This is a genomic window from Gardnerella sp. DNF00571G, from assembly GCF_049262695.1.
GTDB lineage: Bacteria > Actinomycetota > Actinomycetes > Actinomycetales > Bifidobacteriaceae > Bifidobacterium > Bifidobacterium piotii.
This window is the reverse complement of sequence record NZ_CP058396.1, coordinates 403,701-634,386: the sequence shown is the minus strand read 5'-3', so window position 1 is coordinate 634,386 and position 230,686 is coordinate 403,701. Positions and strand designations below refer to the sequence as shown.

General features: G+C 40.3%; 173 protein-coding genes, 3 tRNA genes, 1 other RNA gene, 2 pseudogenes and 2 riboswitches (2 of these 181 only partly in view). Of the genes and pseudogenes, 45 read left to right on the top strand and 134 right to left on the bottom strand.

Annotation, left to right across the window (positions count from 1 at the left end):
• Nucleotides 1–197: the 5' portion of an aspartate--tRNA ligase gene (aspS, locus tag HXT30_RS02665; RefSeq protein ID WP_116438424.1), read on the bottom strand. The gene continues 1,600 nt to the left of window position 1, outside the view; 197 of the gene's 1,797 nt are visible here — the first part of the coding sequence; the start codon lies at nt 195–197; the stop codon falls past the left edge of the window.
• A gap of 142 nt (nt 198–339) precedes the next feature.
• The gene (gene hisS / locus HXT30_RS02660) at nt 340–1,740 is read right to left on the bottom strand and encodes a histidine--tRNA ligase (RefSeq protein ID WP_422111826.1); all 1,401 of its coding nucleotides are present in this window, start codon (nt 1,738–1,740) and stop codon (nt 340–342) included.
• A 96-nt stretch (nt 1,741–1,836) separates the two neighbouring features.
• Here hisS and HXT30_RS02655 point away from each other — a divergent pair, with 96 nt between their 5' ends.
• Entirely contained in the window at nt 1,837–3,204 is a 1,368-nt protein-coding gene (locus HXT30_RS02655; RefSeq protein ID WP_422111779.1) for a DUF349 domain-containing protein, read from the top strand.
• A 96-nt stretch (nt 3,205–3,300) separates the two neighbouring features.
• On the opposite strand, the gene HXT30_RS02650 is transcribed toward HXT30_RS02655, so the two are convergent.
• From HXT30_RS02650 to uvrA, 9 genes are all read right to left on the bottom strand, one after another.
• The gene (locus HXT30_RS02650; RefSeq protein ID WP_415701404.1) at nt 3,301–4,440 is read right to left on the bottom strand and encodes a P-loop NTPase; all 1,140 of its coding nucleotides are present in this window, start codon (nt 4,438–4,440) and stop codon (nt 3,301–3,303) included.
• A 4-nt stretch (nt 4,441–4,444) separates the two neighbouring features.
• Nucleotides 4,445–7,381 carry an NAD-dependent DNA ligase LigA gene (gene ligA, locus HXT30_RS02645; RefSeq protein ID WP_422111778.1) on the bottom strand — a complete coding sequence of 979 codons (2,937 nt, stop codon included), beginning with the start codon at nt 7,379–7,381 and terminating at the stop codon, nt 4,445–4,447.
• Nucleotides 7,382–7,436: 55 nt separating this feature from the next.
• The gene (locus HXT30_RS02640; RefSeq protein ID WP_422111825.1) at nt 7,437–10,760 is read right to left on the bottom strand and encodes a tetratricopeptide repeat protein; all 3,324 of its coding nucleotides are present in this window, start codon (nt 10,758–10,760) and stop codon (nt 7,437–7,439) included.
• Between the two features lie 245 nt (nt 10,761–11,005).
• Nucleotides 11,006–11,908 carry a LysR substrate-binding domain-containing protein gene (locus tag HXT30_RS02635; protein WP_415701408.1) on the bottom strand — a complete coding sequence of 301 codons (903 nt, stop codon included), beginning with the start codon at nt 11,906–11,908 and terminating at the stop codon, nt 11,006–11,008.
• A gap of 79 nt (nt 11,909–11,987) precedes the next feature.
• On the bottom strand, nt 11,988–13,598 hold the full coding sequence (ahpF, locus tag HXT30_RS02630; protein WP_422111777.1) for an alkyl hydroperoxide reductase subunit F: 1,611 nt from the start codon (nt 13,596–13,598) through the stop codon (nt 11,988–11,990).
• An 88-nt stretch (nt 13,599–13,686) separates the two neighbouring features.
• Nucleotides 13,687–14,250 (bottom strand): alkyl hydroperoxide reductase subunit C, encoded by a 564-nt coding sequence (ahpC, locus tag HXT30_RS02625; RefSeq protein WP_020973576.1) that lies wholly within the window; start codon nt 14,248–14,250, stop codon nt 13,687–13,689.
• A gap of 307 nt (nt 14,251–14,557) precedes the next feature.
• Nucleotides 14,558–15,688 (bottom strand): GuaB3 family IMP dehydrogenase-related protein, encoded by a 1,131-nt coding sequence (locus HXT30_RS02620; RefSeq protein WP_004130903.1) that lies wholly within the window; start codon nt 15,686–15,688, stop codon nt 14,558–14,560.
• Nucleotides 15,689–15,745: 57 nt separating this feature from the next.
• Nucleotides 15,746–17,968, bottom strand: coding sequence for an excinuclease ABC subunit UvrC (gene uvrC, locus HXT30_RS02615; protein WP_422111824.1), 2,223 nt, complete (start codon nt 17,966–17,968; stop codon nt 15,746–15,748).
• A gap of 122 nt (nt 17,969–18,090) precedes the next feature.
• On the bottom strand, nt 18,091–21,069 hold the full coding sequence (uvrA, locus tag HXT30_RS02610; protein ID WP_422111823.1) for an excinuclease ABC subunit UvrA: 2,979 nt from the start codon (nt 21,067–21,069) through the stop codon (nt 18,091–18,093).
• 295 nt (nt 21,070–21,364) lie between these two features.
• Here uvrA and HXT30_RS02605 point away from each other — a divergent pair, with 295 nt between their 5' ends.
• Entirely contained in the window at nt 21,365–22,966 is a 1,602-nt protein-coding gene (locus tag HXT30_RS02605) for an ABC-F family ATP-binding cassette domain-containing protein (RefSeq protein WP_016840128.1), read from the top strand.
• A gap of 14 nt (nt 22,967–22,980) precedes the next feature.
• A complete protein-coding gene (locus HXT30_RS02600; RefSeq protein ID WP_422111776.1) occupies nt 22,981–25,197 on the top strand; it encodes a beta-carotene 15,15'-monooxygenase in 2,217 nt (738 codons plus the stop codon).
• A 71-nt stretch (nt 25,198–25,268) separates the two neighbouring features.
• On the opposite strand, the gene HXT30_RS02595 is transcribed toward HXT30_RS02600, so the two are convergent.
• From HXT30_RS02595 to HXT30_RS02585, 3 genes are all read right to left on the bottom strand, one after another.
• Complete coding sequence (locus HXT30_RS02595) at nt 25,269–26,495, bottom strand: pyridoxal phosphate-dependent aminotransferase (RefSeq protein ID WP_422111775.1); 1,227 nt, start codon at nt 26,493–26,495, stop codon at nt 25,269–25,271.
• 83 nt (nt 26,496–26,578) lie between these two features.
• A complete protein-coding gene (gene ppgK, locus HXT30_RS02590; RefSeq protein ID WP_004130916.1) occupies nt 26,579–27,349 on the bottom strand; it encodes a polyphosphate--glucose phosphotransferase in 771 nt (256 codons plus the stop codon).
• Nucleotides 27,350–27,528: 179 nt separating this feature from the next.
• The gene (locus HXT30_RS02585) at nt 27,529–28,371 is read right to left on the bottom strand and encodes an inositol monophosphatase family protein (protein ID WP_016635339.1); all 843 of its coding nucleotides are present in this window, start codon (nt 28,369–28,371) and stop codon (nt 27,529–27,531) included.
• A 283-nt stretch (nt 28,372–28,654) separates the two neighbouring features.
• Here HXT30_RS02585 and serB point away from each other — a divergent pair, with 283 nt between their 5' ends.
• Nucleotides 28,655–29,362 carry a phosphoserine phosphatase SerB gene (gene serB / locus HXT30_RS02580; RefSeq protein WP_422111774.1) on the top strand — a complete coding sequence of 236 codons (708 nt, stop codon included), beginning with the start codon at nt 28,655–28,657 and terminating at the stop codon, nt 29,360–29,362.
• A gap of 17 nt (nt 29,363–29,379) precedes the next feature.
• Here the strand turns inward: serB and fmt are convergent, their stop codons facing one another.
• The 3 genes from fmt to hrcA form a co-directional block, all read right to left on the bottom strand.
• Nucleotides 29,380–30,360, bottom strand: a complete 981-nt coding sequence (gene fmt / locus HXT30_RS02575) for a methionyl-tRNA formyltransferase (RefSeq protein WP_422111773.1) — start codon at nt 30,358–30,360, stop codon at nt 29,380–29,382.
• A 44-nt stretch (nt 30,361–30,404) separates the two neighbouring features.
• Nucleotides 30,405–31,562 (bottom strand): DnaJ C-terminal domain-containing protein, encoded by a 1,158-nt coding sequence (locus tag HXT30_RS02570; protein ID WP_422111772.1) that lies wholly within the window; start codon nt 31,560–31,562, stop codon nt 30,405–30,407.
• 71 nt (nt 31,563–31,633) lie between these two features.
• Nucleotides 31,634–32,650, bottom strand: a complete 1,017-nt coding sequence (gene hrcA, locus HXT30_RS02565) for a heat-inducible transcriptional repressor HrcA (protein ID WP_016635343.1) — start codon at nt 32,648–32,650, stop codon at nt 31,634–31,636.
• Between the two features lie 343 nt (nt 32,651–32,993).
• Here hrcA and tkt point away from each other — a divergent pair, with 343 nt between their 5' ends.
• The 3 genes from tkt to HXT30_RS02550 all read left to right on the top strand — a co-directional run bounded on the left by tkt (nt 32,994) and on the right by HXT30_RS02550 (nt 36,920).
• Nucleotides 32,994–35,093, top strand: a complete 2,100-nt coding sequence (gene tkt, locus HXT30_RS02560) for a transketolase (RefSeq protein ID WP_060785962.1) — start codon at nt 32,994–32,996, stop codon at nt 35,091–35,093.
• A 210-nt stretch (nt 35,094–35,303) separates the two neighbouring features.
• Complete coding sequence (tal, locus tag HXT30_RS02555) at nt 35,304–36,407, top strand: transaldolase (RefSeq protein WP_016798447.1); 1,104 nt, start codon at nt 35,304–35,306, stop codon at nt 36,405–36,407.
• Nucleotides 36,408–36,698: 291 nt separating this feature from the next.
• Entirely contained in the window at nt 36,699–36,920 is a 222-nt protein-coding gene (locus HXT30_RS02550; protein ID WP_004111696.1) for a hypothetical protein, read from the top strand.
• A gap of 362 nt (nt 36,921–37,282) precedes the next feature.
• Here HXT30_RS02550 and HXT30_RS02545 read toward each other — a convergent pair whose 3' ends face one another.
• From HXT30_RS02545 to HXT30_RS02495, 11 genes are all read right to left on the bottom strand, one after another.
• Nucleotides 37,283–37,933, bottom strand: a complete 651-nt coding sequence (locus HXT30_RS02545; protein ID WP_004125684.1) for a hypothetical protein — start codon at nt 37,931–37,933, stop codon at nt 37,283–37,285.
• Entirely contained in the window at nt 37,902–38,774 is an 873-nt protein-coding gene (locus HXT30_RS02540; protein WP_016828760.1) for an ABC transporter ATP-binding protein, read from the bottom strand. The genes HXT30_RS02545 and HXT30_RS02540 overlap by 32 nt, the downstream gene beginning before the upstream one ends.
• A 4-nt stretch (nt 38,775–38,778) precedes the next feature.
• Nucleotides 38,779–39,171: a hypothetical protein gene (locus HXT30_RS02535; RefSeq protein WP_016828761.1), complete on the bottom strand. Its 393-nt coding sequence runs from the start codon at nt 39,169–39,171 to the stop codon at nt 38,779–38,781.
• 118 nt (nt 39,172–39,289) lie between these two features.
• Complete coding sequence (locus tag HXT30_RS02530) at nt 39,290–39,469, bottom strand: hypothetical protein (RefSeq protein ID WP_004123693.1); 180 nt, start codon at nt 39,467–39,469, stop codon at nt 39,290–39,292.
• 1,131 nt (nt 39,470–40,600) lie between these two features.
• Complete coding sequence (locus HXT30_RS02525; RefSeq protein ID WP_422111771.1) at nt 40,601–42,079, bottom strand: Lsa family ABC-F type ribosomal protection protein; 1,479 nt, start codon at nt 42,077–42,079, stop codon at nt 40,601–40,603.
• Nucleotides 42,080–42,186: 107 nt separating this feature from the next.
• Nucleotides 42,187–42,471 carry a hypothetical protein gene (locus tag HXT30_RS02520; RefSeq protein WP_004114737.1) on the bottom strand — a complete coding sequence of 95 codons (285 nt, stop codon included), beginning with the start codon at nt 42,469–42,471 and terminating at the stop codon, nt 42,187–42,189.
• A 91-nt stretch (nt 42,472–42,562) separates the two neighbouring features.
• Nucleotides 42,563–43,156 (bottom strand): DUF4097 family beta strand repeat-containing protein, encoded by a 594-nt coding sequence (locus tag HXT30_RS02515; RefSeq protein ID WP_075038783.1) that lies wholly within the window; start codon nt 43,154–43,156, stop codon nt 42,563–42,565.
• 433 nt (nt 43,157–43,589) lie between these two features.
• The gene (locus tag HXT30_RS02510) at nt 43,590–43,913 is read right to left on the bottom strand and encodes a type II toxin-antitoxin system RelE/ParE family toxin (protein ID WP_422111770.1); all 324 of its coding nucleotides are present in this window, start codon (nt 43,911–43,913) and stop codon (nt 43,590–43,592) included.
• A complete protein-coding gene (locus HXT30_RS02505) occupies nt 43,913–44,215 on the bottom strand; it encodes a type II toxin-antitoxin system RelB/DinJ family antitoxin (RefSeq protein ID WP_004133089.1) in 303 nt (100 codons plus the stop codon). The genes HXT30_RS02510 and HXT30_RS02505 overlap by 1 nt, the downstream gene beginning before the upstream one ends.
• Before the next feature lie 456 nt (nt 44,216–44,671).
• The gene (locus HXT30_RS02500) at nt 44,672–45,244 is read right to left on the bottom strand and encodes a DUF7010 family protein (protein WP_422111769.1); all 573 of its coding nucleotides are present in this window, start codon (nt 45,242–45,244) and stop codon (nt 44,672–44,674) included.
• A gap of 628 nt (nt 45,245–45,872) precedes the next feature.
• Nucleotides 45,873–46,520 (bottom strand): zinc ribbon domain-containing protein, encoded by a 648-nt coding sequence (locus HXT30_RS02495; RefSeq protein ID WP_422111768.1) that lies wholly within the window; start codon nt 46,518–46,520, stop codon nt 45,873–45,875.
• Nucleotides 46,521–46,761: 241 nt separating this feature from the next.
• On the opposite strand from HXT30_RS02495, the gene HXT30_RS02490 reads away from it, so the two are divergent.
• Both HXT30_RS02490 and HXT30_RS02485 read left to right on the top strand, forming a co-directional pair.
• Nucleotides 46,762–46,962, top strand: a complete 201-nt coding sequence (locus HXT30_RS02490) for a helix-turn-helix transcriptional regulator (protein ID WP_018615718.1) — start codon at nt 46,762–46,764, stop codon at nt 46,960–46,962.
• Between the two features lies 1 nt (nt 46,963).
• A complete protein-coding gene (locus HXT30_RS02485) occupies nt 46,964–47,413 on the top strand; it encodes a hypothetical protein (RefSeq protein WP_422111767.1) in 450 nt (149 codons plus the stop codon).
• A gap of 590 nt (nt 47,414–48,003) precedes the next feature.
• Here HXT30_RS02485 and HXT30_RS02480 read toward each other — a convergent pair.
• The 36 genes and pseudogenes from HXT30_RS02480 to leuS form a co-directional block, all read right to left on the bottom strand.
• On the bottom strand, nt 48,004–48,840 hold the full coding sequence (locus HXT30_RS02480; RefSeq protein ID WP_422111766.1) for an HAD hydrolase family protein: 837 nt from the start codon (nt 48,838–48,840) through the stop codon (nt 48,004–48,006).
• A gap of 129 nt (nt 48,841–48,969) precedes the next feature.
• On the bottom strand, nt 48,970–49,218 hold the full coding sequence (secG, locus tag HXT30_RS02475) for a preprotein translocase subunit SecG (protein WP_004115170.1): 249 nt from the start codon (nt 49,216–49,218) through the stop codon (nt 48,970–48,972).
• A gap of 120 nt (nt 49,219–49,338) precedes the next feature.
• Nucleotides 49,339–50,136: a triose-phosphate isomerase gene (tpiA, locus tag HXT30_RS02470; protein WP_422111765.1), complete on the bottom strand. Its 798-nt coding sequence runs from the start codon at nt 50,134–50,136 to the stop codon at nt 49,339–49,341.
• A gap of 104 nt (nt 50,137–50,240) precedes the next feature.
• Entirely contained in the window at nt 50,241–51,446 is a 1,206-nt protein-coding gene (locus HXT30_RS02465) for a phosphoglycerate kinase (RefSeq protein WP_004133082.1), read from the bottom strand.
• 255 nt (nt 51,447–51,701) lie between these two features.
• The gene (gene whiA / locus HXT30_RS02460) at nt 51,702–52,640 is read right to left on the bottom strand and encodes a DNA-binding protein WhiA (protein WP_415701274.1); all 939 of its coding nucleotides are present in this window, start codon (nt 52,638–52,640) and stop codon (nt 51,702–51,704) included.
• Nucleotides 52,641–52,824: 184 nt separating this feature from the next.
• Nucleotides 52,825–53,673 carry an RNase adapter RapZ gene (gene rapZ / locus HXT30_RS02455; protein WP_080649803.1) on the bottom strand — a complete coding sequence of 283 codons (849 nt, stop codon included), beginning with the start codon at nt 53,671–53,673 and terminating at the stop codon, nt 52,825–52,827.
• Nucleotides 53,674–53,783: 110 nt separating this feature from the next.
• Nucleotides 53,784–54,935, bottom strand: a complete 1,152-nt coding sequence (locus tag HXT30_RS02450; RefSeq protein ID WP_415701275.1) for a shikimate dehydrogenase family protein — start codon at nt 54,933–54,935, stop codon at nt 53,784–53,786.
• A 60-nt stretch (nt 54,936–54,995) separates the two neighbouring features.
• Complete coding sequence (locus tag HXT30_RS02445; protein WP_422111764.1) at nt 54,996–57,500, bottom strand: primosomal protein N'; 2,505 nt, start codon at nt 57,498–57,500, stop codon at nt 54,996–54,998.
• Nucleotides 57,501–57,539: 39 nt separating this feature from the next.
• Nucleotides 57,540–58,766: a methionine adenosyltransferase gene (metK, locus tag HXT30_RS02440; RefSeq protein WP_415694086.1), complete on the bottom strand. Its 1,227-nt coding sequence runs from the start codon at nt 58,764–58,766 to the stop codon at nt 57,540–57,542.
• A 155-nt stretch (nt 58,767–58,921) separates the two neighbouring features.
• Entirely contained in the window at nt 58,922–59,206 is a 285-nt protein-coding gene (rpoZ, locus tag HXT30_RS02435; protein WP_115793962.1) for a DNA-directed RNA polymerase subunit omega, read from the bottom strand.
• A gap of 117 nt (nt 59,207–59,323) precedes the next feature.
• The gene (gene gmk, locus HXT30_RS02430) at nt 59,324–59,938 is read right to left on the bottom strand and encodes a guanylate kinase (RefSeq protein WP_016635440.1); all 615 of its coding nucleotides are present in this window, start codon (nt 59,936–59,938) and stop codon (nt 59,324–59,326) included.
• 22 nt (nt 59,939–59,960) lie between these two features.
• The gene (gene pyrF, locus HXT30_RS02425) at nt 59,961–60,860 is read right to left on the bottom strand and encodes an orotidine-5'-phosphate decarboxylase (RefSeq protein ID WP_016635439.1); all 900 of its coding nucleotides are present in this window, start codon (nt 60,858–60,860) and stop codon (nt 59,961–59,963) included.
• Nucleotides 60,861–60,863: 3 nt separating this feature from the next.
• Entirely contained in the window at nt 60,864–64,259 is a 3,396-nt protein-coding gene (gene carB, locus HXT30_RS02420; RefSeq protein WP_422111763.1) for a carbamoyl-phosphate synthase large subunit, read from the bottom strand.
• Between the two features lie 29 nt (nt 64,260–64,288).
• A complete protein-coding gene (carA, locus tag HXT30_RS02415) occupies nt 64,289–65,503 on the bottom strand; it encodes a glutamine-hydrolyzing carbamoyl-phosphate synthase small subunit (protein ID WP_016784993.1) in 1,215 nt (404 codons plus the stop codon).
• Nucleotides 65,504–65,695: 192 nt separating this feature from the next.
• The gene (gene nusB / locus HXT30_RS02410) at nt 65,696–66,211 is read right to left on the bottom strand and encodes a transcription antitermination factor NusB (RefSeq protein WP_422111762.1); all 516 of its coding nucleotides are present in this window, start codon (nt 66,209–66,211) and stop codon (nt 65,696–65,698) included.
• A 26-nt stretch (nt 66,212–66,237) separates the two neighbouring features.
• Nucleotides 66,238–66,801: an elongation factor P gene (efp, locus tag HXT30_RS02405; RefSeq protein WP_004130995.1), complete on the bottom strand. Its 564-nt coding sequence runs from the start codon at nt 66,799–66,801 to the stop codon at nt 66,238–66,240.
• A 127-nt stretch (nt 66,802–66,928) separates the two neighbouring features.
• The gene (locus tag HXT30_RS02400; protein ID WP_422111761.1) at nt 66,929–67,879 is read right to left on the bottom strand and encodes a hypothetical protein; all 951 of its coding nucleotides are present in this window, start codon (nt 67,877–67,879) and stop codon (nt 66,929–66,931) included.
• A 139-nt stretch (nt 67,880–68,018) separates the two neighbouring features.
• A complete protein-coding gene (pyrE, locus tag HXT30_RS02395) occupies nt 68,019–68,711 on the bottom strand; it encodes an orotate phosphoribosyltransferase (RefSeq protein WP_422111760.1) in 693 nt (230 codons plus the stop codon).
• Nucleotides 68,712–68,780: 69 nt separating this feature from the next.
• On the bottom strand, nt 68,781–69,776 hold the full coding sequence (locus HXT30_RS02390) for a dihydroorotate dehydrogenase (protein WP_415702479.1): 996 nt from the start codon (nt 69,774–69,776) through the stop codon (nt 68,781–68,783).
• 56 nt (nt 69,777–69,832) lie between these two features.
• Nucleotides 69,833–70,717, bottom strand: coding sequence for a dihydroorotate dehydrogenase electron transfer subunit (locus HXT30_RS02385; protein WP_422111759.1), 885 nt, complete (start codon nt 70,715–70,717; stop codon nt 69,833–69,835).
• A gap of 168 nt (nt 70,718–70,885) precedes the next feature.
• Complete coding sequence (gene pyrF, locus HXT30_RS02380) at nt 70,886–71,920, bottom strand: orotidine-5'-phosphate decarboxylase (protein WP_422111758.1); 1,035 nt, start codon at nt 71,918–71,920, stop codon at nt 70,886–70,888.
• 97 nt (nt 71,921–72,017) lie between these two features.
• Nucleotides 72,018–73,430: a dihydroorotase gene (locus HXT30_RS02375; protein WP_415701284.1), complete on the bottom strand. Its 1,413-nt coding sequence runs from the start codon at nt 73,428–73,430 to the stop codon at nt 72,018–72,020.
• Nucleotides 73,431–73,552: 122 nt separating this feature from the next.
• Nucleotides 73,553–74,779 carry an aspartate carbamoyltransferase gene (gene pyrB / locus HXT30_RS02370; protein WP_415701286.1) on the bottom strand — a complete coding sequence of 409 codons (1,227 nt, stop codon included), beginning with the start codon at nt 74,777–74,779 and terminating at the stop codon, nt 73,553–73,555.
• Nucleotides 74,780–74,953: 174 nt separating this feature from the next.
• Nucleotides 74,954–78,265 (bottom strand): bifunctional [glutamine synthetase] adenylyltransferase/[glutamine synthetase]-adenylyl-L-tyrosine phosphorylase, encoded by a 3,312-nt coding sequence (locus HXT30_RS02365; RefSeq protein WP_415701288.1) that lies wholly within the window; start codon nt 78,263–78,265, stop codon nt 74,954–74,956.
• 54 nt (nt 78,266–78,319) lie between these two features.
• Nucleotides 78,320–79,174 carry a methylenetetrahydrofolate reductase [NAD(P)H] gene (gene metF, locus HXT30_RS02360; RefSeq protein WP_415701289.1) on the bottom strand — a complete coding sequence of 285 codons (855 nt, stop codon included), beginning with the start codon at nt 79,172–79,174 and terminating at the stop codon, nt 78,320–78,322.
• A pseudogene (gene metE, locus HXT30_RS02355) lies at nt 79,171–81,506 on the bottom strand (5-methyltetrahydropteroyltriglutamate--homocysteine S-methyltransferase). Before metE ends, metF begins: the two are co-directional and overlap by 4 nt.
• A 175-nt stretch (nt 81,507–81,681) precedes the next feature.
• The gene (locus HXT30_RS02350) at nt 81,682–82,239 is read right to left on the bottom strand and encodes a SixA phosphatase family protein (protein ID WP_415701291.1); all 558 of its coding nucleotides are present in this window, start codon (nt 82,237–82,239) and stop codon (nt 81,682–81,684) included.
• 21 nt (nt 82,240–82,260) lie between these two features.
• On the bottom strand, nt 82,261–83,361 hold the full coding sequence (locus HXT30_RS02345; RefSeq protein ID WP_116438392.1) for a tRNA (adenine-N1)-methyltransferase: 1,101 nt from the start codon (nt 83,359–83,361) through the stop codon (nt 82,261–82,263).
• A gap of 36 nt (nt 83,362–83,397) precedes the next feature.
• Nucleotides 83,398–84,462 carry a tRNA (adenosine(37)-N6)-threonylcarbamoyltransferase complex transferase subunit TsaD gene (gene tsaD / locus HXT30_RS02340; protein ID WP_119529314.1) on the bottom strand — a complete coding sequence of 355 codons (1,065 nt, stop codon included), beginning with the start codon at nt 84,460–84,462 and terminating at the stop codon, nt 83,398–83,400.
• On the bottom strand, nt 84,455–85,072 hold the full coding sequence (gene rimI, locus HXT30_RS02335; RefSeq protein WP_422111757.1) for a ribosomal protein S18-alanine N-acetyltransferase: 618 nt from the start codon (nt 85,070–85,072) through the stop codon (nt 84,455–84,457). The genes tsaD and rimI overlap by 8 nt, the downstream gene beginning before the upstream one ends.
• Nucleotides 85,073–85,092: 20 nt before the next feature.
• Entirely contained in the window at nt 85,093–85,896 is an 804-nt protein-coding gene (gene tsaB / locus HXT30_RS02330; protein WP_422111756.1) for a tRNA (adenosine(37)-N6)-threonylcarbamoyltransferase complex dimerization subunit type 1 TsaB, read from the bottom strand.
• A gap of 38 nt (nt 85,897–85,934) precedes the next feature.
• Nucleotides 85,935–86,450: a tRNA (adenosine(37)-N6)-threonylcarbamoyltransferase complex ATPase subunit type 1 TsaE gene (gene tsaE, locus HXT30_RS02325; RefSeq protein WP_422111822.1), complete on the bottom strand. Its 516-nt coding sequence runs from the start codon at nt 86,448–86,450 to the stop codon at nt 85,935–85,937.
• 75 nt (nt 86,451–86,525) lie between these two features.
• A complete protein-coding gene (holA, locus tag HXT30_RS02320; protein WP_422111755.1) occupies nt 86,526–87,503 on the bottom strand; it encodes a DNA polymerase III subunit delta in 978 nt (325 codons plus the stop codon).
• A 170-nt stretch (nt 87,504–87,673) separates the two neighbouring features.
• Entirely contained in the window at nt 87,674–89,476 is a 1,803-nt protein-coding gene (locus HXT30_RS02315; RefSeq protein WP_422111754.1) for a ComEC/Rec2 family competence protein, read from the bottom strand.
• Nucleotides 89,477–89,527: 51 nt separating this feature from the next.
• Nucleotides 89,528–90,418 carry a ComEA family DNA-binding protein gene (locus tag HXT30_RS02310; RefSeq protein ID WP_422111753.1) on the bottom strand — a complete coding sequence of 297 codons (891 nt, stop codon included), beginning with the start codon at nt 90,416–90,418 and terminating at the stop codon, nt 89,528–89,530.
• Between the two features lie 138 nt (nt 90,419–90,556).
• Nucleotides 90,557–93,541 carry a leucine--tRNA ligase gene (gene leuS / locus HXT30_RS02305; protein ID WP_422111752.1) on the bottom strand — a complete coding sequence of 995 codons (2,985 nt, stop codon included), beginning with the start codon at nt 93,539–93,541 and terminating at the stop codon, nt 90,557–90,559.
• Between the two features lie 223 nt (nt 93,542–93,764).
• Here leuS and HXT30_RS02300 point away from each other — a divergent pair, with 223 nt between their 5' ends.
• The 4 genes from HXT30_RS02300 (at nt 93,765) to HXT30_RS02285 (ending at nt 97,431) form a co-directional block, all read left to right on the top strand.
• The gene (locus tag HXT30_RS02300) at nt 93,765–94,205 is read left to right on the top strand and encodes a hypothetical protein (RefSeq protein ID WP_016784939.1); all 441 of its coding nucleotides are present in this window, start codon (nt 93,765–93,767) and stop codon (nt 94,203–94,205) included.
• A gap of 74 nt (nt 94,206–94,279) precedes the next feature.
• The gene (locus tag HXT30_RS02295) at nt 94,280–94,723 is read left to right on the top strand and encodes a DUF2871 domain-containing protein (RefSeq protein WP_415701299.1); all 444 of its coding nucleotides are present in this window, start codon (nt 94,280–94,282) and stop codon (nt 94,721–94,723) included.
• 89 nt (nt 94,724–94,812) lie between these two features.
• Complete coding sequence (locus HXT30_RS02290; RefSeq protein ID WP_415701300.1) at nt 94,813–95,619, top strand: fructosamine kinase family protein; 807 nt, start codon at nt 94,813–94,815, stop codon at nt 95,617–95,619.
• Between the two features lie 90 nt (nt 95,620–95,709).
• Nucleotides 95,710–97,431 carry a hypothetical protein gene (locus tag HXT30_RS02285; RefSeq protein ID WP_422111751.1) on the top strand — a complete coding sequence of 574 codons (1,722 nt, stop codon included), beginning with the start codon at nt 95,710–95,712 and terminating at the stop codon, nt 97,429–97,431.
• A 104-nt stretch (nt 97,432–97,535) separates the two neighbouring features.
• Here HXT30_RS02285 and HXT30_RS02280 read toward each other — a convergent pair whose 3' ends face one another.
• The gene (locus HXT30_RS02280) at nt 97,536–99,359 is read right to left on the bottom strand and encodes an AMP-dependent synthetase/ligase (RefSeq protein WP_016829569.1); all 1,824 of its coding nucleotides are present in this window, start codon (nt 99,357–99,359) and stop codon (nt 97,536–97,538) included.
• An 89-nt stretch (nt 99,360–99,448) separates the two neighbouring features.
• The gene (locus tag HXT30_RS02275; RefSeq protein WP_422111750.1) at nt 99,449–100,189 is read right to left on the bottom strand and encodes a M23 family metallopeptidase; all 741 of its coding nucleotides are present in this window, start codon (nt 100,187–100,189) and stop codon (nt 99,449–99,451) included.
• 260 nt (nt 100,190–100,449) lie between these two features.
• Here HXT30_RS02275 and HXT30_RS02270 point away from each other — a divergent pair.
• Nucleotides 100,450–100,522, top strand: a tRNA-Asn gene (locus HXT30_RS02270).
• A gap of 196 nt (nt 100,523–100,718) precedes the next feature.
• Nucleotides 100,719–101,741, top strand: a complete 1,023-nt coding sequence (locus HXT30_RS02265; protein ID WP_422111749.1) for a hypothetical protein — start codon at nt 100,719–100,721, stop codon at nt 101,739–101,741.
• A 65-nt stretch (nt 101,742–101,806) separates the two neighbouring features.
• Here HXT30_RS02265 and HXT30_RS02260 read toward each other — a convergent pair whose 3' ends face one another.
• The 8 genes from HXT30_RS02260 to eno form a co-directional block, all read right to left on the bottom strand.
• The gene (locus HXT30_RS02260) at nt 101,807–103,255 is read right to left on the bottom strand and encodes an amino acid permease (RefSeq protein ID WP_422111748.1); all 1,449 of its coding nucleotides are present in this window, start codon (nt 103,253–103,255) and stop codon (nt 101,807–101,809) included.
• Between the two features lie 51 nt (nt 103,256–103,306).
• Nucleotides 103,307–103,499: riboswitch (Lysine riboswitch) on the bottom strand.
• 71 nt (nt 103,500–103,570) lie between these two features.
• Nucleotides 103,571–104,326, bottom strand: coding sequence for a trimeric intracellular cation channel family protein (locus HXT30_RS02255; RefSeq protein ID WP_422111747.1), 756 nt, complete (start codon nt 104,324–104,326; stop codon nt 103,571–103,573).
• Between the two features lie 187 nt (nt 104,327–104,513).
• Entirely contained in the window at nt 104,514–105,683 is a 1,170-nt protein-coding gene (locus HXT30_RS02250; protein WP_422111746.1) for a branched-chain amino acid aminotransferase, read from the bottom strand.
• Nucleotides 105,684–105,913: 230 nt separating this feature from the next.
• Nucleotides 105,914–105,997, bottom strand: a tRNA-Leu gene (locus HXT30_RS02245).
• Between the two features lie 41 nt (nt 105,998–106,038).
• Nucleotides 106,039–107,670, bottom strand: coding sequence for a DUF501 domain-containing protein (locus HXT30_RS02240; protein ID WP_422111745.1), 1,632 nt, complete (start codon nt 107,668–107,670; stop codon nt 106,039–106,041).
• Nucleotides 107,671–107,744: 74 nt separating this feature from the next.
• A complete protein-coding gene (locus HXT30_RS02235) occupies nt 107,745–108,386 on the bottom strand; it encodes an FtsB family cell division protein (protein ID WP_421781376.1) in 642 nt (213 codons plus the stop codon).
• Between the two features lie 147 nt (nt 108,387–108,533).
• A complete protein-coding gene (locus HXT30_RS02230) occupies nt 108,534–109,448 on the bottom strand; it encodes an L-lactate dehydrogenase (protein ID WP_422111821.1) in 915 nt (304 codons plus the stop codon).
• 210 nt (nt 109,449–109,658) lie between these two features.
• Nucleotides 109,659–110,954 (bottom strand): phosphopyruvate hydratase, encoded by a 1,296-nt coding sequence (gene eno / locus HXT30_RS02225; RefSeq protein WP_004111823.1) that lies wholly within the window; start codon nt 110,952–110,954, stop codon nt 109,659–109,661.
• A gap of 147 nt (nt 110,955–111,101) precedes the next feature.
• Nucleotides 111,102–111,208, top strand: a riboswitch (TPP riboswitch).
• A gap of 10 nt (nt 111,209–111,218) precedes the next feature.
• Here eno and HXT30_RS02220 point away from each other — a divergent pair.
• From HXT30_RS02220 to HXT30_RS02210, 3 genes are read left to right on the top strand one after another with little or no spacing between them, the layout of a single operon-like run.
• Complete coding sequence (locus tag HXT30_RS02220; RefSeq protein WP_016800667.1) at nt 111,219–112,007, top strand: ABC transporter permease; 789 nt, start codon at nt 111,219–111,221, stop codon at nt 112,005–112,007.
• Nucleotides 112,008–112,037: 30 nt separating this feature from the next.
• On the top strand, nt 112,038–113,069 hold the full coding sequence (locus HXT30_RS02215; RefSeq protein WP_032839224.1) for an ABC transporter substrate-binding protein: 1,032 nt from the start codon (nt 112,038–112,040) through the stop codon (nt 113,067–113,069).
• A 43-nt stretch (nt 113,070–113,112) separates the two neighbouring features.
• Nucleotides 113,113–113,928: an ABC transporter ATP-binding protein gene (locus HXT30_RS02210; protein ID WP_119529301.1), complete on the top strand. Its 816-nt coding sequence runs from the start codon at nt 113,113–113,115 to the stop codon at nt 113,926–113,928.
• Between the two features lie 77 nt (nt 113,929–114,005).
• On the opposite strand, the gene mfd is transcribed toward HXT30_RS02210, so the two are convergent.
• The 3 genes from mfd to HXT30_RS02195 all read right to left on the bottom strand — a co-directional run bounded on the left by mfd (nt 114,006) and on the right by HXT30_RS02195 (nt 119,389).
• The gene (gene mfd / locus HXT30_RS02205; protein ID WP_422111744.1) at nt 114,006–117,632 is read right to left on the bottom strand and encodes a transcription-repair coupling factor; all 3,627 of its coding nucleotides are present in this window, start codon (nt 117,630–117,632) and stop codon (nt 114,006–114,008) included.
• A complete protein-coding gene (gene pth / locus HXT30_RS02200; protein WP_016784905.1) occupies nt 117,622–118,221 on the bottom strand; it encodes an aminoacyl-tRNA hydrolase in 600 nt (199 codons plus the stop codon). Before pth ends, mfd begins: the two co-directional genes overlap by 11 nt.
• Before the next feature lie 127 nt (nt 118,222–118,348).
• A complete protein-coding gene (locus HXT30_RS02195; protein ID WP_415684880.1) occupies nt 118,349–119,389 on the bottom strand; it encodes an ABC transporter substrate-binding protein in 1,041 nt (346 codons plus the stop codon).
• Nucleotides 119,390–119,773: 384 nt separating this feature from the next.
• On the opposite strand from HXT30_RS02195, the gene HXT30_RS02190 reads away from it, so the two are divergent.
• Nucleotides 119,774–120,565, top strand: coding sequence for an ABC transporter permease (locus HXT30_RS02190; RefSeq protein WP_115794237.1), 792 nt, complete (start codon nt 119,774–119,776; stop codon nt 120,563–120,565).
• 110 nt (nt 120,566–120,675) lie between these two features.
• On the opposite strand, the gene HXT30_RS02185 is transcribed toward HXT30_RS02190, so the two are convergent.
• The 3 genes from HXT30_RS02185 to HXT30_RS02175 all read right to left on the bottom strand — a co-directional run bounded on the left by HXT30_RS02185 (nt 120,676) and on the right by HXT30_RS02175 (nt 126,374).
• On the bottom strand, nt 120,676–124,230 hold the full coding sequence (locus HXT30_RS02185; RefSeq protein WP_422111743.1) for a UPF0182 family protein: 3,555 nt from the start codon (nt 124,228–124,230) through the stop codon (nt 120,676–120,678).
• A 142-nt stretch (nt 124,231–124,372) separates the two neighbouring features.
• A complete protein-coding gene (locus tag HXT30_RS02180) occupies nt 124,373–125,662 on the bottom strand; it encodes a uracil-xanthine permease family protein (RefSeq protein ID WP_115761656.1) in 1,290 nt (429 codons plus the stop codon).
• Between the two features lie 343 nt (nt 125,663–126,005).
• Nucleotides 126,006–126,374 (bottom strand): DUF488 domain-containing protein, encoded by a 369-nt coding sequence (locus HXT30_RS02175; protein WP_422111742.1) that lies wholly within the window; start codon nt 126,372–126,374, stop codon nt 126,006–126,008.
• A 239-nt stretch (nt 126,375–126,613) separates the two neighbouring features.
• Between HXT30_RS02175 and HXT30_RS02170 the strand changes: the two genes are divergently transcribed.
• Nucleotides 126,614–127,675, top strand: coding sequence for a YeiH family protein (locus tag HXT30_RS02170; RefSeq protein WP_115761654.1), 1,062 nt, complete (start codon nt 126,614–126,616; stop codon nt 127,673–127,675).
• A gap of 143 nt (nt 127,676–127,818) precedes the next feature.
• Here HXT30_RS02170 and HXT30_RS02165 read toward each other — a convergent pair whose 3' ends face one another.
• The 4 genes from HXT30_RS02165 to HXT30_RS02150 all read right to left on the bottom strand — a co-directional run bounded on the left by HXT30_RS02165 (nt 127,819) and on the right by HXT30_RS02150 (nt 132,236).
• Nucleotides 127,819–128,625: a L,D-transpeptidase gene (locus HXT30_RS02165; RefSeq protein ID WP_162861512.1), complete on the bottom strand. Its 807-nt coding sequence runs from the start codon at nt 128,623–128,625 to the stop codon at nt 127,819–127,821.
• A 114-nt stretch (nt 128,626–128,739) separates the two neighbouring features.
• Nucleotides 128,740–129,828: a redox-regulated ATPase YchF gene (gene ychF / locus HXT30_RS02160; RefSeq protein WP_004132823.1), complete on the bottom strand. Its 1,089-nt coding sequence runs from the start codon at nt 129,826–129,828 to the stop codon at nt 128,740–128,742.
• Nucleotides 129,829–129,884: 56 nt separating this feature from the next.
• Nucleotides 129,885–130,688, bottom strand: a complete 804-nt coding sequence (gene proC, locus HXT30_RS02155) for a pyrroline-5-carboxylate reductase (protein WP_115794234.1) — start codon at nt 130,686–130,688, stop codon at nt 129,885–129,887.
• A 168-nt stretch (nt 130,689–130,856) separates the two neighbouring features.
• Nucleotides 130,857–132,236, bottom strand: a complete 1,380-nt coding sequence (locus HXT30_RS02150) for an alpha/beta fold hydrolase (RefSeq protein WP_422111741.1) — start codon at nt 132,234–132,236, stop codon at nt 130,857–130,859.
• 129 nt (nt 132,237–132,365) lie between these two features.
• Here HXT30_RS02150 and HXT30_RS02145 point away from each other — a divergent pair, with 129 nt between their 5' ends.
• Entirely contained in the window at nt 132,366–134,906 is a 2,541-nt protein-coding gene (locus tag HXT30_RS02145; RefSeq protein WP_422111740.1) for a histidine kinase, read from the top strand.
• A gap of 18 nt (nt 134,907–134,924) precedes the next feature.
• Nucleotides 134,925–135,644 (top strand): response regulator, encoded by a 720-nt coding sequence (locus HXT30_RS02140; protein WP_422111820.1) that lies wholly within the window; start codon nt 134,925–134,927, stop codon nt 135,642–135,644.
• Between the two features lie 217 nt (nt 135,645–135,861).
• Here HXT30_RS02140 and HXT30_RS02135 read toward each other — a convergent pair whose 3' ends face one another.
• From HXT30_RS02135 to HXT30_RS02125, 3 genes are all read right to left on the bottom strand, one after another.
• Nucleotides 135,862–137,286: a conjugal transfer protein gene (locus HXT30_RS02135; RefSeq protein WP_422111739.1), complete on the bottom strand. Its 1,425-nt coding sequence runs from the start codon at nt 137,284–137,286 to the stop codon at nt 135,862–135,864.
• Nucleotides 137,287–137,658: 372 nt separating this feature from the next.
• Nucleotides 137,659–140,352: an ABC transporter permease gene (locus HXT30_RS02130; protein ID WP_422111738.1), complete on the bottom strand. Its 2,694-nt coding sequence runs from the start codon at nt 140,350–140,352 to the stop codon at nt 137,659–137,661.
• A gap of 17 nt (nt 140,353–140,369) precedes the next feature.
• A complete protein-coding gene (locus HXT30_RS02125) occupies nt 140,370–141,197 on the bottom strand; it encodes an ABC transporter ATP-binding protein (protein WP_020757133.1) in 828 nt (275 codons plus the stop codon).
• A 556-nt stretch (nt 141,198–141,753) separates the two neighbouring features.
• Here HXT30_RS02125 and fucO point away from each other — a divergent pair.
• A complete protein-coding gene (fucO, locus tag HXT30_RS02120) occupies nt 141,754–142,905 on the top strand; it encodes a lactaldehyde reductase (RefSeq protein WP_020757132.1) in 1,152 nt (383 codons plus the stop codon).
• 159 nt (nt 142,906–143,064) lie between these two features.
• On the opposite strand, the gene HXT30_RS02115 is transcribed toward fucO, so the two are convergent.
• Complete coding sequence (locus HXT30_RS02115) at nt 143,065–144,108, bottom strand: LacI family DNA-binding transcriptional regulator (RefSeq protein WP_422111737.1); 1,044 nt, start codon at nt 144,106–144,108, stop codon at nt 143,065–143,067.
• Between the two features lie 500 nt (nt 144,109–144,608).
• Here HXT30_RS02115 and HXT30_RS02110 point away from each other — a divergent pair, with 500 nt between their 5' ends.
• From HXT30_RS02110 to HXT30_RS02090, 5 genes are all read left to right on the top strand, one after another.
• Nucleotides 144,609–145,892, top strand: a complete 1,284-nt coding sequence (locus tag HXT30_RS02110; protein WP_004130435.1) for an enolase C-terminal domain-like protein — start codon at nt 144,609–144,611, stop codon at nt 145,890–145,892.
• Between the two features lie 122 nt (nt 145,893–146,014).
• Nucleotides 146,015–146,806, top strand: a complete 792-nt coding sequence (locus HXT30_RS02105) for an SDR family oxidoreductase (RefSeq protein ID WP_004130434.1) — start codon at nt 146,015–146,017, stop codon at nt 146,804–146,806.
• 144 nt (nt 146,807–146,950) lie between these two features.
• Nucleotides 146,951–148,237, top strand: a complete 1,287-nt coding sequence (locus HXT30_RS02100; RefSeq protein ID WP_422111736.1) for an MFS transporter — start codon at nt 146,951–146,953, stop codon at nt 148,235–148,237.
• Nucleotides 148,238–148,303: 66 nt separating this feature from the next.
• Complete coding sequence (locus HXT30_RS02095) at nt 148,304–149,077, top strand: amidohydrolase family protein (protein ID WP_016800650.1); 774 nt, start codon at nt 148,304–148,306, stop codon at nt 149,075–149,077.
• A gap of 137 nt (nt 149,078–149,214) precedes the next feature.
• Nucleotides 149,215–150,129, top strand: coding sequence for a dihydrodipicolinate synthase family protein (locus HXT30_RS02090; protein ID WP_422111735.1), 915 nt, complete (start codon nt 149,215–149,217; stop codon nt 150,127–150,129).
• Between the two features lie 126 nt (nt 150,130–150,255).
• Here HXT30_RS02090 and thrS read toward each other — a convergent pair whose 3' ends face one another.
• The 5 genes from thrS to HXT30_RS02065 form a co-directional block, all read right to left on the bottom strand.
• Entirely contained in the window at nt 150,256–152,286 is a 2,031-nt protein-coding gene (gene thrS / locus HXT30_RS02085) for a threonine--tRNA ligase (protein WP_422111734.1), read from the bottom strand.
• Between the two features lie 144 nt (nt 152,287–152,430).
• The gene (locus HXT30_RS02080) at nt 152,431–153,330 is read right to left on the bottom strand and encodes a metal ABC transporter permease (protein ID WP_422111733.1); all 900 of its coding nucleotides are present in this window, start codon (nt 153,328–153,330) and stop codon (nt 152,431–152,433) included.
• A gap of 2 nt (nt 153,331–153,332) precedes the next feature.
• Complete coding sequence (locus tag HXT30_RS02075) at nt 153,333–154,277, bottom strand: metal ABC transporter permease (protein ID WP_422111732.1); 945 nt, start codon at nt 154,275–154,277, stop codon at nt 153,333–153,335.
• Nucleotides 154,267–155,097 (bottom strand): metal ABC transporter ATP-binding protein, encoded by an 831-nt coding sequence (locus tag HXT30_RS02070; protein WP_422111819.1) that lies wholly within the window; start codon nt 155,095–155,097, stop codon nt 154,267–154,269. Before HXT30_RS02070 ends, HXT30_RS02075 begins: the two co-directional genes overlap by 11 nt.
• A 106-nt stretch (nt 155,098–155,203) precedes the next feature.
• Nucleotides 155,204–156,388 carry a metal ABC transporter solute-binding protein, Zn/Mn family gene (locus HXT30_RS02065; protein WP_422111731.1) on the bottom strand — a complete coding sequence of 395 codons (1,185 nt, stop codon included), beginning with the start codon at nt 156,386–156,388 and terminating at the stop codon, nt 155,204–155,206.
• Nucleotides 156,389–156,772: 384 nt separating this feature from the next.
• Here HXT30_RS02065 and HXT30_RS02060 point away from each other — a divergent pair, with 384 nt between their 5' ends.
• The 4 genes from HXT30_RS02060 (at nt 156,773) to HXT30_RS02045 (ending at nt 160,903) form a co-directional block, all read left to right on the top strand.
• Complete coding sequence (locus HXT30_RS02060) at nt 156,773–157,774, top strand: ADP-dependent NAD(P)H-hydrate dehydratase (protein WP_422111730.1); 1,002 nt, start codon at nt 156,773–156,775, stop codon at nt 157,772–157,774.
• 13 nt (nt 157,775–157,787) lie between these two features.
• Entirely contained in the window at nt 157,788–158,462 is a 675-nt protein-coding gene (locus tag HXT30_RS02055; RefSeq protein WP_422111729.1) for an HAD family hydrolase, read from the top strand.
• A 189-nt stretch (nt 158,463–158,651) separates the two neighbouring features.
• A complete protein-coding gene (locus tag HXT30_RS02050) occupies nt 158,652–159,584 on the top strand; it encodes a LysR family transcriptional regulator (RefSeq protein WP_415694029.1) in 933 nt (310 codons plus the stop codon).
• A gap of 272 nt (nt 159,585–159,856) precedes the next feature.
• Nucleotides 159,857–160,903 carry a hypothetical protein gene (locus HXT30_RS02045; protein ID WP_422111728.1) on the top strand — a complete coding sequence of 349 codons (1,047 nt, stop codon included), beginning with the start codon at nt 159,857–159,859 and terminating at the stop codon, nt 160,901–160,903.
• A gap of 68 nt (nt 160,904–160,971) precedes the next feature.
• Here the strand turns inward: HXT30_RS02045 and HXT30_RS02040 are convergent, their stop codons facing one another.
• The 16 genes from HXT30_RS02040 to HXT30_RS01965 form a co-directional block, all read right to left on the bottom strand.
• A complete protein-coding gene (locus HXT30_RS02040; protein WP_422111727.1) occupies nt 160,972–163,275 on the bottom strand; it encodes a KAP family P-loop NTPase fold protein in 2,304 nt (767 codons plus the stop codon).
• A 345-nt stretch (nt 163,276–163,620) separates the two neighbouring features.
• Complete coding sequence (locus tag HXT30_RS02035; RefSeq protein ID WP_016635363.1) at nt 163,621–165,924, bottom strand: DEAD/DEAH box helicase; 2,304 nt, start codon at nt 165,922–165,924, stop codon at nt 163,621–163,623.
• Nucleotides 165,921–166,658: a hypothetical protein gene (locus HXT30_RS02030; RefSeq protein ID WP_205412420.1), complete on the bottom strand. Its 738-nt coding sequence runs from the start codon at nt 166,656–166,658 to the stop codon at nt 165,921–165,923. Before HXT30_RS02030 ends, HXT30_RS02035 begins: the two co-directional genes overlap by 4 nt.
• The gene (locus HXT30_RS02025) at nt 166,628–168,817 is read right to left on the bottom strand and encodes a DEAD/DEAH box helicase (RefSeq protein ID WP_422111726.1); all 2,190 of its coding nucleotides are present in this window, start codon (nt 168,815–168,817) and stop codon (nt 166,628–166,630) included. Before HXT30_RS02025 ends, HXT30_RS02030 begins: the two co-directional genes overlap by 31 nt.
• Nucleotides 168,818–170,635 (bottom strand): site-specific DNA-methyltransferase, encoded by a 1,818-nt coding sequence (locus tag HXT30_RS02020; RefSeq protein ID WP_016635360.1) that lies wholly within the window; start codon nt 170,633–170,635, stop codon nt 168,818–168,820.
• A gap of 182 nt (nt 170,636–170,817) precedes the next feature.
• On the bottom strand, nt 170,818–171,033 hold the full coding sequence (locus tag HXT30_RS02015; RefSeq protein ID WP_060786410.1) for a helix-turn-helix domain-containing protein: 216 nt from the start codon (nt 171,031–171,033) through the stop codon (nt 170,818–170,820).
• 725 nt (nt 171,034–171,758) lie between these two features.
• A tRNA-Arg gene (locus tag HXT30_RS02010) sits at nt 171,759–171,832 on the bottom strand.
• Nucleotides 171,833–171,993: 161 nt separating this feature from the next.
• A complete protein-coding gene (locus HXT30_RS02005; protein WP_422111725.1) occupies nt 171,994–172,662 on the bottom strand; it encodes an ATP-dependent Clp protease proteolytic subunit in 669 nt (222 codons plus the stop codon).
• A gap of 5 nt (nt 172,663–172,667) precedes the next feature.
• The gene (locus HXT30_RS02000; RefSeq protein ID WP_032813113.1) at nt 172,668–173,279 is read right to left on the bottom strand and encodes an ATP-dependent Clp protease proteolytic subunit; all 612 of its coding nucleotides are present in this window, start codon (nt 173,277–173,279) and stop codon (nt 172,668–172,670) included.
• Between the two features lie 35 nt (nt 173,280–173,314).
• Entirely contained in the window at nt 173,315–174,817 is a 1,503-nt protein-coding gene (locus tag HXT30_RS01995) for a chloride channel protein (RefSeq protein ID WP_422111724.1), read from the bottom strand.
• 150 nt (nt 174,818–174,967) lie between these two features.
• A complete protein-coding gene (tig, locus tag HXT30_RS01990) occupies nt 174,968–176,326 on the bottom strand; it encodes a trigger factor (RefSeq protein WP_016831440.1) in 1,359 nt (452 codons plus the stop codon).
• 51 nt (nt 176,327–176,377) lie between these two features.
• Complete coding sequence (locus tag HXT30_RS01985; RefSeq protein ID WP_422111723.1) at nt 176,378–177,760, bottom strand: HRDC domain-containing protein; 1,383 nt, start codon at nt 177,758–177,760, stop codon at nt 176,378–176,380.
• Nucleotides 177,761–177,941: 181 nt separating this feature from the next.
• Nucleotides 177,942–178,313, bottom strand: coding sequence for a hypothetical protein (locus HXT30_RS01980; protein ID WP_422111722.1), 372 nt, complete (start codon nt 178,311–178,313; stop codon nt 177,942–177,944).
• 123 nt (nt 178,314–178,436) lie between these two features.
• Complete coding sequence (gene pflA, locus HXT30_RS01975; RefSeq protein WP_020973667.1) at nt 178,437–179,318, bottom strand: pyruvate formate-lyase-activating protein; 882 nt, start codon at nt 179,316–179,318, stop codon at nt 178,437–178,439.
• 110 nt (nt 179,319–179,428) lie between these two features.
• The gene (locus HXT30_RS01970; protein ID WP_422111721.1) at nt 179,429–181,804 is read right to left on the bottom strand and encodes a formate acetyltransferase; all 2,376 of its coding nucleotides are present in this window, start codon (nt 181,802–181,804) and stop codon (nt 179,429–179,431) included.
• Between the two features lie 261 nt (nt 181,805–182,065).
• Nucleotides 182,066–183,778: an NAD+ synthase gene (locus tag HXT30_RS01965; RefSeq protein WP_422111818.1), complete on the bottom strand. Its 1,713-nt coding sequence runs from the start codon at nt 183,776–183,778 to the stop codon at nt 182,066–182,068.
• 291 nt (nt 183,779–184,069) lie between these two features.
• Here HXT30_RS01965 and HXT30_RS01960 point away from each other — a divergent pair, with 291 nt between their 5' ends.
• From HXT30_RS01960 to HXT30_RS01945, 4 genes are all read left to right on the top strand, one after another.
• Nucleotides 184,070–184,918, top strand: a complete 849-nt coding sequence (locus HXT30_RS01960) for a MetQ/NlpA family ABC transporter substrate-binding protein (protein ID WP_016784798.1) — start codon at nt 184,070–184,072, stop codon at nt 184,916–184,918.
• Nucleotides 184,919–185,042: 124 nt separating this feature from the next.
• Entirely contained in the window at nt 185,043–185,843 is an 801-nt protein-coding gene (locus HXT30_RS01955) for a methionine ABC transporter ATP-binding protein (protein WP_422111720.1), read from the top strand.
• 1 nt (nt 185,844) lies between these two features.
• On the top strand, nt 185,845–186,525 hold the full coding sequence (locus HXT30_RS01950) for a methionine ABC transporter permease (protein WP_422111719.1): 681 nt from the start codon (nt 185,845–185,847) through the stop codon (nt 186,523–186,525).
• Between the two features lie 52 nt (nt 186,526–186,577).
• Entirely contained in the window at nt 186,578–187,117 is a 540-nt protein-coding gene (locus HXT30_RS01945; protein ID WP_016635598.1) for a peptidylprolyl isomerase, read from the top strand.
• Nucleotides 187,118–187,240: 123 nt separating this feature from the next.
• Here HXT30_RS01945 and HXT30_RS01940 read toward each other — a convergent pair whose 3' ends face one another.
• From HXT30_RS01940 to HXT30_RS01930, 3 genes are read right to left on the bottom strand one after another with little or no spacing between them, the layout of a single operon-like run.
• Nucleotides 187,241–189,580 (bottom strand): RelA/SpoT family protein, encoded by a 2,340-nt coding sequence (locus HXT30_RS01940; RefSeq protein WP_016635597.1) that lies wholly within the window; start codon nt 189,578–189,580, stop codon nt 187,241–187,243.
• Between the two features lie 11 nt (nt 189,581–189,591).
• On the bottom strand, nt 189,592–190,080 hold the full coding sequence (gene dut, locus HXT30_RS01935; protein ID WP_016635596.1) for a dUTP diphosphatase: 489 nt from the start codon (nt 190,078–190,080) through the stop codon (nt 189,592–189,594).
• Nucleotides 190,080–190,373 carry a DUF4193 domain-containing protein gene (locus HXT30_RS01930; protein WP_004574584.1) on the bottom strand — a complete coding sequence of 98 codons (294 nt, stop codon included), beginning with the start codon at nt 190,371–190,373 and terminating at the stop codon, nt 190,080–190,082. The genes dut and HXT30_RS01930 overlap by 1 nt, the downstream gene beginning before the upstream one ends.
• Before the next feature lie 233 nt (nt 190,374–190,606).
• Here HXT30_RS01930 and sepH point away from each other — a divergent pair, with 233 nt between their 5' ends.
• Entirely contained in the window at nt 190,607–191,944 is a 1,338-nt protein-coding gene (sepH, locus tag HXT30_RS01925) for a septation protein SepH (protein ID WP_422111718.1), read from the top strand.
• 11 nt (nt 191,945–191,955) lie between these two features.
• On the opposite strand, the gene HXT30_RS01920 is transcribed toward sepH, so the two are convergent.
• Nucleotides 191,956–193,173: an alkaline phosphatase family protein gene (locus tag HXT30_RS01920; protein WP_422111717.1), complete on the bottom strand. Its 1,218-nt coding sequence runs from the start codon at nt 193,171–193,173 to the stop codon at nt 191,956–191,958.
• A gap of 241 nt (nt 193,174–193,414) precedes the next feature.
• Between HXT30_RS01920 and HXT30_RS01915 the strand changes: the two genes are divergently transcribed.
• Nucleotides 193,415–196,099 carry a DNA gyrase/topoisomerase IV subunit A gene (locus HXT30_RS01915; RefSeq protein ID WP_422111716.1) on the top strand — a complete coding sequence of 895 codons (2,685 nt, stop codon included), beginning with the start codon at nt 193,415–193,417 and terminating at the stop codon, nt 196,097–196,099.
• A gap of 85 nt (nt 196,100–196,184) precedes the next feature.
• Here HXT30_RS01915 and HXT30_RS01910 read toward each other — a convergent pair whose 3' ends face one another.
• The 6 genes and pseudogenes from HXT30_RS01910 to HXT30_RS01885 form a co-directional block, all read right to left on the bottom strand.
• Nucleotides 196,185–196,427 (bottom strand): DUF3791 domain-containing protein, encoded by a 243-nt coding sequence (locus HXT30_RS01910; RefSeq protein ID WP_415701552.1) that lies wholly within the window; start codon nt 196,425–196,427, stop codon nt 196,185–196,187.
• 6 nt (nt 196,428–196,433) lie between these two features.
• Entirely contained in the window at nt 196,434–196,685 is a 252-nt protein-coding gene (locus tag HXT30_RS01905; protein WP_048730336.1) for a DUF3791 domain-containing protein, read from the bottom strand.
• 208 nt (nt 196,686–196,893) lie between these two features.
• Nucleotides 196,894–199,118, bottom strand: a pseudogene (locus HXT30_RS01900) (InlB B-repeat-containing protein).
• Nucleotides 199,119–199,336: 218 nt separating this feature from the next.
• Nucleotides 199,337–201,775 (bottom strand): DNA gyrase/topoisomerase IV subunit B, encoded by a 2,439-nt coding sequence (locus tag HXT30_RS01895; protein WP_422111715.1) that lies wholly within the window; start codon nt 201,773–201,775, stop codon nt 199,337–199,339.
• A 54-nt stretch (nt 201,776–201,829) separates the two neighbouring features.
• A complete protein-coding gene (locus HXT30_RS01890) occupies nt 201,830–203,131 on the bottom strand; it encodes an RNA polymerase sigma factor (RefSeq protein ID WP_422111714.1) in 1,302 nt (433 codons plus the stop codon).
• A gap of 135 nt (nt 203,132–203,266) precedes the next feature.
• Complete coding sequence (locus HXT30_RS01885; protein WP_016635587.1) at nt 203,267–204,217, bottom strand: hypothetical protein; 951 nt, start codon at nt 204,215–204,217, stop codon at nt 203,267–203,269.
• Between the two features lie 272 nt (nt 204,218–204,489).
• On the opposite strand from HXT30_RS01885, the gene HXT30_RS01880 reads away from it, so the two are divergent.
• A complete protein-coding gene (locus HXT30_RS01880; RefSeq protein WP_422111713.1) occupies nt 204,490–205,593 on the top strand; it encodes a polyprenyl synthetase family protein in 1,104 nt (367 codons plus the stop codon).
• Nucleotides 205,594–205,675: 82 nt separating this feature from the next.
• Entirely contained in the window at nt 205,676–208,030 is a 2,355-nt protein-coding gene (locus tag HXT30_RS01875; RefSeq protein WP_422111712.1) for a protein kinase domain-containing protein, read from the top strand.
• A gap of 6 nt (nt 208,031–208,036) precedes the next feature.
• Here the strand turns inward: HXT30_RS01875 and HXT30_RS01870 are convergent, their stop codons facing one another.
• Nucleotides 208,037–208,741 carry a lysophospholipid acyltransferase family protein gene (locus HXT30_RS01870; RefSeq protein WP_032813105.1) on the bottom strand — a complete coding sequence of 235 codons (705 nt, stop codon included), beginning with the start codon at nt 208,739–208,741 and terminating at the stop codon, nt 208,037–208,039.
• A gap of 72 nt (nt 208,742–208,813) precedes the next feature.
• Here HXT30_RS01870 and HXT30_RS01865 point away from each other — a divergent pair, with 72 nt between their 5' ends.
• Complete coding sequence (locus HXT30_RS01865; RefSeq protein ID WP_422111711.1) at nt 208,814–209,353, top strand: hypothetical protein; 540 nt, start codon at nt 208,814–208,816, stop codon at nt 209,351–209,353.
• Between the two features lie 103 nt (nt 209,354–209,456).
• On the opposite strand, the gene secA is transcribed toward HXT30_RS01865, so the two are convergent.
• Entirely contained in the window at nt 209,457–212,228 is a 2,772-nt protein-coding gene (secA, locus tag HXT30_RS01860) for a preprotein translocase subunit SecA (protein ID WP_016784762.1), read from the bottom strand.
• A gap of 216 nt (nt 212,229–212,444) precedes the next feature.
• Nucleotides 212,445–213,119, bottom strand: a complete 675-nt coding sequence (gene hpf / locus HXT30_RS01855; RefSeq protein WP_016635580.1) for a ribosome hibernation-promoting factor, HPF/YfiA family — start codon at nt 213,117–213,119, stop codon at nt 212,445–212,447.
• A 156-nt stretch (nt 213,120–213,275) separates the two neighbouring features.
• Between hpf and rnpB the strand changes: the two genes are divergently transcribed.
• Nucleotides 213,276–213,646, top strand: an RNA gene (gene rnpB, locus HXT30_RS01850) — RNase P RNA component class A.
• Nucleotides 213,647–213,673: 27 nt separating this feature from the next.
• On the opposite strand, the gene HXT30_RS01845 is transcribed toward rnpB, so the two are convergent.
• The 11 genes from HXT30_RS01845 to HXT30_RS01795 all read right to left on the bottom strand — a co-directional run bounded on the left by HXT30_RS01845 (nt 213,674) and on the right by HXT30_RS01795 (nt 227,520).
• The gene (locus HXT30_RS01845) at nt 213,674–214,306 is read right to left on the bottom strand and encodes an HAD family hydrolase (protein ID WP_422111710.1); all 633 of its coding nucleotides are present in this window, start codon (nt 214,304–214,306) and stop codon (nt 213,674–213,676) included.
• Between the two features lie 106 nt (nt 214,307–214,412).
• Complete coding sequence (gene recN / locus HXT30_RS01840) at nt 214,413–216,197, bottom strand: DNA repair protein RecN (RefSeq protein ID WP_422111709.1); 1,785 nt, start codon at nt 216,195–216,197, stop codon at nt 214,413–214,415.
• 9 nt (nt 216,198–216,206) lie between these two features.
• Nucleotides 216,207–217,259, bottom strand: a complete 1,053-nt coding sequence (locus tag HXT30_RS01835) for an NAD kinase (RefSeq protein ID WP_415701539.1) — start codon at nt 217,257–217,259, stop codon at nt 216,207–216,209.
• Nucleotides 217,260–217,364: 105 nt separating this feature from the next.
• Nucleotides 217,365–218,147, bottom strand: a complete 783-nt coding sequence (locus HXT30_RS01830) for a TlyA family RNA methyltransferase (protein WP_422111708.1) — start codon at nt 218,145–218,147, stop codon at nt 217,365–217,367.
• A gap of 77 nt (nt 218,148–218,224) precedes the next feature.
• Nucleotides 218,225–219,322, bottom strand: coding sequence for an HAD-IIA family hydrolase (locus HXT30_RS01825; RefSeq protein ID WP_422111707.1), 1,098 nt, complete (start codon nt 219,320–219,322; stop codon nt 218,225–218,227).
• Between the two features lie 99 nt (nt 219,323–219,421).
• Entirely contained in the window at nt 219,422–220,960 is a 1,539-nt protein-coding gene (locus tag HXT30_RS01820) for a hypothetical protein (protein ID WP_422111706.1), read from the bottom strand.
• An 81-nt stretch (nt 220,961–221,041) separates the two neighbouring features.
• A complete protein-coding gene (gene tyrS, locus HXT30_RS01815; RefSeq protein WP_020973689.1) occupies nt 221,042–222,361 on the bottom strand; it encodes a tyrosine--tRNA ligase in 1,320 nt (439 codons plus the stop codon).
• Nucleotides 222,362–222,426: 65 nt separating this feature from the next.
• Nucleotides 222,427–223,932, bottom strand: a complete 1,506-nt coding sequence (gene argH / locus HXT30_RS01810) for an argininosuccinate lyase (RefSeq protein WP_422111817.1) — start codon at nt 223,930–223,932, stop codon at nt 222,427–222,429.
• Between the two features lie 21 nt (nt 223,933–223,953).
• Complete coding sequence (locus tag HXT30_RS01805; protein ID WP_422111705.1) at nt 223,954–225,168, bottom strand: argininosuccinate synthase; 1,215 nt, start codon at nt 225,166–225,168, stop codon at nt 223,954–223,956.
• A 237-nt stretch (nt 225,169–225,405) separates the two neighbouring features.
• Entirely contained in the window at nt 225,406–226,812 is a 1,407-nt protein-coding gene (locus HXT30_RS01800) for a sensor histidine kinase (RefSeq protein WP_422111704.1), read from the bottom strand.
• Nucleotides 226,813–226,818: 6 nt separating this feature from the next.
• On the bottom strand, nt 226,819–227,520 hold the full coding sequence (locus HXT30_RS01795; RefSeq protein WP_020973693.1) for a response regulator transcription factor: 702 nt from the start codon (nt 227,518–227,520) through the stop codon (nt 226,819–226,821).
• Between the two features lie 139 nt (nt 227,521–227,659).
• On the opposite strand from HXT30_RS01795, the gene HXT30_RS01790 reads away from it, so the two are divergent.
• The 3 genes from HXT30_RS01790 to HXT30_RS01780 are packed head-to-tail and all read left to right on the top strand — an operon-like array spanning nt 227,660 to nt 229,924.
• On the top strand, nt 227,660–228,424 hold the full coding sequence (locus tag HXT30_RS01790) for an ABC transporter ATP-binding protein (protein ID WP_016784738.1): 765 nt from the start codon (nt 227,660–227,662) through the stop codon (nt 228,422–228,424).
• Nucleotides 228,421–229,146: an ABC transporter permease gene (locus tag HXT30_RS01785; protein WP_422111703.1), complete on the top strand. Its 726-nt coding sequence runs from the start codon at nt 228,421–228,423 to the stop codon at nt 229,144–229,146. Before HXT30_RS01790 ends, HXT30_RS01785 begins: the two co-directional genes overlap by 4 nt.
• Before the next feature lie 13 nt (nt 229,147–229,159).
• Nucleotides 229,160–229,924 (top strand): ABC transporter permease, encoded by a 765-nt coding sequence (locus tag HXT30_RS01780; RefSeq protein ID WP_032816711.1) that lies wholly within the window; start codon nt 229,160–229,162, stop codon nt 229,922–229,924.
• Nucleotides 229,925–230,187: 263 nt separating this feature from the next.
• On the opposite strand, the gene HXT30_RS01775 is transcribed toward HXT30_RS01780, so the two are convergent.
• Nucleotides 230,188–230,686, bottom strand: the 3' portion of a protein-coding gene (locus tag HXT30_RS01775) for an ATP-dependent nuclease (RefSeq protein WP_422111702.1). It continues 1,196 nt past the right edge of the window; only the last 499 of its 1,695 coding nucleotides appear in the window; the start codon falls outside the window, past its right edge; the stop codon is at nt 230,188–230,190.

Below are 230,686 nucleotides of genomic sequence, written 5' to 3'. Positions count from 1 at the left end.
TCGCTTCGCAATGGTCGCGCAGTTTCTTCATCGTAAATAACAACTTGCACTAAGCCAGTGTTGTCTCGAACGTCTACAAAGGCAACGCCACCGTGGTCGCGGCGACGATCAACCCAACCAGCAATGGTTACGTTTTGTCCAACTAATGTCTCAGTCACTTCAACGGCATGGTGTGTGCGATACGCCGTCTGGCTCATAAGTCCACTTCCTTGTTTAAATAATTTTGTTAATTTTTGTTTTGACTTTAATAGTTTACCGCATGAATCGCGCTTTCAAATATTAAAATCTTAAAAAGCAAATTGCAAATTGCAAATCTTAAATCTTAAAAGCAAATTACAATTATTGAGCGCAAGAAACAGTTTGATGTGCATATACATCATCTGGCTGCCAAGATGTAACATCTGCGCAAACTTGCTCTCCTGTAATAATGTTTTTTACTTCATCATGATTAGATTCTGAATTTGCACTATCGGCTGGGAACCAAACGTATGGAATGCCCAACTTATCTGCATATTTGATTTGTTTACCAAGCTTTGCTGCACTTGGAGAAACTTCTGTTGCAATTCCTCTAGAACGAAGCTTTTGAGCAATCTCGTTACAAGCTGGCCTATCTTCCTCATTCCAAACTGCAACCATTACTGCAGCAGGAGAAACGCGTGAAACTGTAGCTCCAGCTGTATGAAGCATATAAGAAAGCAAGCGCGAAAGTCCTATAGAAAGACCTACGCCTGGATACTTTTTGTTTCCTTGAGAAACAAGATTGTCGTATCTTCCGCCAGAGCAGATTGAACCCAGTGATTCAGCGCCTTCTAGGAACGTCTCGTAAACTGAGCCAGTGTAATAATCCAAGCCACGCGCAATCTTCAAATCTGCAACAACAGAACCTGGACGGATTTTTGCTGCATCGTCTACAATCATCGCAAGCGTTTCTACGCCTTCAATTGCTAGTGCGTAAGAGTCATTGCTAGAATCCTTAGAAATATTGTGCTTATCGCATAAAGCGTTGAATTTAGTCTTTAACTCTTCACCACTATTTGCGCTAAGCTCTGCCAGCTCTAAGCATGCTGCAGCTTGAGAATCCGTAGCCGCGCATTCTTTTACAAGAAGATTTGCAACTTCTTTTGCGCCAATCTTATCTAGCTTATCGATTTCTCGAAGAACACCTTCAATATCACTTAAGCCAATTCCTCTATAAAAACCTTCGGAAAGCTTGCGATTATTCGCGTGAACAGTTGCTTTTGGCAATCCAAACTTGCGCAAACGCTCCAAAGCTTCGACCATAACAAGAGGAAGCTCCACTTCGTAGTGAGACGGCAAATCGCCATTTCCTACAACGTCAATATCTGCTTGAACAAACTCGCGGAAACGTCCTTCTTGTGGGCGCTCTCCACGCCAAACTTTTTGCATTTGCCAACGCTTAAATGGGAATGCTAAATCGCCAGTGTGTTCAACAACATACCTGCTAAGAGGAACTGTTAAATCAAAGTGTAATCCAATGCGATTTTCAACGGGAGTGTCGCTTTCGTGACCCACTTCTTGCAATCTAGATAAAAGATATATTTCTTTACTAGTTTCGCCTTTTTTCAACAAGCTCGAACCCTGCTCAACAGCGCGAGTTTCAATGCCTATAAAACCATTTAATTCAAAGACTTCCCGTAATGTGTCCATAACACGCTGCTCAACAGCGCGCTCACTTGGAAGCCACTCTGGAAAACCAGATATTGATGAGCCTTGTACCATGTCCACTATAATAGGTTATGTTGCGGAAAAATCATGGCATACCGTCATACTTATTCGTAACACTATTACCGTGCATATGCTCTAAGGAGTCGTCCCGTGACCGAACAGACTAAAGCTGAAGAAACTACTAAACAAACTACCCCAAAGCCGCATGCTCCTTCGCCTGCAAGTTTTGCAAATAAAGCTCGCGTTGTTGCTGCTGTTCCAGCTATCTCGTATAGCGAAGAAGACGTTAAAGGCGCAAAAACCTTTGGGCGTGTTGATGAAAATGGAAATGTGTATGTTCGAGAAGCTGGTGGAGAACGCGAAGTAGGTCAATACTCTACTGGCACTCCAGAAGACGCTTTGACTTTCTACGTACACCGTTATCTTGACTTAAAAATCAAGCTTGATCTTTTTGAAAAAAGACTTGAATCTTCTAACGTAAGGCCAAAGGAAATTGACGAAACCTTAGCTACTTTAGATGCGGAGCTTAAGGAGCCATCTGTTGTTGGAGATCTTGCCGCTTTAAGCGCGCGACACGCCGAGCTAAAAACTAAAGCTGCATCTAAAAAAGAAGAACTTGCTAAAGCGCGCAAAGCAGAATTAGAAAAAGCTCTTAAAGATCGCACAGCAATTGTTGAACAGGCAGAAGCTCTTGTTGCACAAATGGGCGAGTCTACAAACTGGCGCTCGCTTTCCGATAAGCTTCGTTCGCTGTTCGATAAGTGGCAGCAGCATCAGCGCACTACAATTCACTTAAACAAGGCGGATGCTGATGCTCTTTGGCAGCGTTTCTCTAAAGCCCGTTCTGCGTTCTCTCAAGCTCGCTCTGCTTGGGTTAAAGAGCGAGACAATGAGCGCAATAGTGCTAAGGAGATTAAGGAAGCAATCATAAAAGAAGCAGAAAGCCTAAAGGACTCCACTCAATGGCGTGAAACTTCAATGAAGTTTAATGCTTTGATGGATCGCTGGAAGAAGGCTGGAAATGCTGGACGTCAACACGACGACGAATTGTGGACTAAGTTCCGCGAAGCTGCAGATGCTTTCTACCATGCTCGTCAAGAAGATAGAGAAAAGATGAGTGCTGGCGAAAAAGAAAATCTTAGCAAGAAGGAAGCATTACTAGTTAAAGCAGAAGCTCTTGTTCCTGTTAAAGACGAAGAGGCTGCTAAAGCTGCTCGCAAAGCATTGTCTGAGATTCAAGAAGAATGGGACAAGATTGGCTTTGTTCCACGCGAAGATATGCGCAGAATTGAATCTCGCTTGAACGATGTAGACAAGAAGATTAAGGCTGTTGAAGACGCTGCTTGGAAAGATGCAGACCCAGAAGCAGATGCTCGCAAGTCTAGTTTTGCTGCTCAATTAAAGGCTCAACTCGAAGAGCTTGAGTCTAAGATTGCAAGCGAAAAAGATGCAAAGCGTAAAGCTAAGCTACAAGCAGAAAAAGCAACTAAAGAACAGTGGCTTAACGCTATTAAGTAGTTTGGCTTATAAAGCAAAGCATTAATCAAAGCATATTGCAAAAATAAGGCTGCTTGACGAAAAGTCAAGTGGCCTCATTTTTTATCGATTAATCGATTAATCGATTAATGATTTTGCAAGACTAACAAATGTATTCGCTAATTGAGTGTTTGCTAGTTTGCCATCTTTTGTAAGAACAGCAGGTCTGCCCGATTCTCCAATTTCTCTAATACTTGTGTCTAACGGAATTTGAGCAAGAAGAGGAACACTCTTACCAAGAGCTTGGCAAAGCTGATCACTCACGCGCATTCCGCCTCCCGAACCAAAGATTTCTAGTCGTGCTCCATTGTTATCAAACCAACTCATATTTTCTACAACACCGCGCACATTAACTGGAATTTGCAAAGCCATAAGCCCCGCTCTAACAGCAACATCCGAAGCACTGGGTTGAGGTGTTGTAACAACAACAAGCTCCACATTCGGCAATGATTGCGCAACAGCTAAAGCCATATCTCCTGTTCCAGGAGCCAAATCTAAAAGAAGCACGTCTGGATCTGCCCACCAAACATCGCATAGAAATTGCTCAAGAGAACGTTGCAAACGAGGTCCTCTCCACAAAATCGCGCGATCTGTTCCAGCAAACATTCCAATAGAAATCAGCTTAACTCCCCAAGCTTCAACTGGCATAAGCATGCCGTTCAGATTAGTGGGTTGAGTTGTAACTCCAAACATGCGTGGCAATGAAAAACCATAAACATCTGCATCTATTGCTGCTGTTTTGTAGCCAAGAGATGCAAAAGTGGCAGCTAAATTAGCCGTTATAGAAGACTTTCCAACTCCGCCTTTTCCAGATGCAATAGCAAAAATCCTTGTTCTAACGCCATTTTTGTTGAATGGATTTTCTTTACGCTCCTCTTTTAAATCCGAAACAAGCTTTGCAAGCTTATCTTTGCTCATAGCGCTTACGTTTACTGTTGGAATAAGCGTTGCATTTGGGTACTTTGCTACAACTGATTGAACTCTTTGCGTAATAACTTGAGCTAATGGGCAATCTGGAACAGTAAGCTCAATATCTATAGAAACGCTATAAGTTGGCTTATGATTATTTGATTCGCATGAATTTTCGCATGATTTCTCGCTTACGCGAACGCCCGTAACCATGTTTAATTCGGTAACAGAACGACCTAATTCTGGATCAATCACACTACCTAATAAGTCGTAGATACGCGTTTCTAATTCAACAAGATTATTACTCATGTTTTTACAATTCACTTTGCGAATCAAGTGTAATATCGTTTTTTAGTGCAGATTCAACACTACCTGTTTTAAGTAAAATCTTAAATTGATTCTCGTTCAACATTGGTATGCCAAGTTCTTCTGCTTTAGCTTCTTTAGATCCAGCATTTGCTCCAACAATCACACAATACGTTTTTTTACTAACAGAAGATGCAGCTTTTCCGCCTCTAGATACAATAGCCTCCTTAGCAGAATCTCGTGTGAAATCTTCTAAAGACCCTGTAACAACAACAGTTTTACCACTAAGCGTTTGATCAAGATTATTGGATTGTGCAGAATCGTTTCCAACAACTCCAGCTTCTTTCCATTTTCTTAAAACTTCGCTCCGCCAATCGTTAGAATCTTTTGATTTTTCAAACCAATTGTAAACAGCTAGAGCAATTTCTGGGCCAACGCCATCAATTTGAGTTAAATCCTCAATAGTCGCATTTGCAATATTTTCGATTGAGCCAAATCTTGCAGCTATAAGGCGAGCTGTTGGCGGACCAAGCCTGCGAATAGAAAGTGCCACTAACACACGCCAAAGAGGCGCAGACTTACCTTTTTGAGCTATTTCTTCTAGCATTGCTCTTGTTGTTTCGCTAGGACGAGTGTATTCTGGCGCTTCAACTGTTTTAAGAATATTATTTATGCGAATTTTCTTTTCAACTAGCTTTGTTACGTAAGCATCTACAGGAACTTCAAACATTGGGTAGTTTGGGTTAAAAGATTCGTTAGACTCATCACTACTAAAGTCGCTAGAATTACTAAAGTCGCTAGAATTACTAGAGTCGTTAGAATCTTTAGAATCATCATTCGACTTTCTTCTAGTAGCTTCTAGAGGCCTAGTCCAAAAAGCTGAGACTTGCCTCCATAATCCACTTCCGCCAATCTTTTTAGATCGTTTTTTGAGTTTTCCGTCTTTTCCTACTTCTTCCCATTCTTCAACAAGCGGAATTTCCTTCCAAACTTTAACATTTCTTAAATCGTTAGCACTAAGGTTAAAAATATCGGCTTCGCTAGTAAGAACAGGAGTTTGAGGAGCAGGAAGACAGCAATTCGACTCTGGTAGAATCGGCGGATTAGAAGATCCACGCTCAACAACTATTTTGCTTATGCTTTTATCTTCAATATAAACTTTTGACGTTATTGGCCTAGAATCTTCTGGGTTAGTTAGCGCAAGAGCGGATGCTTCGCCAAGATTTTCAATGTCGAAAGCTTGTCTTGAAGCCAAATTAATTATGCGCTCAGTTAATTGAGCTGGGCAATTCTCCACATTCGGGCATCGAATATCTTTATCTCCTTCTTTTGCTGGAGCGAGCTTTGTTCCGCAAGATGGGCAAAATTCAGGCATAACGAATTTTTTCAATTCATTTTCTCTGCCATCTCTATATTTGAGCACAGGACCTACTAATTCTGGAATAACATCTCCAGCTTTGCGCACAACAACAGTATCTCCAATAAGCACGCCTTTATGCTCAACTTCGTATGGATTGTGCAAAGTTGTACGAGATATAGTGGAACCTGCAACTGTTACTGGCTCTAAAACAGCTACTGGAGTTACTCTTCCCGTTCTTCCAACTTGAACAACAATATCTTTTAAAAGCGTGTTAACTTCTTCTGGAGGATACTTGTACGCAATTGCCCAACGCGGCGCTCTAGAAGTTGCTCCGAGCTTTCTTTGCAATGCGCGATCATCTACTTTTACTACAATTCCATCTAATGCATGAATGATAGTGTTTCTATGCTCACCATAGTAGTCAATCATGTCTTCTATTTGTTCAAAAGACGTAACTTTGCGCGTATATGGAGAAACAGGAATCCCCCATTTTTTGTACAATTCGTAAGCGTCCGATTGGTTGAATGATGTTTGGGTATGCGCATTAGATTCGCCACCGCTTTGCGCTAAGTCCTTCCACTTTAGATTTCCTAATCCGTGTGCTATAAAACTCAAGCGTCTTGTGGCTGTAATTCTAGGATCTTTTTGTCTTAAAGAGCCTGCAGCTGCGTTTCTTGGATTTGCAAAAGGAGCTTTGCCTAAATCTTCTTGCTCAATGTTTAGCTTTCTAAAATCCGCCCACTTCATAAATACTTCGCCGCGGATTTCCACAAAATCTGGAATATCGTCTGGATTTTCACCATGCAATTGCGTAGGAATTTCTTCGATTGTTCTTACGTTTAGCGATATGTCTTCTCCAGTAACACCGTCTCCTCGGGTTAGCCCTTGTTCCAAAGTTCCATTTCGGTAGATAAGATTTAGCGCAAGTCCATCGATTTTTACTTCGCATGTCATTGGTAAAGGCTTATTTTCTGGCCATTGCAAGTCTCGAATAATGCCGTTATACCAAGATTTTAATTCATCAATCGAAAAAACATCATCCAAGCTCATCATTCTTGAAGGATGACGAACTGACGTAAAATCGTTAGAAAAAGTTCCGCCAACTCTATGCGTTGGCGATTGAGGCGTGTCTAAAATCGGGAAAGTAGCCTCAAGCGCGCTCAAAACACGCATTCTTGCGTCGTAAGCTGCGTCGGAGCTTGTTGGAGAATCGTCAACATAGTATGCGATTTGATCTGCTTGCGCCCATGCAGCCAATTTTGCCCATAATCTTGCGCCTTGTTCTGTTGTTAAAAGCGAAGGCTCAATCTTAGCTAATTGCATTGCATCTGAATCCGACGGCTCTAGCTTAGCAATCCAACTGTCAAAATCTGCGATTGAACTAAAAGTGTTAGACTCACTTAAATCACTTGTTACATCATGTGATTGCTTTGCGCTTTGAATCGTTGATGCAAATTTGCCATCATCGCTTGGCTCATTATTATTTTGTATATTTTCAACATTATTAACACTATCTAAGTCATCAAAAAGTGACAATTGAGCACCACTCGAATGTTGCGTCGAATCACCATTAGATGCAGCCATGAGCCTTCCCTTCAAAGCGTTTATTCTATTTTATAGCTTATTTAACAAGAATTTATTAAGCGTTAAGAGATCGCAAGAATTGCATTTGAACAATACTTTCAGAAGAATCGTTTCTAAATAGCATTCTAGATCTAGCAACAGAAAGAGTTCGCGCAATAACAAACATACCTTCATTAACAGTGACTTTTGCAGCTTCGTCAATAATCTCATACGCATTAACATCTGGCCAATTCACAACATTATTGATTTCTAGCATTTCTTTTGCCTGATTCAAGCTTCTAGGAACGGCAATGCATTGAGATTCAACTCTACTTAAGAGTTCTGCAAGCTCTACTTCTAGAGATTCATTTTTTTCGCTAAACAAGTCATCTGCAACCATATATGCAGCAACAGCGAGCGGGAAGTTATCTTGCATCCACTCTGCGTATGCTAGCCTGTAGTAAATAAACGCAGCATCTTCTCTATCGAAACATACTTGTAAAGCGTTTAAGCATACTGCTTCTACAGAAGGCCAATCTTCTTGACGAGATAATTGCGAAGCTAGCTTTAAGTGAGATATAACATACGTTGGAGCATAAGAAACCATTGTATTTAGATGTTTTAGCGCCTCTTTACTCCTTCCAAGCTGGCCGAGTAAATCCGCAATCTCCATATGCGCGTAGAAAAGTCCGTCTGGTATAAGCCTCATTTGCTCGTTTTGCGTTGCAAACATGCGATTATAAACAACGCGCTCAGCATACGAGTTGAAGTATCTTGGAACAACATCCCCAGAAGCAAACATATCGTCAAAATGCTTTATATTGTTTTCATACTCTTCGATTGCGCTTTCTAAATCTCCACTCATAAATTGTTCGTGAGCATGCACTCGCATATTGTAAATATCTTTTGAAGCGTTAAACGATATTTCTGGTATTTCTTTTTCGTCTATTAATGCGCTTATTACATGGTTTGCTTGATCGTTTAGCTCTGGATCGTTAATGCTTTCAACAATATCCATTGCCATACGAGCTTTTTCTGCGTTCGTCATAATTGCTTTAGACGCTATGTGATTAAAATCAGCAACCGCTTGTTGTAAAACGTCTTCGCGCTGAATTGAAAGGCCTTTTGCGTCTTGAGTTACTAACAATTCTTGCGACTTTGCGTCAAAAATTATGTCGGAAAACTCTGGTTCTTCTTGAGCACCATGCGGCGCAAAGCAACTGTCTCGTAAGTCAAACGTTGGCTCAATTTGGTTTAATGAGCCGTTTTCATCGACTTGCAAAGTTGCATTAAACTTTTTATACGTTTCAAGAGGATTATTTAATCCGTTTGCGCGTATGTGCTTTAAGAACGACTTTCTAGTAAAAGTAACAGTTAGCAACGGTATAATCGAAGGAGATTTGCTAAACGCTGCCATTGGGTCTTCGTTTTTTGCGCTATTATTGTTAGCGCTATTACTACTATTGCTATTATCGCTACGATTACCGTTAGTGCTATTATCACTGTTGCTTTCGCTTGTATCTTCAAGATTTTCTACAATGCTTTCAACAAGACTATCTGAAGCACTGTCCGCACTACTATCCGCGCTAGACCCTAAATTAGCAAAACCACTACTAACGTCTCCATGAATATCCCCATCTTTTGGATCGCCTTTTGCTCTTGCAGCATTTTTATTCATGTGATTAAGAGCATTAATCGTTTGGCTTAAAATTTTATTCATAGCAACGTCTTGAGCTGCAACCATCTCTTCTAAGCCGATTGAATCTAATCGTATTGAAACGTTTTGCACTTCTTCGCTAGCACCAAAAGCAAGAGTAGCCAGCATTAATCCAAGACGAAGATTGTAGTTAGTTGTCATTTTAGATCTGTTTTGTTCGCTTATTGGAACAAAATCTTTTTTAGCACAATCGTATGTTAGATTAGGCATCATTGAATTGCCTGTTGCCATAAACGCTAATGCAACATTCCCACTATCTAAATTAGATCTAAAATCAGCATCGAATCTAAAAGGCAAATAAAGGCTTCTGATTAGTTCCGAGAGTCTTTGCCTGTACGACCATTCACAATTAGAAGATCCGTCAGCTTTATAAATATACAAATCATTAGATTTTCTTGCACGGTTAAGTAAATGCAATAATGGCCTAATATTGTTGTCTTGCAACGGATTGCCAAAAGAATTCATGTCAATCTCGCCACTTGCGCAAAAAGCAGGATCGTTTATAAAAGCCATATCCATTGCACAAACTTGATTATAAGTTGCGTTATTTTCTGTTAAATCACCGCCATTAGAGCAGTTTTCTTCTAAGCAATTGCTAATAGACTGAAATCTGTTTATTGCACCTTCTATACGCAAAGCTCTTAACGCGGATTTTGCCTCCAAAGAATCATCCCAAACTAAAAAGTTTGCATCTGAACATTTAGATTTTTGCAAATGCAATCTTTCAGCGGCATGTTCAGCCTCTAATGCTCCAGCGTCCTCTAACGCTCCAGCATCTGCCATTAAGTACGTAAAATATTTCTCCATTGCAGATACGCGTAGACCAGCTCTCTCTGCCGTGTTTGCATCGCAAACGCTTCGCCTAATAGCCCTCAAAGGTGCTTCTTTTGTAAGATGCCTAAATATGTTTCCAGACCCAAATCCGCTAAAAGCTAACAACATATCTGGTACAAAGAATGATGCAAAGTAAGATATAGCGATTGCGTCAAAATAACTAAGATTGCAACGCAAATTATTAGGCAAATCTACACGCGTTTCTTCTAGCGTATAAGTTTCTTTTTTAGTATTTGCTTTGCGAATCCAAGACGACACCCATTGAATTCCGCCATCTTTAGAAGTTTGAACAACAACATCTCCCTTAATAACAACTAAATCATTATTTGACTTATTCTTAAAACAACTTTTTTTGATATGGCTTGCGCTATGGCTCGCTTTATGACTTGTTTTATGACTTGCTCGAGTAGTTTTTTTATCAATGCAACCGTAGAATCTATGTGAGCTAGAAAGAGTCATAGAGTTTTGCTCAACAAAAGACAATTCGGGTATATTTTCCGTTGTATCTTCAATTGTTACAGTGTGCCCTTCGTAAACTCTGCCTTCTAAATCAGCAACAGCAACTTGGTAAAAACGTTTGCAATCTTTGCTAAACAATCCAAGTGAAATACCTTGTTTTTTGCCATAAATCTTAATCCAGCCCAGTTTCGTTGAGCTAGGCATAAAAGGAAAATCGTTAAAAATATGTTTTTTTGAAAATAGCTTAACAGGAATTGAGTTTTTGTTTTCCCAAAGCGTATCGATTGTACGTAGCGCAATCTGCATGCTTCTATCTGCGTCATAATTGCAATTTTTTGCATCATGGCAGATTGAATCAGCGTTATTGCTAGATTGCACTTGGTTTTGCATAATCCCCATTCTTTCTTATTGCACAACTTTAACGTAAGACAATAAAATTCTACACAATTGATTTATACGTATCTTATTGATTCTTACTAAACATTCTAAGTATAGCGAATATTCTAAATATAAATGATTGTTGAATCGCAAACATGCAATCAAATTTTATCGAAAATCTTACTAAGATTCTGCTAAAAGTCTGCTAAATCATGTTAAATATGCAAATAATCAAATATTAAAATATGTGATTGAAATTATTTTTTATGCAAATTCGCGCAAGTTCCATAAATAATCGTGCATAATCCTTCCATAATCTTGTCTACTGGAGAAGCAGCTCGCCAATTTAAGTACAGCGATCTGTACGGCTTTGGACTATTAAACTCACGAATTGTTAAACCAGCTGGCTGAACAATAGGAGGGAGAGTTGCAAGACGTGGCAGCAATGTTACATCTTTACTTTCAACAACCATGTATCGTAAGGTTTCCAAAGATGTTGCACAAAATTCGGACTGCTTTGCTCCAACCTTTTGACAAACATCAATCATACTTCGTCTCATACAATGTCCATCTTCCAAAAGAAGTATTTTTTGACTAGATAATTGAGACAAATCGATTGGAGATTTTTGGTTTCCCAATTGCGAATTTGTTGACGCTGCTAAAACAAAATCTTCATCAAAAATGTGATTAACCTTTATTGACGATTCGTTTAACTTTTCGCTCAATATTGCTGCATCGATTTGACCATTATTTAGCAATTCGATTAAAGTTGCAGACTTTTCTTCAACAAAATGAATAGTAAAATTCGGCTTAATCTTACGCAAAACAGGTATTATTCTAGGCAAAAGATATGGGCATAATGTTGGGAAAATGCCCAAAACTATAGTAGAAGACCAAGGATCTTCTAGGCGCCTTGCTGCTTGATAAATGTTAGAAACATCCGAATGAATACGCTTTGCATAATACACAACTTCTCTTCCTGCAGGAGTTAAAATCTGCTTTCCAGGAGTCCTCTCAATAAGACAAACTCCAAGCGTGTCTTCTAGCTTTTTAATCTGCGTAGATAAAGTTGGCTGAGAAACGTGCATGCGCTCGGCAGCTTTTGTAAAGCTTTCTTCTTTTGCAAATGCAATTAAGTATTCAAGCGATTTAATGTTCAAGTATTTATCTTTCTATGCGTGTTATAGTCGTGCTATATGCGTATTCTACGCGCGTTCTATGATTGTTCCAGGCATGATTTTAATTATGTGGGTCTCTAATTAAATAGTCGAAAGCGCTAAGAGCTGCATTTGCGCCAGACCCGTATGCTGTAACAATCTGCTTATAAGGCTCATCCGAGCAATCGCCAGCAGCAAAAATTCCAGGAATACTCGTGCATCCTTTTCTATCTGTTACGATTTCTGCTCGATTGTTTAAGCTTAGTTTATTTTCAATCCACTTTGTATTTGGCATTAAACCAATTTGAACAAACACTCCGTCTGTGTGTAAAATTTTCTCACGATTTTCCGCATTATTCTCATTGCGATCCATATAATGCACTGCGCTAACTTTTTTGCTATCTCCTTCTATTTTGCTAAGAGATGCACTTGTTATTACATTCGCATTAGAAAGAGAATGCAAAGTGTTTAGCAATATTTGATCCGCTTTAAGAGAATCCATAAACTCTATAACAGTAACGTGATTTGCAATTCCTGCTAAGTCTATTGCAGCTTCGACTCCAGAATTTCCTCCGCCAACAACTACAACATTCTTGTTCTTAAACAAAGGGCCATCGCAATGCGGGCAGAACGACACTCCCCTGTTTCTGTATTCATCTTCTCCAGGAACACCAAGCGTTCTCCACGTAGCGCCTGTTGCAATAATCACCGCTTTAGCTTTTAGACTTCCGCCAGATTTAGTTTTAATTGTATGTAATCCGTAAGGCTTTTCTGCAACGTCTAAAGACGTAGCCCAATCAGGAGTAAATACGTCAATACTGTATTGAGCAATGTGGTTTGTTAAATCGTTAGCCAGCTTTGCGCCTGTTGTATGTGTTTGAGAAATGTGGTTTTCAATGCTTTCTGTTTCAACAACCTGACCGCCTCTGTGGTCCATAATCATTGCTGTTTTAAGACCTTTTCTAGCTGTGTAAATCGCAGCAGCGCTGGCAGCAGGGCCTCCGCCTATAATAAGAACGTCGTATGGGTTTTTAGCGTTCATTTTTTGCGCTAGTGAAGAATCGCTTGAATCGCTAGAATCCCCATTTTCTTCTTGACTTAAAAGCATAGCAACTAATTCGTCTATAGATGACCTTCCAGAAGAAATCATCTTTCCGTTTTCAAAAACAGCAGGAACGCTCATTACACCAAGAGCATCGACTTCGTCTTTGAAAACGCTTCCTTCTACAGCAATATGCTTTACTTTTGGATTAATAATCGAAATTGTATTAAGCGACTGAACAACTTCTGGGCAATTAATGCAAGAAACAGACATGTACGTAGTAATATCATGACTTCCAAGTCGCAAAATTGCTTTGCGCTGGTCTTCGCTTATTTTGGGAGCATAACCACTTACTTGTAAAATAGCCAAAACTAAAGAGCTAAACTCATGACCAAGTGGCAAACCTGCAAAACTTACAGAAATGTTATTTTGCGGATTAGTAATTGAAAAACTTGGGATTCGCTTAGTGCTACTTTTATCATCTTTTATAACAGTGATTTTGTTGCTTTGATTTGCTACTTCTTGCAAAAGCTCAATAACTTTTTGAGAATTTTCACTACTATCAACGTACGCAACAAGATTAATCGGATTAACCATTTTTTCTAGCAATCCAGCAAGTTGAGTAGTTAAATTTGAATCTAATAAAGTCATTATTTTCACTTTCTGTAGCAATCAAAGCAACGTGTAAATTGTGTTAAAATTTGTCGATAAAATCAGCAAATAAAATCAACTGTTAAAATCAGATTTTCCCAACTAAGTCGATAGATGTAGCAAGTGTTTCTTCTCCCTGCTCCCACTTTGCTGGGCACACTTCTCCTGGGTGAGATGCAATAAATTGTGCAGCTTTAACTTTGCGAAGCATCTCGTCGGCGTTTCTGCCGATTCCATCTGCTGTCATCTCGTAGAATTGAATATTGCCTTGAGGATCCACCAAAAAAGTTGCGCGATGAGCTAAACCAGATTCCTCATTTAGCGCATTAAAGTTTCTAGAAAGCGCGCCGTTTGGGTCTCCAAGCATTGTGTATTGAACTTTTGCAATAGCTTTAGAATCATCGTGCCAAGCTTTGTGAACAAAGTGTGTGTCTGTTGAAACAGAATAAACTTCTACACCCAACTTTTGAAGCTCTTCATAGTGGTTTGCAAGATCTTCAAGCTCTGTTGGGCACACGAATGAAAAGTCTGCTGGATAGAAGAAGAAAATAGCCCATTTTCCAAGAACGTCACTGTCGCTTACTTCTACAAAATTGCCATTCTTATATCCATTTACCTTAAATGGAAGAATATGCGTACCAATAAGGCTCATAACAACTCCAATCTTTACTTGTTTGCTAAAATCTTTTATTGCTTTTTGCAATGTTTTAGTTAAACGTGTTAAATAGCTTGCTTAAGAATCTAGATTTAACCGTATTTTTATAATAGATTATTTATATTAATAATCCTATATGTATAGATAATCTCTATAGACTTACATGTGTTATATCAATAATGATTTTGAAAACTAACTTGACTTTGCAAAATGCTGGGATAACAAACAAGAATTGCGCACTCAAAATTTAATTGAGCACGCAATCTTGTTAATCCCTATAAAATGATTATAAGATTTTTATTATTTATCTTATGTCTTGATGGAATGGGTTGAAAACAACACTACAGCGTTGGAAGCTCTTAACATCAACATACCCAGTAGATGCCATAGTGCGTCTTAAAGCACCAATAAGGTTAGTCTTTCCATCTGCCATATGACTTGGTCCAAACAAGATATTCTCAAGAGGAGCAACAGTTCCAACATTCGTGCGCATACCGCGCGGCAAAGAAGGATGACGAGCTTCTGCTCCCCAATGCATTCCGCGTCCTGGAGCCTCAGTTGCACGCGCTAAAGGAGTTCCGAGCATTACTGCATCTGCTCCCATAGCAAGCGCCTTAATAAAGTTTCCAGACGTCCCCATTCCGCCATCTGCAATAATTTGAACGTATCGTCCGCCAGACTCGTCCATATAATCTCTGCGAGCTTCTGCAACGTCTGCAATAGCAGTTGCCATAGGCGCCTGAACTCCGAGCGTATTCATTGTTGCAGAAACTGCTCCACCGCCAAAACCAACAAGGATTCCAGCAGCACCAGTTCGCATAAGATGCAATGCGGAAGTGTAATCTGCGCAACCTCCAACAATAACTGGAACATCTAAATCGTAAATAAACTTCTTTAAGTCAAGAGGCTCATGGTCTTTAGAAACGTGCTCCGCACTAACAGCAGTTCCGCGAATAACAAATAAATCAACGCCTGCTTCTAGAACAGTAGAATAAAATTCTTGAGTGCGTTGCGGAGAAAGAGCACCAGCAACCGTAACACCAGCATCGCGAATTGTGTGCAAGCGCTTAACAATAAGTTCTGGCTTGATTGGCTCCGAATAAATCTCCTGTATGCGCTTAGTTGCAACTTCGTCCTTAAGCTCTGAGATTTCTTTAAGAAGTGGTTCTGGATTCTCGTAACGAGTCCACAATCCTTCCAAATCTAGCACGCCCAACGCTCCCATTTGGCCCATTGCAATAGCCGTATCTGGGCTTGTAACAGAATCCATTGGCGCAGCAATCACTGGTACGTCAAAACTATAAGCGTCGACTTGCCATGATGTAGATACAGCCTTTGGGTCGCGAGAACGACGAGAAGGAAGTATAGCAATATCGTCTAGTGAGTAAGCAACTCGGGCTTTTTTGCCCAAACCTATTTCAATTTCTTGAGACATACTTATAAGGCTAGTTGCTTATCATGACTAATCAACATGCCATAGAATTGTTTAGATTTATTGAGAGTGCAAAAACTCATAAATAGTTTTAGCCTTTAACAAACCGATTCCAGGAACTTTTTGTAACTCTTCTACGCTTGCTTCTTTTAGATTTTTAACACTACCAAATGCAGAAAGCAAACGTTTTTTATAAGATTCGCCAATTCCAGGAATTGAATCAATAGATGAATACAACATTGCCTTTGCGCGCTTTTTTCTATGATAAGCAATAGCAAAGCGATGAGATTCGTCTCTAGCTCTTTGAAGCAAATACAATCCTTCGGAGCTTCTTTTTAGAATAATTGGATATTGGCTATTAGGCAGCCAAACTTCTTCTAATTTTTTAGACAATCCACATACCGTTACGCCTTTAACATTGCAATCAATCATTGCTTTTTGAGCTGCTTTTGCTTGCTCAATACCACCATCGACGATTACAAGATTAGGCTTATACGCAAATTTTTTAGAACTTGATTGTGCACGATTTTCTACGCAATCATCATCCTCATCGCTATTACTTTCATCTTTATGCTTAAAACGTCTAGAAATAGTTTCATATAATGCACTTAAATCGTCTAATTGACCAATACCATTGAGGCCTTTTATAGAAAATCTTCTATATTCACTAGGTTTAGCAATTCCATCTTCAAAAACAACCATTGATGCAACTTGATATCTTCCATCAGCTGAGTTTGAAATATCGTAGCATTCAATTCGCAAAGGAGCTTCACTCATTGAAAGAGCTGCAGCAACTTGATTCATAGCATTAGTTCTAGATTCTAAAGTAGAAATCCTACTTGTTTTCATCTGTTTAAGAGACTGCTCAGCATTCAAGTTTGCTTTATCCATAAGCGAGCGCTTATCTCCACGTTCTGCAACTTTAATAGTTACTTTCGCGCCTCTTAACCCACTAAGCCATCTTTCAAGATTTTCTTTATGGGATTCTTCTAATTCAATAGGAATAATAATCTCTCTAGGAACTGGGCAAATTGGGTCAAGCAAATCCCCTCTTCCAGTTGTTTCTTGACGCTTTTTGCGTTCCTTTGTTTCTTTAGCTCTGTACGACGAATCCATATTTGCATTGCTAGAGTAATCGATTTGTAACGCATTCCTGGATTGCTCTATTTTTAACGAGTTTGCATATTGCAAATCATTATTTGATTCATATTCAGAATAAACTCGTATAAGCAAATTTGCGATTATATCTTCATCACTAATGTCTTCGCTTCTTTCGACTTGCCAATTTTTTTCTCCGCGAAGTAGCCCTTCTCTAACAAAGAATGCGTGAACGCATGCTTCAAGCGAATCTGCACTAAAACCAAAAACATCAGCTTCTACATTATCGTTAAAAACAACGGAATTTTGTTGAATAACAGTTCTAAAAATGTTGATTTTGTCTCTTATTTTTGCAGCATTTTCAAAATCTAAGTTATTGCTTAACTCCTTCATTTTTCTAGTTAAATCGCTAATGTAGGAATCTCCAATAGCACCACTTAGAATGCCAACTAATTGTTCAACATTGTTCCTATGCGTTTTTTTGTCTACTTTTTGAACGCAAGGTGCAGAGCATTTTCCAATAGATGCAAGAAGACAAGGTCTTCCTGTTTTTTGTGCTTTATTGAAAACAGACTGTCGGCATGTTCTAACTGGAAAAGTTTTTAGCAAAGAATCCAAACTGTGCTTTAATTGCCAAACTTTTGCATACGGTCCAAAATATTGCGTTGACTTTGAGTTTCGATTTCTAGTAATCCAAACTCTTGGAAAATCATCATTTACAGATACTGCAATATATGGGTATGTTTTATCGTCTTTAAAAACAATGTTGAACCTTGGATTAAACTCTTTAATCCAAGTATATTCAAGCGTTAGAGCCTCAAGTTCTGTGTTTACAACAGTCCATTCTAAGCTTCTAGCTGTTAATACCATTGATTGCGTTCTAGGATGAAGCTGGTTTAAGGGCTGAAAATAATTCGATAGCCTGTTTCTTAAACTTTTTGCTTTTCCAACGTATATTACTTTTCCACGCTCATCTCTCCACTTGTATACTCCAGGCTGATTTGGAATATCGGAAGTTTTTGGCCTAAATAAATCACGACTATCTCCTAAAAGAGGAGCACCAAAATCGTTTTTTGACGAATTCTCAAAGTAGTTAGCATGACTTTCATCATATTTAGATTGGTGAGTTTTCTTCCATTCTCCCCTACTGATTTCTATATTTTTTCTAGCTTCTCTAGTCTCCATATTTTCTTCATCGTTTCTAATATTTGATTCTTTAGAATTTAGAATATTCATTATCTCACCTCCTTTCATAAAATTATTCATAAAATTATTCATAAATTTTTACTTAAATACTGCTGATTTTGTTACTCTTTGAGCATTGACTTTAAGAATTTACCCGTCCAGCTATATTGCACTTTTGCAACATCTTCTGGAGTACCAGTTGCTACGATTTCGCCACCTTTATCTCCTCCTTCTGGGCCTAAATCTATAATCCAATCCGCGCATTTTACAACATCAAGATTGTGCTCAATAACTATTACACTATTGCCTTTATCTACTAAAGATTGAAGAACACTTAAAAGCTTACGAACATCTTCAAAATGCAAGCCCGTAGTAGGTTCATCTAGAATATAAACGGTTTTTCCAGTAGAACGCTTTTGTAGCTCCGTAGCAAGCTTTACTCTTTGCGACTCTCCACCAGAAAGCGTTGGCGCGCTTTGACCAAGCCTAATATAGCCTAATCCAACTTTAACTAAAGTTTCTAAGTATCTAGAAATAGACGGATATGCTTTAAAGAACACAGCAGCTTGCGATATTGGCATATCTAGCACGTCTGAAATAGTTTTACCATTGTACTTTACTTCTAGAGTGTCTCGATTATACCTTTTTCCGTGGCATTCTTCGCATTGCACGTATACGTCTGGCAAAAAATTCATCTCAATTTTAAGCGTTCCGTCTCCGCTGCAAGCCTCGCACCTTCCGCCTTTTACGTTAAACGAGAATCTTCCAGGGCCATACCCTCTAACTTTTGCTTCTGGAGTTTGAGCAAAAAGCGAGCGAATTTTATCCCAAACTCCAGTGTAGGTTGCAGGATTAGATCTTGGTGTTCTGCCAATAGGATTTTGATCTACGTGAACAACCTTGTCGCAATTGTCTACTCCATCAACGCGCTTATGCAATCCTGGAACAATGCGAGCGCCGTTTAGCTTATCTGCCAAAACTGGGTAAAGTATTGAGTTTATTAAGCTTGACTTTCCAGATCCAGATACTCCTGTTATGCAAGTAAATACGCCTAAAGGTATTTCTACATCTATGTTTTTAAGATTGTGCTCTTTTGCGCCAACAATAGTTAGCTTACGACTTTTGTTGATTTTGCGACGCTTTTTAGGAACATCTATTGTGCGTCTTTTTGCAATATAGTCTCCTGTAACTGATCGCTTTGCCTCTGTTATGTGTTTTGCAGGGCCGCAATATACAACTTCTCCGCCGTTTTCTCCAGCTTCTGGACCAATGTCTACAAGCCAGTCTGACTTTCGTATTGTATCTTCGTCGTGTTCTACAACTATAAGCGTATTTCCAAGATCTCTAAGATTATGCAACGTAGATATAAGCTTTTCGTTGTCTCTTTGATGAAGACCAATAGAGGGTTCGTCAAGAACGTACATAACACCAACTAAACCAGACCCTATTTGCGTTGCAAGTCTTATTCTCTGCGCTTCTCCACCAGAAAGAGTTTTTGCTGCTCTAGAAAGAGTTAAGTAGTTTAAGCCAACGTCGTTTAAGAAGCCTAGTCTTGCTTTGATTTCTTTTACAATCTCTTTAGCAATTATCTTTTTTGAGCCTTCTAGATTTAACGAATTAATCCATTCAAGACTTTTTTCAATAGGCATATCGCATACGTCTGCGATTGAGCACGAGCCAACTTTAATAGACAAGACTTCTGGATTGAGTCTTTTTCCTTTGCATGTTAAGCATGGCACTTCTCGCATGTATGACTCGTAGTATTGACGCATTTGGTCTGAGTCTGTTTCGTCATGCTTGCGCATAAGAGTACGCACTACGCCTTCAAATCCTGTTGAATACTCTCTCTGCCTACCCCATCGATTTTTATACGATACTTTTACTTCAAAATCATGACCATAGAGTATTGAATCTTGCACATCTTTTGGAAGATTTTCCCACGGCGTATCCATACTAAAACCAAGCTCTACGCTTAAGCCTTTTAACACATGCCTGTAGTATTCTCCAGCTGCTTTATTCAATGCCCAAGGTTCTATAGCACCTTCGTTAAGTGACTTTTCTGTATTTGGAACAACAAGAGCAGGGTCAATCTCTAGATTGTAACCTATTCCAGAGCAATCATGGCATGCTCCATACGGAGCGTTGAACGAGAACGTTCTTGGCTCTATCTCCAATAAATTAAATTGATGACTATTCGGGCACGCCATATTTTCGGAAAAACTTTGACGCCTGTTTTTAGAAGAAGCATCTTCGTCTACAAAATCCGCAACAACAATACCTTTAGAAAGCTTTAATGCTGTTTCTATAGAATCTGTAAGACGTGTACGTATACCATCTTTTATAACTAATCTATCTACAATAACTTCGATTGTGTGTTTCTTTTGCTTTTCTAAAACAATATCTTCGGAAAGCTCTCGCATTTGCCCATCTACAAGCGCTCTAGAATAGCCGTCTGACCTAAGAAGAGTAATAGTATCTTTAAACTCACCTTTTCTGCCGTTAACAATAGGAGCTAGCAATTGCAACCTTGTTTTTTGCGGCAAAGAAAGCAATGCATTAGCTATTTGTTGAGGGGTTTGCGCGCTAACGATTTCACCACATTTAGGGCAATGTGGAACACCTACGCGAGCAAAAAGAAGCCTTAAATAGTCATAAATCTCTGTAATTGTGCCAACAGTAGAACGCGGATTGCGATTAGTGGTTTTTTGGTCAATAGACACTGCTGGGCTTAATCCCTCAATAAAATCTACGTCTGGCTTATCCATTCTTCCAAGAAATTGCCTTGCATACGCGCTTAAGGATTCCACATAACGCCTTTGACCTTCTGCAAAAAGAGTGTCGAAAGCAATAGAAGATTTACCCGAACCAGATAGGCCAGTAAAAACAATCATCCTATTTCTAGGCAATTGCAAATTAACGTTCTTTAGATTATGCTCTCTTGCACCTTGAACAGTTATTTTTAAGTCGGAAGGAACATCACCTAAGTCGTATATTAAATTACCATTATTTTTTATAATTGGCGCAGAATCAATAAACGATTGAAGTACATTGTTTTTTTGACGACTATTTCCATCTTTAACATTCATGTTTGTAGCATTCATGTTTGCATCTTTTATTGAAAGTGACTGCTTACTTTGTAAAGAATCCAAGTGTTTTTGCATTCTACCTCCTTAAGATGCTTTAGCGTATATGAATCAAAATTGCAAAACTAAATCTTGATTACGTGCCTGTTTTGTAATATCATTCATTATAGAACACATGTTCGAAATATGTTGCTTACTGCGTGTTGCTAATCCTATGCAAGCCTAACGGTATAATCGGGAGTTTGGTTAACATATTTCAATTAATATCTTAATTACGATTTTACAAGAATAAAACTTAAGGGGTGGGTAAAAAATGGCCATTGACGCACAAGGACTTACTATACAAATTGGTGCGCGCACGCTATTAAACCCAACAGATTTTCATGTTACAAAAGGCGACAAAATAGGCTTAGTTGGAAGGAATGGCGCTGGAAAAACAACACTTACGCGCGTAATTACTGCAGAAACACTTCCAGCTGGCGGAAGCGTAAAAGTAAGCGGCTCGTTAGGATATCTTCCACAAGACACGCATGCAGCAGATCCAGAGCAAAGCGCGTTAGATAGAATTATGAGCGCTCGCGATATTTCGTCAATCGTATCTCGTATACGAAAAGCAGAAAAAGACATGACGAATCCAGATCCAGATATTATGACAAAAGCCATGAATCGCTACGATAAAGCGATTAATGATTTTGAAAAAGCTGGTGGATACGCTGTTCAATCGGAAGCAATATCAATGGCAAATAGCCTTGGACTCCCCCAAGAAGTTATGAAACAAGCTCTTGGAACACTTTCTGGTGGACAACGCAGACGAATCGAACTCGCGCGAATACTTTTTTCCAATGCCGATACGCTGATTTTAGACGAACCTACAAACCACTTAGACGCAGATTCCATAGTATGGTTGCGCAATTACTTAAAACGCTTTGAAGGTGGATTCCTTGTTATATCTCACTCAACAGAGTTGCTAGACGAAGTTGTTAATAAAGTCTGGCATTTAGATGCACAATTGGCGCAAATAGACATGTATTCAATGGGTTGGAAAGCATACTTGCATCAGCGCGTTGTAGACGAAGAGCGAAGAAGAAGAGAACGCGAAGTTGCAGAAAAGAAGGCGGAGCGACTTATGAAGCAAGGAATTCGACTTCACGCAAAAGCAACTAAAGCGGTAGCAGCTCAAAATATGATGCGCAGAGCTGAACGCTTATTGAATGAAACAAGCGAAGCTCAAAGCCGCGAAAAAGTTGCAGACATTCGATTCCCAGAGCCTGCTCCTTGCGGACGCACTCCTATTATGGCTAAAGATATTTCAAAAGCTTACGGATCGAACATTGTATTTGCTGGCATAAATTTGGCTATAGATAAAGGCTCGAGAGTTGTTATTTTGGGATACAATGGCGCTGGAAAAACTACCACTTTGCGCATTCTTGCTGGCGAAGAAAGCGCAGATACTGGCGTTGTTGAATATGGACACGGATGCAAAATAGGCTATTTTGCGCAAGAGCACGATACTTTAGACTTAGATGCAACGGTGTTAGAAAATCTTCAACACGTTGCGCCAGAATTAAACGACACTCAAGCAAGATCAATGCTTGGAAGCTTCCTGTTTTCGGGAGACGACGCCATGAAACCCGCTAAAGTGCTTTCTGGCGGCGAAAAAACTCGCCTAGCATTGGCAACTCTTGTAACTTCTAAAGCAAACGTTCTTTTGCTTGATGAGCCTACTAATAACTTAGACCCAGCTTCTCGCGAAGAAATTCTTAAAGCAATTTCTAAATACGAAGGCGCAATTGTGTTGGTTACTCACGACGAAGGAGCGGTTCTTGCGCTAAACCCAGAAAGAGTTCTTCTTATGCCAGACGGTGACGAAGACTTGTGGAGCGACGACTATCTTGATTTGGTTGCGGAAGAATAGGATTTTAGATTGCTATGAAAAAAACAGCTAATTTTGCAAATTGCGCGCTACACAACATTTTTCGCGTTCTTCGCGCGCCTTTAGCAATCTTGCTGTTAATAGCATTGTTTGAATGCACTGTTGGGAATATTCCATTTTGGAATAGTGCTACTGGCAGCACGGATAGCATGTTTGCTCACAATATTACTGGCCCTGGAATTAAAAGACTTTCTTCTGGAGGACTTTTAATTACAGACTCTTCGGAATCTTATTTAGAAGTTAATTCCGACGGATCTTCGCCGTACATTCAGCTTAAGCCTTCACTAATTACGCCTAAAAAAATTGGCAAAAGTCCCATTAAAACAGACGTGCATGTACGCATTGATGTTAATAAAATCGCTGGAAAGCCTTTAAGCACAAACCCTAGAGCTATTAGTTTTGCTATGCTTCCTGTTCCAGATCAAGCCGTTGGAGTTAAAAACACGCTTCGATTATGGATACAGCACCCTAAAGGAGACGTTGTAGACGTTGAGGACGCAAAAGCAAATGTTAGAGCACCTTTTAGTTGGAATTGGGGTCGCGTTCTTTTTCTTATAGCCGTTTCAATTTTGATTGCATTGTGGAATCCTTGGTCTAAATTGTGGAAAATAAAACTTAATACAAAAAGTTTTAATCAAAGACTTTTACTAGTTTTATCTTGGACTCCATTTATTGCTATAGCTGTTGTTGCAATTGTTTGGAATGTTTTTAACGCTATTCCAATGCATTTTGACGTTGCTGGAAACTACACGTACGATTTTGATCAATATGCACACACAGCAGACGCTCTTATTAAAGGAAAAACATATCTTGACTTGCCTGTTCCTAAGCAAATGCAAAATCTTACTAATCCGTACGATCCAATTGCAAGAAACAAGCTTCTTTCTAATTTAGTGCACAATATTTATTGGGATCACGCATATTACAACGGCCATTGGTACTCGTATTTTGGCGTAATTCCAGCTGTTTTATTCTTTATGCCTTATAGACTTATATCGAGTTTGTGGATTAATGGCGGAAGTATGCTTCCAACAACAATCGCAACTCTTATATGCCTAGTGGGGTTCTTAATTTCTGGCTCTCTTCTAGTGATTAGACTTATTGAGCGAATAAATAAACGAGCGTCTCTTGCTTGCGTGTCTATTTGCTTAGCATTGTTCTTTATTACATCTAACACCGTTTACTTATGGTTTAGAACATCATTCTATAGTGTTCCAATGGCAGCTTCGCTATTCTTTACATCTTTAGGATTATGGTTTTATCTTGGCGCTAATAAAAATATTGCAAAAGATTGCAAACAAAGCCAAGAATCAAACAAGTCTATTTATCAAATATCTGCTAAGCACATTGCATTAGGATCTTTGTTTATATCTCTAAATCTAGGATGCAGACCAACATTTATAATCGCGTTTTTGCTTGCAATACCGCTTTTTTGCAACAATATTTACTTCTATTTTAAGCATTTAATTTCTAGCAAGAAAATTATAAAAGAAGACTTAAATCAAATAATAAAGCTAGTTTTAAGCGTGATTGTGCCGTTTGTAATAGTTGCAATACCAATAGGATTGTATAACGACTTAAGATTTGGGTCGCCATTTAACTTTGGTAACGAATATCAAATTACTATTACAGACATGACTACAATGCGCCTTCCCGCGCAAAACATTATTCCTTCAATTTTAAGTTATTTAGCTTTGCCATTGCGCTTTACACCAGCTTTCCCTTGGATTTCGATTAATCCTATTGCTTTCAATAGATGGCAATACGCAGAGCCAATGATTGGCGGAATGTTTACCCTTGCTCCATTGGCATTTATTGGCGTTATTTGTTCTTTGTTAATGACTAAAAAAATGAGCAAATTTGCGTCAAGACTTACTATATGTGCTTTGATTCTTGCAATGATTGTTGTTGTTTTCAACAGCTTAAAAGCAGGAATTGGATGGCGTTATATTGCTGACTTTGGATGGGCGTTCTCACTAAGCGCAATAATCGGAATTACTGTTTTTCTAGAAAAATACGCAAACGTAGAAGATTGCACAACTTTGCGCTCGAAAGTTATGTGTTACACAATACGCATTGTAATTTTAGCAATGCTATTTTTCTCTATTGCAATCGCTTTCTTAGGTTGGTTTGTTCCAGGAAGAGAAGATTCAGTTTTGCGATTCAATCCAGGACTTTGGCACTACGTTAGATGTTGGTTTACGCTAATCTAGTCTAAAGCTTAAGAACACGAGTCTTTTAGATTTCTTTCTAGATTACTTCTTAAAGTTCTTACTAGATTTTTCTACATCTCTTCTAGTATTTTATGAACAGTATTCAGCAATAAAGTAACGCCATTTTCAAATTGATCTTCTTTAGGAAGTAAAGATAGCGCTAAGTAGCCATTAGTTGGCATGTCAAAATAATATCCAGGTTGAGAAACCAGCTTGTAGTCTTTAATCAAGCGTAAAGCTAATAAATCATCATCTATACAAGAAGGAACTCGCAACAAAATATTCCATCCGCCTTCTGCGCGCAATGCACTAACGCAACAATTTGGGTAGTTTGCAAGCATTTTTCTAAGCGTTTTAAGATTAGAGCGTACTCGACTTTGAACAATCGCAGTTTGCTCTTTAGCACATTGCAATAATTCTGGAATTCTCTCCGATACAGTTGCGCCAATCGGAAGAAAATCATCCGCAATAACGTCAAGTCGTTTCATTGCTTCTTGCACGTCTTGACTTGGCCCAGAAACTTCAATCCACCCAACTTTTGCGTGCGGAGCTGCAAGCATTTTTGAAAATCCATCTAAAGCAAAAACAAGTGTTGATTGTTCTCCTGCAAGTCTTGAATTTTCGGCAAATGGTTCTAAAGAGTAATCGTAGAAAACTTCATCTGCAATAATCGCAACATTATTTTTATTGCACAAACTCAACAATTGCGCTCTTTCTTCTGGCTTAACATAAGAGCCTGTTGGATTATTTGGGTTTATTAAAACAAGAGCACGAATGCGATTATTTGCGTTTTGCAAAAGTTCTTTAACTCTTGGAATATCAATAGTCCAAGAACCATCGTAAACAAGCGGATATGGTATAGATTTTACGCCTTGCAGTCTTGCAATAGATTCAATAAGAGGATACCCAGGAGTTGGAGCTAAAACAGAGTCGCCGCAATCGCACAGAAGCATCATAAGCCATGCGTATGCTTGAGAAGTAGACGATAATACGTATAGATTATTTGGATTAAGAGCTTTTGGTGAATTACTTTTTTGATCTACGATATTTTGACTTGCAATATTTTGATCTACGCGATTATCTCTAGCATTTATAAAATCAGCAAGAATGCGCCTAACTTCTATTGGTCCTCTAGGATCTGCTGTATATTTTGCGCTTAAACATTTTGGAGCAAGACCATGCACTGTTGGGTTTGAATCATTAAGTTTTGTGAGTTTAATACCTTTAGACATAGCAACGCGTTGAGCCAGAATAATTGGATTTGGCTCACTTACATCAACTCTAGAAGAAAATCGCACTCGACTACACTAGCGCATTGCATAACCAAATATAAAAAAATGCGCTGAACGCAAAAGCATCCAGCGCAAATCAGAAGAAAATCTTACTTGTTTCTTTGTTGCATTGCATAATAAGCTGCACCAATAATGCCAGCTTCGTTATGCAAAGACGCAACAACAATAGGAGTCTTAATATCGATATGAGGCAAGAACTTCTCGCTCACACGGCTAACGCCACCGCCAACAACAAACAAGTCTGGATTAAAGTACTTTTCCATTAATCCGTAATACTTAGTTAAGCGCTTAGCCCACTTTTTATAACCCATATCCAACTTTTCGCGAACAGAAGAAGCAGCATACTTTTCTGCATCTCCCTTTCCTTTTTCTAGCTGAATATGACCAAGCTCTGTGTTTGGAATAAGAACGCCATTGTAAATCAAAGCGGTTCCAATTCCAGTGCCTAATGTTGTTGCAATAACTAAGCCATCTTTATCTTTTGCAGCACCAAAGTGTTGCTCAGCAAGACCAGCAGCATCGGCATCGTTAACAACCGTAACAGGACGACCGCAAGCTTCGCTAAACACTTCTGTAACATCCACACCAATCCAAGATTGATCGAGATTCGCCATAAACTCAAGTTTCTTGCCTGGCTTAATAGGCGCTGGGAAAGCAATACCAACAGGAACATCTTCAGGCACATCAAAATGCTCGAGCTGCTGACGAACAATATCTGCAACAGCTTGAGGTGTGGAAACCGCTGGAGTGAGAATCTTATATCGCGGTTCTGCAAACTCGCCTTTTTCCAAATTAACTGGTGCAGCTTTAATACCAGAGCCACCAATATCTACGCCAAATGCTTGTGCAGTGTCAATCATCGTTAACACTCCCCTCTGAATGTCGGACAATGGGATATCATGTTCATTCTACAATATTGCTAAAGCGACACGCTTATATATTGTCTATTTAATGATAACGATTGCATAAATGTTTTTCTCAAAATTAAAGCTTTAATATTAAAAATCATGCAAACAATTGCTAAGATTTTAACTCTAATTTATCGCAAATAGTTTTGAAGCTCCTTGTTTATTAAACCATTTGAAGCAATAACGTCGTTTTCGCGCCTCCAATGGATCGAGTCACCATTCCATTGTCGAACATGGCCTTGAGCCTCTTTAACAACAACAGCACCAGCGGAAACGCCTGGAATATCCCACTCGTGAAGATGCGGCTCAAAATAAGCGTCGTAAGTGCCATCAGCAACCTTGCATAAGTCAAGAGAAGCAGGGCCAATGCGCTTAATATCTGCTGGACATTCTTCCTCAAGCGAAGAAACAACATCCAATGCTCTTTTAGATTCGCCTGGAATATAAGACATTCCGTAGCAAACAACAGAACCGTGCAATGTTGATGTTGTAGAAGGAGTGATTTTCTCTCGCTTTTCTCCATTAGGAGTTTTACGAATACGAATAGCACCCTGGCCTTTAGCTGCTAAATAAGTAAGACCAAGAGCTGGAGCATGAACAACTCCAAGAACAGGCCTTGCGGAGCCTTGATCATTGAACTCAAAAAGCGAAACAGTTAGAGTCCACTCTGCCATATCTCGATTAAAGTTAATAGCACCGTCAATATTACCAACGCACCAAAAACGATCACCAATATTGCAATTTTCTGGACGATTACGCCAAAATCCCTGGAATGTGTTTATGTACGTAAGACGATTTTCAATAAAGCGTACGAGCTTATCTCCAAAACCAGAATCTGCTTGATTCGGATCCCCCAAAACCATCATGCTTGCCATATCTCGAGGATTTAATTGGTCTTGATACGCGTGCTTGCCAACATCTTCCAATATTCTAGCAACTTCAAGAGCAACATCGCGTAAATTCATACTTGCCATACTCTACTCACCTCTTTAATTCCCCACATTTTGATTATTTATCTATTCCAAAAATCTGCAACTATCCATAAATCTGCAACTATTTTACTCAACTAATCAAATTAAACCAAACTTCCACACGCAATATTCAAATAAAATCAATAAACTTTCACATTTAATATTTAATATAAGTTTTATAAGAAGTCTTACAATGCAAAACGCATAGCAAAACAAAATCCTAAATTTCTTAAACCAGCCTTAGAATTAATTAATAAACCTAACATCTCTCTTAAAAGATTATAACATGACTAAAGTACCAGACTTAAAAACACAAAACTTAATTAACACTCCTTCACATACTCCTTCAAACACTCCTTCACTAAAAAAACCAGGACTTCTTGTTTTAGATGTAGACGCCACTCTTATTGAAGAAGAAGTTATAGATTTATTAGGAGACATTGCTGGAGTTGGCTGCGATTTAGCATACATAACATCTAGAGCAATGCAAGGAAAGATGGACTTTAACACATCGCTAAAGCTAAGAGTTTCTATGCTTAAGGGACTTGACTATTCTTGCGTTAAACAAGTTGCTCAAAATATTCATGTAACAAATGGAGCTAAAAAGCTTATTAGCACATTGCACTCTTTTGGATGGAAAGTTGGAGCTGTTAGCGGCGGATTCAAGCAAGTTTTAGACGATTTTTTACCAAAACTAAACATAGACTTTTGGGTTGCAAACAATCTAGAAGTCGTAGATTCTAAACTAATTGGAAAGGTTATTGATCCAATAGTAAATCGTCAATATAAAGCAAAAGCATTGACTAATTGGGCAAGCAAGAACAATATTGATATTGCTCAAAGCGTTGCAATAGGAGACGGCGCTAACGATATAGATATGATTAAAACAGCAGGATTAGGCGTAGCATTTTGCGCAAAACAGTTATTAAAAAGTCAAGCTAAAGCAAGCATAGATACACGAGACCTAAGCCTAGTTTTAGATTTACTAAATTAACGTTTACTCACTAACTTTTAATCCAAGTAGGATTCACTACTTAAGTGCGCTCCTCTTGCCCAATCTGCAGCATTCATAGCTTTTTTACCTTGCGATTTAACTTCTAAAAGCTCAATAGCTCCACTTGCACATCCAACCCAAACATTGTGCTTTTTTGCAAGAATCTGCCCAGGTTTAAGCTCGTTTAGACTATGTAATTCAATATCTTCATCTTTTGCTAATGCACAAGCAAGAACGTGCAAAGTGATTGTTTGCAAATCACTAGAATCAACATGAAGATTGCACCAAGCTCCAGGATTTGGCGTGCAAGCGCGAATCTGCCTATCGATTGCAAATGATGGAATATCAAAACGAATATGAGCATCTTCAACAGTGATTTTTTGAGCGATTTGGCAAGGCGTAGAGTCTTGCTCAACAGGAACAATTTGACCAGATTCCAAGCCAACAAGAGCAGAGCAAAGAAGATTTGCGCCATCATTGCTTAATCGCGTAAGCAAATCGCCAGCTGTTTCATGAGCGCCAATCTCGGTAGTCATTTGTGCAAGAATCGGACCTTCATCCATTCCGCGCGTAATCTTAAAAACTGTTGCACCTGTAATATCGTCCCCAGCCCATATTGCGCGCTGAACAGGAGCAGCACCTCGCCACTGCGGAAGAAGCGAAAAATGCAAGTTGTACCATCCTAAAGGAAGAGCATCTAAAACCGATTGGCGAAGAATCTTTCCGTACGCAACTACAGCTGCAAGCCTTGCGCCAGTAGCTTTTAGAGCACTCACGCACTCTTGCTCATTGCTAGGATTAACCTCTAGAACAGGAATCCCAAGCTCAATCGCAGCTTTTTTAACAGCACTAGGAACAAGCTTTCTACCTCTGCCAGTCGGAGCGTCTGGACGAGTAAGAACAGCTCGAACATCAAAATGCTCTTTGTCTTGAGCGAGCGCGCGCAAAGGAGCAACAGCAACATCTGGAGTTCCAGCAAATAAAATAGGCAATACCATAAGTCAACTCCTTAAAATACTAAGAATCATTAAAATCCTAAATCCTAGCAAAATGCATCTTTTAGCTTGCTAAAGAATCCCTTTTTATTGCCCACTGGCTCCGCAATAGCATGTTGCTTTACTTCGCTAACTTTTTCATCGTGCAAGTTTGCAAACTTTTCAATCAAACTACGCTCTTCTTCGCTAAGCTTTGTTGGAATATTAACAAGAATGTGAACAATAATATTTCCTCTATCTTTACTTCCAAAAACAGTAACGCCCAAATCGTAAAGAGGAATCGTGTCTTCGTTTTGCGTTCCAGCAGGAATTTCAACACTCTTTTTGCCATCAAAAGTATCAATATCTACTTTGTGACCAAGCACAGCCCAGCTCATTGGAACGTCAATCCAGCAATGTAAATCGTTTAAGTCTCTAGTAAATTGCTCGTCTTTGCGAATGCGAACGTCAACATACAAATCGCCAGCTGGACCGCCACATTCGCCTATTGCTCCTTGAGACGCAAGTCGCAAGCGAGAGTTGTCTTTAATTCCAGCAGGAATCGTGATTCCAACTTCTCGAGAAGTACGAACGCGACCATGGCCGTGGCAATTTGGGCAAACATTTTTAATAATCGTTCCGTGGCCTTCACATGCACGGCACGGCTCCGAAGACATCATTTGACCAAACATTGTGCGAGTAACTCGTTGCACAAAACCAGCACCATTGCACTCTGAGCAAGTTACAGGATCTGTTTTATCTGCCGAACCTTTTCCAGCGCAATCTTGGCAAAGACCGAAAGTAACAACATGAACCTTAGCGTTTCCGCCAAAAACAACAGTTTTAAGGTCAACCTTAACTTCTGTTAGCGAATCTTCACCGCGATTAACGCGCGGAATAGGAGATCCAGCATTAGCACCAAAAGACCCAGAGAAGAACTGGTTTAGAATATCTCCCATGTCCATATTCATATTGGCGTACGCGCCAGCGCCAGCACCAGCACCCGACGCCGATAGATTATTTGGATCTACGCCCATATCTACCATTTTGCGTTTTTCTGGATTAGACAAAACGTCGTATGCAGCGTTAACTTCCTTGAACTTGTCTTCAAACTCAGGACCTGCAATATCTGGATGATACTTTCGACTTAACTTTCTATAAGCTTTGCGAATCTCATCGTCGCTAGCGTTAGAATCAACACCTAAAATCTTGTAATAGTCAGTCACTTAACTCCCCTTTTATGTTCTAAAATTATTTTTGCATAAGGCACAGCCAGCTAGTTTTTATGAATTTGCTTTTATGAATTTTCAGATATAAACGTATTAAGATATTTTGCTACAGCTTTAACAGCCGTCATTGTTGCAGCATAATCCATGTGCGTAGGGCCGATTGAGCCAATAAACGCCGAATCGGAATCTGAATTGTATCCGTAAGCGCTTGTTACAACAGAAGCATTTAAAAGACCAGGCGTGTGAGTTTCCGAGCCTATTGCAACGCTAACGCCACTTGCGCAATCGTTTGCTTCCTCACTTAGCGAAGTCATAAGTCGCATAATAACAGCTTGCTCTTCTAGAGCATCAAAAAGAGACGCAAAATCGCCAATATTTTGCCTATGCGCAAGTTGAGAAGCTCCAGCCATGTACAAATCGTGAGAATGCTCGCCATTATGCATATCTTCTAACGCGTTAGCAAGTTGACTAATAACTTGCAAAGCAGACGCTAAATCCTTGCGATTTGCAAGCAAATAAACGCGCTTAGAAGCATCTAAAAGAGAGGCTCCAACGCAGCTCTCATTAACCATATTAACTAAATGCAATAAGTCGTCTGGATTTATGTTAGAGGCTTGAATAATGTGTTGCGCAACTCCTCCAGCGTCTGTAATAACAACAACTAGAAGAGTTGAAGACGATACTTGAACAATCTCAATTCTTTTTACTTTTGACTTCGACAATGCAGGAGACGCAACGAGTGCGACTTGACCAGTTATGCTTGCAAGAAGTCGCGCTGAGCGTTGTAGAGTGTCTTGTAAACTAACAGATCCACTTAAAAACGTGCGAATCCCTCGTCTTTGCGCATTAGAAAGCGGGATTAACGCAGCTAAGCCATCAACAAAATACCTGTAGCCTTTTTCTGTAGGAATTCTTCCAGCAGAAGTATGTGGCTGAATCAAGTAGCCTTCTTCTTCTAGAAGAGACATATCGTTGCGAATCGTTGCAGAACTAACGCCTAATTTGTGATTTTTAGCTAAAGATGCAGACCCAACAGGCTCATGCGAACGAATATAATCTTCAACAACCGCACGCAATATCATCATGCGTCGTGATTGCATTGATTCTCCTTTATTAAAACGTCAAACTCGATTAAATAGCGCTAATAATTTTTATAAATAGCACTAATCGTTTATTAATTCACTGCTAACTATTATATATGCCAAAATAATATGTGATAACAATATGTGATTAAGTATTATTAAGTATTTTTAATAAATCACTTTTACAGAATAACAACTAACTATAAATATAAACTTTTGTTAACTTTTGACACACTTTGTTAAAAATTCGTCTGATATAAAAGATAGGATTAAAGGGCAATGTGAGGGTAATGGCCAGCGTAAGCTGTGCGCAAAAACCCGAATTATTGGAAGGAAAGTAGATCACATGACCGATTTCAACTGGTCTGCATTAGACGAGCGCGCCGTAAAGATGGCGAAGGTTCTCTCGGCTGATGCTGTTGAGCGAGCAGGACACGGACATCCTGGCTCCCCTGTTTCATTGGCACCAATTGCGTACACCTTGTACCAGCACTTCATTAAGCACGATCCTGCTGACCCAAAGTGGGCTGGCCGCGATCGTTTTATTCTTTCTGGCGGTCACGCTTCGCTTACGCAATACGTGCAATTGTTCTTCTCTGGTTACGGCTTAACTCTTGACGATCTTAAGTATTTCCGTGGCGGTGCAGACACGCGTACTCCTGGTCATCCAGAATATGGCTTAACTCCAGGCATCGAAATGACTACTGGCCCACTCGGTCAGGGTCTTGCTTCTGCTGTTGGTTTCGCTTATGGCCAGCGCTTTGAGCGCGGTCTTCTTGACCCAGAAGCTCCAGCTGGAACTTCACCATTCGATCACAAAGTGTGGGTTATTTGCGGTGAAGGCGACGTTGAGGAAGGCGTTTCTTCTGAAGCTGCTTCCTTGGCTGGAAACCAAAAGCTTGGCAATTTGACTGTAATCTTCGATGCAAACCACATTCAGATTGAAGGCGATACTAAGCTCACCTTCTCTGAAGATATTCTTGCTCGTTACCGTGCATACGGTTGGTACACCGACGAAGTTAGCTTCATTCAGCCAGACGGTTCCTACAAGGAAGACGTTCAGGCTTTGGCTGCAGCTATCGAAAAGGCTCAGGAAGTTACCGATAAGCCTCACTTCATTAAGGTTAATACTTTGATTGCTTGGCCAACCCCAGGTAAGACCGACAACGAAGCTTCTCACGGTTCTAAGCTTGGTGAAGAAGCCGTTAAGGGCTTGAAGGAACTTTGCGGTTTCGATCCAGAAGTTTCGTTCCCAATCGACGAAGAAGCTTTGGCTCATGCCCGTAAGGTTGCTGAGCGCGGTTTGGCTGCTCACAAGGCTTGGGATGAAGCTCTTGCAAAGTGGGCTTCTGCCAACCCAGATAAGGCTGCTCTTTACGATCGTCTTAAGGCTGGCAAGCTTCCAGAAGGCTTCGACAAGGCTATTGACGACTTGGTTGCTGGCTTCGAAGTCGGTTCTAAGGTTGCTACACGTAAGGCTTCTGGCGCAGTTCTTAACGCAATTGCTGCTGTTATGCCAGAACTTTGGGGCGGTTCTGCTGATTTGGGCGGCTCCAACAACACCAACATTAAGGGTGCTGACTCCTTCGGCCCATCCGAGGACGCAACTCGCACTTGGCCAAACGTTTCCGAGTATGGCCGTCAGCTTCACTTTGGTGTGCGTGAGTTTGCAATGGGTGCTATTACCAACGGTATTTTGCTTGGTTCTAACACTCGCCCATTCAACGGCACATTCTTCCAGTTCTCTGACTACGAGCGCCCAGCAGTTCGCTTGGCTGCTTTGATGGAGATTCCAAACCTCTACGTTTGGACTCACGATTCCGTAGCTTTGGGCGAAGATGGTCCAACTCACCAGCCAATCGAACACTTGGCTGCTTTCCGCGCTATTCCTCAGCTTGAGGTTGTGCGCCCTGCAGATGAGTACGAGACTGCTGAAGCTTACCGCTACTTCTTCGAGAAGAAGAACAACTACCCAACCGCTATGATTTTGACTCGCCAAGGCGTTCCAACTCTCGCAGAAACTGCTCAGAAGGCTCGCGAAGGCGTAAAGCACGGCGCTTACGTTTTGGTTGATTGCGAAGGCACTCCAGACGTAATCATCATGGCTACTGGCTCCGAAGTTCAGTGGGCTGTTGCTGGTGCCAAGACTTTGGCAGCTGAAGGCATTAAGGCTCGCGTTCTTTCCATGCCATCTCTAGAATGGTTCGAAGAGCAAGACGAAGAGTACAAGGAAGCAATCCTTCCAAAGTCTGTTAAGGCTCGCGTTTCCATCGAAGCTGGCTTGGCATTGCCTTGGTACAAGTATCTTGGCGATTGCGGCAAGGCTGTTTCTATCGAACAGTACGGCTTGCAGGGTGACGGCGGTCAGAACATGATCGACTTGGGCATTACTGCTGAGCACGTAGTAGAAGCTGCTAAGGCTTCTATCGAAGAAGCACGCGCTTAAGATAGCAAGTAATCAAAATAAAACTTGATGTGTCAAAATAAAATTGATTCATCACAAAAACTCGAAGTGCTAATTTAGCAACTTCACTGGAAACAGCAAAGGCGTGTTGATGTTAAGCTACAAATTGTTTAACATCAACCGCTGTTTCCTGTAAAACGCCAACACTACCAACGTGTTCCAATTGGTGGAGCACAGTGTTAAGGAGATAACATGACTGAAGCAACGCAGCGCACTAGCGATTCCGGCGTTTCTATTTGGTTGGACGATTTGTCCCGTACCCGCATTGAGTCTGGCTCTTTGCAAGATTTGATTGCTAACAAGAATGTTGTTGGTGTTACTACCAACCCATCTATCTTCCAGAAGGCTTTGAGCCAGGTTGGCCCATACGACGCACAGCTTAAGGAACTCGGCAAGGTTGACGTTGAGACCGCTATTCGCGAGTTGACAACCACCGACGTTCGTAACGCAACTGATATCTTCCGTGAGATTGCAGAAAAGACCGACTTTGTTGACGGCCGCGTCTCCATCGAAGTTGACCCACGCTTGGCTCACGATACTGCTAACACCGAAAAGCAGGCTGAAGAGCTTTGGGCAAAGGTTGATCGTCCAAACGTTATGATCAAGATTCCTGCAACTTTGGAAGGTCTTCCAGCTATCACCGCTACCCTCGCTAAGGGTATCTCCGTGAACGTAACCTTGATCTTCTCCCTCGAGCGCTACGAGCAGGTTATCGACGCCTTCATCGAAGGTATTGCTCAAGCTGCTGCTAACGGCCACGACTTGAAGCACATTGGTTCCGTAGCTTCCTTCTTCGTCTCCCGCGTTGATAGCGCTGTTGACAAGCTCCTCGAAGCTAACGGTTCTGCTGAAGCTAAGGCTCTTGAAGGCAAGGCTGCTGTTGCTAACGCTCGCTTGGCTTACGAACTCTTCGAGAAGAAGTTCGCTGCCGACCCACGTTGGGCTGAGCTTGAGGCCAAGGGCGCTAAGAAGCAGCGTCCACTTTGGGCTTCCACTGGCACCAAGAACGCAGCTTACTCCGATTGCAAGTACGTTGACGAGTTGGTTGCTGAGCATGTTGTTAACACCATGCCAGAGAAGACTTTGAACGCTCTTGCTGATCACGGCAACGGTGCTGCTTCCATTAAGGGCACTTACGAAGAGAGCCACGCTGTTATGAACAAGCTTGCTGAGCTTGGCATTAACATTAAGGACGTTACCGACAAGCTTGAGGCCGACGGTGTTGCCGCCTTCATCAAGTCTTGGGATTCCGTGATTGCAGACGTACAGTCTGGCATCGATCGCGTAAACGCCTGATTTGATTAATCAGTAATAAATAAACATTAAGCCGCACATGAACGTGGATTAATTTCCGCACATGTGCGGTTTTTGTTGTTTTGCGTTTTATCAATCGCAATAAAAAGCTACCCAGTGTTATTTTCTAAGCTAAGTAATTGAGAAAGACAGACAGTGTAGTTATGTCTCTTTTCACGTAGAATTTTTTAATCGGCAGAAATATATATGATGGATAGGTATGTGTTCCTGCCTATTTTTATGCAATTTTTCAAAACAATAAAAAGAACATTATTAGATTAATAAGGAGGATCTATGAAAAATACGAAAAAATGCCCAAAGTGTGGGGGAAGTGAAATTATATTTGTGCCTGGATCTGCTGGGGCTTATGGGACTGGAAATAATGTTATGACTGGCCATACAATTATGTCGGCAGTACCTGTTGATAGGTATATTTGCACTGCCTGTGGTTTTAGCGAGGAGTGGATTGACCTTGATAATATGGATAAATTAAAAAAGAAATATGATGAGATTTAAATGAGAGTTACTTTTATATGTGACTGGGATAGATGATTAATAAACCAAATGTGCCAATTTGCTTTGTAAAGCTTTATTTCAGCTGCCTTTCTCACAATTTTCATGTCTGCGGCATCTCAATAATAAATTTTAGCATGCGTTTTATCTTGATATTCTTTTAGAACTTTATTGAATTCCTGACATGCTCCACAGCCTGAACTACCAAAATAGAGCACTTCTCCAGTTTTAAGATTTGAGATATTATTCTCCTGTAATACTGAAAATGAGGGTCTTAAGCCACTCAAATGAATATATGCAATAAAACCAACGAATAACATTATGACAATAGCTGGAAGTATACGAGATACTACACTTTTTATAACTCAGTACTCCTTTTTCATAAATTGTAATAACGACAATAGGAAAAACATAACAATATACATTAGAGCAATAATACAAGTTGCAGACGTAAGAGCGGTGAACGAGTCTGGTGATAAATAATAAAATATCTGAAAAGAATACACGGATGTTTGAGACAATATTATGTTTATCAAATTCGGCAATATCCATAATAATATAAAGGAAAGAATCATCGTAACACCAACTTTTTCAAAATATATCAACAGATTCATATTTATAGCAATATACAAAAGGAAAATTATCGGATATACGAGCAGTTGATGCATAACTATCCCTAGAGACGAGTAATTTAGTGACAAAAATACCAAATTTACGACTAGATAAATGCTTACGTATTCACCATATATAAAACACAATAATTTAATCCTATTAGGAATATACTCTAGGTAATGATGAATAATTTTCTTCTCTTGCCATTCACCAATTGATAATATCTGATATAGGCTTAAAAATAGTATAGTTATCGTTGAAAAGAACTTATATTGTGATAAAAATGCACCTCTTTTAGCTTGAAATACTATAAACACGCAACATGCCAAATACAAAACAAAAGACAATAAGAAAAGCTTCTGATGACTAAACTTAATAATTTCTGATTTTATATAGTACTTCATCATCATCTTCCTCCAACATAAAATCTTTAATATCATGCGTAATATCACTGTATTCCACGATTTGTACCCCATGCTCAATCAGCAATTTAAGAACCTTGGCAATATCCTCTCTAGGCAATTTAATTCTAAAAGTTGATTCTTTGTTATCTTTGCTACGACAAAAAACCTCATATCTGTTAGAAAGCAATTCACTAATATCCACACCATTTACAACAATCACATTATAAATTCTTAGATTATCATTAAAATTAACAATTTTTTGAATTTTCCCTTTTTTTAAATACCATACAATATCAGCAATTTCACCTAACTCATCTAATATATGACTTGAAATTACAAGGCTTTTACCTTGTGAGCGCAATGACAAGATAGTGTCTTTTAACTGCTTTATAGTAAGAACATCTAATCCATTGAAAGGTTCATCAAGAAGAATAATTTCACTATTTGAGAGCAATATTCTAGCAATATTTAATTTTTGCTTCATACCTAGCGACAATTGTTTAAACTTTTTATTTTTTGCTTCGTCGAGACTCACCTGATGCAATAATTTATCACAATTAAAGTCTTTTCTCCCCATCAAAGCAGCAAACACTCTAAGATTATCCTGTACAGAAAATTCGTCATAAAAAGATGGATTCTCAATAGCAAATGAAAGTGAACCGTCCAATTCAATATTGCCTTGATAATCAACTATCAAATTTGCAATGCACTTCATTAACGTGGTTTTTCCTGAACCATTATTGCCTACTAACGCAATAATTTGCCCAGCACTGCTTTCCAAAGAAATGTCATCTAAAACGACTTTTCCCCCATATGATTTTTTCAAATGAGATATCTTCATAAGATTACCTCTTAACAAATGAAACTAAAAATTTCCGATCTCCTTTTACAGAAATCTTACTATCTTCACCAATAAAAATTTTAGGACTCTCTTCGTAGATAACAGCATTTTTAACATTTCCTGGCTGTTTCTGAGCACGCACAAAAAGAGCATCATCAAGCTTGTACAGCTTTCCAGCAAAGCGTATCTCTCCTTTGCCTCTCTTTGCATAAATAGCATACACTCCTGGCTTTAACGATAAGTTATCGTTATTCTTATAATCTCCTGAAACTAGTGTTGGCAAATCATCACGAACCATACCAAAACGAACATTATTTGTCTTATACCCTACATACAGCAGACTGACAAGACCTAGGATTACTATGGTAGCTGCAAATATCCATTTTTTGCTTTTCATTTCTTAATCACATCCAAATCTATTATGTCATCAGCAATTTTATCGAACATTGCATCATGAGTAACAATAAAAAACATCGCAGTCTTTTTTAACTCCAAGACTTTGTCTATAAAAATCTTCATTGTTTCAAAACCTCTTCAATATTAAACAAAGATAAACCTTGCTCAATATCTAAACTAGAAACAACCGATTTAAAACTTCTTTCATTAAATCTATGATAATTTTCTAGCAATGATTTGATAACTGCAATACCGCAATCTGAAGTCAAATTTTGCATATTGTAAGGATAAGCCACCATCTATTGAGCTCCTCAAAGTTTCAAGGCGTGGAGGCTATCATAGCCTCCACGCTACAGATTTAATCACAAATGTTAAAAAGCATCATACAATCAAATCAATTTTCTCAAATACTAAATTACGCAAATAGATTACAATTAGAACACTATAATGAGACTAACCTAATATACTGTTGTAATGAAATCTGGTAATATAATCACATGCAGAACTAGAGAATCATCCCCAGCAGATGAAACCCCAGACAACACACATCCATCCAGCTCTAATCGAACGAGATTCTTCTAGCGTTAGCTCCTTCATAATAATCATCTCTTCTCTTTCAGGTAAAAAACCTCTTATAGAGCTAAATCCGCAACATCATAAACGAATGTTGCATTCTCAACTCTCACCATAATTGTAAAGCATTTATGATGTCTTGTTAATACACTGTAACGAAAATGTTATAACACATATATACCAGATATTTCCACCAACTTTCATCCTGGAATTCATGTAATTATCGCGAATTATGTATGATTTTGAAGATAAAATTCACATGAAAATATGCAGACTATCCTCTATTACGATTGCTCATTTTTCTCAATTATCGGGTTATATGCCAAAAAATAAGGTACGCCACACCTTATATGTGAAATCTTACCTTATTTTTGTTTATGACTTCAATTTCCCACTTCACCAGCTGGGTGCAAAGTGGCGAATCGACTTGCATGAGCGATTAAATATAATTCGCGAATGCACTTCGATTCGCTGAGCTTGCTCAAAGTTGAAAGCACAGTGTGCTTTCAACGCAAGCGAAGTACGTTAACATCCTGTGCACTCGACCCCAGAGCGTTGATATCTTCCCTCATACAACAAAATCGCACTCAAAAACCGCGAGAAGTAAGCTTAAAGCCGCTTCGCATTAAACCTTTTAACGATAGCACTCGCTAACCCCTGCTACACAAGGACTAAAATGCACCCACCTAATCAGCCTTTGACATCAATACGACACTCTAGACGTATCAAAACTACCCTGATGATAACCATGCATCAAGAAAAGAGCCTTAACGTTCGTTGCAGGAAAGAAGCTGACAAGGGGAATGTCGTATGATGATAAAAGTCTAAGGCACTACAAACTGGGATTTGGATTTTAATTAAAATTGTATGATTTTATTAGCTATATCTTCTACAAATCGCTTATCGTGTTCCACAAATATGAGTGTAGGCTTTGCTTCTTTTATAATTTCCTCAATCTGTATTCTTGATATTACATCTATATAATTCAGTGGTTCGTCCCAAACAAATATATGAGCTGGCTTTGAGAAACTTACAGCAATTAAAACTTTCTTTTTTTGTCCATCACTATAATTCTTCATATCCATTTCAAATAATTCTCTTGAAAAATCTAATTTTCTTAGAATTGTTTTACACAATGTTTCATCAACATCTTGCTTGTGAATATATTCATTTAGGCTACCTGCTAAATTAGATGTGTCTTGAGGAATATACGAGATTTTTAAATTACCTGCTAATTTTATCTCACCTGTATACTCGTGATTTATACCTAATAAAATTTTAATCAAGGTTGATTTTCCGCTACCATTACCCCCATATATAGCCACTATGTCGCCTTGCTTTATCTCAAAACTTACATTACTTAGGATCTGTCTTTCTCCATAGTATGCTGATAAATTGCTAACCGATATTAGGGGATTTTTGTGATGATGTAGCGGATGCAGTAATAGGCTTTCCTTTATTTCGATATCTTTTAGTAAACTCTGTTTTTCTTCTATTGCCTTGTTTTGTCTATTCTCCAAATTCTTAGATTTTTTCATCATCTTGGCTGATTGATGACCTATATGTCCTTTGTCTGGTTTTACACCTGATACTTTCACACCATTTTTAGTATTTTCAATTTTATCAGACCAAATTTGACTTTGTCTTGCAGCCTCTTTTAATCGTTTAATATCTTTTCTTAATCTCTCATTTTGACTAATTTCAAATTGGTCTTTCATCACTTTGTTTTCATACCATGATGTAAAATTTCCCGATTGGACATCAATAGAATTCCTGTTAATAGAAATAACATGATTGATACAACCATCTAAAAAATCTCTATCATGAGATATAAGCAAAAATCCTTTTTTACTTTTCAGATATTCACTTACAATTTTTCTTCCGTCCATATCTAAATGGTTTGTTGGTTCATCAATAAGTAAAAAGCCATCTTCTCTTGTAAACAAAATAGCTAAAAGGATTTTTGTTTGTTCCCCTTTAGAAAGCGTTTCAAACTCTCTGTAAACAAGGTTCTCATCTACATTTAGCAAACTGAGTTCTCTAAATAACTTCCATTCTTCATCATCTGATATTAGTTCTTTATATAACTCAATTCCTAATTTTGAAGTATCGCTTATATTTGGTGGAAATTTAATAAATTCAACATCCTTGCTTATTTTACCTTGATAAGTTTCTTGATTTAAAAGTAACTTAAATAGAGTTGATTTACCGATTCCATTTCTTCCTATCAATCCCGTTTTCCAGTTTGTATCAAAGGAAAACGATACATTTTTAAATATGGGTTTTACATATCCATAATATGAGAAAGTGAGGTTTTCAATTTTAATTACTGACATAAAACGCCTCCCTAAATTATCATTTACCGCCCGGGTGCAAAGTGTGTGCACCTTTTAACGTTTAGTTTTTCATGTATTACTACGGTTATCACTGCTTTGCTTTTCAGTCATTTCAATTCTCGATTAGGTAATTTTCCAGTTCTCAAAGCGACAGTAACAAACTCAACCTCTTGCAAGCACTTCTCGCAAAGTTCATAACCTTCATTGAAGTTCACTCTTGACCTAAATGTGCTAGCAATGAATTCGCATGGTGAGGTGATCCTTTCAACTACACCGCACCGTTCGCACTCAGCATACACATTCCCATCCTTAATCGGAATAAACATTCCATGATCTTTCTCATTTCCCATGACGCTAACATCTTCGAAATCATCAAATTTTACATAGAGCATATACGGCTTCCTCCTTTATCGGTATGTCTATATACGCTCTAATTCCAACTTATATCAAGTTTTATTGCTTCTTTTTTGATCTATATGTCTGCTACTTCGCAATAGCTTTCCCATTAAGACAGTGCACCATGTAATGCGCAAATCCATCGTTTTTACAATTTACCTTCTTCTTATCTGAAACCTCGGTGACACCATTCTCACAATCTACTTCAAGGCTTGCATCCTTGGTGATTGTTCCTTCTAAAATACTCATGCCATTTAACGTATCAAGCGTACAAACATGAGTTACTTCTACGTTTGTTGCTGAAGCCGACCCATTATAACATTTAAGAAAGACATCATCCGCCTTCAAATTAACAACTTCTACCTTGCCATTGTTCACTTCTACATAAAGCTTACCAATCTCAATATCCGTGATGAGCACTTGATTAGAATCAGATTCAACCTCACAAACTTCCACATCATGTGGCAAACTCACAACAATTTCAGGCATACCCTGAGTAAGCCACCTCACCCAATTCGAAGCTGAGACTTTTTTAGTTTGAATAAGCCTTATAACATTTTGCGCTTCCTCAACCCTCAATATATCTTGTTCACAGTTAACAAAGCTCACACCAAAGGTATCAGCACGTTTCACCGTTAAACGAACATCTTTCGTCTCTGCGATAAACTTCTTATTATCCATTCCTTAAGCACCTCCTCGTGCACATACTAATAATCAGGTTTCATTTTACCTTTTGAGCTATATTTTCCCACTTCACAGGGTGGGTGCAAAGTGGGTGCACTTTTTAACGTTAACATCCTGTGCACTCGACCCTAGAGCGTAGACATCTTCCCTCATACAGCCAAACTGTGCTCAAAAACCACGCCAAGCCAGCCTAAAGCAGCCACTCATTAAACCTTTTAACGATAGCCCTCGCAAACACCTGCTATACAAGGGCAAACTTGCACCCACCTAATTAGCCCTAGACATCAATACGACACTCTCAACGTAGATTGAGATAACTCCGAGTATAGCTACACTTTTTTGAGTGCACACTATGGATATTGGGTGCACTTTTTAACGATAGGAAAAGCTATCGTTAAAAAGTTTAAGATTGGCTTGATAGCGCGTTACATTACAATTCTTCCAGTTGTTTAGTCTGGTCTCTTCTCACGTAGATAACCGCGAGTATTTGAACTTCTTTTCTACTATCATCAACACAAAAATAAACGTAATAATTTTTTACGCGTATTCTTCTAAAACCAAGTTCACACCACGGCTGCTCACTAATTAACTTCACACGATAAGGCATCGTCTGCAAAGACATCATTTCCGACTTCAACAGCTCGAGCATTCTTTTAGCCACTATCGGTGCTTGTAACTCCGTGGCGATATATTCTCGAATAAGTGCAAGATGCTCTTTCGCCTGACGAGTGACTTTTACCTTATACTCATCCATTAAAGACCTCGTTCAAGATCTTCAAAAACATCATCTATCGGATAACTATCACCACGAACCGCCTGATCATAACCTTTAGCCATCAACGCGTTAAACGTTTTCTCATCCATATCATCTTGTGCTGGAAGAGACTTTGGAATAGTAAGCGAAAACGGAATACCCTTATTAAGAATGATTTGACGATAAAACATGTCAATAGCCGTAGCCCTAGGAACTCCAATCGTTTCCAGAATCTGCTCCGCCTGCTGCTTAATATTTTCTTGTATTCTCACATTCACATTCGCTGTCTTAGTAACTGCCATATCAATCAACCTCCATACACACATCATAAAATACTGTATCGCATATTGCAACACAATTTATATGAATAAGATCCCTCAGCTGCCATACATGTTTTTCGTGTTCGTGTTACCTTCGCATTGCCTTTGTATTACCGCTTTTTATAGCACGGTCAAGTACCATGATGCCGGAGATAACTCCATCTATTCTATAGGTTGATTTTTGAACATAAGAATAGACTAAAGAAAATTCAATAGTCTGGATTTTATAATATCTCCACATGAAATTGAGTGGTCTAGTTTCATCACGTGTTGGATACAACGAAAACTTACCCTTAAACTATGAAGCTATTTCTTTGAACTCTGAAAATTTAACCTTGAATTCTGAAACCTTTTTGGGCATCAAAAAAGACGGTATTACTACCGCCTTAATCATTTACACATAACGCTTTTAGATTTAGATTTCTATTTCATAGAAACTTAATCCTTGCTAAGCTCTACAAACTGGGATTTGTTGTAGTTATCTCCCATTTTCTTTAATTCCATATGTAATACACAAGCAAATACTATCTCAATAATACATGCCGCAACAGCAACCGTTGTGCCGTTTAATGCACATCCTAAAATCAAGGAAATCATCGGAATGGAAATTGCAGCAACTGTATATCCCTTTGATTTGTACAGCCATGAATACGGCAGTAAATGTGCGCCAAAGACCATTGCATACACCATAATCATCTTTTCCGGAACCGCACTAAACACCCACATAACGATTAATAAATAAATCATTTGATTTAGGGTGAAAATGAAGCCTAATTGTCCAAGTGGATTTTGTTTTGAAAAGATATCCACCTTTATAAGGTTACCAATGAGCCAAGCCAGCGGTAATAATGGGCATGAACAGCAAAATACCAATAAATTTTTCATATCCACATTGATATCTAAAATTGACACAAGTACTATCAGAAGCCATATAATCACCGATGCCATGATAAATGGCAATCCTTTTTTCTGCTTTATGATGATATCATTCCTCAATTCATCTAAGCTCATTGATTTCTCCTTCAAATGCTAATTTATACAATCTGATATTCAACGTCGTGGCAGTGTAAAGGCACTACGGTGATCAATCCAAAACATAAGTGTTTCAAGTATCAAGGTTTGAGACTCCGCTTTAGCCTTCTGATTTTCTTCTTCCTCTCCACCGAATTCAATGATCATTGCTCCGGCATCAACGCGTATTCTGCGCCTTTCGAGACTCAGATAAGCGTAATTGTATCATGATCTATGTTTTCATAATTTATGTAAGAGAGTACATCTTCGAACTGCTCTAATGGTATCCCGGCTAATGTTTTCGGCTGATTGTTCTGTCCGAACATAAACAGAAATAATGTTTATGTAACGATCTCTTGCCATAATAGCGGGATTCATTAATATCTTTCATCTGAAATTATATGCTCTATTCCACTATGGATTGAGAGAACTCCAAGTATAACTACACGTTTTTGAGTGCACACTATGGATATTGTGTGCACTTTTTAACGATAGGAAAAGCTATCGTTAAAAGGTTTAAGATTGGCTTAATAGCTTGATTTCTGAGCATAAAAACAAAAAACAGCCTAGAGATGATTCCCCTAGGCTGACTTTTGTAACATTTCAAACACTCACATTCTTTTGGCTTTTACGATGCCCTTTCAATATCCACACTAATCTCTGATTTAAAAGTTATACTGAACCTGTCTTCGTAAACTTTTATTTTCTTGATGTACTTTCTTACCAGCTTCTCGTCATACTCACTAATATCGTGACGCTCACTTTTCAGAAAATCTTCCATTTCTCTGGTTCGTCTTTTAGCATCTTCTTGACCTGCTTTTTCTATAAGAAGCTGCTGTTTCTTACCTTTAAGCTCATCAATCTCATCAGCAGTTTTCGTGTAGTCTTTTTTAGCTTTAAGCAAGGTTAGTAGTATCGCTTGTTTATCTGCAATTCTTTTATCAACCGTTTCAATCTCGTTTAAGTTATTGCCCGCGATAATTTCTCTAATATTATTCTTCAACGTATCCAATACTTCATCCGATATACTAAACACCTTGTTTATGGCTTTCACTATGGCAGATTGCAGTTCGTTCTCTTGTACTGTCGGAGCATCGCAAGCACTAGGACCATTTTCCACTCTGGTGCAACAACGCCAAACAACAGAACGCACTCCTCGATTGTTCCAAGCAATTCTTCTGTAAATATCCCCGCATTTAGAACAAACACATAAACTGGATAAAGCGTACTTACTGGAATAAACTCTACTTTTTTTATTCTCCTCACCACTAAACATGTTAGCTCGTCTTACCATTTCTTCTTGAACTTTAAAGAAAATATCTCTTGGAATAATCGAAGCGTGGCTATCTTTTACATAATACTGTGGTTCTGTTCCATCATTTTTTATACGAACATGGTTGATAAAATCTGTCGTCTTTTTAGTTTAAGAAATTATAAAAAAGCAAAGTACGCTTGACAAAAAAAGCAAAGCGAGCTATACATTATATGTAAAGTTAACTTGCTGTTGAAGGAGGAAAATGAAAAATACAATTTTTCGATTAAGAAAACAGCATAAAATAACTCAAGAAGAATTAGCAAATGAAGTTGGAGTTACAAGGCAGACCATAACTTCCATTGAAACTGGAAAATATATAGCATCACTGCCGTTGGCTTTTAGAATTGCTAAGTTTTTTGATACAAGTATTGAAGAAATATTTAGCATAGAGGAGGACGATTAATATGAACAAATTAGAAAAATATAAAAAAGAAATAGGATTTAGAATTACTATTTTAGTCTTATTATGTATGGTTGCCTTACTCGCAGTTATTATTGGAAATGTTTACTTAAAATATAAATTTCCATTAAAAGAAGATGTGACAGATTATGTAGTAGTATTTTTTATTGGACTTGAACTTGTATCTGTATTCTACATGTCAATGCTTGGTAGAGCATATAGAAATATAGATATATTGGAGAAGATGTATACTAAAGAAACAGATGAGAGAATGATATTAATAAGGATGAAGTCAGGATCAAATATAATACCTATATTCTCAATGGTTATTGTAATAGTTTCTTTAGCTGTAGCATATGTAAGTTATGAAGCCTTTTTAGCGTTAATAATAGTTGCATTTGTACAAATAATATTTTCTAAATTATTAAAAGTATATTGGTCAAAAAAGATTTAAAAATATCATATTAAAGGTATTAGACGATAGACAGTTAAAACTCTATCGTCTTTTTTTATACTCAAAATTAGGAGGTAAAAATGGTAAGGATAAGAAGCCACACTTAAAACAATTTAATATATAAGACATTTAGCGATTGAAATATAAGTTCAGTCGCTTTTTTAATTGAAATTTATAGATTAAGGAGAAGAAATTAATGGATAGAGAAATGATAATTTAGCTGCCTAATCTTCGATTGTCGCTTGCCCGTTCATGAGCATAGGTAAAAGCCAATCACGGAGAGCTATCAAAGCTCTATTTTCGCGTTGATTAGACGATATAGTCGTATAAGCAGGCATAGCAATTCTATTAAACACCTTAAGTTCAATCTCATTTGGAATATAAATGGGTCGATTATTAACTAGTGGTTTATCACAAGAAAGTACAGCATCACCACTAATGAAAAATGGGTATTATCCATTGAGATCTTTAGCTACTCCGACTTTAATGGTAGATTTCTTCTCTTCACTGATAATGTCACCAAGCTTTCCGTTTGACTCTCTACGAAAGAATTCGTCACACAACTTCGCCAGTAACGAAAGGTGGGTTATTTACAATCTAGTAAAAAGATTTGAATTAAGCCAGGTAGCAACGCCATTATTGTTGTTGGAATCACAAACCTCGTCCGCAATCGCAAGCAACCGAGGATTACTATTCGCTACCGCTACACCGTATCCCCCTGCGCGGAACATGTCGATATCTATAATATCGTCTCCAAAAACGACTGTGCGACTAGGCTTTACACCCAAACGATTGCAAATAACGTTCAAAGCATGCCCCTTGTTTGCAAGAGGATTCGTAAGCATCCACAAAACATCTTCGCTAATGTGTAGCGAAAAATCGGTTGGAAGAATGCTCTGAAGTTTTTCCTTCTCACTCTCTCGAGGAACAATAATAATCTTGTCTGCAATGCCACTTGGAACATTAGAAAAATCGGTAATAACAAAATCCTGCTCGTTCCAAAGCATACGAACATCAAAATTAGTGTAACGAACATCGTTCATAACAATGCCAATGCGAAGCGTAGGAATCTCATTAAGCAAGCGCAAACACACACTACAAGCATGTTGAGAATCAAATCCAAAACGCGTAAGAGTATCAAGGCTTCTTTGCGAAGTAAGCTCACCTATCGCGCTGTGAGCACAGTCAAAATCAATAAGAGCACCATTAAGGTACGCGCAAACTTGAGCATTCAAATCGTGAATAAAATCAAAAGCACTTCCAACAGGTCGAGCAGTAATAATCGCAAGCGGAATTCCACATTCACTCAAACGCTTAGAAGCGCTAACAGTTTCTTGGCTTAAATATCTGCTTTCAAAAGCATTAGCATCATGAAGCATAGTGCCATCAAGATCTGCTACCACAAGAGAAGGAGAAAAATGAAGCATAACAATAACCTAATGTATTTTAATTAGTCTAACATCTTCTAACATCTTAAAAAGCATAGCAAAATATACGCCTGCTCTGCTTATAAAACAAAAGCGCGCAATCTTTCGACTACGCGCTTAAAAGAATACTTAGATAAGTGAGAACTTAGTCATAAGATTCAAGGCAACAATAACAGCCACCCAAATCAAAGCTATGATAACAGTCCAACGATTCAAGTTCTTTTCTGCAACACCAGAGCTACCAGCGTTCTTCGTTAAACCGCCGCCGAACATATCGGAAAGGCCGCCGCCCTTGCCCTTGTGCATCAAAATCAACAATGTTAACAAAATGCTGGTGAGCACAAGCAACACTTGCAAAACAATTTTCACAGCGGACACAAGTAACCTCCTGTTTTTGGTACTCTGTAAAGCATAGTAAAAGCCATTGACCTATGCGCTAAATATATGTTGAATCAGAACTAAATAAGTGCTAAATCATTCACTAAATAAGCGCTAAAATCATTCGCAATTTTTATAAGACGCGAGTTTAACAATAGAAGCAAGCTCTTCAACTTCTAAAGACGCTCCTCCAATAAGGAATCCATCCACATCTGGCTCACTAATTAAGCTTGACGCATTAGAAGACGTTACAGATCCGCCATAAAGAATACGCACGGAATTTGCAACATTATCGTCAAAAGTGCGTCGCAAATCGTCCCTAATCGCAAAAGCTGCCTCTTGAGCAGATTGAGCTGTAGCAACCATGCCAGTTCCAATAGCCCAAACTGGTTCGTACGCAATAATCAAACGCGCTGCCTGCTTAGAGTCTAAGTCGCGAGTAACGTCGTGAACTTGACCAACCGCAAAATCAAGCTCTATACCTTGCTTGCGCTCCTCGAAGCTTTCGCCAACGCATAAAATTGGTTGCATTCCAGCTGCAAGAACAGCGCGCACTTGGTCAACAATATTCGCATCGTCTTCTGGATGATACTTTCTACGCTCGGAATGGCCTACAATCACCATTGAGCAGCCAAGACTTGCAAGCATATCTGCAGAAACGTCTCCAGTAAACGCGCCTTGAGTTGTAACGGAAACAGCTTGTGCTCCGTAAAGAATAGGAATATTGCTGGATTCAACTAAAACTTGTACGCTTCTTAAGGATGTAAACGACGGCATAAGCGCAATATCGCATTTTTTGCAATCAAAGTGAGAATCGCAAAGCATCCACCAGAATTTTTGAATAAAATGAGTGGCTTCGAGGTGATTGAAATTCATCTTCCAATTACCTGCAACTAGCGGTTTTCTTTTACAAACCATAATCACCCTTAAGAATTGTTATAAAGATAAAATTAACATTATGCCGACCTCGATTTACAAAATGAATTCATAAAATCGAAGCCGGCACAATATCTTAAAGTTATTTACTCAAGCACGCTCAAGCCTGGAAGAGTCTTACCTTCCAAGAACTCGAGAGAAGCGCCGCCACCAGTGGAGATGTGCGAGAAGCCATCTTCCGCAAATCCAAGGTTACGAACTGCAGAAGCGGAATCACCACCGCCAACAATAGTGAAAGTACCGTTCTTAGTGGCGTCAACCAAGCCCTGAGCCACCGCACGAGTACCAGCAGCAAACTCTGGAACCTCAAATACGCCCATAGGACCATTCCACACAACAGTCTTGGAATCAACAATCTTATCGTGGAACAGCTTTTGAGAATCAGGGCCAATATCTAAGCCCATCTTGTCTGCTGGAATAGCATCCGCTGGAACAACTTCTGGAGCAACTGGAGTGTCTCCTGCTGGGAAGCCAGCGTTCACAACAATATCGGTTGGAAGAACAAGCTCTACGCCATTCTTCTTAGCGGTTTCAATGTATCCCTTAACTTTCTCGAGCTGATCTTCCTCAAGCAAAGAAGTACCGACTTCGTGACCCAAAGCCTTAAGGAATGTGAACACCATTCCGCCGCCAATAACAAGGCGATCAGCCTTAGAAAGCAAGTTTTCAATAACGCCGAGCTTATCGGAAACCTTAGATCCACCAAGAACTACTGTCAAAGGACGCTCTGGATTTTCGGTTGCGCGAGAAAGTGCCTTAACTTCCTTTTCAACAAGCAAGCCCGCAGCAGCTGGAAGATCGGCAGCAACATCGTAGTTAGAGCCTTGAGCGCGGTGAACAACGCCGAAGCCATCGGAAACAAAAACCTCTCCAAGAGCAGCAATCTTCTTGGCGTAAGCTGCGCGCTCAGAAGCATCCTTGCTGGTCTCTTCGGCGTTAAAGCGCACGTTCTCAAGCAAAACAACGTCGCCATTGTTCATTGCAGCAACCTTAGCTTGAGCATCTTCGCCGTAAGTATCTGCAGCCAAAGCAACATTTACACCAAGAAGTTCACCTAAGCGAGCTGCCACTGGAGCCAAAGAAAGCTCTGGAACAACCTGACCCTTTGGACGGCCAAGATGAGCCATTAAAATAACCTTGGCGCCCTGCTCGCGCAAAGCTTTAATCGTTGGCAAAGCAGCCTTGATTCGACCGTCGTCTGTGATAGTCGTGCCCTTAAGAGGAACATTAAAATCGGCACGAACGAGTACGCGCTTGCCGCTCAAATCTCCCAAATCTTTAAGTGTCTTCATTGGTATCCTTTCCAAACCATGATTCAACCAATCATGATGGCGAATTTAACAAGAAAAAGACGAAAGCAAAGCTAAAACGTCTATAAATTCCACAAACGATTATACCGCATATACGCAACAAGCACGCACAAAATCAACAGAAAGATTTACATAAAAATCAACACCAAAATCGCGCGATAAAAAAATGCCGCATACTTTGTGTATACGGCATTTAATCAAAATTAGTAACTACAAAAGTTAATTCTAGAGTTAATTCTACATTCTAGATTTTTCGACTTTAGCGCAAAGTTGCAAAAGTCTACGAATTCGACCAGCAACAGCATCTTTTGTGATTGGAGGATCTGCCAAATGACCAAGCTCTTCCAAGCTTGCATCACTGTGCTTAAGTCGCAACTTGCCTGCCATCAAAAGATTTTCTGGAATATCGTCCCCAAGAACGTCGAAAGCGTGACGAACCTTTTCGCAAGCTTCTGCAGCAGCCTTAGCACTCCTGCGCATATTTGCATCGTCGAAGTTTGCTAAACGATTAGCTTTTCCTCTTGCTTCGCCATCAGAACGCTTGCCAGTCCATTCTCTAGAAGACCTTGGAGCGCCAATCAAATTAAGCATACGCTCAATTGCATCTGAATCGCGCAAAGTAACGCGCTCGGAGCTTTTAACTTTACGAGCCTTTGCGCTTACACCCAAACGTGCAGCCATAGCTTGTAGAGCTGTTGCAGCTTCGTGAGTTGGGCAAACAATCTCTAGATAGCTAGCTTTTCCAGGATCCGATATAGCGCCGTGAGCTATAAACGCTCCCCTCCACGCGGCTTTAATTTGTGCAATGCTTCCGCTAACAATTTCTGGAGCTAAGCCTGCAACAATGCGCATACGTCGATCCAGAAGACCAGATTGCAATGCTAAAGCTGCGGCTCCTCGATCAACAAGAACCTCGTAACGAGTAACAACACCCGTAGGCGTTTGACGAGAAGCTTGAGAAATCTTAGCCTCCCGCTGGAAATAAGTCTCAAGAACGTCTACGAGCCATTGTGCTGCATTTTGCGAATCAAACTGTGCTCTAATTACAGCTTGATTATTAACTGGCCTTAAACCTCCAGCAAAACGCATCATCGCTGCAGCTTGAGCCATAATAACCGCTGGTTGGTCACTATTATTTGCGACGAGTTCGTTCTTTACGTCGTCAAGAAGAGCCAAGGGAAACCTCCTATTTTGTTCTTCTTAAAGTATGCGTTGGGATTCTTGCAAGATGCCATTGCACGATGCTAAAAACATCTACATGCTCGGCTTTCTGTAGTACCCAATGACTTGGACATTTTACCTTTTAATATTGCTTTTTATATTACATAACACCGTAGGAGAAAATGCATTATTTGTTAAATCATGCTCTAGATCTCATCTCTCTAGCAGACACTGTAACTTGTAATCCTCTAGATTTTAATCGTTTTGCAAGCTCTATGCTAATAGCTACAGACCTATGCTGGCCTCCTGTGCATCCAATTGCAATAGTTACATAGTGCTTATCTTCTTTTGCAAAACCATCGATTGCTGTAAGAAGAGCTTTCTCGTAGGAATCTAAGAATTCCATTGCGGCTGGGTTTTTAAGAACATAATCGCTAACAGCTTTATCTTTGCCAGTTAAATCTCTAAGTTCTGGAACCCAAAATGGATTTGGCAAAAATCGCATATCTGCCACAAAATCGGCATCCATAGGCATTCCATACTTAAATCCAAAACTAAAAATATGCACAGATACAGTAGAAGACCCTTTTCCAAGCAAGCCTTCGTAAAGCTTAGTTGAAAGTTGATGAATACTAAGAGTAGAAGTATCGATAATAATATCCGCGCAATCCTTAAGATGACTTAAAAGCTCGCGCTCTTCTAAAATGCCATCAATAAGTCTCCCGCCGCGTTGCAAAGGATGCGGCCTGCGCACAGACTCATATCGCTTAATAAGCACAGAATCGGAAGCGTCTAAAAATAGTATTCGAGTTTTTACGCCCAAATCATCTATATGGCCCAAAACAGCAAAAAGATCGTCAAAATATCCACGCGATCTTACATCAATCACTGCTGCAAGCTTATGCACTTTAGAGCCAGAAGACGTCATCATATCTACAAGCGGAATCAGCAGCTTTGGAGGAAGATTATCAATAACATACCAGCCCATGTCTTCCAAAGCATTTGCAGCATGCGATCTTCCAGCGCCACTCATACCCGTAATAAGCATTACTTCAAAATCGCTTGAAACATGCGCATCTTGGCTACTTAAAGAAGCATTATTTGATTGCAACTTAAAAACGGAATTATGAGATTGCATTTCTAGATTATTCTCATCGCTCATAATGCCTCCTGCAATGCTTTTTCCATGCGACTTCTTATGTAATCGTAATCTGTAGCCTTGATGGATTTATGTTTGATTATACAAGAATCATCGCTTGAATCATCGCTTGAATCATCACTCGAATGCCTATACTCAAAAGTCATAAGTTTTACTTGATCTAATGCCTGATATAAAAGCATTTCTTCTCCACCAATACCAATGCCGTATTTTCTCCAAACTTTAAGCATCTGGCTTGGTCGAGGACTGTAAACAACGTCTAGCAAAGCTCCTAAATATTTTATTGACTTTTCCTTGCAATATTCACACAAAGCGAGCGCTAATCCGTCTGCTACATGAGCTGGAACAGTGCTTATAACAATATCTGCGTTTGCAATTGCTTCAATTGCATCCAATGAAGAAATAGATTCTAGAATGTGAGATTTATCACATTTTTCTATATCTTGTAAATCGTCAATTTGTAAATCGCGCGGTTGCAAAGGCTCAATCGTAGGAAATTCTATGCCGCAAACAGGCTTGTAATCGCGCTTGTTTTTAAGCTCCAAATTCTCTGGCTCTATTCTTCTGCTATTTGGAAAATCCGAGTTATATTTATCTACTAAATCATTAAATCTGCTAACGCTTTTAACAGTTTTTCCATCGCTTTGCAACCTTGCAATAACACTAACTTTGCTCAATTTTGAGCCTTGAGCAATTTCTATTAAAGCTGCCATTGCAGAAGACGCTGTGTTTCCGCTGCCAATAATAACCGCACTTTTGGCGTTTAATATTTTAGATTTTAGAGCGCGCACTAACGCCATTACAATCCCATTTACATCTGTATTACAAAGCTCAATCGACTCAGGGTTTTCTATGCATGGCTTTTTACTAAACACAGCAGTATTTGCAACTCCAAGCGTTTTTGCCCAATAGTCGCAAGCTACACCTAGGCTCATAATCGTTTTTTTAAGTGGCATTGTAAGGCTTAAGCCTTTCCAAGAATCATCAAGATGCGCAATAAAATCTTTTAAGTCTTCTTCACTAACTTTTTCTTTACTATAATGCCAATTATTTAAGCCCAATGCCTTATATGCAGCATTGTGTAGAACTGGAGACAGAGAGTGCGATATAGGATTGCCCAAAACCGCGCAATTGTAGCATTTTTCAACCATTTTAACCTCTTTATTTATAAGCCTTTATTTGCGAGCCTCTATTAACAAGTTTATGCGATTTTACAAATCCTTAGGATCTACACTAAATTTTAATTCGCCACTTTTTCGCATTGCAAAATGCTTTGCGCATTCTTTTTTCAAACGATTAACTAATTCATCTCTATATTCTAATGGCACTCTTACAACTGCTTTAACTCTATCGTTTAATTCTTCAAATCGTTGAGAATTTTGCTCACGCAATGTTGAAGGAGGCTTCATTGGAACAATTCCAAGTAAAGGCGGAAGATATTCGGACTCACTCGAATCGCCAGAATCTTCGCTCGAATCGCCAGAAACCACAGAGTTATTATTTTTAGTTTCGACTTTTAACATTGGAAGATTGCTAGAACTATCTAAATCGCCATTTTTGCTTGCGACTTTTGCAATGTCTTCATTAATATCTTCACTAATGTCTTCACACGCATAATCGCCCATTGCACCAATCGCATTAAGCATATCTACAACAGCTTGCCTAAAACCCCATATTCTTGCAACGCAAACAGACGGAGGCAAAAGCGCATCTTCTCTTTCTTTAAGCTCTTGTTTAGAAAGAATCGAAGAATCCCACTCCTCTAACGATTTAGCGAGAACATCATAAGTTTCTCCCAAAATAAGCACGCTTCCGTCTCTGCTTTTTGGAGCACACATAGAAGCCGCTTTCATCCATGCGTTCAAAGTGTCGATTCGAGCATCTAATCCCGTGCTGTAAAGACTCGTCCACGCGTCTAAAATCGCAACAAGACCATATTCCCCGCAAGAATCTTTAGAATTGCTTAAAACACGCGGCTGCGATCCAAGCGCGCTAATAACAATCATCGGCTTTTGCTCAACCCACTCAACAACACCGCTTTTTTGTTTTGCAGAAGAAACAATAATTGGAACATCCTTAAAAAACTTAAACACTTCTTTAGCTGTAAAATTAACGCCTATATGAACAGCTTCAATCGCTCCAGAATTACTAGAACAATTCGAGCATTTCCAACCTATTGCAATACTTCCACACCACGCGCATTTAGGAGCAGAACCGTCTAAGGGCAAGTCAAGCGGACCAGTGCAACGTTTGCAACGAGCAATACAATGGCACTTTTTACACGCAGCTTTTTGAATAGCACTGTCTTGGCATGTGGCAAGCAAAACAGGCATTTTAGCGTCTAAAGTTTGTCTAATCGAAGTTAGCGCAGTGTACGGTATTCTAGAACCTACACTCGGGTCATTTATTTTAGTCAAATTATTTGAATTTAAAAGACGAACCCAAGGACTTGCATTTTGAACAACAGACTTAAAAGGCGTAACCTCTACTAAATGGCCACTAACCGAAGGAGCTAATTTTTTGTTTTCAACTTCGCTTTGACTAATAACGCTTCTTGCAAAAGACATTGAAACAAATACGCCATTATGATTTTTTGCGCGCAATCGCATAACGCCTCTAGCTTGTGCGTAAGGCATCATGCCGTCTGCATACTGATATGCGCTATCTTCTACAATCACAAAAAGCGCTTGCGACTCAACTGGCGCATACATTGCAGACCTTGTTCCTAAAACGCACGGAACAATGCCCTTTTCTATAGCTCTCCACGCTCTATACCTATCTGCTGGAGAATCATAAGCACAAAGACGAGCAACATCTCCACTTAAAGCGCCATTAGAATTTTGAGACTTTTTATAAGGCTTAAGACCGTAAACCATAAGCGAGCGCATAACATCGCTCACTTCTCGAATCGTAGGCAAAACAACAGCAACTTGACGACCAGCGCTTATAGCATTTGCAATAATCCACGCTAAATCTTGCGCCCATCTAAACGCGCCTGGTAAAGCATCTACAAGAAAAGCTTTGTAAGTATTCGTTGTGCTTAACGTAAAGTCATCTTTAGAATGCAAATAATAAGGTTTTTGAACGTTTTCTAGCGCTTGTTTTAACAAGTCCGCGTTTTTGTAAGACGCAAACATGCGAGCATCGGTTGTTTTTATAAGATTTTCCGATTCGCTATATTGATTCTGTTGCCAATCATCTTTTGATTTTAGGCTTTTGCGAAAATCGATGGTCCATTTTTGCCTTTTAGACATGTGAATATCGTCTAAAAAATTCTCTTTATCTACGCCAGCGATTCTTTTTGGCAAAGCTAGCCGAATAATATTCGCTCTAGTTCCACCATAAGCTTCTGCAATTGACGAAATATCTTGCATAAAAGATTTAGATGCAACTTTTTCGCTAGAAATAATTTTTTCAATAAACTTTAGGGAAGATTTTGGCGTTTCGCTTGAATCGCTTCTGCTCCATATAATTCCGTTAACTCGTCTTGCGCCGAATTTTACGCGAACCATAACCCCTGGCTTTGCGTCTTCATCTTGCGATTGGCTAACAATGTAGTCGAAAGTTTTTCCAAGATGAGGTGCTTGAACGTCTAAAACAACATGCGCAATCGCACAGTTACTCGCTTGGATTGGTGTTGAACCACCCTTTTTGCGCCTGTGCGATTTTTTCGCTAAACCTTCAAGAGAAGGCTGCAACGAAGACTGTTCAAGCATTAATAATCCTTATAAAATCAATCCTTATAAAATTTCAAATCATTTTTTTAACGATTTTACCTCATTTTTAATCTGTTCAACACGATTCAACTCTTCCCAAGGAAAATCAACATCACTTCTGCCAAAATGACCATAAGCAGAAGTCTTCGAGTAAATTGGTCTAAGCAAATCAAGCTCGTCTATAATCGCAGCTGGTCGCAAATCAAAGACTTTGCGAACGATTGCAGAAATATCCGAACGCGTAATTCCATTAGCTTCTGTTCCAAAAGTTTCTACATTTACGCTAACAGGCTCCGCAATACCAATCGCGTACGCGACTTGCACTTCTACTTTGTGAGCCAAACCTGCGGCAACAAGATTCTTAGCAACCCAACGCGCGGCGTATGCTGCAGAACGATCTACCTTACTAGGGTCTTTTCCAGAAAAAGCTCCGCCACCGTGATGAGCGGCTCCGCCATAAGTGTCTACAATAATCTTTCTGCCAGTTAATCCTGAATCTGCAGCAGGCCCGCCTAAAACAAACGACCCTGTAGGATTTACAAGCATTCTATAATCACTATAATCAACGCGATTTTCTAAGACTTTACTAAGAACAGGCTCTACAACGTTTTTAACAAGCTGTTCTCTAAGCCAATCAACGCTTACATTAGGGCTATGTTGAGTGGAAATCAAAACAGTATCTAAGCGAATAGGCTCTAACTTTTCGTTATACTCGATTGTTACTTGCGTTTTTCCATCTGGTCTAAGATTTGGCACAATCCCAAACTTTCTAACATAAGATAAGCGTTGAGCAAGACGATGAGCAAGATATATTGGAAGAGGCATATAAGTGTCTGTTTCGTCGCTAGCGTAGCCAAACATAACGCCTTGGTCGCCTGCTCCTTGACTCTTGTAGCGTTCTTCTTTAGACGCAAGATTTTCGGATTCTAAATCTAATCTAGAAACACCTTGATTTATCTCCGCGCTTTGCTCAGTTAGCGAAACCATTACTCCGCAAGAATCGGCATCTAAGCCAACCGAAGAACTGTTGTATCCAACTTCGCGCACAACTTTTCTTACTATTCCAGGAATATCTGTGTAAACTTCTCCCCTAACTTCGCCAAAAACAACAAATTGGCCTACGCAAGCGCAAACTTCAACAGCAACATGCGCATGAGGATCTTGACGAAGCATGTCGTCTAAAATTGCATCCGCAATCTGATCGCAAAGCTTATCTGGATGACCTTCCGTAACAGATTCTGCAGAAATAAGTTTAGACTCTTTCATAATTCCCCTTTATAACTTTATGACTTTATAAATCAAGCTAACTCTATAAATCAAGCTAGCTCTATAAATCGCGCATTAAAACAATCGCAGCCGCATACCCGCACGCGATTGTAAGCGCAAGGATAATACGGCTGCAATTAAACGAAAAAGAAAACTTAGTTTCCTTCGTTCACATCGTCTTCACCAAGCTTCTCTACTAGCAAACCCTTATTAATCTCGCGGAATGCAATAGAAAGAGGCTTTTCTTGGTTCTTATACTCAACAAGAGGACCGACGTTTTGCAACAATCCTTCGTTAAGCTGTGTGAAATAAGAATTAATCTGCCGTGCTCGTTTTGCGGCAAACAAGGCAAGCGCATACTTGGAATCCGCATGTTGCATTAAATCATCAATAGGCGGATTTGCAAGTCCCGAAGGTGTTGGCTTAGTGCCCAATGCCATAATGTTCTCCATATTCTATGGTGCCACAATAGTTTCCAAATAGTCAATTGTAAGCTATTGCAAGGATATTCAAAACACTAATCAAAATTAAACTAAAGTGATTGGAACTAATCTAAACTAATCTAAATCGTATTCTTTAGCGATTATATTCCAAAGCTCGTCTGCAGCGCGATTAGCATCGTCATTAACAATCACAAAATCAAACTCACTAGACGCAGCAATTTCCACTTTTGCTGTTTGCAAACGCTTAGCTTGCTGCTCAGGAGTTTCTGTGCCTCTACCAATAAGCCTACGCTTAAGCTCTTCAAAGCTAGGAGGAGCAATAAACACGTACACAACTTCCAAACCAAGTCTAGAAGCCTCTTGCTTTACTCTTCTAGCTCCTTGAAGATCAATCTCTAGAAGCGTTGGAACATTTTGAGCAAGATGATCCAAAACTGGCTTAAGAAGAGTACCATAGTGAGCCATTCCGTGAACAAGAGCAGTCTCTAAAAATTCGCCGTTCTTTTGTCTTCTAGCAAACTCTTCTTCGTCAATAAACCAATAATGAATGCCATTAAACTCGTCGTAACGAGGCTTTCTTGTAGTCGCAGAAACAGAAAGCCAAATATTAGGGTGTTTTTCGCGCAATACCCCCTCAACAGTGCCCTTACCAGCAGCAGTAGGACCAGTAAGAACAATCAATCGCCTTTTAATGGATTGCGTACTTTGTGTATTGTCTAAACTAACCATATTTGACTCTCTTAAATCATTTTTATGAATCCATTAAAGCTTGACGAATATCCCAAGCTATTCGTTCAGTTGCATTAGATAATGCACCAATATCTGGACCATGCGAAGCAATAGACCTAGAAACAGTTACTAAAACGTTTCCGTGAGTTCCAGCAAAAACCGTTTTCAAATCGTTAGCTTCCGCACCCTGCCAGCCGTAGCCTGGAGAAAGAATAGGGCCAGTAAAACTCGTTAAATCGATTCCACCGCCGTTCATCCAATCTCCAATAGTAGCTCCAACAATCAAGCCAACAGAACCCATGCCCTTTGTATTGTTGTTAAAAGTTTGAGCAGTTTGAGCAATACCATGAGCAACAGTTGTACCACGGTATGAACCAGTTTGGCGAATTGCTGTTTGCAAACTAGCGCCTTCGCGATTAGACGTTAGCGAAGCAATAAACACACCCTTGCCATTATTAAGAGCCTCATTAATCAACCCACCCATTGACCTAGCTCCGTAATACGGAAGAAGCGTAATTGCATCTGTAAGAAGAGGCGCATCTGGCTTAAAATAAGCATCTGCAAGAGCGGAGATTGTTGTAGACAATCCACCATGACCGCAATCAACAATAGTGATTACATCCATTTGCCTTGCAGCGTACAGCACTCGTTCGAGCGCTGCGAACCCCTTAGACCCGTAGCGCTCGAACATGCTTGACTGGAATTTTACGGCAGCAGCTCTGCCGTTCATGGCTTGAAGCATACGCATGGAGAACAATTCCGCTCCTTGAGCGTCCATATTGTATCCCCAATTAAGCAGCATTTTGCGGTGCGGATCTATACCAACGCATAATGGCCCATATTTTGCCATAGCGTTTTTTAGACGCAATCCAAAATCGGATCTTTGCGCCTGCAATTCCTGCTCTCGTATGCTTTCGGTCATGTATTAAGCCCGACTTTCTTCGTTTTCTGCCTTCTCGATTGCAAACAGTTGCTTTGCGTGCTCCTGAATGCTCATCACTTGGTAATCGTTGTTCTTAACGGCTTCTATAGCCATAAGAACTGGTGCAAACTCCGTAATTGTAGTGAATTGCGGAAGGTCTGCTGCAACAGCAGCTGCACGAATAGCATAACCATCCGTACGCGACCCTCTTGAATTCGGCGTGTTCAGCACCATATCAATCTTACCATTTTCAATCAGCTCAACCACGTTTTTGCCGATTCTTTCATGCGAAGGCTCATCATTTCGCACATCCTTCGCCGTGTCGCCTTGGCTAGAAAGCTTATCAACAATAACGGAATCAATGCCATAGCGTCGAAGAACAGATGCCGTACCTTCTGTAGCCCAAATAGTAAATCCAAGTTCTACTAAGCGCACTGCGAGTAATGGCAATTGCCTCTTATCTGCATCACTTACAGACACAAACACGTTTCCACTTGTAGGTAAACCGCCCTTGTATGCTGCAAGCTGACTCTTAGCAAAAGCATGCGGGAAGTCGCGGTCAAAGCCCATAACTTCTCCAGTAGAGCGCATTTCTGGTCCTAGCAAAATATCAACCGTGCGACCAACAGGCGTGCGGAAACGCTTGAAAGGCAAGACGGAAGCTTTAATTGCCACTTGCTGGCCTGGGTGAATATCTCCACCATCTCCCTTTGGAAGAAGAAGACCGCGCTTTCGCTGCTGTGCGATTGTTTCTCCAGCCATAATTCGAGCAGCAGCTTTAGCAAGAGCAACTCCCGTAGCTTTAGAAGCAAACGGAACAGTTCTAGACGCTCTAGGATTTGCCTCAATTACGTACAAAGTGTTTGCCATAAAAGCGTATTGAACGTTAATAAGACCACGAACCGAGCATCCGCGAGCAATCGAAAGCGTGCCTTCCCTAAGGCGGCGAATTTGATCGTCGGAAAGCGTGCTTGGAGGAAGAGTGCAAGCAGCATCGCCAGAGTGCACACCAGCCTCTTCAACATGCTCCATAATTCCGCCAATATAAAGCTCGTTGCCGTCGTAAAGCGCGTCAACGTCAATCTCAATAGCGTCTTGGAGGAACTTATCAATCAAAAGCGGCGAAGGCAAGCGACCAGAAACAACAGTGTCTGCTCTAGCTTCTTGCAAAGCGCGATCTACGTATTTTGCAAGCTGAGCATCGTCGTACACGATTTCCATGCCACGACCACCAAGCACGTAGCTTGGTCGCACAAGAACCGGGTATCCGATTGCGTGAGCAGCATCTTTAGCTTCTTCAAGGCTTAAAGCAGTGCCGTAGCGCGGAGCATTCATGCCTTCTTGGCGAAGAACCTCGCCGAAAAGCTCGCGATTTTCCGCCAAATCAATGGCCTCAGGAGTCGTTCCCAAAATCGGAACTCCTGCAGCCTTAAGGCGAGCTGCAAGCGAAAGTGGAGTTTGGCCGCCAAGTTGCACAATCACACCTTTAACTGGGCCAAGCTTCTTTTCTGCTTGATAAATCTCAAGTACGTCTTCGAAAGTAAGCGGCTCAAAGTAGAGGCGATCCGACATATCGTAGTCTGTAGAAACTGTTTCAGGATTGCAATTAACCATGATTGTGTCGTAATCCTTACCCAGCTCTTGCACAGCATGAACGCAAGTGTAGTCAAACTCAATACCTTGGCCGATTCTATTCGGGCCAGATCCAAGAATAATCACAGCTTCGCGATTGCGCGGCTTAAGCTCACTTTCTTGAGCGTAGCAAGAATAGTAGTAAGGCGTTACAGCGTCGAATTCGGCAGCGCAAGTGTCAACCGTTTTGTAAACAGGATGCAATCCATACGCCCAGCGAAGCTCTCGAACCATGTTTTCGCCTTCGTCTCCAAGATTACGCAAATGCGCAATTTGAACATCCGAAAGGCCAGCAAGCTTAGCGCTCTTTAACACTTTTGGCGTCAAGTTTTCTGCTTCACGAACCTCTAAAGCTGTTTTATTGATTAACGAAAGCTGCTCAACAAACCATGGGTCGATTTTTGTTGCGTCAAAAATCTGCTCTGGAGTTGCTCCGCCCCAAAGCGCGCGCTGAATTTGCAAGTAGCGATGCTCTGTTGGCATGTGTATTTCTTCAAGAAGTCTATTAACTTCTTCTTTGCTCGGGCGCTCGCCGTCCCAGTTAAAGCATGCGTGGCGCTTATCGATTGAGCGCATTGCTTTTCCAAGGGACTCCTGGAAGTTTCCAGCCAAAGCCATAGCTTCGCCAACCGACTTCATAGAAGTTGTAAGCGTAGTGTCTGCTCCAGGGAACTTTTCGAAAGCAAAGCGCGGAATCTTAGTTACAACATAGTCAATCGTTGGCTCAAAGCTTGCAGGAGTCGAACGCGTAATATCGTTTTGGATTTCGTCCAAAGTGTATCCAAGCGCAAGTTTTGTAGCGATTTTTGCGATTGGGAATCCTGTTGCTTTAGATGCGAGCGCCGAAGAGCGCGAAACTCTAGGATTCATTTCGATTACGATTATGCGGCCTGTCTTAGGGTTGATTGCGAATTGAATATTGCATCCACCTGTATCAACTCCAACGCCTCGAATAATCGCAATACCAATATCACGCATCTTTTGATACTCGCGATCTGTTAGCGTAAAGCACGGAGCAACAGTAATCGAGTCACCAGTATGCACGCCTACAGGGTCAACATTTTCGATTGGGCACACAACAACAACGTTGTCTTTAGAATCTCGCATAAGCTCCAGCTCAAATTCCTTCCAGCCTTCAATGCCTTCTTCAATAAGCACTTCGTCTGTTGGAGAATAGTGGATGCCAGCTCCCGCAATACGGTGTAATTCTTCTTGATTGTGAGCAATTCCAGAGCCTAAGCCGCCCATTGTAAAGCTTGGACGTACCACTACTGGGTATCCAAGCGTTTCAACAATCTTGTCTACTTCTTCAATTGAGTGAGCAATAAAGGATTTTGCGCTTTCTGCTCCAGCTTTTTCTACGACTTTCTTAAAAAGCTCACGATCTTCACCGCGATCAATTGCTTCCAAAGATGCGCCAATAAGCTCCACATTGTACTTTTTTAGGATTCCTGCACGCCCCAAGTCCATTGCAGCATTAAGCGCAGTTTGGCCGCCTAGCGTTGGAAGAAGCGCGTCTGGCTTCTCTTTAGCAATAATGCGCTCCAAAATCGCCGTGTCTATTGGCTCAATGTATGTTGCATCTGCAAGCTCTGGATCCGTCATAATCGTAGCAGGATTAGAGTTTACAAGGATTACGCGGATTCCTTCTTCGTGAAGCACTCGGCAAGCTTGCGTTCCCGAATAATCGAATTCTGCAGCCTGACCAATTACGATTGGGCCAGAACCAATCACCATTACAGACTTAATATCATCGCGTTTTGGCATTATAAATTCCTTTTATCTCTTTATACCTACTATTTTTCGCTCTTATTCTTGTGATTTTGCATAAGTTCTACAAAGCGATCAAACAAGTATGATGCGTCGTGAGGTCCTGCGGCTGCTTCTGGGTGATATTGCACAGAAAAAGCTGGAATATCAAGGCATTGCAAGCCTTCTACAACATTGTCGTTAAGATCTACATGAGACACTATTACGCGACCAAAATGGCCATTTTCGTAAGGCGATTGAACAGTTTTGCCAATAGGAGCATCTACAGCAAATCCGTGATTATGAGCCGTAACTTCCACTTTTCCAGTAGTCACGTCTTTTACAGGCTGATTTATGCCACGATGACCAAACTTAAGCTTGTATGTTCCAAAGCCGAGCGCGCGACCAAGCAATTGATTTCCAAAGCATATTCCAAAGAATGGGTATCCTGCGTCTAACACGTTACGCAATAATTCCACTTCGCGATTTGCTTGAGCAGGGTCTCCAGGGCCATTCGAGAAGAACACGCCATCTGCGTTAAGCGCTTGAAGCGATTCAAAGCTTATTGAAGAACTTACAACGTGCACACGGCATCCACGCTGCGCCAAACGGTGAGGAGTCATGGCTTTTATTCCAAAGTCAACAGCTACAACAGTGTAAAGAGGCTCTTTGCCTTCATAATCCCCGCAAGGCTCAATCGTATAAGCTTCTTGCGTACTAACTTCGTCTGTTAGTCGCAAGCCTTGCATTTGAGGAGTTTCTTTAATCTCATTTACAAAAGATGAGACTGTGCGAATTGCTCCAGTAGTTTTATCTATAAGAGCATCATTAGAAAAAATGCCGGCACGCATAACGCCAACTGAGCGTAAATGTCGTACCAGCATTCTTGTATCAATACCACTGATTCCTACAATACCTTGTTTTTCTAAATCATCTTCCAAGGAACCAGTGGCTCTCCAATTGCTAACATTTGGACTTGGAGCTTTTACCACATATCCTGCAACCCATATTTTTGACGACTCTGGGTCTTCGCCGTTTATTCCCGTGTTTCCTATGTGTGGGAACGTTTGAACAACTATTTGTTGATCATAACTTGGATCAGTAAGTGTTTCTTGGTAACCAGTCATTCCTGTAGAGAACACGATTTCAGCGCGTGTAGAACCTTTTGCGCCAAATGGTTTACCAACGTAAACTTGCCCGTCTTCCAATACTAATACTGCATCATCAGTGCCGAATCCGGCGAAGGTGTCGTTATAGTCCACCTTAACCCCCTTATGGCTTTAGGTTATTCGTGGCAAGTCTACTCATATTGGCGGACGGCGACGCGCCGATGGATTACAAAACAAAAATCCGCCTACTTTTACAAGCAAGCGGATTTACATGTTTTACGACTATTTTGCAAAAGACTATTTTGCAAAACTAAAATCTGAATCTAAATCTGACTTTACAAAAGACTAATCGTTTTCTTGCGATTCTTGCGATTCTTCTGCTTCACCAGATTCACCAGATTCACCAGATTCACCAGATTCACCAGATTCACCAGATTCACCATTAAACTTAGCCAAGCAAGCGTCTTTGTCGGAAACAATTGCGCTTAAAAGACCATGAATAAAGGTGATTGCTTCATCGTCACTATATGTTTTAGAAAGAGCAATTGCCTCATCAATCGCAACTTTATCTGGCACTTCGTCGTTTAGAAGAATCTCCCAAACAGCAATGCGCAAAATATTGCGATCAATAACCGCCATTCTTCCAACTTTCCAGCCTGTTGAATAGCGATTTAAGGTTTTATCAATCCTATTTCTGCGCTCTCCTACTCCGCGAATAATATCAACAGCATAATCTGGAAGAGGAGTTTGCGCGCCTGGCTCTTTCAAACGTTCGTCGAGTAAAGAAAGAATATTCTGACTTTTCTCGTCTGCCTCATAAAGAGTGTTCAATGCCCTCTTTCGAGCAGTGGAGCGTGCCATATTAGCGTCCTTTTTATAAGTTTTTACTAGTTTTCGCGACCAAGGTAAGAGCCGTCACGAGTATCGACCTTAACCTTTTCGCCTTCGCCAACAAAGAGTGGAACCTGAATTTCGGCGCCAGTCTCAACTGTTGCAGGCTTAGTGCCAGCGTTAGAACGGTTGCCTTGCAAGCCTGGCTCAGTGTGAGTAATCGTCAAAATTACAGACGCTGGAAGCTCTACGCTCAAAGGAGTGCCATCATGGAAGCTAACAATGCAATCAGTTCCTTCAAGAAGATACTTGCTTTGATCTCCAACCAAATCCTTAGGAATATAAACCTGATCGTAGGTTGTCATATCCATAAATACAAAGTTATCGCCGTCTTCGTAAGAGTATTGCAAAGTACGGTTATCAACGGTCTCGAACTCCATCTTCATGCCGGCGTTAAAAGTCTTATCGACAATCTTGCCCGAAAGCACGTTCTTAATGGTGGTACGAACGAAAGCAGGACCTTTGCCTGGCTTTACGTGCTGGAACTTAACAACTGTCCAAAGCTGACCTTCAAGGTTCAAAACCGATCCATTTTTAATATCATTGGTAGTCTGTGCCACGAGTTATCCGTTTCTTTCGCTAATAAAGCTGCAATGCGTGCAGCTAAGAAATAAACCTTGCTTATTATGCCACAAAGTGTCAACTAATTAAAATAACAACTAAAATAACAACACGCATTTAACGCAATTATTCGTTACTCTGATTGTCTTGTTCCGACGAGTCTGAGTTTTGACTACGACCCATTGGAATATAGCCACCTTGATCATCCTTAGGATGTGGAGCATCAAAAGGATACCCATTGCCATCTCTGCTTAAAAATCTATCGCTCACTTTTTTAATTCTATCTTCATACTGGCTTATAACAGCTTTTATTTTTTGATAAGCCTGCTTTAACTCTGTATAATTATTGCTGCTTTTAGCAAGAGCATTCCCTGCATCATTAATAGCATTTTCTAGGCTTTTAGAAGCATCAGCTAAAATAGGCAAATTTTTAGCTTTTTCTACAAGCTCTCTAGCTTTTTTAACAAGATTTAACAATTGATCACCAAAAGCAGTTCTGCTAGTTTTTAGTAAATTCTTTGCATGCGTTTTAACAGAATTAGCATCTTTGTGCAAAGAATCCAATTTGTCTGAAAGCTTATTTTCAACTGTTGTAGAATCGTAAGAATCCGCGCCAAGTGGGCATGCTGGAATATCATCATTTAAGTCATCATTAGCGTAGCTTAGAGAAGTTTCAAAATCGTCCGCTGCGTCTTTAGCGGCATCAAAATCTTCATCAAAATCAGCAGCTTTTATGCTAGAAGCATCTTTAACTTCTTGACTCGATACAATTTTTTTAAGCTCTTCTTTAGCATTGATTACTTTTTTGCGCAATTGAACGCAATTTTTAGAAGGCTCACTCGCTTTTAGACTAGGCTTAGAGTTATTAGCAAATAACACAAACCATAATACGGCAACAACTCCGATTGATATAAGAGATGCACAAACAATAACAGCAATAGCTTTTTTATCACTTAATAAAGAGTTGTTTGAATCATTATTAGAGGAGCCAAAAATGTTTTCTGGCTCGTAGGCATCTTGATTATTAAAGGAAGCGATATCATCCAAATCTTGATATCCGTTATTATCTTCTTTCATAATCGCCATCCTCTTTAACAAGACTTACGCATTAATAAAATAGTAAGAACACGATTAATACACGATTAACGATTAATACACGATTAATACGCGACTTACATAATTCTATAATTACATAAGTCTATATTGTTTGCACAATTCATGCACCATATTTTTGCAAATAATTTTCAGCTTTGCTATACAAGCTCTCGTCCATAACAGCACTTCCGTCGCTATTAGTGAGTTTTTGCGCAGCATCGAAGATTTCACGCACGTTTGCAATTGGAAGAACTGGGAATCCAAACTCTTGCTCTACTGCTTTTACTGCAGAAAGTTCACTATCTTTTGTGCGCTCCATTCTGTCTACTGCCAAAATCAAGCCAACAACTTCCACATTTGCTTCTGCTTTAAGCTTTGGCAAGACTTCTCGAACTGCGGTTCCAGCAGTCATAACGTCGTCAACCAGCAGCACTTTCATGCCGTCTTTTAGCGGCTTTCCAACCATCATTCCGCCGTCGCCGTGGTCTTTTCTCTCTTTTCTATCAAAAGTAAAACCAACTGGCATATTGTAATTATTAGTTAACGCAATAGACGTAGAAACCGCCAGTGGAATGCCCTTATAAGCAGGGCCGAAAACAGTGTCAATATTGCTAGAAAGAACACCATCTTTTATTGCTGAAATAATTCTTTGAGCGTAATAATCGCCAAGAGAAGCGATTTTCATACCGTCATCGAAAGCGCCAGCGTTAATAAAGTAAGGCGATTGGCGACCAGACTTAAGCGTAAAATCACCAAATTTAAGTGCGCCTGAATCAAGCAAAAACTTTGTAAAATCCTCATGTAATTGTGCCATAATTAACTCTCCTTGTTCAATCTGTCTTAAATAATCCGTCTTAAATAAATTGTTTTACTGTATTAAATTTCATCGCCAAGTTTTGCCTTCTTTAAGCAAAGACGCAAGCTTTGGCCTAGAATCAAGCAAATCGTCAAGCTCGCGCGCAATGCGAATCGGAGCAGTAGGATCCACAAGAGCGGCCGCCCCAACTTCTACAGCATTAGCGCCAGCATACAAGTATTCCAAAGCTTTCTCTCCAGAATCAATGCCACCAATACCAATGATTGGAATATCTGGCATAGCTTGACGAACTCGCCACACAAAGCCAAGTCCAATCGGGAAGATTGCAGGGCCAGAAACACCGCCCGTACGATTCGCAATAATAGGCTCGCCTGTGCGAATGTCAATTCGCAAACCGACCAAAGTATTAATCATGCTTAAAGCATCTGCTCCAGCGTCAACAGCAGCTTTGCAAATCGAAACAATATCTGTAACGTTTGGCGTCATTTTTACAATCATCGGCTTATCTGTCATTGCGCGAAGACGCTTAATTAAACGATGCAATGCAACTGGATCTGTGCCAACACTCATTCCACCATGAGTTACATTTGGGCAGCTAACGTTAATCTCTAGCATGTCTGCTGCAGAATCCGCAAGCTTTTCAACAACTTGCGCATAATCGTCGTCACTGTGGCCAGCAACATTTGTGATTACAAGCGCTCCAAGCTTTTTTAACTTTGGAAGCTCGTCTACTAAATAGTGGTCAACTCCAGGATTTTGCAAACCAACAGCATTCACCATTCCAGAAGGCGATTCTGCAGTGCGCGGAGAAGGATTGCCCTCCCATGGAACTGGAGAAACACCTTTTGTACAAATTGCTCCAAGCTGGCTCACATCGTAAAAGTGCGCGCAAGCTGCAAGTTGGAATGTGCCAGACGCTGTTCCAACCATGTTTTTCCACTCAACGCCAGCAACTTTAGTTGAGTGCTTCCAAACGTGGCTTGTGTCAAATCCAAGAGTTGATGCATTATTTTGCGCGCTATTTTGCGCATTTTCTAAAGCTTTATTCATTTCGTTACTCATATCTTTTTTATTCCCAGCCTTTATTGTTTTCCCAGTATTTGTTCTCAGCCTTTTATTTACTCCCAGCCTAATCTTTCAGAGTCAAACACTGGTCCTTCGTTACAAACTTTAAGTCTGCCTTCCAAAGTATCTACAACGCAAGCAACACAAGTGCCATAGCCGCATCCCATTCTTGCTTCTAGGCTTAATTGACATTTAACATTACGCTCATGCGCCCAATGAGCTACAGCTTTCATCATTGGCATAGGTCCGCAAGAAAGAATAACAATAGGCAAATCGCCATTAAAATCAAAATGATTTTCTTGCTCTAGCTCATTAAGCAAAGTAATAATAGTTCCTTGCGCGTTGCTAATGCTATAAACGTTATCAACATATTCCTTCATAAATGAGTCAGCAAAATGATTATCTCTGTATCCAAGAACTGCACTCACTTTGCAATCCTTGTTTTTTGCAATCGCTTGAGCAGCACAAATCAAAGGAGGAACGCCCAATCCTCCGCTTACAAGAACATAGTGCGCTGGCTTAGAAATATCAAAGCCCAATCCTAATGGCCCTAAAGCGTCAACAGTGTCTCCTGCTTTAAGCTGCGCAAATTCGGCAGTGCCCTTACCAATAACAGCAAAAATAAGACTAAAAGTGTCTCCATCAACGCTTGCAACACCAAATGGCCTAGGAAGCATAGTTGTAGAATCTGGAGAATATAAGTTAACGAATTGCGCAGGAGTTGCCGTTTTAGCAATAGCATCATCGCGCAAAACTAAGCGATACACACCTTCGTCAAGCTTTTGATTATCAAGAACTTCTATTGGGCGCCTTCCTAAAAGACGGCTATATTTTGGCTTACTAGAATCTGCACCCGAATAGTCTAAAGAGCTTTCACGAATAGTAAATATAAAGCTTCTAGAAGATTTTCTAGTTTGAATAAACATGCCATCACTCATGTATTTGCCCTATCTTGTGTAGTGTGTAACTGTTTAGTTTTTAGTTATATAATTTGTGATTTACATCTTGCGATTTGTAATTTGTAACTTATAACTTGCGATTTGCAGCTTGTTATTAGCTATAAATTATATTCGCTTATGTTTATCTATATTCACTTATAAATCGATTCACTTATAAATCGCCTGCCTTAAATCATCTCGCATATTAATAGCAGCACAAGCAGAAGAATGTGCAACAATATCTAGAATGTCATCTAAAGAGATTGAAGATTCGTGCTTTTTATACAATTCGCTGTTCTTCCACGCTCCAATAATTCCGCGCGAAGAGTTTACTATAGCGCCACTGCCATTTTCATCAAACATTCCAGCAACATCTTGTGCAGTTCCGCCTTGTGCTCCATAACCTGGAACAAGGAAAAAAGTATGCGGCATAAGTTCGCGCAACCGCTTGCCTTCTTGCGGATGCGTTGCTCCAACAACCGCTCCAACTCTAGAATATCCGTGATTTCCAACGTTTGAGGCGCCCCAATTTTCAATCAAACTTGCTATATGCTCGTAAACTGGCCTGCCATCTTCAACAACAAGCTCTTGCAACTCTTTGCTAGAAGGATTAGACGTGCGCAAAAGCACAAAAATGCTCTTATTTCGCGAAATTGCTTCGTTTACAAAAGGCATAACGCCATCAGACCCCATATACGGGTTTACAGTAAGCGAATCCTCGTGCCAAACATCCTTTTTGCTAGAGCTTTTTAGAAGATTAATCAAAGACTCGTCAAAGTCGTAAGATTCATCGTTAAAATACGAATCAAGATTAGCAAATCCTCGCAAATGCGCAGCATATTGAGCTGCTGTAGAGCCAATATCTCCTCGTTTTGCGTCTCCAATAACAACTAAGCCTTTGGATTTAGCATAATCGCAAGTCATTGTGTAAGTGTCGATTCCAGCAGGACCAAGCGCCTCATACATTGCAATCTGTGGCTTAACAGCTGGAACAATATCGCAAATCGCATCAATAATTGCTCGATTAAACTCAAAATAAGCAGCACCAAGCAAAGTTTGCAAAGCTTCTTCGCTTTCTACTTCTTGCAAAACTTCATTTGCTAAGCCGCTTAAAATTTGCGCAGGCAAAATACCAGGCTTTGGGTCTAATCCAACAACAGTAGGATTTTGCTTGGATGCAATCGCTTCTACTAACTCGTCCATTTTTCTCCCATTTTTACTATTTTTTACGACTTACTCACGCGACTTACTCACGCGACTTACTCACGCGACTTACTAATACGATTTATTAAATACGCGACTACATTCTAGAAAACGCAATTTGCGATCCAATAATAGTTGCCACTGGCCTGCCCTTTAATTGCCACCCGTCAAATGGCGTATTTCTAGCTTTTGAATGGAACAAGCTTGAATCCACACTCCACTTTTCGTTCATATTAATCAACACTAAATCAACGTTTTCTGGGTGCTCAGTGTTGCTTAATCGCAATGTACGCCTAATCGCGCATTTAGAAGACACGTTTAGCAAAGCCGAAACATCCGTAGGCCTGCGGCTCATTAGTTGCATTGGATTAACAGACATTAGCTCAATTAAGTGCTTATCATCCGTGTAGCCTGCATCCACAAGCACTTTTCTACAAACCGCATACGCGCACTCTAAGCCAATAATGCCATTAGGCGCGCTCGCAAAGTCGCCAGCTTTATCTGCATCTGTATGCGGAGCATGGTCAGTCGCAATCATGTCTATAGTTCCATCTGCGATTGCAGCAAGAGTGGATTGTCTATCTGCTTTAGACCTAAGTGGCGGATTCATTTTTGCGTTAACGCCATACTTAAGCACATCTTCATCACAAAGAGCAACGTAATGCGGAGCTGTCTCGCAAGTAATAGGCAAGCCTTCCTTCTTAGCTTTGCGAATCGCTTCAAAAGCAGCAGCAGTACTCACATGCTGGAAGTGCACGTGAACGCCGCTAACTCTTGCAGCATCAATGTCTCGCTTAACAATCGCAAGTTCCGTAGAAGCAGGAATTCCGTCAACGCCTAAAATCTTAGCTACTGGACCTTCGTTTACTGAGCCAGAATTGTGATGCTCACAATGCTCAACAAGAGGCAATCCCGTTTCTTTAGCGATTTTTAGAACGTCTTGCAAAATCGAATCTGTAACCGCAGCACCATCGTCACTGATTGCAACTACAGGATGCTTCTTCATTGGAGACGTTTTTTGACTATCTTCGATTCCAGGAACATACTTTTTCCACAAATTAACGTTGCTAGGATCAACGCCACTTCTTCCGCCCGATGCACAAACGCTTAAATCGTAGCGAACTGGCAATTTTACGCCATATATGCAACCGTATCTTTGCAAGTAGTCAATCACATTTTCCACATCAAAAGGAGCATCATTCCAAGGCTCGCCATCAACTGCTGGAATCGTGTTTGGCATAATCAAAACTTGCGTATATCCGCCTGCAGCAGCAGCATTGCCGCCAGTCATCATAGTTTCTTTATCTGTTTGACCAGGATCTCTAAAATGCACGTGTGGGTCTGCAAAACCAGGAGCAACAATCCAATCACTCGCATCAATTTCTCCGCATATTCTGGCATTTGGCTCAATTAAAGCATCTTGCCGCACACCTTCTACGATTAAATCAATGCGCTCGCTAGTATCCCAAACTGCAATATTTTGCAAAGTTAAGGTTCGAGAGTTATTCATATTGCTCCTAGTTTGCTCAAGGTTTTAAGTTATTTAGATTATTTTAGATTACTTTATATTTCAATTGCGTTAATCGCGATTATTTTTGCGTTTTGACTGCATTCAATCTGCACCCAATCTACTTATGCTTCTTCGTCGCAATACAAGCATCTATACACATTTGCGTCAGAATCGTCCTTATAGAACTTTTTAACTAACGACAATTCACTATTTGTTATGCAACGAATATTAGGACATTTAAGATCTTTAGGCGCGTTTTTATCTTCTTTATGAACACGAGGATTAGCCAGCGAAATTCCATTAGCATCGTAAGCTTGCGATTCGTCTTTAGGAACATTCACAAAATCTGTTGGTTCATAGCCCAAAAGCTCATCTCCAAGAACTGAGCTTTCAAGAGCCATTCGCATAAGCATACCGTTTTTAACTTGCTCAAAGTATGCTGCACGAGGGTCTGCGTCAACATCAACCGCAATCTCGTTAATCCTAGGAAGTGGGTGAAGAACAGCCGTATTAGGCTTTGCTTTTTGCAATTTTTCTTCCGCCAAAATGTAAGTATCTCTAAGTCGCAAGTATTGATCCCTGTCTGTAAAACGCTCTTCTTGCACACGAGTCATATAAAGAACGTCTAAACTTCCAATAACTTCCATCAAATCGCGAGTTTCCTCGTAAGAGCACGATTCGGTTGCGTTTATACGATCAATAACGTATTGCGGAGTTTTAAGCTCATCTGGACTAATCAACACAAAATGAACATTTCCAAAGCGGCATAAAGTTTCAATAAGCGAGTGAACTGTGCGGCCGTACGTTAAGTCTCCGCAAAGCCCAACTGTTAAATTATTCAGTCTGCCAAATCGTGCAAGAATCGTTGCTAAATCTGCAAGAGTTTGAGTAGGATGCATGTGGCCGCCGTCTCCTGCATTAATTACTGGCGTGCTAACAGCTTGCGTTGCTACAAAAGCGGCGCCTTCCTTAGGGTGACGCATTGCTACAACATCTACATAGTTTGACACCACTTTTAACGTGTCACTAACTGTTTCTCCCTTGCTTGCGCTAGAAAGCTGCGCTCCTGCAAAGCCAATAACCTTTCCGCCTAAGCGAAGCATTGCTGTTTCAAAGCTTAATCGCGTGCGCGTACTCGGCTCATAAAAAAGAGTGGCCAACACTCTGCCATCGCAAGTGTGGGCCACTTCTTTTCTGTGCGAATCAATGTATCGCGCTTTATCTAAAAGCATTCGTATTTGTGCCGTGGAAATATCGTCTAAAGTAACAACGCTTTTGCCTGCTAACGATTGAGCAATTGCGCAACGAGAAAAAACTTGATTTGAAGAATCATAAAATGCGTTCGTCATAATAGAACCGCTTACCTTTCGCTAGTTGGCAAACGACCGCGACCACACGCGACCTCCACGATTTTACTGATTATCATTGACGAATATGCGATTCGGAGTGGCGTATATTTGTTACCACAAAATACAACAATTAAATGCAAAAAATATAAATATGACTAGATTGCAACTGTAAACTTAGCGACAGTAGAAGAGACGAGACATAACTTCGCGGCATTGACGCATAACAGCCATTAAATCGTTTTCAAAAACGCGACCTTGGTTTGGATCGTAGCCAAGATAAGTGGCGATTCCACCCAAAGAATAAGAGTCTGTTGGAATAACATCCGCGCGCTCAAGGGAGCCAGACCACAAGAAGTTCGCATTTCGCACTGCAGAACACATATGCCAGCAGCGCTCTAGCACATTTGCATCTTCATCTTCAATCAAATGCAATTCTTTAAGCGCTTTCAACGCTTGCATTGTGCCAACCACTCGCAAAGACTCGTATTTTCCCGCGTATTGCAATTGCAAAAGCTGAACAGTCCACTCAACATCGCTTAAACCGCCGCGCCCAAGCTTCAAATGCCTGTCTCTACTAACACCTCTTGGCAAGCGTTCTGCTTCCATACGCGCTTTAAGCTTACGAATTTCCGCTAATTGTGATTCACTAAGAGGCTCTTGTGAATAGCGCAAGTCGTTTACTACTCCGCTTAGCAAAGCATCCGCCAAATCTTTGGAACCTGCAGCAAAGCGCGCGCGCAAAAGTGCTTGATTTTCCCATGTACTAGCCCACTTTTGGTAGTAGTGCTCACACGATTCTAGCGAGCGCACAAGCGGGCCATCTTTGCCTTCTGGTCGCAAATCTAAATCGACCATGATTTTTGGCTCTAAAGTAAGAGGACCTTGTAAAATACTTCGCAATATGTCTACAGTAGTTTGCGCAAAACGGTGAGCAAGATTCGCTCCAGAATCGCCAGAATCCAATGAATCACTAGAATCACAACCGCAAATATCTTGTGTAGGCTTATAAACAACCATCATATCTGCATCAGAGCAGAAGTTAACTTCCCTACCGCCGTAACGCCCGAGGGCAATAATTGCAATCGAAGCTTTGCTTTTATCTAGGCACATTTTGCGAGACGCATCTTTCATAGCCCATTGCAAAGCAGCATCAAGAACAGCATCAAATACGTCACTCATAGCTTGCATAGAAGTATCATCGTCAATAATCCCACACATCCAAGCAAGAGCTACTCGCTCAATTTCTTGCCTTCTTAAAGCGCGCAAAAATTGTGCAAAATCCGCAATACTGCTTGAATATCTTGCCACCATTGCGCGCGTTTGCATATCTAAGCTTTCTCTGTCTCTTGGCGCAAGCACCGAGTCGTCTCCAAGCCAAGTTATTGACTGTATAGACTTCATCATTGCATCGCCTAAATAGCGCGAATCAGACAAAACGTGGCAAAGCCGTTGAGCTGCACTAGGAGAGTCACGCAAAAATCCAAGATATGTGTTTTTTCCGCCAAAGCGTTCGGAAAGTCGCCTAAAAGCAAGCAAACCCATGTCGGGATTTTGACCTTCTCCAAGCCATTTCAACACTGCTGGAAGCAAAATTCTGTGAATTTTAGCAGCACGCGAAAGCCCCTCGCTTAGAGCTTCAACATGCATTTGTGCAGCTCTAGCATCCGCAAATCCGATTGACGCAAAGCGAGCACGCGCAGCCTCAGCAGACAGCACAATAGGATCTGCATCCGTTTGCGCGTTAATCGGAAGCATTGGACGGTAATAAATATCTTTATGCAAGTGTCTAATTTCTCGTCGCGCTTTGTCGAATCGCGCAACAAGCTCTTCTGGCTTAAGTCTAACAGCTCTAGCAAGACGCCTAATTTGCTCGTTACTGTTAAGATCTTCTACACTAATACTTCTTGCGCGATCTAACCCACCATTTCCTTGCGCGCCTAAGTCTGGGAATAAATGCGTACGTTGCATATTCCACATTTGCTGGCGATGCTCAAGCACGCGCTCAAAACGGTAGTGTTCTGCCAAAATCGCAGCTTGCGATCTAGAAACGTAACCTCCAGCAGATAGTGCATTAAGCGCGCCTAAAGTATCTCTAACTCGCAAAGACGTGTCTTCACTTCCGTGCACAAGTTGCAACATTTGCACAGTAAACTCAACATCGCGCAATCCGCCGCGACCAAGCTTCATATCTAAATCTCTATGAGACGCAGGAATCAAAGACTCCACTCGCTGCCTCATGTGTTGGCAATCTGCAACAAAATGCTCACGACCAGACGCTTTCCAAACAAGCGAATCTGCCATTTGTCTATAATCTTTACCAAGTTGCACATCTCCTGCAGCTGGCCTCGACTTTAGTAATGCTTGAAACTCCCAACTACTTGCCCACTTTTCGTAGTATTCTCTATGCGATTCCAAACGCCTAACAAGCGGACCATCTTTGCCTTCTGGCCTTAGCGCGGTATCAATTTGCCACAATGGCGGCTCCGCACAGCCAACAACAACCGATTGACACACTTTTTGCAAAACAAGCGCAATAGAAGATCCAACTCGCAAAGCTTCATCTTGTTTAACGCCATTAGTTGGTTCTACTACGTATATTAAGTCAATGTCGGAAACGTAGTTTATTTCTTGCGCTCCCAATTTTCCCATTGCGATTATTGCAAACTTGCAACAGCAAGATCCAGAAACTTGCCCGCGCGCAATCGCAAGAGCCGCCTCTAAAGCAGCATCTGCAGCGTCCGAAAGTTTACGACTTATGTCTGGTTGTAATTCTACAGGGTCTGCGCTCGCCAAATCGTATGCCATAATAGCAGCAATATGCTGGCGATATCTCGCTCTAAGCGCGCAAACAGCTTGCGCAAAAGGCATAGAGCTTATTGGAACAGTGCACGAATCGCAATTCTTGTTGTCATCTTTTTCTTCATTTACTACTGTTGCGCTGTACGATTGAACAGCTTCTAGTAAATCCAAAACGCGCTCTTCTAAAGTCATGTGTAGCAAATGATTTGGGTCACTTGCAGCAGCGTTTATTAAATCTTCGCGTGTTCGCATTAGCATTGCAAACGCTTTAGAAGCTCCAAGAACTTGCATTAAAGACGAAAGCGGACTTGTTATTAGTGAATTATTCGAGTTCTCGGCAATATTTTCAACAACTTTTTGACGCGATTTATATATGTCGTTAAACGCTAAAATTGCGTAATCTGGATCTTCTACTCTATTTATACTTTCTAAGATTTTGAGCACATTAATTGAATTATTCTCACAATTTTTGCAAACATCTTCTATAGTTTTACGAGCAGATTCTGGGCGCGCAAACCCTGCTTTAACTAGGCTTCTATACGATAAGTTGCTTTCTTGAGCAAAACCTAAGTTGCTTTTTGAACCATTTTGCAAATTAGCTTTTGATTCCACGTTCAAAATCGCGCTAAAGCCATTGCTTGGATCTCCAGCATTACTTGTTTGATTGCTCATAACGCCACTGTACATTGTGGTGTCGTACAACAATATTTTGCACGGCACCACAAGTACGATTTGCGCAATCTACACGATTTTAGTAAAAAGTGGCTTAACGTTTGACCAAATGCTTCTAGTAACTCCAGGACGATTCATTGTGTACAAGTGTATTCCATCTACACCTTCCGCAACTAAATCGTTAATCTGTTGAGACGCAAATATGCTTCCAGCGTCTTGCAAAACCTCTGGGTTACTTCCCCATCGCTCAATCATTGCTAAAACTGGCTCACTTATTTTAGATGAGCACATTTTTGTCATTCGCTTAACTTGATTCGCGTTTACAACAGGCATAACTCCAGCTTCAATAGGAACGTTAATGCCAGCTTTTCTAGCTAAATCCCTAAAGTGCAAAAAGTCATCGTTATTGTAAAAAAGTTGCGAAATCAAGTAAGTTACTCCAGCATCCACTTTTCGCTTTAGATTATCAATGTCTTCTTGCAAAGTAGCAGCTTCTGGATGTTTTTCTGGGTAGCATGCACCCAAAATAGGCAAATCTGGTCGCTTTGAGCGAATATACGATACTAAATCGCTTGCGTGATTAAACACTCCAGCAGCATTCTGATTTTCAATAACGTCTCCGCGCAAAGCTAAAACGCCACTAACGCCAGCCTTATCAAACATGTCTAAAGCTTCGTCAACATCGTCATAATCCAAGTATCTTGCTGTTAAGTGAGCAACAGTTTTAATACCATACTCCGATCGAATAGTGTTGGCGATTCTAGCAGTAGCAGTTCGATCCGAAGATTTTCCCGTTCCGTAAGTTACAGATATAAAATCTGGATCCAAACCCCTTAAGCCGTCTAAAGTGTCGTAAATCGTGCCTATTGGAGATGTTCTTTTAGGCGGAAACACCTCTAGCGAAAACTTTGGTTTGTACGTCATTTTAGACTACCGCCCAATTCGCTTCTAACTTTTTTAGCTGCCGAAACAAGATTTTGCAAGCTAACCCACGTTTCTGCATTGCCACGAGTCTTCAAGCCACAATCTGGGTTAATCCAAAGTTTGCTTGCTGGCATTTTGTGCAAAATCTCGTGAATCCTGTTAACAATCTCCTCTTCGCTAGGAACGCGAGGAGAGTGAATGTCGTAAACGCCAGGGCCCGCTTCTGTTTCAAAGTTCGCGTTATGAATAGCGTCCAAAACAACTAAATCTCCGCGCGAAGCTTCAAACGATATAACGTCCGCGTCCATTGCATCAATGTCTCGAATAATGTCGTTAAACTCCGAGTAGCACATATGCGTGTGGATTTGCGTAGTGGCCTCTACAGCAGAATGCACAAGACGGAAAGATGCAATTGCCCAATCCAAATACTTCTTATGCCAATCAGAACGCCTAAGCGGAAGCTTTTCACGCAAAGCTGCCTCATCTATTTGAATTACGCGAATTCCAGCACGCTCCAAGTCCAAAACTTCGTCTCTAATAGCAAGAGCAAGCTGCTGCGTTTGTTCTTCGTGCGTAATATCTTCTCGAGGCCAAGACCAGTTAAGAATCGTAACAGGCCCCGTTAGCATGCCTTTCATAACACGATTTGTGCGGCTTTGAGCATACGCACTCCATTCTACTGTGATTGGCTGCGCTCTAGAAACGTCGCTCCAAACGATTGGAGGCTTTACGCATCGAGTTCCATAAGACTGCACCCAAGCGTTTTTTGTAAACTTAAATCCGTGCAAATGCTGGCCAAAGTATTCAACCATGTCGTTTCGCTCAAATTCGCCATGCACAAGAACGTCTAAGCCAATGCGCTCCTGGTGTTCTATGCACTCGTCTATTTGCTTGCCAATAAACGCGTCGTATTCTTCCTTGCTGATTTCACCTTTTCTAAAAAGCGCTCGAATTGACCTTATTTCTTTTGTTTGAGGGAAGGATCCGATAGTTGTTGTAGGCAAATCAGGCAATCCTAATGCTTCTTTTTGTAATTTTTGACGCTCCGCGCGAGATGGCTTTCGCTCAAAATCTTCTGGCTTAAGGCTTGCGATTCGCGATTTAACGTTTTCGTCTACTTTTACTCTAGACCCGTCAAATAATGCCTGATTTTGCGCTAATTCCTCGCTATTTTTAAGCTCATCATCATTCAAAACGCAAAGCTTAGCTATTTCGCTTACTTCCTTCAACTTTTCTACAGCAAACGCAAAATGCTTTAATACGTCTTCGCCAAGCTCTTCTCCATCCGTGCTAAATGGAACATGCAAAAGCGAGCATGCAGTAGAAACAGCTATGCGATTAGTAACATTTTTTGCAAAGCGTCTAATAAGCCAAGACTTTGTGCGTAATCATTTTTCCAAATGTTTCTGCCGTTTACAACTCCTGCAAAAATAGTTGTTTTCTCATTTACTCCATATTTTTGCAAAGCTTCAAGGTTTTCTTCTTTGCCTTCTACAAAATCTAAGCCAATTGCATCGAATGCTAAATCGTTTAGCGTTTGGTACGAGTCTAAAACATTGCCAAAATACGTGTTAAGCAAAATCTTAACGTTTTCATCATTCGCAGCACTTTCAAGTCTGCTTTCAAGAATCGGCTCATATAAATCGCTAAAGATCTTTAAATCGCCATCTTCTTTATCTAAGCACAAGTATGGTTCATCAAATTGCAACCATTTTGCTCCAAGACTTGCAAATCGTTTTACAATACTGCAATATGCGTTTGCTAATGCTTCAATCGTCTCTTTGTTTGCTTCTAATTCTTGCGCTTGTGGCGTGCGAGCAAGCTTTAAGAATGTGTATGGGCCAATCAGCACTGGCTTTGTTTCAATTCCTAGCGCGTTTGCTTCATTAAACTCGTCGAATGGTTTTGTGCCAACTAAACACAAATCTTGCGGATTTTCTACTTCTGGAACAATGTAGTGGTAGTTGGTTGTAAACCACTTCTTCATTGGAAGCGCTGTTACGTCTCCTCTATCTCCCTGATATCCGCGAGCGATTGCAAAAAGCGTATCTTCTGCATTTTCAAACTCTAGATTTTTGTACCGTTCTGGCACTGCACCAAGCAGGATTGCTGTGTCTAGCATTTGATCGTAGTAGCTAAAATCGTTGCTTGGTATGAGTTCTATTCCAGATTCTGCTTGAATTTTCCAATGCTTCTTGCGCAAATCTTTTGCAACTTGTCTTACTTCTTCTAGAGTTGCGTCTTTTTTCCAATAGCGTTCAATAACTTTCTTAAGCTCGCGATTTGCGCCGATTCGTGGGAATCCCTGTACAGATGTAAGAACAGTATACATATATCCTCCAAATAATTAACAACCTGATTCAGCCTAGCAAACATTTGGCCAAATGAGGTCATTACCTATTTGGGGGTGTCGTTATAACTTAAACTTATATGCATATTTGTGCATATATTTATTCAGATATTTGTGCAAATTTATGCAAATTTTATAAGGATTTTATGCGTATTTACTACTCAAAATCCTTTGGACTTATAATGCCTAAAGCTTTTGCTCCGCGAAGTCCGCAAGTTGCAAAAGGAGTTTCGGAAACTAGCACAACAATCGAAGCGTTAGAAAGCCCAAGTCTCATTGTTCCTAAAACGTCTGGGTCGGAATCTGGGGAGGAAAGCCATTGCGCAGCCATCGACATTGTTGGCTCATGGCCTATAATCATTGTTATTCTAGAATCGCTCTTAATCGCGCAAAGCTCATCCATTACAGATTGCATTCCGCCATCATATAAGCTTTTTCTTGATGCAACTATTGGCGAATCTCCAAACTTTTTAAGCATTTTGTGCATTGTTTGCTCTGTGCGATTTGCGCTTGAACAAACAATATAATCTGGAACAAGCTTTAAAGATTTCAAGCCTTTTGCCATGATTTTTGCTTGTTTTATGCCTTTATCACTAAGGTCTCTTCCCCAATCGTCTCCCATTGTTGGCGGCACCGCTTTTGCGTGGCGCATTAGTAGCAGCACATATTTTGCATGCTTTACTTTTTTAACGATTTTTTTGATTGACGCCGCCATTTTAATCTCCTACTTCTAAAGTTAAGCCTTATTAGGCTCTGGATTTGAGTTAGGCAATTGTGCGATTTGTAAATCTAAATCTCTAAGAACTTTTCTAAGTTTTCTATCGGATATATCTCTAAGAGACAAGTCTTCTAGCTGTTCTGCGCGCTCTTCGGGAGTTAAATCATCAATATCGCTAACAGTATCTTTTGTAGCACGATCGCGCTTTTTTAACGCATTAAAGCCTTGTGCCATTGCGCGCGAAATAACCAAAAAACCAGTATGACCTATCATTGCGTGATCTGGTCTAACTGCTAAATCTTGAGCTTTCCAAGTTCTTTCTAACGTTTCTTGAATCTCTGGCTCCGTCCAAACTCCCGAAGCTCGCAAACTTTGTGCCATTCTAGACATTTGCGTTGTGGTTGTTACGTACGCAACTAATACGCCACCTGGAGCAATAACTCTATAAGCTTGTTCAAGCCTGTTCCAAGGGTCAAGCATATCTAGCATAATGCGATCAAAATAACCTTCTGGAAGGGACTTTGCTACTGTGTCAAAATCCCCAGTTAAAAGATTCCACCATTTTGGTTTTTCGCCATAGTAAATCGTTGCATTTAGTTGCGCGATTCTAGCAAAATCAGGTCTAAGTTCTATTGTTGTAAGCTCGCCACTTTCGCCAACAGCGTCTAAAAGGCTTAAGCTCATTGCTCCAGAGCCTGCTCCCGACTCTAAAACGCGCATTCCAGAGCGAATATCTCCTAAAGAAATCACTTGCGCAATATCTTTTGGATACATGATTTGAGCGCCTCTTGGCATAGATAAAACGTAATCTGCCAATCGCGGACGCATAACTACATAATCCCATCCGCCTATTGCACGTGCTGCCATCCATGGTTTGTTTGATTCTTTAGATGCGTCAAGTTGCTTATTACTACGCTCAAAATCACGTTTTGTGCTAACTGTTGTTACTACAACGCCTTGAGTTTTGCCAATAACATCGTCGTGCAAAATAATGCCGTGTTCGGTTTGTGTAACTCCGCCTTTAACAAGCTGTGCTGTGATTCGCTTGCCTTTTCTATCGGTGAATTGGATTTTTTCACCAACTTGCAAAACTCCTCTACGCGCATAGCTTTCGTACACAAAACACCTCGCTTATTTTTATAACAACTCTAACTATTATAAGCTAACGGTTGTAAGTGGCATTGCTGAATCGATTGCAAAATCTGGAGCAGATGGACGAACGCCTGCTTCTACCAAATTCACGCCCAGCATTGCCACCATTGCTCCGTTATCTGTGCAAAGCTTCAATTCTGGCAAACGAACTTCGATTCCGTGTTCTTTGCCTTGCTCTAAAAGATGCTCTCTAAGTTGCGAGTTTGCGGAGAATCCGCCACCAATCAACAAAGTTTTTGAACCGTATTGCTCGCAACCCATCATAGCTTTGCGAGAAAGAACATCTGCAACAGAGTTTGCTAAAGATGCGCAAACGTCGTCAACTGGTATTTCTAAGCCTTGTGCTTGGCGAGCTTCTACCCAACGCGCAACAGCAGTTTTTACTCCCGAAAAACTAAAGTCGTAAGGATGCTCTTTGCCAGATCTGCCTTGCGTAAGTCCTTGCGGAACCTTCAACGTATTTGGATTTCCAAGGCGCCCATGCCTATCAATATGCGGGCCTCCTGGATAAGGGAATCCAAGCAATCTAGCTACTTTATCAAAGCACTCGCCAGCTGCATCGTCTAATGTTGTTCCAACAACGTCTATGCTGCGCGCAATATCGTTCACGTGAAGAAGTGAAGTGTGTCCGCCAGAAACAATTAAAGCAAGAACGTCTTTAGGCACGTCTCCAAACTGCAATTGCGTTACTGCAATGTGTCCAATAACGTGATTTATTCCATAAATCGGCTTTTTTGCGGCACTCGCTAGTGCTTTAGCGCCAGAAACACCAACAGCTAAGCATCCTGCTAATCCTGGACCTGCGCTTACTGCTATAGCATCAATATCGCTCAAATCCATATTTGCATCTGCTAATGCTTTTGACACCACTGGCACGAATGCTTCCGCGTGCGCACGCGATGCGATTTCTGGTATAACACCGCCGTAGCGTGCGTGTTCTTGCATTGAGGATGCTACAACGTTGGAAACTAATGTTCTTCCTTTAACGATTGCAGCGGCTGTTTCGTCGCAAGTTGATTCAATGCCTAAAACTATTGGCTCGCTTGTTTTATTCATTGTTTCACTCATTGTTATCCTCACTTTTAGCACTGTTATAAGCTTCGCTAGATTCTTCTAAGTTTTTTGAGTTTTCTAAATTTTCCAAGTCGTCTAAGTTGTCTAAGTCTTCTATTTGCGCACACATTGTATATGCGTCTATTCCTTCTGGCATGTAGTATCTTTTTCGTAATCCCATTTTTGTAAAACCGAATTTTTCATACAGTTTTAATGCTGGATTATTGTTTACTTTAACTTCTAAAAGCATTCGTTTTGCGCCGATTGATTTTGCATTTTCAATCATAGTTTTTAGAAGATTGCTTGCGATTCCTCGCTTTTGATACTCTTTTGCAACACCTATTGTCATTATTTGAGCGTCGTCACCATCAAACCAAAATCCTGCATACCCAGCTACCGTATTTGTGTTTAGCTCAACATCTGCATAATACGCGCGCATCGGTGCTTGTAACTCTTGCAAAATCATGTTCTTGTTCCAGCATCCTGGTCCAAACAAGTCTGCTTCGATTTTTGCAATTTGAGAAACTATTGCTTCATATTTTGCACAATCAATTTTCTCTATAGCTCTGCTTTTACTATTTGATGCACAAGCTGGATATTTTGAGCGAGTTATGTCTACAATCATATACGCACTTCGCTTAAATCCTATTTTTCCGCTACTTCTGCCACTTTTGTAGCAGCGCCAGATCCCAAAACGTGCTTCAACGGGTTTGGAACAGATACGTCTGGTCTTCTTAAATAAAGTGGTTCAATAACGTCTTTTTGACTTGCGCACAACTTAAATATCTCTAATCCTTTTACGCCTAAATCAAGAGCACTCACTTCGGTAATTAAGCATATATTCTCGATTTTCTTCCAATCTTCAGCGTATTTTTTAGCACCATGACCCGCAACGCAAACGGAATAATCGCAAATATTATTTGATTCAAAATATTGATTTACTCTATCAACAATATTTGCAGGATAATCAATATCCATTTTTATTACTTCGCAACCACTATCGTCGTATAAACTCATATAAACTTGGCGTCTTCTAGCGTCATTTAGCGAAAGAACATACGTGTGTTTAGCTACGCAAGATTCATTATTTTCGACTATTTCACTATTAGAGATAACGCCATTTTTAAGCGATTCTTTAAAAGCTCCAGAACAAATCATTAAGCTTTGAGGCAGCAAACTGTTGCATCCTAGAATCTTTGCATTATTCGCAAAAGCAATCGCCTTAGCTGCAACTAGTCCAGCTCGTAAACCTGTAAAAGGAGCAGGACCTACTCCAACTACAATCTCGTCTATTTGATTAAGCTCTAGTCCAGCATTTTTTACTGCAAGATCAATGTTTACTTGCAATCTTTCAACATGAGTGCGAGAATCTGTTTCCACTATTGGATTTTGCCCCACAACTCCAACTGTTGAACCGTACGACGTGTCTATAATCAGCGTATTGCTCATTTTCATTCCTTAAATTGACTAACCAATTTAGCTTACTCTTAATCAAGAATTTTTAAGCGATCGCACCAATCTCCTCCGACTGGAACAAGCGTTACAACGCGATTTCCTTCGCTTGTAAACTCATTTGACTTTTCTTTATTAATTGGCCTATCAATATGAACTTCAAGACGAACATTTGCAAGAACGCCTGCCATTTGCTCTCCCCATTCCATAAGCACAACAGTTCCGTCTCCTGGCTCTTCCAAAGCTTCGTCTAATCCAAGCGATTCAAGCTCATCTAAAAGCCTAGAAACAGTGTCTTGCCCTGGAGCGTAATCTTTTCCACCAAGCCTGTATGCATCTACGTGAATAAGATTTGCTACTTTTCCGTTAGAAAACGTGCCTTTAAGCTCTCTAGCAATAGTAAAAGTTGGCGAAACTATTGGCTCTTTTATTGCTAAGCCTTTACCAAATCCTTTAGCAAACGTTGTTTTTCCAGCACCAAGAGGACCAGAAAGCAAAATAACATCTGTTTCATGCACTATTTTTGCAATTGACTCGCCAAGATCTTGCATACACGAATCACTTGGAATTACAAGCTTTTTAATATTATGATTTTCCAAAATCACACACTTTCGACTTAATTTAATTTAACGACCACGCAAAGCAATCATGCTAATGCATTTTTCTAAAGCGTAATCAGCATCACTCGCTCCACCTTTGCATTGCTCATCTGCCCATGCTAAACACATAAAACACTTACGAATCCCATTCTCACTCCATCCACCTAAATCTCTCATAGCCATTTTTAACGCCCACGGATTCACTTTTGCTTGCGCGTTAGAAATTTCTCCGTTTTTAACTGCTATAGCTTTTGTAATTATGCGCATTTTTACAGCTAATGCTCCAATCAACGCTATAGGGTCAACGCCTTGTAAAATCGCTCTTCTTGCAGCAAGAATAGCTTGACCCGCGTTTCCTTGTGCAGCTTTATCTGCTACAAAAAATCCAGTTACTTGCGGATCAGATATTAAGTATTGGTCAACTATTTTTAGCGTTATTGGGTTATCTTCAAAATCAAAACAAAGTTGAGAACAAAGAGACGCCAACTGGTCGGTTTTCCCGCCTAAGACTTCTACGATTCGCACAGCGGCTGCAGGCTCTACTTTGCGATTTTGTCTTTCAAAAAGACTTAGTACAAAATTCAATCTTGCATCGTCTTTTTTAAGATCTGGAACAGTTATTTTGTTTGCGCCAACTTTTTCTAGCTTTGTAACTATTGACTTTCCTTTAACGCCACCTTCGTGTCGTGCAATAACCCAGCAATCGTTTTCATTAGTTTTTGATTTAGATTTATTAACACAAAACTCTATTATTGCTTCGACTAAATCTTCATTAGCTTGTTCCAGATTATTAATAACAACAATTGTTCCGCTAGAAAAAAGTGATGGACCCGTATCAGTTATAAAAGCATATTTATCTGCAATCAAAGCGTCTAAATTTACAACATCCGCATCTGGGCAGGAGTCTAATATGCGCGTTTTTAAGTCGCGAGCGTTCAAATCGTTCAAATACGCATCTCCACCAACTACAATCGTAAGTGGCGCAAAGTTTTTTAACGCTTGCATACGTACCCCTTAATGCTAATGTTTTACAAGTTAGCTAATCAAATCTACCATTAATTCGATTATTTTTAGCTATTTAACACATCTAATAATTGTACAAACTATACAAAACTTAAGATGATTGACTATAAATTGACTATAAAAATTGCTCAAAATCATCACTTGCACAAAAATCATTCAAAAAGTTCAACCGAATCATCTACAAGATGCTTAAAACGATTTGATTTTGCTTGAGCGTAAATCTTAAACGCATTATAAAACTCTTTATTTTTAAGATACTTATTAATAAAAAATACACACAAAAATACGCTAAATTCAACAAACCACGCAAGCCACGCGCCTAATGGCCCAGAAACCCATGGAATAACTCCGATTTGTAAATCTCCAAGATTCCAAGCACAATTTGCCATAATGTTTGTTCCAATAGAAGAAATATTAGCGAAAAATAGCGCAATCGAGTAATTCCAGCACGAGCAAACAAGCGACAAAAGCCCAAAAATCGTTGCAAAATCAACAAAAGGAGCAACAATCAAGTTCGCTATAATAGATATAAAAGAAACTTGAGGTTGCATTAATATTTGCACAGGAAGTGTAAAACATTGAGCACACAATGTAATACTTAATGCGCTTGCAATACTAGACGGTATATATCTTAAAAAGATTCTTCTTAAAGGCATTCCACAAACAATTATTCCAAAAGTAGCGCACACAGAAAGAGCAAACGCATAATCCCACGCAAACTTAGGGCAAACAAATAAAACACCTATAACAGTTAAGCTTAATGCGCTAGCCGATTGATACGCTCTAGAAAGTAAAAATGCGATTGAACAAATAATGCCCATTATAAGTGCGCGTAAAACTGAAGCAGATGGGTAAACAATAAGTGCTAAAGAAACATTTCCCAGTATTTCAAAAAGCGCACACAGCCATTTTGGAACAAGAAAATATAAGCAAACTTTACGAATCATTGCTGCAACAAGCAAAAAGTGGCCTCCAGAAACTGCCATTAAATGCATTATTCCCGAAATCTTAAATCTTTGCTTCATTGTATTCGCATACGAGCTGTCAATTTGACTACTTTTGTCTTCATCGTCATTGCTTAAATGCTCTTGACCTAAAAGCCCTACAGTAAGGCCAGGAACAAGCATTTGACCCTGCTCACTCAAATTGCCTGTAATTTTGTAAAATTCTTTATAAAGACTGTTTAGAGCGCTTGTTAAAAACCCAGATTTTTCAATCACTTTTAAGGAATTGACTTGATTTTTGCTAGATTTATCTTCATTACTAAACTTATATTTATCTTTTTTACAAGCTTTAGGAATTTGAATTTCTACATTATTTGCTCCAAATTTTGAGATACCAATCTTTGCAAAACTGCTAATCGTATAGCCGTAATTAATTGCTTTACAATCTGGATTAAAAGCGTAAAGTTTTGCGCTTGCAAAACTCACATGTTTTTGCACAACATGATTTTTATCTTCTATTTCAACACTTTTAACACTTACATTAGCTACACAATCTCCTCTAAAAGAAGGAGATGTTCTTAAAGGAGACGTTATTTTCATAGCCACTTTAACGCTTTTAGAATCGAGCCTTTTATTACCATCATAGCTTTGAGCACTTCTAGCACTTTCGCTTTTAATAACAGAAAAAACAGGATCTAGCTCTTCTAAGCATTGCGTAATCGAACAAATCATAAATGAAGCTAAAAATGCGCACATAATCACATAAAAAGTTTGCTTGTATTTGATTATTTCTAAGCGTCTCAAAAATGTAATTTTAAACATGCCATTAGCAAATACGCAATAAAAACATGCAACAACAAACGCAAAAGTGGCAAATATTGTATACGCTAAAACTTGATTACTTTTGCATATAAATCTTGCATACAAGCATCCAAACCACATTGCAAAAGCAATTGGAACAAGTCTAAAATCCTTGTTTCCATTTTCAAAATTCCAATAAAATTCTTCCATTTTACGCCTTAAAGAACAAAGTTATAAAACAAACATATAGATAAACGATTCTTAACCAACACAAATCATCGATTTAATCTTTGCAAAAGTTTTCGGACCAATTCCATTGACTTGCATAAGATCTTCTACACGATTAAAAACGCGAACTTTTTTACGCATATCTAATATTCTTTGAGCCATTTTTGGCCCTATGCCTTTTATTGCTTGCAATTCTTCCGATACAGCACTGTTTATATTTATGCATTCACTTTTATTTTGAATATTTTTGCTTCTATTTTGACTATATTCACTCTTATTTTTTTCAATCAAATCTTGATTTTTGCTAACACTTTCAACGCTTTCTTCATCTTTTTTTAACTCACTTTTATAATTAGCGCTCACTTTTGATTTATTATTTGATTCGTCTTTTATTCCATCTTTTGATTTATCATTTGATTCGTCTTTACCATCATTTTTACCGTCGCCTTTAGCATCTGACTTATTGTAAAAATCAACTTGCTTATTAGAATGGTCTTTTGATTTTGCGCTAGCGTTATATGCATAAACCTTGCTATAAGTTGCATATTGACTTATTAACATTGTTAAACTACAAGATAAACAAACAACTAGAATCAGCATTATTGCTAAAACATGAGCAGGCTTTATAGCCAATCTAACATGATTCTTCACTCTTGCTTCGTTGCGCTTATTAAAATCATCAACTTTTAATGAAGAACTATTAGCATTAGCAGCAAGGTCTTTCAAAGCGAGCGCACGTTCTTTAGTTTCGCTATCTAAAACGCAAGTTTTATAGTCTAAAATATTCAAATCATCTTTTGTGTGCTGTAAATTTTTAGCTTCTCTATAAGAATCACTAATATCACTGATTTCTTCACTAACATAATTGTTCAAGCCACTAATCGCATCAAGCCTTTCCAAAACATTACGACTCGTTTTATGCACCTTTAATCACCTCCTTTTGTTATTCATAATCATTCATAAAAAAGATGCTTACCTCCACTATTAAATGAAGATAAGCATCTTTCAAGTAAAATTAACCAATGTGGTTAAAGGCTATTTTGCCTAGAAAACATTGATTTTTCAGCTTTCGTCTGGCACAATAGACACAATCTTTGGAGCCTTCACAATCACTTTGCGCGGAGCTTTACCACCCAAGCGATCAGCAACAGCTTCCAACGCAAGCTTTTCAAGCTCTTCGGCCTCAATATTCGGGTCAACTTCGAGCTTTGCGCGAACTTTGCCCTTAATTTGCACAACAGCTGTAACGGTATCCTCACCAACATAGCGAGAATCTGCAACAGGCCAATTTGCGTGAGCAATCGACTTAGTATGCCCAAGCTTGCTCCACATTTCTTCGCAAATATGCGGAGCAATCGGAGAAAGCATAAGAACAAGCGGCTCAACTGCTGCGCGAGGCACGCTATGCAAAGACGTTAAGTGGTTATTTAACACAATCAGCTTAGCGATTGCAGTGTTTGGTCGCATTGCTTCCATCTCTACAGTCACTTGCGCAATCGTGTTATTAACAAGCTTTAGTGTCTTTTCGTCGAGTGCATCTTCTGTTACTACGCAAGCGCCTGTTTCTTCGTTTACTACGTTACGCCACAAGCGCTGAAGGAAGCGCATTCCTCCAACAACGTTACGCGTATTCCATGGGCGAGATTCAGAAAGTGGACCCATGCTCATCTCGTACAAACGGAACGTGTCTGCACCGTAATTTTCGTACATGTAGTCTGGCGTCACAATATTCTTTAGGCTCTTGCCCATCTTTCCAAACTCACGATTCACGCTCTCGCCGTGCCACGTAAATGTTGGCTCGCCGGAACCGTTTGGAGCACCTTCTTCAACCTCATCGGCTGGCACGTACTGTCCACGCTCGTCCGTGTACGCATAAGCTTGAATCATGCCCTGGTTAAATAGGCGATGGAACGGCTCAGCAGAATCCACGTATCCCAAGTCATAAAGCGCTTTATGCCAGAATCTCGAGTAAAGCAAGTGCAAAACTGCGTGCTCTACGCCACCAACGTAAAGGTCAACGCCGCCAGAAACATGCTCTTTGCCTGGACGGTTCGTACCCATCCAATAGTCGTATTCGTCGCTGTCAACCATGTGCTCTGCGTCATTCGGATCCAAGTAGCGCATGTAGTACCAGCATGAACCAGCCCAGTTTGGCATAGTGTTAGTGTCTCGATAGTAGGTTTTTACACCGGCACCAAGATCGAGTTGAACTTTAACCCAATCGTCGTTTCTGCTTAGTGGCGCTTCTGGCTCAGAGTTTGCGTCGTTTGGAGCGTAAGTCTTTGGTTGATAGTCTGGAACATCTGGCAAAGCAATCGGAAGCTCGCTATCTGGAACTAAGTAAGCAACACCGTCTTCGTCATAAACAATCGGGAAAGGCTCTCCCCAGTAGCGCTGCCTAGAGAACAGCCAATCGCGAAGTCTGTAAGAAACTCTGCCAACGCCTACGCCTGCCGCTTCAAGCCAAGTCGTCACTTTTTTAATAGCTTCATCTACGCGCAAACCGTTAATAGACAAGGCGTCGCCAAGCTTATGAGTATGCTCCACAGAAGAATTGATAACAATTCCGTCATGAGAAACAAATGGAGCTTTGCCATCATAATCTTCTAACTTTTCGTCAGAATCAGGCAAAGGCTTAACAGTGTAAACCACAGGCAAGCCAAAAGCTTTAGCAAAATCATAATCGCGCTGATCGCCGCCTGGAACTGCCATAATTGCGCCCGTTCCGTAGCCCATAAGCACATAATCTGCAACAAACAGTGGAAGTTTTGCACCAGTTACAGGATTAATCGCGTAAAGGCCAGTAAACAAGCCTGTTTTAGCCCCTGCATCTTCCGTACGATCTTTAGCAGTCTTCGCGCGAGCTTGAGCCTGATACTCTGCTAAACCTTCCTTAAGATTTGCGTAGCCGCCCTTCCAACTTTCTGGAACACTAGCTTCCCACGCTTCTGGAATATGCTCAAGAATCGGGTGATCTACAGAAACAACAGCAAAAGTAGTGCCAAAAAGCGTGTCTGGACGAGTTGTGTACACTTCCAAATCGCGCGTTTCGCCATCCGCACACGGCACTTCAAAATGCACGGATGCACCGTGAGATTCGCCAATCCAGTTTCTCTGCATAAGCTTAACTTTTTCTGGCCAATCAATAGTGTTCAAATCTTCAACCAAACGATGCGCATAAGCTGTAATTCGCATGGACCATTGACGAAGATTACGCTGGAATACTGGGAAGTTTCCGCGCTCAGATTTGCCTTCTGCAGTAACTTCCTCGTTTGCAAGCACAGTTCCCAATCCTGGGCACCAATTTACAGGAGATTTAGAAATGTAAGCAATACGGAAGTCATTCAAAACGTCTGCTTGTTCTACTTTGCTAAGCTCTTCCCATTTTTTGCCTGCAAAACCAGGAATTTCGCGCTTTGCGCTCTTAAACTCATCAACAAGCTCACAAATTGGACGAGCGGAACCCTTTCCGCCATCTTTGCGCACAAAATCAGGGTTATACCAAGCGTCGTAAAGCTTTGAGAAAATCCATTGTGTCCAACGAACGTAGTTTGTATCAATCGTTGCAAAAGACCTACGATCATCAAAACTCAATCCCATACGATGCAACTGCCTGCGCATATTTGCAATATTTGCCTCGGTAGTAATGCGAGGATGCTGACCAGTTTGCACAGCGTACTGTTCTGCAGGAAGTCCAAAAGCGTCGTAGCCCATAGCATGCAAAACGTTCTCGCCTTTCATGCGGTGATATCGGCTTACAACATCCGTTGCCAAATATCCAAGAGGATGCCCAACATGCAAGCCCTTACCAGAAGGGTACGGGAACATGTCCATTGCAAAGAAAGAAGGGCGGCCTTCAGCATTCCTGCCTTCGCCATCCCTTAAATTACCCTTAACATTAGCAGCCCAGAATGTGCCCTGCTCATCCCAGGTTTTTTGCCAGCGCTGCTCAATATCTTGTGCAAGTTGCGCATTATAACGAAAAGCTGGCTCAGCGATTGTAGCTTTATTGTCAGCTGTTGCATATTGTTGATCGTTGTCTTCCATAAACAAGCACTATAGCGACTCATATCGTCAATTTGCAACACTTTTTACAACTTTTAAGCATATTTTATTGTGTTTTTTGAAAGTTTTAATGCACAATTCACAAAATACTCTTATTTAGCGTTTTTTATAAAAATCATTACTACAATTGTTTTAAGAGTTTAACATAAGAATTTACTAAGAATAATAAAAACAATAAGAATAATATGATTTAACGAGGTTAGTTATGAAGGTATCAAAGAACACGCTTTTATTAATCGCATGCCTTGTATGGGGATTTGCTGGATTCAACATTCTTAAGATTGGTGTTAATGCATACTCAAACTTTTTATCTCCTATTAACTTCACTTTATCTTTAGCTGTTTTTGTAATATTCCAAGTGTTTATTTTTGGAAAACTTGTTAAAAAGCATGTGTCTAGAATCAACGCTTACAAAGAAAACAAGCAATTTTTCCTTAAATTCTTTGACGTTAAATCTTTTATAATCATGGCTTTTATGATGACTTTTGGAATTGTTCTTCGTGCAACAAATATAGCTCCAGAACGCTTTATTGCCGTGTTTTATACGGGATTAGGCTCTGCATTAGCCTTAGCAGGATTGCTTTTTGGATATCATTTTGCTAAAACTGCATGTCCACGTTACAAAAACACTCATACTATGCAATAGTGCTTACAAACACCTGTAACGACATCAACATTACTAAGGAATATTTGACTATCACTCTACGTAAGGAAGTTACTATGAACCATGTTATGAAACGTTATATTAATACGTCTTTGTTGTATGCTGTCCTCGCCATGATTGGCGGCGTCTTTTATCGCGAATTTACAAAATTTAATGCTTTCCATACAAAAACTGTGCTTGCTGTAGTTCATACACACTACTTTATGCTTGGCATGGTTGTTTTTCTGTTACTCATACTATTTGAGAAAAACTTCAGTTTTAGTAACGAAAAAACTACACGAATCTTAATAACTTATCATATTGGACTCAACCTAACAGCAGTAATGATGATTACTCGTGGAATTGCACAAGTAATGCGTCTACATCTCAGTCCATCTATAGATTTTTCCATAACTGGTTTAGCAGGAATCGGACACATCCTACTTGGCGTAAGTATTGTACTAATCTTATTGCAAATTAAACGCAGCATCGCTCATTGTGCTAATACTTCATTAGAATAGTGATGATAGGAATAATTTAGTTTATTCATAAAATATTTATTAAGTGTGTAACTATAAGCCGCATACGCTACTACATTAAGAAGGTTGCTATGAGTAATAACGTGTATAAAAAGAGCAGATCATACGCACCAGAACGATTCTTTGAATGCGAAGGTCGTGGCCTTAATTGGCTTCGAGAAGCTTACGACTATGGCGGGCCTAAAGTAGCTAAAGTTTTTGATTGGGGAAAAGACTACTTAAACATTGAACGCATTGAAACTACAAGCCCTACTCCTTTAGCATCGTTTGAATTTGGAGCGTCTTTGGCACACATGCACGATTTCGGTGCGAAATATTTTGGGGAGCCACCTGCAGATTATGATGGCACATGCTATTTTGGTCCATTAAGCGACCCAGTAAAAATGGATTGTGGCACTTGGAGCAATGTTATTGATTATTTAGCAGAAGGCAGGCTCTTGCCAATGGTAAACCTTGGCATTTCTAGAGGAAGTCTTACAAAAAGCGATTTAGATCTTACAAATAAAGTTATTGACGCTTTGCCAGATTTGCTTGGAAAAGCCGCTGAAGATAAGCCAGCTCGCGTTCATGGAGACTTGTGGAGCGGAAACGTGCTTTGGACTAAAAGCGAAGACGGTGAACACACAGAAGCTGTTTTAATTGATCCTGCAGCTCACGGCGGCCATCGCGAAGAAGATTTATCAATGCTTCACTTATTTGGAATCAGCTATTTTAAGCAGATTCTAGACGGCTACCAGTCTGTTCATCCGCTAAAATCTGGTTTTGAAAATCGCATGACAATTTGGCAACTCTACCCTATTGCTGGTCATTGTGTTTTCTTTGGCGGAGGCTACGTTAGCGAATATCGAGATATATGCTTGGATTTGCTTAATCGCTAAATTTGCATTAGATAATTTAATAGAAACTAACACATAAGTAAGCTAACAGATAAATAAGTACAAAACTAAAATTTACGAAAGGTTTTAACTATGATTCGCACGCATAAGCATATTTTGCGCAAAACTATTGCTGTTATAGCAGCTAGCACAATGCTTCTTGCGATTTGCGCATGCGGATCGAGCAATGCAAAAAACGCATCGCCTAGCGCAAAGCCTCAAGTGAATCACGGCAACGTTATAGTTTTTACGCCTTCTGATGGTCTAAATTTAAGTAGAAAAACTCCATTAAGTACATGGGATAATCTTGTTCCAGAAATAGTAAAATCGTTAAAAAAGCAAGGATTTTCCAGCAACTCAATCGCAACTAAGTCTTCTAACAGCTTGTACAATCAAAGTCAAGATATTCAAGATTATGTTGTAAACACTATTACGTCACTAAATTCTAAAAACAGCGCTAAAAATACTAAAAGTAAAAGCGCAAAAACAAATATTAAGAATCTTCAAGATAGCGCAAAAAAGCAGCTTTCAAAAACGACTATTGTTGTTGCTCCTTGGACTAATAAAAACGGACACAACAATTATGGAGATTATGTAACTCAACCAGATTCAAATAGTGATCAATTAAATGACGATGATTTAAAGAATCAAGAAGAAGCAGAAAATAGACTTTCTAACGCTTTAGAGCTTGCTAAAAAAGCTGGAATGCATGTTGTTATGCTTTCTAGACTAAGTAGAGGTTTTAAGCCAGACATTCTATTTGATCTTTCTTCTGCACAAAGAATTGGAGAGGTTCAAGCCTATACTCTTGTACAAAAATTGGCTCTAAATCAAGCATCTAAAGATAATCCAAAAAGTGTGGAAGTGCTTTTGCCTTGTCATAATCAAAAGCAAAATATTCATTTTCATGTTGGAATAAACAAACGCACAATAAACTCCGAAGATTCTTTGTATAAAACTCCAGAGTTTGATGACGAATTTTCCAAACTTGCATTTGAAGGAATCTGGAAGGTTCTAAAGCCATATTTTGAATCTGGACTAATGTTTTCTCCTTCTGGAAAGCTTAACAAGAATTCCACTGCAAACGATTGGAAAAACGTTGCTATAGACGCAGATAATTCCGATTCTGTTAAAGCAGAACTTGAATTTAGACTTATTGAAAAAAATAGTTCTAAATCAACTCCAACAAAACACGTAGATGGAATTATTGCGTTAGAAGATCAAGTTGCTATGCAAACAGAAAGTGCTTTAGAAGAGCTTGGATATAAGGGCAGCTCTGCAAACATTAATCCTTCGTTTACTCTTCCAGACATTATTGGAAACTTTATTGGAAAACGTAATTTAAGCAAAAAGCGCGTACCTTTGCCATCTAATGTAAAAAATAATAAGCTCAAAAAACAAAAAGTAAACGAAAAAAGTAACAAAAATAAAAACACACAAGATAGCAATCAAAGTAGCAGCCAAGATAGTCAAAGTGATTATGCAAACACTATTGTAAACGATTCAAAATGGCCTATTATTACAGGCTACGGAGCATACAAAGACGCTTTGCCTAATCTTGTAAACGGAAAGCAATGGATGACTTCTATAGAAAACATCCAAAAGATTTCTAGCGATGTTGCAAAACAGTGTAATTCGTTGAATACTACTGGAAAGATTACGCAACTAGAAGATGTAACCATTTTTGTAAACAATAGTGATTCGCAAAAAGGTGTACCAGTTGCAAATGAAGATATTCTTGCAATCAGCGCAACTAATCTTAAAGCGCTTTTAATAGACCCAGGCTATGTGACTCTTGCAGACGCAGGTCTTTAATTGATTTGCGCTAGCGCATTACGCTAGCGCATTGCTCAAACGATTACGCTAATCAACTTAAGCTTACGCCCTAGCTTGTGCTCTATTAACAGAGATTAATTCGATTATCTCTTAACTCTTGGAGCATAAATCTTATTTTCAATAAGATCTTTGTAACGCTCTAGAACAACGCTTCTTTTTGCTTTAAGGCTTGGAGTAACCAATCCATTTTCTTGCGTAAATGCGTCTGGAACAATCTCAAACTTTCTAATCGATTGCGCTCTAGAAACCTTAGAATTTGCTTTTACAACACTTTGCTCGATTTCGGATCTTACAATCGAATTTTTCCGAGCTTCATCCAGCGAGCGCACAGGCCCTGCCCCTCTAGATATAAGCCACGAGTTTACTTCTGACAAATCAAGCGCAATAATTGCCGATATAAACGGCTTTCTGTCTCCTACAACAACGCATTGAGAAACTATTGGGCAAGTCATAACAGAAGCTTCTAGAATGCTTGGAGAAACGTTTTTACCGCCAGCAGTTATTATTAAATCCTTTTTACGGCCTGTAATCCTAACAAATCCATCTGGTTCTAGCGTGCCAAAATCTCCCGTGTGCAGCCAACCATTTACTATTTGCTTTTCTGTTATTTCTGGATGATTATGGTACCCTATGCAAACAGCAGGGCTTTTAATGCAAAGTTCACCTTCATCATCTATTGCAACAGACACACCTTTAACTGGAATACCTACTGTTCCAATTCTGTATCCCTTTGTAGGGTTTACCATTGATGGCGCGCATGTTTCTGTCATTCCATAGCCTTCAAGGATTGGAAGCCCAATTCCATTAAAGAAGTGAGATATAGACGTGTCTAAAGGAGCACCGCCAGAAACACCATACTCAACGCATCCTCCAAAAACTTGCAAAATCGACTTATATACAGTGTTTTTAAAGAATTCGTGACTTATTGCAATCAATGGCGAAACCATTGCACCATTTTGCTGCGCCTTTGACCATTGTTTAGCAACTTTTACACTTAACGCAAATATAACGCCTTTTAATCCTCTGCCTGCTTTTTGAGAAGCCGCATTGTAGATTTTTTCAAATATTCTAGGAACACCAAGCACGAATGTTGGCCTAAAGCTTTTGAAGTCACTAAGTATTGTTTTTAGATTGCTAGATAATCCAAGCGTAACGTTTCCAGTAAAGCAAAAGAATTGCATATATCGTGCAAAAACGTGTGCTAGAGGAAGGAACAGCAAAAGTCGTGGATTACCATTCTTACTTTTTAACGCTATATCTGGCATAGAAACTATTCCAGACTTTGCTATAAAAACAAAGTTACCATGTGAAAGCTCAATGCCTTTTGGCTCTCCAGTAGATCCAGAAGTATAAACAATTGTTGCTAAATCTTTACCTCTAACAGCTTTTTCTCTCTCGTAAAATTCTGCATCCGTAACGGTTTTTCCGTATTCAATAAACGTGTCGATTGCGTTTGAACTCAATACGAATATTTCTTCAAGACATTTACACGACTTTTTTGCAATCAATACATTATCTCTAATTGCTTCGTCTTCAACAAAAATCATGCTCACATTGGAATCGTTAACAATGTTTTCTATTTGAATCACAGAGCTTGTTTCGTAGATTGGAACAGTTAAAGCTCCAATAGACATTATTGCCATATCTAGCAAAGTCCACTGCCAAGAAGTATGAGCAATTATAGATATTGAATCCCCTGGCATAACGCCGTGTGCTATAAACCCTTTTGCAACAGATATAACTAAATCTCTAAACTCTTTAGCGCTGTAGGATTCCCATTTTCCATTTTCGCCAAGATATTCAATTAAGGATCCGTTTGCATTGCGCTCTACGCGATTTTCAAGAAGCGAAAAAACATTTGCGTCGTAATCAATCTTCTCATTAAGATTGCGAGAATACTTTTGCATAGCCGCTCCTTAAATTGCGCATATTATTTAAGCAATGATTCTCAATATTTTACTCAAGAATCTATACACACTATACGATACGTATTTTACTATTTTTCTTTTAAGTCTTCTTTTGGCTTTAACACTATTTTTTGTTTTTGAACCATCTTTTTTGGGTTTGCGTACGTTCTGTTTCTTCGTTTTAATCCCCATTGAACGCAAAGATTATCGCAATGATCCGACCCAACTGTTACATATGCAAAATTCTGACCCTTTTTAACAATTGACCCAACAGGTAAATCCGTATATGCAGGCTCAAATGTAGATGTTAAAACACCATGACTTATTGTTACAACAGATTTTCCAGCAACCAGCCCCGCAAAGGCGATTATTCCGTCTTGTGGCGCTCGCAACTCATCGCCTTCTTCGGCTTGCAAATCAACACCTCTGTGCCCTGCAAGCCAAGGTTTACTCGGAGCATCAAAATCCTTAATAATATTTGCTTCTTTTACTGGATATATCATCCTTGACTTGCAATATTCGTTATCATAATCCTCACTCATACTTGCAGCTAAAACATGTTTTTTAGAATTATTTTTACAAATATTCGCGTATTTCTTGTACGCATCTTGCTGATTAGCTTGAATGTACTCATATTCAATGCTTTTGCTAATACTCGTATTTTCTAGAACACGAATTAGTGTAATAAATGCAATCAAAGCAAAAAACGCTATTATGTATACAAAAATTATCTTATGTTTCAAAACATATTTTTTTATTCTATTAATTTTTTTGATGATTTTTTGCATCATTTTTTTATAAATGACTTTCATCTTAAATATTTTCCACATATTTTCTCTCCTTTGAATTTCACACTAAAAGTGGCGTATTTTAAGGGTTTTTGCTAATTTCATTTACGTTCTTAAAAGTTTTTCATACGATTCTTTTTTAGTAAAGATTTTTTAAGCAATGTGGTTAAAGGCTATAAAACCTTGATATTTCAACATTTAACAATTTTCGACACGCCCAAACGAGCATATATTTGCATATTGCCAAATTCCGTGTAATATAAATGTCTTGTGCACGGCACAAAGCCAAGCATGGAAGATATTCCTGCGTAGCTCAGTTGGCAGAGCGTTCGACTGTTAATCGAATGGTCGCTGGTTCAAGCCCAGCCGCAGGAGCAAAATAAACCACCAGTTCGTCTGGTGGTTTTTTGTTTTAGAAAAATTTTAGATACATCAAATCTAAGTCAAACTCTCGGGTTATAGGCCAAAAACCTATAAGTTGCAATGCATTAACGTACTTGCTTTGGCGTAAACTGTAAAGGTCGTTTGCATAAAGCAAATCTTGGCAAATATTGATAAACAGAGGATAAATATGTTAGAAAACATCTCCAAAGTCATGAATAATGGCAATAAAAAGAAGATGATAGTTCTTATAACTGGCGTTGTAGTACTTGCGCTAGTTCTTTGCATAGGCGCAATATTCTGGAGCGTTCAGCATAATGCTCGCGTAAAAGAGGCTCGTAAAGCTTGCGAAGTTCAAGTTGCGCAAGTAACTAAAGCAAACAAATCTTGGAACAAACTTATTAAAAATTCTCTACTTGTGTCTTTTGCTAAAGAAGATTCCGAAAACGGCAAACTACTAAATAAGCTTATGAAGTTGCGCATTCCAGAAACAGTTGTGTGCAACGCAAATTCACCAGAAGCTTTAGGAGCACAAAATGCTCAAGCTATTGCAGCAGCGCAATGGTATTCCGATAACGCTCAACGAATTCGCAGCATCACTTCTATTATGATTGATAAAGCTGCAGGCGACGAGTCTACTCAAGAAGACAAAAAGAAGGAAGAAGAAAGCCAAAAGCAATTGCAAAAGCTTACTGCTCCTGTTATTAGAAAAGCACCTAGAGTACAACGCAGGCCAAGACTTACCATTCCTAACATTCCTCCAGATCCTGTAGAAACAGCAAAGAAAAAAGCTCAAGAAGATGCTGCTGCAAAAGAAGCAATTAGAGAAGCAGAAAAGAAGAAGGCTGAAGCTGCAAAGAAGGCAGCTGAAAAGAGAGCAGCTGAAAAGAGAAAAGAAGAATTAGAGCAAATGAGAAAAGAGATTAGAGAAGCTGAAAAGAAGGCTGCAGAAAAGAAGGCAGAAGAAGAAAAGAAGGCTGCAGAAAAGAAAGCAGAAGAAGATAGAAAGAAGAAGGAAGAGGAAGAGAAAAAGAAGCAGCAGCAGCAAACTCCTCCTAATCCACCAACTACTAATCCACCAACTACTACACCTGGAGCAGAAACAGGAAATCCTAGCGGCACTACACCTCCACCATCTAATCCTGGCGGCGGAACTAACGGCGGCAATAAAGTAAATACACCTCCACCAACTAATGTCAGCGGAAACAAATAATAACCTCTGTTAATCAATAAAAAAATGCGCTCAGCAAATCACTGAGCGCATTTTTTATATTCTAATCACTTTGTTAAATCAACTTGATCTAACGGAATAACCTTAGTGTGGTACTTAATCTTGTATCCAACATAAAGCACAATAAACAGCGGAACAGACATATAAGTTATGCCAATCGCTTGCCAATTAAGCGTGTGGAACGATTCAAGATCTTGACCAACAATAACCAAAATGCACAATACAAGAGCCACAATAGGGCCGAATGGATACCACTTAGCTTTATAAACAAGATCGTCCAAAGACTTTCCTTGAGCAATATACGCCTTGCGGAACCTGTAGTGCGCAGCTGCGATTCCTGCCCAGGCAATGAATCCAGTCAAACCACTTGCAGCAACTAAGAACATGTAAATTTGCGTTCCAAAAATACTCATCAAGAATGTTAAAAGAGCTACAACAAACGTTGCAACCAAAGATTGCATTGGAACGCCTCTTCTATCTACGTTTCCAAACATCTTTGGAGCGTGATTATCTTTTGCAAGAGCGTAAAGCATTCTAGTAGAAGCGTACATTCCAGAGTTTGCTGCCGAAATAACAGATGTAAGCACAACAGCGTTCATAATTGTTGCTGCAACTGCCAATCCTGCGCGCTGGAATACAAGAGTGAATGGGCTTATAGAAATATCGCTAGCTTCCGATCCAAGCAAACTTGGGCTTGTGTATGGAATAATGCATGCGATTACAAAGATTGCAAGAATGTAGAACAAAACAATACGCCAGAACACTTGCTTTACAGCCTTTGGAATGCTCTTATCTGGTGTTGCAGATTCGCCTGCTGTAATGCCAATAAGCTCTGTTCCCTGGAAAGAGAAGCCTGCAATAGCAAACGCGCCTAAAACAGCCGGGATTCCGCCAGCAAATGGAGCATTCTTATGAGTAAAGTTACTTAGCAATGGCGCTTTTCCGCCTAAAATGCCAACAATCGTAAGCAAACCAATGGCAAGGAATATAATAACGGTTACAACTTTAATAATCGAAAGCCAATACTCAGTTTCTCCAAAGCACTTAACAGTAAGAACATTAATCAAAAGAATAATAACAAGAACTGTTAGCGAAAATACCCATATTGGAACCTTAGGAAGCCAATATTGCAAAACGATTGCTGCAGTGCTTATATCTACAGCAACTGTGATTGCCCAGTTAAACCAGTAATTCCAACCCATTGCAAATCCTAAAGCTGGATCAATAAACTTTCCAGAATAAGATGCAAAAGACCCACTAATTGGCATATAAGTTGCCATCTCGCCAAGAGATGTCATAAGAAAATAAACCATAATGCCGATTGCAGCATACGCTAAAAGCGCTCCCCCTGGGCCTGCCATGTGGATTGTTGCACCGCTAGCTACAAATAAGCCCGTTCCAATACTTCCACCCAAAGCAATCATGGAAATGTGGCGTGTTTTTAGACCGCGATGAACGGTTTGAGATTCTGTAGTTGATGAACTGTTGTTACTCATTGTTTCCTCCTTTTGACAATATTCAAACAGAGGCAAACAGGCAACAATATGCATGTCGATAGCACTCCGCAGCAAATTGCCAAAATTGCTGCGACAGTCCTTGGCCTATTGAGCCAAGTCCCAGCTTGTAAGCTAGAAAGAATAACCTTACAAACTTCGGCGCTCTCCCCTTTTGCAAATCACTTAACGCCTCTTTCTTGCTAATGATTGCTACTCTTGTTGAGCGCGACCTCTGGTCGATGTGTTTTATTATTAAGATAGGCAAAGACAAACTCTAGACACTAACCGATATTTATTCAGATTAGACTAGATTTTCTAGTTATTTTGATTATTTTTTTCTGTATTTTTTATGGCTTTATCGGAAATTTTACGACTATATGCATTATGTCTGCGATATTTATTTATTTTTATTGGCGATTTGCGATTCATTGCACCAAAAAGCGTTAAATCAAACTTTACAGACATTAATCGCATAGCGACTACTAGCACAACAATAAGAGTATCTAAAATCATCTCTGTAATAACATCAAAACACCCTGCACGTTGTGCTTTTACAACAAATACCGTCAAAACACACCCAACTGCAGCAGGAAGCGCATACCAATGCTTATCTCGAACAATTACAGGAACTTGATTCAAAACCATATCTCGAATTAATCCACCACCAAGCGCCGTGGCCATGCCTAAAAACACAGACGCCATTCCAGACATGTGAAAATCCAGCCCCTTAGCAGTGCCATTTACAGCAAAAAGACCCAATGCTAAAGCGTCCAGAGTTAACATAAACCACTTCCACTCATCAATTTCTAGATGAGCAAAAGCAACAATAACGCCAGACGCAAGGCCAGTAAAAACAAATCCCCTATCCGCAATTCCTACAGGAGGCAAAGCGCCAAGCAAAACGTCTCTAACAATTCCACCACCCAATGCTGTAAGCCAAGACGTTGTAATTATTGCAAAAATATCGTAGTTCTTGCGAATAGCCCACATTCCGCCAACCATTCCGCAGCAACCCGCAGCTATGTATTCAACAACAAGGAAGAAAACGTTGTCCCCTAATGCCCCTTCCACAATACTTCCTTTCCATGCGCTAAACACTCAAAACAAAATCTAAGCAACAATTAACCTATATCTAACCAAGCATACAATTAGCGCGCCACTTGTTATAAACATAAAATGTTATAAACATAAAATGACGCGCTAAATAGCAAATACACTAACGTCTTTACGACTAATTTTGAACGATTTTAATTCTTAACTAGTCGCACACCTTCCACATCCAGTTGTGAGTATCTTCAACATCTCCAAGCTGAATTCCAAGAAGCTCATCGCGAAGCTCTTGCGTAAGGGCTCCAACGCCACCATCTGCAACCTTAAGATCGAATTCATCCGACTTAAATCTGCCGATTGGAGTAATGATTGCAGCAGTTCCACAAGCAAGAACTTCCGTAACTTCTCCAGAACGAATGTCGTCAAGCAAGCCTTTAAGAGGAATCATTGTTTCAACAACATCATGACCCTTCTCTTTTGCAAGTTGAATAATAGAACGGCGAGTAACGCCTGGAAGAATGCTGCCAGTCAAAGATGGAGTTTCCAAATGACCATCCTTGTGGAGCGCAAACATGTTCATGCCGCCAAGCTCTTCCAAATAAGTCTTAGTTGCAGCATCCACAAAGCAAACCTGCTCACATCCGTGCTCAATACCCTTATATTCGCCAAGCAAAGAAGCAGCATAATTTCCGCCGCACTTAGCAAAACCAGTTCCACCAGGACCAGTACGGAACCATTGATCTTCTACCCAAATGCTAACAGGCTTTAAGCCGCCCTTAAAGTATGGGCCAGAAGGAGAAGCAATTACGCAATACTCAACCTCGTGAGCTTCGCGAACACCAAGGAAAGGCTCGGAAGCAAACATGAACGGACGCATATAAAGCGTGTATTCGCGCCTGCTTGGAACCCAATCTTTATCTCGCTTAACTAAAGCTGCAACCGACCCAATAAAATCGTCAATAGAAAGATCTGGCAAATACAAACGCTTAGCAGAATTTTGGAATCGCGCAGCATTAATATCTGGGCGGAAAAGCCAAATAGAACCATCGGAACGCTTATAAGCCTTTAAGCCTTCAAAGCATTCTTGAGCATAGTGAAGCACAGATGCGCCTGGATCCATCTTTAACGGACCGTAAGGCTCAACACGCCTATCGGACCAGCCTTCTCCCTTGGTCCAAGACATATGAACCATATTGTCGGAGAAAATCTGACCAAATGCTGGCTTATCAATAAGTTCGTTGCGCTTAGCGCTAGAAACTGGGTTGTCGTTAGGCAAAACGGTAAAGTTGCCAGCTAATTTGTTTAACAGAGCAGGATCGCTATGATCGTAAGAACCGTAGGCATCCTTAAACTCTGGAGCGACTTCTAAATCGGCCATTATGTCTCTTTTCCTATTTGCAATTACTGTATTTGTGATTGCTTTATAATTAATGCATCGCAATTGCTTTTAATGCAATTAATGGTATAGATTAGTACGATTCTCAATTAACGCAAGCCCGTATACAAATATTTTTTATAGAAAAACAAGCATTTAGGCTAAAGATTTACGATTTGCAACAAAGAATTAACATAATATACGAAAAAAATAAATTTGCAGCGTAAGATTTGTGCCTCTGGTGGGACTCGAACCCACAAGCCCGTAAGGGCGTCAGATTTTAAGTCTGATGCGTATGCCAATTCCGCCACGGAGGCAACAGTCATTAATTATGCCATATAAAACAATTAAAAACAACTCAGCGTGTGGCGAGTGTTCTACGACCCAAATCTAGAGTGATTCCATCCAGCAAGCCGTGCTCACTCGCAACAAAAGTTTCTAGCACTCCGCCATGATCTTGATAAGCCTCTTTAGCAAGACGCTCAAGAACGCGACTTAGCACAACTGCACCTCCGCCAACAACATCAACTCTTCCAGGATGAATCGTAGCATACGTGCGGCGCCTCTCCCTAGACATATGCAAGAACCTATCGTTAACAGTATATGCCTGATCTAACGCGATTTTTACTCCATCAACAGCCTTATGGTCATAATGCTTTAAGCCAATCGCAAGAGCCGCCATAGTTGTAACAGTACCCGAAACGCCAATAATCGTACGCGCTTTACCAGCATCAACATGCTTTAACGCTTCATCTATATTCTTGTCAATATCTTTAATTGCACAAGATATCTCTTCTTCGGTAGGCGGATCCGTATGCAAATGACGCTCAGTCATGCGCACAGAACCAATGTTCATAGAATATGCCGAATCAACCTTATCTTCAGCAATATTTACGCCATCTCCGCCTAAAACAAGCTCTGTGGAGCCTCCACCTAAATCAATAACAAGATAAGGCGCTTGCAAGTCTTTTCTAGAAACAACACTTGTTGCTCCCAAAAAACTCAAAGCAGCTTCTTCAGTTCCACTAATTACCTCTGGATGCACTCCAAGTTCTTCAAACATCATTTGTTCAAACACATCTCTATTTAGAGCATCCCTTGTTGCAGAAGTTGCAACAAAACGAATAGCATCCACCTTATGCTCGCTAAGAACCTTAGCAAACTCTTTAGCAGCTTCTTTTACACGCTCTAATGCATCGGGCGCAAACATGTGCGTTTCGTCAATTCCCTGCCCCAAGCGTACAACCCTAAGCATTCTAGGAACAACATCTTTCATGCCATTTTCATCAACTCTAGCAATTTTTAGACGAATCGAATTAGTTCCACAATCGATTGCAGCAACACAAACAGACTTGTTAGATACGCCTTCTCGATTAACTTTTTTACAAACAAGATTGAGCGATTCTTCATCTTCATTTTGAGCATAGTCATTATCTTCCCAAGGAGTAGTACATTTGCAAACTTTTGGACTAAACTCACTTGCGATTTTGTCTAAAACAATATCTCCAATAGGATTAACGCCTCTGCCCATAACAAGACTTTGAGCTAGCAAAGCATGCAAGCATTTAACACGAACTGGCATTCCGCCTGCACTCATGTTTTTAATATGCTCTTCGCTATCGTTTAATCGATTAGCTAACTCTTTGCGAAACTCTAAATACGCTTTATGCGCATATTCGTATTTTTTAGCAACTTCTTCGTTAGTGTTTAACAAATCATTGCATTCCTTCATAAAGCCTTGTGCTTCTAGGTGCGAAGCAGCTTTAACAGCCTCTGGACTTGTTAAATAGCATGTTGTAGGAAAAGGAGTTCCGTCTTCTAAGCATGGACGCGTAATAACAGCAAGTGGCCTACCACAAACGCATCTAGCGCCGACTGCAACCATGCCCCTTGGAAATCTTCCTAATTGACGCTTTACAATGTTTTTGTCTGCTTTATTTGCAGGATTCTCTAGTAGCGAACTCACTAATAACTTTGCGTTTAGGCCCATGTTACACTCCATATACATTGCGCATCTTAAAATCGTATATAACTATTATTGTTAAATTCTATCTAGTTTTAATTCTATCTAGTTTTATTACCATTATTACTATGTTTTTTGTTTGTTGACTTTTCATTATTACTTTTAGATTTATTAGACTTGCCTGTGCTATTGGAGTGATTATTTTGTTTGCCACTTTGCTTAGTGGTATTAATCTTAGAAGACTTGCTACTTTCATCATTTTCTTTAGCCTTAAAGCTCATATCGTCTGGCTTGTCTGCCTTGTGAAGCGCGTAAAACAAGTCACTATACCACGGCAACGCCTTTCTATCTTCGTACAAAGAATCATCCTTATTAAACGATTCTGGAACAGAACCCGTAATCGCCTCTGGATGCTCTACTCTAACAGCTTGCTCCCCTGGAAATATAAACCCCAATCTTTCCCTTGCTTGAGCTGCAACATACGCCTTGTCTTTCCAACGCTCTACATCGTTATTAAGAGCTTGCTTTTTATCTTTCAAAGCAGACTCATCCCTTTGCAAAGCGTGCAATTCTGCCAAACTTAAAGCATAGTTACGAATTGTTGATATAAGACCAATACAGCAAAGAAATACAACAACTATCATGGAAACAAATACGATTGAACCAGAAAACAGCTTCTTTTTTTGAGGCTGATTTGATTCGTCAACTGTATTTGCAGTCATGCGGCGATTTCTTAAAATCATACTTCTAAATTACTTTGAATATTCGACGTGACGCACACGCGCTTATAAGATTGCGGCCAGCAACACAAGTCCACTGACCGCAATCAACTCTTAGCTTTATTATTAAGCTTATTATTAAGCTGTAGTCTTTAGAGTTTTGACTTTAGACTACTCCATTTGAGCTTTGCTTAAAATCGTATCTGCAGAATGCTGCAACTTTTGCAACTCTTCTTCAGTCAAATCAAGCTGGCACTGCTTAACAATTCCTTCTCTACCAACAATTGCTGGGTAAGAAAGATAAGAATGATATTCTTCGCGATAGTTAGAAACAGGCATTTGCTCTTTAGAATCCGAAAGAACTGCATCCACTAAACGAACTGCAGCAGCAGCAATACCGTAGTTTGTGTACTTCTTTCCGTAGAACACAGTAAAACCGCCTTCGCGAGTTTCCTCATCAATAGCATCTAAATCCATGTTCTTTTCTTTAATAAGCTCTGTTATAGGCTGCTCAAAGACTTTAACTGTGGACCACGCAACAAATTGCGAATCACCATGCTCTCCTAAGCTATATCCCTTAACAGCCTTTGGATGCACGCCAAAGAACTTGCCTACTGCACGATGCAAGCGCGCAGAATCAAGCAAAGTGCCAGTTCCAATAATCCTTTCGTAAGGAAGACCAGTAGCTTCCTTATAAAGCTGGCAAATAGCGTCGCAAGGATTTGTTATGTCAATCAAAACACCGTGGAATCCAGAAGCCTTAATCTTTGCACCAACTTCTGCAACTTCCTTACGATTATACTTAAGCTCTGCAAAACGATCTGGATGAGGAACGTCCAAAAGCTTTATGTGACCCAAGGCGCTTACGATTACCTCTACGTCTTTTAATGCTTCATAATCATTAACCGTAATATTAACGTTAAAAGGCACATTATCCATTGAATCTTCAAAATCCAATGCGTCGGCATTCACTTTTGCCTCGTTTGTATCATAAAGATACAAATCATCAGCGTGGCCGCCAACAACAAGTTGATGCGCTACTGCTGCACCAACGTTTCCCATGCCTATAACAGCAACTTTTCTCATATGAAACATCTCCTTCCGTTTTTAGTTTTCCATAAAAAATAGCACTATTTTGAAGAGAATAAAAGTAATTTTAGAAAAATTTATATATTTTTTCAAAAAATCGCTAAAATATACGAAAAACGGCCAATCGCACGAATGCGACTGGCCGAATTATGCTACAGTCTAGATCTTAAACAAGACTTACGCAGAACTTATAAAAGCTCTAGCATATTACTTCATATACTTCTTGCAAGCCTTGAATGCGCTGTAACCAGCATACTGAGCAGTAGAACCAAGCTCTTCTTCAATCTCAAGCAAGCGGTTGTACTTAGCAATACGCTCGCCACGAGCAGGAGCACCAGTCTTGATTTGGCCGGTGTTCTTAGCAACAGCAAGATCAGAAATGGTGGTATCTGGGGTTTCGCCAGAACGGTGAGAAACCATAGAAGTGAAGCCATTCTTGGTTGCAAGCTCAATAGCGTCGAGAGTCTCGGTAACGGAACCAATCTGGTTCAACTTTACGAGCAAGGAGTTAGCTGCTCCAAGCTCAATGCCCTTAGCCAAACGCTTTGGATTAGTAACGAGCAAGTCGTCACCAACGAACTGCAAACGATCGCCAAGACGCTTGGTGATTGCTGCCCAATCATCCCAGCCTTCTTCCTGGAATGGATCTTCGATAGAAACGATTGGATACTCGTTAATGAGCTTCTCGTAGTAATCAAGCATGTAAGCAGATTCGCGCTCTTCGCCGTCGAAACGATACTTGCCAGTTTCCTTGTTGTAGAACTCAGAAGAAGCAACGTCGAGGGAAATACCAATCTGCTTGCCTGGCTCGTAACCAGCAGCTTCGATTGCATCCATAATGTACTTCAAAGAATCTTCGTTGGACTTCATCTTTGGAGCGAAGCCACCTTCGTCGCCAAGACCAGTAGCCAAGCCTTCCTTCTTCAAAACGTTCTTTAAGGTGTGATAAACCTCAACGCCAGCGCGCAAAGCGTCGCTATAAGTAGCAAAGCCGTATGGAGAAATCATGTATTCCTGAATATCGGTTGCAAAATCAGCGTGAGCACCACCGTTCATAATGTTCATGTTTGGAACTGGAAGAATGTGGCCATTTGTACCGCCAATGTAGCGATACAAAGGAAGCTCAGCAGACTCAGCAGCAGCATAAAGAGCAGCAAGAGAAACGCCAAGAATAGCGTTTGCGCCAAGCTTGCCCTTGTTTGGAGTGCCATCAAGCTCGATCATTGTTTCATCAAGAGCGCGCTGATCAGAGGCATCCATGCCAATAACCTTTGGAGCGATTACTTCGTTAACAGCCTTAACTGCTTCCAAAGTACCCTTGCCTTGGTAGCGAGACTTATCGCCATCGCGACGCTCCCAAGCTTCTGCCTCACCAGTTGAAGCACCAGAAGGAACTAAACCAATTCCTTGAGCGCCATCTTCGGTCTCCAAATAAACCTGAACAGTAGGATTTCCACGAGAATCCAAAATTTCGCGTGCATATACGCTTTCAATAGCTGCCACAACTACTCCTTATTTATCTGTTGGTTGTGTAACATATTTAAGATTAATGCGTTTTATGGACGTTATTTCGCAGCGTAAGTCGTTAAGCATACAAGACTATATAATCTAAGCTTTTGTTAATTTGTCCACACCTTTGTACAATAATAACAAACTGACACGGGGTGCAATTATTTGCTTGATTGTAGTTGCTGAGATTATACCCGTCGAACCTGATATAGCTAGTACTATCGAAGGGAATGTCGAATGGTTAGCCATTGTAAGAGCATGCTAAAAAATGCATCTTCTTCACTACGTTTATGTGTGCCATGGCTTTCCACACTTGTCATACTTATTGGATGGTTTTTAGCTACACTTGGGCCTAAAGAGACTAGGCACATTCCATCACCTGCAGAAGTAATTAACGCTTTTCAAGAATTAAACTCAGAAGGTTTAATTTGGCCTTCGTTGGGAATTAGTTTTACAAGAGTTATTGCAGGATTATGTTTAGGAATGATAATTGCAGTTCCAGCAGGAGTTATTTCTGGTAGCACAAAGCTGGGCGACATTATTATTAACAAGCCTGGCCACATGCTACGGTCTGTTCCTTTTACTGCACTAGCACCTTTGCTTATTATTTTATTAGGCATTGGTGAGACTATGAAAATAGCTCTTATTGCTATAGGCGTATTTGGAACGTTCTACGTAAATATGAGGGATGGAGTTCGTAATATTGATCCCAAACTCTTGGAATTAGCTCGCGCATACAAAGTAAATAGCAAAACAGTATTTTTCACAATTCTTCTTCGAGGAGCGCTACCTAACTTTATGACTGCTTTACGCTTTGCAATATCAGTGTCTTGGGTGGCATTGGTAACGTGTGAAACAGTCAACGCTTCAAAAGGAATTGGATATGTTCTTGCAAGATCACAAGAATTTTACAGACCAGATCAAATGCTGCTATGCATAGTTTTATACGCGATTGCAGGCCTACTTTCTGAAGGAATTGCAACACTTTTAGAAAAAATTTGCATGCCTGAGCGACGTTCATCCATCGTTAAAATCAAACAGAACTAAGAATATTAGCAAAATAATTAGGAGAATAAAATGGCTAAATTCGCATTATCTACAACAAGTAAGCGAGCATTAGCAGCTTTCTGCGCGCTTTGCACAGCAATCACCCTAGCATCATGCGGAAGCTCGAACAATAAAACACAAGCATCATCCGCAAAATCTTCCACAAATACTACTAAGCAAGTAAAAGAAGATACTGGAACTTTAAGAGTAGCATATTTGACTTCTGCAAATTATTTAACAACTCTTTCAAATAACACAAAGATGGCAGATAAGATCTTTGGCAAGGCAAAGGTTACATTTAGCGGGCCATATGTTCCTCCAGAAGCAAACACTGCAGTAACTTCTGGAAACGCAGACGTAACAACCACAGGATCTGGCCATTTTATTCATTTTATCTCCAAAGGCCAGCCATGGGTTGCTTATGCTATTAACTATTACAATGGAAACGCTCAAGGAATCGTAGCAGCACCAAATAGCGGAATCAAATCGCTTAAAGACTTATACGGAAAGAAGATTGGAATTATTGCTAAAGGTGGAAGTGGAGATTATATAATTCACAAAGCTTTTGAAAAAGCAGGACTTGACCCATCCAAGGTTCAAGAAGTAGAGATGAGTCCAAAGAACTTCCATGCAGCATTCACAACTGGTCAAGTTGATGCATTAGCAACCTTCGATCAGAACTTTGCTGCAGCTCTTGCAACTCCAGGATCAAAACTTCTAGTCACTGCAAAAGATTATGGAAATATTAACTTCGGAATCCAAGTTGCATCTGCTGAATTTGCTAAAAAGCACCCACAGTTATTAAAGAAAATGTATCGTGCTTTAGTAGAAGAAGGTAAGAGAGTTAAGAAGAAGCATTCGATTATTCTTGATATGTATAAGAAGTTTGGTGCATCCGATGAAACAATGAAAGAATTAGCTAAGTTTGACATTCCGCAAATCCGACCAATGAATGCAGAAACTATGAAAATGCTTAAACAGCAAGCTAAGGAATATGTTAAATACGGATTCATTAAAGAAGTTCCTGATTTCTCTAAAGCTGTAATCGACTGCAGCAAGTAAACGATTACTAATTGTAATTAGAATACGACTTTAGAATACGACTATGTTTAATAGCATTTTTCATAAGCGTAGCAATGTAGAAGTTTCCAAAGAATCTACTTGCAAATCAAATATTAACGATAGCGATTACTGCGTTAGTATAGAGAATCTGGGCATTTCTTTCGCAAGTGCAAAAGATAAAAATACAGAAAACGATTTTGCAAATAATTCTTCTTTTGTATTGAAAAACATTACGATGAGAATTAAAAAGGGCGAATTTGTTTCGCTTATTGGTAGATCGGGATGCGGAAAAACTACGCTTTTGAAAATAATTTCAGGACTTCTTACTCCTAGCGAAGGCAGCATTCATGCAACAAGCCGTCAGGCTATTGGTTTTCAAGATGCACGACTAATACCGTGGCTTTCTGTAAACAAAAATGTTGTTTTCGGCATGGAAGGAAGCAAGCAAGATCTTAAGAATATTGCGCATTTAGCGCTTTGCCAAATGCAGCTTGTTGGCTACGACAACAAGTGGCCTTCTGAGCTTTCTGGAGGCCAGCAGCAGCGCGTATCTTTAGCGAGAGCTTTAGTTAGAAGTCCTGAATTATTGTTGCTTGACGAGCCTTTTGGTGCTTTGGATGCTCTTACGCGCTTCGATATGCAAGATTTGCTTAATAATCTTCAAGCTAAATATGGCTGGACTACACTTATGGTTACGCATGATATTGCGGAAGCTGTAAGACTTTCTAACCGCATTCTTATGATAAAAGATGGCAAGATTTATAAGCAATGGAACATTGATCGCGAGCATCTTGACGCTCAAAATCGCCCTGTAAATCATAGTGAAATAGAAGATGAGCTTAGAGAAGCTTTGCAATAAGTAACGCAAAAATAATGTGAATAAAGGCGACTGCAAAATAGCGGCCGCCTTTATTTATAAACAGTGCAAGATTTGCCTTACCAAGCTAAATCTTCAAGAAGTTGGCGCACCCAATCAAGTATTTCGCGCTCACTCATTGCGCTAGTTCCAAGTGAAGATTCAAAAGGCGATGGAATAATAAGCGTATGAGTAAGCGGACGATACTTAACTCCGCGGTAAATCCTTTGCAAACGCATCCACAACGATTCTTTTGGATCTAAACCAATAACACGAACCGATTTACCTTGAGAGCTAATTTGCGTAATACCAAGATCACGAGCCTTAAAACGCAAGCGAGCAACATCGCACAATATACCAAACGCTTCAGGAGGCTCACCAAAACGATCAAGTAACTCATCGTGCAACTCTTGCAAATCCTTATTATTGTTAGCGGAAGCAAGCTTACGGTACGCTTCTAAACGAAGCTTGTCGGAATCAATATAATCAACTGGAATCGAAGCTTCAACAGGCAAATCAATAGACGTGGAAACAGTTTCCTTATGCTCTGGCTCTTTGTATTTTTCAACAGCTTCACAAACCATTCGCACGTATAAATCAAATCCAACGCCTTCAATGTGGCCACTTTGCGCATTGCCAAGTAAGTTTCCAGTGCCTCTAAGCTCCAAATCCTTCATAGCAACATCGAATCCAGATCCAAGAGCAGTATATTGAGCGATTGTTGCAAGGCGATCATGCGCTTGTTGAGTCATAGGCTTAGACGGATCATACAAAAAGTATGCATACGCTCGCTCACGACCTCTGCCAACGCGCCCGCGCAATTGGTGAAGCTGGCTTAAGCCGAATCTGTCTGCATGATCCACAATAAGCGTATTAGCGTTAGAAATATCTAATCCCGTTTCAATAATCGTAGTGCAAACAAGAACGTCAATATCTCTATGCCAAAAATCACGAATAATAGTGTCAAGCTGCTTCTCACCCATTTTTCCGTGCGCAATCGCAACCCTAGCATCTGGAACAAGTTTTTGAATATTAGTCGCAACTTTACTAATATCTTCTACTCGATTGTGCACATAAAATACTTGGCCACCTCTAAGCAACTCTCGCTTAACGCAAGCTGCCACTTGCGCGTCTTCGTAAGCTCCAACATAAGTCAAGACTGGCAAACGGTCTTCTGGAGGCGTAGCAAGAGTAGACATTTCGCGAATACCAGTAACAGCCATTTCAAGCGTTCGAGGAATTGGCGTTGCAGAAAGACTAAGAACGTCTACGTTTGTACGCAAAGCTTTCAAAGTCTCCTTGTGCTCAACGCCAAAACGTTGCTCTTCGTCTATAATCACTAAACCTAAATCCTTGAATTTTATGTTTGGATTCAAAAGCTTATGCGTGCCAATAACAACATCAACTTCTCCTGATTCAAGGCCTTGAATAGTATTGTTAACCTCTTTTTCGCTTTGGAATCTACTCATTGCAGCAACAGTTACGGGGAATCCAGAAAAGCGATTAGTAAAAGTTTCGTAATGTTGTTGAACTAAAAGAGTTGTTGGCGCTAGAACAACCACTTGCTTGCCGTCTTGAACTGCCTTAAAAGCAGCACGCACAGCAATCTCAGTTTTGCCAAAACCAACGTCTCCGCAAATCAGCCTATCCATTGGAATTGGCTTTTGCATATCTTGCTTGACTTCGTCAATAGTCGTAAGCTGATCTGGAGTTTCTTGGTATGGAAAATCGTCCTCAAGTTCTTTTTGCCAAGGAGTGTCTGCGCTAAAAGCAAATCCGCTGCTAGATGCTCGTGCAGAATAAAGTTTAATCAAGTCTTGCGCAACTTCTTGAACAGCTTTTCGCGCTTTTTCTTTTGTAGCAGCCCAGTCTGCGCCTCCAAGCTTATTTAGCTTTGGAATCTCTGCACCAATATATTTGCTAACTAAATCAAGCTGATCTGTTGGAATAAAAAGCTTATCCGCAGGAGCATTGCGTTTACTTGGCGCGTACTCAATTTCCAAATATTCGCGCGTAGCTTCTCCGTTTGAAGTTTTTGCATTCCTCTGCCTCATGCCTATAAATTTGCCAATTCCGTGCTGTTCGTGAACAACAAAATCTCCTGGCTTAAGGTCTAGAAGGTCGATTTCTTTTTTTCTACGCTTTGGCGACTTAAAACCACTTGCAGAAGAAGACTTTCCTGTTAAATCTCTTTCGCTAAGAATTGCGATTTTACTTTGCGTATCTATAAAACCGTCAACTATTTTCGATTGAACTGCCGAAAAATCAAATACGCCACTTGCGCGCACAGCTCGAGCAAGCCTTGCTAAAATTCCACTTGAAGCAGCGCTAATATAAACCTTGTATCCGTTAGAAATAAGACCAGATATTCCGCTAGAAATCTTCTCACTATCTCCTCTAAATTCTTGAGGAGATTTAATGCACAAGTCTAAATAGTTATTTTTTACGACTTTATTTTCGTTTTCTTCTTTAGAATCAACGGTTTCTAGCGACTTATCTATTGCAAAACTGTTTAAGTTAATTACTTGATGATTGTTGTTTTCAAGATTTTCTAAAACACTGCCAAAATCAAGAAAACTCGCTTTATCGAATGTTATTGGAGCGCCAGCACCCTTACCAGACGCAGCAACATGCCAACTTGCAGCCAAAAACTCGTTTGCTGTTTTAACTAAATCGTTAGCTGCGCGCTTGCATTTTTCTAAGTCGGAAACCAAAATTATTGCGTTTTTATCAAGCAAATTTTCCACTGGTTCCATGTTGTCAACTAATGCTGGAATCAAAGACTCCATACCCTCTACAGGTATTGCATTTGCGATTGATTCAAGCATATCTTGAGCATTTGGAATTTTACCAATCAAAGACTTCGCTCGTTTTTGAACATCTTTTGTAAGTTGCAATTCTCGGCAAGGTGTAGCCCAAACACTATTAATATTCTTCCCATAAGTGCGCTGATCAGATGCGTGGAATTGTTTGATTGCGTCAATCTCATCTCCAAAAAACTCAATACGCACAGGATGATCCATTGTTGGAGGAAAAACGTCTATAATTCCACCTCGAACAGCAAATTCAGCGCGATTCATAACAAGTTCCACGCGATTATACGAGTTTTCAACAAGTCGTTTTGTAGCAAGCTCAATAGAAATCTCATTGCCACATTCAAAAACAAGCGGCTCTACATTGCAAAGACCCTTAACAACTGGCTGAATAAGGGATCGAACTGGCATAACAAGAACGCGAATTGGGCTAAACATGGCACTTTTGCTGCTTTTGCCGCTTTTGCTATCTTCCCCACTTTGCGGATGCTTTAATCGCCTAAAAACAGCCATTCTGCTTGCTACAGTATCTGCTCTAGGAGAAAGACGCTCGTGCGGAAGAGTTTCCCAAGCTTCAAGATTAGCAATATCTTTAGGGTTCCCATTATAAAAATCGCGTATTGATTCAAGTGATTCTAAAGCATCTCTACCAGATGGAACTACTAAAACAACAGGCTTTTTAGTAGCCATTGCAGCAGCTACAGCAGATCTAGCTCCACTTGGACAATACACATTAAGAGGATTAGAAAAATCTTCTTCAAGCAAAGCTAAAGACTTAAACGAATCATTTTTCTTACAAATATCTTTAAGTATGCTTTCAAAAGAAGCATCAGAAATATTAAAATCTTTAGAATCTAGCATTTTGTTAGCAAAAGAATCATACTTATCTGCCATTAAAATGCTCCTGAGTGGCTGCAAGCCCGCGGAAAATCACACTTTCTACAGCATCTGCGCCATCTGCCAAAAAATTAGGAAGTTCAGATTTTTGCGCACCAGCAAATCCGCCCAAAACCCAATTAACAGTATTATCGTGAGCATGAGCACCACGCTGAGCATGCCCAACACCCATTCTTACGCGCGCATATTGCGGAGTTCCAAGACTGCGATCAATAGAACGAATACCGTTATGACCTCCAGCAGAACCTCCAGCTTTTACTTTAATGCGCCCAAAATCCAAATCCATATCGTCGTGAACAATCACAATATGGTCAGTCTCAATTTGATAATAAGAGCTTATAGAAGATATTGCAGCTCCAGAATCGTTCATAAAAGTAAGCGGCTTAGCAAGGAAGAACTTTGCGGACTTACCGTCTAAATTCATAACTCCCTTGCCAAGTTTAGACAAGCCTTTATGGTCAGAAAAAGATATTGACCATCGCTCAGCAAGCAAATCCGCAACCATAAATCCCATATTATGACGAGTACCTTCGTACTTAGATCCAGGATTGCCAAGGCCAGCAATAAGCCAAAAATCCGAAGCCATAATTCACGCCCAATCTTATAAACTCAACAACAAAACGGGCGTATCGATTGAAGCTGGATTATACAACTACCCGATACGCCCTCATATACTGTACTTTATTTTAGCAAGACTCAAGTCATTGCGTAAACTACTTCAAAAATTCGTCCGTAGTTAATTCTTTTGCTTGAGGAGTTTTATATGTTACTTTGCCTTTAGAATCCGTATACGCACCTTCCTTACTTAGGAAGTCGAAGTATTCTTGAGCACCCTTAACATCATTTGTGCCGAACACAAACTTGCCGCTTTTTATGTCTGCACGATTACCCCAATATTGCCCGTCAACAATCATCTTCATGCTTCGCTTAACGAATTTCACATCAAGATTAGCTTCAGGAGCTTCTTTTACTAAAATGTTCGCAGCTTCGTCTGGATGATTGTAAGCGTATTCATAACCGCGCTTAACGGCTTTAACAAAAGCGCGAACAAGCTTAGGATTGCGCTTAACTGTGTTTGCGTTAGTAATAACACCAATCGTATCTGGCTGACCAGGAACTCCATAATCTGCTGTCTTAAAGCAACGCAACTTTGGACCATACATTTCCGCCTGCACACCTTCCCAAGTACCATAAAAACCACCAAAATCAGCTTTTCCGGATTCAAGCGTACGGAACGTAGAAGTACCAACAGTAACCTTATCGAACTTACCTTTGCCACCATCATGCTGGATCATTCTACGAATCACAGCATCACCTTCTGCAGATCCAAAGGTTGCAAAAGTTTTACCATCAAAGTCTTTAGGAGAATGAATTTTAGTATTTTTATAAAGAGAGCACCAAATTGCGCTAGGCTTTTGCTGAACTTGCAAAACTTCCTTCAATTTAGTGCCTTTTGTACTGAAATCTGCAAGACTAGTAATATTGCTTAAAGCAAAATCCGCAGCACCAGAGTCAACAGCATGCTCGGCACCAGTTTGAGACACAGCCAAAATATTCACGTGTAAACCAGATTGCTTAAACCACCCCATATTCTTTGCCACGTATATGCCAATATGATTAGTATCAGGTATCCACGAAAGCATAAACGAAACGTTTTGAAGACCAGATTTACTATTCTGCTTACTATTGTTTGATCCGCACGCACACAAAGACAGAATGCAGCATGAGCTTATAAAAACTGCTATTGCACGCATAATATTTTTATTAGATTTCAAACAAAAAGCTCGCACATTACGCCATAATTCGCATATCATGAATTCCCTAGCTTTCTTATAAATAACCGCTTTCTGGGAATGTGACACGAACTTGGCAGAAAACGGTATCAAGGGCCTAGCCCGCGCCGTTCAATGCCCCCAAAATTAGAACTTTTGGTTTGCCACGCATTGACTCACGAAACGACTAAATTATGCACTAATCGAAAGACAAATACGCATAAAATACACGCTTGCGAACTACATACTAGCTATGTGATATTTTCATACAAGAAAGTTTGTAAAATTTTACGTTGTTTGATTGGGGCAGCAGTCAAGCAGCTACAACAAGCATTATGGCTTGTGTACTGAAAGGAACGATATTCCATGACGCGCGCGCGCTGGAAAACACTACTGCACAATTATCTGCCAACAATAATTTCTACTATTACATTACTAATTTTTTGGCAACTTTCTTGCGAATTCTATAAAATTCCAGAAAATTCTATTCCAACTCCTACAGATATTGCTAAAGCAACTTGTGAAGTGTGGCCACAATTATGGCCTGCAACCCTTGCAACTATTGAAGAAACAGTTATTGGTTTTAGTCTTGCCATTGTGTGCGGCATTTTACTGGGCGTACTTTTTCACGTATGCAAGCTGGTTCACGCAGCTTTGTTCCCACTTCTTTGTGCTGCACAAACGTTACCACTTATTTCGATTGCCCCGCTATTTCTTATATGGTTCGGTTTCGAAATGTCTGGAAAAATTGTTATCGTAGCTATTTTTAGCATGTTCCCTATTGCTGTTCAAACAATTAGAGGTCTTGATGCAGTTCCAAGTTTTTATAGCGATGTAGCTCTCACATGCGGAGCGGGACGAGTTTGGACGCTTTGGCACGTAAAATTAAGGATTGCAGCTCGACAAATTTTTGGTGGAATTCGCATTAGCACAGCCTACGTTTTTGGCGCAGCTACTACTGCAGAATATCTTGGCGCTCGTCAAGGATTAGGTATTTGGCTGCAAGCTGCATATAATTCTTTCCGCACTCCGCTTATTTTTTCTGCAACATTCGTAATTATTGCGTTTACAGCAATATTGATGGGCGTAGTTAATATAAGCGAACGATTATTGCTAGGTCCTGTAGAAGACGACGAAGACCCAGATAATCAAATGTAAAAACGCATAAAGCCAACACATAAAATAATGCCGAACATAATCTAAACTATGCTCGGCATTATTTTTTATTAATCTAAAGCTGCTTTTAGGCGCTTCTTTGACTTTTGCTTTTACTTTCCAGAGTCTTCTTTAATAGCATCGTTAATCGCATCGCTTAACTCTTTTTGAGCTTTGCCATACGCTTGCCAATCTCCAGATTTCATTGCAGCATCCGAATCCTTTAGAGCTTGAGCTGCTCGCTTAAGAGCCATTTTCGCTTTTGCACTAAAATCAGCGTCTGCCTTAGCATTAGCATTTTTATTGCCATTTTCGCTATTCTTAGTCGAATCTTTTTGCTTAGGATTAGAAGCAATATTGTTTACGCCAGAATTATTGGAAGCATCGCCAGCGTTTGCGCCAGAGTTTCCTCCAAATACTTGGTTTAATGCTTCATCCAAAGTGTCTGCAAATCCAACTTGATCTCCAAAAGCAACCAATACTTTCTTAAGCAATGGGTAGCTAGTAGATCCGCTAGATTGTACATAAACAGGCTCTACGTAAACCAATCCACCGCCAAGTGGCAATGTAAGCAAATTTCCACGCTTAACTTTAGTTGATCCAGATTCAAGCAAATTCAACTCTTTAGAAACATTTGCATTAGCATTAAAGTTGTTTTGAGCTTGACCAGGTCCTGGAACATTGGAAACTTTAGGTAACTCTTGAAGTCTTAGTTGGCCATAATTTTCGCTTACTTTTCCAGCAACATTTCCAGCATCGGAATTTACAGACAAGAATCCAGTTAGGATCTCTCGAGTAGATCTTCCAGCAGGAATGTATGTAGAAACAAGCGAAAATACTGGCTTGTTTGCTCCTCTAGTTTGCAAAGTCAAATAGTATGGAGGTTGCAAAATATCTTCTCTCTGAAGACTTTGAGATTCTGTAGGATCTACTGGAGTCTGCCAGAAGTCTTCTCCCGAGAAGAACTGGCTTGCGCTGTCAACATGATACTTTGCAAGCAAATGCCTTTGTACTTTGAACAAGCTTTCTGGGTATCTAATATGACTCATCAAATCGCCAGAAATCTTAGAAATATCGTGATAATGCCCTGGGAATATTGATCTCCAAGCTTTAATCACAGGGTCTTTTTTATCCCACACATACAAGTCAACAGAACCGTCGTACGCATCAACAATAGCTTTAACTGAATTGCGAATATAGTTTGCTCGCTGATTAGTCAAGCCTTTAATCGAACGAGATGTTGTTGTTGTAGAATCTTGAGTCACCTGCCCAAAATCAGTCATTTGCGAATATGGGTAAGAGTCGGACGTTGTATATCCGTCAACAATCCACTTAACTCGTCCGTCAACAACTGCTGGGTAAACGCGCCCATCTAATGTCAAGTATGGAGCTACTTTAGAAACACGAGTCTTAGGGTCGCGATCATACAAAATCTGAGAATTTGCAGTAACTCTATCCGAGAATAAGATTTGATCTGATTCAAAACGAATAGCGTGTAGCAGCTTAGAGAAGAAGTTGCCTACACTTGGTCCACCATTTCCCTTAAACGTTGTTAAAGCACCATTTGAGCCAGTTGGATAATCAAATTCCCAAGGAGCAGAGCCTTTTGGAGAACCAACAATCGAATACTTTGGAGCATTTGGCGAGAAGTAGATACGCGGCTCATACTTCTTCAACTTTGTAAGCTTTCCTTGAGTTGGAATTCCATACTCCATAAATTGCGGCTGACCATCTGCAGTAACTTTATTTCCATAAGCTGCAACAACGCCATACCCGTGCGTATAAACAGTGTGGTCATTAACCCAATTTCGATTATCGTTTCCAGCTAGATCAAGCTCGCGCGCAGCAATAACCGTGTCTTGACTCACGCCATCAATGTCGTACTTATCTACAGAAAGAGTATCTGCAAAAGTATAGTATTGCTTAGATTGCTGCAATTGGCGGAATGTTGGAGAAGTGACTTGAGGGTCTAAAAGCCTGATTTGTGCAGTAGACTCCGCTTCTTTTGCTAGCGCTCCCGACTTTCCTTCCGAAGTAGCGTTATACGATTCTTTTTTAACATTATTTAAGCCATACGCAAACTTAGTTGCATCAATATTTCGCTGAATATAAGTGGCTTCTAATTCTTGTGCATTCGGCGCTACCTTAAAACGTTGCAAAAGAGCAGGCCAAGCAAAAGACAACACCATAGCGCATACAACTAAAGATGCAACAGCTACAGCAGGCGTGCGCCAAGCCTTAACAGCTACAACAAAACGCGTGCCAATTTTTACATTTCCATTAAGGGCATGAGACTTTAGCAGCCACGCTGTTATAACAATTCCAACAATTAGTGTTATTACAGCCATTGCAATGCTGGAAGGAACACCAGCATTCATATCTGTGTAAGATCCGCCAGTAATCTTAGAACCATCCAAATTTACAATCGCAAACACATCTAATATTTGCAAAACGGACCAGAAAATAATAACTAGCATAAACCATGCAGAAATTTGACGCCTTGCGCTTTTAGTTATGCTAAAAATGCCTTTGCCGTCTACAGGAAGCGTAATTCTTACAGCTCCCATCAAAGCGTTTGTTATAACGCTAAATAGCAAAGAAACAGCAAGAAGAACAATAAACGCTCTTGTAAAAAGTCGCAAGCCTGGCAAAACAAACACATAAAAACCGTTATCAAATCCAAATTGCGGATCTTTAATACCAAATGATTGGTAGTTAAACATAAGCAAAATTTGCACCCAATGATTGTAGAATTGCATTCCAAACACAGCGCCTACAATCAAAGACACAACTCCTGCAACATGCATTGCAAGCTTAGAGCTTATTCCCTTTTTAGTGTCTAAAATATTGCCTTTTTCTTTAACATATACGCCATCTTCGCTTCCAGGGCGTTTTTTAATCGCAATATATGCAGACAAATACCCAAACGCAGCCATAAGCAGAGCGTATAAAGCCCAAACGCCGATTTTAGCGGCTAGTTGAATCCAGATTACGCTCTCAAATCCAAGTTGCGCATACCACATGCAATCTGTAATAAAAGTAGAAAAACCAAAAATAATTGAGCATATAAACGCTATTGCTACTACTATTGCAACAATAGCCCAACGCCATTTTCTTGATTTTCCAACAAACTTATTTACATCAAAATCTATTCTCATATAGCGATTATTCTCCTTACTATTTGAGTTTTTTCTATCGCTTTTATTGCTTTTACTATCTTTACTATCTTCGCTAGCATCGCTAGTATCGCTATTTTTGGGCGAGTCGCCTTCGTTTTCTAGTTTTTTCTTAGCTTCTAATATATCGCTAAAGAGGTCACCAAGGTCATCATCGTCACTATAATAGTCTGCCAAATCTTTTATTTTTTTTGCAAACTTTGAAGAAGTCTTATCTTTGTTTTCACTATTAGACTCATCTTTAGAAGAATCTTTAGCAACAACATTTGCATTGCTATTATCTTCATCAATGCTTTCTACAACTACATCTTGGTCAATAGAATCATCTGCAGAAGTATCGGCAAAATCATTATTTTGATTGCTCTTTTTCTTTCCATCGCTTGAATAATCGGAACGCTTATGCACTTTAGTGTTTTTAGGTTTTTTAGCCATATAAGCGCCAAAAGCAGCCCATGCAACGCCAATGAGTATTTCTATAATGACTTTCAACATAAGGTTAATAATACTATACTAACTATTCCCAATCTACGTGTTGTGTTTGTTGTGTAATCAAAAATAATTACAAAAAAGCGCGCTCGCAAAAGTAGCGAACGCGCCTAAATCGATTAAATTAAATCATATTAAAGCATTTATGCTAAGCAACATCTGGATCGTCTTTAGCGATTGTTCCAGTAAGCTTTCCGATTGCCTTCATTACGTGGTAAACAACCAACACAACAACAGTGCCGATTGCAATACCGTTAAACTGAATTCCAGAAATAGCAAACTGGAAGTTGGCAATGCCAATAATCATAACGATTGCAGCAATCATAATGTTAACTGGCTTATCGAAGTTCACTTTGTTCTCTACCCAAATGCGCACGCCAATCATGCCAATCATGCCGTAAAGCAAAGTGGTTACACCGCCCAAAACGCCTGCTGGAATGGAGTTTACAATTGCACCAAACTTTGGGCAAAGGCTTAATACGAATGCAAAGAATGCAGCGCACCAATAAGCGGCAGTAGAATACACTTTTGTTGCAGCCATAACGCCAATGTTTTCACCATAGGTTGTAGTACCGCAACCGCCAAAGCAGCCAGCGATTGCAGTGCCTAAGCCGTCTGCAAACAAAGCTGTACCAATCTTGGAGTCGTAGTCGCGGCCAGTCATTTGAGCTACAGACTTAACATGACCAACGTTTTCTGCAATAAGAACCAGCACAACTGGCAAGAACATAAGCAAAACAGAGAAGTCAACTTGCGGAGTGTGGAACTTAGGGAATCCAATCCAAGAAGCTTGCTCAATCTTACTAAAGTCAACTTGACCCTGGAAGCATGCGTAAGCGTAGCCAACAAGAACACCAAGCAAAATGTTCAATCGTCCAAGAAGACCGCGGAAAATCACTGCAATAAGCATAACTGCAACCAAAGTTACCAAAGCAGTGTCTGGAGCCTTTTGGAAGTTACCCCAAACAGCCGGTCCCAAGTTAAAGCCAATAATTGCAACGATTGCACCGTTAACAACAGGAGGCATAATAACGTCAATCCACTTTGCTCCTGCAAAATGCACAAGCACACCGATTAGCGCAAGAAGAATACCTGTGCACATAATGCCAAAGCTTGCTACAGCAATGCCCTTATGCGCAGCAGTTACAGCCATAACAGGTGCTATAAGACCAAAAGAGCTTCCTAAATAACTAGGAAGCTTATTTGCGTTAATCAACAAGAACAGTGCTGTAGAAAGAGCCGTGAACATTAAAGTAGTAGACGGATCAAAGCCTGTAAGAATTGGCACTAAGAATGTTGCGCCAAACATAGCAATAACATGCTGAGCACCAATACCAGCAGTACGAGTCCAAGTTAAACGCTCATCTGGCTCTACTACTTCTCCTGGCTTCAAAGTTTTTCCGTCTCCATGAAGCTGCCATGTAAACAACGATTTCATCGTTTTCTCCTTGTGTAAAACAAGTTCGTATGTAAGTTTGTGATTGAAAAACAACCACCAAAACAAGCGCCAGCTTAAAAAAAAAACAAGCACTACTCGAGCGCAGGTTTGGCAGATTTTGCAGAGGCTATACCAACCGCCGCCCCCTAGCCAAGTGGTCATTCTAATGTACTAATCACAAAGTGTCGAGACAATTTGAAAAATAATAAATTTATAAATTTGTTTTGTTGAAATATCAAGGAAAATCGGTGTGTCGAAAACGCATCAAACACCACTAATTATTACTCATAAAAGTTTATAAACATAAACTTTTGCTTATGTATTAGATTCGCTTATTACAATCTTAATTTTGCAAAACATTTTGAATGTAATCTTTTAATACAGTTGCATGATTTATACGCGGATCTTTCGCTCCATATAAAAACGTTACTTTTTTACTTTTTCTACATATATCTACGATTTGGTTTACACAATCTTGATTCTCGTCTAGCTCTTCAATATAACGATTAGAAAATTCCTTGAAGCGCTCAGACTTATGACTAAACCATTTTCGCAAATCACTTGATGGAGCAATATCTTTACACCACAAATCAAGATTTGCCTTTTCTTTACTTATTCCTCTAGGCCACAATCTATCTACTAATACCCGAAAGCCATCATGTTCATCAGATGATTCATAAATGCGTTTAATTTGAATATTAATATTGCACATAATTACCTCTTTAACTACATATAATGATTACACAATTATGATTTTTTTCAACAAGATTTAATTAATCACAATGTAAATGAAACTAATACAAAACTACGATAGATTTTTATCGAATATGTTTTATTATGTGATTTTTATATAGGCGTGTCGCTTGCCATTACAACAAAACGCTAGAAAATGTGTAAATATTTTTGATTTTTTGTTCGTTTTTGTCCGATTATGAGAGAATAATTGGCTAAATGGTTAATTTCTTTGATACATGGAAAAAGAAAATCTGCACAACAAACATGGCTCTTATAGCTGTGCTTACACTTCTAGCTTCCTTAATCGGCAGCTGGCTCAAGCAGTTCCCAGGCCTAAGCCTTTTGGGAGCTCTTATTATTGCGTTGCTTATTGGTATGGCTCTGCAGCTGCCTTTGCACGTATACAAGTTGAACAATGATTCTAGACGAGCAGGCGTTAAATCATCTGCTGGCCTAATCGCAAATAAGCTACTTCGACTTGGCATTATTTTGCTTGGTTTTAAGCTAAATTTGCACGTTCTATTTACTCAAGGATTAAAGTGCTTGCCAATCGCAGCTGTACTCGTTGCTGTTATGGTTTGCGTTACATATAATATTGCAAAACTTCTTAAAGTAAGCCCTCAACTTGCAATGCTAACCGCAGGAGGCACAAGCATTTGCGGAGCTGCAGCTGTTATGGGACTTTCGGGATCTATGCCAGTGCTTCCACAAGAAGAGGACGAAAAAGAACAAAACGAAGTTATGGCTGTTGCAACAGTTGCAATAATGGGCACAATCTACGCTTTGGCAGAAATCTTTATTCTTCCTCATTTTGGAATGACTAAACAGCAACTTGGAATTGCATCTGGCGCATCGCTTCACGAAATCGCACACGCTGTTGCAGCGGGCGGAGCTTTTGGAAGCATTGACGTTGCAACAATCATGAAGCTTACACGAGTTCTTATGCTTGTTCCTACATCAATCTTTATTGCAATTTGGTGGAATGCTCGCCACAGCCAAGTAGAAGATAACGGAAAGCGCAAAATCAACTTCCCATGGTTTATGCTTGGATTTATTGCAGCATCCGTTATTGGTACGTACGTGCCTTTTGTTTCGTCTTACGCATCACTCCTTGTAGATGCAGGATACGTCTTCCTTGGAATGGCTATGGCTGCTCTTGGAATCAACGTAAACTTTAGAGTTATATTTAAGCAAGGAAAAGCAGCATTCTTAGCAAGCTTCCTGGCATCTATACTTCTAACAGCATTGGCCTGTGCAGCTAGCGTTTTGTTCTTCTAATAAACAAGAGAAGATAAAACAAACGCAGCTAAAGCAAACGCAATTAAAGCGCAAACAAAAAAATCAGGGGATTGAATTTTGAAATCTCCTGATTTTTTTATATTTCTTACTTACGTAAATGCTTCACATAACTCTAAAACAGATTATTCAATATGCACTGCTGTTCCGTCTGGAATATTCGCATAGAACCAATTAGCATCTGGAACACTTAGTCGCACACATCCGTGCGATGCAGGGGACCCAAGTTTTTGCGCTTCTTCTACAATATAATCGCCAAAATTAGCACGGGTTGGAACAGAGTGGAACAAATACTTTGCTCCTATAAAACCGACCCAATAGTCTCCACCCATTCCTTCTGTTCTATTGTAAAAGTGATATCCCCTACGACCTATTCTAAAATCGCCTTTAGGCGTGGAGTTATTCATTCCAGAGCTAACAATCATTGTATAAACAAGATTATTATTCGCATAAATATAAACACGTTGTTTTTTAAGGTCTACATTTATTTGCAAATGATTTGCATCTAGTCCAGAAAGATTTGGATATTGACCGCCTGTAGAAATCTTCCATAAGTTAGAAAAATCAATTGCATTCGCATTTTGATTTTGAGCATTAGACTTATCATTATGCTCTAATGGCGTCTTTTTTGCTTTCGACTTTGCGCCAAAATTATCGCCTTTTTTACTTTTTACATTACTTAAAGCGGAATCAAGCTTGTTTGACTTAAAATATTGTGCTTTAAGATTTACAAAAATACGCTTATTTGCTTCTTGAACAACATGCGATACTTGGAATCCAACAAAACTAAAGAAGACCAAAACAATTAGAAAAGCGAGCGCACGCTTGTAGAAAATTTTGCGATTTTTTGGAGATTTTAAGCTAATAACATATTTCACTAATCGCGCAATAAGCGACTTTAACATGCTTTTGAAAGCATAAAATATATTCATACAATCTCCATAAGTAAACAAAATAAAAGGCGCTACTTCGATACTACACTATAGTGCCTAAGCAGCGCCAAATTACACGTTATTTGATTATTTATATGATTATTGTCTAACTAATCACACATTAAACTTAAATTCAACAATGTCTCCGTCTTGCATAACGTAATCGCGGCCTTCAAGACGAAGCTTTCCTTCTTCCTTGATTTTTGCCATAGAGCCTTGAGCTTCAACAAAATCATTGTAAGAAACAACTTCTGCTTTAATAAATCCACGCTCAAAATCAGTGTGAATAACGCCTGCAGCTTGCGGAGCAGTCCAACCTTTATGAATTTGCCATGCGTGAACTTCTTTAACGCCAGCCGTCAAATAGGTTTGAAGCCCTAAAATATCAAAGCCAACGCGCGCAAGCTGATCCAATCCAGATTCTTGTAATCCTGCATCTGCAAGCATTTCTCGAGCATCTTCTTCATCAAGCTCAGTAAGCTCCGACTCAAATTGCGCGTTAAGGAAAATCGCCTTTGCAGGAGCTACAGATGCTGCTAGCTTAGACTTCAAAGAATCATCCGAAAGCTCCGAATCGTCAACATTAAACACATAAATAAAAGGCTTAGCGGTAAGCAAGTGCAAATCGTAAACGTCGTCTTTATTAATCAACTTCTCGTTATGAGCCTGATCAATCGTCTTTCCAGATTCAAGAATTTCTTTAGCCTTGTTCACTGCGCCAACGTATTCTTGAGTAACTTTTTTGCCACGCAAATCTTTCTCTAACTTTGGCAAAGCATTCTCGATTGTTTGCAAATCTGCAAGAATAAGCTCCGTGTTGATTGTGTCAATATCGTCTGCAGGATCCACCTTGCCATTAACGTGCACAATATCATCATCGTTAAATGCACGAACGACTTCGCAAATGGCATCCGCCTCGCGAATATTAGCAAGGAACTTGTTTCCCAAGCCTTCGCCTTCGCTAGCACCCTTAACGATTCCTGCAATATCAACAAATGTAACGGTTGCTGGAACGATTTTCTCGGTTTTAACAAGCTTTGCTAAAACAGGCAAACGTTTGTCTGGCAAAGGCACAATACCAGTATTTGGCTCGATTGTTGCAAACGGATAATTTTCCGCTAAAACGTTATTTCGTGTTAGCGCATTAAACATAGTTGATTTACCAACGTTAGGCAAACCTACGATTCCAATTGTTAAAGACATATTACCTACTTTAGACCAGCTAGCGGAAGTGACTACACTACTATACTCGTACTGTTTTATTTTTGTTGAATTGCGTCCACCGCGCTAATAACATCTCCCCTAAAACCACACGATTCTAGCTTTGCAACACCTCGAATCGTAGTGCCACCAGGAGAGCATACTGCGTCTTTCATAGCGCCTGGGTGAACACGCGTATCCATATACAACGCGCCTACTCCCTCAATCATCTTTGCAGCCAAACGATATGCGCAATCTCGCTTTAGACCATACTTTACGCCAGCATCTGCTAAAGCTTCCATGTACATAGCAGTAAAAGCTGGAGCGCAGCTAGAAACACACATTGCAATATTCATGTGCTCGCTATCTACTCGCTCGACTAAAGAAATCGGATTAAAAATAGCATTAAAAGCTTCTAGTTGACTATCCGTTAGTGTATTTTCGCTTTCTGCTAGAGTGACTCCTTGGCAAACTGCGATTGGCGTATTTGGAATAATGCATTGCACATTAGCATCTTTGCCAAGTAGATTCTGGTAACGCTTAAGAGTCCAGCCTGCTGCAACGGAAATAATTGCGATTTTTCTTTCTACAATAGTTTTTGCAATAGGTTGCAAAACTTCTTCTATTTGATTTGGTTTTACAGCCAAAATTAAAACATTGCTAGAATCGCAAACTTCACACGCACTTTTTAACGCTTTTACGCCAAATTTGCTTGCATTATTAACAAGTTTTTCAAAGTGCGCCGCGCATGCAACCATATCTCTACCTTGTAAAACATTAGCGCGAATCAAACCTTGAGCAATTGCTTGAGCCATGTTTCCAAAACCAATAAATCCAACGGTTCCAATTGAGTTAGAACTCATTAACAAATCCCCTTAATATCTAAACACTAAAACGAACACTAAATAAACACTAACTTTTTATTAAGCATCTAATCATTTGTATATATAACTTGTATATCTAATCATTTGTTAGGTACTTTAATCAAAGTTACTTACCGCTTATATTACTTATCACTTATATCACTTATATCACTTATAAATAGACTCCAAATCTCCACGATTCTTTGCCTCTTCTAGCAAATGACGGAACACAAAGTCGCCATGAACACCATCGTGCTCAAACTCGTTTGTTGTCCAATAATGGGAGTTTGCAATACGCGAAAGCGTATCTAACTGAAGACCAGAATCAACGTACATGTCGTCGAAGTAAACCGCTGCTTGCAAAGGAACTTCGTTATTTGCAAGCTGATCTAAATCGTAAATCTTGCCAAACTGCTTGTCGCTCATTAAGCAGTCAACTGCTGGCAAGAATGGTTGCAAAGCTTTTTCTTGATCAAACATCCAAGGAAACATAGCTTCGCCCGTAAAAAGAAGCGGACGTGCGCTACCAGAAAACTCTGGCATTGTTTCCCTAACCTGCTGAGCCGCCCACAAAATCGGGTGCTCTAATTCACCATCAGCATAAATAAATTCTTGCAGCGGCCAATATAGCGGACTAGAAGATGTTGCATCCATAACACCGTAAAGAAACTCATCGCTTAAATAGCCGTCTGCTGTTCCACCGCCATGCTTAAATGCCTTAAGAGATCCATCTCCATCCGAAAATGCGGAGTCAATCAACCAATGAACTCTTTCAAAACTTGGCTTCATGCCAAAAGATGATCCAAGAGTTTGGAATCGCTCAACGGTTAGCTTTTCGCCATTAGGTAAGAAAACATCTCCTTGAGAAATCCTATCTGCAATAGCAGCAGCGCGCGCAACATCTTGCGGGTAGCGCTCATAGAATTGCTCAGTTTTACGCGCCATACGAGGAAAAGTATGCTCATAGACTTCACGCGCATTTGCAGGAACATGAGGAATGCCGCCCGTTGTAAAGCTTGCAAGTAAGCCCTGTGGGAAAAGAGACAAATACGTAAGCGTTAAGAATCCACCATAGCTTTGACCCAAAGAAACCCACGGCTTTGCATTAAACTCAGTTAAGCGCAAATGCTCAAAATCGCGAATAATAGAATCTGCTAAGAATCGCTTTAAGTACCATGCTTGCCGCTCTACGCTCACGCCGTCGTCTGCCATGCGCTTAATCGTAGAAGCATCTACCCTAGAAGAGCGCCCAACACCACGCTGGTCTGGAAGAACAACACGAAAATGCTTAATTGCCTCTTGAATCCAACCATCGCTAGACGGCGAAAGCGGACGAGGGCACTGGCCGCCTGGACCTCCTTGCAAAAACACTAGCAAAGGCAAATCGTCATGCACATGTTCTGGAGCACAAATAACTCTGCAAAATAGGCGAATCGTCTCCCCTTTAATAGAATCGCCTGGAGTGTTTTGCTCCCAATCTAAAGGAACATCGATTGCGCGCTCTTCTACATACAATCCTGGTACGTAATACTTTGCTAGCAGTGCCATTGTAAACATTCCTTTCTGCACTCGCATGCTACATTGCAACAACAAATCACATACGCAAACTCGCACTCTTATATAAATCATACTAAAGTTCGATTGTTCTATAAAGTGCCGTGTACTAGCCTAGTAATTATGAAAATATCTCACACGTTTAACAGAGCTATACAACGCTTACGCACTGAGCTTACGCTAAACGATATATTGTGGGGCATTATTCCGCTTATTCTTTTTATGCTTTCAAGCAATCGGTATACTATAAGCAATGTTGACGGATTCTTGACGCAAAGTTCGCTAATTACAGCCTATCTTATAAATATTGTTGTTGCATCATTACTTTCACTACGAAAACTATGGCCCGAACACACAGCTGTTATTTTTATTGTTGCATGCATTGTGCAAGTAATATTTGGTCCAGCTCAACTTTTTGCTGATTTCTTTGGTTTTGTGCTGCTTGTTAATGCTATTGCTCGCGGAAATCCAGAGCATTCAAAAGCTTTTGTTATTGCAGCTTACGTAACAACAGTATTATCTTGCGCAGCAATATCGTGGAATATTGTAATGGGGCCAATATATGGCATCAATCATTTAAAAGCTAGTTATTCTTGTAGCGTAAAAAATATAAATAGTAGTAACATTAAAAACTGCGTTTCAATTATACTTGATTTTGCAATTCCTAATATAATTTTTGCGATTATTATTACTACAATTACGGTTATTATTGGCTACTGGCAGCGCACTCACGTACACACTATTCAACTTTTACAAGAGAACAATAACGCTATTCGCGCGTACCGAAAGAAAGCTCAGCATATTGCTATTACTGCAGAGCGTGCAAGAATCGCTAGGGATATGCACGATATTGTTGCTCACACGCTTTCTATTATTATTGTTCAAGCAGATGGTGGTCGTTATGCAGCAACCAAAGATATTTCGCTTGCTAAAAAAACAATGCATATTATTAAAAACGAAGCAGAGCGCGCCGTTCACGACATGCGTCGACTGCTAGAAGCTTTAACAGACGCTCCATCCGCTCAATTGGATTTTAATCACATACCTTCGCTTATTGAGCAAGCAAAAATTGCATCTCCTAATAACATTTTTTGGCACACTGTTGATGGCATAAATTCTTCTAATAAACTCAACAAAGATGCACAAACCGTTGCATACCGCGTTGTTCAAGAATCTCTTACTAATATTCGAAAGCACGCAGGAAACGGCATTAAAATAAACATTCACGAACAGTGGAACGAACAAGGCTTAACGCTAAAAATCACAAATGAGATACGCAAAATCGAAGCAAATCAGGCGCAAAATAGCAGTGCAACACATAAAAACGGTTATGGTTTGATTGGCATGGAAGAGCGCATTGAAAATCTTCACGGCACACTTGATTATGGAAAACTAAACGATGGAACGTTTAGTATTGTTGCTTTTATTCCATATTCCTACAGCGCAGACCAGTCAAACACTACTGCTTCTGCACTAAATAGTATTCCTAATGTTAGTTATAAAAACGTAAAAGTTAATAATCCATTATCAACGCAAGAAAAACCAGCAAATACAAGCGATAAAACCTCATCAAAAGTTTTGCCAGAAGCAAATAATTCACAAAATAGGATTGAAAAAGTATCACAATGGTTTGAACAACATTGGCTTATTGGCGATGTTATTTATGCATCGCCTTGGACTGTTCTAATGCTTTTTATACCAACTTACGATTTTACTGTTGGAACTGGAATGACTTCTGGGTATTCAAGCTCGCTTTCATTACAAATACTTTATAGAATACTTACGCTTACTACTATGATTCCATTTATGTTTCGTAGAAAAGCTCCAACAACATGCGCAATTGTTGCAGCAGCATTTTCTGCAATACAACTTATATGCTTGCCTAATATTTTATTTGCTAATTTCTTTATACCAACCATTGTTTATGCGGCTGTGCTCTATGGCAAAAAGCACGCATGGCAATGGGTTAGCGCAGTAGTGCTCGCCGAATCTGCTATTTTTGCTGTAAAAATTGGTGTTGCATCAAAAAATATTCCACAAAATGAAACTCCAATACGATTTTTTGCATCTAATGCGTACACAACCAATTTTTATGACATTATGCAAATGGCGTCCGTAGGATTAGTTTTTGGTTTTATAGTTGCATTAATTTGTTTTACTGCCATTGCATTTGCTTATTACCGCAGAAACGATGATAATAATTTGCTGATTCTAAAAACACGCAGAACAGAACTCGAGCAAGAGCAAAAACAGCTAGAAGTACTTGCAGCAAATGCCGAAAGGCAGCGCATTAGCGCAAATATTCAGCAAAAAGTTGCAGTTACATTGCATAAAGTAATTGATGCTGCAAACAGTGGAATCGATATGCTAAATAAATACGAAAAATCAAATAGCAATTCAGAAAACCTAAAGTCAACAAAACTAAAGCAAGAACAAGAACTAGAGCAAGAGCAAATTGAAGCAATTAGTAAAGCTTTTAAAAACATTGGAGATGAAGGTCGCTCAGCACTTAGGTACATGCGAAAACTACTCGGAATTTTGCGAGAAACAGGTTCAAGTGTTAATTCATCAAATAATGGTGCAAATGTAACTGAGATTGCGGTTCGTCCCGCTCCTTCGCTTGATGAACAAATTCAACACAGACTTGCCAACAAGCACGAATAAATTGATAGTATGGAAAACATGGAAAATATGGAAAACAATGGAGTAATTCGAGTCGCAATCGCAGACGATCAAGAGCTTGTGCGCGCAGGATTTGCTATGGTAATCAACTCGCAAAAAGATATGCAAGTTGTTGCGCAAGCAGCGAATGGAAATGAAATTGTAGAAGTTGCGTCAAAAGAGCATCCAGACGTTATTTTGATGGACGTGCGCATGCCTAAAATGGACGGTTTGGAAGCTACGCGCAAAATCTTGCAAGAAGATGCTAGTAGCAATACGCGCATTATTATTTTAACGACTTTTGATTTAGACGAATATGTTATGGCTGCGATTCATACGGGCGCATCGGGATTTTTGCTTAAAGATACAGAGCCAGAAACATTGCTTAATTCAATACGAACTGTGTATCAAGGAAACGCAATTATTGCTCCAACTGCTACAAAGCGTTTGATTGAGTCAATGATCTCTAAGCCTAACGATGAAGAAAAAGCAAAAGAAGAGATTGCGACTAAAAACGAGCAAAACGCAAACGCTTACAATTCTTGCTTAAACGACTTAACAGATCGCGAGCGCGAAGTTCTTGTAGAGATTGCTCACGGACTATCCAACCAAGAGATTGCTAATAAACTGTTTATTAGCTTGCCAACAGTCAAAACGCATGTTGCTCATATTTTAGGAAAAATCAACGCAAGAGACAGAGTCCAAGCTGTTGTGTTTGCTTACGAAAATGGTCTTGTTTAATCATTTTTATAAAAATAATGCGAATGTTCTTATAGACAATAAATCTTTTATATAAAAATAATGCGGCTACAAATTAATCAATTCTTAATTGAACAATCAAATTGCAACCGCATTTTAATTTTATTTATATTATTTGTGCTATTTATATTCGCAGTGCTTTTATATGCGCATTAAAACATTTTGACTATCTGTATTTGATTATGCACAATCCTAAGTTTTATTTAGAAAAACGAATTTTGCCACCGCGACTCATATAAATACCTGCAGCTGCAGAACCGCCGATTGCCATTGTGCCTACAACAGCGCCAGCAACTACAAGATTATTGTTGTTCGATGGCGCTTTTGCGTTATTGCTTTTAGCTTCAGATAACTTATCGGCTTCTTCAACAGCTTTGGAATCTTCTTTTACATCTTCATTTTCTGTATTTTCGTCTTTTTTATCTTCTTCATTATTTTTAGCATCGACTTTTTCGCTACTAGAAGCGTTATTTGCTTCTGCTTCTGCTGGCTTAGATGCTGGCTTAGATGCTGGCTGCGCAGCAGATGGTGCAGCAGAAACAGCAGGTGCATTTTGTGAGTTTTCAACAGAAGCTGCATGAGTTTCCTTGGATGCAGCATTCTGTGGAATAACTTGTGACTCAGCAGCTGGAGTTTCATGTTCTACAGAGGATTCTTCTGGATGTGATGCTACAGATGAAGAAGGAGCCGATTCAGCTTCAACACTATTAGCTTTAGATTTCTTAGATTCTAATGATTCTACTTGCGAAGATCTATATTCAGAAGATGCAAATTTATTACCTGAAGACCGCGAATCAACTTTAGAATCCTTCGGCTGAGTCTGCACAGAATCTTTTTCTTGTGCAGCTCTTTCTTCAGTAACTTTAGTCTCTGGAGATTTTGCTTCTGGAATGGACTTCTCAACTTCTTCCTTCGACTTAGCAGAGTCATTTGGTGCATCAACTGTAGTATCTGACTCTGTACGTGGAGCTGGTGCAGAAGAATCCGGCTTCATTGTTTCTTCTTGAACCTTATTTTCTTCTGAATCAAGTTCATCAATATTTACACCAAGTAATTTTAGTTGTTCATTTACACTTGAAATTTGACCTTCTGTATTTTTAACATATCGACCATATTCTTCTTTTTTCTTCTCTTCGACTTTTAATTTCTCAGTATCTTCTTTAAGAGTTCTTTCTATGGTCCTACGCTGAAGGTCAAGCTTTTCTTTTTCTTGAATTAGTCTATTAAACTTTTGTACAGACTCATAATCATCTTTTCCGTCTAAAGCATCTATTTCTTTATCTATTTCATCTATTTGTGTTGTTCGTTGACCTGATTCTTCTATTGCATTATTTACTAATTCTTTAAGCTTGTTATACTCAGATTCTGCTTTCTTTAAATCTTCATTATTCTTTTTAAGATTTTCTTTATACTGTTTACGACTAGCAAGTAAATCTTCCTTCGTAGCAGGAGGTTGACTGGAACCACCAAAATCTAATTGTCCAAGTGGCTTGAAATCAGAATCAGATGCTTGTGTTACTTCACTACTTACAGCATCTTGCGCCCACGCTGGCATTGGGCTTTGCATTAATAACAACACGATTCCTGCAATTACTGCGGCAGATTTTTTATTGACCGTTACCATATTCTTCTACTCCTTGCTCGTAGCGGCCTCCATATTTAATTTATGCTTATGTCAGCAGTCGAATCAAAATAGTAACAGAGAAATAAATAAGTTTTCAACGCACAATATTCGAAAAATTTTTCACTTAAGTTGTTATAACAAATATTTAATACTTAATTTTTTCGATTTTCCCGATAAAATTATAAATAGATACTAATAATATTTAAATAATTGTATTTTATGCATAAAATCTATCTATTTTTTTAATATATATCACATTATTTTTTGCGCGTGTCGCACATTATGCAGAAAAAAATAATGCTGATGCATGATTACACCAGCATTATTTCTGTTTTTACAACTATTTTAATATATGTTATAACAACATGTGTTTTAGTCTTCTGCGAGCGCAACTACTGGCGAAGACTTTACTGCTCTACGAGCTGGAAGCACGCTGGAAAGAAGCGCTGCAAGTAAAGCGATTAGAGCAAGAACCGCGTAAATAGTCCAATCAATTACAAACGGAACTTTGCCAATTGCGCTAAATACCATATAAGATCCAATCCAACCAAACGCTGTTCCAACAATCAAGCCAGAAACAGTGCTTGTTAGGGAAATCAACGTTGCTTCCAACGCAAGAGATCTTCTAACCTGTCCTCTTGTCATGCCGATTGCGCGCAAAGTTGCAGATTCTTTAGTGCGCTCAATAACAGACAAGCTTAATGTGTTTGCAACGCCTATTAAAGCAATCACAACAGCTACTGCTATTAAGCCAACAAGCAACATCATCATTATGTCGATAGCACTCTCCCACTGCGCTCGTTGGAACACGCTTCCACCAGCCATAACCTCCGCATAGCTAGATGTAATATTTCTAATATTCTTAACAATATCTACAAGATTAGCTTTGCTAGAGTCTACCGAAATAAGCAAAATATGCGTTGTAGGCTTAAGGTAGTTATTGAAGTAAGATTTGCTAACAAAAGCAGTATTCCTTGAATATATATTAACATTTCTATACTTCTTAAACTGAACTTGCTTTACAGTAATGCTCTTATCGTTATTACTCGAGTCTGTATTCATTCCAGTAAATGGCGTAATACTATCTACACTATCTTCACTAGAACTGTACTTTTCTACATAAGCTTGCAAATCAAGGTTTCCTTTTTTAAGCTCAAAAGGCTCTCCACCTTCATTATTAAACTTAGGCAAAAGCACAGAATCCCTGTTTATATTAACGCCATCAAGATCAGTGTGCATTACATTTCTAAGTTGATCTGTATTATCAACTCCAGCTGCCATAGCGTACTCAGTTTTACCCTTAGCATTCTTAAAAGTCATAGGAACTGCAGGAAGCAACTCAGTATGCTTTATTCCACTAATCTTTGAAATGTCGGCAGCTAAAGATTCATCAACATTCTTGCCTTGAATAATAATGTCAACACTGTAATGGTCATCAACAACACCTTTAAGAGTTGCTTTACCGCAGATTGCGCCCGTTACTACTGTAGAAACAAGCGTTACGCCAATAAGCAAAGCTGTTCCAGTTGCTGCAACTCTTCTAGGATTTCTTTGCACGTTTGCATTAGCAACTTTAGAAGCTGGCCCACAAAGTGCCATGATTGCTCCAGTTGCCTTCATAGCAAACGGCATCCAGAATGTTGCTGTAATAATAATGCCAATAAAAACAAGCGCACAACCAAACATTGCTCCAAGCAAAGTCATCCAAGAGTCAGAACCAGCAGTGGGAGACTTCCTCGCAATCATGCTTGCTAAAGAAGTAGCACTTAAAGCCGCAGCTAAAATACCTACAACAATAAACAGAACGCCAAAAACAGCGCGAATAATGCTTGCACGCTTATCTTTAATCAAATCCATTGGTCGCAGCGCTTCCATAGGCGTTACTTTTGTAGCAGATCGAGCAGCACTCATAGATGCAAGAACTGTTACAATCGTGCCAATTGCTATTGGCCACACAACCGCTGGAAGCGAAACAATCAAAGGAATCTTAGATAACGGTCCAGAATTAATATTCACGTTACTAATTGCGCCCATAAATCCTATTGCGCAAAGCACGCCAACAGCCGCAGAAATAACTCCAAGTATTGCAGCTTCAAGCAAAACTGCTGCATAAAGCTGGTGCGATTGTGCACCGATTACGCGCAAAAGTGCAAGAGTGCGTCTGCGTTGAGCAACCAAAACTTGGAATGTGTTTGCTATAACAAGCGAAGAAATAAGCAACGCTAGAATACCAAAAGATAGCAAGAACATGGTTACAAAATTGGTACCGTTAGACACATTTCGAACAGCTCTTACGCCAACTTCATGCCTAGACATAAGAGAGAATCTCGAAGGAAGCAAAGAGTTAATCTTAGGAGATAAATCGTTTATTTTAGATTCATCAATACTCATGTACACTTTGCTTTGCACAACTTCATTGTCAAAATTCTTAAGATTGTTGAGTTTTGCACAAAAATCATTCGTTACGCCACCAAGATACGTGCCGCGATTTGAAAATGGTATTTGAGAATGCTCTCCATCATCAACAAGACCAACCACACGAACATCGTACGATTTTTCTTTATCTCCGCCAGTGTCATCTACTTTAACCAAAGTTATAGTATCGCCAACGTTTGCATGTATTGATTTAGCAATACTTTTAATAAGCGTGATTTCGCCTATTTTTTGCGGATCTCTACCTTCTGTTGATTTATACACAGGAAGATTTCCATACAAACCATTAGACCAAGCGATACTCGTAGCTGATTTATCACCTTTTTCCACTCTTACAAGAGCAGTCGCATCGTCACTACGAATACCGTTAACACCAGGCATCTTCGATATTTCGTCTAAATGAAGGTCTTTATAATGAATCTCACTACTCGGGGAACTGTTAGGATTCCTAAATGATATTGCATAATTTGCGCTACCGAATTCATCTGTTGCATTGCGAACCATCAAGTCATCAACGCTGTTTGCAAAAAGCAAAGTAGCGCTCATAAACATGCTGCCTATAAGAATTGCAATTCCAGAGGCGATTAGCATGCGCATGCTTTTACGCATAAGTTTTAGTGCGATTTTCCACATTCTAACTTCACCACCTTTTATTGCAATTGAGCAGGCTGATTATTAATACCAGCCTCGCTGCGTTCCATAAGCATCTTGCTCATGCCTTCTGCAGTAGGATTTTGCACGTCTTCAACGATTTGACCATCTGCAAACACGATTGCTCGATCCGCATAAGACGCTGCAACAGCGTCGTGAGTAACCATAATCACAGTTTGACCAAGCTCCGTTACAGACTTCTTCAAAAAATGCAAAACTTCCAAGCTGGAAGCGGAATCGAGATTACCGGTAGGTTCATCTGCAAAAACTACGGAAGGCTTAGATATTAAAGCTCTAGCAATCGCAACGCGTTGGCGCTGACCGCCAGAAAGTTCGGCAGGCCTATGCTTTAAGCGATCTTGCAAGCCAAGAGTATTAACCAAAGTATTAAACCATTGCTTATCTGGCTTTTTGCCTGCCAAAGTAAGAGGCATAAGAATATTTTGCTCAGCGCTAAACATTGGAAGAAGATTAAAACTTTGGAAAATGAACCCAACCATTTCGCGGCGCATAAGCGTAAGCTGCTTATCGCTCATACCTGTAATATCTAGGCCATCCACCAAAACTTTTCCAGAATTAACGCTGTCAAGACCGGCTAAAGAATGCATTAACGTTGACTTTCCAGAACCAGAAGGGCCCATAATCGCCGTAAACTTGCCGCGCTCAAAACTTACGCTTACATCTCGCAAAGCGTGAACAATGCCTGCGCCCTTTCCAAAATCTTTAACAACATGCAAAGCTGCAACCGCAGTCTCGCCAATCAAACCTTCTTGAGCGGAATAATTCATTTGCGTAAAACGCGTATCTTGACTATTTTCAACACTCATTTTGCACCTCACATACTTCTGTGATTACCTTACAATTACAATTTACGTGATTAAAAACGCATTCTCTATAGTGCGTAAGGCTGATATTTTCATTGGAATAATAGGGATTTTGATATTAAATTTTGATACAAAAATGCTCTTATATAAAATCGTCATACTTTAGTATGAGAACCAGTATTATAGGCTTAAATTCACAGGCGTAATATTACAGGCATAAATTTTCATTTCAGACAGATTATTTAATGCAAAATAAATCAATTAGATAACTACAACACCATCAATTAAAGAATTTTTCTTAACATGATTAATATTTTTCCTTCAAAATAAGCATTACAAATCATGTGCTCGAATTTTTATAAATGTGCTTATTTATATCTAAAATAAATAAAAATGCGTCAAATTAGTTAGTTTATGTTCATTTTAATTGTTTATTTGTTAATTTTAGTAACAAAACACTTATTTAACACACTCGCCAAATGTCATGCAATATTGTAAAATATTAATCGACTACCAAAATTTGGCATGAGCCAACAAGAAACTCAAAGGAGATTTTCGCATGGTCTATAGAATGATTTTTAATCAGACTGCTTACTTTGGTCGCGGAGCAATCAAAGAGATTCCAAACGTTGCTAAAGCACATGGCTTCAAAAAAGCATTTGTTGTAACAGATCCTGTTCTTGTAAAGACTGGAACCGTTAAAAGAGTTACCGACGTTCTAGAATCCGCTGGTCTTCCATACGAAGTATTCGACAACGTAAAGCCAAATCCACCTGTTGAATGCATTCAAGACGGTGTAGAAAAGTTCAAGGCATCTGGCGCAGACTTCCTTATTGGACTCGGCGGCGGCTCTCCGCAAGATACTTGCAAAGGCATTGGAATTATTGTAGCTAACCCAGAGTTTGGCGATGTTCTTTCTCTAGAAGGCGTTGCAGATACAAAGAATCCTTCTGTACCAATCTTTGGCGTGCCAACAACCGCTGGAACTGCGTCCGAAACAACAATCAACTATGTTGTTACAGATACTGCAAAGCTCCGCAAGTTCGTTGCAGTAGACCCTCACGATATTCCAATCGTTGCATTCGTAGACCCAGATCTCACCGATTCCATGCCACGCTCGCTTAAAGTTGCAACTGGTTTGGACGCACTCACACACGCAATCGAAGGTTTCATTACTCCAGGTGCATGGAGCCTTTCGGATTGCCTGTCTTTGCAAACAATTCGCATGATTGCACAAAACCTTGCAAAGAGCGCAGACGGAGATGTTCCAGCAGGCGAACAAATGGCTTACGCAAGCTATATAACTGGCATGGCATACTCCAACGTTGGTTTGGGCTTGGTTCACGGCATGGCTCACCCACTCGGTGGTCGCCTTGGCGTTGCTCATGGCGTTGCAAACGGAATTTTGCTCGCTCCTGTTATGGAATATAACAAGGATTACACTGGCGAAAAGTATCGCGATATTGCTGCCGCATTCGACGTTCCAAACGCATACACCGACGACCTCGAGACCGTGCGCAATGCTGCTGTAAAGGCAGTTCACGACTTAACGGTTAAGCTTGGAAATCCTACTAAGATTAGCGAAGTTGGAGCTAGTGAGGCAGATATTGAAGGCTTAAGCCACGACGCTTTGGCAGATGTTTGCACTCCAGGAAACCCACGCAAGGCCACTTTGGAAGACATTCGCAAGATTTACACAAGCTTGATGTAGCTCTTTGCGTAGTCTTCTAAAAATAAGCAAACAATAAATAAATACGCACATTTAGAACAAACAATTTGTGGACGCAATTTATCTTGATTTATCTTGATTTAAGTTGCGTCCACATTTTGTATGTAATAAGCCATAAAGCCTATATCTACAAGTTTTCTATTAATCAACAACTGGCTGAGTGCTGTCTCGAATAACAACATGAGCAGGAAGAACTAGTTGATTTTCGATCTCCTTGCCTTCTCGAATCGCAAGAATCATACTAACAGCATTTTTTGCCATAATATCAAAAGGCTGATTAACGGTTGTTAAAGAAGGCATCAAATATTGCGCAGGATAAACGTCATCAAAGCCTGCAACCGAAAGCTCTGTTCCTAACTTAATTCCGCGTTCTCGAGCTGCACGATACACATTTACAGCAGTAATATCGTTGCAAGCAAAAATCGCAGTTGGACGCTTGGCTTTAGGCAAATCCAAAAGACTACAAGCCATTTTGTATCCAAGCTCTGGAAGATAATCGCCCTCTTTTACTAAATCTTTATCAACACTCAAACCAGCTTGTTCCATAGCAGCACTGTATCCAGCAAAGCGAGCAACACCAGATTGAACGTTTAATGGGCCTGTAATAACTCCAATTCTCTTATGACCCAAACTAATCAAATGCCGAGTAAGCTCGTAGGAACCTGTCCAATTATCAATAGAAATCGTGTGATCGTTGCCGTTGCCAACAGAAACTGGGTCAATAATCACAAGCGGAATATTGCGCATACGCAAAAATTCTTTATCTTTTTCTTCTAGATCAGACATTTGCGATATAACACCCAAAGGATTTCTATCTACTATTCCACGCAAGCATTCCTCGCGCTTTTTACCATTGTTAGTCTGAGCAACCGTAAGCGCTAATCCTTCTTTTTGCGCCCAGCGAGACGCGTAAGTAATCATCTCAATCGTGCCATTATTTGCAACGTAATCTACAAGTAGCTCAACTGTTGGAGAAATTTTAGTGCTAACAAGAGAATAATCGCGCCCACTTTTAGCTAGAACTTTTTCTACGCGTCTTCTAGTTTCTTCCGATACTCCCGACCTACCGTTTATTACCTTAGATATTGTAGACGGAGAAACACCAGCTTCTTTAGCAAGTTCTGTAATCTTAGGCTTCAACGATTCAGATTCTTCTAAACCACTTTGTTTGCTATTTATGGCCATTTTCTCCCTTTCTAGCTTCTACGCGTTTTTGCTTAACGCATTTTCCATCTAAATCATTTTCTATCTAAATCACTAATCTTAAAGAAAAATTCGCATACATACTTAAGATTATCCGCAATAATACAAGCTGCCAGAAAAACTGAAAAATAGCACTATTGCTTGATTTATCAAGGTTATTACAGGTTCCATAATACACTATTTCGCATTTAACGCGCAAAAAATGCGAAAATTTCTTACGACACGCCGAATAATAAAATTATTTGCCATTAGTCGCAAGCAAAACGCGGACTAAATGCACGATTTTCCTAATGAAAAAGCTCAATTTTTCAATAATCAAAAAATCAAAAATATGACATTTATCACATTGTGCCATTGTCGAAATATTCGCAAAAATCGCTTTACGAAAATTTCTACTCATACTACAACATTTTTCCATTATTTTGATATAAAATTAAAAATGTAGGTCACAACGATCTTAAAGCAAAGGAGCACAAATCGTTATGAGTACAATTACATCAGTAAAAACCTATGATTTTAGATTCCCTACGTCGCAAACGCTTTCTGGGTCCGACGCAATGAACAAAGATCCAGATTATTCATCTGCATACGTAGAAATCAAAACCAGCCTAGACGATGGCATTAAAGGCGTTGGATTTGTATTTACAATTGGCCGCGGAAACGATGTTGTTTGCGCAGCAATCGACTCCATGTCTCAAGTGCTTATCGGCAGGAATGTAGAAGAATTACTAGACAACATGCGTCTTGCATGGGATCTTTTTGTTCACGACTCACAACTTCGCTGGCTAGGCCCAGAAAAAGGCGTAGAACACATGGCAATTGGCGCTATTTTGAGCGCATTGTGGGATATTAAAGCAAAGAGAGCTGGAAAGCCTTTGTGGCGCTTACTCGCCGAGATGGATCCAAAGGAATTAGTCTCTACGCTCGACTTCCGCTATATGACAGACGCCTTAAGGCCAGAAGAAGCAATCGAATTCTTGCAAGATGGTCAAAAAGGCAAGGAAGAGCGAATTGCTGATTTGCTTGTAAACGGCTACCCAGGCTACTCCACTGCCGCAGGCTGGCTCGGTTACAGCGATGAGAAAATGGTTGCAATCGCTAAGGAAGAATCGCAAGTTAAAGGCTTTAAGCAAATTAAGCTTAAGGTTGGTCAAAATGTAGACGACGATTTGAGAAGACTCGCCCTTGCTCGCGAAGCAATTGGCCCAGACGTTCGCCTTGCAGTAGACGCAAACCAAGTATGGGATGTTCCAACAGCAATCACTTGGATTAATCGCTTCCACGACTTCGACTTAGCTTGGGTAGAAGAGCCAACAAGCCCAGACGACGTTATTGGACACGCAACAATCGCCCGCGCAATCAACCCAATACCAGTTGCAACTGGCGAGCAAATGCAAAGCAGAATCATGTTCAAGCAATACTTGCAAGCAAACGCGTTTGGAATCATGCAAATCGACGCAACTCGAGTTGCAGGCCCACAAGAAGTTGTTCTCGAATACTTGCTTGCTCGTAAGTTTAACAAGCCAGTTTGCCCACACGCAGGTGGCGTTGGATTGTGCGAAGCTGTGTGCCACTTTGCAATGTTTGATTACGTTGCAGTTTCTGGCACAAAGGAAGGCCGCATGATTGAATACGTAGACAATCAACACGAGCACTTTGTGCATCCAACACAAATCAAGAATGGTAATTACGTTGCACCAACTGCCCCAGGTAATGGCACTGAGATGACGCTGGAAACAGCCGAAAAGTACCTTTATCGCGGATAGTTATGCAATTGTGGCTAGCAGTTTACATTAAGCTGTTTATTTTAAATTGCTAGCCACTTTAATCAAGATTCATAATTTAAGATTCAAAAAGCAAACCACATCATTTAACAAAGGAGTTCATTATGGATTTGCATTTGGAAGGCAAAGTTTTCATCGTAACAGGTGGATTCAAGGGCATTGGTAAGGGCATTACGCTTCAGCTTGCACAAGAGGGCGCAATTCCAGTAGTTATTAACCGCGCAGACCCTGCAGAAGAGACATTCCGCAAGGATATTGAGCAATATACAAAGAACTACGATGTTTATCTTCTCGACTTAAACGACACGGACGAGATTGCACCAATTATTGAAGAAACCTACAAGAAGTATGGTCATATTGACGGCATTGTAAATAACGCTGGTGTTAACGACAACAAGGATTTGGAATCCACTTCTTGGCGCGACTTCGAGAAGTCGATTCACGGAAACCTTACCCACTACTACGAGACTGTTCACGCTGCTGTAAAGTACTTAAAGGAAAGCCACGGCGCTGTTGTGAACATTTCTTCTAAGACTGCTCTAACAGGCCAGGGCAAGACCAGTGCCTACGCTGCTGCAAAGGGTGGAATCTTGGGCTTGACTCGCGAATGGGCTGCAGCACTTGTTCATGACCGCGTGCGCGTAAACGCGATTGTTGTCTCCGAATGCTGGACCCCACTGTATGCCGATTGGATTAAGACCTTTGGCGACGAAGCAGCTCAGCAGGCTCGTTTGAAGGTTATTACCGACAAGATTCCTCTGGAGAACCGCATGACTACCACGGAAGAGATTGGAAACGAAGCCGCATTCCTGCTTTCGGATCGCTCTTCGCACACCACTGGTCAGTGGGTATTCGTTGATGGCGGCTACGTGCATCTTGATCGCGCTTTGTCTTAAATCACAAATGCAAATTTAAGATTCGGTGCAATTTAACTAGTCGATGGTGCGCAATGCAAAATGTGTGCTTGCGCACCATTGCACAAAATCATTTAAGAACTTAAAATCTTAAACTCTTTGAATTATTCTCACACGGGAGTGACGATGACTACAAAAGAAAACGACAACGTGGTTGTTAACAATAACAAAAGTAGCTCAAAAACTATAATTGCCATTGTATTGGTAACATCTTTGTTCTTCGTATGGGGTTTGACCATGAATTTGGTCAATGCTCTTAATTCCCCATTTGGACATTACTTAAATCTAAACAACACAGAAGCAGCGCTGCTTCAGGTTGCATACTTTGGCGCATACTTTGTAATGGCTATTCCTGCAGGTTTAATCGCAAAGCGCTTTGGGTACAAGGGCGGCGTAATTAGCGGTCTTGCACTCTTTGCAATCGGCGCATTTGCTGTAATTCCTGCAACCGCTACAGCAAGCTATGTTATGTTCCTTATAGCAATGTTTATTATTGCTCTTGGTGCTGCAACTTTGGAAACAAACTGCAACCCATACATTACAAAGCTTGGCGACGAAAAGGGCGAATCCTTTAGAATCAACATGGCACAAAGCTTTAACGGCGTTGGCAGCATTGTTGGCCCGCTTATTCTTGGCAACATTATTGGTAAAACCGTTAAGCAAGGCGAACCAGGATTTGAATTTGCTAAGTCGAAGTTCCTTAGCGATACTCGCATGATTTACATTGTTATTGGCATTGTTCTTATTGCGGTTATTGCAATCTTCTTCTGCTTTAAGCTTCCTACACCTCCAGGAGATGTTGAGGCAGATCAAGAAAATAAGGGCGATTCTTCATTCTTGCATCTTGTTAAGAAGCCATACTTTACACTTGGCGTTATTGCAGAATTTGTATTTGTAGGCCTTCAGGTTGTTGGAATGGCAATGTTCTCATCGTTTGCTCTTAAGCATTGGGGTGCTGGAGTAACAACTGGTATTGCGGCGTCTATGCTTGCAATCGTTTCCTTAATGTTCACCCTTGGTCGCTTTATTACAACGCCTCTTATGACAAAGTTTGATAGCGATAAGATTCTTGGAACCTACATGGTTTTGAGCGCAGTGCTTATGTTTGTAGCATTCCTTGGACTCGGCAAGATTTCTGTAGTGGCCTACATTATCTCCTACCTGTTTGTGTCTATTGGATTCCCAACCGTGTTCTCACTTACCTTAAAGGGAATTCATGGCTCTGCTGCAAAGACTGGCTCTTCCGCTTTGATTATGAGCGTTGTTGGCGCAGCTATAATCCCACTATTCCTTGGATTTGTACAAGATTTTGCTGGCATTGAGGTTGCAGTGCTGCTCACCGTTCCAGGATTCTTGTATGTTGCTTGGTACGCATTGTGGGGCTCCAAGATTGGTCTTGTAGAAGCTAAGTGATTTGCAAAGAACTACAAAGTCTTTATTTGAAAGTCTTTAAAAAGTCTTTAGAAAGGAAAGTTTATTATGTCTCAACTTCGTATTTTAGATTCCCATTTTCATATTTGGGATCCAACAAAGCAAGTCTTGCCTTGGCTAGATGGCTTAGACAAGTTAAACCACACTTTTACTCTAGAGCAGCTAGAAAAAGAATATGCAGACTTGGGCGTTGACTTCCTCGGCGGCGTATACGTTGAGGTTGATGCTGCAGACCACGAGCTAGAAGATAGGCTTATTGGAGAAAATCCTAATCCTAAGATTCTAGCTAAAATGCTTAGAGTTACGTTGGATCCATTTATGCGCGTACCAATTAACGCAACTGGCATTCGCGAGCCTCTTCACATTCCAAGCGAGCCACGCGGCCGCTGCCTAGAGCCTTCATTTATTGGTGGCCTTAAGGCAATGGCAAAGAAGGGCATGCCTTTCGAGCTTTGCAATCGTGGCGAAGAACTTGGCGATATGGCTAAAGCTTTTGAGCAAGTTCCAGAAGTTACTGTTGTTCTAAACCATTTGGGCAATGTTCCAGGATTAGACGAGGATTCCTGCGCTGCTTTGCGTGCGTTTGCAAAGCTTCCACACAGCTATATTAAGATTTCTGGAGATAATCCAGTAAATCCAGATATTGTTAAGTTTGTAAAAGACACATTTAGCCCTGATCGCCTACTCTTTAGCTCTAATTGGCCAGTTGTTAAGTTGAATTCTTCACTTAAGCAGCATCTTGACTTAATGGTTGAGCTTTTTGGAGACGACGAAGATTTCTTTATGAATAATGCAAAGAAGGCGTATGGTATTAAACTGTAATTAATTAAGTTATTTGAATAGTCGATTTTAATAGTCGATTTTAGTAATCATTGCTTATGGGGTGTAAGATTTTGCCAGTTAAAGTCTTATGCCCCATAATTCAATACACAAAATAATTAAATAAAAGGACGAATTTTATGACTACTTCTAATAGCGCAAAGCTCGACTTACATGCTTTTAAGGGCGTTTTTTGCCCATCAATAACTGTAAGCAAAGATGACGGAAGCATTGACTACGACTTATGGGCAAAGCACTTAGACCATCTGATTGATGCTGGGATTAATGGCATATTGATTTTTGGCAGCATCGGCGAGTTCTACGCATACCCACTTAGCGTAAAAAAGGAAGCTGCTAAGTTTGCTATTGAACACGTTAATCACAGAGTTCCAGTTCTTATAGGCGTTGGAAACACTAATCTTAACGAAGTACTTGACTTTACTAAGTTTGCGCAAAGTTGCGGAGCAGACGCTGTTGTAGCTGTATCTCCATATTACTTTGGACCAACTGCACAAACCGCAGAACGCTACTTTGGAGCAATTGCGAGCGCAACTAGCTCGCCTGTTATTCTATACAACTTCCCTGCTCGAACTGGCAGCGATTTAACACCAAGCTTAGTTGCAAATCTTGCTGAAAAATACCCGAATATTGTTGGCATTAAAGACACGGTAGATACTATAAGCCATACTCGCGCAATGATTGAAGCAACTAGACGCGTAAACCCAGATTTTGTTGTTTTCTCCGGTTTTGACGAGTACTACACTCCTAACAGGATTGCTGGAGGAAATGGCGTGATTTGTGGTCTTACTAATGTAGAGCCAGAAACTTTTGCAGCTTTGCATAAAGCGTATGAGACTGGCGACTTTGCGCATCTTATTGAATGTGCTAAAAGAATCAGCCACTTGATGGCAGTTTACAACACTACTGACTTGTTTATCTCTGCGATTAAAGCTGCTGTAAATCTTAAGGGATTGCCGATTAGCACGCTTGTTCGCGAGCCTGCAAGTCAAGTTAATAGCGAGCAAGTCGAAGCAATTCGTGCACTGCTTAAGTAACTAAGTCACTAGTAAAAAATCAAGAATAAAAAACAAACCCGCACAACGTTAAGAAGTGCGGGTTTGTTTTGCGTTGACTTACGTTGTTTTGCGTTGATTTATGCTACGTAAGTTATATTGCGGAAGCTACTTAGTGTAGCGCTCGAAATCTTCTGCAGTATTCACCTGAACGCGCTGCTTAATAATGGACAAAATCCACTCTTTAGCTTGCTGGGCTGGAACACCGTTTAATTGGCTACCATCGCGGAAGCGGAAGCTCACAGCATTGTTGTTCACATCCTCTTCGCCAGCAATCAAAGTGAAAGGCACCTTAGACTTAGAAGCGTTACGAATCTTCTTGCCAAAGCGATCATCGGAGCTGTCCATCTCGCAACGAACCATATTCTCTTCCAAATCGTTAATAAACTTTTGCAAGTGCGGAGCGAACTCGTCTGCAACAGGAACGCCAGTCACCTGAACTGGAGCCAACCATGCTGGGAACGCGCCTGCATAATGCTCAAGCAAAATAGCAAAGAAGCGCTCAATAGAGCCGAAGAGTGCGCGGTGAATCATCACAGGGCGCTGGTGGCTACCGTCAGCCGCAATGTACTCCAACTTAAAGCGTTCAGGCAAGTTGAAATCGAGCTGAATAGTAGAAACCTGCCAAGTGCGGCCGATTGCATCGCGAGCTTGTACAGAAATCTTAGGTCCGTAGAATGCAGCTCCACCTGGATCGTCCACGAGTTCCAAACCAGAATCTTTAGCAACTTCTGCCAAAGTGTTTGTTGCTTCTTCCCAAATCTCGTCGGAACCAACAAACTTGTGCTCATCCTTAGTGGAAAGCTCCAAGTAGAAGTCGTTCAAACCAAAGTCTTTAAGAAGACCAAGCACAAAGTTAAGCAAGCTCTTCAACTCATCGCGCATCTGCTCGCGAGTGCAGTAAATATGCGAATCATCTTGAGTCAATCCGCGAACACGAGTTAAGCCATGCACAACGCCAGACTTTTCGTAGCGATACACGGTACCAAACTCAAACAATCGCAAAGGAAGTTCGCGGTACGAACGCTGGCGAGACTTAAAGATCAAGTTATGCATCGGGCAATTCATTGGCTTCAAGTAGTAGTCAGCACCTTGGCGAGTTACGTTACCGTTTTCGTCGCGCTCTTCGTCAAGCTTCATTGGAGGATACATGCCATCCTTGTACCACTGCAAGTGGCCAGAAGTCTCGTACAAGCCGCCCTTAGTAATGTGAGGAGTTTGCACAAAGCTGTAGTGATGCTTTCTGTGCTGCTCGCGCGAATAATCTTCCATTGCGTTAATGATTGCAGCACCCTTTGGATGGAACACCGCCAAGCCTGGACCAATCTCGTCTGGGAATGAGAACAAATCCATCTCTTGACCAAGCTTACGATGATCGCGCTTAGCAGCCTCTTCCATGCGAGTTGTGTAAGCCTTAAGCTCTTCCTTGCTAGGCCATGCAGTTCCGTAAATGCGCTGAAGCATAGGATTATGCTCCGAACCGCGCCAGTAAGCTGCAGCTACACGCTCAAGCTTAAAAGCCTTAATATAGCGAGTGTTTGGCAAATGCGGACCGCGGCACAAATCGCTCCAAACTTTATTGCCTTCGCGATCCAAATTGTCGTACATGCTAAGCTCATGCTTGCTAATTTCGCCAGCAGCAGCTGGATCAAGAGCAGCTTCCTTATCTCCAATCAACTCCAACTTATAAGGTTGATTTGCTTCTTCTTCGCGCGCTTCATCTTCTGTTACAACGCGGCGACGGAAGCTTTGAGACTCTTTAATAATGCGCTGCATATACTTTTCGATTTGCTTCAAATCGTCTGGCGTAAATGGAGTATCAACATCGAAATCATAGTAGAAGCCGTCTTTAATTACAGGACCTACGCCCAACTTTGCGTCTGGTCGAATTTCTTGAACAGCTTGAGCCATCACGTGTGTAGCGGAATGACGCATGATTGCGATGCCATCTTCACTATCAAGTGCTACTGATTCCACGGTATCGCCGTTATGAAGAGGCGTGTACAAATCACGCAACTCGCCATTTAAACGCACGGCAATAATATTCTTATCTTCCGCGAAAAGTTCAACGCCAGTGAAGCTTGCATCCACCTCCTTGCGTTCCTCGTTTACGGTGATGGAGATGGTATTTTCAGCCATAATTGTCCTTTTCTATCGGGGTCTTGCGTTACTAATGTGCAGACCTGGACTTGTGTGGCGTCGATAAACTTACGCGATTAAAACATAAATAAAACGCGCAAAAAACGACGTCAATCGCACGCATTTTTCACGCGCAATTCTCTGTTACTCTAGAACAACAGAGCGACTTTTTAACAATGATTTTTTGCAAAAACCAGAATAAATCTCATGTATTTTCAAAAAGATGCTTTCACTAAGCTTTACAACCAAAAAGAAGCATCCAGCGCAAATCGCGATAGTTCCGCCAGCAGAAAGTCTTAAAATCACAGCTAAGGCAAGTCCTAAAAGCGCTATAAAAATAGAAGACAATACGCACGCAAACACAAATTTGTTAATCGAACGCATTCTGCTTTTAAGTGCTGCTGCAGGAGCTGCGATTAAAGATACCGAAACAACAGTTCCAACAGCTGGAATAATTACCGAAACCGTAATGATTATTAGCGCAAGAACAATTCCTTGCATTAATCCGCTTCTGCCTCCTAAAGCTTTGTAATTAATGGAGTCAAAAGAGCAATGAATCAAATTAGCACTATTAAAACTCCACAATCCTAGTGCAAGAGCGAATGCAATAATCGCAAAAATCACGTCTGCAGGAGTGCAATTAAGCAATGACCCTGTTAAAAAACCCTCAATTCGCAATGGAAGAGGAGCAAACCACTTGTTCAAAAAGTAGCCGCTAGCAAAACCAACAGTAAGAGTTATTCCAGCAGAAGCTTGAGAAGATATGCCCTTTAGTTTAGAAAGCACATGCATCATAAAAGACAAAACAATACAAGCCAAAGCAGCGCCAATAAAAAGACCAATAGACAAAACGTTTTGGTCAATCGTATAAACAGATGTAACTACAACTCCGATTACAGCTCCTGGAAAAGCAGCGTGAGTTATAGACTCGGTGAAGAAAATACGCTGATTAAGCAAAGCCAAAGATCCAACAAAACCGCATAATGCTCCAACAGCGATTGCTTCTACAATCGGAAGAGCAATAATTTGCCAAATACTTACCATTATTACTTTCCACCAGCCTCTATTGCGCTAGACTTTTTCTTTTTAGAAAACTTTTTAGAAAACACTAGCGCGTATGTAACTCTGTATAAGAATCTTAAAATCAAAACAACTACAAACATTGCGCAAATACTTAGTGCCACTGCAGCTTGCGGAGAAACTGGGTGATCAAGCTCCAAGTTCATAGCGTACATGCCTAATAAAACGCCAGCAATACCAACAGAAACGCCAACCGCTGCCATTCGCCCAACAGTACGCGCAACCAATCTTGCGCTAGCTCCAGGAATCACAAGATATCCAATAACAAGAAGTACGCCAACAGCCGAAGATGCAGAAACTACAACAGCTGCAATTGCAACGTTTAGCACAATATCTACAAGTAAAGTATTAACACCCATTAAAGGAGCACTAGCGCGGTCAAACGCAACAACAATCTGCTTCTTCCAAGTTAGAACAAGCAATGCGATTGCAAATAAACAAATAAACATTGCTTGAGTCATTCTATCGTCTGTAACATCTAGCAAACGTCCAAACATAAGCGCTTCTAGCTGGCCAGACATATCTCCCTTTTTAAGAGATATTACGATTCCAAGCGCAAAAAATGTTGTTAAAACTGTTGCAATTATTGACTCGTTGATTTTTTGAGACCTAGATGCCCACACAAGAGCTGCGACCAGAAAGATTGCACAAATCGAAGCTCCTGGAATAATTTGCCCAATTCCTCCATACAACGCTCCAACTACGATTCCAGGGAAAATCCCGTGAACCAAAGCCTCCGCATTAAACTCGGCGCATCTTAAGTTAACAAACACTCCAACTATTCCGCTAGCAATCGCAAGAACAATCAGAAGACAGAAAGGCCTAAAAATGTAGGGAGCAGACGCAATAAAGTCAAATCCTGGTATAGGCTCGAGGATTTTGCGCAAAGACTCAACCAATTCAGCTAGCATTGGATTTGTCTCCTAAAGCAGTGCCCGAAATGCTTGAATCAGTTGATGCATCTAACGAATCATTTAACGAATCATCTAACGAATCATCTAACGAATCATCTTTGTTTGCTAATTGATTCAAAGTAAGACCCGCACTTGCAGCTGGCATACTTCCGCCATAAGCCAAAGATATGTTTTCTTTAGTCATGACTTTTCTAAGAGGCCCAAAAGCCACTTGACGACCAGCCAAAAGCAATGCTTTTTCGCAAATCGCATCCGCGATTACAAGGTCGTGAGTAGAGACAATAAACGAAATCCCATCTTCTTTAGCGGACTTCATAATATTGAGCAACTCTTTTCGATTCGGCTCGTCTAATCCATTAAAAGGCTCGTCTAAAAGAATCAACGTAGGTCGCGCAACAATAGCTCTAGCAAGCAAAATGCGCTGGCGCTGGCCTCCAGAAAGATCACCAAATCGCACATCTGCCCTATTTAGCAAACCAACATGATTAAGAGCGCTCTCAACAGCTTTTTTCTGGCTTTTTTTAAGCAAACCCAGGAATCCAGTTTGCCTGCTTAAGCCCATTGCTACAACTTGACGAGCGGTGATTGGAAAAGTCAAATCCAAATCAACTTGTTGAGGAACGTAGCCTATAGAAACCGTTTTTGGCATTGTTAAGCTTCCATGGCTTACTCGCACAATACCAATAATCGCCTGCAAAAACGTTGTTTTTCCAGAACCATTAGGCCCAATCAAAGCTAAAGCCTCTCCAGCTTCTACACTTCCGTTAAGACCAGTTACAACAGTTTTATAACCGTACGCTAAGTCGCAATCTTTCATTGCGAGAACGCTCTTATTCACTATAAATTAGCCTTCTTTTAACTACTTTTGTAACTACTTTTGTAGTGATTTATGATTTTCAGCTACGCGTGTAGCTACCTATTAACTACTTTTTTAGCGCAGTTTTTACAGATTCTGGAAGGTCTGGAACTTTGCCATTCCAAGCCTTAACAAGAGTCTGAACGTTGTGAACAATAGAACCAATATATGTCTCACCAGCAGAGCCAACAGGGCCAAGAGAATCGCCGTAAAGCGCATCGTCTCCAATAATCGCCTTTACGCCTGCAGCAGCAGCAACGGCCTTAATCGACTTGGAATTGTTGGAGTTTTCGGCAAAGATTGCTACAGCACCAGACTTTTTAACAGCTTCTGCAGCTTCCTTAATGTGATCTGCGGTTGCGTCTTGCTGGCTGTTAAAGTCGGAAAGCGCTGCGCCAATAAACTTAACGTTGTAGTCGCGCGAGAAGTATCCAAATGCGTCGTGCGAAGTAAAGAGTACGCGATGCTCCTGCGGCACACTGTTCAAAGCACTAGTTGCCCAAGAGTCCAAATCAGTAAGCGACTTAACGAACTTCTCAACATGCTCGTCGAAGATTGACTTGCTTTCTGGAAGAGCCTTTCCAAGGAAGTTACCAATATTCTTGACTTGAATCATAGTGTTCTTTGTGCTGGTCCAAATATGTGGATCATATTGGAATTCTGGCTCTTTCTCGCCTTCTTCTGGTGGGAATGGCCATTTTTCGGCGTGAACCTTTTCAATACCGCGGTCAATCTTGTAAGGAAGATTCTTTTCTTTAGCAGCTTGCGCCTTTGAATCCTTGATTTCATCTGCTGTAAGAATGCCCGAAGTCACACCCATTGTGCCCTTAAATCCAGTTGCTTTTACAGCCTGATCTAAGAAGTGCTCAAGATCTACTCCAGAAACAAGCATTAAATCTGCTTTAGAAAGCGCTTTGGATTGCGCTGGAGTCATCTCGTGCTCGTGTGCAGATGCATTTGGAGCAAGCAAGCATGTAAGGTTGATTGTTGACTTTGCTTTGTCTAAAGGCGCGCCAATCACAGACTTTTTGCCTTGAGAATCAGTCTTATTAAGGCTTAATCCAGATTTTGCATCTGCAGTGGATGCGATTTGAGTTACGTAATCGCAGATTTGCGTGGTTGTTGCAACTACGTTTACTTGATTGCCGTTAGTCTTTTGATCTGCTGTCTTAGCTGTTGATCCACATGCGCACAAGCCAACAGTTAGCAAAGCGGCGGTGGCTGCAGTGGCAAAAATTCGTGCAGTTTTCACTATTTTCCTTTCCGGAATCTATGAATTCACATTATTGAAATTCACATTATTGCGATTTTTCTTGTGTTTTCCTAAGCACTTTAACTTGTGCTATCTTTTTTAATCTTGTAATTAGGAAAGATTATCGTTAGCAATAACGCTTTAAGCATAGAAAAAATAAAAAGATTGGTCAATAAAATCACAAAAATTATCGAGATTTTTTATAAAACAGCGTGTCGTGATTTTTTTGTTTGATATAATTGCGATTTTTCTGGCGATCTTCTTGCGATTTGCCAATAAATGATGTATAGGAACGCAAAATTGTCACTACCATCAAGCAATAATCGCACATAATCAACAATCGCACACAATCAACAATCGCATATATTCACTAGAATCGTAAATATGACTCCACTTCTAAACACAGCCAGTATAGATGTAAAAGATGCTAGCAAATGCTTAAAAAAACCAAACGAATCAAGCAATAAGTACTCTAGAGGCGTTCTTGGATTAGTAACAGGATCAAACGCATACCCAGGAGCGGCCGTTTTAAGCACAAAATCAGCAGCATACAGCAATATTGGCATGGTTCGATATGCGGGGCCATTTAGAGCGCAAAATCTTGTTTTACAAGCAGTTCCAGAAGCCGTTGTTTCAGATTGCTTGCAAGGAAAAGTCAATGCTATAACCGTTGGATCTGGAATTCCAGATGCAGATCATTGCAATGATGATTCAACAAAATCGCAACGAGACTATATTTTAGACTTGCTTAAACCATATAGCGCACATAGTGCAGAAAATCAAGAAAACACAAACCTACCACCCGTATGCGTAGACGCTGGAGCGCTTGATTTATTGCCTAAAAAAGTTTGTGAAAAAGTTGTTTTAACTCCTCATGCTTTAGAATTAAGCAAGCTATTAAAACGTTATAACCTTGATTTTAGTGCGGAAAATATTGCAAAAAATCCTGTAGAATTCGCTCAAAAAGCGGCTGATCTTACTGGAGCAACCGTTCTTCTTAAAGGCTCTACAACTGTTGTTGCATCTGCAACGAACTTGAACTTGCCAATATTTACTTGCAAATATGGACCATCTTGGCTTGCAACCGCAGGGTCTGGAGATGTTCTTGCTGGACTTTTAGGCGCGCTTCTTGCACAGAACAATTGTGAACTAAATCAAAATGCAAACTACGCATTAATCGCTGCTAGCGCGGCCGTAATCCATGGATTGGCTGCAAATTTGGCTGCAAGATCGTATGCAAAGTCGTATGAAAAATCGTATGAAAAAAGCGTTTACAATAATTGCGCAAATTACGAAAATTGCGAAAATATTGAGCATCCAATAGTCGCAAGCGGTATTATTGATGCATTGCCTTACACTCTTGGGTCTTTGATGAATCTTGATTAGTGAAAGAAGAAAAATGACAAGCGAAAATATCAACACAAATGAAAATGCAGAATCTGTTGAAATTAATGACGTAATGTTCGATTATTGCAAGGTTTTGCTCGAGTGGAATTGCAGGAATTGCTTGCAAAAACAGTTCCCATATTTGGTAGACACGATTTGCCCTAATGGCACTTTTGGAAAAGACGATTTGGCTGGATTTTATGAGTTTGAAGATCGCATGGACGGCGGAGAGCTACTAAAAGACCTTTTGCCAGAATACGAGAGGCGATTTGGCAAGGAGCTTAGCAACGCTTTTCAGTGGTATTGCGCACACTACGATCAAGTTCTTACGCGAATGATGCCTGGAATAGTAGATTTGTTGCACGATTTACGCAAAGCTGGGTACGGCGTTTGGGGATTGACTAACTGGTCTAGAGAGACTTTCCCACTCGCACTGCGTAAATTCCCAGAACTAAACACGCTTTTGCAGGGCACGATTATTTCAGGCGTTGAGCATTTGCATAAGCCACAGCCCGAGATTTTTGAACTTGCTATGAGCAGATTTGGGTTAGAGCCGCAAACAACTGTTTTCTTCGACGATAAGCCAGCAAATATTGATGGAGCGCATAACGTTGGAATGCATGGGTTTGTTTTTACTACTACCGAACAAGCTCGCAAAGATTTGGAATCACTAGGCGTTAGATTATAGGCTTTAGATTATATGTGTTAGATTGCAGGCGTTAAGCCAAAGTCGCTAGATTATAAGCGTTAGTCGCAAGTTTGCAGGCATTAAATTATTAGACCATAAGCGTTAGTCGCAAGATTATAGGCGTTAGTTTATAGTTGTAATAGTTGTAATAGTCAAGTATAAATCCCAAAAATCGGAAGGCTCTTAATAATGACGCTGCTGCAATTAAAGTACATTGTGAAAATCGTAGAGTGCGGATCTATGAACGAAGCTTCGCATGAACTCTTTGTTTCGCAGCCAGCGTTAAGTTCTTCTGTGAAAGAATTGGAGCGAGAGCTTGGCATTGAGATTTTTACTAGATCTTCTCAAGGAATTGCTTTAACTGTTGATGGCGCTGAGTTTTTAACATACGCACGACAAGTTTTAGACCAGGCAGATTTGCTTGAAGAGCGATACAACAGCACTAAGCCTAGAAAACAGCTTTGCAGCGTTGCAACTCAGCACTACATGTTTGCTGTTGAGGCTTTTGTAGACATGATTCGCAGCATAGATTCTAACGAGTACGAGTTTTCACTAAGGGAAACGCGTACAAAAAACATTATTAATCAAGTGACTTCAATGCGCGCAGATCTTGGTTTGCTTTATCTTTCTGATTACAATAAAGACGTTATTGGAAAGATGCTTCGAGAAAAGCATCTTGAGTTCCATCCACTTTTCCGCGCTAATTTGCACGTTTTTATTTCTAGGAATAATCCGCTCGCAAATCGCAAGAAGCTTACTTTAGATGATTTACGACCATATCCATTTATTCAGTATGAGCAGGGAGAAGACGGGAGCTTCTTCTTTACAGAGGAAGCGGTTTGGCCTCAACATCCGCCTAAAAAGATTAATGTTACAGACCGCGCAACTATTTTGAACTTTATTATTGGTCTTAATGGTTTTACGATTTGCACTGGAATCGACAATGGCGACTTGAATAACGAGAAAATCGTGACCATTCCGCTGGATTGCGAAGAAACCATGCTTGTTGGGTGGATTAAGAATGAGCGCACGAATCTTTCTCCTGCAGCGCTTGCGTATCTTTCTCAACTCGAATCTGTGCTAACTAAACACGGGTATCAAGTAATAAGTAGAGCCAAGTAAACAGTTACGGGTAGAAGTTTGTTGGTGTAGCTACAGATTTTGCAATTAGCCCTTATTTTGTGCCACTAACACGCATGTAGGAATGATTGCATGTGCCCCTCAGGGATTCGAACTAATTTTATAATGAGATTTATAAATTTTTCTAATCTGAAGACTAAAAATATTTAATATACATCTATTCACAAAATAAGCAAAATGCTACTAAACTGTGAAAGTAATAATAAAAACAGTAGAAAAATATATCAAATATTTACAGTAGAGAAAGATATTCTATGAATAACAATGATGTTTCTGCCAAAAACAGCGATATACAAAAAACTCAGATTATAAATAACAGCACAACATCATACGATAAGAATACAAGTAACATGTATAACAAACAAAATAGTGTAAAAAATCCAAAAAATACAAAATCTAAAAAACTTAAACATATACTCCTAACTATATTAATAATCTTTTTAGCAGTTGGGGTCATAGGTTCGATTCAGCAAAATAAACCAAACAACACTAAAACCAAGCTAAGCGCATTGGAATGTAAAAATATAGCAAAGAACTATGTAGTTGACGACTTTTTGTCCTTGAACGCTATTAAGAAAAAGATGACAACTTCCGGATGTTCTGCGAAAGATTCCGAATCTGCTATAAATTATTTAGACGACACTTACGATTTCAACAATGTGGCAGTAAGAAAATTAAGGCTACTCGTAGAAGATGATAATAACCTAACTAAAGAAGACGCAAAATCAAAACTTGAAGACCTTAAGTTTGATGAAACAGAAATAGAATTTGCCATAAATCATTACTCTGACGAAATCTGTTCCGTAAAAAAGAACGACTTGTCTTGCGAAATTGAAAAGGATTCAATTTTTGCACAAAAAGATAAAGATGACAAATCCAAGAATTCCAAAGACAATAATGAAAATAAACCAAAGTCGTCTTCAAATGAGGATTCCGACAATAACAATCAAACTAACGCTAACAAAACAAACACCAAAAAGAATTCAACAAACAAATCATCTGTAGATAGTTCCAATTCAGATTCTACGCAATCTGGAAATGGGAACACAGAAGAACAGCAAGAGAATCAACAACCTGCCCAAGCACCAGTTCAGCAGCAGGCGCCAGCACCTACCCCACAACCAGCTCCCGTTCCTCAACAACAACCTCAGCAGCAGCCTCAACAACAGCAACTTCCTCTAGTACATCCAGGAAGCTTCTGCTCTACTTCTGGACAACAAGGAGTAACTATACGAGGAACTCTTATGATGTGTAAACTAGGCGCGAACGACGATAGATTGCGCTGGCGCAAAGTGCGGTAGTTTATATAGTTCTGTCTGAAATTCCTTACAACGCTGTAATGGAAATTCAGACAGAACTGTACCCACTCTTAATTACTCTTGCTTTCAGATTTCCACTTTTCTATGAGTTCTATAGCTTGTTTTTCTTGTGCAGGAAGAAAATGATCATTGTCTCTATTTTCATAGTTTATAGTAAACGAAGCTAATATTATTTGCTCTTCTTTAGTAAATTCATCTAATCGACTTTTATCAAAATTTTTTATGGAAGCATAAAATTCTTCTTCAGAAATTAGATAAAAGCAATTTTCTGAAGAAAATTCCCAGTCCGTTAAACTATTATATGTTGTTAAGCATAAGAATTTAAGCTTATTTACATCATCTTTAAACAGATTTTTAACATATTCGATGGCAGTTTCTTTATCAACATATTTCCATACGTAAAATGCTATACGGAATTGGTAAGAACTTAATATATCTTCGGATTTTGAAATGGATTTAATTTTTGCCGCATAAATTTTTTCAATATCTTCTAAATGTTTAAGACTAATGAATTGAGAATCTTTACGTTCATCTTTACATCCGTATTTTCTGTAGGCGAATCCAATATATTTAATTATTGTAGATGTTGTGCCAACGTTGTCTCTATTAATATTTTTAACTGCAGAACTAATAATTTCATACCTGTCGTTTTCTTTATCAATACAAGCGACTATTTTTGATAATATTTGTTCTGAATATTCAGTTGCAGACGTGTTATAGAAGACAGATGGATCTGGGTCTTTAAATTCATATTGTAATTCAAATAATATAGATGCAATTAAAGCAAGTCGATTATTTAATATTTCATTATCAAGAGCTAGCGCTTCTATATTGTCTAAAAAGAGTATAATATTACCATCTTTATTAAAATTCTTAATTTTTTGTCTAAGAGTAAAATTACTATAACTGTTCACGCATTTAATAATTTCTTCTCTTGGGATTTTTATACTCCATAAATTAAAACTGAAATATAAGTCAAATTTCTCAGCGGAACCAACACGCATTTTACTGGTAAGTTCTTCTTCAGATTGATATTTTGTTGAGTGTTTTTTAGTAAGGTCTTTTACAAAACTATCTTTATTAATATCTTTTGCAAATCTTGTAAATAGGGTTGATAGAATATCAATTACTCTGTTAAAGTCAAATCCTAAATTACTAAATTTTTCATTACATTGCTTTAAATATTTGTTACCATCATTTTCTATCATCAAACAAGTATGCTCTTTGCCTTCACAAAGCATATTTTTATTATAAGCAATCCATTTGTATAATTTAGGCTCGAAAATTTCTATTGCAGTAATAGCTAATAAATCAACAAATGATGTTTCTTTCCACAAAGCGCCATATTTGAATTGGAAAGCATTAAGTAATCTATTAATATCTCTTATATTTTTAATATATGGATTTACGCAGTTTTCAAGTACTGTTTCAAAATATTCGTTATTTTCAAATTCTTCTTCACAATCATTTTTGTATATAATTTTATTTAGTCTACTTTTTAATATTTCAGGCAATAATGATTTATCAATTTCAGGAACTTCGAAAGAAACTTGAACAATTTTCTTTAAATACTCATCTCCGTCAATATTGTGATATTCAGACAAAGCATTGCAAACAATTTCCCTATCCATTGTAAGAACATAAATTATGTTTGGGAAATCGCCTACTTGCTTAACCAATTGGAAAATGTCTTTAATCTGAGGAGTAGTTAATCTATCTATATCATCGATAAAAACAATTATTTTGTGGTTAAAATCTTCTAGCGCCTCACACAATTTTTCTTTAGCATCATTCAAACTAGGAGCTTGCATCAATTTAGCTCCTTTTGATTTGGAAATAGTTTTCAATATAGGAGCAATTGCAGGCCCAGCTACTGGAATAAATGATAAAACGTCAATAACATCGGAATATTGACTTATAGCCTTTCCGATTTTTTCTTTATTCTCTTCGTCTTTAGCTATACCTAATTTATTCTTCAATTCATAAAAGAACAAACTGATTAAATTATTCTTGTCGGAATAATTCCATGGCGAAAATCTAATAATTATTGGATTATGATTTTGATCTTCTTCAGTTTTTTGTGAAGTATCGGATTTTCTTATTCTTTTGTATAATTTTGAATACCATTTTTCTTTCTCTACTTTTTTGGCTTCATCTTCGTATACTGAAATCTCAGATATTGCCATATTTATAATAGACGTCTTACCACTACCCCACTTTCCATACAAGCCAATTACAAGACCATCTTTGCTATCATACTCATAAATCGATTTCCCAAATTGTTTTGCAAAATCAGATCTTCCCAATAAATCTTCATCAGCCTTTTCAATAGGTTTATCTGCAACGTAGCTCATATTCTTTCTCCCTACTTTTGCAATTGCAGTATTTCGTATAATAATTTATATTCTAATTATTTATGCAAATTATCCTTTATTTAGTTTTCTTACAATATTAAATATTGCATAAATTAGGTTATAAGGATATAAACATAAAAATTTGAAAACGCTATCACATAAAACACGAACGTGACTTAGATCAAAAATTATTAACCATTCTTGATTAATATATGTACAGATTATTGTCACAAATGGATTGGGAGTACTAGGTTGACGAAAGCTCTAGGCGTGGTGCTTGGAGTTTTTGCCTATTACCCGAATCGTTTGATACATTGGTAACGGTTTAATGCTTTTGCCAAGTTTTTAGTAGAGAAACTTTTCTATAAGTCTTTTCTGCTCATTATTCAGTTCTACAATAGAACTATAAAAGCAAATTTCTTCTTCTCCAATGGATTTTACATATGGTTTCAGCCACTCAATATCTTCAAAGTCAAATCCATATTTTAGCATCCAAATCTCTGTTGCATCGTCTGTCCCGAACTTCATATAATTCGCCATTTTCTGGGAGCGCTCATCATTCGTATCCAAATAGTATTCACGAAAAACTGCATAGTAAATGTCACTCAACTTGAAGCCAATCATTTTATCCAAAAAATCATAAGTATCAAATACAACCGTATCGTAATCCACATTTTTTGCAAGGATTGTATTCGGTATTTTAGGGTAAATGGGCAGATTCTTATTGGGTATTTCATTATAGCCAACCATATATTTGGCGGGTATAGATTCAATACGTTCAGGATGTTTCCTTCGTTCATTCACTTGTGCAACTCGTGCGTATCTAATCTGACAAATATTTCTAAAAGTTCTGCCGGTCACTTTCCAGAGCATGATTCTAATTGCTTCATTCAGTACTTTTTTCTCTGATACAACTAAAGGACGTCCGAGATAGGACTCGTAAAGTTTATGAAACAGGTCTTTGATCTCTGGAGTAATTTCTTCGGCAGTAAGAATGTTTTCATCAATAAACAGCATATCTAACAATGTTGGTATCAGTAATTTGATTTCTTCCGATTTAATCTTTTCAACATCTTTTTCGGTCAGATTATACTCATCATTAAATGTATCATTAATAATTGCGTCCTTAAACTCCTGGTAGGTTTCATCAATTTTGTCATCTTTAATATCCAAATGAGATATCTCTGAAATAGGTTCGTTTTTTAGAAGTGTTTTACGCAATGGTGTCATAGCAGAGGTGCGAACTATGACGCTACCTACGTCAAATTGCTTATTCGTGGTTGAGCGCCCTGCACGACCAATAAGATTTTTTACAGACAAAGATTTTGAGGCCTCGAATCTGTCGATATAAACTACATCAAAGGGCATATTTATCCCCTGCTCCAATGTGGAGGTTGCAAAACATAATTTGCAGAACCCTCTTTGAGTAAAATGCTCAAGAATGAGTCTAGCAGTAAGGGGGATTGAGCCATGATGGGATACAATTCCGCGCATGAGGTTATCAATCATGTCGGAATTATAGTAATTCATATCGTTTTTTGATGCTCCAATGTATTCGCGGAGACTTTCGATTAGCTCTAATGCCTCTGGATTTGTAATTGTGGGGCAGAACTCAAAATATTTATTGAAGCGTTGAAATATTTTTTTGTTAAGAATCTGTGTTTTCGCAGCGTATATCAGCACGCTACCGCCATTCCTTAGCGACTGCTCAATGGGATCATAAGAAGATAATATTTTACGTTCACCAAATATTCTATTGTTTGTTCCGAAATGATAAAATTCTCCCAAATTAGGATTATGAGTATAAAATATCTGTCCAACATTTTTTTGCTTGTACTGTCTCGAAAATGCTGATTCGTCCAGCTCAATATTATTCTTTTTTAACTGTGCCTGCGGGTTTGATATAAAAGGATGGGCAAATATGAATTTCGCATTTGGAAAAACTTTCAATGCACGTCGAACGATACCGTCAAAGTATATTCCCCGTGTTGATTTTTCGTCACTTAACTGGGCTTCATCAATAAGTATGTATTCAATATCCAGCCAAGACTTGTTCTTAAACAATTCGCGAGCACGCTCAGGGGTAAGAATAAACACATTTCTTTTGGCATGTTTAGTATTGATGCGCTCAACAAATGTTAAGACATTCACTTCTTTGACATCTACGGTGCTGCATACACGGTCATGATATTCGTTTATTAGTGCTCTCGAAGGAACAACTACAACAATATCTCTTTGCGATTTCATAATCACATTGCTGAATACAAACGACTTTCCCGTACTTGTGGGAGCAGAAAAGCTGAAACATTGCTTTGAGTTGATTTGTTTTAGAATATCCGCCTGCATTGGTGTATAAGTATTACCCCAGCGTTCTTTGATTTGTTGAGAATATATATCAAACACTACACCTTGAAGTGTTTCTGGCGTGGGCGATTTATAGAACAACCCCATTATTTCTATCACGTCATTTTCAATGGTGGCAAAGAATGCAGGTTGAAATATTTTTAGATACGAAACAATTTCGAGAACCACCGTATCTACTGGTCCATCTAGATATAAGCATTCAAGAGCATAGTTTGCTATTTCGGGCAAATTTATCCCGTCTTTAATTCGACTTATCAAGTTCCCATTTTCTAAAATACTATTCATAGATTCACCGCCACTAATAATACTTCCTCAAATGGAAGTAGTGATTGAAAATCTGAACGACCTATAATGTTATTGATAATACTATCCGATTTTGTGCTTTTGGCAGAAAAAGCCGCAGCAAAACCCTTTCTTCCGTCATAAGCTCTACGAAGTGCTGCGTCTGAACAAAAAGGTTCTAATTCGGGCAAATCTTCAATGTCCTTACTCTTTTCAATGAAATCTACCATCTGTGGCAAAGCACTGGAATACGCAGTTGTTGTCGTAACATACTTGGATTCACCAAATATGACTGTATCTGTATCAATATTTTGGCTATGAAAATCGAATCCCGGATTTCCAGACTTTTTCTTTCCAAGTAACTCTGCCAAAGGTATATCCAAGTAGTGAAGTTCGTTTACGATTGCCTCTCTCGCTAATTCGGATACAACATACTCGCCAGCATCCTTGGAGATTTTATCGTCTTTGGATTTGGAGAATTTCTCCTCGATGTCCTTTATAGTTTTATTGGCTCTTGAGGTAAAGGCTGCAATTTTGTAATCTTTATTGAATTTGCTAAGCCACGACAAATTCATTAAAACGGTCAAAATATCTAACAAAGTTGCAGATAAATCTTCGGGGTCAATACGCAAAAACTGCACTTTAGCTTTTCCATTTGTATTTACTTGTCGATGCTCTATTACCTTCACCCCAAACACCTCTTTTCTTACATTAAAACATCGGATAGAATTTTCCAACTGTCACTTCCGATGTCATCGGAATAGGTATCCATACAGATACACAATTCCTCGCTCTTTTCATCGTAGCGGACGATGCCGCCGTTCAGCTCATAGCGTTCAAGATAATCTTTCAGCACCTTAAACTTTTTCGGCGTGAAAATATCAATATCCTGGCTATTGCCAGAACGGTCAAAACCACCCTTGGTTTCGATAATCCAAATGTTACCACGAACGGAAATAATGTAGTCGGGATAGAAATTCTTCTGTTTTTCGGAGTTATCGGCATAAACGATGGAAAGATATTCGTTGCCCTTATCACCGTTCTTATATACCCAATCCACACTGTCAGCGTGTTCGCAGTATTTTTCAAACTTGCGCTCCGAAGAAGAACGAACCTCGGCAGAGGAAAGATAGCCGCAATACACGTTCTTTTTCATTTCCACCTGTGTTTTCGCCGTTCCATCATAGGTAAACAGACAACTCTTCGGAATACGGAACTGCACTTTAGATACCGTCTTTATATCCAACTGAAGCTGCGCCAACTCCGCCGCCATCGCTTCACGCACGATGTACTTCAAACGGTCTGCATTGTTAATGACAAAGATGTAAACCTCTCTTGGCTCTAAAGTAAGAATTTTACGCGCATACTTGAAATTCTTATCGAACAGCTTGCGGATAATGGTATTCATATAATTATATTCCATACCAATTTCCATACCGATTTTACCGATGCGGTTGTGATACAAGTGTCCGTGTTGGTGGGTGTTCAGCTTTTCCTCAATGGTGACGGTGTTCATATCGCCGGCATTGAAATCGAGGGTTGCTGTTTCGCCCGAATATGTATGGCGCAAAATGCCGTCTGCAAATACGAAGCCCGCCGTCTGTAAGCGCGTCAGATTTTCCGCTTTATTGCCGCCCGTCTTAAACTCTTTCTCAAAGTATTTGGCAACGGCAAGCAGCGCAGTCTGCGGATTGCGGGTATTCGTAACCATTGTCCGCTGTTCACTGATCAGCGTGATTTCTTTGTATTCGTTTTTGAGAAACAGCGTAGCCGCATCCAACGCACCCTTGCCCAAGCTCATTTTCACACCCTGCGTAAACTTCTCGTCAAAGGTATAGAGGTAACAGCTATCCAGCAAATCGCTTCCATAGTGATGCGCTTCGGGCATACGGCGGATACGTCCTATTGTCTGTATTTCAAAGGTTTCGTCCATGTTGTCGCGGAGCTTCACCAGAATATAGGCTCTCGGACAGTCCCAACCCGTAGCGACGGCTTGCTTGATGATAACAGCAACGGAATTTGCATTCGGCTCGTCGATGCCCTCCAGGTTTTCGTGCATATCGGAGAGCCACACCGCCAACTGCTGATTTTCATAGGTAATACCTTGTGTATCAAAATAACGCTCAATATCATCCTGCATTTTCTCGGACTTATTCGGTATTTGCACAACAATCAGCGGATTAATGTCCTTATCCGCCGCCAGAAAAGCGGAACGGAGCGCGCGCTGCTTGGCGAGTGCCATTTCAAGCAGATAGGAGTTCTGGTCGGTGGTTTCTATGCTCTGCGGAAAATCTTCATTGATGATGAGCATTTTCTTTATCAGACCTTCTGAAATTACATCTTCTTCGGGAATTTCGATAATCTCCGCATTTTTTATGCCCTTCGGTGTAGCAGAGCAACGGATAATTTTATTCGTATGGAAATACTGAATAATCTCGTCCGCTTTGACCGTGTTATTCTGATGGCTCTCGTCCACGATAACCACAAAGCGCAAGCCGTCATTCAAAGCGTGTTCGATATGCTCAATGAAATTGGTGTGTTCGCTGTCTTTGAGGGCGTTATTGCCTTTTTTCGTCAGCTTCTCCCAGTTGATGAAACAGCAATCGTTTTCCTCAAATCCCGCCGCCATCACATCGGCAAGGAGCTTGGTTTGCGCGGCGTGGATATACTTGTCCATTTTCGCCTTGCTCTGTTCTTCAAGGTTACCCTTGCCTGGTGTGAGCCACACAAACACGGTTTTCGGATAGCTCTGCGTGTATTGGTGCATAAAGTAGGTGAGAATGATGGTCTTTCCGCTGCCCGTGGGACTTTTTAAGATGATGTCCCTGGCAGAGGTATCCATCGCATCAAACAAACACTTTACAGCCGTTTTTTGAAACATTTTTAGTTCCATCATTTACACCTCCTGCAACTCCCGATAATAGTAATCGGGAATAATATTTATCTCTATGTCGTGTTCGACAAGGGACTTTTCCTGTTCCTCGTCGGGTAAGAGGTCGTGTCCCATATACAGCTTGCGGCATTTACTGTAAGCATCAATATTTGCCATAAAAACGGCAAGTTCTTCTTCGGTCAGCACAATTGCAATTTCCGCGTTGCCGACAAAATTGATGCCGTTTTCAAGCTCCACCAATTCGCGGATATGACAGAGCAGCTCGCCCGCATACTCATAATAAAGACGTTCTGAAATGGGAATGTAGTCCACCTTGTAATATTTCAGACTCGCGGCGTACCCCTCTTTGTCGATAACGCGCTTGATACGCTCGTAGGTCACATCACGGCATATGTTGTTTTCGTTGTTGGTGCATAGGATGAAACGACGGTTTCCGCCATCTTCGTCATTCAGCTTCATAACGGCATGTCCCGTTGTGCCGCTGCCAGCAAAAAAATCAAGAATGGTTGAATTTTCTTTGGATATGCGTTGCACTACCTCTGATACAAGTGCAAGCGGTTTTGGGTAGGAAAATGCTTTTTTACTACCAAGAATATCAGCCATTTCATTGCCACCGTTAGTAGTATAAAAGGCTTTTTCCGTCCAAATAGATTGAATAGTTGTTCCAGCAGTTCGATAATTATCAACATTGACAGTAGGAATACGGCTATCCTCGGATAATCTATGTGTTTCCAATTCACCACTTTTGATTTTTTTAATTACACCATCGGAAAGATACTGAACTGTAAATAAGTTTTTTGTCTTGCCAGGATTTTGAGGCACGATTTTGATGTAACCTTTTTCCCAATCTTTCGCAAGACGGGACGGAATTAAACGCCATACACAAGGCACACCTTTTCGTGTAACAGGCCAAATAGCATACGCGCCTTCAGGCGCCTCCGAATAGTCATATATGAAATCTTGTAATTCGCCGTTATATTCTCCTGCCTTTACCCTTTCGGCAAGGGATTTTCCACATCCTAAAAAAACTCCATCCTTATCAACAAATATCGGATAGGCTTGTCCTGGTCTCTGTACTTGGTCGAATGTCGCTAAATTCATTCCGTGGTAAGGTGACGCATATTCGTTCATTGCAGATTCGCTCGCATTGGGAGAAAAATCATTTGGGGTAATAAATACAATAAATTCGTATGTAATATTAAAACCACCGTTTGGCTTTCCACCCGATGTTTGAACCGTTACGCAAGTAACATTCTTTTCGTAGAACATTTCTTGGCACATCAACATGAGGTTATGTACCTCTTGGTATCCAATACTAATTGCAATAACACCATTTTGCGCAAGAAACTTTTTCGCAATTTTAAGTCTTTCAGTAATAAACGAAATCCACTTACTATGTTGGTATCCATCGGTAGCTGAAAGATACGTGTCATCATAAATAAAATCTTGGTTTCCGGTGTTATAAGGTGGATCTATGTAGATAAGGTCAATCTTGCCCTTGTGCGTTTTCTCCAATAGTTTCAAAGAAGCGAGATTATCCCCCTCAATGAGAAAATTCATTTGACCGCCGTTGTCGATGAAAAGGCTTTTGTCCTCGGTCAGCACAGGCGTATGCGTATCCAGCACATCGTCAATTTCCTCGCGGTGTTCTTCAAACACAAGACCATACTTTTTACCATTAACATCTTTCTCCAACTCGGAAAGGTAGGTCAGCAGATTGCCCGTGTTTTCGTCCTGCGGGGCGGCAGATATGAAAGTGCGTATCTGACCGATTTTTGCAATCAGGTCATCACGCTTTTGTTTTGAGATGTTGGTGCTCATCGTGTTTGTGCCTCCTATTTTTTCTATTGGCGCAGCAATTCACACATTGGTAAACGCATCGGCACCGGCTTTTGTTGTCCGTCGTACATACCATCTGGAGCGAGTTGTAACCAGGGGGGGTAGTGCGGACATTGGCACACTTGCGGATAAATTGGTATCATCATATCGAATTAGAGTCGCGGCTATTTCTCCTGCGACTCTTTTGGTTTTTCAGAGGTCTTGATATACTTGCCGCTTTTAATTCTTGCATCGGCGGGCTTTTGTGCATCGTCGGGAATTGCCCAGGTACGACCAATCCGCGTCGCACTCTCAATACGTTTTTCGTTGAGCAAGGTCTGTATGCGCCGTTGGCAGATGCCCCATTTCTCAGCGGTCTCCGCAACGGATAAATATTTCATCGTACCCCTCCCAATTATTCCGCGTACCGCTAACCTTTCAAAAACACACTTTTATATTGACTAGGGAATTAGCGGAACAAACTTCTTTTACGCAGACATAAATTTCATCAGTTTGTAAAATATCATTATATGATTATACTCGTTTACACGAATAAAATCAAGAGGTATGAAAAATGTTCAGAAAATATTTTCAACTTGAATAGTCGCAGCTCCTTCGTACCAGATAACTGAATATTGCAGATGTCAGCACTCTCATTTTTCAAAAAAAGAGAGTGCTTTTTGCGCCCCTTTACAAAAAGAGGGTTATAGGCCAAAAAGTGTGTAAAAAATCATGTCTCACATATTGCAATACAAGCGTTTTGCGGTAGTCGAATCTGTTTTCTGCACATTCGCCACCCGGACAAAAAGTGTGTAAAAAATAAGCTCATAACCCTTACGGCAGTAAGGCTCGTAGTATATCGAATGTAGGTATTCTTATGTGCAGTCGTTCTGTGCGAGGGTCTCTAGTTAGCAGTTTTCAAACTCGCGTGCAGTTAGCGTTCTGTGCGAGCGTCTCATGACTGTTACTTTCTCAGTCGGTTGACTGAATTAGTAACAGTGTTTGGATTGTGACTATGCAACAGAATATTCATCAGCTTAGCTTTACACACTTTTTGACCTATAACCCTATAACCCACCAATGAATTAAGCAGTAAAAAAAAACGCGGTGAAAACCGCGTGTATCGTGCGCCAGACAGGATTCGAACCTGCAACCTTCTGATCCGTAGTCAGATGCTCTAATCCGTTGGGCTACTGGCGCATGTTCTCCAAAAACTTGGAACTTTAACTTTCCGTTGTTTTTGGCAACTTGACTAATATACAACCATCTTTACAAAAACACAAACCCTGGCGTGTCGCCAGCGCCAGGGTCTGCATCTAAAACATAAGAATCAAAACATAAGAATCTAAAACATAAAATCCTTAAGACCTATGCTCCAGAACCTCATCTACCATACCGTATTCTTTAGCTTGAGGAGCGGTAAGAATAGTGTCTACCTCAATATCTTTACGAATGCGCTCAACACTTTGGCCAGTGTGCTTTGCAAGAGTAGCCTCTAACCATTCGCGCAAACGCAACATTTCTTTAGCTTGAAGCTCTATCTCTGTGGCTTTGCCAAAATCTTGACCCATAGCAGGTTGATGAATAAGCACGCGCGCATTTGGCAAAATCATGCGCTTACCAGCAGCACCAGCAGCAAGTAAAATCGCAGCAGCCGAAGCAGCCTGGCCTAAGCACACTGTTTGCACATCTGGCTTAATGTATTGCATGGTATCGTAAATGGCCGTCATAGCCGTCATAGAACCGCCTGGAGAGTTAATGTACATCATTACATCTCTGCTTGGATCCATGCTTTCTAGAACCAAAAGCTGAGCCATAATATCGTCTGCAGAAGTATCGTCTACTTGAACACCCATAAAAATAATGCGGTCTTCAAAAAGCTTAGTGTATGGATCTTGAGTTTTCATGCCGTACGGCGTTTGCTCGCCAAATTGTGGCAAAACATAACGATTTGTAAAAGTCGTATTAGTTTGGCCAAATCCACCCAAACGCTTAGCGCGAGCAACAAACTTTGCTTCTTCACTTGCCATTAAAATCACTCCTCCCCACGCATAGAAGCTGGAGTGGTAACAATCTTATCTACAAAGCCATACTCCAAAGCCTGCTGAGCAGTAAACCAATGATCATACTCGTTGTCTCGGTAGATCTCTTCAACCGTATGACCAGTCTGCTGAGCCGTTAGCTCAGCGAGAGTTTTCTTCATATCCATAATAAGTTCAGCATTAATACGCACGTCTGTAGCAGTGCCACCAACACCGCCAGAAGGCTGGTGCATTAGCACGCGAGCATGAGACGTTATAAAACGCTTACCAGGCGTGCCAGAACTCAGCAAGAACTGACCCATAGAAGCAGCCATGCCAACAGCAATCGTAGCAACATCTGGCTCAATAAGCTGCATAGTGTCGTAAATAGCCATTCCAGCGGTAATAGAACCACCTGGCGAATTAATATAAAGCCAAATATCTTTCTTAGGATCTTGCGCAGCTAGCATAAGCATCTGAGCGCAAATAATATTGGCATTTTCATCCTTGACTTCAGAGCCAAGCCAAATAATACGATCTTTTAAGAGTTGATTAAAAATCGAATCCGTTGGATTTTGTGGCTCCCCTTCTTGCATAACGGGAGAAGCCGTAAACAGATCAGTCACCTTATCTCCTTACAAACATTTTGAATACATCTAGACTATCGTGTGCGCGTGACCGCAAAACAAGAATGTGAAGTAAAACGCTTAACGCAATTAGACACGCAATTAGACACGCAACTAGACACACAACTAGACACGCAACTAGACACAATCACCGCAAATAGCATAAGACAAAGTAATGTAAACGGTGCATTTACTAATTCCGCAACTAAAAGCCACGCCATAATCGGAGCTTTTCTAGAAGACGCAAGTAAAGAAGCAGCGCCAATAATAGATACAGAAATTGCAGAAACTTGCGAAATGTCAAAAACTTGCAAAAAACCAGACGTTGAAAAAATAGCGTATAAAATCACACCAAAGCAAGCGCCAGTTGAAATACTCGGTTGCAATACGCCTCCAGAAGCACCATAGCGCAAAACAAGCACAGTCATAAGCATTTTAATTAGCGCAAGAAGCAACAAAATAATCATAATATGCGAGTTTTCTGCCAAATACGGAAAGCTAGCTACAGAAAAAGCAAGCTGAGAAAGCGACCTACCGTTCCCCATAATATGCGGAAACCAACAAGCCGCAACACCAATAACTAAGCCAGCTATAGGCATAAAACACAGCATTTGTATGCCACGCAAAGCATGAGTTCTACACCAAATAATACCCAAGCGAAAAACGTAACCAACTAAGCCGCACACTGCACCAACAACAACAGTTAAAACGCAAATTTGCCAAGAAATCACGCAAGAAAATTGCGAAATATTGTAGTATCTAGAATGATGCAATAAAAACTCAACAACAAACGCAGCAACATAATTCATAACAAGAGCAAAAGGCAAGCAATGCAAACGCTCCGAGCGCGCAATATTTTTAAGTGCATTAACTATTACAGAGCCATTTTCGCGATTTAGCCACGCATAAAAACCAAAACCTTGAGTTTTACTAAGCAAACCTAAAGAAAGCACAGTGCCAGCTAAAGGCGCGTGGTACACTGCAGCCAAGCCAGCACCTGCAGCAGACGCAACTAGTATACGCTGAGTTTTAACAGACACATTAAAAATACTGCTGCAACGCTGAGCAATCATTGCAGCTAATTCTCTAGGAGCTACTTCCCTTCCGATTGAGATTCCAGAGCCAACAATGACGATTTGCAATAAAACATGTGCAATAGTAGAAAAAATTGGCATTCTACTGCCACTAACGGCTTGTGGAATAGTAACGATTCGAGGAGGATTCTCCTTCTTTCGCAAAAAATACCAAGCCAGTGCAGCAATAGTCATAGCAATTGTGCCAGGTAGCACGTATCGATACCAAGGAAGCCCTAAAAATACAGTATTTTTAGCAGATTCAATTGAGCCAAAAGCAAGGTGTTGTACAGCGTAAAAAATAAGCGTAAGAACTGTTGCTCCTAAGCCAACAAGAACGCCAAGAGCAACAGAGACTGCAATAAAACGCGCTACTAGAATTGCAAAACTAAATAATTTGCAAGATTTGCCGAATTTGCTAAATCTGCAACAAGATTCATGCTTTGTTTTAGCACTACTATCCATAATGTCTCGCAATTCTTAACATTTTTCTATAATAATCGTAATTCTATATAGTAATTATTTAATTAAATATAAGTAAGACCCAGCAGAGCTATACTCCACTAGGCCTTAAATAACAAGATTATTAGAAGATTCTAATTTAGAAGACTCTAACTACTTTTCAGCAGAAAGCTCATCGGCAACAGCTGCAGCAGCAGAAGCAGCCTTAACGCTTTCATCTTCTGGCTCTTCATCTTCCGACAAGAAAGCACTCAAATCAAGAGCTTCTCCGCCAGCAACGAACTTTACAGCACGCATGCCAGCAAGCAAGCCCTTAGAGCGAGCAACTTCTTGAACAGCAGAACCAAGCTGACCATTGCGAACAATAGCGTTAATAAACTGGCTTGGATCCATTCCGTACTGCTGAGCAACAGAAACCAAGAAGTTGGTAACGTCTGCTTGAGAAACAGAAACATCGAGGCTTTCTGCCAAAGCGTCGAGAACCATCTGGTCACGAAGCTCCTTTTCTGCAGCCTTTTCAGCCTCTTCCTTTTGCTTCTTAGTGGCCTTTTCTGGGTCTGGAGTCATGCCCTTAAGGTGCTCGGCAACAGCCTTATCTTTAACACCCTTTGGCACAGGAATTTCAACTTCTTCTTGAATCTTAGCAATAAAAGCATCGCGAGCAAGAGTTGCCTGACGGCCTTCATTTGCCTGCTCCAAAGACTTACGAACGTCTTCCTTAAGTTCCTTTAGAGTGTCGAACTCAGATGCTTCCTTAGCAAACTCATCGTCAAGCTTTGGCAATTCTTGAGCCTTAACGGAGTTAACCTTTACCTTAACCTGAGCTTTCTTGCCCTGGTTCTTTCCAGCTTCGAGAGTACCTTCAAAAGTGGTTTCTTCTCCAGCGGAAAGACCTTCCAAAGCCTCATCCAAACCATCAAGCATAGTGTTGGAACCAAGCTCGTAGCTTACGCCATTTTGAGAATCGGCAACTTCGTCGTTAATCTTAGCTTCCAAATCGATGTTTGCAAAATCACCCTTCTTAGCTGGGCGATCAACACCAACAAGAGTGCCAAAACGTGCGCGCAAAGCCTCAAGACGAGCCTTAACATCGCTATCTTTAACTTCTGGCTTCTCTACTTCGATTTCTACACCCTTAAACTTGTTAAGCTTGAACTCTGGGCGACGCTCAACAGTTGCAACAAACTTAAGCTTAAGTTCGTCTTTAGCAGATTCTGGGACTTCCTGAACATCAAATTCTGGCTGATCCATTGGGCGAATCTTCTTTTCTTCCAAAGCCTTAGAATAAAGCTCTGGAACAGCAGAATTTACAGCTTCACCGGCAACAGCTCCGAAGCCAACTCGCTGATCTACAATCTTGCCTGGTACGTGTCCCTTACGGAAACCTGGCACGTTGATTTGCTTTGCGATCTCTTTACGAGCCTGATCCATAAATGGCTCAAAATCTTCGAGATCTGCGGTAATGGTGAGCTTAACCTTAGTTGGCTCAAGATTCCTGACGCTGATTTTCACGCTTGCGCTCCTGAAATTACGTTTTCTAGCTTCTGCCATATGGCACAACCGTTACATAATAGCGCGAGTTACGGACTCAGCAATTAAATCGCTTTGCCACGTTCTTGCACCCTGCTCTACAAGAAACTCCTTAACATCAATATGCTCAATATTATCTTGCCAACAAAGATTGCGAATAATTTGCGGTTTAATAATGATTTCCGTAGGCGTATGCGTATCTTCTGCAATCTTGATTAAAGACTGCTTTACATTTTGTAAGCGCTCATATCTTTTGGGATGATGATCACGCCAATACTTCATAGATCGTGGAGCTGCTTGCGATTCTTGTGCGTCGCTAGAATCAACAGAATCGCCAGCATCCGCAGAATTGCCAGTATCGCCAAAATCGCCAGAATCGTTGTAATTGCCATATTTACTACTTGAATCATCAAGCTTAGAAATAATAGCAACTTCCCCACTTTTAGCGCGACTAATCGCGTCTTCTATAACAGCTTTCCACACATTTGGCTTGATTTTGCGCTGAATCGGAGCATAACGTTCAAACATCTTGTCTTGCTCGCTGCCCGTGTGAATCCTAACACGTTCGTTAAGAATGCGAATTGAGCGAAACTCCCTAGAATTACTTGGTTTTCGCTTTCCTGCTTCAATAATCGCAGCATCCGAAAGCAATAGAGTTGGCGCAATATCGTATTGACAAGCAAGCTCATCTCGCTTTTGCCAAAGCTCTTTTGCAATCATTAAGCCGATTTTATCGTGCATAAGAACGCTTATATGAGATATTCTAAGCCAAGGATTTGGGTGAGGAGCCTTCTTTTGAGCACCTTTACTTAATAAGTGTGCAAACTCTTGATTTGCCCATAAAAGCTTACCTTGCTTTTTTAACTCGCCGCTCATTACTTCTTCTAATTCGATTAGCAATTCAACGTCTAAAGCCGCGTAATTTCGCCAATCTCTAGGAAGAGGTCTATATGACCAATCCGCTGCAGAATGTTCTTTTGCAAGAGTAAGCCCCAAATAATATTCAGTTACAGAGCTTAATCCAAAGCGCTTTCTGCCAAGTAATTTAGCTGCGATTTCTGTGTCAAACAAAGCACGCGGACGCAAACCAATATCGAAAAACCCTGGTAAATCTTGCATCGAATCGTGAATAATCCAAGGCGCATCCCCTACTGCCTTGTTAAATTCATTCCAATCAACGCCAAGTTTTCCTAGCGCTATTGGGTCTAGCAATCCAATTCCTGCACCTTTGCGTTTGAACTGAATCAGCCAATCTTCGTGACCATATCTAAAACCAGATGCGCGCTCTGCGTCTGCAGCCAAAGGACCCGACCCTGCTGCTAACAAATTACAATATTCTTTATATGATTCAAGCGTATCAATGACTTCTGGAACTCCTTCTCTAGGCTCTTTTAAGAGCTTTGGTTCCTTATTCAAGAACGCCTCCCGATTGTACGCTTTAGCCAAATTCTTACGCTTTTTGCATCTTACTTTGCAATTTTTTGCAAAATATCCGTAAAAAATATTTAAGCCGTGTTATAGATTATGCATCTTTTAACACGGCTTCAACTTTCGCACACAACTACGACTAATCAAAAATAAGCAATCAATCAAATAATCAATCTGCTTTATTGTTTACTATTTCTCCATTTATGTGCTTAACAAGCCTAGTTTTAAGGAATCTAGTAAGAGTAAATGCAACTGCCGAAACTAAAACTGTTGGGATAACGTAGAGAGCATGTAAACCTAAATCTCTTATTGGGAAAGTGGCAAGTTCTGTAGCAATAGTTATAGCAATAGATATTATCGGCACTTCAATAAGAGGTTTCTTATCGAAAGCCGCAACGATATTTATCGGCAACAAAATTATCGGCAAAACAATTAAAATAATAAGCGCTGTGCCAAAGCCAAACTGATCGTTACACCGTGCAAAAATAGCTAACGCTAATGCAAAAGCTAATGCAATCCAACAACCTATTCTGCGCTTCATTGCGTATCCTTTCTCTAAAAAGGGTGTTTATGCAATTATACAAAAATCCTTCAAAAAAAAACAATACAATACGCAAAAATTGTCTAAATTACAGTTACATTTTTGATGCAATCTAAACGCAGTCTAGTACACAACAAAACCGTGGTCTTTGAACTGGTTTACAACTCGCTCTTTAAGCGCCTTAGAAGGTCCTTTTTGATTCTCAAGAGGGTACGGAATCCTAAGCTCATGCCACTTTGGGCGACCTAGTTGATGGAATCCAAGCACGTCAATATGCTCAACAGCATCCCCAAACGAATCGCAAATCTCAGCAACTTTTTCAACATTTTCTTCGCTGTCTGTAAGACCTGGAACGAGCACAAAACGCACCCAAATCTTCTTACCAGCCTTCGCCAATCGCTGACCAAAGTCAATAGTTGGCTGAAGCAAGCCGCCAGTTACTTTTTTATACGTTTCTTCAATACCAGATTTAACATCTAGCAAGCAAAGATCAATGTCGTCAATCATTTCGTCTGTATAATTGCGATTCAAAAAGCCCGAAGTATCTAAGCAAGTATGCACGCCCATCTCTTTTGCTGCACGAAAAACCCTAGATACAAAAGCTGGTTGCATCATAGATTCTCCGCCAGAAAATGTGATTCCGCCGCCTGTTGCCTTAAAAAGACTTTGATAACGGTCTACTTTTTTAATCATTGCATCTAAGTAGACTGGCTTGCCATCGCGCATTTTCCAAGTATCAGGATTTTGGCAATATTGGCAGCGAAGCGGGCAGCCACTCATAAACACTGTCATGCGAGTGCCAGGGCCATCAACAGAAGTATTGATATCCCAAGAATGCACAAATCCAATATCGCCAGTTTTAAGAGCAACTAAGCGGTCTTTTCTGTCTAATCCAATTGGAGATTCAAAACCAGAAAGACCACCCATTAAAGTTTGTCGGGCATACTCTTTTGACTCCTTTAACATGTGCTGAGTCGTAGTGCGAAATGCTGTGTTTTCAGCCATCTATATGCCCCCTATAACCGTCTTTGGTATATCTATTAAGTCTATTTTATTTGAAAAGCCGCCAGGAGCAAAACCTGCTCACCCCCGGCGGCATTCGCAATCAATCAGAATCAGTCAGTAACTGAACCCTGGTGGAATGTACGAGAAATAACGTCGAGCTGCTGCTCCTTAGTGAGCTTTACAAAGTTCACTGCGTAGCCAGAAACACGAACCGTAAGGTGTGGGTACTTTTCTGGATGCTCAACAGCGTCTTCAAGCTGTTCCTTACGCAAAACGTTGATGTTTGCATGGTACAAGCCGTGGCCGTTGCCAGCGTCCAAAATACCAACAAGGTTGTTAATGCGCTCGTCTTCGTCTCTACCCAAACCGTCTGGAGTAATGGTGTTAGTCAACGAAATACCATCGAGAGCATCGTCATAGTCAATCTTGCCAACAGAGAACATGGATGGAAGCATGCCGTGAGAATCCATACCATTTTCTGGGTTTGCACCTGGAGCGTAAGGAGTGCCCTTCTTGTGTCCAGATGGGAAGGAACCAGTGTTCTTGTCGTACTCAACGTTAGAAGTAATAGTCAAGATGGACTGAGTTGGAACAGCATTACGGTATACAGGCAAACGCTTTACTTGACCCATAACAGTGCTTACAACCCACTTTGCCAAGTCATCAGCACGATCGTCATCGTTACCGTAGATTGGGAACTCGCCAACCGTCTTGTAGCCAACGATTAAGTCGTCATCTGCGCCTTCGATGTACTCGTACTCGTGGCCTTCAGCAGTCTTAGCATCCTTGTTGTAGATTGGGTAAACCTTTGCATACTTTAGAGCAGCCAAGGAATCTGCAGCAATAGACAAGCCAGACATACCGCAGCCGAGTGTACGATAGACTTCCCTATCGTGCAAAGCCATCTCAATGGATTCGTATGCGTACTTATCGTGCATGTAGTGGATTATGTTCAAAGCCTCAATGTAGGTTTCGGAAAGCCATTCCAAAGCCTTCTCGTAGTTGGCCTTAACCTTCTCGTAGTCAAGAGTTCCATCAGCTTCTGGCGTGATTGGGTCAATAACACCCTTATCAATAACCTGCATGCCAGTCATTTCATCGCGGCCACCGTTAATCGCGTAGAGCAAAGCCTTTGCGGAGTTAACGCGTGCAGCGAAGAACTGCATTTGCTTACCAACGCGCATTGGGGAAACGCAGCAAGCAATAGCAGCGTCGTCGCCCCAGTGCTCACGAATATCTTTATCGGACTCGTACTGAATTGCAGAAGTGTCGATAGAGATTCGTGCGCAGAAACGCTTGTAGGCTTCTGGAAGCTTTGGATCCCAGAAAATAGTGATGTTTGGCTCTGGACCTGGCCCAAGATGCTCAAGGGTCAAAGTGTTGAGCAAACGGAACGAAGTCTTAGTAACAAAGGTACGGCCATCATCGCTGAAGCCTGCATCGGACCAAGTTGCCCAGTATGGATCTCCAGAGAAGATTGCGTCGTAATCCTTAGTACGCAAGAAGCGAACAATACGAAGCTTCATAACCAAAGCATCAATGATTTCCTGAGCGTCGGTTTCGTTGATTAATCCAGCCTTCAAATCACGCTCAAAGTAGCAATCAAAGAATGCAGAAACACGGCCGAAGCTCATTGCAGCGCCATCCTGGCTCTTAACAGAAGCAAGATAGCCCATGTAAGTCCACTGAACAGCTTCCTTAGCGGTTTGAGCTGGTCGGCTCAAATCCAATCCATACTCGTTGCCCAAGTTAATAAGCTGCTTCAAAGCCTTGATTTGCTCATCGTGCTCTTCGCGGAAGCGAATCCAATGCTCAATCTCGGTCTCAGTAAAGTCGTTGCGGTATGGAATCGAATCCTTATCGCGCTTCTTGAACTCAATAAGCATGTTTACGCCGTAAAGAGCCACGCGACGATAATCACCAATAATACGGCCGCGGCCATAAGCGTCTGGCAAACCAGTCAAAATCTTGTTGTGGCGAGCAATCTTAATATTCTTGGTGTAAACACCAAACACGCCATCGTTATGAGTCTTGCGATAAACGGTGAAAATCTTCTTGATTTCTGGATCTACTTCCTTGCCAGCTTCCTTAATGGCCTGCTCAACCATTCGCCAACCGCCGTTTGGCATCATAGCGCGCTTGCAAGGTTCGTCGGTTTGAAGACCTACGATTACGTTATCTACTTCTGGGCTTTCAATGTAGCCTGCTGGCATTGCGTCAATTCCTGCTGGAATATGTGTTTCAACGTCGTATACGCGGCGCTCACGCTCGACAGCCAAGTAGTTGTCGTCGAGGTACTTCCACATATGCTTCGTTTTTTCGGTGGCGTCTGCCAAGAAAGTCTCATCACCCTCGTATGGAGTGTAATTCTTTAGGATAAAGTTACGAACGTCAATATCTTTTTCCCAATTGCCGCTTGTAAAACCATCCCACGCTTTTGCACGAAGATCCTCTTCGCTGAGAACGGATGCATCCACTGATGCCATATTTGACTCCTTTCGTATCCACGACGCTTCTTCACGTCGCCTTCTCTACTATGTTAGAGCAATGTTCAAACAGTACACGTCGATTTTTGGCATTTTTAACGTGAGTTACCTCACATTTTACTGTTTTTTAGCTTATTTTTAATAAAAATGCTAGTTTGAATCCTCAAACTAGCACATATACAACGCGTATCGAACGGGCGGTTGCTTGCGACTTTTCCCAAGCTTCACCAATCCGTTCCCAGCCTTCGTCTATTCCTCCGTCTATTCCCTAAACGCCGTTGTTACTGGAATTCGCCTATCTCTGCCAAACGCAATCGCACTAACTTTTGGCCCTAACGGATACTGCCTACGCTTCCATTCTGCGCGGTCTACAAGCCGAATAACTGTATCAACTGTGCGCTCATCAAAACCGTCTGCAAGCAAATCCGCCCTGCCGTGAGCAAGCTCGATATGAGCCTCTAACACTTTGTCTAGCAAATCGTATTCTGGCAAAGAATCCGAATCCTTTTGCCCTGGCCTAAGCTCGGCACTTGGAGGCTTAACAATAGAGTTTACAGGTATAAGAATGCCATCTTTTGGAGCATTTTCTTTAGGATTATTTTCTTTAGAAAAATCTTCACTGCCAGCAATAGGCAACATTCCAAGACCTACGCCATTTTTAGCAGCGCGATTACGCCATCTAGAAAGCGCCCAAACGCGAGTCTTAAACAAATCTTTAATAGGAGCATACCCACCTACCGCATCTCCATAAATCGTAGAATAACCGCATGCAAGCTCCGACTTATTGCCAGTAGCTAAAGCCAGCAAACCTTTTGAATTAGAATACGCCATAACAATCACGCCTCTAACTCGCGCTTGCAAATTTTCTGCAGCAACACCTTGCAAATCAAGCTGATTTTGGAATGACTTAAAAAGCGGCTCAATAGGCTGAATATCGTAATGTGCTTCAAGGCGCTTAGCTAAATCGCAAGCATCGTCTTTAGAACCAAGCGAAGAATACATGCTTGGCATTGAAATTCCCCAAACGTTTTGCCCTCCGCAAGCATCCGCCGCCATAGTTGCAACTAGCGCAGAGTCGATTCCGCCAGAAAGTCCTAAGCAAACGCCCTTAAAGCCATTTTTACGCATGTAATCTCTAAGTCCTAAAACGCATGCGCAATAAACTTCTTCGTCTGGGTCTAATTTTTGAGCAATCGTCGAGCACTTTTGCACATCTAAATCTGTATTAAAATCAACAAAACTTAAGTCTTGATCAAACATCTTAGAACGCTCAATCAAAGACCCGTCTGCGTTTACTACAAAGCTTCCGCCATCAAAAACAAGATCATCTTGAGCACCAACTTGATTTACGTAAACAAGCGGAGCATTAACCTCTTTTGCACGCTTTTGAGCCAGTTTTAATCGAATATCCGTTTTGCCTTCTTCGTACGGAGAACCGTTGATTGTTACTAGAACATCAATCCCCTCTTTAGAAAGACGCGCAACTGGGCCGCCATCTTGCCAAATGTCTTCGCAAATCGCAAATCCTAATTTTGCGCCTTTAACGTTTAGAATTCCGCAATCATCTCCAGAAGAGAAAATTCTAAATTCGTCAAAAACGCCATAGTTTGGCAAAAAATGCTTGTCGTAAACAAGTGCCACTTTTCCGTTGTTAATAACAAGCAAGCGATTCCTTGGCTTACCTAACTCATCGTCTACACCAACCGTTCCAACAACAACGTATAAATCACCTAATCCGCTATCTTTTAAGCTTTTTGCAAGACTATAAGCGGCATTATTAGCTGCTTTTCTAAATGTTGCACGCAAAGCAAGGTCTTCGATTGGATACCCAGTTAGTGTCATTTCTGGAAACACAACAATATCGGCGTTTCCCCTACTTGCGTCTTTGCAAAATCGCAATATTTCATCCGTATTTTTGCTTATGTTTCCAACGCAAGTGTCAATTTGAGCTAAAGCTAAACGCAAAGAAGTCATGTTTTTATTATAAGCCATGTTGCACAAGCCATATCATTTTAAAGCCTTCTAAAACAAAAAGATTGCAAAACGCCACGCCAAAACAATAAGGAAAAACAAAAAATCAAGCCCTAAATGCAAAAAATAATTGTTGATTATCTTATTGATTTTATTAGTATTACTAACTCGTCATAAATTATACAAATAGAAAATAGGTAGCGAAGAGGCTGCAAAATCGCATATATTGATATTCCGTTGCTAAGAAACAAAATAATCAACGAACAAAAAACATTAAAGGACAAGGGGAAAAACATGAAAATCACAAAGAAGAACACAAAGATTATTGCAGCTTTTACAGCACTAACTGCGATTTTGGGTCTTTCGCTAAGCGCATGCGGATCTTCTGCAAATGGAGCAACTAAAGACGATAAGGTGATTAAGGTTGCAGCTTCCCCAACTCCTCACAGCGATATTTTGAATAAAGTAGTTAAGCCGATTTTGCAAAAGCAGGGCTATAAGTTGGTTGTTAAGGAATTTACTGATTACGTTCAGCCAAATACTGCTGTAGAAGAAGGCGAAGCAGACGCAAACTACCATCAGCATTTGCCATACTTAGATAACTTTAATAAAGAAAGAGGAACGCATATTATTTCTATTGCTGGAATCCACTTTGAGCCATTTGGACTTTACCCAGGAAAGACTAAAACAATTAAGGACTTAAAAGATGGCGCAACAGTTGCTGTTCCTAGCGATCCAACCAACGAAGCTCGCGCACTTCTTCTTTTGCAAGACGCAGGTCTTCTTAAGCTAAAGAATCCAAAGGATGTTAACTCAACCAAGAAGGATATTGTTTCTAATCCAAAGAATCTAAAGTTTAAGGAAATAGACGCCTCTTTGGTTCCAACAGTCGTTAAAGACGTTGATTTAGCTGCTCTAAACGGAAACTACGCTATTCAAGCTGGATTTAACCCAACTAAAGATCCTCTTACAAGCGAAAAAGTTGGAGGCGTAGCCGCTAAGACATACGAAAACATTATTGCTGTTAAGAAGGGCTCCGAAAAACTTGCTAAAATCAAGGCTCTTGTAAAAGCGTTAAAAACAGATGAAGTTCGTGATTTTATAAAGAAAAACTACAACGGCGCTGTTCTTCCAGTGTTTTAACGTGATTACAGCGTTTAATCGCAAATAAAAAAAAAGAGACATGTGCCTCTAAAAAAACTAGAGGCACGTGCCTCATATTTGTTTTATAATTCGTTTTACAATTCGTTCTACAATCGGTGGAAAAATGATTCAGATTGAACATCTTTATAAGACTTATTCAAGCGGCAAAACTAAACACGAAGCGCTTACAGACATTAATTTGACTATTGAATCGGGAGAAGTCTTTGGAATTTTAGGTTCTTCGGGAGCTGGAAAGTCTTCGCTAGTTCGATGCATAAACCTTCTAGAAAGACCTACGAGCGGAAAAGTTGTAATAGACGGAAAAGATATTACATACGCTAAAAATCGCGATTTATCTAATATCAGGTCAAATATTGGCATGATTTTCCAAAACTTTAGTCTTTTCCAGCAGCGAACTGTATTGCAAAATGTGACTTTTCCTTTGGAACTAAACCACACGAATAAAAACGAACGAGAAGAACGAGCAAAATATTTGCTTGACTTAGTTGGCTTAAAAGATTTAGCAAACCGCTACCCTATTCAGCTTTCTGGCGGCCAGCAGCAACGTGTTGCTATTGCGCGAGCGCTTGCTAACAATCCTTCGATTATGATTTGTGACGAAGCTACAAGCGCATTGGATTCAACAACTACTGCGCAAATACTTGATTTGCTTAGAAGAATTAACCGAGATCTTAACGTTACATTGGTTATTATTACTCACTCTCTTGCAGTTGCGCGCAATATTTGCGATAGAGTTGCAATGATTGATAGTGGAAAAATCGTAGAAATCGGCGATACTTCAACGCTTTTCAAGAATACGCAAAGCAATATTCTAAAAACACTTATTGCAAACGAAAATGTTGAAAATCATAGAGATAACAGCAAAAACATCAGCAACAGCAACGAAAACAGCGAGGTGAAATAAAATGACAGAAAATATTTCACAATTTATAGACGAATATGGAGAACTAATTATTGAAGGCACAAAAGACACAATTGTTATGACTTCAATATCTACATTATTTGCATACATAATAGGACTTCCAATAGGAGTTCTTCTTATAACAAGCGCAAAGCAAGGAATTTGCAAAAACGCGCTGCTTAACACTGTTTTAGGAAGCATTGTAAACTTTGTGCGATCTATTCCGTTTATAATTTTGCTTGTTGCTATAATCCCACTTACAAGGCTTATTGTTGGAACATCTTTAGGTGTTCCAGGAGCAATTGTTCCGCTTGTTATAACAGCTGCACCATTCGTAGCGCGAATTGTTGAACAATCTTTGGCAGAAGTTGACGGAAGTCTTATAGAAGCTGCTCAAAGTTTTGGAGCAAGCAACACACAAATCGTGTTCAAAGTATTGCTTTTTGAAAGTTTACCTTCGCTAATTCGCGGAGCAGCATTGACTTTTATTACGCTTTTTGGATTCTCCGCAATGGCTGGAACAGTTGGCGCAGGAGGACTTGGAGATATTGCGATTCGCTACGGGTACCAACGCTACCAATACGACGTTATGAGCGCAGCAGTAATTTTGTGCATTTTGCTTGTGCAATTAGTGCAAAGCATTGGAGATTTAATATCCAACAAAATCAACCATCACGAGCGCTAATATTAATCAAAATAAACAGTGAACAGTCTTTAATGTATGGGAGAATCGCAATATGACACTTATTAATATGCATACGTCTGAAGGCGATATAAAGATTAATCTTTTTGACGATAAAGCGCCTATTACAGTAAAAAATTTCGTTGACTTGGCAACTGGCGAAAAAGAGTGGACTGATCCTTTTAGCGGCGAAAAGTCTAATGAGCCTTTCTACAATGGCTTAACTTTCCACCGTATTATTAAAGATTTTATGATTCAAGGCGGATGCCCTCTTGGAAACGGAATGGGCGGTCCTGGCTACGAATTTGACGACGAGATTGACCCATCTCTAAAGTTCGATAAGCCATATTTGCTCGCGATGGCAAATGCTGGAAAGCAACGCGGACGCGATGGCCGCTTGCATGGCACGAATGGATCTCAATTCTTTATAACAACTGTTCCAACTCCTTGGCTTGATGGTCATCACACGATTTTTGGAGAAGTTGTGGACGATGAGTCTAAAGCTGTTGTAGATAAGCTTGAATCTGTTCCAACAGATAGGTCCGATGCTCCACTAGAGCCAGTTGGAATTATATCTATTGATGTTATTAAGTAAAAACATTAGTTAAAATAAAGCAAAAATAGTATAAAAATTGCAATAATAAAACTTCCAGCCAAAGGATTATTTGACTGGAAGTTTTATTGTTTAGTTACTGTTTAGTTGCGATTTAATCGCAGTTTAATCGCGTTCCATTTTTCTAAGTCGCGGTTCCGCACTATCTTTTGCACCCGTAATTCTATAAACGTCAAAAACGCCATCAATCTTACGAATTGCAGCAAGAAGAGTATTCAAATGCTGAGGATCTGCCATTTCAAACGTAAATTGGCTTGTAGCAACGCGATCGTCTCCAGTAGCAATCGTTCCCGAAAGAATATTTACGCCATGATCTGAAAGAACTCTAGTAACATCCGAAAGCAAATGCTGACGATCCAAAGCTTCTACTTGAACTTTAACAAGGAACAAGCCTTTGTCGCTTGTCCATTGAACAGGAATAACACGTTCCGATTGCGACTTTTGCAAATCAATCATATTTTGGCAATCTGTTCTATGAACAGAAACACCCTGATTTCTTGTTATAAAGCCAACAATATTATCTCCTGGAACAGGCATGCAACAGCGCGCAAGCTTAACCCAAACGTCTCCAACACCCTTTACAGAAACGCCAAGAACGCCGTTAGACTTGCGATTACGCTCTGCTCTTCTAAGCGGAAGCGCCTCTTCTTGCGCTTCTTCTGCTACTTCTTCACTTCCCGCATCTTTAACAAGACGAGAAATAACATTTTGTGTAGAAACCTGACCTTCGCCAATCGCAGCATAAACGGCTTCTACATTAGCAGTAATATTAAGCTCTTCTGCAACGCCTATTAACGCTTGCGGAGTCAGCAAAGTAGACAAAGGCAAGTTACGTTTACGCATAGCGCGCGTAAGCTCGTCTTTGCCTTCTTCAATCGCCTCCGAGCGACGTTCCTTGCTAAACCATTGCCTAATCTTATTTCTAGCTCTAGGGCTTTTTACAAAACTGAGCCAATCTCTAGAAGGGCCAGCAGTATCGGACTTAGACGTAAGAACTTCTACAGTGTCTCCGTTGTTAAGCTTTGTATCTAGCGGAACAAGCTTTCCATTTACGCGAGCGCCCATCATTCTGTGTCCAACTTCCGTATGCACAGAATAAGCAAAGTCAACTGGCGTTGCATCTTGCGGAAGAGCAACAATACTTCCCTTTGGAGTAAACACGTAGACTTCCGAAGCTCCAAGATCTTGCTTTAAGGAACCCAAGAATTCGTCGGAATCTGGCGTTTCGCTAGTCCAATCTGCAAGTTGCTGAATCCACTTTAAGTTATCTAATTCGCTAAGCTCTTTGTTCTCTTCTTGCTCGCGCTTAACATCACCCTTATCTGGCTTACTTAAAGCTCGACCAGCTTGTCCATTTGCCTTGTACTTCCAGTGAGCAGCAATACCAAATTCTGCACGTCTATGCATATCCCATGTGCGAATTTGAATCTCAACAGGCTTTCCGCCAGGGCCTACAACAGTAGTGTGCAAGCTTTGATACATATTTAGCTTAGGAGTAGCAATGTAGTCCTTAAATCTGCCTGGAACAGGGCTCCAACGCGCGTGAACAGCGCCAAGAGCCGCATAACAGTCTCGAATAGAATCAACGATTATTCTAACGCCTACGAGGTCATAGATATTTTCAAAATCATGACCGCGAACAATCATCTTTTGATAGATTGAGAAGTAATCTTTTGGTCGCCCTTTAACCGAAGCCTTAACATGTTGCGCACTTAAATCTTCGTTGATTTCTTCTAGAATTTGACGTAAATAGACTTCTCGCTGGCCAGCTCTTCGAGCCACTAACACTACGATTTCGTTGTAAATCTTAGGGTATAAAACCTTAAAACTTAGCTCTTCAAGCTCTGTTTTAATGGCATTCATACCGAGTCGATTTGCAAGAGGAGCGTAAACGTCTAGAGTTTCTCGAGCTTTTTTATGCGAGCTAGACGCCTTAACGTACCTCCACGTACGCGCATTATGCAATCGATCTGCAAGCTTTACTACTAACACTCGCACATCTCGGCTCATTGCAACAACCATTTTGCGAATTGTTTCTGCTTGAGCGCTTTCGCCGTACTCCATATTGGATATTTTTGTAACGCCATCTACAAGGCCAGCAACCGTGTCTCCAAAGTCTGCTCTGCATTCTTCTAGCGTGTAATCTGTGTCTTCTACAGTGTCGTGCAATAATCCTGCAGCAACAACAATAGGTCCCATTCCAAGATCAGCTAAAATTTGAGCTACAGCAAGCGGGTGAATAATGTACGGCTCTCCCGATTTACGCCTTTGACCAGTATGCTGCTTTACGGCTCTTTTGTACGCCTTATGCAAAATATCCATGTTTTCATCGGGATGATGCCACTTGCACATTTGCAATATAGGACGCAATGGGTCTCGCATATCTTCGCTAATTTCACACCCGAGCATATTAGCGCCTTTAATATCTTCTTGAGATTCTCCCATTGAATGTCACCTCATTGCACGCCAGTAGAGCCAAATCCTTTAGTGGATCTATCGGAGCCTGGAAGCTGACTTGCTTCAACAAATCTAGCTTCAACATAGCGTTGAATAACAAGCTGAGCTATGCGATCTCCACGATTAAACTGCACAGTATTTTCTGGATCCATATTGATTAATGGAACCTTAATCTCTCCGCGATACCCAGCATCAATCGTTCCTGGAGCATTAAGAACAGTAACACCCTGTTTTACAGCTAAACCGGAACGCGGATGAACCAAAGCCACATATCCAGCAGGCAAGGCGATTGCAACGCCAGTCGGCACTAGAGCGCGCTCAAAAGGACGCAAGGTAACGTCTTGCGTAGTTCGCAAATCCGCTCCAGCATCTCCCGCATGAGCGTAAGAAAGATGCTCCATTGCAGCCTGGCTATCTGTTCCATCGTTCAAATATTTAATAAGAACTTCCACCTGCTCTGGGCCCGTATAGGTATCATCGTAAGCCATTAAGCTGCGCACTCCTTACAAATCGGTTGACCATCTTGAGACATTTGAGCGAGCTGACTTCTGTGCTTTACAAGGAAGCACTCGGAGCAAATGAACTCATCACCTTGCATTGGTATTACTGTAACAGATGCATCTTCGTTGCTAAGATCTGCGCCTGGCAACTCGTAATCTTCTGCAATAGCGTTTTCGTCATCGTCTATATCGTTTGCGGAACTTTGAGAGCCTTTGCTCAATGCTTCCAACGACTCCTCGTCTTCGTCTTTACTACGAGGAGAATCATAATCCTGTGCCATTATGGTCCTTTCGTTTTTAAGATTACTTATTGCTTAAAACTACTTTTCTACTTTATTTATAGCGATTAGCACTATTTATAGCAATTAGTCTAAATCTACCTACGCGCATAGCATACATGAAAGCTACCCCGCATAGAATACTCGCTTTTTTATTAATAGAAAATGGCAAAGAAGGCATACTATGGACTAAAGTATGTTATAAGTATCGTTAAAAGCGAGGAAAGTGGTGCGCAATGCTTGAAAATCCGCCAAAAGAGGCGAGTTTCGATCATGTGGATAATAATGGCGATTTAATTTTTATTTTTGAAAACACGCCGTTAAAAATTCATGTTGACGACACGCTGGAGCGCGCAATCGCCGAGTCGAAAAAACTAACAAATGTTGATGGACGTAATCAAAATACAGTTAATTCGACTGACAAGTCGGACGATTCGCCAAGCGCAACTACAGCAACACTGCCTATATCTCAAATTCAAGCTTTAATACGCGCTGGATTAGAACCAGAACATGTTGCAAAACGATACAACGTAAGCGAATCTCAAGTTAGACGATTCTCAAGCGGAGTAGAAACCGAAAAGCAATATGCTATTGAACAATTCTTGACTGTTCCAGCACCTAAGCAAAGCAATATGCGAACTCTTTCGGATTTGATTGAACGCACTCTTGCAAAAGCGCATATTGGAATGGAAACAGTAAAGTGGCGCGCTACAAGACGCGGCCTTGAACCATGGCTTATAACAGCAGAATTCAATACCGCTACTCGCACAATAAAAGCCGAGTGGACTTGGAACATGCACGATAACTCCGTTGCTTGCGCAAATCCTTCTGCAAGGTTATTGCTTGGCGAAGAAGTTATGAATAATGATTCTTCTAAAAAGTCACAATTTGGCGGAACTTATAGAGACACTGTAAGCATTAGCTTCCCGTTTGCAAACGAAGATCTTCCAGGAAACTCAATTCGTTCTGCAAGAATAGAGCGCGCTGTTTCTCAATGGGAATCAAGGAATAGTGAGAACCTTGCAAATGTTGCAAATGTTACAATGCAAGCGCAAAATGCAAATAACGAGCAAGACCAAAACGCACAAAACGCACAAGAACAATACAATGCGAATAATGCGAATAAATCACTAGACCAAAATAATACAAGTTCTTTAGATTCTTTGCAAAGCTACGAGCAAAACAATAATCTAAGTACTCTAGTTGCAAATAGCGAGAACCAAGTGGATGCAAATGCTGTATCTAACAGTATAAATGCCGTAGAAATCGCATCGAATATAGCAAACTCATCCAATTCCGATTCGAGCAAAGATAGCAACAATACAAATACGCTTTTTAGCAATAACTCTAGCTATAGCTCTAATAGTGAATCGCGCAACGAAGAAGCAAAAGAAGAACAAGAAAATCAAAAAGACAATCATGTTCAAGCAGACAAAACTGTTTCGATAGAAACACCAAAGTCTACGCAAACGCAAAAGTCTACTAAAGCGCGCACAAATGAGCATTCTAAAGCCAAAAAGAGCAGCCGCGCAGCTGTTCCTAGCTGGGATGAGATTCTTTTTGGCGAAGGATGATTTGGCATAAATTAAGCTATATCAACTAAGCACGGAATATCCATTTCCATTGCGCTCATAGAGCCATGAACACTCGGCAAGTTCATGGCTTTTTCTGTTTCGATTCTAGAATCAACGATTGTTACAGATGATTTTGCTTGAACAAGAACATCTCCAATAACACTTAACGCAAGCGAGCTGACCTCTCCAAAAACGCCATCTTTAACAGCTTGCTCTTTAGTTCTAACACACGCTTTATCTTGCAAAGCATTAGTCCACCTTAACGCAATGTCTTCTGGACTTTCGCCATCTTCCGCGTAAAGCATAACAGACCTAGGCTCTCCCCCAACAAGCTTAACGCCTTTAGTAAGACGACTATCTTTTGCAATATCTATTTTCAAATCTGGATTGGACTCAATCATTCCATGGTCTGCAGTAATAACGATTAGAGTGCCTTTTTGGCAATTTTTTCTTAAAAGATTTAGCTGCGAATCAATCTGCTCAAAAGTAGAAACCCAATTCTCGGATTTCCAACCATAATTGTGACCGATTTTGTCTATATCTCTAAGATACAAATACGTTAAACCAGGCGTTTTAGTGCTGTTTGCAGCGTTCATAATTCGCGCTCTAGCAGTTGTTCCGCTTATAAATTTAGCTCCCCTAAAAGCTGCTTGAGTTAAAGGAGAATCCTCAAATTTTGAAAGACTTACGTGATTTGCTCTAACACCCAAGCTAGAAAGCGACTCAAATATTGTAGGCTGACGTTGCAAATCTAATGGATTTGGAGCATCCCTAAATTGGATTAATTGACATAATGCGCCAGTTTTAGGATTTTTTTGAGTGTATCCTGTCATTGCAGTAAGACCAGGGCAAGTTCCAGTGCCAAAAGTGGCCATTGCTGCAACTGTAGTACTAGGAACGCAAGTTGTTATAGGGCGCTGATTTGCGCTGTTGTTAAGAAGAGTGCGCAAATATGGAGCATGACCTTTTCTAATAGCAAGATTCCAATATCCAAGACCATCCACAAGCACAACAACAGCACTTTTTGCTTTAGGAAACCCAAATAAATCTCGCAAAGAATCAGGATTTTTATGGATTTGTGTGCAAATTGGCGATCCTATAGAAGCACTAAGAGCTGGAAGAATCGAAGATAGATGAAGAGCAGATTTAGGATTATTGTATGCGTCACGAATTTTGCTACTTTCAACAAACTTCAACAAGTCATCCAATTGTGGAATCTCAATAGTCATAAGCTACATTGTAGTTAAAAAATACTACATATAAAGTGAAAATCGAGTTAGCGCTAAAGTTAGATTCAAATCGCAAGAAAGAACGCAAGAAATAACGCAAAAAAGAATACAAGAAAGTCAAGCTAAAATCAAAAGAAAAATCACCACTAAAATCACAAGAAAAAATAAGCATTTAATAAACATTTGTGCATATAAATTGGTATTATAAAGGCTTGTAAGTCACTTCAAGGAGTTCAAAATCATGCCTTCACGCAGCAAGTCAACAAAACCAGCCTTCGACCCTAGAAAGGTTAAAGAAAACATTGTTGAAACGCCGCTTAACGAAGAGATGAGCAAATCTTTTCTGGAATACGCATACTCTGTGATTTACGCGCGCGCATTGCCAGACGCAAGAGACGGAATGAAGCCAGTACAGCGCAGAATCGTGTACCAAATGGGAAACATGAATCTTACGCCAGATCACGCGTATATGAAGTCTGCTCGCGTTGTAGGCGAAGTTATGGGAAAGCTGCATCCGCACGGAGATTCCGCAATCTACGAAGCAATGGTGCGTTTAGCTCAGCCGTTTTCTCTTAGACTCCCCTTGGTTGACGGTCATGGAAACTTTGGTTCCTTAGACGACGGCCCTGCAGCATCCAGGTACACAGAAGCGCGACTAGCTCCAGCAGCGCTTGGAATGAATGCAGATATAAACGAAGACACTGTTGACTTTGCGCCAAACTACGACAATAAGCTAAAAGAGCCAACAGTTTTGCCTTCTGCTATACCAAACTTGCTTGTAAACGGAGCTTCTGGAATCGCAGTTGGAATGGCTACAAACATGGCTACTCACAATCTTGGAGAGGTTGTTGCTGCAGCAAAATACGTTATGAAGCACCCAAATGCTACTCTAGACGATTTAATGCAAATAGTTCCAGGCCCAGACTGGCCAGGCGGCGGCATAATTATTGGACGCAGCGGAATCCGCGAAGCGTACGAAACTGGAAGAGGCGCTTTTACAACAAGATCAAAAACGCATATTGAAAACGTTACAGCACGCAAAAAGGCGATTATTGTTACAGAATTGCCATTTATGGTTGGCCCAGAGCGCGTGCTCGAACGCATATCTCAAGGTATAAAAGCGCGCAAACTAGACGGAATATCTGGAGCAATCGACTTAACAGATAGGCACAATGGAACGCGAATCGTAATCGAAATAAAAACAGGATTCGACCCAAACGCTGTTCTTGCGCAACTTTTTAAGCACACTCCGCTGCAAGAAAGCTTTACAATTAACAACGTTGCACTAGTAGACGGCAGGCCGCACACAATGGGTCTTCGCGAGCTTCTAGACGTGTGGATTTCGCACAGAAGAACCGTTATTAGAAGACGCAGCGAATTTAGGCTAAATAAAGCCAAAGAGCGTTTGCACCTTGTAGAAGGCTTGCTTCTTGCAATGCTAGACATTGACGAAGTAATTCAAGTAATTAGGTCTTCCGAAGATGCAGAAACCGCTAAATCAAAGCTTATTAGCGTATTTGATTTAGACGAAATTCAAGCGCAATACATTCTTGACTTAAGGCTTAGAAGACTTACAAAAATGAGTCGAATCGAGCTAGAAGGCGAAAAAAACGACTTATTGCAAAAAATCGATGAACTTAATGAGATTCTAAGCTCTGCAAATCAGTTAGACAAAGTTGTAATTGCAGAAATGGATTACGCTGTAAAACAGTGGGATACTCCTCGCAGAACGATTCTTTTAGACGAGCAAGAAGACGGCAGCTTTACGCCTGTTTGCACTAAAAACACTAAAGTTGCAAACAATGATTTAGCAATGGATGCAGTTATTGCAGCGAATAAGATTACAAGCACTCAAGCAGACGTTGCAGCAGCTGCTCTGGCCGCCAAAAAGTCTGGGAGCAGCGATGCTTCTGCAATAGCTTTGCAATTAAGCGACGATCCGTGCGCTGTAGCTTTGAGCACGTCTGGACTTATAGCAAGAACAAGCGTTGAAACGTTTAATAGATGGCAATCACATTCTTCAAATGTTTTTGACACTCCATGCTTAAGCGTGTTTGAAACAACAACTCGCGCAAACTACGCTTTAATAACATCCGCAGGGCGATTAGTAATAGCGCATGTTGCAGATTTACCACACTTAAATCAAGGAAACGAAGACGTTTTAGAATCGCTTTCTAATGGAGTTAAAGCAAACGAATTGCTAACTTCTACTCAAAGCACAGACCCGATTAGAGGAGAAAAAGTCGTAGCTGCTATTGCATTAAGCGATGATTCTAAAACTCCTACATCTTCTAAAACTCCTCTTGCAATCGGAACAAATAATGGCGTTGTAAAACGATGGAATTTTGAATCGCCAACAACAATGGATTCCTGGAGCATTATTGACTTAAAAGATAATGATTCAGTAATCGGAGCAGCACTTGCTAATGACGAAGACAGGCTTGTGTTTATAAGCAGCGACTCTTCCCTACTTACATTCGACGCAAAGCAAGTGCGCGCACAAGGACGAAGCTCTGCTGGAATGGCAGGAATTAGGCTTAACGAAGGATGCGTTGTTTCTGCTTTTGCTGTAGTTGCTAAAAATGACGTTGAATGGAACTACGAAGAAGGGCAAAACGGACTATTTTCTGCTTCTGGAAGCGTAGTTTTCACTCTTGCTGGAGACAGCGACGCGCTTGCTGGAACAGAAAACGGAGCAGCAAAGATTACACCGCTAGAAATGTACCCTACAAAGGGCAGAGGCACGGGAGGCGTGCGATCGCAGCGATTCCTTAAGGGGCAAAATACACTTTTGGCAGCATACGTTGGAAACTATCCGCTTTACGCGACTACACAACGTGGAGCAAATGTAGAGCTACCTAAGCCAGATATGCGAAGGGATGCTTCGGGAACCGAGCTAGTCTCCCCTATTGCGCATATTGGTTAGTTACGTTGTGTAATTACGTTGTGTAGTTACGCCATTTATGCAATTGTTTCGATGGATGCTAAAGTTGTGCTTTCTCTGTAGACAGCTACTCTGCACAGTTCTTTAAAGCAGAAACTTCACTAGACTCGCGCATCTCATCAAGCAAATCTTGAACCAAATATCCGTCGCTCATACAATGCATATCCGAAATACCATTACGCATCAAATCGTAAGTAACAGAATGGTAAAACACGTCGAGCGATTGCTCATAACTCAACCCAGCACGCTCAGCCAGAAGACTTACAACCCTAGCATACTTCTTTTGCAACAAAATAGGATTCGCCTTCAAAATCCATCACTCCCCTAAACTTGCTACACCTTTTTCGCGCATGAAGGAAATAATGTCATTTGTAATATACTCTTTGCCTTGAGTATGTAAAACATCATAAGATGGAACAATATAAGACATAAGAATATTACTTTTCTTAGTCAAAGCATCATACGTATCGCGAGGGTTTTGATTAAGCTTATTTGCAACATTTTCAATACAAAATATTGCAAAATCAAGCTTATCTTTGTCAAAGACTTCTTGCTTATTGCCAATCATAAACCCTCCTTTTTAAGATAAAGCACAATAGAACACTGACTTACAAAGTAATAATTCTTAAAACAAACCTTTAATACAGTTTACATCAAAAATCGCATATAAAATAAGGCTTCTGACTTTATGTTATAAAACATTTACTCAGAAGCCTTATTCCAATATTTTTTAATTCTTATACGCGTTTATACGCGATTATATGCGATATTTGCGTTTAATACTTGCTGTGAGACTTGAATAGAGACAAACCAAAGCCAGCAAACAAAGACGCAAACAGAGCATTTAGAGTCATAGACAACGAAGAGCCAGTTTGTGGAAGATGCTTGGCAGCATGCTTAGCTTCAGGCTGCTTTTGCTGTTTCGGATGCTCCGGCTGCTCTGGCTGCGAAGGAGCTGGCGCTGGCTCAAGTTCATGCCCAGGCTCAGGCTCAGGAACAGGAACTGGCTCTGGCTCTGGCTCTGGTGGCGTTGGTGGGGTCGGTGGCGTTGGCTTCTTAGTAACGGTCACTGTGGCAGCTGCTGTTGCAGTAGCGCCACCATTATCCGTTACGCTAAACGTAATCTTATAGGAGCCAACTTTAGTATTATCAAAACCACCGTCATCAGTTAGCTTTACTTTACCGGTTATATCACCATCTTCCGGATCTTTAGCAGACACAACAAGTGTATTTAAATCAAGCTGCTCACCTTCAGTAATCGTTTTATCTTGCAAAGTAAGCGTTGGAGCAACATTCATAACAGTCGCATTCAAATCATAAATAGCATAAACTGTCATATCGCCTGTTACTGGTGTGTCAGCACTAAATTCCTTGGTTTTATCTTTACCGGTTTCGTCCGTGCTCCAACCTCTAAATTTATAACCCGTTTTAGAAGGATCAGTAGGCATAGACTGAGCACTAATAGACTCACCAGCTTGCACTTTTACTTTCTCATACTCACTGCCCTCATTCATAAAAGTAACTGTATAACCAGCTTCTTTTTTCCACTTAGGGAACACAACGAAAGTGTGATTTGTAAAGCAATATTGCGTACCGAGCATACTACCAAACGTATTAACGCCCTTGTTATCTCTTATCAGCGCAAATAAGTATGGATATGTTGTAGTCTTAGCATTGAATGGTAAATACGCAACCTCCAAATTATCCATTGGCTGATCATCCACACGATCATATGAAAAATATGGTCGAACACTACCGTTTTTAAGTTTTTTCTTTGCAACATAGAACTGCCAACCAACAAACTCGTAACCTGGTTTCGTAGGATTAGTTGTCGGGAATTGAATAGCATTATCTTTTACACGAAGACGCGCAAAAATATTGTTATCGTTATACTTGAAATTCCAGTTACCATCTGATCGATAGCTTCCATCATCCTTTTTTGGCTGCTCATACGAGAAGCACTTGTCTGCCACAGACTCATCCTTGGCATAAACAATTTCCAAGGCGTTAATACGGAAATATTTGTTTTGAGACTTTTTATCAGACACTTTAGATGGAGTCCATGTAAAACTTGTGGCACCAGCTTCAAACGATTTTAGTTCATTGTCTACAACACCATTGTATGTCACATAATACGGGCTTTGGATTGTTTTGCCTACCACTGACACTTCGTAAGTATGACTTGAATCATAGCTACCCAAGCTTTTTGTTGCAAACGTTGCCGTGTCGGGATACTCACCAGCAACCGTTACTTCCGTATTAGTGGTTTTGTCCTTTATCTTAAACTTGATATTCTTAAACGCATCCTTTACATCTTTTCCAGTTTTGTCTAAGTCGGGACCAGGCCAATTCACAAAATTCAGTTGACCAAAATCGCTATTACCATTAATCAATGCATTTTTATTATCACTGTTCATGGTTTCAAATACAAGACTAACCTTAAGCTCAGTTGTTTGTGTTTGAGGATTTGTATTATTAGGACCTGGCTTACTACTAGCAAAAAGCGCTTGATTAAAAATTGTTGGAGAAACTGAGTTTTCATTAACTTTAGACTTTGAATCAATGTTTGATTCAGCTTTTGCATCAGTATTTTCAACAGAATCTACATTAGATTTAGCAGTAGTCTTAACGACAGTGTTTACATTAGTCTTTGTATCAAGCTTGACATCAGACTTTGCATCAGACTTTACGCTACTCTTAGTTTCAAGCTTGGATTCAGTTTTTGTATTAGAATTTGGTTTCGAATTCGTTTCAGGTTTTATATTATCTTTATCAGAAGAATCAGAAGGATCAGAAGACTTTATGCCATTTGTCTCAGAAGAATTGGTTTCTTGAGAAGAAGTATTTTCAATTGGGGGGGGGTAGTAACTTTTGCAGTGGAAGTGCCAGAATCCACGTAAGTATCAGCAGCATTCGCGGTCTGCGCCATGCAAAAAGCGCAAGCCGCAGTAGCAATACTCATCATCGTAGTCGATAATAAAATCACAGTTTTCTTGTTCATTTTTCCCTCTTATAAAACAAATTTTAAGAAAATCAGTAAATGCAAAATCCCAGACTCACTTCCACTATTGAAGCAAACCTGCATTCGCAATTATATCATAAAATCATTATAACTTAACTAAATGTCATAATGTAATTACAATTCAAAATTTGTCATACACATCATGCAATGCGAAGAAAATTACAAATTAAGTAACTTAACGCACAAGTAAAACAAAATCAGGTATCAATTTTGGAACGATCGAAGTCGTCTGCATTATCAACAATAAACTGCTTGCGCGGAGGAACGTCATCGCCCATTAGCAAATCAAATACTTCGCTCGCCTGCTGAGCATCTTCCATACGAATCCTTCTTAACATGCGAGTTCTAGGGTCCATAGTGGTGTCTGCAAGCTGATCTGCATCCATCTCGCCCAAGCCCTTGTAGCGCTGAATATCGCTGTTAAAATCAATGCCCTTAGCTTGCAAGTCATCAAGCTTTCCAGCCAATTCGTCGTCGGAATACGTGTAAATATACTCGCCTTTGTGCTTCCCAGCGAGCGCAATCCTGTGAAGCGGAGGCACTGCAGCATAAACGTGCCCGTGCTCAATAAGCGGACGCATATAACGGTAGAACAGCGTTAGCAACAAAATACGAATGTGCGCGCCGTCAACATCTGCATCGGTCATCATAACAATCTTGTTATAACGCGCTTGCGAAATATCAAAACTTGCGCCCGATCCTGCTCCAACAACTTGAATGATTGCAGCGCACTCTTTGTTGGAAAGCATTTGCGCAAGACTTGCTTTTTGAACGTTCAAAATCTTACCGCGAATTGGCAAAAGCGCCTGGAAAGCAGAGTTTCTTGCAGCTTTTGCAGTACCGAGTGCAGAATCGCCCTCCACGATGAAAAGCTCTGCAACATCGTCGTTTCCAGGCTGGCAATCAGAAAGCTTCGGCGGCATAGAAGCAGACTCAAGCGCATTCTTTCTGCGAGTAACTTCCTTAGTTTTACGCGCTTGAATACGCGCATGCATCTCGGAAACAATTTTCTCTAAAACTCTAGCAGACTGCTCTTTGAATCCTCGCTTAGACCCACTAATCATCTCGCCGAATTGAGCATCCGTCATTTTTGTAACGATTGGCTTAACTTGAGCAGTTCCAAGAACATCTTTAGTTTGACCCTGGAATTGAGGCTCTGCTATGCGAACTGTTACAACAGCAACCATTCCAGCTAGAATATCGTCTCGCTCAATCTTAGTGTTTGAATCTTTAAGATTTACTTTAAGTTTTCTAGCATTGTCTTCAACAGCCTTGCGGATTTGCTTAGTCAATCCTTGCAAGAATCCGTCAACATGCATACCTCCGCCAGGAGTTTCAACAACGTTCACAAAGCTAACAATCGTTGAATCGTAGCCGTTTACCCAGCGCATTGCAATGTCTACAGCGCATTTACGCGTTACTTGTTGAGCATGCAAATCTCCTGCAGCATCAACAGCTTGCGTTTCTTCCAAGTAAGTGTCTTGGCCTGTAATTCGCCAAATATCGGAGATTGCTTGACCTTTTGAAAGAAAGTCAACAAAATCTTTTACTCCACCATTGTGCAAAAATTCAACAACTCTAGGATGATGATTATTTTGCAATTCTCTAGCAGACTCACTATTTGCAACAGATTGCTCGGTGGATTCTTCGATTTCGCTATCGATTTCGCTATCTGATTCAGCTTCCGATTCAGCTTCCGATTCAGCTTCCGATTCGTAATCTGATTCAGCTTCTTCTGACTCCGATTCAGTTTGATTTATCTCATTAGATTCACTATCTTCGGTTGCTTGCGATTCATCCTTAAACGTCAAATCATCTGTTAAATCGCTAGCATTCGCATCAATATTCGCATCAATATTCGCATCATCGCTAGAACTACTGTCAACTTCTTGAATATCGCTAAATTCGCCTTCTGGCACATGCTCGTCAATAACAGTAATTCGCAAGCCTGGAACCAAAAAGCTCGTTTGACGAACTCTGTCAATCAACTGCTCATAACTAAAGCGAGCTGTTGAATTAAAAATCTCAGGATCCGCCCAATATCGAACTCGAGTACCAGTAGTTTTCGGCGAAACTGTGCCAATAATCTCAAGCTCAGTAGGCTTGTTCTTACGCGTGCGCTTGAACGGAGAAGCTGGAGACGGATTTTCTGGATCTGCATCGCTATAAACACCAGGATGCCCCTGATGAAAAGCCATGTGATGCGTTTTTCCATCTCTATCTACTTCTACGTCTAATCTCAAGCTCAACGCGTTTACAACAGAAGATCCAACGCCGTGCAAACCGCCAGCAGCGTTGTATGAAGCGTTACCAAACTTTGCTCCAGCATGAAGCTTAGTTAAAACAACTTCAACGCCTGTAAGCTTTGTTTTTGGCTCCACGTCTACTGGAATACCGCGACCGTTATCCGCAACTTCAATAGAACCATCGTTGTGAAGAGTAACAATAATATGATTGCAAGCACCAGCTAAAGCCTCATCAACCGCATTATCAATAATCTCCCAAAGGCAATGCATTAAGCCTTGACTGTCGGTAGTGCCAATATACATGCCTGGGCGCTTGCGAACAGCGTCCAAGCCTTCTAGCACGGTCAAACTATCTGCATCATATTGCTCTTGCTCTTTAAGAGAAGCCACTTTTACTCCTTATACAACAACAATTAAAGCTACTAGAGCGTATCTAATAGCAAATCACTGATCTAAGAAGTCACGCAAGGTTTGCGACCTAGAAGGATGACGCAACTTAGACATTGTTTTAGACTCGATTTGACGAATGCGTTCGCGAGTAACGCCATACACGCGACCAATATCGTCCAAAGTCTTAGGCTGGCCATCTTCCAAACCGTATCGCATTTTAATAACGCCAGCCTCCCGAGGAGCTAGAGTTTCCAAAACTTGCTTAAATTGCTCTTGAAGAAGCGAGAATGCTACTGCATCCGAAGGTGCAATTGCATCGGTATCTTCAATCAAATCACCAAACTCGGAATCGCCATCTTCGCCCAAAGGAGTGTGCAAAGAAATAGGCTCACGACCATACTTTTGCACTTCTTGCACCTTTTCTACAGGCATATCAAGCTCGCGCGCAAGCTCGTCTGGCGTAGGCTCGCGACCCAAGTCTTGAAGCATTTGGCGCTGAACTCTAGAAAGCTTATTAATAACTTCCACCATGTGCACTGGAACTCGAATTGTACGAGCCTGATCTGCCATAGCACGCGTAATCGCCTGGCGAATCCACCAAGTTGCGTATGTTGAGAACTTAAAGCCCTTCTTCCAATCAAACTTTTCTACTGCACGAATTAAACCGAGATTACCTTCCTGAATTAAATCAAGGAAAAGCATGCCCCTGCCTGTGTACCTTTTAGCAAGCGAAACAACAAGTCTCAAGTTTGCTTCTAGAAGATGATCTTTGGCTTTCTTACCGTCTGCTGCAGCCCACTTAAGCTCGCGCTTGCGCTTAAACTCCATTTGGTCGATTTGTGTGTCGAGCAAATGTTGAGCATATAAGCCAGCCTCAATTCGCTCCGACAAATCAACTTCCTGCTCAGCATTAAGCAAGCTCACGCGGCCAATCTGCTTCAAGTAGTCTTTAACAGGGTCTGCTGTAGCGCCAGTTGCGATTACGCGGCGCTTTGGGTTTCCAGAAGGCGTAAGATTATCGTCATCGTCGTCATCTCGAACAATAAAAGCGCCTTTTGCTTGAGGAACTTGCGGAGCTTCTGGCTTATTTTCTTCGCTATCTTCGCTATCTTCATCTTCGGCAATATCATCTAAATTGATATCGTCAACATCGTCCAAGTTGTCTACATCGTCTACATCAAGATCATCGTGAATGTCATCAAAATCTTCTAAATCCATGTGATCTTCGTCTGGATCCATTGGCGCATCAACATTAGCATCAACGTCTTGAGCATCAACGTCTTCATCAATCTTAAAGTCTTGTTTTTCTTCTTTGCTCGTCTTGGAATCGACACTTGCTTTATTTTCGCTCGCCAAACTTTTCCTCCTGTAGATTCCCCGCTAACACAAAGTAATCCGCCAAAATAGGGTATTTAATTTTGCTATACCCTAAAGGCACTCTACTATACCATAAAGGCATAGTTATGGCAAGGGCAACTTTTCATTAAGAAGTTAATCATCTTCTAAGGACGATTCTTTATTACTTTCTTCTTGCGGCGTGGCGAATTTTCTACACCACGCTGGCTCTACATGATTCCTATATGCGTTATCTACTATTCTAACCATTGAACAATCAGGGTCTATATCTAACGCCATTTCAACATATTTTTCAACATCACCTAGCCTAAACCACCAACTTATATAGCACATTAAAGCGTAAACTTGCACTTTTAATTCTGGTATTCCATCTACAACACAAGCCATAGCCTTTAGTAGATTTACAACGTCTAACGCTTTACAAATATCTGGAAGCTCGTGATCTTCGTTAAATTTTTCTTCTAGAAAACGTCTTAAATCTTTAGATATTTCTTTTGTTCTAGGCTCTAAAGCTAGAGTAAGCAACGAGTCGATATTGTAGTACTCTTCTTTAGAGTCCAGTAAAGCCACAAGCAAAGTGTCTCGAACGTTAATATTGTCAAACATTGCAATCGGCAGCATTATAAGGTCGTAACCTACAATGTTTCCTTCTTTTTTGCAAATCATATTATTCCAGTTGCGTATTGATTGATTTACAAAAATATCAAAAGCTGAGAATACTTCTTGCTTACATTTAACATCTAAATCTCTGTTTATGTAATCAATATACTTTTCAAAAAATTCTGGAGCTAAAGATCTAAGATTTTCAATCCAATTATCGTTGTAATCATGATGATTGTTAACATAATCTTTAGGAATGTCTAAAACTGCTATACACTCTTTTGGAAGATGATTAAGATCCACTTTTTCTATTGTTTTTCCAGAAGCATAGCTCACAGCAAAATAGTCTTCGGATTTGTTACAAATCATACTTGCAGCATAAATATTCGTCATCTCTTTAAAAGTTGAATATTCATGATCTTTGTCTTCAAAAAATTGTGTCTCGCTGATTTCGCAGCCTTTAGACTCGTTTTTTATTGTTTTCATAATTCCTCCCCTGTTTGTTTATTGCTTGTTATTTGTTATTTGTTATTTGTTATTTGTTATTTGCTATTTGTTATTTGCTATTTGCAGTATTGATTTTGTGGCTTCTTTTAGCTTTGTAAATAAGAGTTTTGCATTGCAAAAGCGATAACGCAATAAAAACTAAGCAATGTGGTTAAAGGCTATAAATCATAGAAAAATCCTAGAAAACACTAGAAAAGTCTTAGAAAATACTCACTTCTGCAATGTCTAAGGCATGTGGATAACTCGTAGATATGAGTTTAGATTCGCAAAAGTCATGCATCGATACGCGTATAAGCGAATTAATTTATAGTCAATTTGATTCTTTAGCTTGCAAAAATCTTATTTCTAATTGCCATAAAACACTTAAAAACGTTGTTTCCCAGGCCATTTTGTCTAGCGAAGGCGGGAAACGACTTAGAGCTTTATTCGCATTATATGCTTTTGATGCAGCAAAAGAGAGCTACTCAGCTACGCAAAGTGACGATTCTTACAAAAACTCAAAAAACGCAATGCTAGACGTTGCTTGTGCTCTAGAAGTATTTCAAACAGCAGCACTTGTTCACGACGACATAATCGACGAATCCGCTTTAAGACGAGGAAAACCAAGCGCATATTGTGCGCTATCTAAATCCACAAACAATAGTCATATTGGAACTGGGCTTGGATTAATGCTTGGAGATATTCTAGCGTCTCAAAGCTTCGACATAACTAGAAAAGCGTGCGAAAACTTGCAAAATCCTAATGAGGTTTTATACGAGTTTACAAACATGCAAAAAAACGTTGGAATTGGCCAAATTCTAGACCTTTCAATCGAAATGATGAGCCTAGATAATCCACAAAAACTTGCAGAATCTTCTATAAACGTTTTTAGGTGGAAAACTGCAAGCTACACAACTATTGCACCTCTTGCTATAGGATTTTTGGCTGCTGGAATGCAAAAAGACTACGCAATAAGCTTAGCGAATCAAATTGGAGATCCTTTAGGAATCGCATTCCAACTTGCAGACGATCTTTTAGATATTGTTTCGGATTCTGCTCACACAGGTAAGCCAATCGGAGGAGATATTCGGGAAGGAAAACGCGCTGTTCTTCTAGCAGACGCATTAGAACTTTGCACTCCCGAAGATAATCTCTTCTTAATAAACGCATACACTTCTAAAAGCCGAAACGAAGATGATGTTAAAAGAATCATTGATATTTATAGTAAAAGTGGCGCTATAAGTAAGTCTAAAAAGCGCATTCACAATCTTTGGGTTGAATCGCAAGAAAAAATAGACACTAGCTCGCTAAGCAATCATAGTAAAGTCATTTTGCACAATATTTCTAGCATGTTTATTCCTAAAGAATGGCAATAAGCGCAAATTGCGACTATTCTTTACTGTATTACCTGTACACTTTTAAGTAGTGGGTTTAATACGCGTATAAGGGATTTACTACATGAGTGAAGTTCAAGCGCAACTGGGAATGTGTGTTGAAAATCGCTATCGCATAGTTAAAAAGATAGCGGAAGGTGGCATGGCTACTGTTTATAAAGCGCAAGATGAGCGTCTTAATCGCCCTGTTGCGCTTAAAATCATGCATACTCAGCTTGCTCAAGGAATCCACCGAGAACAATTTATTGCAAGGTTCCGTCGAGAAGCAACTTCTGCAGCGTCAATCGCAAATCCGCATATTGTTCAAGTTTACGATACTGGCGAGTTTGAAGGACTTGACTACTTAGTTATGGAATATGTTCATGGCGTAAATCTTAGATACGAGATGAACAAATACGGTACTTTTAGCGTAAAAGATACTTTGCGCGTGTTAGCTCAAACTTTAGATGGCCTTGCATCCGCACACCTTGCTGGCGTTGTTCACAGAGATATTAAGCCAGAAAACATTTTGATTAACGACCGCGGAAACGTGCAAATCACCGATTTTGGACTTGCGCGTGCAATTTCTCAAGCGACTCTTTCTTCTACGGGTCTTCTTCTTGGAACTGCCGCATACCTTGCTCCAGAAATGATTGAGAAGAATCTTGCAACTCCTCAAGGAGATTTATATTCCGCAGGAATGATGGCTTGGGAGATGCTAGCTGGCAGAGTTCCTTTTAACGCGGATAATCCAGTAACGCTTGTTTTTAAGCATGTTCACGAAGACACTCCTTCTATAAAAACTGTTTGCAAAGATATCAATTCTTCGGTTGCTGATTTTCTTAGTTCGATTACTGCTCGAGAAATGGAAAAAAGACCAAGTGACGCTTCTAAAGCGCTTAATATTTTAAGAAGCGTGTGCTCTGGCTTAAGCGAAGAAGAGTGGCAATATAAGTTTGAAGTAGATTTAGACGCAGAAAATCAACCTCTTGAAGGCTCAATAATCGCAAACAAGATTGAAGATAAAAACTCTAATCTAAAATCTCAAATACCACTTCCGCCTAGCTTGAATAACAATACTTTTAGTGAAAATACTTTGAGTGATTCTGATTCGTCTAATGATTCATTGGCAAACAACACGCTTGCTAGTAACACGCTTGCTAGCACAGAAAAGCTAAATAAGACTACAAACATAGATAAAACTACAGACATAGATAAAACAGCTGATATTGACGCAACTCAAGCATTATCTACATTATCTACATCACCTACATTATCTACAAAAAACTCCGATTTTAATGAAGTCTCTTCAAACTATTCAACTTCAACGAATAGCAATCCTCTTGAAGACTTTAACGATAACAATATGCTCACTGTTACAATGCGCGCACCGCAATTTATTAGTGAACGATTAAAAGCTAAACGAAATAAGTCTAATAATTCAAACGACAATGGCAAAAAAACGCGCAAAAACATTGTTATTATATCCGTAAGCTGCGCAGCAATCGCAGCAGCCGCAGTAGCATTTGGCGCGTACTGGTACTATCTAGGCCCTGGAAGCTATTGGTCTTTACCAAAACCAAATACGCAAGAATGCGCATCCCAAAGTGCATGCAAAATAACAAACGTTCCGTGGGCAGACTACGAGCGCACTCTTAAAATATCTAATATTCCTTATTCCGTTTCTAAAGACTTTAGCGACAACATACCCGAAGGAAACATTATTTTCACTAATCCAGATTTTAGTGGCGGCAAAATTTCTAAACGAAATAATGGCCGCGTTAAAATTGTTGTTTCAAAAGGCGTACGCAAGTCAACAATTCCAGAAGATATTATAGATCCAACTTCCAACGCTGGAAAAGATCCTATAAAAGCATTAAAAAAGGCAGGATTTACTTCTATTACGCATAAACCAAGCGAAGACATTTATTCTTTGGAAATTCCTAAAGGATGTGTTGTTGAGATTTCTCCAACTCCTGGAATGCAAATGAATCACAATAAAAATATTACTGTGATTCTTTCTAAAGGACCAATGCCTGTTTCTATGCCAGACGTTGTTAATCTTACAAAAGAAGAAGCAGATAAGGCGTTTAACGAAGCAAAATTAGTTCCAAACTACAGCGAAGAATTTAATGACAAAGTAGAAAAAGGCAAGATTATTAGCGCGTCCGTGCAAAAAGGAACGCAAATGCATTGGGGAGATAAACTCGATGTTGTTGTTTCTAAGGGACCAAAGACTATAACAATGCCAGATGTGCGCAATAAGAACGCTAATGAAGCTAGAAGAATACTTGAATCGCTTGGATTAAAAGTTAATATTTCTGCTCCTTTAGGAGATCTTATGCACACTGTTAGATTCCAATCCGCGGCTCCAGGGTCTCAAGTTAGAGTTCTAGACGAAAGCGGAAATCCAACAACAGTAACGTTAACGATTATTTAGCTTAGCTTAACGATTATTCGCTTTTGCTTGCGACTCTTCTAGCATGCGCTTTTTAACAGTTTGCGCATATTCGTCAACGTACTCTTGACCGCTCATTTGCTGGATTGCTTTTGTTACTTTATTAGTAAGATCTCGAAGAATATCGTGCGTAATTTCTTCTGGACTCATCTTGCTAACTTCGATTGGCTTTCCGTAAATCGCCTTAGTATTGCCCTTTGCAGGCATAATCTGGCCATGTTTTTGAAGTTCGCGCGTGCCAATAATCGCAACTGGAACAATCGGGCATCCTGTTTCTAGAGCTAATCTTGCAGCGCCAGAATGACCCTTATAAAGCTTTCCATCTGGGCTTCTTGTTCCTTCAATGTGAATACCAAAAAGTTGACCTTTTTCTAGGATTTCTTTAGCATGATTCAGCGCACCAAGCGATTTTGATCCGCCAGAACGATCCACTGGAAACACGCCAACAGACGTAAACCACCACTTTTTAAAGCGGCCCTTTAACCCTTTGCCTTCAAAATACTCAGCTTTTCCCATAAAATGAATCATGCGAGGGCATGTAAGAGGCAAAAGCGCGTCGTCAATAACAGCAAGATGATTTGCTGCAATAATCGCTCCGCCTGTTTTAGGAATATTGTTGACTCCTTGAGCAGTAGGATGAATCCTTAAGCGTGCAATGAATCCAAACCCCTTTACAAAGAACCAATACAACATGCTAATCCCCATTCTAGCAAGATTCACAAAATAGCATTCAAACTATCAAGCAGACTTGCTACAGTATAATTCATGACTTCTTCTAAGAATACCAACTCCCATAACCGTTTGTATAATAACGAAAACAGCAATGGTGACGATTCGTTTAGTCAAAACTTTAACGACGACTGGTCTCAATTCGTTAGCGAGCACAAAAAAGATTTTAATGATTTAGAAAAGTCTAAAAGCGCAAAAATCTTTAGAAAACGCATTAATCAAGCTGCAGAACCATTAAGAAACATAGCATTTAGCACTAAACCTGGTCCAAGAGATAACACAACATCAAGCTGGCTCGATGTTGATAAAACAATGGACGACTACGGAGATGACTTTGTTGCTCCAAACCCCCATTTTAAGAACGTTCCCATTACCCTTGTAGTTTTATGGAGCGTGTTTGTTTTGGGCGTTTTAGGCATGATTTTGAGCGTTCTAGTGCCATATTTTGCGATTTACACTGGCTCTGTTAGCGCTTTCCTATTTTTGATTGGTGGCGCAGGCCTACTTATGAGCAGAAAAAAGGACAATACTTCTAGCGAAGACTATAACGAGTTTGGAAAAGGCGCGCGAGTTTAGAACTAGCGAGTTTAGGTGTATTCGAGCAAAAAAGAAAAGAATGAGGCTGATGCATTAACACCAGCCTCATTTTATTAGACGTTTACTTTATAAAACGTTGACTTTAATCCTCATTTTGACCGTGGCAAAGCTTGTACTTTCTGCCAGATCCGCATGGGCATTCGTCGTTCTTATTTGTTCCAGGGAACGTACGACCATCGGCCCAAGGAGTCTTCCACTCCTCCGCCTTTGGACGCTTGCTTAATGGAACTTCGCCTTCTGCATGGCTCATAGGAGCAGGACCGACGATTCCAGAATGCTCGTCTTCTTCTTGCTCTTCTTGCTCAATGCTTTCGTCAATGTAAGAATCATCTTGATTTTCTGTTTCTGCAACAATCTGCTCAAGATTCATACGGAACAGAAGCTGAATAGACTCTTCCTTAATGGCCTCAATCATAGAGTTGTACATTTGGAAACCTTCGCGTTGGTACTCAACCAAAGGATCTCGCTGACCCATACCGCGCAAGCCAATGCCATCCTTTAAGTAGTCCATCTCGTAAAGATGTTCGCGCCACTTTCTATCAAGAACAGCCAAAACAACTCTGCGCTCAAACTGACGCAAACTATCGGAGCCCATTCGCTCTTCAAACACTGCATAAATAGTTGTTACACCATCTACAATCGTGTCTCTTAAAGTATCAACAGCTTTTTGACCCTTAAGAGGCTCAATTTGCAAGCGAAGCTGATCCCAATCAACAATAATTGGCATAACTGCGTTCACAGCATCTTTAAGGCCTTCCCAATCCCAATCCTTAGGCTTATCGGAACCGTTCATTGCTCCACGAACGTAGCTATCTGCAGTATCTTTAATAAACTTTAAGATATCTTCGTGAATATCTTCGCCCTTAAGAACAGCCTGACGTTCTGAATAAATAACGGTACGCTGCTTGTTCATAACATCGTCATACTTCAAAACGTTCTTACGCATTTCAAAGTTACGCGCTTCAACAGTCTTTTGAGCCGTGCGCACGCCATTAGAAACATACTTAGATTCGATTGGTTCGCCTTCTGGCAAGCCCTTAGCCATAACACGCGCAACAAGCTGAGTGTTGAACAAACGCATTAAGTCATCTTCCAAGCTTAAGTAGAAGCGCGATTCGCCAGGATCACCCTGACGGCCAGAACGGCCTCTAAGCTGATTATCAATACGACGAGATTCGTGGCGCTCAGTGCCTAAAACATACAAGCCACCAAGCTTCTTAACTTCTTCGTGCTCGTCTTTAACTTGTTCCTTAACTTCTGCCAAAACGCCTGGCCAACGCTTCTCATACTCTTCTGGAGTATCGTCTGGAGAATAGCCTTCTGCTTTAAGCTTTGCATCTGCCAAAAACTCAACGTTTCCGCCAAGCATAATATCTGTACCACGACCTGCCATGTTTGTAGCAACAGTCACAGCACCCTTACGACCTGCAACAGCAACAACAGCTGCTTCCTTAGCGTTTTGCTTAGCATTCAACACTTGATGAGGAATACGAGCAACATCCAAAAGCGAGGAAACGATTTCGGAAGATTCAACCGATGCAGTACCAAGCAAAACAGGCTGACCCTTTGCATGACGCTGAGCTACATCTCGAACAATCGCAGCAAGCTTTTCCTTCTTAGTGCGGAAGATCAAATCATCCTTATCCATACGAATAACTGGACGGTTAGAAGGAATTGGAAGAACGCCAAGCTTGTATGTTCCCATAAACTCGGCAGCTTCCGTTTCTGCTGTACCAGTCATGCCAGCAAGCTTGTCGTACATGCGGAAGTAGTTTTGCAAAGTAATAGTTGCAAAAGTCTGATTTTCTGCTTTTACTTCAACATTCTCTTTAGCTTCAATCGCTTGATGCAAGCCTTCGCTATAACGACGACCTGGAAGAACACGGCCAGTGTGCTCGTCAACAATCAAAACTTCGCCATTAGTAACAACATAATCGCGATCAAGAAGGAACAATTCCTTAGCTTTCAAAGCATTGTTCAAGTAGCCAATCAAAGCAGTGTTGCTTGGCTCGTAAAGATTATCAATACCTAAATAATCTTCAATCTTTGCAATGCCTGGATCCAAAATACCAGCAGTCTTGCGCTTTTCGTCAATCTTGTAATCAACATCGCGATCAAGCTTTAGAACAAGCTTTGCAAACTCGCGATACCAACGCGTAACATCGCCCTCGGCAGGTCCCGAGATAATAAGTGGCGTACGAGCCTCATCAATAAGAATGGAATCAACCTCATCGACGATTGCATAGTGATGACCACGCTGAACAAGATCGCCCTTTTCCCAAGCCATGTTATCTCGCAAATAGTCAAAGCCAAACTCGTTGTTTGTGCCGTAAGTAATATCTGCGTTATATTGCTTCCTGCGCTCTGGTGGCTGCTGATCTGTAATAATGCATCCAACGCTCATGCCAAGGAACCTGTAAATACGACCCATAAGCTCACTCTGGTAGCTAGCAAGATAGTCGTTAACAGTAACAACATGAACGCCCTTGCCTTCCAAAGCGTTCAAATAGCTAGGCAGTGTTGCAACGAGTGTTTTACCTTCACCAGTCTTCATTTCTGCAATATTGCCCCAATGCAATGCTGCACCACCCATAAGCTGAACGTCAAAGTGACGCTGACCAAGAGTACGCTTTGAAACTTCTCGCACTGTAGCAAAGGCTTCTGGCATTAAGTCATCAAGCTTCGCACCATTGTCTAACTTTTGCTTGAATTTTGCCGTTTGTCCTTTAAGTTCCTCGTCCGAAAGCGCAGAAATCTGATCTTCAAGCGCATTCACAGCCTTCGCAACGTTCTCAAGGCGCTTCAATTGACGGCCTTCACCCATGCGCAAGGCTTTATCAACGATATCTACCACGTTTAGCTCCCTTAGGTCGTGTCTATTATTCGGCTAGCCAATATAGACGTAAACTGTGCCTATATTACGCGACGGCTACGATTTTTGCAGCTCGCGAGTCCAAAACAACGCATAAAATGCCCGCCTAGCTTATTACTAGACGGGCATTGAACTCATATTAGTTATTCTATTTACCTTTATTTGCTTTTATTCTTTCATTACTTCTTTACTGTTTTGTTACTTCTTTTTAGCAACATTTTCTGGAGTATCAATCTCAAACACACCATAACTCCATCCATGCCTACGGTATACAACCGATGGACGCATGGTTTCTTTATTCACAAACAGGAAGAAATCATGACCAATAAGTTCCATCTCGTACAATGCTTCATCAATGCTCATTGGCTCGGCAATGTGGAGCTTACGACGAATCACAATAGGAGTATCTCCAACACTCACCTCTACAGATTCGCCAGGACCTAAGTCGGAAGCAACCGCAGCATCTGCGCTATTTGTTCCATCTTCTTGAACAACTTCTTCAACAGTTGTTTCAACTTCTGGCTCTACAACACCCAAATCAACTGGAACCATCTGCTCGTAGCCACGACGATGATCCTTGCGGCGATCTCGAGTTCTGCGCAAGCGAAGCGTCAACTTATCTAACGCCATATCTAATGCACTGTATTGATCTGTGCTAGACGCCTCTGCGCGAATAACCGTACTTCCTGCAACTACAGTAATTTCAACTCTTTTTGCAGTATCTGCCTGCCTTGGATTGCCCTCAGTGTTAAGCACAATCTGAATGCGCTGAGCATCTGGAGCAATGGCGGTCACACGATTCATCTTGCTTTCTACAACGTCACGGAATCTTTGCTTAATTTGCGTATGACGTCCAGTGATGACGATTTCCATGCGAACCTCCTTAAGTAATCCGATATAAATCGGTTTGTGTACACGTCAACGGCACCAGCGCCGCTGATACATCTATTATATCCGCTAAAAGCCGCCATTTTCTAGCGAGTCGCAAAATATGCGCAAAATTAAGACGTCTGCTATAATTGGGAAGGTTGAGGTTTCACGATGACCGCGGCTGCAATGTTCATTCGGAGCAGCTGAGGAACTTCCGGGCTCCGTAGAGCACAATGGCGGATAACGTCCGCCCAGGGCAACCTGAGAGATAGCGCAACAGAGAATAGACCGCCTAAACTTTTGTTTAGGTAAGGGTGAAACGGCGGTGTAAGAGACCACCGGGCTTCTGGTAACAGTTAGCCGCATGGCAAGCCTCATTGGGAGCAAGGTCAAGCAGAAGGTGTTTAAGGGCTGCTCGCCTAAGTCTTCGGGTAGACTGCTAGAGTTTGGCGGTAACGTCAAATCGAGATGGATGGTCATCCGTGTGCATTTGCACGCGACAAAACCCGGGGTATGTGAAACCTCACCTCAACTTTTTTTATTTAAGACTTTGCAATTTATTTAAGACTTTTTGGCGCAAAGTCAAAATCGCCATTTATTAAATCCGCTACCCCACAAGTTTTCATTCCAGCTAAACAAGCTGACTTTAGTGCTGAATCAGAATCTTCAAAAACAGTGCAATCGCTTGCTTTTACGCCAATTCGCTTTGCTAAGTCAACGTAAGTTTTAGGACTATTTTTTGCATTACTTTCTAAATCTTCTCCAAAAATCATCAAATCAAAGTAATCATACAAGTCCGTACGCTTTAATGCAGCAACGCATAAAGACTTAGAAAGAGTAGTTATAAGAACTAATTTCGCACCCGTTTTATGCAAATAATCAACGTAATTTTTAGCGCCTTTTCTAAGTGGCAAATGCTTTGAGTATGCGTTAAAAGCCATGTCTTGCCACTCTTTCATTAAATCTTCGGGAGAATCCGTAAAACCAAAACGCTCAATAACGTAATCCGCAACTTGGCGAGGAGTCATTGTGGCAGTGGAATCGGCAAAATCGAGCGGCACTTTAATACCGCGTTTAGCAAAACTCTCTTCGTCTATCTTGTCCCAAACGTCTAACGAGTCAAGCAAAGTTCCGTCAAAATCAAAAATCGCAGCACAATTTGAATTATCAACTAATGCATTTTCGCTCATATTATTAATCCTGATTATCTTTGATATTAACCCTATTATTCTGTTTTAGAAAAATCTGTTTTAATCCTGTTTATAAAATTACTTTTAATTAGCTTAAGATTCTTCATTAAACTTTACTATTTTCAAGCAATTCTTTTGCATGATCCAAAGATGCTTGCGATTGGCTTCCCGAAAGCATTCTTGCGATTTCGCTTTGGCGACTAATTTCATCTAATTTGCTAACAGTTGTATCTGCAAAGCTAGAATTCTCGCCAGAATCCGCACTAGGATCAGCTTCAGAATCCGCCGCGCTTTTAATCTTTTTTCTAACAACAAATTGAACGTTTGCAAAAGCTGCTACTTGAGCCAAATGCGTTACAACAATCACTTGTGAACTTTTAGCAAGCAAAGCCAAGCGCTTGCCTAACTCTACGGCTGCCACTCCGCCAACGCCAGCGTCAACTTCGTCGAAGATAAACGTCATTGATTGATTATTGCTGTGGTTAAACTTTGCAGCAACAAGCTCCATTGCAAGCATAAGCCTACTGAGTTCGCCGCCCGAAGCACTACTGCCCATTGGCAAATAATTAGATGCAGGGAAAGGCTTAAAAAGAAACTCAACACTATCTAAGCCGTGCACGTTTAAATCAAATTTTCCGTCCTTGTTTTTAGCACTCTTAGAAACATTAATCAAAAGTTGCGCATCTGGCATAGATAAGGAATCAAGCTCTTTGCTAACCTCGTCGCTAAACTTTTCTGCAACAACTTTGCGCGTGTTATAAAGAACTTCGGCAAGGTTTTCAGCATCTTTATAAGTCTTCTCGCACAAGTCTTTAGCGCGCGAAATAGCTTCTGGCGAATCATCCAAATCTTCAAGCTCAAATTGTGCTTTTTTAGCCCAATCCAAAACATCTGCGATTTGCGGACCCCATCTGCGCGTTAAATCGCTTAAATCGTGAATACGATTGTTAATAGCGTCTAAATCTTCCTGACTCTCGTCAACATCTAACTGCTGCGCAAGTTGCATAACAATGTCGGAAATTTGGGAAGAAATATCGTCAAGTTGATTTGCAATAGCGCTATAATCTCCGTCAACTCGAATCGAACGAATTGCCCTAGCAGCATTGTCTACCAAATGCAATGCGTCAACTGAATCTATTGCGCCATAGTCAATTTGACTTGCGTCCAACGAAGAGATTGCTTCGCTAATAGCTCCAACGATTTGAGCAGCGTTTTCTATGCGATCTCTTTTAGCTTTAAGATTTTCATCCTCATTTGGTTTTGGATCAACTTGGCGAATTTTTTCTAACGATTCGCGCAAGTAGTCTGCGCGCTGCCTAGAAGACGATTGCTGATTTATAAGTCGATTATAGGCTTCAACAGCATTTTGCCACTTATTAAACGCTGATTCATAGTCTTGTAGTTCTTTAGAATTGCACGAGATTGAATCCAAGAATTCACGCTGTTTTGCGGCGGTTGCTATGCGAAGCTGATCGCTTTGACCATGAATTGTTATTGTGTGCGAGCAAACACTTTCTAGCAATGATTTTGGAACAGAATAACCAGAGATTACAGCTCTTGATCTACCATTTTTTGGAACAGACCTAGATACGTAAACGTCTTCTTTAGAATCGTCATCTTCACATTCTTCGGCATTAATCCCAGATTCTTGCAATATTTGCGCAACATCGCTAGATTTTGACACAGAAAACACGCCTTGAGCCCACGACTCATTTGCAAAAGATGATACTTTTGCCAAATCTGCTTTTCCTCCAGATATAAGCTTTATAGCGCTTAAAAGCATGGACTTTCCAGCACCCGTTTCGCCAGTTATTGCAGTCATTCCTTTAGAAGGAGTAATAATGGCATTAGAAATTGGGCCTAAATTACGAATCTCAAGTTCTTCAAGCACAAATACCCCCTATAGGTTTAGATTATTAGGGACGATTGGATAATCCGCGTTACAATCCGCGTTACCATCCGCATTTTTTACGCCTACACCATCTTCATAATTTCTATCGGTTTCATTATGAAGATTTGCTTCATAAATCTTAGGTCTAGCGTCCACTTTTCGGCGATTTTCACGCCATCCAACAACTGGCAAATCAAACTTTGTGACTAATCTTTGTGTAAACGGAACTCCAGAAAGTCGCGCTAAAAGCAACTCATCTTTAGATTGCCTAATTTGAATCCTAGAACCTTGCGGCAAAGCTCTTTGACGCCTTCCATCGCAGCAAATCCACCCACCAGAAGATGATTCTTGCAAAATATCAATCGTAAAAGTAGATCCTGCTCCAATTATTAGCGGCCTAGAAAATAGTGCGTGCGCAGCCAAAGGAACCAGTTGCAAAGCCTCAACGTTTGGCCACATAATCGGGCCGCCTGCCGAAAACGCGTACGCAGTAGAACCAGTAGGCGTAGAAACAATCACGCCATCGCATCCAAAAGACGACATTTCAACATTGTCAACGCGAATCGAAAGCTCCACCATTCGCCCGCGATCTGCCCTATCTAAAGTAATATCGTTAAGCGCCCAATCACTTAAAGGCTCGCTGGCTCCAGGAAGCCAAACGTCTACATGCGCTTCCATTCTATGCTCTAAGAAATAGTCTTTTTGCGCAATTCTTCGCACAGCTTCATCTATCTGGAAGCTCTCAAATTCCGCCAAAAAACCAACATGCCCAAGGTTTATTCCAATTATTGGAACAGGAGTGCAATGCACCAATTCTGCAGCCTGAAGCATTGTGCCATCCCCACCTAGCACAACAACAATTTCCGTATTTTTATCTACTCCTTGAGCGATTTTTTGCGCAAAATCCGACACTGCAGCACTATGAAACACGCTAACATTAAAACCAGCGTTTTTAAGTTGAGTAGTAACTTGATTTACAACAGCACTGTTGCTATCAAGACGCGCATGAGTAACCACAAGAGCATTGCGAGAAGTACAATTCCCTTCTAAACGTTCTTGCATAGCGCCCCCTTTGTAGCTATTTGTAGATTAATCGTAGCTTATTTACAGATTAATCGTAGCCTAATCGCAGCTTTACAAACATTAATAGTTATTGTAATTGTTGCACTACATATTGCGATATTGCGCGTAAAGAAGATACTCAACGTTTCCGTGAGTTCCCTCTATAGGAGATTCATGAGTTGCAATAACGCTTAAACAATTGTTTTTAGCGCATTCTTTAATATTTTCTAGGGCTTTAAGTCTTAGATTTTTATCTGTTACAATTCCGCGCTTGCCAAGATTTCCTTTACCAACTTCAAATTGCGGTTTTACAAGAAGAACAATATTCGCGTTATTTTGCGCAATACGTGCAATTACTGGAATCACAAAGCTAAGAGATATAAAGGAGACGTCGGAGACTATAAGATTCGGCTTGTATGGTAAATCTTCCGCATAAACATCTCTAATATTTACGCCACTCATTTCAATAACGCGCGGATTGCTTGCGATTTTTGTGTGCAATTGACCGTGCCCAACGTCTAAAGCTATAACGCTATTGACGCCATTTTGCAACAAATAATCGCAAAAACCGCCAGTGGAAGCGCCAATATCTAATGCTTTAGTATTTGAATCAACTTTTAAGCCCAAATTCTCAAATAAGCGGAATGCGCCTTCGAGTTTTAGCGCTCCCCTAGAAACGTATTTAACGCAAGAATTTTCTTCCTTTGATTCGTCAAGGCTTATTTTTTGCGATTCTTTTACTAAAAATGACGATTTTTTAACAATGCGATTATCTACTTTTACTACTCCAGACTTTATTAAGCGTTGAGATGTAGTTCTACTTTTTACTAAACTACGATTTACAAGCGCGCAGTCTAAGCGCTGAGCTAAATCATCTTCGTCTAGCATTAAAAACCTCGCTTAAAGTCTAAAGTCGTAAGTCGCAAGCAACAAAGTCACAAGTTACAAATCGCAAAGTTATAAAGTCACAAAGAAAACTCTGGAAGAATGTAATCTTCAAGCGATTTTCCACTGTCTATTAAGCTCCAAGCGAGCGCACAAGCAGCTCGCAAAGCGTTGCAATCATTAGGATTATTTACTTCAATAGAGTTACTAACGATTTGCGCTCTAGAATCGCCGCACGTAAACGTAGAATCGTCAACGCGCTTTGGAGCAACATGCACCTCGTTTAGTCCCCTTAAATCTTTAGAAACAAAGCTTGGTCGCAAGTGTTTTGGAGCTTCAAGCAACATGCGCGGATTTGTAACGCCCGTAAGCACTAGAAGAGACTCATACCCTCCTCTGGTACCTGCTTCAATGTCTGTATCTAATCTGTCTCCTACAGCCAGCGAGCGCTCAATGCTTATTAGCGGATTTCCAAATTCGTCTTTTTGCGAATATTCTTTAACATCTTCATCATTGTGCTTTGCGTTTGCAGCAACCAGCAATCGCGCTTCGTCATACATTGCACACTCAGGCTTTCCTGCAGACGCAATAGGCTCTACTCCAGTGGCATTTACTACAGCTTGAATCATGGAACCGCATCCAGGAGCTATACCAAACTCACGCGGAATTGTTAAATCGCGATTAGTAACAAAATACTTAGCTCCACGCTCTACAGCAAAAGCAACTTGTGCCATTTCTTGCCAAGTCATTTGCGGATACCAGCCTTGAATTACAGCCTGCGGATTTTCTTTACAAGACTTTACTGGATTAAGACCAGCGCTACGAACCTCTTGTACAAGATGATCTGCGCCTAGAACTAAAACGTTTGAACCGCTTGGAACATATCTAGCAACCATTCGAGCAGCTACAAGCGAAGACGTTATTATTTGCCACGGCTCTACTTTTAAGCCAAAACTTTCTAGCTGACTTGCTACAACTTCTTGAAAACGAGAAGAATTATTAGTTGTGTATTCAACAAACATGCCATTTTTTTGAGCATTTTCAATTGATTCAGCAGCGTATTCAACGGATTTTCCACCTCTATACACTACGCCATCTAAGTCAAGCAAAGCTAAGCGAAAATCCTTGCTTAACGCAGATTTACTATTTGAAAAATTCGCTCGTTCATCAAGTTGCATAGAATATCCCCACATGATTTTAAAAATACTAAAGTAGAAAATGCCCAGCTTACTATACTTTTACAATACAGAAGCTGGGCTTAGAGAATGTGACTTGTACTATTCCTCTTTAGGCTTAACTGCATTCATCTCTACAGTTTCAGTATTATCTGCGATTTGTGAATCTTCGTCTGAATTGTCTGAATAATCGTCCGAATTGTCTGAATCATCGTCTGAATAATCATCCGAATCATCCGAATCATCCAAATCATCATCTGGAGCAAATTGCGCATCATCTTCACTAATGCCAACTTCGTCCATAATCGCATCATTAAGATGTTCCAAATCGTAGTCAATCACAACATCTTCTGGATTTTCTTCGTCTTCAATATCTGCATATTGCTCTTCTAAGCGATCCAGCAAAGAATCAAGCTCAATCGCCTCATCGCTTCGCCCAGCCTCCTCCAGGAAGTACTGCTCCGCTTGCACAGCGCGCATTCTATACTCGCCAGGCAAGCCCTTAGACCTGCCCATTGCGTGAACAAGCTCAATCGCCTTATCTGCATGGTTTGTATCCGCCAAAACGCCTGCATACACAAGGAACATTTCTGCTTTAACTTCGCCGCTAACGCTTTTAGCTTCGTCCGACATGCAAATTTCCAGCGCTTTATCGAGGTTGCCCATGCCGCGCTCGCAATCTGCAATAAATGGAAGATAATCCGTGTAGCCATTCATTCGCATAGCCGTTCTAAACTCGCGCGCAGCAAGCTTATAATCGCCTTGGCGGTATGCAATAAATCCTAGCGTTTCGCGCGAAAAATCAATGCGAGATGCCTGCTTTGCAGCCCACTTTGCGTGTTCTAAAGCAAGCTCTGGATCTTCGTCTTGCAAAGCATAAGCTGCGAGAATATGCAAACCAATGTTTTCGGAATGCTCCTTAGAAAGACCACGCAGACGCTCACGAGACTCCTTAGAAAGCATTGAATATTCTAAGCCCTTAGGCATTTTTGGCTCGCCTGGACGCCTATCGGTATACGGGTTTTGAGATGGGTAAGAAACAGTTCCATCCGAGTTTCTACGAGGGCCATTTTCAAAGCGGAAAGACGACTTCGAATTGCGCTTTCTAGAATCGTTCTTCTTAAATCCACTCTTGTGAAATCCGCCGCGATTGTCATTATTATCGCGGTTAAACCTGCGCTCACCATCGCGATCAAACTTGCGCTCGCCACGTTCTGTGCGATTATCGCGATCAAACTTCTTATATCTTGGATTTCCCGATTCTTTTGAATCAGACTCAAAACCACGATTCGTGCGCTTATTGTAATCGCTATGATTGTATCGATTATCACGATTGCGCTTATCTTCTCGATTATCTTTTCTGTCAAACTTGCGATTATCGCGCTCAAACCTGCGCTCACCATCGCCATCAAACTTGCGATCCGCGTTCTTCTTAAAACCGTTCTTCTTAAAGCCACTCTTGTGGAAACCATCCTTGTGGAATCCATCCTTGTGGAAACCGCCGTGATTTTCCTCACCTTTATGGAACCCACCTTTGTGGAATCCTCCGCGATGTTCCCCGTTCTTACCGCCATTTTGACGGCTAAAATGGCCACGATTACCAAACGACTTACCACTACGCGATCCGCGTTCTTCGCCCATTATTGGCATACCTTTCAAAGTCTAAAAATATAAAATTATACTAAAATCTAATGCTAAAAACAAATCAAGTGCACTTAAAAACTACGCGCGCTCAACTGCACCAATAGCCTTCTTGCCTCTACGAATCAAAGCAAAACGACCGTGCAAGAATGAGCTATCGCTCAAAACGTCATCAACGCTTTCTACGCGATTATTGTTAACGTACAATCCGCCAGCTTCAATAGCTCTACGAGCCTCGGAAATAGTACGGAACAATCCTGCAGCAACAGCGGCCTCAACAACACGATCTGCAACATGCGCTTTAGCAAATTCCAAAGTGCCATCTTGTGCTTTAACTTTAACGCCATCTAAAGCAGCTTCAAGAGTTTGCTCGTCAATAGCGTCTAAATCACCCTTACCAAAAAGCGCTCCAGAAGCTGCAATCGCCTGATTTGTAACATCCTCGCCATGCACGAAGCTTGTAACTTCCCAAGCGAGCACACGCTGAGCTTCTCTGCTTCCTGGATCTTCTTGAATTTGCTTTTCCAAACGCTCAATCTCGCTCTTAGGCAAGAACGTAAAAGCCTTAAGAAGCTTAACAACTTCATCATCTGGCTGATTAAACCAGAATTGATAGAAGCGATAAGGGCTAAGCATTGTAGGATCAAGCCACATTGCGTTACCCTCCGACTTGCCAAACTTACGACCTTGATTATCCGTAATAATCGGGCTTGTAAACACGTGCACAGAAGCTCCGCGAACCTTACGAATCAAATCCATGCCAGAAGTCAAATTGCCCCACTGGTCAGATCCACCAAGCTGCAAAGTAACGTTGTAATTATCAAACAAATACAAGAAGTCGTTTCCTTGCAAAACCTGGTAGCTAAACTCTGCAAACGAAATACCTTCGTCGGAGTTTAAGCGGCGAGCAACAATATCTTTAGAAAGCATTGTGCCAACTCTAAAGTTCTTGCCAACATCGCGCAAAAAGTCGATAGCAGACATTTTAGAAACCCAGTCGTAGTTGCTTACAAAACGAACAGGATTTTCTCCATCAAGAGGCAAGATGCGGCCAATTTGCTTTCGCAAACGCTCCGCCCAGCCAGCAACAATATCTTTGGAATTAAGCGTGCGCTCTCCGCTTTGACGCGGATCTCCAATCAAGCCCGTAGCACCGCCAACCAAAGCAATAGGATGATGGCCTGCAGCTTGCAAATGACGCATGTTAATAAGCTGAACAAGATTGCCAATATGAAGCGATGCAGCAGTAGGATCGTAGCCGCAATAATAAGTTAATGGTTCTCCGTCAAGTGCTTGAGCAAGTTGCTGTTCGTCTGTAGATTGAGAAATCAATCCACGCCACTTTAGCTCTTCAAACAAAGAAGCAAATCCAGCTTCTTTGTAATTCCTCACCTGAGCCATTTATATCTCCTTATTATTGCAAAAATTACCGAAAATATCGGGCGCATTTGCGCGCTACAAGCCTTTCAATTTTGGCAGCACATGGAGACACTCTTATAAGCTGTTCCGTAGCTTACAGATTCAGCGAATTTCTTGTACTCGCTAATCGCAAGCTGAGCTTGATTAATTTGCTCTTTTACGCGCACAAAAGCTGTTCCGCCTTTGCCGCATCTAGAAGAAACAGAGCCATAGCTAGAAAGAACAAGTCTAAGATCTGGTATTTTATTTGCATCAATAATGCCGTCTAAAATCGTTGCATAATCGTCGTTACTCAAATCGCTTAAATCGCATTTAAGACTTTCAGCGCGCTTTACGCATAATCCCGATAACGTATGCGCATTGCGGAAAGGAACGCCTTGTTTTACAAGCCATTCTGCAATGTCGGTAGCAAGAGCAAAACCAGTTGCAGACTGCTCAAGCAAGCGAGGCGTGTTAAATCGCATTGTTCTAACCATTCCTGCAAACGCTGGAAGCAAAACTTCTAGAGTGTCGATTTGGTCAAAAACCGCCTCTTTATCTTCTTGCAAATCGCGCGCATAAGCGGTTGGAAGACCTTTAAGAGTGGCCATTAATCCAGTTAAATCTCCGATTAATCGCCCAGCTTTACCTCTAGCAAGCTCCGCAATATCTGGATTCTTCTTTTGAGGCATAATCGAAGAACCCGTCGAATAAGCATCGTCTAAAGTTACGAACGCAAATTCTTGAGTATTCCATATAATAATCTCTTCGCTTAAGCGAGAAATATCAACGCCAATCATAGATGCAATAAACGCAAACTCCGCAACAACATCGCGGCTTGCTGTAGCATCAATCGAGTTTGCACAAACAGCAGAAAAACCAAGCTCTTTAGCAACTTCTTCGGGGTCTAAGCCAAGAGTGTTGCCAGCCAAAGCGCCTGCTCCGTATGGACTTTCGTTTGCGCGCAAATCCCAATCCGCAAGGCGATTTACGTCTCGCAAAAGCGGCCAAACATGAGCCATTAGCTGGTGTGCAAGCAAAATAGGCTGAGCGTGTTGCATGTGAGTTCGCCCAGGCATTACAGCGTCTTTTGCTTCTAAAGATTGAGCAACTAAAGCATTGCAAACATCTAACACGAGAGCAGCCAAAACGCGCGAGTGTCTGCGCAAAAACATGCGTATTAAAGCTGCGATTTGGTCGTTTCTAGAGCGGCCAGCCCTAAGTTTTCCACCTAGCTCGCTTCCTGCAATCTCAAGCAGACCGCGCTCTAATGCTGTTGCTTCGTCCTCGTCTTCTTCAATCGGCGCAAAAGTGCCATTATCTACGCGTTTTTGCAACTCGTCTAGCGCTTTGCAAAGATCTGCATATTCTTGATTTGTTAATAAACTTGCACGATGCAATGCGTGTGCGTGTGCGCGAGAGCCTGCAATATCGTCATCCGCTAACCGCCAATCAAATTGCGTTGACTTGCTAAGCTTTGCGAGCTCTGCAGAAGGACCAGAGCTAAATCGGCCGCCCCACAAGGCTATTGGATGGTTTGTGTTGAAGTTTGCATCGGCATTCGCATCGTGCATAGTCGTCATTCTTTCCTATTTTTAGTTGTTCTTTGCAACGCGCATATCTCGAGCCGCTGCAACCTTGCTAGACAATCCGTAGATTTCAATAAATCCGTTGGAAGCGCGCTGGTCGAAGGTATCGGAAGAATCGTAAGTAGCTAAGTTAAAGTCATACAAAGACTCATTCGACTTTCTGCCTGTTACAACAGCCTTTCCAGCGTACAAAGTCATGCGAATATCGCCAGAAACATGCTCTTGCGTCTCGTTTATAAACGCATTCAAAGAACGCACAACTGGCGAGAACCACTGGCCGTCGTACACAAATTCCGCCCACTTTTTATCTAGAGCACGCTTAAGCCTGTGCTGTTCTCGCTCCAAGCAGCAATTTTCAAGCTCTTGATGAGCCGTAATCAAAGCTTGCGCGCCTGGAACTTCGTACAATTCGCGAGATTTAATGCCAACTAAACGATCCTCAATAATGTCGATTCTGCCGATTCCTTGAGCGCCTGCCCTCTTGTTCATCTCTTCGATTGCTTGAAGCGCAGTTACGCTGTGGCCGTCAATTGCAACTGGCACGCCTTTTTCAAACGTGATTGTAACTTCGTCTGGAGTTGTGGCTTCCAAAGGATTCTTTGTGTAAGAGTAGCATTCTTCGGTTGGAGCGTTCCACGGATCTTCCAAAAAGCCTGTTTCAATAGCCCTTCCCCAAACGTTTTGGTCTATGGAATACGGGCTTTTCTTGCTTTGAGTAATCGGAAGCTTGTGCTCGTTTGCAAAAGCGATTTCCACATCTCTAGTAAGCGACAAATCACGAATTGGGCTAATTGCCTTTAATTCTGGGTCCAAAGACTGAATCGCAACTTCAAAACGAACTTGATCGTTTCCTTTACCCGTGCAACCGTGGGCGATTGTATCGGCGTCAAATTCGTGCGCTGCGTGAACCAAGTGACGAGTAATAAGCGGCCTAGAAATCGCGGAAACTAAAGGATACACGTCTTCGTAAAGTGCGTTTGCTTTTAATGCGAGCATGCAATAGTTATCCGCAAATTCTTCGCGAGCATCAACTACATACGACTCAACAGCGCCGCAAGCTAAAGCGCGGTTTTTTATGACTTCGAGCGCTTCTCCACCTTGACCAACGTTTAGCGAAACAGCTACAACGTCTTGGCCTGTTTGCTCTTTAAGGTACGGAATTGCTACAGATGTATCAAGGCCACCCGAATACGCCAATACAATACGCTTCTTATTAGTCATAGTGACCTCCCACGGTCATATATTGAATAAATAATATTGAATAAATAAACAATACATAGTATATTATACAACTATAGATACATTCTCAACACGCGCAGAAATACGCCATTTTGGGCGATTTGCTCTTAGAGGTATTTAATCAAAAGCCAAAACAAAGATAATACTTATACAGTTAACGAATATGATTATTAGGCATAATTTTATAAGCACAATTTTATAAGCATCATTGCAAATGTGTTAGAAACATTTTTTACTAGGCAATGTTAACTCAACCTTAAACCCACCGTATTTGCTTCTACTTATATCAACTGTTCCATTATGAGCGCCAATAATCTGCTGAACAATCAGCAAACCCAAACCATGCCGTTGCTCTGCAGTACTTGTATCGCAAATCATATAGTGCGGTGCATGATTAAGCTTTTCGATTTTTTCATCTGAAACACCTATACCGTTATCTTCAACACAAATAATACAATTATTATTATTTGCAGCAACGGATACATAAATCGTACACCCATTTTCATTATGAGATATGCTGTTCTGAATAAGATTAGATATTGCTCGTTTTAATAAATCTTTGTCTACATTAATATTGCAAACAGTCAATTTAGCATCTGTTTCCCATTTAATCGAAAACTCATCTTGCATACCCATATTCATAAAATCCACAACAACTTGCCTAACAACAGCAACAACATTTTCTTCTTTTTTCATAATTGGTTGCATATTGTATTCAAGTTTTGAAGCCAAATTAAGGTCATTAATCAAATTCTTCATTCTGGCACTTTGTTTAATAATCATCGTCGCTTTTTTACGATCTTCTTGCGAAATATGTAGAGAATTTTCTAACTGTCCCGCATATCCCATAACCATAGATAACGGCGTACGAATATCATGCGAAACCCCAGCTATCCAATTTGCTCTTGCAGTCTCCCTTTTTCTCAATTGTTCTTTTTGTATTTGCAAAATATCGGAAGCAGAATTTATGTTAGATGAAATTTCTGAAAGCGCTCCTGTTTCTGGAATATGCACGCTTTCTCCACTAGATAAACGTTGTATCCCTTTTGTAATCGGATTAATTGATTTTAGTAGTTTTATATTAGCTATTAAATAAATTCCAAGAATCAGCAAAATGTTGATAAATAATACTCTTAAAACAATCTGCGGAAAATTTGATATTAAACTGTAGTTCCAACTTGGTCGCGTATGTTTCCAAAAGCTGTTGTGCGGAAATCCGACTACTACAACTCCATCTTTATTTTTGCCAGTGTAAGTTGGATAACCATCAATGTAACCAACGCTCAAATTAGCTATATCAGACAAAGTATAGTCGTTTGGAATACCCGCAGGAACATTTTCTGTTTTCCATACGACTTTCAACGTATTATTATCAATCAGAATTGCCCATGCGCCAGAATTTGTCAATTTGGAAGACATATTTTTTGATAATGCATAATCCCCACTTGCGGATAATTGTAATGCTTCTCCCGTCTCTTTGGCTATGCTATAAGGAGACATCTCTTTATCGGGAGCGTAATTTCCTATAAGTACAATAAACGCAATAATATTCATTAATACTATAAGCACAGAGCTTAGTAGAAAAATACTTATAAAGCGTTGTATTAGTTTTGGTATGCTTTTCATTCTGCTTTACTCCACAATCAGCTTATATCCTAAGCCTTTAACTGTTATTAAAGAAACAGGTTGCGATGGATTGAGTTCTATTTTTTCTCTGATACGACGTATATGTGCCATTAAAGAATTTTCATATCCAAAAGGATTAGCTCCCCATGCAGCTTCACATAACGCGTCAATTGTTACAATGCATCCAGCATTTCTATAAAGTGCAGAAAGTAAATCATATTCTTTGGCTGTGAGTGGAATATGTTCGTTATTTTTTATTACTTGGGCAGAAGAAAAATCAATCTGACTATTTTTCAGTTTAACAATGGGATTTTCGCTCTTGTAGCTTCGTCTTAAAATTGCCATAATGCGAAACGTTAGCTCTTTTGGAAGAAACGGCTTTACAATATAATCGTCTGCTCCTAAGTCAAATCCCTTAAACTTATCTTCATCTTCACCGCAAGCAGTAAGGAATAAAATAGGACAATCACTATATTGTTTTATCTGCTTCATTAACTCAAACCCATTACCGTCTGGGAGCATAACATCAAGGATTGCTAATTCTGGACGTAATTTTTGTGTTGCCTCTACTGCATCTTTTATACTTTTTGCAGTCGTTATATTATAAAAACCGTATTCGTTTAATATGGATACAACCATATCTAGAAGTTCCTGCTCATCATCAACAAGTAGCAGATGCTTGTTCAATAAATAATCATTCCGATTCATGGAGAACCCCCTAACATATATTATGCCATGTGAATATTCATTTTTTGACCTCGCATAAAAATGTAAGGTAGATGTAAGGTGAAGAGAATGTTGTAGAAAGGTTGACGCAATATCATAAATCCCGAAAGGAGATATTGCCATGAACAATATTGTTACAACAGAACATTTAACAAAAAAATATAAGTCATTTATTGCTGTTAATGATGTTTCACTTCATATTCGCAAAGGTAGCATTTACGGCTTTCTTGGGCCAAATGGAGCTGGAAAATCTACAACAATGAAAATGCTCCTAGGGCTTACGGCTCCAACAAAAGGTGCATTTACAATCGACGGAAAACAGTTTCCTGCCGATCGCATACCTATTTTGAAAGAAATAGGCTCATTTATTGAATCACCATCTTTCTATGCAAATCTAACAGGTAGAGAAAATCTTGACATTATACGTCGCATTTTAGAACTACCTAAGAGTGCAGTTGATGACGCATTAGAATTAGTAGGTCTTTCTGAGTTTGCAGACCGTCTTGCAAAAAAATATTCGCTTGGCATGAAGCAAAGGCTTGGTCTTGCTGGAGCATTGCTTGGTAGACCACCTATTTTGATTTTAGATGAGCCAACAAATGGACTCGATCCATCTGGCATACACGAAATCCGAAATCTGATTAAGTCGCTGCCAGATCTTTACGATTGCACGATTCTTATTTCTTCTCATATGCTATCCGAAATTGAGCTTATTGCAGATGATATTGGAATACTTAATCACGGACACTTGTTATTTGAAGGTAGTTTAGATGAACTACGACAGCATGCATTACAATCTGGTTTTGCTTCCGACAATTTGGAAGATATGTTCCTATCCATGATTGATGAAGACAATAAGATCAGGAAGCAGAGTGCAAGACTATGAAAACGCTTGTAATCGAACTCAAAAAATGCAAGAGAACTGGCTTTATAGCTCTTATGATTGCTATTGGCGTTATGGGAGCAGCGTACGCTTTTGTGAATTTTATTGTACGAAAAAATACATTATTAAACCTGCCTTTAGCTCCTATGGATATTCTTCTTACACAGCTTTACGGCATGATTATGGTGTTAAACATGTTCGGCATAATAGTCGCCGCATGCATTATCTACAACATGGAATTTAAGGGAAATGCAGTAAAAAAGATGCATATGCTTCCTATGAGTGTTCCAACTATGTACCTATGCAAATTTATGTTGCTGACCGTTCTGTTACTAATCGCTATTTGCATACAAAATTTAGCACTTGCAAAAATCGGTGTAACAGATTTGCCACAAGGTACGTTTAATGTAAGTACTCTTATATCTTTTGCTGCATATTCATTTATTACGTCAATGCCTGTATTGTCCTTTATGATTTTTGTATCATCACGATTTGAAAACATGTGGGTAACGCTTGGAATTGGTGTAGCAGGATTTTTAAGCGGTATGGCATTGGCTTCTTCAGACATTGTGCTTTTTATGGCATCACCTTTTATAGTTATGCTAAAACCAGCAGTTGCCATGAGCGCGCAACCTAATACTACGGTCGTAATCGTATCCATAGTTGAAACACTTCTGTTTTTATGTTCTGGATTGTGGGCGGCTAAGAACCTGAACTATGAATAAGGAGATTATGAAAATGAGATTTTTTGAACTTCTTAGAATCGAATTTAAGAAAGTAAAGCGTAGTAAAATTATTCCTTTGATTTTTATTGCGCCATTACTTGTGGTTGGATCTGGTGTAGCAAGCCTTCATAGCTACTTCACTCCAGAATATACACACGCATGGGCTGCTATGTTTATTCAAAGCGCATTAGTCTACTCATATTATCTGCTTCCGCTTAGTATGATTGTTGTTTGCGTGATGATTGCAGGACGAGAAACAAGCAATAACGGAATACTAAAAATGCTGGCACTGCCTGTTAGCAGATACGCGATTTCTGCTGCAAAATTTTGCGTACTGCTATTTTATTTGCTTATGGAAATGGTCGTATTTTTTGCTGTATTCGTTATAGCAGGATTGTTTGCAACCAGTAGCACAGGAGTTACAGAAACGCTCCCAATTATGTATCTACTAAAATGGTGTTTAGATCTGTTTTTGACTATGATTCCAAGCGTAATAGTCATGTGGGCGATTACTGTGCTTTTTGAAAAGTCAATGTTATCCGTTGGATTAAATATACTTCTTGTAATTCCTGGAGTATTAATAGCAAATACTCCACTTTGGATAGTTTATCCTTATTGTTACAGCGGATATATGGTTTCCCGCTCTCTACATGCAGTTACATCAACAGGATTAGGAAACGGATTTAATCTTATACCATTTTTGCCATGTGCAATTGCAATATCTGTGTTTGTATTTTTGATTGCAATAACACAATTTGGTAAAAAAGAGATGAGATAACAAGGGGTACTAAATAACAATGCAGTGAGATAACAAATGAAACGAAATAACAAATGCAGATGTGACTTGCAAAATCGCATATAAGGTTTTAGCTATACACAAAACGCGTAAAACGTTCAAAACGCAGTATGGAAACAAATAGAACAAAAACAAACAAAAAGCTTTCGGTTTTGAATGCCCCTAGTAGCAAACAAAACCGAAAGCAACACACTCAACACTCAAAACCCCGCAACAAACGAGTATCTGATGCAGACTAATAGGCTTTATGCATCCTTATCGCTTTTACAAAAGTTATTTTTGTATATTTTAGTCATAAATTCTATTGACTTCTTTATCTCTTCATCGCTAGGCTTTGTGCGCTTTATATTGTTTTGCATTGCAACTCGACTACATTCTTTACAATCGCATTTTTTACAATCAAAATTCGTGGAATCACCAGGATGATCAATATAATTCCTAATATATGTGCTCATAGATTTATAGCGTTTACAATATTTCCCGATATCAGGGTTAATGTTAACATGATTATCATCAGTGCTATTTTCAGGTTCCTTTTCAATTAGCCATTTGTCAAAACTACTTATGCTTTTTGGTACAGCCCCATTTTCCCCATTACTCTCTTCATCCATAGCCTTCTCATGTAAAGCATTAAAAAGTTCAATATGATATTCAACACTAGGCATATCAAATGCACAATAGTTTATTTCTCCCCACGTTGGAGAGTACTCCCCAGATACATTCAGCATCTCTTTTTTATTAAAT

What these genes read in the sequence shown, in the direction of transcription:
- HXT30_RS02365 (WP_415701288.1), bottom strand. Translation starts at nt 78,265, where the DNA reads ATGTACAGTGGCGTTATGAGCAATCAAACAAGTAATGCTGGAGATCCA.
- hpf (WP_016635580.1), bottom strand. Translation starts at nt 213,119, where the DNA reads ATGGAAATCGTCATCACTGGACGTCATACGCAAATTAAGCAAAGATTC.
- HXT30_RS01790 (WP_016784738.1), top strand. Translation starts at nt 227,660, where the DNA reads ATGAACAATATTGTTACAACAGAACATTTAACAAAAAAATATAAGTCA.
- HXT30_RS02295 (WP_415701299.1), top strand. Translation starts at nt 94,280, where the DNA reads ATGAACCATGTTATGAAACGTTATATTAATACGTCTTTGTTGTATGCT.
- HXT30_RS02020 (WP_016635360.1), bottom strand. Translation starts at nt 170,635, where the DNA reads ATGAGCACCAACATCTCAAAACAAAAGCGTGATGACCTGATTGCAAAA.
- tsaD (WP_119529314.1), bottom strand. Translation starts at nt 84,462, where the DNA reads ATGAGTGAAACAATGAATAAAACAAGCGAGCCAATAGTTTTAGGCATT.
- HXT30_RS02450 (WP_415701275.1), bottom strand. Translation starts at nt 54,935, where the DNA reads ATGGTTGAAAAATGCTACAATTGCGCGGTTTTGGGCAATCCTATATCG.
- HXT30_RS02545 (WP_004125684.1), bottom strand. Translation starts at nt 37,933, where the DNA reads ATGAAGTACTATATAAAATCAGAAATTATTAAGTTTAGTCATCAGAAG.
- HXT30_RS02040 (WP_422111727.1), bottom strand. Translation starts at nt 163,275, where the DNA reads ATGAGCTACGTTGCAGATAAACCTATTGAAAAGGCTGATGAAGATTTA.
- pyrF (WP_016635439.1), bottom strand. Translation starts at nt 60,860, where the DNA reads ATGACCGAAAGCATACGAGAGCAGGAATTGCAGGCGCAAAGATCCGAT.
- HXT30_RS01825 (WP_422111707.1), bottom strand. Translation starts at nt 219,322, where the DNA reads ATGCAACTTGATGAACGAGCGAATTTTTCAAATAGTAAATCTGCGTTA.
- HXT30_RS02535 (WP_016828761.1), bottom strand. Translation starts at nt 39,171, where the DNA reads ATGAAAAGCAAAAAATGGATATTTGCAGCTACCATAGTAATCCTAGGT.
- mfd (WP_422111744.1), bottom strand. Translation starts at nt 117,632, where the DNA reads ATGGCAGATAAGTATGATTCTTTTGCTAACAAAATGCTAGATTCTAAA.
- HXT30_RS01995 (WP_422111724.1), bottom strand. Translation starts at nt 174,817, where the DNA reads ATGGATAGTAGTGCTAAAACAAAGCATGAATCTTGTTGCAGATTTAGC.
- HXT30_RS01965 (WP_422111818.1), bottom strand. Translation starts at nt 183,778, where the DNA reads ATGACTTCTTTGCGTTTAGCTTTAGCTCAAATTGACACTTGCGTTGGA.
- HXT30_RS02055 (WP_422111729.1), top strand. Translation starts at nt 157,788, where the DNA reads ATGACAAGCGAAAATATCAACACAAATGAAAATGCAGAATCTGTTGAA.
- HXT30_RS02530 (WP_004123693.1), bottom strand. Translation starts at nt 39,469, where the DNA reads ATGGTGGCTTATCCTTACAATATGCAAAATTTGACTTCAGATTGCGGT.
- HXT30_RS02050 (WP_415694029.1), top strand. Translation starts at nt 158,652, where the DNA reads ATGACGCTGCTGCAATTAAAGTACATTGTGAAAATCGTAGAGTGCGGA.
- HXT30_RS02165 (WP_162861512.1), bottom strand. Translation starts at nt 128,625, where the DNA reads ATGAATATATTTTATGCTTTCAAAAGCATGTTAAAGTCGCTTATTGCG.
- HXT30_RS01875 (WP_422111712.1), top strand. Translation starts at nt 205,676, where the DNA reads ATGAGTGAAGTTCAAGCGCAACTGGGAATGTGTGTTGAAAATCGCTAT.
- leuS (WP_422111752.1), bottom strand. Translation starts at nt 93,541, where the DNA reads ATGGAAGACAACGATCAACAATATGCAACAGCTGACAATAAAGCTACA.
- tyrS (WP_020973689.1), bottom strand. Translation starts at nt 222,361, where the DNA reads ATGGCTCAGGTGAGGAATTACAAAGAAGCTGGATTTGCTTCTTTGTTT.
- HXT30_RS02210 (WP_119529301.1), top strand. Translation starts at nt 113,113, where the DNA reads ATGTTTAATAGCATTTTTCATAAGCGTAGCAATGTAGAAGTTTCCAAA.
- HXT30_RS01830 (WP_422111708.1), bottom strand. Translation starts at nt 218,147, where the DNA reads ATGCTAGACGAAGATGATTTAGCTCAGCGCTTAGACTGCGCGCTTGTA.
- HXT30_RS01980 (WP_422111722.1), bottom strand. Translation starts at nt 178,313, where the DNA reads ATGAAGCGCAGAATAGGTTGTTGGATTGCATTAGCTTTTGCATTAGCG.
- holA (WP_422111755.1), bottom strand. Translation starts at nt 87,503, where the DNA reads ATGCAAGCGTTAAAAAACTTTGCGCCACTTACGATTGTAGTTGGTGGA.
- ligA (WP_422111778.1), bottom strand. Translation starts at nt 7,381, where the DNA reads ATGGCTGCATCTAATGGTGATTCGACGCAACATTCGAGTGGTGCTCAA.
- HXT30_RS02090 (WP_422111735.1), top strand. Translation starts at nt 149,215, where the DNA reads ATGACTACTTCTAATAGCGCAAAGCTCGACTTACATGCTTTTAAGGGC.
- ychF (WP_004132823.1), bottom strand. Translation starts at nt 129,828, where the DNA reads ATGTCTTTAACAATTGGAATCGTAGGTTTGCCTAACGTTGGTAAATCA.
- HXT30_RS01970 (WP_422111721.1), bottom strand. Translation starts at nt 181,804, where the DNA reads ATGGCATCAGTGGATGCATCCGTTCTCAGCGAAGAGGATCTTCGTGCA.
- HXT30_RS02095 (WP_016800650.1), top strand. Translation starts at nt 148,304, where the DNA reads ATGTCTCAACTTCGTATTTTAGATTCCCATTTTCATATTTGGGATCCA.
- HXT30_RS02465 (WP_004133082.1), bottom strand. Translation starts at nt 51,446, where the DNA reads ATGAAGACACTTAAAGATTTGGGAGATTTGAGCGGCAAGCGCGTACTC.
- HXT30_RS02500 (WP_422111769.1), bottom strand. Translation starts at nt 45,244, where the DNA reads ATGAGCTTAGATGAATTGAGGAATGATATCATCATAAAGCAGAAAAAA.
- HXT30_RS01845 (WP_422111710.1), bottom strand. Translation starts at nt 214,306, where the DNA reads ATGAGCGAAAATGCATTAGTTGATAATTCAAATTGTGCTGCGATTTTT.
- HXT30_RS02135 (WP_422111739.1), bottom strand. Translation starts at nt 137,286, where the DNA reads ATGGTAACGGTCAATAAAAAATCTGCCGCAGTAATTGCAGGAATCGTG.
- HXT30_RS01905 (WP_048730336.1), bottom strand. Translation starts at nt 196,685, where the DNA reads ATGATTGGCAATAAGCAAGAAGTCTTTGACAAAGATAAGCTTGATTTT.
- HXT30_RS02375 (WP_415701284.1), bottom strand. Translation starts at nt 73,430, where the DNA reads ATGAATAACTCTCGAACCTTAACTTTGCAAAATATTGCAGTTTGGGAT.
- HXT30_RS02600 (WP_422111776.1), top strand. Translation starts at nt 22,981, where the DNA reads ATGAAAAAAACAGCTAATTTTGCAAATTGCGCGCTACACAACATTTTT.
- HXT30_RS02180 (WP_115761656.1), bottom strand. Translation starts at nt 125,662, where the DNA reads ATGAAATCGTTGTTTACATGGCAGCTTCATGGAGACGGAAAAACTTTG.
- HXT30_RS02390 (WP_415702479.1), bottom strand. Translation starts at nt 69,776, where the DNA reads ATGAGTAACGAAATGAATAAAGCTTTAGAAAATGCGCAAAATAGCGCG.
- HXT30_RS02185 (WP_422111743.1), bottom strand. Translation starts at nt 124,230, where the DNA reads ATGTTGAAAGTCATTATAGAAATACTCATTGGCGTTGCATGGGCTGCT.
- HXT30_RS02280 (WP_016829569.1), bottom strand. Translation starts at nt 99,359, where the DNA reads ATGCAAAAGTATTCTCGCAATCTTAATGAGAAGATTGATTACGACGCA.
- HXT30_RS02640 (WP_422111825.1), bottom strand. Translation starts at nt 10,760, where the DNA reads ATGCAAAACCAAGTGCAATCTAGCAATAACGCTGATTCAATCTGCCAT.
- HXT30_RS02620 (WP_004130903.1), bottom strand. Translation starts at nt 15,688, where the DNA reads ATGTCTCAAGAAATTGAAATAGGTTTGGGCAAAAAAGCCCGAGTTGCT.
- HXT30_RS01835 (WP_415701539.1), bottom strand. Translation starts at nt 217,259, where the DNA reads ATGCAAGAACGTTTAGAAGGGAATTGTACTTCTCGCAATGCTCTTGTG.
- HXT30_RS02080 (WP_422111733.1), bottom strand. Translation starts at nt 153,330, where the DNA reads ATGGTAAGTATTTGGCAAATTATTGCTCTTCCGATTGTAGAAGCAATC.
- HXT30_RS02015 (WP_060786410.1), bottom strand. Translation starts at nt 171,033, where the DNA reads ATGAAATATTTATCCGTTGCGGAGACCGCTGAGAAATGGGGCATCTGC.
- sepH (WP_422111718.1), top strand. Translation starts at nt 190,607, where the DNA reads ATGCTTGAAAATCCGCCAAAAGAGGCGAGTTTCGATCATGTGGATAAT.
- HXT30_RS02445 (WP_422111764.1), bottom strand. Translation starts at nt 57,500, where the DNA reads ATGCTTGAACAGTCTTCGTTGCAGCCTTCTCTTGAAGGTTTAGCGAAA.
- HXT30_RS02515 (WP_075038783.1), bottom strand. Translation starts at nt 43,156, where the DNA reads ATGGATAATAAGAAGTTTATCGCAGAGACGAAAGATGTTCGTTTAACG.
- tsaB (WP_422111756.1), bottom strand. Translation starts at nt 85,896, where the DNA reads ATGAGCAATACGCTGATTATAGACACGTCGTACGGTTCAACAGTTGGA.
- HXT30_RS01915 (WP_422111716.1), top strand. Translation starts at nt 193,415, where the DNA reads ATGCCTTCACGCAGCAAGTCAACAAAACCAGCCTTCGACCCTAGAAAG.
- rimI (WP_422111757.1), bottom strand. Translation starts at nt 85,072, where the DNA reads ATGATTGTAGACATAACTCGCTCAAAATATCCAGCTTGTGCATCAAAT.
- HXT30_RS02285 (WP_422111751.1), top strand. Translation starts at nt 95,710, where the DNA reads ATGATTCGCACGCATAAGCATATTTTGCGCAAAACTATTGCTGTTATA.
- HXT30_RS02290 (WP_415701300.1), top strand. Translation starts at nt 94,813, where the DNA reads ATGAGTAATAACGTGTATAAAAAGAGCAGATCATACGCACCAGAACGA.
- HXT30_RS02195 (WP_415684880.1), bottom strand. Translation starts at nt 119,389, where the DNA reads ATGCGTGCAATAGCAGTTTTTATAAGCTCATGCTGCATTCTGTCTTTG.
- fmt (WP_422111773.1), bottom strand. Translation starts at nt 30,360, where the DNA reads ATGGTATTGCCTATTTTATTTGCTGGAACTCCAGATGTTGCTGTTGCT.
- HXT30_RS02260 (WP_422111748.1), bottom strand. Translation starts at nt 103,255, where the DNA reads ATGAGTAACAACAGTTCATCAACTACAGAATCTCAAACCGTTCATCGC.
- HXT30_RS01800 (WP_422111704.1), bottom strand. Translation starts at nt 226,812, where the DNA reads ATGAAAAGCATACCAAAACTAATACAACGCTTTATAAGTATTTTTCTA.
- proC (WP_115794234.1), bottom strand. Translation starts at nt 130,688, where the DNA reads ATGAGTTCTAACTCAATTGGAACCGTTGGATTTATTGGTTTTGGAAAC.
- HXT30_RS01885 (WP_016635587.1), bottom strand. Translation starts at nt 204,217, where the DNA reads ATGAAAACAATAAAAAACGAGTCTAAAGGCTGCGAAATCAGCGAGACA.
- tsaE (WP_422111822.1), bottom strand. Translation starts at nt 86,450, where the DNA reads ATGCAAGATCTTGGCGAGTCAATTGCAAAAATAGTGCATGAAACAGAT.
- HXT30_RS02505 (WP_004133089.1), bottom strand. Translation starts at nt 44,215, where the DNA reads ATGGCAGTTACTAAGACAGCGAATGTGAATGTGAGAATACAAGAAAAT.
- fucO (WP_020757132.1), top strand. Translation starts at nt 141,754, where the DNA reads ATGGTCTATAGAATGATTTTTAATCAGACTGCTTACTTTGGTCGCGGA.
- ppgK (WP_004130916.1), bottom strand. Translation starts at nt 27,349, where the DNA reads ATGATTGACACTGCACAAGCATTTGGCGTAGATATTGGTGGCTCTGGT.
- HXT30_RS02525 (WP_422111771.1), bottom strand. Translation starts at nt 42,079, where the DNA reads ATGTCAGTAATTAAAATTGAAAACCTCACTTTCTCATATTATGGATAT.
- HXT30_RS02190 (WP_115794237.1), top strand. Translation starts at nt 119,774, where the DNA reads ATGACGCGCGCGCGCTGGAAAACACTACTGCACAATTATCTGCCAACA.
- hrcA (WP_016635343.1), bottom strand. Translation starts at nt 32,650, where the DNA reads ATGATGATATTGCGTGCGGTTGTTGAAGATTATATTCGTTCGCATGAG.
- tpiA (WP_422111765.1), bottom strand. Translation starts at nt 50,136, where the DNA reads ATGGTTTGTAAAAGAAAACCGCTAGTTGCAGGTAATTGGAAGATGAAT.
- HXT30_RS02265 (WP_422111749.1), top strand. Translation starts at nt 100,719, where the DNA reads ATGTTAGAAAACATCTCCAAAGTCATGAATAATGGCAATAAAAAGAAG.
- HXT30_RS02045 (WP_422111728.1), top strand. Translation starts at nt 159,857, where the DNA reads ATGAATAACAATGATGTTTCTGCCAAAAACAGCGATATACAAAAAACT.
- HXT30_RS01880 (WP_422111713.1), top strand. Translation starts at nt 204,490, where the DNA reads ATGAGTTTAGATTCGCAAAAGTCATGCATCGATACGCGTATAAGCGAA.
- HXT30_RS02550 (WP_004111696.1), top strand. Translation starts at nt 36,699, where the DNA reads ATGAAAAATACGAAAAAATGCCCAAAGTGTGGGGGAAGTGAAATTATA.
- metK (WP_415694086.1), bottom strand. Translation starts at nt 58,766, where the DNA reads ATGAAAGAGTCTAAACTTATTTCTGCAGAATCTGTTACGGAAGGTCAT.
- pth (WP_016784905.1), bottom strand. Translation starts at nt 118,221, where the DNA reads ATGGCTTCGGATTTTTGGCTTATTGCTGGCCTTGGCAATCCTGGATCT.
- hisS (WP_422111826.1), bottom strand. Translation starts at nt 1,740, where the DNA reads ATGGTACAAGGCTCATCAATATCTGGTTTTCCAGAGTGGCTTCCAAGT.
- HXT30_RS02075 (WP_422111732.1), bottom strand. Translation starts at nt 154,277, where the DNA reads ATGCTAGCTGAATTGGTTGAGTCTTTGCGCAAAATCCTCGAGCCTATA.
- HXT30_RS01920 (WP_422111717.1), bottom strand. Translation starts at nt 193,173, where the DNA reads ATGACTATTGAGATTCCACAATTGGATGACTTGTTGAAGTTTGTTGAA.
- HXT30_RS02490 (WP_018615718.1), top strand. Translation starts at nt 46,762, where the DNA reads ATGAAAAATACAATTTTTCGATTAAGAAAACAGCATAAAATAACTCAA.
- tal (WP_016798447.1), top strand. Translation starts at nt 35,304, where the DNA reads ATGACTGAAGCAACGCAGCGCACTAGCGATTCCGGCGTTTCTATTTGG.
- pyrB (WP_415701286.1), bottom strand. Translation starts at nt 74,779, where the DNA reads ATGACGAACGCATTTTATGATTCTTCAAATCAAGTTTTTTCTCGTTGC.
- HXT30_RS02115 (WP_422111737.1), bottom strand. Translation starts at nt 144,108, where the DNA reads ATGGCCATAAATAGCAAACAAAGTGGTTTAGAAGAATCTGAATCGTTG.
- thrS (WP_422111734.1), bottom strand. Translation starts at nt 152,286, where the DNA reads ATGGCTGAAAATACCATCTCCATCACCGTAAACGAGGAACGCAAGGAG.
- HXT30_RS01785 (WP_422111703.1), top strand. Translation starts at nt 228,421, where the DNA reads ATGAAAACGCTTGTAATCGAACTCAAAAAATGCAAGAGAACTGGCTTT.
- HXT30_RS02250 (WP_422111746.1), bottom strand. Translation starts at nt 105,683, where the DNA reads ATGGCCGATTTAGAAGTCGCTCCAGAGTTTAAGGATGCCTACGGTTCT.
- ahpC (WP_020973576.1), bottom strand. Translation starts at nt 14,250, where the DNA reads ATGAGCCTTATTGGTACGCATATTCTTCCATTTAAGGTAAATGGATAT.
- HXT30_RS02585 (WP_016635339.1), bottom strand. Translation starts at nt 28,371, where the DNA reads ATGGCAAGTATGAATTTACGCGATGTTGCTCTTGAAGTTGCTAGAATA.
- HXT30_RS01795 (WP_020973693.1), bottom strand. Translation starts at nt 227,520, where the DNA reads ATGAATCGGAATGATTATTTATTGAACAAGCATCTGCTACTTGTTGAT.
- HXT30_RS02480 (WP_422111766.1), bottom strand. Translation starts at nt 48,840, where the DNA reads ATGCTTCATTTTTCTCCTTCTCTTGTGGTAGCAGATCTTGATGGCACT.
- HXT30_RS02520 (WP_004114737.1), bottom strand. Translation starts at nt 42,471, where the DNA reads ATGCTCTATGTAAAATTTGATGATTTCGAAGATGTTAGCGTCATGGGA.
- HXT30_RS02145 (WP_422111740.1), top strand. Translation starts at nt 132,366, where the DNA reads ATGAAAATATCTCACACGTTTAACAGAGCTATACAACGCTTACGCACT.
- pyrE (WP_422111760.1), bottom strand. Translation starts at nt 68,711, where the DNA reads ATGGCACAATTACATGAGGATTTTACAAAGTTTTTGCTTGATTCAGGC.
- argH (WP_422111817.1), bottom strand. Translation starts at nt 223,932, where the DNA reads ATGCACGATGCGAATGCCGATGCAAACTTCAACACAAACCATCCAATA.
- HXT30_RS02140 (WP_422111820.1), top strand. Translation starts at nt 134,925, where the DNA reads ATGGAAAATATGGAAAACAATGGAGTAATTCGAGTCGCAATCGCAGAC.
- ahpF (WP_422111777.1), bottom strand. Translation starts at nt 13,598, where the DNA reads ATGACTTTATTAGATTCAAATTTAACTACTCAACTTGCTGGATTGCTA.
- HXT30_RS02100 (WP_422111736.1), top strand. Translation starts at nt 146,951, where the DNA reads ATGACTACAAAAGAAAACGACAACGTGGTTGTTAACAATAACAAAAGT.
- rpoZ (WP_115793962.1), bottom strand. Translation starts at nt 59,206, where the DNA reads ATGGCATTGGGCACTAAGCCAACACCTTCGGGACTTGCAAATCCGCCT.
- gmk (WP_016635440.1), bottom strand. Translation starts at nt 59,938, where the DNA reads ATGGTTAGTTTAGACAATACACAAAGTACGCAATCCATTAAAAGGCGA.
- HXT30_RS02005 (WP_422111725.1), bottom strand. Translation starts at nt 172,662, where the DNA reads ATGGCAAGTGAAGAAGCAAAGTTTGTTGCTCGCGCTAAGCGTTTGGGT.
- HXT30_RS02300 (WP_016784939.1), top strand. Translation starts at nt 93,765, where the DNA reads ATGAAGGTATCAAAGAACACGCTTTTATTAATCGCATGCCTTGTATGG.
- HXT30_RS01820 (WP_422111706.1), bottom strand. Translation starts at nt 220,960, where the DNA reads ATGGGCGAAGAACGCGGATCGCGTAGTGGTAAGTCGTTTGGTAATCGT.
- HXT30_RS01780 (WP_032816711.1), top strand. Translation starts at nt 229,160, where the DNA reads ATGAGATTTTTTGAACTTCTTAGAATCGAATTTAAGAAAGTAAAGCGT.
- HXT30_RS01805 (WP_422111705.1), bottom strand. Translation starts at nt 225,168, where the DNA reads ATGACTAATAAGAAGCGTATTGTATTGGCGTATTCGGGTGGCCTTGAT.
- HXT30_RS01955 (WP_422111720.1), top strand. Translation starts at nt 185,043, where the DNA reads ATGATTCAGATTGAACATCTTTATAAGACTTATTCAAGCGGCAAAACT.
- HXT30_RS02495 (WP_422111768.1), bottom strand. Translation starts at nt 46,520, where the DNA reads ATGTTTAGTGGTGAGGAGAATAAAAAAAGTAGAGTTTATTCCAGTAAG.
- HXT30_RS01950 (WP_422111719.1), top strand. Translation starts at nt 185,845, where the DNA reads ATGACAGAAAATATTTCACAATTTATAGACGAATATGGAGAACTAATT.
- HXT30_RS02350 (WP_415701291.1), bottom strand. Translation starts at nt 82,239, where the DNA reads ATGGCGGCGTCAATCAAAAAAATCGTTAAAAAAGTAAAGCATGCAAAA.
- HXT30_RS01945 (WP_016635598.1), top strand. Translation starts at nt 186,578, where the DNA reads ATGACACTTATTAATATGCATACGTCTGAAGGCGATATAAAGATTAAT.
- HXT30_RS02035 (WP_016635363.1), bottom strand. Translation starts at nt 165,924, where the DNA reads ATGAATAGTATTTTAGAAAATGGGAACTTGATAAGTCGAATTAAAGAC.
- metF (WP_415701289.1), bottom strand. Translation starts at nt 79,174, where the DNA reads ATGACGTACAAACCAAAGTTTTCGCTAGAGGTGTTTCCGCCTAAAAGA.
- HXT30_RS01930 (WP_004574584.1), bottom strand. Translation starts at nt 190,373, where the DNA reads ATGGCACAGGATTATGATTCTCCTCGTAGTAAAGACGAAGACGAGGAG.
- uvrC (WP_422111824.1), bottom strand. Translation starts at nt 17,968, where the DNA reads ATGGAGACTAGAGAAGCTAGAAAAAATATAGAAATCAGTAGGGGAGAA.
- HXT30_RS02275 (WP_422111750.1), bottom strand. Translation starts at nt 100,189, where the DNA reads ATGTGGAAAATATTTAAGATGAAAGTCATTTATAAAAAAATGATGCAA.
- HXT30_RS02485 (WP_422111767.1), top strand. Translation starts at nt 46,964, where the DNA reads ATGAACAAATTAGAAAAATATAAAAAAGAAATAGGATTTAGAATTACT.
- HXT30_RS02060 (WP_422111730.1), top strand. Translation starts at nt 156,773, where the DNA reads ATGACTCCACTTCTAAACACAGCCAGTATAGATGTAAAAGATGCTAGC.
- HXT30_RS02105 (WP_004130434.1), top strand. Translation starts at nt 146,015, where the DNA reads ATGGATTTGCATTTGGAAGGCAAAGTTTTCATCGTAACAGGTGGATTC.
- nusB (WP_422111762.1), bottom strand. Translation starts at nt 66,211, where the DNA reads ATGGCACGCTCCACTGCTCGAAAGAGGGCATTGAACACTCTTTATGAG.
- rapZ (WP_080649803.1), bottom strand. Translation starts at nt 53,673, where the DNA reads ATGCTTATTACGGGTATGAGTGGCGCTGGAAGATCGCATGCTGCAAAT.
- HXT30_RS02650 (WP_415701404.1), bottom strand. Translation starts at nt 4,440, where the DNA reads ATGAGTAATAATCTTGTTGAATTAGAAACGCGTATCTACGACTTATTA.
- HXT30_RS02125 (WP_020757133.1), bottom strand. Translation starts at nt 141,197, where the DNA reads ATGAGTGTTGAAAATAGTCAAGATACGCGTTTTACGCAAATGAATTAT.
- HXT30_RS02385 (WP_422111759.1), bottom strand. Translation starts at nt 70,717, where the DNA reads ATGAGTGATGGCATGTTTATTCAAACTAGAAAATCTTCTAGAAGCTTT.
- HXT30_RS01865 (WP_422111711.1), top strand. Translation starts at nt 208,814, where the DNA reads ATGACTTCTTCTAAGAATACCAACTCCCATAACCGTTTGTATAATAAC.
- HXT30_RS01960 (WP_016784798.1), top strand. Translation starts at nt 184,070, where the DNA reads ATGAAAATCACAAAGAAGAACACAAAGATTATTGCAGCTTTTACAGCA.
- dut (WP_016635596.1), bottom strand. Translation starts at nt 190,080, where the DNA reads ATGGCTTACGATGATACCTATACGGGCCCAGAGCAGGTGGAAGTTCTT.
- HXT30_RS02130 (WP_422111738.1), bottom strand. Translation starts at nt 140,352, where the DNA reads ATGTGGAAAATCGCACTAAAACTTATGCGTAAAAGCATGCGCATGCTA.
- tkt (WP_060785962.1), top strand. Translation starts at nt 32,994, where the DNA reads ATGACCGATTTCAACTGGTCTGCATTAGACGAGCGCGCCGTAAAGATG.
- HXT30_RS02240 (WP_422111745.1), bottom strand. Translation starts at nt 107,670, where the DNA reads ATGGGCCTAAACGCAAAGTTATTAGTGAGTTCGCTACTAGAGAATCCT.
- HXT30_RS02215 (WP_032839224.1), top strand. Translation starts at nt 112,038, where the DNA reads ATGGCTAAATTCGCATTATCTACAACAAGTAAGCGAGCATTAGCAGCT.
- HXT30_RS02150 (WP_422111741.1), bottom strand. Translation starts at nt 132,236, where the DNA reads ATGGCACTGCTAGCAAAGTATTACGTACCAGGATTGTATGTAGAAGAG.
- serB (WP_422111774.1), top strand. Translation starts at nt 28,655, where the DNA reads ATGACTAAAGTACCAGACTTAAAAACACAAAACTTAATTAACACTCCT.
- HXT30_RS02510 (WP_422111770.1), bottom strand. Translation starts at nt 43,913, where the DNA reads ATGGATGAGTATAAGGTAAAAGTCACTCGTCAGGCGAAAGAGCATCTT.
- HXT30_RS02175 (WP_422111742.1), bottom strand. Translation starts at nt 126,374, where the DNA reads ATGTGCAATATTAATATTCAAATTAAACGCATTTATGAATCATCTGAT.
- HXT30_RS01870 (WP_032813105.1), bottom strand. Translation starts at nt 208,741, where the DNA reads ATGTTGTATTGGTTCTTTGTAAAGGGGTTTGGATTCATTGCACGCTTA.
- HXT30_RS02315 (WP_422111754.1), bottom strand. Translation starts at nt 89,476, where the DNA reads ATGGAAGAATTTTATTGGAATTTTGAAAATGGAAACAAGGATTTTAGA.
- HXT30_RS02220 (WP_016800667.1), top strand. Translation starts at nt 111,219, where the DNA reads ATGCTAAAAAATGCATCTTCTTCACTACGTTTATGTGTGCCATGGCTT.
- HXT30_RS02110 (WP_004130435.1), top strand. Translation starts at nt 144,609, where the DNA reads ATGAGTACAATTACATCAGTAAAAACCTATGATTTTAGATTCCCTACG.
- HXT30_RS02170 (WP_115761654.1), top strand. Translation starts at nt 126,614, where the DNA reads ATGGTTAATTTCTTTGATACATGGAAAAAGAAAATCTGCACAACAAAC.
- carB (WP_422111763.1), bottom strand. Translation starts at nt 64,259, where the DNA reads ATGCCAAAACGCGATGATATTAAGTCTGTAATGGTGATTGGTTCTGGC.
- uvrA (WP_422111823.1), bottom strand. Translation starts at nt 21,069, where the DNA reads ATGAATGCTACAAACATGAATGTTAAAGATGGAAATAGTCGTCAAAAA.
- pyrF (WP_422111758.1), bottom strand. Translation starts at nt 71,920, where the DNA reads ATGGACGAGTTAGTAGAAGCGATTGCATCCAAGCAAAATCCTACTGTT.
- HXT30_RS02230 (WP_422111821.1), bottom strand. Translation starts at nt 109,448, where the DNA reads ATGAGAAAAGTTGCTGTTATAGGCATGGGAAACGTTGGTGCAGCAGTA.
- pflA (WP_020973667.1), bottom strand. Translation starts at nt 179,318, where the DNA reads ATGGCTGAAAACACAGCATTTCGCACTACGACTCAGCACATGTTAAAG.
- HXT30_RS02605 (WP_016840128.1), top strand. Translation starts at nt 21,365, where the DNA reads ATGGCCATTGACGCACAAGGACTTACTATACAAATTGGTGCGCGCACG.
- HXT30_RS01940 (WP_016635597.1), bottom strand. Translation starts at nt 189,580, where the DNA reads ATGGGAGAATCTCAAGAAGATATTAAAGGCGCTAATATGCTCGGGTGT.
- HXT30_RS02540 (WP_016828760.1), bottom strand. Translation starts at nt 38,774, where the DNA reads ATGAAGATATCTCATTTGAAAAAATCATATGGGGGAAAAGTCGTTTTA.
- HXT30_RS02235 (WP_421781376.1), bottom strand. Translation starts at nt 108,386, where the DNA reads ATGATTTTAAGAAATCGCCGCATGACTGCAAATACAGTTGACGAATCA.
- HXT30_RS02400 (WP_422111761.1), bottom strand. Translation starts at nt 67,879, where the DNA reads ATGAAAGAAGATAATAACGGATATCAAGATTTGGATGATATCGCTTCC.
- HXT30_RS02025 (WP_422111726.1), bottom strand. Translation starts at nt 168,817, where the DNA reads ATGATGGAACTAAAAATGTTTCAAAAAACGGCTGTAAAGTGTTTGTTT.
- HXT30_RS02070 (WP_422111819.1), bottom strand. Translation starts at nt 155,097, where the DNA reads ATGAAAGATTGCGACTTAGCGTACGGTTATAAAACTGTTGTAACTGGT.